Origin of the sequence: Arthrobacter sp. YAF17 (genome assembly GCF_052113365.1) — a bacterium.
Lineage (GTDB): Bacteria > Actinomycetota > Actinomycetes > Actinomycetales > Micrococcaceae > Arthrobacter.
Genome location: NZ_JBFRDB010000001.1, coordinates 285,526 through 516,211, shown reverse-complemented (window position 1 = coordinate 516,211; position 230,686 = coordinate 285,526). Strand labels below are relative to the sequence as shown.

Genomic DNA, 230,686 nt, shown 5'->3' with positions numbered 1-230,686 from the left:
GATGGACGAAGTCACCGCCACCGTCTCCACCACCAATGAGCAGCTGAAGAAGGTCGACGGGATCGCCAACAACGTCTCCGACGCGTCCGCCAACATCTCGGCGCTGTCCTCGCTCATGGCCGCCACCGTCGGCTCGCCGCTGATCAAGGTCGCGTCCTTCAGCTACGGTGTGCGCTCGGCCTTCACCGCCCGCAAAAAGCCCGCCACCGGCCGCCGCAGCCGCTAAGCCCAGCTGGAGAACCTGACATGAACAGAATCATCTGGATGGGAATCGGCGTCGCCATCGGCGTCATCGCGTTCCGCAAAATCACCGAAGCGCAGTCCAACCTGGGCCCCGAGGGCCTCAACCGGGCCGTAGGCAGGCTCGCCGACGGACTGTACGACTTCGCCGACGCCGTCCGCGAGGGCATGAACGAACGCGAGACAGAACTCCGCAGTGCCCTGGGGATTGACGCCGGCCTGGAGAAGGCCGTCAGCAAGAGCACCGCCGGCAAGGATGCAGTCCGGCGCTAGCCGGGAGAGAATGAGAAAAACGGCGGCACCCGCAACGGGGGCCGCCCGCACGGCCGCAGGCCGCGACCAGACCGTTCCGCGGACTACGCACGTGAACGCCGAACGCAGTGAACAAAAAACACAGTGAACATAAACACAGTGAACTTAAAACACAGTGAATATTGAAGGGTAAGTAATCAGCTCATGAAGTCGCAGGAGATCACTAAGCGCTGGATCGACTTTTTTGTCAGCAAGGGCCACACGGCGGTTCCTTCCGCCTCCCTGGTCTCCAGCGACCCTTCCCTGCTGTTCACAGTGGCCGGCATGGTCCCGTTCATCCCTTACCTGACCGCCCGGGAAGAAGCACCCTACAAGCGCGCCACCAGCGTGCAGAAGTGCATCCGGACCGGCGACATCGAGGAAGTCGGCAAGACGGCCCGCCACGGCACCTTCTTCCAGATGTGCGGCAACTTCTCCTTCGGAGACTACTTCAAAGAAGACGCCATCAAGTTCGCTTGGGAACTGCTCACCACAAGCGTTGACGACGGCGGCTACGGCCTGCCGCCCGAGCTCCTCTGGGTCACCGTCTACGAAGAGGACGACGAGGCCGAGCAGCTCTGGCTCAAGAACACCGGCATGCCGGCCGAGCGCATCCAGCGGATGGGCAAGGCGGACAACTACTGGTCCACCGGCCAGCCCGGCCCGGCCGGCCCGTGCTCCGAGATCTACTACGACCGCGGCCCGTCCTACGGCGTCGAGGGCGGACCGATCGCCGACGAGAACCGGTACGTCGAAATCTGGAACCTCGTGTTTATGCAGTACCAGATCGACAACGTGCGCTCCAAGGTGGACTTCGACATCACCGGCGAACTGCCCAAGAAGAACATCGACACCGGTCTCGGCATGGAGCGCCTCGCGATGATCCTCCAGGACGTCGAGAACATGTACGAAACGGACCAGGTCCGCCCCGTCATCGACCGGGCCGCAGCACTGTCCGGCCGGGAATACACCTCCGCCGAGTCCGCCGCGGACCCGCACCACACGGACGACGTCCGGATGCGCGTCGTCGCCGACCACATCCGCTCCTCCCTCATGCTGATCGCCGACGGCGTCACCCCCTCCAACGAAGGCCGCGGCTACGTGCTGCGCCGCCTGATCCGCCGCGCCGTGCGCTCCATGCGCCTGCTCGGCGTCGAAAATGCCTGCCTGCCGGAGCTGCTGCCCGCCTCCCGCGACGCCATGAAGGGCGTCTACCCGATCGTGGAGACGGACTTCGACCGGATCAGCCGGATCGCCTACGCCGAGGAGAAGGCGTTCCTGCGCACCATCGCCTCCGGCACCGCCCGGCTCGAAGACGCCGTCAAGGAATCCCAGGCCGCCGGCCAGCCGCTCTCCGGCGCCGACGCCTTCGCCCTGCACGACACCTACGGCTTCCCGATCGACCTCACCCTCGAAATGGCAGAAGAAGCCGGGCTCAAGGTCGACGAGCCGGAGTTCCGCAAGCTCATGCTGGAACAGCGCCAGCGCGCCCAGGCCGACGCCAAGGGCAAGAAGGGCTCCCACGCGGACCTCAGCGCCTTCCAGGAACTGCTCTCCGCCGGCGAAACGGTCTTCACCGGCTACACCGAACTCAACGGCGAATCCAAGGTCCGCGGCATCCTCGCCGGCGGACGCAAGGTCTCGCAGGCCTCCACGGGCGAAGAAATCGAGCTCGTCCTGGCCGAGACGCCGTTCTACGCCGAAGCCGGCGGCCAGGCCGCCGACACCGGGCTGATCACCGGCGACGGCTTCGTCGTCGAGGTCCTCGACGTGCAGCGCCCCATAAAGGGCCTGAGCGTGCACAAGGCAATCGTCCGCGAGGGCGAAATCGGTGCCGACTCCCTCGTCCAGGCGGCCGTGGACCGCGAACGCCGGCATGCCGCCGAACAGGCCCACACCGGTACGCACATCGTGCATGCGGCCCTGCACCAGATCCTCGGCCCGGAAGCGTTGCAGCGTGGTTCCTTCAACAAGGCCGGCTACCTGCGTTTCGACTTCGCCTGGGGTGAAGGCCTGAGCCCGGCCACGCGCTCGGAGATCGAGGAAGTATCCAACATCGCCATCCGCAACAACTACCGGGTGGAGACGAAGGTCATGGGCCTCGCCGAGGCCAAGGCCCTCGGCGCCATGGCGCTCTTCGGCGAAAACTACGGCAACGAGGTGCGCGTCGTCGAGATCGACGGCGCCTGGTCCCGTGAGCTCTGCGGCGGCACCCACGTCGAAAACACCTCGCTGATCGGCAGCCTGTCCCTGCTCGGTGAACAGTCAGTCGGTTCGGGAAACCGCCGCGTCGAGGCCTTCGTCGGCATGGACGCCTTCCGGCACCTCGCGGCCGAACGCGCCCTCGTCACCGAACTCACCGAAATGCTGAAGGTTCCCTCCGGTCTCCTCACGGACCGCATTGCCACCACCCTGGCCAAGCTCAAGACCGCCGAAAAGGAACTGGAGCGCCTGCGCAAGGAGCAGCTCACGGCGGCAGCCGCGCAGCTCGTGGGCACCGCGAAGGATGCCGCCGGAGTCAAGGTCATCGCGCACGACGCCGGCCAGGTCAGTGGAGCTGACGACCTGCGCGGCCTGGCCCTGGACCTCCGGACCCGCCTCGGCTCCGAGCCGGCCGCCGTTGCGGTCGCCGGTGTCAGCAACGACCGCCCGGTCATCCTGATCGCCACCAACGAGGCCGCGCGCGCCGCAGGCGTCAAGGCCGGCGCCCTGGTGCGTCTCGCCGCCGGGATCCTCGGCGGCGGCGGTGGCGGCAAGGACGACGTCGCCCAGGGTGGCGGCACCGATGCGGCCAAGGTCGGCGCGGCACTCGACGCCGTCGTGGACGCCATTAACAGGCGTTAGCGGACGAGCCATGAACGAAGCTGCTGTGCCCGGCGACTACCCCCAGGGCGTGAAACTCGGGGTAGACGTCGGCACCGTTCGGGTCGGCGTGGCGGTCTGCGACCGTGATGGCATCCTTGCCACGCCCCTGCGCACGCTGGACAGGAACACGAAGAAGAACACCGATGTGCGGATTCTAGCGGCCCTTGCCGTGGAACTCGGCGTCGTGGAAATTTTCGTTGGCCTCCCGCGGACGATGAAGGGCGAGGAACATGCCTCGGCCCGGATGGCTTCGGACTACGCCAAGCTACTGGCGGGTAAACTGGGGGAGAGCGGTTCTGACGTGCCGGTACGGCTGGTGGATGAGCGGCTGAGCACCGTGACTGCCCACCGGAACCTGCACGAAGCTGGCATGAGCAGCCGAAATCACCGTAAGGTTGTTGATCAGGTTGCGGCCGCAGGTATTCTGCAACAAGCGATCGATATGCAAAAGGCCAGGGGGACGGAGGTCGGAAGCCGCGTATACGCGGAGTCCGCGCCGGGGCCGACCGGGGATGGCGCTCAGGCCACTCCGGGACCAGACACGCAATCTGCACAACGCATTCTGCCCAAAATGGAAGGCTACAGTGAGCCCGGTCAATAATGACGACCCCTCCGGTGATGCTTTCGGCGGCGCCGGCCGACCGCTGACGCGCAAGGAGATCAGGGCCCAGGAGAAGTCCCAGGCGACCCAAAGCCAGGACGTTATCCCGCCGCAGGCCTTCGAGACGGGCGAGGACATTCCGGCAACTGCGCCGCGTGCCGCGACCGGGCGGGACACCGCCCCCGAAGCCGCTTCCCGGGCCGAGCCGATCCAGCCCGTGCCGATGCAAGCTGCCGATGCACCGGACGTGCCTGCAGTAGCGCCGACCGTGCACGAAGAGCAAGTGCATGAAGAGCCGTTGCATGAAGAGCCTGTGCATGAAGAGCCGTTGCACGAAGAGTCTGCGCACGAGCCCGTGCATCACGAGCCGGTGCACGAAGAGCCCGTGCACGAAGAGCCCGTGCACGAAGAGCCCTCCTACTACGCGCCGGCCCACGAAGAGCCCGTGCACGTGCACGCCGGCGGGGTTGCCCATGGGGACACCGCCCACTATGAAGCTGACGTCCCGGCCGCCTACGATCACGGCCATGACGCTGAGTTCCACCCCGACCACGCAGAGCACGCCTCCGGCGATGCGCACTATGCCTACGATGCCGCGGACGGCCAGCCTGCCGAAGACCACCACGAAGAAGACGGCCATGTTGTGATGGCCGGAGGTGCCGCCATCCGCACGTCCAAGGGCCCGTCCAAAAAGGTCCGACGCCGGCGCCGGTTCCTGGCGCTGTTGCTGACGTTGTCGGTCTTTGTCATCGCGATCGCCGTCGGTGCGCAGTTCCTGAAACCCCTCCTCGGCGGCGATACGGTCGCCGACTACCCTGGCCCCGGAACGGGCGAGGTCATCATCACCGTGCCTGAGGGCGCGGGGCCGAAGTCCGTGGCCACCCAGCTCCAGGAGAAGAAGGTCGTCGCGAACGCCGACGCCTTCCTCCGGGACTTCCTCGCCGCCGGCGGGGCGCTGGCCCCCGGTGAATTCACCATGCGCAATGAGATGAAGAACTCCGACGCCGTGGCAGTGCTGATGAACAAGGACAAGGGCAAGGTCATGTACTTCGCCCTCAGCGCCGGGCTCAGGATCGGAGAATCGCTCCAGGCCATCTCCGAGGGCTCCGGAGTGCCGGTCGCGGACCTCAAGGCGCTCAACGAGTCGCCCGCCCAGTTTGGCCTGCCGGCCAAGGCCAAGAACCTCGAGGGCTTCCTCGCCCCCGGCGAGTACCGGTTCCCGCTCGGCACCCCGGCCAAGGACGTGGTGCAGAAGCTCGTCACCACCACCCTCGACGAGCTCAAGTCGCAAGGTGTCACGGATCCTGCGAAGCAGTACGACGTCGTCACGGTCGCCAGTATTGTGCAGGCCGAGGGCGGCCAGGCCGAATACGGCGATGTGGCGGGCGCGATCTACAACCGGCTCAAGCCGAACAACACCGAGACGAACGGGCTGATCCAGTCGGACGCCACGGTGACCTACGGGCTGGGCATCAAGAGCTTCCACATTGACGAGGCCCAGAAGGCCGACAAGTCCAACCTGTACAACACCTACGCCAACCAGGGCCTTCCGGTGGGGCCGATCGGCTCGCCGGGCAAAACGGCCATCGACGCGGCCGCAAAGCCCAAGACGAACGAATACCTCTACTGGGTGACCATCAACCTGGACACCAAGGAGACCCTGTTCGCCAAGACGCTGGCGGAGCACAACACGTACGTCGCCAGGTACAACGCCTGGTGCAACGACAACCCCGGACGCTGCGTATGACGCTGCGGGCCGCCGTGCTCGGGCACCCGATCAGCCATTCGAAGTCCCCGGCACTGCACCGGGCCGCCTATGCCCGTCTCGGCCTGCAGCTGGACTACTCGGCGATTGACGTGACAGAGGACGCGCTCCCGGCCTTCATGGCCAGGGTCCGGGAGGACGTCCGGCAGGGGGAGAGCTGGCGCGGGCTGTCGGTCACCATGCCGCTGAAAACCGGCATGGTCCGGGAGCTGGATGAGGTCCGCGGCGTTGCCCGCGCCCTCGGGGTCGTCAACACCGTGGCCTTTGAGCGCCCTGCCCCCGGTGCGGCCGCCGGCGCCACCCGGCTGGTGGGCTACAACACCGACGTCGCCGGAATCGTCAACGCGCTACGCCACGCGGGCGCCGTGTCGGCGCCCACCGCCGTCGTCCTGGGCGGCGGCGGCACCTCAGCCGCTGCCATCGCGGCACTGAAGGAGCTGGGCGCACCCGACGCGGACATCTTCGTCCGCGATGTCAGCCGCGCCGCGGAGGCCCGGGCGGCCGCCGCCGCCGTGGACCTGGCCATCCGGATCCTGCCCCTCGACGGAGCGGCCGCCGCCGTCGCCGCGGCCGACGTCGTCATCTCCACGCTGCCGCCCCGTGCCGCCGATCCGCTGGCCGACGAACTGGTGCGGGCCTTCGCGCTGGGCCCGGGGAAGCAGGCCCGGCCCGGGGTGTTGCTCGATGTCGCCTACGATCCCTGGCCCAGCCGGATCGCCTCGGTCTGGCAGGAAGCCGGCGGCACCGTGGTCCCCGGACTCGAGATGCTCATCTACCAGGCCGTGGAACAGGTCCGCCATTTCACCGGCCTCGGCGAGGCCATGCCGGCCGAAGTCATAGATGTGATGTGTGACGCAGTCGGGGCGCCCCGACGGGTGTTCTAACCGCCTTACATGGCAGGATGGAAATATGTTGCGTTGGTTGACTGCCGGAGAATCCCATGGCCCGGCACTGGTCGGAATTATTGAAGGCGTGCCCGCCGGTGTTGAACTCACCAGCGCCCAGATCGCCGATTCGCTGGCCCGCCGGCGGCTCGGCTACGGCCGCGGCGCCCGGATGAAATTCGAGCAGGACGTCGTCACCATCCTCGGCGGCGTCCGCCACGGCCTGACCCAGGGCGGCCCGGTCGCCATCCAGGTCGGCAACACCGAATGGCCCAAGTGGGAACAGATCATGTCCTCCGATCCCGTGGCCCCGGAAATCCTCGCCGACCAGGCCCGCAATGCCCCGCTGACGCGCCCGCGGCCCGGCCATGCGGACTTCACCGGCATGCAGAAGTACGGCTTTGACGAGGCCCGTCCCGTGCTGGAGCGCGCCAGCGCCCGCGAGACCGCCACCCGGGTGGCGCTCGGCACCGTCGCCTCCGCGTTCCTCAAGCAGCTCGGCATCGAGCTGGTCTCCCACACCGTGTCGATCGCCAGCACCGCCGTCCCGGAAGGCCGGCCGCTGCCGGTCCCGGGCAACGTCCTGGCCCTCGACGCCGACCCCCTGCGCTGCTTCGACCGCGAAACGTCCGACGCCATGGTGGCAGAGGTCGACGCCGCGCATAAGGAGGGCGAAACCCTCGGCGGTGTCGTTGAGGTCCTCGCCTACGGGCTGCCGCCCGGACTGGGCAGCTACGTCCACTGGGACCGCCGCCTCGACTCACGGCTGGCGGCCGCCCTGATGGGCATTCAGGCCATCAAGGGCGTCGAGGTCGGAGACGGCTTCCTCACCGCGTCGCGCCGCGGCTCCGCCGCCCACGACGAAATCGTCAAGGACGCCGACGGCAGGATCATCCGAACCTCCAACCGCGCCGGCGGCATCGAAGGCGGCATGAGCATTGGCGACGTGCTCCGCGTCCGCGCGGCCATGAAGCCCATCGCCACCGTGCCCCGCGCTCTCAAGACCGTCGACGTCAGCACCGGCGAGGCCGCCAAGGCCCACCACCAGCGCTCCGACGTCTGTGCCGTCCCGGCCGCCGGCGTCGTGGCCGAGGCCATGGTGGCCCTCGTCCTGGCCGAGGCAGTCACTGAAAAGTTTGGCGGCGATTCCGTGCAGGAAACCGCCCGCAACATCAAGGGTTACCTGGACAACATTCCGGCCACCCTGGACTCGATCGGCCACTAGTGCCGGCCGACATTCCGGCGGCGGCAGGGACCGCCGCCCGGCCCGTCGCGCTGATCGGGCCCATGGCAGTGGGCAAATCGGCGATCGGACACCAACTGGCCCACCAGCTGGGAGCCTCGTTCGTGGACACCGACGTTGTGGTGGTGGCGAACCACGGATCCATCGCGGAGATCTTCGCGAGCCGCGGCGAGCACGCCTTCCGCGAGCTCGAAGCAAGGGCCGTCGCGCGGTCCATTGAAGATGCGCAGGGCAGCAATACGGTAATCTCGCTGGGCGGCGGCGCTGTGCTGGACTCCGGCACCCAGCAACTGCTGGAACACTGCACGGTGGCTTACCTCGAGTGCGATGCGGACACCGTGGCGGAACGCATCGCCCGGAATTCCGGCCGGCCGCTGCTGGCCGGAGACGCCATGGAACGATGGAAGACGCTGTTCGCCACCCGGCGGCCGGTCTACGAACGGCTGGCCGACGTCGTCCTGGATGTGCGGACCGGAACGGTCCAGGACCTCGCCCGACGGCTAGAAGAAGCGCTGCAAAGGTACGCCGCTGGAACATCAGCGGCAGAAGCCACCCCAGCGCGGACAAAGGAAGTTGAAAAGTGATCACCGAATCAACCGTCATCAAGGTCACCGGGCAGACGCCCGGTGAGAACTACGACGTCGTTGTGGGCCGCGGCCTGCTGGCGAGCCTGCCCGGGCTGCTGGGCGAGCGGGTCAAGCGTGTCCTCGTCATCCATCCCCGCGCGCTGCGCCTCACCGGCGACACCGTCCGGGAAGAACTCGCCGCCGCCGGCTTCACGGCCCTCACGGCCGAGATCCCCGACGCCGAGGAAGGCAAGCACATCGAGGTGGCTTCCTTCTGCTGGCAGGTGCTCGGCCAGAACGACTTCACCCGCTCAGATGCCGTCGTCGCCGTCGGCGGCGGGGCGGTCACCGACCTGGCCGGCTTTGTGGCCGCGACGTGGCTGCGCGGCGTGAAGGTCATCCACATGCCCACCAGCCTGCTCGGCATGGTGGACGCCTCCGTCGGCGGAAAAACCGGCATCAACACCGCCGAAGGCAAGAACCTCGTGGGGGCGTTCCACCCTCCGGCCGGTGTCCTCGTGGACCTCGACACCCTGGACACCCTGCCGAAGAACGAGATGATCTCCGGCATGGCCGAGGTCATCAAGTGCGGCTTCATCGCCGATCCGGCCATCCTCGAGCTAATCGAAAAGGATCCGGCCGCCGTCACCGATCCCCGGTCGGACGCTGTCCGGGAACTCATCGAACGCGCCATCACGGTTAAGGCCAGGGTCGTCTCCGAGGACCTGAAGGAAACCGGGCAGCGGGAGATCCTCAACTACGGCCACACCCTTGGCCACGCGATCGAACTCGCCGAACGCTACTCCTGGCGCCACGGCGCCGCCGTCGCCGTCGGCATGATGTTCGCCGCCGAGCTGGCACGCAGCGTCGGCCGCCTCAGCGACGCCGACGCCGACAGGCACCGTAGCATCCTGGAGAGCCTCGGGCTTCCCATCACCTACCGGCGCGACCGCTGGCAGGCCCTTCTCGACGGCATGCGGCGGGACAAGAAGTCGCGCGGGGACCTGCTGCGCTTCGTTGTGCTCGACGGCGTGGGCCGCCCCGGCATCCTCGACGTCCCGGACACCTCGCTGCTGTTCGCCGCCTACCAGGAGATCGCCTCCTGATGCCCTTCATCTCAGGGACCAGCGATTGGCCGGATGCAGGCTTTCCGGGGATCAAGATCAACCCGGACAGCCTTGTGCCGCAAATCGTCAACGAGGAGACCTGCGCCGCGGCGCTGGCAGCCTCGACCGACCCCGGTGACCTGATCTTCGTACGCCTCGTCGAGGGGCACGCCGCCGAGGCCGCCGAGCTGCTCGCTGAGGCCCGGTACAGCGACCCCTCCTCGCTGCGCCTGCGCATCTTCGAAGCGGACATCCTGCGGGTCTCCCACCGGCTGGACCGGGCGGTGGAACTGTTCCGCCAGCTGCTGGCGGAAACGCACGGCACGCTGGACGAGGCCGCCGTCCGCCAGCACCTCGGCCGGTCCTACTTCGCCAGCGGCAACATTGCCGCCGCCGTCGAATCCTTCGCGAAGGCGCTGGACCTGAGGGTTGCCGGCTCCGCCGACGCTGCCCTCATCTACGCCTCCACCGTGGCGCTGCAGCGCGCCCGGGACGTTCTGGATCTAGCGTCCTGAAACCGGGCCGGCGACGCCTCCGCGGAGGCCCCGCGCCGGGGCGTCCGGCAGTGTTGGCGCAAAACCGGTAGAATGGTTCTTGGATTTTTGATAAATACGCGCTGGCAGCCATTCGGCATGCTCGCCTGGCATAACCGGCTGGCAGCTAGAACCAGCAAGAAACGAAACCAGAGGATACTGTGGCAACCACTAACGACATCAAGAACGGGACCGTCCTTAAGCTTGAGGGCCAGCTCTGGAACATCATCGAGTTCCAGCACGTCAAGCCCGGCAAGGGTGGCGCGTTTGTCCGCACGAAGATGCGCAACGTGATGTCCGGCAAGGTCGTCGACAAGACCTTCAACGCCGGACTCAAGATCGAGACCGCCACGGTGGACCGCCGCGATTACCAGTACCTGTACCAGGACGGCGCCGACTTCGTGTTCATGGACACGTCCGACTTCGACCAGCTCACCGTTCCGGGTGCCACCGTCGGCGACGCCACCAACTTCATGCTCGAAAACCAGATGGTCAACATCGCCATCCACGAAGGCAACCCTCTCTACATCGAACTGCCCCCGAGCGTTGTGCTCGAGATCACCTACACTGAGCCGGGCCTGCAGGGCGACCGCTCCTCGGCCGGCACCAAGCCCGCCACGCTCGAAACCGGCTACGAGATCCAGGTGCCCCTGTTCGTCGAGAACAACACCAAGGTCAAGGTCGACACCCGCGATGGCAGCTACCTCGGCCGGGTCAACGACTAGTGAGTGCACGCGGTAAGGCCCGTAACCGGGCCCTGGATGTTCTCTTCGAGGCGGAACAGCGTTCCGTCTCGGCGTTCGATGTGTTGAAGTCCCGCCGGGAGCGGACGGACCAGATCGTCAACCCGTACACCCTCGAAATCGTTGAGGGCGTTGTCTCCCACCAGGCGGCGATCGACGAGTTCCTGGAAACCTATTCGCAGGGCTGGACGCTTGAGCGGATGCCCTCCGTGGACCGCACCATCCTGCGGATCGGCACCTGGGAGCTGCTCTACAACGACGACGTCCCCGACGGCGTTGCCGTCAGCGAGGCCGTCGCGCTGGCCAAGACCCTCTCAACGGACGAGTCGCCGTCGTTCATCAACGGCCTGCTGGGCCGCCTGCAGCAGCTGAAGCCTTCGCTGCTCGCTTAGGGGCACCACGCCATGAAAGAACCCCGCCCGGGGCATCCCGGGCGGGTTCTTTCATTCTCCGGCCGGTTCTTTCACGGCGCTGGCGTACCGGATATCGTGTGCGGGTGGACACCGATTCCGTGCTCAAGGCAACGCTCCGCACCCGGCTGGGGTCCGGGCACCCACGGTTTGCCGCGGCCGCCATCGCCGGCGGAGAGACAACCATCGTGGTCAGCGGAGTCGCTCCTGACGCCGATTTCGAGATCGGCTCGATCTCCAAGGGGATCACCGGCCTGCTCTATGCGGACGCGTGCGGGCGGGGCGAGATTTCCCCGGACACCGCGCTCGGGGAACTGCTGCCGCTGGGGAACTGCGCCGCGGCGGGCGTCAGCCTTGGCGCCTTGAGCCGGCATGCCTCGGGGCTGCCCCGGCTGGCGCCCGCCCTACCCGGTTCCGCGTCCGTGATGCGGCGCACGGTGTCACTCCTCCTGCAGGGCGAAAACCCGTACGGAGAGAGCCTCGCGGAACTGCTGGAGCAGGCCCGCGCCGTACGGTTGCAACGGCCCCGGTTGCAGGGGCAGCGGCCACGGTATTCCAACCTGGGGTTCGAACTCCTCGGCCACGCGACCGCGGCCGGCGCCGGGATGAGCTACCGGGACCTCGTGGCGGCACGCCTCAGCGGGCCGCTGGCTCTCGACTCGGTCTATCTGCCCGCCACCCCCGGCGAACTCGTCCCCCACGCCCTCACCGGCACCAGCCGCCGTGGCCGGCCCCGGGAGCCCTGGACCGGTGAGGCGCTGGCTCCCGCCGGCGGCATCCGCGCCTCCATCCAGGACCTCGCCCGGCTCACCGGGGCGCTGCTCGACGGCACCGCCCCGGGCATGTCCGCCCTCGATCCGGTGGCAAAATTTGCCGGCCCCGCGGTCCGCATCGGCGCCGCCTGGCTGACCCTCGACTCCAAGGGGCGGAGGATCACCTGGCACAACGGCGGCACGGGCGGGTTCAGCGGCTGGATCGGCCTGGACCGGGAAGCCAAGGCCGGGGTGGTCCTGCTCACGGCGACGGCGGCTTTGGTTGACCGCCCGGGTTTCGAGCTGCTGCGGGAACTGGTTTCGCGCTGACGCGCAGTCAGCGAACGCCCCTACCGAACGACGGCGGCCCGGAGGGCGGCGATTTCGGCGAGCTGGTGCCGCTCATCGAGTTGGTGCGCCGGGACGTCCCGGCCGCTGAGGATCCGCTGTCGGGTGAAGGCCAGCTGGGTGGCGGCATCGAGAAGGGCCTTCATCTGCGGGCCGCGCCCGGTGGACTTTGCCCAGCGCAGGGCGGAGCGGCGGCCGCCGCTGGTGGCCAGCATGTCCACCTCGGCCGCGCTGAACCAGCCGGCCGCCGAGTATTCCCTGAGCCGCTGGCGCGTAAGCCTGCGCTCGGCGACGCGCAGCAGCACGATAACCACAACCGCCAGCAGGAAGATTGGCACCTGCACCATCACGTACGTGGCCAGGAAGTCCGCGCCCATGCTGTTCCAGGCGCTGTGCAGCAGCATCGCAGGCACCAGACCGACGGCGAACGCCAGCACGGACAGGCCGTTGTGCCAGCGGCGCGCGGCGAAGCCCATGATCAGGCCGGTGGTGCCCGTGAAGATGGCGTGGGCGAACGGCGACATGACCCCGCGGAGGAAAAATACCACCGCCAGCTCGGTGCCGGGGTCGCTGGATTCGGCGATTGCACGGCCGAAATAGAGGATGTTTTCAGTGAACGCGAAGCCGGCCGCGATGGTGAAGGCGAACACCACCCCGTCGACCGGGCCGTCGAAGTGCTTCCGGGCGAAGAGCAGGAGCAGCAGCAGCCCCAGGGACTTGGCGAATTCCTCCACCACCGGCGCCTGGACGGTCACGGCGAACGTTGTGTAGTCCAGTCCCGAGGCGGGCCCCGCCACGGCCGAGAAGTATGGCTGCAGGAGCATGGTCACGGCAATCGAGACCACCGCTCCCCAGAGGAAGGCGAACAGCAGCAGTGGACGCGGCTCCGGCTCCCAGCGGTCGATGAAGCGCACGGTCAGCAGCACGGTCCCCAAGGGAATGAGGGAGGCGATGAAGCCGATGACGAAGCCGGAGATCCCGGTGCTGCCCAGAAGGAACGGCAGGACCAGGAAGTATTGCGGCCGCGCCGGGCCGCTGGGAGTGCCGGCGGGAGGACCGGCTGGAACCCGCCACGGTCGTTGGCCGGTGCCTGCCGGTAGTACTCCGGCTGGACATGCCCCAGCCACGTCGGGTTGGCCTGCTGCTGCAGCGGTTGGCCGCCGGGGGAGTACCCGGGGCGGTCTTGCCCGGGCCGCGGCTCGTTCGTCGTCATGAACCCGAGCCTATGTCCGTGTGAGGTTAAACGCATGCCGGCAGCGCCGGGGCGCCAGTAGCGCTGTGGTAATTTGAGAAGGCAAATAATCCTTTTTTAATTCCGTCCCGTGAGGCGGGGAAAGGGGAGACGAGCGTTGACTTCTGTTCCAGAAGCACCGGTTCCGGCCAAGGTTGTACTCACCCGAGTGGTACTCAACCAGGCGGATATCGACCGTGCACTCACTCGTATCGCCCATGAGATCCTCGAGTCCAACAAGGGCTCCCAGGACCTGGTCCTGCTGGGCATCCCGCGGAGGGGCTACCCCCTCGCCGTCCGGCTCGCCGCCAAGATTGCCGCCGCCGATCCCACCGTGGACCCCGCCGCGATCGTCGGCCAGCTGGATGTGACCATGTTCCGGGATGATCTTTCCCACCAGGCCATGCGCCCGCCGTACCCCACGCAGCTTCCCCGCACCGGCATCGACAACAAAGTCGTGGTGCTGATCGACGACGTCCTGTACTCCGGCCGGACCATCCGTGCCGCCCTGGACGCGATCATCGACCTCGGCCGCCCGCGCGTCGTCCGCCTCGCGGTCCTGATCGACCGCGGCCACCGGGAGCTGCCCATCCGTGCGGACCACGTCGGCAAGAACCTCCCCACCTCCTCGTCCGAGAAGGTCAGGGTCCGGCTGGCCGAAACGGACTCGGTCGACGGCGCCCCCGTCAACGAAGTGGTCATCGAGGCCACCGCATGAGGCACCTGCTCTCCACCGAAGACCTGAGCCTTTCCAACGCCGTCCGTATCCTCGACACCGCCGAGGAAATGGCAGCCGTGGGGGAGCGCGAGGTCAAGAAGCTTCCCACGCTGCGCGGCCGGACCGTGGTCAACCTGTTCTTCGAGGACTCCACCCGTACCCGCATCTCATTCGAGGCCGCCGCCAAGCGGCTCTCCGCCGACGTCATCAACTTCGCCGCGAAGGGCTCCTCCGTCTCCAAGGGCGAATCCCTCAAGGACACGGCCCAGACGCTCTCCGCGATGGGCGCGGACGCCGTCGTCATCCGGCACTGGGCCTCCGGGGCCCCGCACCGGCTCGCCGCCACGGACTGGATCGACGCCGCTGTCATCAACGCCGGCGACGGCACCCACGAACACCCCACCCAGGCGCTGCTGGACGCGTTCACCATGCGACGGCACTGGTCCAAACTGGCGGGCACCCCGTCCGCGGGGGCGGACCTCAAGGGAATGCGGGTCGCGATCGCCGGGGACGTGCTGCACTCCCGGGTGGCCCGCTCCAACGTCTGGCTGCTGCGCACCCTCGGCGCCGAGGTCACCCTGGTGGCGCCGCCGACGCTGCTGCCGATCGGCGTCGAACAGTGGCCCTGCACGGTCAGCTACGACCTGGACGAGACCCTCGCCCGCGGCGTGGACGCCATGATGATGCTCCGCGTGCAAGGGGAACGGATGAACGCCTCGTTCTTCCCGACCACCCGCGAATACTCGCGCCGCTGGGGCTTCGACGACAACCGGCTCCGCGCCCTCGACAGCCTGGGCCTGAAGGACACCATCATCATGCACCCCGGGCCCATGAACCGCGGCCTGGAGATCTCCTCCGCCGCGGCCGACTCGCCCCGCTCCACGGTGCTGGCGCAGGTCCGCAACGGCGTCTCCATCCGGATGGCGGCCCTCTACCTGCTGCTCTCCGGGGACACCCGCGAACCGGCCGTCCACGCCACCCCCACCCACCCCGCTTCCGCAGAGATCCACTCCGCCCACGTCACCAAGGAGAGCCACTGATGGCATCACAGCAACAAGACGCAGTCACCGGCGCCTACCTGATCCGCGGAGCCGCCATTCTCGGCGGAGCCCCCGAAGACCTCCTGATCCGCGACGGAATCATCGCCGAACGCGGCCAGGACCTCTCCGCCGATGGAGCCACTGTCATTGAGGCCGCCGGCCTGGTGGCCCTGCCCGGCATGGTGGACATCCACACCCACCTGCGCGAACCCGGCCGCGAAGACGCCGAAACGGTCGAGACCGGCACCCGCGCCGCGGCCCTGGGCGGCTACACCGCCGTGCACGCGATGGCCAACAGCACCCCGGTGGCGGACACCGCCGGCGTCGTCGAACAGGTCCTCACCCTCGGCCGCACCGCCGGCTGGGTGGACGTCCGCCCGGTCGGCGCCGTCACGGTCGGCCTCGCGGGGGAGCAGCTCGCCGAACTCGGCGCGATGGCCGACTCCCGCGCGCACGTCCGCGTCTTCTCCGACGACGGGATCTGCGTCCACGACCCCGTGCTGATGCGCCGGGCCCTGGAATACGTCAAAGCGTTCGACGGCGTCGTCGCCCAGCACGCGCAGGAACCCCGGCTCACCGCCGGCGCGCAGATGAACGAAGGCGAGGTCTCCGCCGTCCTGGGCCTCACCGGCTGGCCCGCCGTCGCCGAGGAAAGCATCATCGCCCGCGACGTCCTGCTCGCCCAGCACGTCGGGTCCCGGCTGCACGTCTGCCACGTCTCCACCGCCGGCTCCGTGGAGATCATCCGCTGGGCCAAGTCCCGCGGCGTCAACGTCACGGCCGAGGTCACCCCGCACCACCTCTGGCTCACGGACGAACTCGCCCGCAGCTACGACCCCGTCTACAAGGTCAACCCGCCGCTGCGCACCGACGCCGATGTCCAGGCCCTGCGCGCCGCGCTGGCTGACGGCACGATCGACGTCGTCGGCACGGACCACGCGCCGCATCCCAGCGAACACAAGGAGTGCGAGTGGGCCCAGGCCGCCATGGGCATGACCGGGCTGGAAACCGCGCTGTCCGTGGTGCAGCACACCATGATCGAAACCGGGCTGATGGGCTGGGCCGACTTCGCCCGCGTCACGTCCACCGCCCCGGCAGCGATCGGCCGGGTCGAGGACCAGGGCCGCCCGCTCGACGCCGGCGAACCCGCGAACGTCACACTCGTGGACCCGGCTGCGCGCTGGACCGTGGACCCTTCTAAGATGGCAACCATGGGCCGTAACTCTCCGTTTGCCGGCCGGGAACTTCCCGGCAAGGTGGTGGCGACGTTCTTCAAGGGCCACCCCACCGTCCTCGACGGCAAACTCAACACCCCGTACCGGTGGCTCGCCGAAACGCCGGCCGCGCCGGGCACCACAGCGGCGGGCCTCTCCTGATGGACAAGCTGCCCTTCTTCCTGATCATGCTGGCCCTCGCCGTGGGCATCTTCGCCATGCTTGCGGTGGGCTGGCGTAACCGCCTGCGCCGCCAGGCCGACGTCGACCCGCTGCCGGAGATCCCCGGAGCGTTGGGCGCCGCGCTGGCGGTAGCGGACGGCCAGTACGTCGCGTCCACCACCGCCGGTGACTGGCTGGACCGGATCGCCGTGCACAATCTGGGCATCAGGACCAACGCCGAACTCAGTGTCCACCGCGAAGGCGTGCTCTTCGACCGCTCCGGCGCGGCCCCGGTCTTCATCCCGGCCGCCAGCCTCACCGGGGTGCGGCAGGAAAGCGGCATGGCCGGGAAGTTCGTCGAAAAGGACGGACTGCTGGTGCTCAGCTGGATGCTCGGCACACGCGAACTCGATTCCGGGTTCCGCACCCGGCACGCCGACGACAAAACCAAGCTCCTCAATGCCCTGCAAGAATTGATCCCCGCGGCCCCCCAGGCCAATGCCGATAGTGGAAAGTAACAACGTGACGGACCCCAACCACATGACATCAAACGCAGCAGCCTCCACCCCGGCAGCGCTCGTCCTCGAGGACGGCCGGATCTTTCGCGGGACCAGCTACGGCGCCACCGGAACCGCGCTCGGCGAGGCCGTGTTCGCGACCGGCATGACCGGCTACCAGGAGACCATCACGGATCCCTCCTACGCCCGCCAGCTCGTGGTGCAGACCGCCCCGCACATCGGCAACACCGGCGTGAACAAGGACGACGCCGAGTCCCGCCGCATCTGGGTGGCCGGCTACATCGTCCGCGACGCCGCCCGCCGCCCGTCCAACTGGCGCTCCGAACGCTCCCTGGACGACGAACTGGTCGAACAGGGCATCGTCGGCATCCAGGGCGTGGACACCCGGGCCATCACCCGGCACCTGCGCGAACACAAGACCATGCGCGCCGGGATCTTCTCCGGCGACGCCGTCCGCGCCACGGACAAGGAACTCGTGGACACCGTCCTGGCCAGCGCCCCGATGGAAGGCTCACGCCTGGCCGAGGAAGTCAGCGTGGACGAGGCCTACACCGTGGAACCCAAGGACTGGGGCTGGGACGGCGAACCGCGCTTCAGCATCGCTGCGATCGACCTCGGCATCAAGCGGATGACCCCCATCCGCTTCGCCGAACGCGGCGTCCGCGTGCACGTGCTGCCGGCCACCGCCACCCTGGCCGATGTCCAGGCGGTCAACCCCGACGGCTTCTTTATGTCCAACGGCCCCGGCGACCCCGCCACCGCCGACAACCAGGTCAAGCTGCTCCGCTCCGTCCTGGACGAGAAGATCCCGTACTTTGGCATCTGCTTCGGCAACCAGATCCTGGGCCGCGCGCTGGGCTTCGGCACCTACAAGCTGCGCTACGGCCACCGCGGCATCAACCAGCCCGTGATGGACCGCCGCACCGGCAAGGTAGAGATCACCTCGCAGAACCACGGCTTCGCCGTCGACGCCCCGCTCGACGGCGCCACGCAGGCCCCCGAGGAGCGCTTCGGCCGCGTCGAGGTCAGCCACGTGAGCCTCAACGACGACGTCGTCGAGGGCCTGTCCTGCCTCGACATCCCGGCCTTCTCGGTGCAGTACCACCCCGAAGCCGCGTCCGGCCCGCACGACGCGGCCTACCTCTTCGACCGCTTCATCGAGCTGATGGCGGACGCTTCTACAAAGACTGAGACCGTCACAAAGACTTCCACCGAATCCAAGACTGAGGACAAGAAGTAATGCCCAAGAGAACTGACCTTAAGAGCGTCCTGGTCATCGGTTCCGGCCCGATCGTGATCGGCCAGGCGGCCGAATTCGACTACTCCGGCACCCAGGCACTGCGCGTCCTCAAGGAGGAGGGCCTCCGCGTCATCCTCGTCAACTCCAACCCGGCCACCATCATGACCGACCCGGAGTTCGCCGACGCCACCTACATCGAGCCGATCACCCCCGAGGTGGTCGAGAAGATCATCGCCAAGGAACGCCCGGACGCGATCCTGCCCACCCTCGGCGGCCAGACCGCGCTCAACACCGCGATCGCACTGGACAAGAACGGTGTGCTGGAGAAGTACAACGTCGAACTGATCGGCGCCAACATCGCCGCGATCGAGCTCGGCGAGGACCGCGAAAAGTTCAAGGGTGTCGTGGAGCGCTGCGGTGCGGAATCGGCCCGCAGCCACATCATCCACACCATTGACGAGGCCCTCACCGCCGCCGAGGACCTCGGCTACCCGATGGTGGTCCGGCCCTCCTTCACCATGGGCGGCCTCGGCTCCGGCCTCGCCTACGACGAGAACGACCTCCGCCGGATCGTCGGCCAGGGGCTGCAGTACAGCCCCACGTCCGAGGTGCTGCTCGAAGAGAGCATCCTGGGCTGGAAGGAATACGAGCTCGAGATGATGCGTGACAAGAACGACAACGTCGTGGTGGTCTGCTCCATCGAGAACTTCGACCCGGTCGGCGTGCACACCGGCGACTCGATCACCGTCGCCCCCGCCCTGACCCTGACGGACCGCGAATACCAGCGCCTGCGCGACATCTCCATCGCTGTCATCCGCGAAGTCGGCGTCGACACCGGCGGCTGCAACATCCAGTTCGCCGTCGAGCCCGACACGGGACGCGTCGTCGTGATTGAAATGAACCCGCGCGTCTCCCGTTCCTCCGCCCTGGCCTCCAAGGCCACCGGCTTCGCGATCGCAAAGATCGCCACCAAGCTCTCCCTCGGCTACACCCTGGACGAGATCCCGAACGACATCACCCAGAAGACCCCGGCCTCCTTCGAGCCGACCCTGGACTACGTCGTCGTGAAGGTCCCGCGCTTCGCCTTCGAGAAGTTCCCGGCGGCGGACCCCACCCTGACCACCACCATGAAGTCGGTGGGCGAGGCCATGGCCATGGGCCGGAACTTCACCGAGGCACTGCAGAAGGCCCTGCGCTCCCTGGAGCAGAAGGGGTCCCAGCTGGACTTCAGCCACGTCCCGGAATGGGAAGTCGCGGAGCTGATCGAGAAGTCCAAGCGTCCCACCACGGACCGCCTGCACCAGGTCCAGCGTGCCCTGCTCGGCGGCGCCACCGTGGAGCAGCTCTTCGAGGCCACCAAGATCGACCCCTGGTACCTTGACCAGCTCCAGTTGCTGAACGAGATCTCGGTGGAGATCCGCCAGGCCGCTGCGCTTACCCCGGAGATGCTGACCCGCGCCAAGCGCCACGGCTTCTCCGACGAGCAGATCGGCGCCCTGACGCACAACTCCGAGGACGTCGTCCGCGGCGTCCGGCAGGCCCTCGGCATCCGCCCCGTCTACAAGACCGTGGACACCTGCGCGGCCGAGTTCGCCGCCTACACCCCGTACCACTACTCCTCCTATGACGAGGAGGACGAGGTTGCGCTGCACGCCAAGCCGTCCATCATCATCCTCGGTTCCGGCCCCAACCGGATCGGCCAGGGCATCGAATTCGACTACTCCTGCGTGCATGCCTCGATGGCACTGCGCAAGGCCGGCTACGAGACCGTGATGGTCAACTGCAACCCGGAAACCGTCTCCACCGACTACGACGTCTCCACCCGGCTGTACTTCGAGCCGCTGACCCTGGAGGACGTGCTCGAGGTCATCGCGGCCGAGGAACGCACCGGCGGCGTGATGGGCGTCTTCGTCCAGCTCGGCGGCCAGACCCCGCTCAAGCTCGCCCAGCAGCTCGCCGACGCCGGCGTGCCGATCCTCGGCACCTCCCCGGAGGCGATCGACCTCGCCGAGCACCGCGGCGCTTTCTCCCGGGTCCTCGACAAGGCCGGGCTCATCTCGCCGAAGAACGGCACCGCCGTGTCCTTCGAGGACGCCAAGAAGATCGCGGACGAGATCGGCTACCCGGTCCTGGTCCGCCCGTCCTACGTCCTGGGCGGCCGCGGCATGGAGATCGTCTACGACGAGCCCAACCTCTCCCGCTACATCGCCAACGCCACGGAGATCACCCCTGACCACCCGGTGCTGATCGACCGCTTCCTCGAGGACGCCGTCGAAATCGACGTCGACGCCCTCTACGACGGCACCGAGATGTACCTCGGCGGCATCATGGAGCACATCGAGGAGGCCGGCATCCACTCCGGCGACTCGGCCTGCGTCCTGCCGCCCATCACCCTGGGCAACAATGTGCTGGAACGGGTCCGGACCGCCACCCTGGCGATCGCCGAGGGCGTGGGCGTCCGCGGCCTGATCAACATCCAGTTCGCCCTCGCCTCCGACGTGCTCTACGTCCTGGAAGCCAACCCGAGGGCCTCCCGCACGGTACCGTTCGTCTCCAAGGCGACCGGTGTGCAGATGGCGAAGGCGGCGGCCCTGATCGGTACCGGCGTCACCATCAACCAGCTCCGCACCGCCTATAAGATGCTCCCGGAAACCGGCGACGGCTCCTCGCTGCCGCTGGACGCCCCGGTCTCTGTCAAGGAAGCCGTGCTGCCGTTCAGCCGCTTCCGCACCCCCGAGGGCAAGGTGGTTGACTCCCTGCTCGGGCCGGAAATGCGCTCCACCGGCGAGGTCATGGGCATCGACAAACACTTCGACACCGCCTTCGCCAAGAGCCAGGCCGCCGCCAACAACGCGCTGCCCACCGAAGGCAAGATCTTCGTCTCGGTGGCCAACCGGGACAAGCGCTCGGTCATCATGGGCGTCAAGCGGCTCTCCGACCTCGGCTTCGAGATCGTCTCCACCGGCGGCACCGCCGACGTGCTGCGCCGCAACGGCATCCAGGCCACCCCGGTCCGGAAGGTCGCCGAGGGCTCCAGCGCCGAAGGGGAAGGCACCATTGCGGACCTCATCATCGCGGGGGAGATCGACATGGTCTTCAACACCCCCTCCGGTGGCGAGGCCCGCAGCGACGGCTACGAACTGCGTGCCGCCGCGACGTCCATCGGCATCCCGTGCATCACGACCGTGGCCGAGTTCAACGCCGCCGTCCAGGCGATCGAGGCGCTTCGCACCTACGAATGGTCGGTCACCAGCCTCCAGGAGCACGCGGCTGCGCTTTTTGCCTCGCAGAATGCGGTATCGCAGAATGCCTGAGGCTGCTGCCACTGAGACGGCCGGCCGGGAGTCCTTCGGCTCCCGGCTGGGCCGGGCCATGGCGGACCGTGGCCCGTTGTGCGTCGGGATCGACCCGCACCCGGCGCTGCTGCAGCACTGGGGACTGCGCGACGACGTCGCCGGGCTGGAGCGGTTCTCGCTCACCGTCGTGGACGCGGTGGCTTCGCTCGCTGCCGCGGTCAAACCCCAAGTGGCCCTGTATGAGCGGCACGGTTCCGCAGGCATGGCCGTGCTGGAACGCGTCCTCGCCGCGGCGGCGGACGCCTCGGTGTTGACCATTGCCGACGCCAAGCGCGGCGACATTGGCTCCACCATGGCCGCCTACGCCGACGCGTGGCTGCGGGACGGTTCCGCCCTGGCCGCCGACTCGGTCACCCTGAGCCCGTACCTGGGCTTCGAGTCGCTCCGCCCCGCACTGGACCTCGCCGCGCAGACCGGGCGCGGCGTGTTCGTCCTGGCGCTGACATCCAACCCGGAGGGCGCGTCCGTCCAGCATGTCGGCGGCGCGGACTCAGTGGCCCGCCGGATTGTCCGGGCGGCGGCGGCCGAAAACCAGCGGTACGGCCTTGATCAAGGCGGCGCGGAGCTGGGTTCAACCGGCCTCGTCGTCGGTGCAACCGTCGGCTCCGCCCTCACCGACCTGGACCTGGACCTCGCTGCGGTGCGCGGCCCGATCCTGGCCCCGGGCCTTGGCGCGCAGGGCGCCACCGCGGCGGACCTGCGCCGCACCTTTGGCAGCGCTTACGGCCAGGTGCTCGGGACGTCCAGCCGTGACATCCTCGGCGCCGGTCCGCGGATCCAGGACCTCAGCGACGCCGCCCTGCGGACCCTCGAGGAGCTCCGCTCGGCCTAGCCGGGCACCGGGTTCTTCGATCCGGGTCCCGAGGCCCTGGGCACGCCGACGTCCCGCGTCGCGGCCACCCGTTTGACGCAAGTGGCCGCCATCGGGGCCGTGATAGCGGCCATTCGTGGTGAACGGGCGCAGCCGGGCCACTGCCGTTCAAGGTCGGGCCGCCATCTGACGCAACCGGCCGCTATGGGCACGGTCGTGGCGGCCATTCGTGGCGAATGGGCACAGCGCGACCGGCGTCACTCCGGGTCGCATCACCCATTTGACGCAAGTGGCCGCTATGCGGAGCGTCGTCTCGCGTCGAGGCCACGCATATGACGCAAGGGGCCGCTAATGGGAGGGTCATTGCGGCCATTCGTGGTGAATTGGCGCAGCCGGGCCATTGCCGTTCAAGGTCGGGCCGCCATCTGACGCAAACGGCCGCTATGGGGACGGTCGTGGCGGCCATTCGTGGCGACGGACGCAGTCGGGCCGCCGTCATCACGCGGGGCCACCCATTTGACGCGAGTGGCCGCTAAGGGGAGGGTCATTGCGGCCATTTGTGGCGAACGGACGCAGCCGCAGCGGTCTTCCCGGCCATTCGTGGCGAATGGGCGCAGCCGCATTGGCGCCGGGCCGACGTCGACAGTCCTGCGCCCTGGCCCGACCTTTGGACAAGCTGGGGCCGGGGCAATCATCCATTGATTTCTTCGGCATCCAGACGGTAGGTTCAGGACAAGTCCGCGGTACCGGCCGGGGCCGTTCGGCCCCGTCCCGGCGGGCCGTTCCTGCGGCCCGTCTGACAATGCAGGGAGGCATTCAGTGAGTTTGCGACCCCTCACTCCGCAGGAGCGTGCCGATGCCTTGAGCAAGGCCGCCGCCGCCAGGACCACCCGGGCCACCGCCAAGGACCGGCTGAAATCGGGGAAGCTGACCATTGCGGAATTGCTCAGCGCAGGGGAGAGCGATGATGCGATCGCCCGGATGAGGATCGTCGAACTGCTGGAGGCGCTGCCCGGAATCGGGCGGGTGCGTGCCGCCGCAATCATGGACCAGCTCGGCATCGCTGCGTCGCGCCGGGTCCGCGGCCTGGGAATTCACCAGCGCCGGGCGCTGGTAGATTTTATAGACGACAAACAGCCCGGTCCGCCGCGCTGACTTCAAACCGCCCAAAGGAATATGTGAGCAACAAACCGGGACTGACAGTCCTCGCCGGCCCGACGGCTGTTGGCAAAGGCACCGTGTCCACCTACATCCGGGACAACTATCCCGAGGTCTGGTTGTCCGTTTCGGCTACCACGAGGGCTCCGCGGCCCGGGGAAATCGACGGCGTGCACTACTACTTCAAGTCGAAGGAGGAGTTCGAGACCCTGGTGGCCGCCGGCGAACTTCTTGAATGGGCCGTGGTGCACGGGCAGAACACCTACGGCACGCTGAAGAGCACGGTCGACCAGGCCATAGCCGAGGGCCGCCCGGTGCTCCTGGAAATCGATCTGCAGGGAGCGCGACAGGTCAGGCAGGCCGTTCCGGATGCCCAGTTCGTGTTCCTGGCGCCGCCCAGCTGGGACGAATTGGTGCGCCGGCTGGTGGGCCGCGGCACGGAAAGCGCCGAGGAACAGCAGCGGCGGCTGGAAACCGGTAAAGTAGAGCTAGCTGCTGAACCGGAGTTCGACCACACCGTTGTTAATGACGACGTTCGCCGGGCAGCGGACGAGCTCGTTTCACTCATGGGGCTGACCCCCCACCCGCGCTAGGCGCGGGAAGCCATCAGCCCGTTAGAATTTGGAGAATTCGTGTCCACGAACCTTGAAGGCATCATCAACCCGCCGATCGACGAGCTGCTGAAGGCTGCCGACTCGAAGTACGGACTGGTGATTTTCGGCGCCAAGCGCGCCCGTCAGATCAACGCCTACTACGCCCAGCTGCACGAGGGCCTGTTCGAGTATGTCGGCCCGCTGGTCGACACCAAGCTGAACGAGAAATCGCTCTCCATCGCCCTGCGCGAGATCAACGAAGGCAAGCTCGTTTCCACCCCGATCGAACCTGCAGAGTAGTTCCGCAGACGCAGACGGAGGTCACGTGCGCATAGTCCTCGGAGTCGGGGGAGGGATAGCCGCCTACAAGGTGGCGTCGCTCCTCCGGCTTTTTACTGAAGCCGGCCATGACGTCACCGTCATCCCCACGGAGGCCGCGACCCGCTTCGTCGGCGTCGCCACATGGGAAGCGTTGTCCGGGCATCCGGTCAGCAACAGCGTCTTCGACGAGGTGCACACTGTCAACCACGTCCGCCTCGGCCACGAAGCTGAGCTGATCGTGGTGGCCCCCGCCACGGCCGACCTGCTGGCACGGGCCGCCACCGGCCAGGCCAACGACCTCCTGAGCAACACCCTCCTGATGGCCGGCGGCTGCCCCGTGCTGATGGCCCCGGCCATGCACACCGAAATGTGGCAGCACCCGGCGACGCAGGCCAATGTCGAGACGCTCCGCAGCCGGGGCGTCACGGTGCTGGAGCCCGCCTCCGGCCGGCTCACCGGATCGGACTCCGGACCGGGCCGGCTGCCCGAACCCGATGCTATTTTCGAAGCAGCCCTGGCCCTCGCCGGTGCACCAGCGGTACCGGCGACGGCGCCCCTGCCACCGTCGGATGCCGCATTGTCTTCCCCGCCAAGCCCGCTGGCCGGGCTCACCGTCACGATCAGCGCCGGCGGCACCCGCGAACCCCTGGACCCCGTCCGGTTCCTCGGAAACCGCTCATCCGGCAAGCAAGGAGTGGCGCTGGCCGCCGCCGCCCGCGACGCCGGAGCGACGGTCAGGCTGCTGGCCGCCCACATGGACGTCCCGCCGCCGTCCGGCGTCGACGTCGTCAAAGTGGAGACCGCACTGGAACTCCGCGAGGCCGCACTGCACGCCGCCGCCGATTCCGACGTCATCATCATGGCCGCCGCCGTCGCCGACTTCCGGCCGGCGGACGTCTCCGGCACCAAGATCAAGAAGCGCGACGACGTCGACGATCCAGTCATCTCGCTGGTCCGGAACCCGGACATCCTCCGCGAGCTCGTCGAGGTCCGCCACGCGGCCTCCCGCAACCAGCTGATCGTCGGCTTCGCGGCCGAGACCGGCGACGCCGACGGCGACGTCCTGGAATATGCCGCGGCCAAGCTGCGCCGTAAGGCGTGTGACCTGCTGGTGGTCAACCACGTGGGCCAGGACAAGGTCTTTGGCGAGGACACCAACTCCGTAGTCATCCTTTCCCGCTCCGGCTCCGAACCCCAAGAGGCGTCGGGTTCCAAATCCGACGTCGCGGCTGCCGTGATTGACCGCATCAGCGCCGAGCTGAGCCGGGTTGTTCCGCCGGCCTGAGCCGGGCGTAAGCAACGTCTCCTTAGCACAGGGACACACGCCGCCGGACGTCCGTTTTCCAACCAGTAAGGTAGTTGAGTGACTTTACCGCTGCACATCCCTGACTTCCACGGGTCCACGCCCGCCTCGCTCCGGCTCTTCACTTCCGAGTCGGTGACTGAAGGACACCCCGACAAGATCTGCGACCAGATCAGCGATGCGATCCTCGACGCCCTGCTGGCCAAGGACCCGGAGTCCCGGGTGGCCGTGGAGACGCTGGCCACCACCGGGCTGGTCCACGTCGCCGGCGAGGTCACCACCGACGCGTACGTCGAAATCCCGCAGATCGTCCGGGAGACCATCCTGGGCATCGGCTACGACTCCTCGGCCAACGGTTTCGACGGCGCCCGCTGCGGCGTGTCCGTCTCTATCGGCCAGCAGTCCAACGACATCGCCGGCGGCGTCTTCAATTCGCTGGAGGCCCGCGAAGGCCGCCAGGAAGACGACTACGACCTCCAGGGTGCCGGCGACCAGGGCCTGATGTTCGGCTAYGCCAGCGACGAGACCCCTTCCTACATGCCGGTTCCGATCTGGCTCGCGCACCGGCTCTCCGAGCGCCTCACCGAGGTCCGCAAGAACGGCGAGCTTGCCTACCTGCGCCCCGACGGCAAGACCCAGGTCACCGTCGGTTACGACGGCGACCGGCCCGTCTCGGTCGAGACCGTCGTCATCTCCAGCCAGCACGCCGAGGGCACCAGCCTGGACCAGCTCCGTGCAGATCTGGCCGCCCACGTGGTGGACCCGGTCATGGCGCTGTCCAACCTGGACATCTCGCGGACCAGGAACATCCTGAACCCCGCCGGCGCCTTCGTCATCGGCGGCCCGGTCGGCGACGCCGGCCTGACTGGCCGCAAGATCATCGTGGACACCTACGGCGGCATGGCCCGCCACGGCGGCGGCGCCTTCTCCGGCAAGGATCCGTCCAAGGTAGACCGCTCGGCCGCTTACGCGATGCGCTGGGTGGCCAAGAACGTGGTGGCGGCCGGCCTCGCGAAGCGCGCCGAAATCCAGATCGCCTACGCGATCGGCCAGGCACGCCCGGTGGGAACCTACGTCGAGACCTTCGGCACCGAGACCGTGGATCCCGCCCGGATCAGCGCCGCCATCGCGGAGATCTTCGACCTGCGGCCCCGGGCCATCATCGATGCCCTCGACCTGAAACGCCCGATCTACGCCAAGACCGCAGCCCACGGCCACTTCGGCCGCGAGGACCCCCACTTCACGTGGGAGCGGCTGGACCGAGTGGACCAGCTGAAGGCCTTCTTCAACGCCTGAGGCCGGAGTTCCCGTCCGCTGTGACACCGCCGTCAATGTCACAGCCCTGTGATGTGCTGTAGCCAGGCCGCCGATACCGGCGGCCTGGCTATTCTTTATGGGGCCGGCCCTGACATGAACCGGCACAGACTGCTGTTGAAGGGAGGACCTGCGCGATGAGCCCGATCCACGGTGCCGCTGCGTCGGACGAGCCCCTCCAGCTCTCGCTGCTGCAAGGTTTTCCAGCTTCCGCGGCGGCATCCTCCGGCCCCGCCCTGGCCGCGCGGCTTCCGGTCGCGCGGGTGCGGCTGGAGTCCTCCCTCCCACACCTCGACCGGCCCTTCGACTACAGCGTGCCGGCCGGGCTCGACGCTGCGGCGCAGCCCGGTGTCCGCGTGAAGGTGAAGTTCAACGGCCAGGAACTGGCCGGGTACCTGATTGACCGCGTGCAGGAATCCGACGCCGGACACCCCCTCGTCCCGCTGCACAAAGTGGTCTCTCCCGTTCCGGTGCTGACGGCCCCCATCGCCGAACTCGCCGGGCGAGTAGCTGCGCGCTACGCCGGCAGCGTCAGCGATGTGCTGCGCGTGGCCGTGCCGCCGCGGATGGCGAAACTGGAGAAAGACCTCGCCCCTGACGGCGTCCTGGATCCCTCCGTTTTCGCAGCCGAGGGGACCGAAGCCGGGGCCGGAACGGCGATTCCTGCCGGTCTGGAGACGTCCAGCTGGGCCGCGTACCGAAACGGCCGGGCGTTCCTGCAGCACCTCAACGCAGGGGAGTCGCCGCGGGCCGTGCTCAGCGCGCTCCAGGGCTACGGTCCCGGCGGCTGGCCGCGAATGATTGCCGAAGCCGTGGCGGCCGTGCGCCTGTCCGGCCGCGGCGCCGTCGTCGTTGTCCCCGACTACCGGGACCTGGACCGGGTGGAAGCCGCCCTCCTGCAGCTGCTGCCGGCCGGGGACGTTGCCCGGCTCACCGCGGACGACGGCCAGACCCCGCGCTACCGCAGCTTCCTGCGGATCCTCAGCGGTGCCGCCGGCGTGGCTGTCGGCACCCGCTCCGCGGCGTACGCGCCGGTCCACAACCTTGGTCTGGTGGTCTGCTGGGACGACGGCGACGATCTGCACATCGAGCAGCGTTCACCCTACGCCCACTCCCGCGAAGTCCTGCTGCTGCGGGCCGAGCAGGAGGGCGCTGCCTGCCTTCTCGCCGGGCACACCCGGAGCACCGAAACGCAGCGCCTCGTCGAGGCCGGCTGGGCTTGGCCGGTGGAGGCGGACCGCGCCGTCGTCCGCCGGACCGTTCCGCGGGTGCTGAACACCGCCGACAGCTACGAACTCGAACATGATCCGCTGGCCAGGATCGCCCGGCTGCCGGGCGCCGCCTGGCGCGCGGCCAAGGAAGGGCTGGAACGCGGGCCGGTTCTGGTCCAGGTGGCGCGGGCGGGCTATGCGCCGTCGCTTGCCTGCGAAAACTGCCGCGAACCGGCGCGTTGCACCGCCTGCAGCGGGCCGCTGGCCATCGCCGGGGCCAGCGGAAGCTCGGCGGTGCCGCAGTGCCGCTGGTGCTCGACTCCGGCCGCGGCCTGGCGCTGCGGTACGTGCAACGGGGTCCGACTCCGGCGGGGCACCACGGGTGCCCTGCGCACGGCTGAGGAGCTGGGCCGCGCCTTCCCGGGGAAGCCGGTCATCACCTCGTCCGGGGACCGGGTCCTGGCCACGGTTCCGGATTCGAAGGCCCTGGTGGTGGCCACGGTCGGTGCGGAGCCGGTCGCAGCCGGCGGTTATGCGGCGGCCCTGCTGCTCGACGGCGATTCGCTGCTGCGCCGCGAAAACCTGCGGGCGGGGGAGGACGCCGTCCGTCGCTGGTTCAACGCCGCCGCCCTGGTCCGCCCGGCGGTTGATGGCGGCCTGGTGGTCATCACCGCCGACGACGCCTCCGGAGTCGGCGCCCTGCTGCGCTGGGACCCCGCCGGCTACGCCCAGCGGGAACTGTCCCTGCGCCGGGAACTCCAGCTGCCCCCGGCTGTCCGGGTTGCGTCCATCACCGGAGGGCGGACCGCCGTCGGACATTTCGGCCAGGCTGTCGAGCAGCTGTTGGGCGCGCAGGACATCGTGCTGCGGACCGCCGGCCCGGCGCCCCTCGTGCTGGCCGGTGCTCCGGGCCACGGAGGAGTGCCGGCTGCCGGCGAGGACGTCCGGACGCTGCTCTTCATCCCGTATGGCCAGGCCCCTCTAGTCACCAAGGCGCTGCGGGCGGTCAAGGTTGCCGCGGCCGCCAAACGCACCGACGATCCGGTGCAGCTCCGGCTCGACGGCGTGGACGTGCTCTAAGGGGTTCCCGGCCGCGGACAGCTCCGGGGCCGCCGGTACAGGGCGGGTTCGCCGGTTCGCAACGGCGACCCCGCAGCGTACCGGCGAGTCGGGCGCGGATGAAGCCTGCGGGCCGGCTACTTCCGGGAGGGGCCGTTGGAGCCGCCGGACCGGCGGGCGCGCAAGGCCATGGCCTCTTCGGCGGTATCCAGCAGCCTGCGGGCCGACTCGTCCCAGCTGAAGTCAGCGGCGCGCTCCACCGAGCGGCGGGAACGGGTCTTCCACAAGTCCGGATCCTCCAGGTTCCGGACCGCCGCGGCGAACTCCGCCGGTGAATCCGGGTGGACGTAACTGACCGCGTCGCCGCCCACCTCGCGGAAGATCGGGATGTCGCTGGCGATCACGGGCGTGCCGTGGGACATGGCTTCCACGAGGGGCAGGCCATAGCCCTCCGCCTTCGACAGGCTGATCAGGGCCGTGGTGCGTTCCAGCAGAGCCTCGTACTCAGCGTCGGTGACGCCGTTGTGGAAGACGATGTCCGAGCCCGCCGGAGCGAGGGCCTCGAGTTCCGCCCGGCGCTCCGGGGTGATCCGGCTGAGCAGGTGCAGGCTCATGTCCGGGAGTTCCGCCATGCCCCGGATCATGGTTTCCACGTTCTTATACGGCATGAACGATCCCATGTAGAGCAGCGTCTTGTCCGCTCCCGCGCCGGGGTCCCGCGGCGTGTGGCCGTGCTGCGGGGCGTTGCCCACGATCCTGACGGGACGCCGGGTAAGCCGGTACTTCGAGATGAGCGCGGCGGTGGTGGAGCTGATGGTGGCGACGACGTCGGCCCGGTTCAGCAGGAGCCGCTGCGGCCAGAACGCCTTGTGGTACAGCCGCCAGAGGACCCGGACCGGGGCCGGAAGGAAGCCGGGAGGTGCCGGGTGTTCGTAGTAGATCAGGTCGTGCAGGGTGAGCACCAGGGCGTACTTCCGGCCCCAGCTGCCCATCGTCTGCATGGGACACACCACAACGTCGGCGCCGAGCTTGTTGACCTTGCCGGCGACCAACAACTCGGCCGGGGACAGCGGGCTGTTGATCAGCGTGTACGGCACATCCGGCAGCATGGCCAGCTGGCGGACATCGCTGATCAGCATGGAGACGTCGGCGATCCTGGCCGTGGCCGCGATCAGGCTCGCGCCGTAGCGGCTGATGCCGTCGTGGTGGTCTAGCCGGGTGAAACGGGCATCGATGAGGATTTTCACGCGGAGTGGTCCTTCAGGAAGCGTCGGATGAAGCCCGCGGCGGGTTCCGGGGTTTCGTAGTGGATCAGGTGGCCGACGTCCGGGATGACGTCCAGGTGCGCATCTGGCAGCAGGGCCAGCAGCGTGTGCTGGTCAGGCAGCGTCGCGATCTCGTCCTTTTCCCCGGCGATCAGCAGCACGGGAAGGGTGAGGCTCCCGGCCACTTCGGCGACGTTGCCGCCGACGGAGGCCTTGAACGCCTGCAGCAGGCTCTCACGGTCAGCGAACGCGGAGAAATACGCGCTGTGCTGGGCATGCACAAAACGGCGCAGCTGCTTGTCCTTGGTTTTCGCCATCGTCTCGCTCATCACCCGCACGATCAGCTGGCTGCGCAGCAGGCCCTGCCCCAGCCGGCGGGGGAGGCGGGCGGCGGCCTCGTAGTACAGGACGGCGAGTTTGGTCATGAGCCCCTTGGGCCCCTCCAGCGCGGGAGCGGCGATCGGGTTGACCAGGATCAGCTCCGAAACCGTGCCGGGGTGGGCTGCCACATAGTGGCTGGCGACGATCGAGCCGAAGGAGTGTCCCAGCAGGACCGTGCCGGTGCCCAGGCCCAGGGCCGCCATGAAGTCGGAGATGAACCGGCCATAGCTCTCGACGCTGTGTTCGGAACCCGCGAAGGCGGCGGAGCTGCCGAAGCCGGGGAGGTCCGGCATGATGAGCCGCATCTCGGGGAGCTGGTCGGCTACCCGGAGCAGGCCGTGGTGGTCGCCCCGAAAACCATGGATGACCAGGATGGTCCGCGTCTCCGGGGTCACGCGGACCGGTTCGTAGGTCCAGTACGCGACTCTGGTGCCGTCCAGGAGCGTGCTGGCGGCATGGGTGCGGGCCTCGAGCCCGGCGCTGAACAGGGGCGTGCTGGGGGAGGACTCGGTGTCCACGTATTCCATTCGATATGTCCTAATTGACGGAGTCCGGGTGGGAGCCGGTACGGAAGCCACGTTCCAGACCGGCCAGGGCAGCCATGGCGGCGGCGTCGAGGCTGAAGTCGAAGACGTCCAGGTTCTCACCGATCCGGGCGTGGGAGCTGGCCTTCGGGATGGCGACATGGCCGAGCTGGACATGCCAGCGGAGGATGACCTGCGCCGCGGTCTTGCCGTGCGCGGCCGCGAGCTCCAGCACCACCGGATCCTGCAGGACCTGGCCGCGGCCCAGTGGACTCCACGCCTCCGTGGTGATTCCGAGCTCGCGGTGCAGCGTGCGCAGTTCCTCCTGCTGCAGCCAGGGGTGCAGTTCGATCTGATTGACCGCCGGCACGACCTCGGCGGTCTGCAGCAGGTGTTGCAGGTGGGCCGGCTGGAAATTCGAGACGCCGATAGCCCGCGCCTTGCCTTCCCTGTAGAGGGTCTCCATCGCGCGGTAGCTCTCGGGATACAGCCCGCGCTGCGCGCAGGGCCAGTGGATGAGGTACAGATCCACGTATTCCAGGCCGAGGTTGGCCATGGACTCGTCGAAGGCGCGCAGTGTGGCGTCGTACCCCTGGTCGTCGTTCCAGAGTTTGGTGGTGACGAAGAGGTCTTCGCGCGAGAGCGCGGGGGAGGACTCGCCGGAACCGCCGCGGGCATCGTCGCGGGTTGAGAAGCCGGAGAGCGAACCAATGCCCCGGCCAACGCCCGTCTCGTTGCCGTACATGGCGGCGGTATCAAAATGGCGGTAGCCGGCCTCGAGCGCCATGGTCACGAGTCCGGCGGCGTCCGCGGAGGGCACCTTGTAGAGTCCGAACCCCAACTGGTCGATGAGGACGCCGTTGTTGAGGCTGAGCCGGGGCGAGGGTTTCATACCCTCGACTTTACCGACTCCGCCGCCGCTACTCCCACGGCGGGCCGGGCGCCGCGGGACGGACCAGGCACCCGGGTCACACCAGGCCGTCGAAGCTGACCAGCCGGCGGGCGCTGGCCTCGTCGAGGATCAGGTCGGTGGCCAGGCCCGCGGCGAGGGCGCCGCGGAGGCCGTTTATTTTGGAGGCGCCCGACACGACACAGATCCTCCGGCGAACCTGGCGCAGCTGCGCGAGGTCCGGGCCGGTGGAGCGTTCGTTGAGGGTGATGCCGTCCGAGGAGCCATCGGCGCGGAAGAACACCGTGGCCACGTCGCCGACGACGTCGGAACCGGCCAGGACGGTCAGGTCCTCCTCATCGAGGTAGCCGCCGGCGTAAACGTGGCTGGGGTAGTCGGCGTCGACCGATCCCACACCGAAAATCGCGATGCTCATGCGGGCCTGCAGCTCAAGGATCCGCTGAACACTGCGCTCATTCCACATGGCCTTCTTCGTTGCCGCGTGGTCGAAAAACGCCGGCACCGGGAACTGTTCCACGCGCGCCCCGTAAGCGCTGCCAAAGCGCCGCATGATGTCAGAGGCGTAGGTGATGCCAGTGGTTTGCATGTTGCCCGCGCCGTTGAGCTGGACGATGACGCTGTCGTGGGTGATCTTCCGGGTCAGGTGACGGCTGACGGCGCTGAGGGTGGAACCCCAGGCAACCCCGATGATGGCGTTGGAATCGACCAGCGGGCCGATGGTGCGTGCTGCCTGCATGGCCACCCGGTCCAGTGTTTCCGCCTCATTCAGCGTGTCAACGACCGGAACAACGTGCACATCGACTTTGTATTCGGCGCGGATCATGCTGGCCAGCTCCGGACCGGTGTCCAGCGGACTCCGGATCTGGATCTGCACCAGGCCGGATTCCCGGGCCGAGGAAAGCAGCCGCGAAACGGTGGACCGGGACGTCCGGAGCTCGCGCGCAATGGCGTCCATGGTCAGGTCCTGCAGGTAATACAACTGGGCCGCGCGGAGGGCGTCGGAGTGGCGTGAGGGTGTCATCCCATTTCCGTTCTGCACGTTTGTGCATAGTGCTTGACTCCATTTTCCATTATTCCAAAGAATAGTGTTGAACGGCGCCGCGCCCTGGGGCGCGCCGCACAGAACAAGACCCAAAGGAGCAGTTCTTGGGACAGAAGGATTCAGCCCGCAACCAGGCATCCGCCGGCGAGCGAGCATCGGTGCAGAAGCTGCGGACGCGGCCCCACGCCCAGGTGCTCATCATCGGCGGCGGCATCAACGGAGTGGGCACGTTCCGGGACCTGGCCCTGCAGGGTGTAGACGTCGCCCTCGTGGAGCGCGGCGACTACTGCCAGGGAGCCAGCGGGGCGTCCTCGCACATGATCCACGGCGGCATCCGGTACCTCGAAAACGGCGAATTCCGCCTGGTCCAGGAGTCGGTGGTCGAACGTAACCGCCTGCTGCGCATCGCGCCCCACTACGTGAAGCCGCTGCAGACCACCATCCCCATCTTCAGCACGTTCTCCGGGGTCCTGGCCGCTCCGCTGCGCTTCCTGACCCACAAGCAGGGCAAGCACACCGAACGCGGGGCCTTCCTGATCAAACTCGGGCTGAGCATGTACGACTTCTTCTCCCGCGACGGCGGCACCGTGCCCCGCCACCAGTTCCGCGGCCGCAAACGCGCCCTGGCGGAACTGCCGCGCCTGCACCCCGGCATTAAGTACACCGCCACCTATTTCGACGCCTCCGTGCACAACCCCGAGCGGCTGACCCTTGACGTACTCCAGGACGGCGAGAAGGCCGGCGCTTCCGGCGCCAGTGCCGCCCGCGCCAGCAACTACCTCTCGCTCGTCGCGGTCAAGGACGGCATCAAAGACGGGGCAGGGAACGCAGGGAGCACGGTGGAATTGCGGGATGAGCTCACCGGCGAACGGTTCCACTTCACCGCCGACGTCATCGTCAACACCACCGGCGCCTGGGTCGATCTGACCAACCAGGCCATGGGCGCGGCGTCGGCCTTTATGGGCGGCACCAAGGGATCGCACATCGTGCTGGACCACCCGGAACTTCTCGCCGCCTGCAACGGCCGCGAGATCTTCTTCGAACACACTGACGGCCGGATCGTGCTGATCTACCCGATGGGGGACCGGGTCCTGGTGGGCACCACCGACGTCGACGCCGACATGGCTGAAGACGCCGTGTGCACCGAGTCGGAGATCGACTACTTCTTCGACCTGATCGGCCACGTCTTCCCGGACATCACCGTGGACCGGGAGCAGATCGTCTACACCTTCTCCGGAGTCCGCCCGCTGCCGAGGCACGACTCCACCCAGCCGGGCTTCGTCAGCCGCGACTACAGGATCGAGCGCCGCGCCGGCGCGGCGGCAGCCGCAGGAGCGGGGCAGGGCGGCGGCGCCGTCGTGCTGAGCCTCGTCGGCGGCAAGTGGACCACCTTCCGGGCCCTCGCCGAACACTTGAGCAACAACGTCCTCGCCGAACTCGGCATTGAACGGAAGGTTTCGACGGCGAAACTCGCCATCGGCGGCGGCGCCGGCTTCCCGGACAGCGAGGACGGCGTGCAGCGCTGGATCAAGGCGCACATGGCCGCCGGACGCGACGCGGACCGCACGGCCGGGCTGCTGACCCGCTATGGCACCCGTGCGGAGGAAGTCATCAGCTTCCTCGACGGGGCCCCGGAATCCGCCCCTGACCGGCTCCTGCACTCGACTCGCGAACTCAGCGTGCGCGAACTGGAGTTCATGGCCCAAAACGAGCAGATCGGGCACCTGGTCGACGTGCTGATCCGCCGCACGTCCCTCGCCTTCCGCGGACTTGTGACCGGGGAGCTGCTGAACGAGGTTGCCGGCATCCTTGCCGGCCCGCTGGGCTGGGACGCGGCGACGCGGACCTCCGAAATCAGCCACGCTCAGGAGGTGCTCAAGCGATTCCACGGCGTCCAGGTCCACAGCCTGGTCTCCTGATAGACCTCGGTGCCCGGACGGGGGACGTCCGGGCACAAGGACTGCGTGGTTCCTCCGGGGGACCGGCGCAGTGGCAGGCCGGCGGCGCCAACACGCCAACGGCCCAACAGCCTTTCAAACTCGCGAGGGGCTGACAACAGAAAATAGAGGAGTCAAAGATGTCTCTTGGAATAGTTTTCCTGTCCGAAGTATTCGGTACCGCAATGCTGACCCTGCTGGGTTGCGGCGTTGTGGCAAACGTTGCACTCAAAGGCACCAAGGGCAACAACGGCGGGTTCCTGATGGTCACCTGGGGATGGGGCATTGCCGTCTTCTCCGGCGTCTACGTCGCCGCACAGTCCGGGGCCCACCTGAACCCGGCGGTAACCTTTGGGCTGCTGCTCAACGGCAAAAAGGAGTACGCTCCCGGTGTCCCCGTCGACTTCGCCTCGACGCTGACCTACCTGGGCGGTGAATTGCTGGGTGCCTTCCTGGGCGCCGTCGTGATGTGGCTGGCTTACAGGCAGCACTTCGATGCGGCGGAGGCCGAGCCTGCCAGCCAGCTGGCTGTCTTCTCCACGGGCCCCGCCATCCGCTCCAACGTCTGGAACGTGGTCACGGAAGTCATCGGCACCTTTGTCCTCGTTTTCGTCATCCTGGCCTTCGGCGGGACGCCGTCCGGGCTCGGCCCGCTGCAGGTCGCCCTGCTGGTTGTCGGCATCGGTGTTTCACTCGGTGGTCCCACCGGTTACGCCATCAACCCCGCACGTGACCTCGGCCCCCGCATTGCGCACGCCCTGCTCCCCATGAAGGGCAAGGGATCCAGCGACTGGAGCTACTCCTGGATTCCAATCGTCGGACCCCTCATCGGCGGCGGACTGGCCGGACTCGTGGCGGCCTCCGTGCCGATCATGGCCACCGTCGCCAAGTAATCTCCCTCTGAGCACAACATCACCGCCCGTCAGACAACCAGGCCAAAAAGACAAGGACGTCAACATGAACCAGTACGTAATCGCCATTGACCAGGGAACCACGAGCACCCGCGCCATCGTGTTCGATCACAGCGGCAACATCGTTTCCTCCGGCCAGATGGAACACGAGCAGATCTTCCCGCAGGCAGGATGGGTGGAGCACGACCCCGCCGAGATCTGGAACAACACCCGCGAGGTCATCGCCTCCGCACTGTCCAAGGCCAACCTGACCCGCCACGACATTGCCGCCGTCGGCATCACCAACCAGCGTGAAACCGCGGTCGTCTGGGACAAGACCACCGGCAAGGCCGTGTACAACGCGATCGTCTGGCAGGACACCCGCACCCAGTCGATCGTCGACGAGCTCGCCAAGGACGGCGGCCCGGAACGGTTCAAGCAGAAGGTGGGCCTGCCGCTGGCGACCTACTTCTCCGGCACCAAGATCAAGTGGATCCTGGACAACGTCGAGGGCGCTCGGGCCAAGGCCGAGGCCGGCGACCTCGTCTTCGGCAACACCGACTGCTGGGTGCTCTGGAACCTGACCGGCGGCACCGACGGCGGCGTCCACGTCACCGACGTCACCAACGCCTCGAGGACCATGTTCATGGACCTGGAGACGCTGTCCTGGGACCAGGAAATCCTGGATGCCTTCGGTGTTCCCGCTTCGATGATGCCGGCGATCAAGTCCTCCTCCGAGGTCTACGGCACGGTCCACACGTCCCAGCTGCTGCGGGAGGTTCCGGTTGCCGGCATCCTCGGCGACCAGCAGGCKGCGACGTTCGGCCAGGCCGCGTTCGACGCGGGCGAGGCCAAGAACACCTACGGCACGGGCTGCTTCCTCATCTTCAACACCGGCGAGGAAATCGTCCACTCCAAGAACGGGCTGCTGACCACGGTCGGCTACAAGCTCGGCGACGCCAAGCCGCACTACGCCCTGGAAGGCTCCATCGCTGTCACCGGTTCGCTGGTGCAGTGGCTGCGTGACAACCTCGGCATGATCAGCAGCGCCCCCGAGGTGGAGACGCTGGCGGCCTCGGTCGAGGACAACGGCGGCGTGTACATCGTTCCGGCGTTCTCCGGCCTGTTCGCTCCCTACTGGCGTTCCGACGCCCGCGGCGCGATCGTCGGCCTGACCCGGTTCGTGAACAAGAACCACATCGCCCGCGCGGCGCTGGAGGCTACCGCCTTCCAGACCCGCGAGGTACTCGACGCCGTCAACGCGGACTCCGGTGTGCCGCTGACGGAGCTGAAGGTCGACGGCGGCATGGTCGCCAACGACGCGCTGATGCAGTTCCAGGCGGACATCCTCGGCGTTCCGGTGATCCGGCCCAAGGTCGTGGAGACAACCTCATTGGGTGCCGCCTACGCCGCCGGGCTGGCCGTCGGATTCTGGAAGGACCTGGGCGAATGCTCAGCCAACTGGTCCGAGGACAAGCGCTGGGAGCCGACGATGGACCAGTCCGAGCGTGAGCGCCAGATGCGCCTTTGGAAGAAGGCCGTCACCAAGTCCATGGACTGGGTGGACGACGACGTCAAGTAGCCGCACGACGTCCCCGCAGGAGGCAAGGAAAAGCTCCGGTCAGCCAGGCTGACCGGAGCTTTTCCTGTCGATCGTGCAGGACGGGGGGCGTCAGTGCCCGTGACGGGGAGTCACCTCAACGGCGCGGGGCGTCTTGGCGTACACATCCTTGCTGACCTTGTAGCCGCGGCTGTCCAGTTCCAGGGCCTGTTCATTGACCATCCGCAGCTGCGCGTCGCTGAGCTTCCGGATCTTGACCAGGTCCATGGTCTCCTGCTGGTCACCGCCGACGGCGGTCACCCGCACGAGGCCTGAGCCCGCGGAATAGTACTTCCGCTGATGGCCGGCGGCGGCTGGCGGATCCAGGGGGTTGTACTCGTCGATCACCAGCACATCGTTGTAGCACCCGGTCGGGACGCAGACGCGCTGGTTCGTTTTGAGCACGTCGCCGCAATCAAGGAAGTCGACTTTGGGCGCATAGGCCTGGACGTACGCGGGGGTGCCGGTCCGCGGACGGCCCTGCATGGCGATTCCGGCCTGCGCCGTTGCGATCCCGCTGATGAAGGTGCTGGGAGCACCCACGAACTTGCCGTTTTCGTACTCCTCCGGATACTCGCCGAACAGCCAGACGTCGCCGTCCTTCGACTGGGCGAAGAACGCCAGCTCGGATTCGGCCAGTACGCCGTCGGAGTAGTCCCGGTCCCACATCACGACTGTGTTCACACCGTCGATGACCTTGGTCAGCCCGGTGATGGTATGAACCACTTTGTGTGCGCTGGTCCCTTCCGGCGATGTCACTGTGCCATCCGTGGTGAACTGCATTCCCGGCTTCAGCGGGAACCACTTGTTATCGACCCGCGGTGACGCAGGGAACTCCCAGGGATCGAAATCGATCTTCGAGCCGGGGCCGCAGAGTTCCTTTGGACCCGGGGCGGCGGCGGCTGTGGCCGCCGTCGTCACGGTCATTGTGGCCAGCACCAGCAGGATTGCGGAGCCGTAGGCCGTGAAACGTTTGCCTGGTAAGGCCATGTCACTGGCTTCTTTCTTGGGATGGTGGTGGCTCCGGCTATACGGCCGGGGCCGGCTGGGGCTGGTTGGGCCGCCGCTCACGCTTCGGCCCCTTCTTGGCGAACCGAAGGTACAGCGACGGGACGATGAACAGGTTGACCAGTGTCGACGTGACAAGGCCGCCCAGAATCACCACCGCCATGGGATGTTCAATCTCATGGCCGGGGATGTTCCCCATCACCACCAGGGGCACGAGGGCCAGTGCGGTGGCGAGGGTGGTCATCAAAATCGGCGACAAACGTTCGGCGGCCCCGCGCAGTACAAGGGCAGGTCCGAAGGTCATGCCCTCGAACTGCTCCAGATGCTGGCAGTGGTTGATCAGCAGGATGCCGTTGCGGGCGGCGATACCCATCAGCGTCAGGAAGCCGACGAGGGATCCCAGCGACAGGATGCCGCCGCTGAGGTGGGCGGCAATCACACCGCCCACCAATGCAGCCGGCAGCGTCAGGATGGCCAGGATGGCCAGACGCCAGCTCCGGAATGCCGCCTGGAGCAGGAGGAAGACCACGATGACAGCGCCCGCCGAGTACAGCAGCAGGCGCTGCGAGGCGGCCTGGCGTTCTGCGTATTCGCCGAGGACAACCGCCTCGTAGCCGACCGGGAACTGGATCGACTCCATTTCGGACTTCAGCTTCTCCACAACCTTGGCCAGGTCGCCTTCCTTGACGTTGGCACTGACATCGATGCGCCTGGATCCCTCCGACCGCTCGATGACATTGGGCGTGGGTTTGACCGAAATTGAGGCGACGTCAGCCATCCGGATCCTTTCCCCGGAAGGAGTGTCGAGCGGGAGATTCTCGATACTGGTGACGCTGGTCCGGGTTTCCGGCGCGCTCCACACCTGGACGTCGTAGGCCTTGCCATCCCGGTAGACGTCGCCGACTTCCTCTCCCGCGACCAGGGTGGCGGCCGCACGTCGCACGTCGCCGGGCTTCAGCCCGTAACGCTCTGCGGCATCCAGATTCACTTCCACATTGATCTGCGGAATGTTGGCCTGGAGCGCGACTTTCGCGCCGATGGCTCCCTCAATGCCGCCCAGAATGCCCTTGATCTTGTCGGCCTCCGCTTTCAGGGTGCCCAAGTCGTCGCCATAGACGCGCACGACGACGGCGTAGCCGGTGCCTGTCAGGACCTCGCGGATGCGCTCCTTGAGGTACGTCTGGACGTCCCGCACGATTCCGGGGTAGCCACTCACAACCTCCTGCACCGCAGCCAAGGTCTCGTCATAGTCCACCGCGGGGTCAACGCTGATCCAGTTCTCCCCGAAGTAGACACCCACGACTTCATCGGCGTTGAACGCTTGGCCAATGTGGGACCCGCAGTTGTTGACTCCCTTGATCGTCATAAGTTCCTTGCAGGCCAGCTGGCTGACCCGGACCTCCTCGGAGTTTGACGTGCCTGGCTGCGTGAGCCAGTGCATCAGGAAGTCACGCTCCTTGAAGGACGGGAGCAAGGATTGGCCCAGCAGAGGCGCCAGTACAAGGCCGATGACGCCCAGGGCGCCCAGGGCAAGGTACCCAGGGGCGGGACGCCGGATCATGGGCCGGAGCAATTTGCCGTACCAGCGCTTCAGCACCCTGACCACGGGTGGATCCTTATCTTCCAGTTTGGCGTTCCTGAGGAAGATGTAGGCCATCGCCGGCGTGACCGTGAGCGCAACCACCATGGACGCCATCACCGCGAGCGTGTAGGAGGTGGCCAGCGGGCGGAAGAACGCCCCGGTCAAGCCGTCCAGGAAGAAGATCGGCACCGTCGCGGCGACGATGATCAACGTGGCATAGACAATCGGGCCACGGACCTCGAGCGAGGCGTTCACCACGACCCTGGCGGTGCTTTCGGTGCCGCCGCTGGCACGGTGGTGCCGGAGCCGCCGGACGATGTTTTCGACGTCGATGATGGCATCGTCCACCACCACCCCGACGGCAATCACCAGCCCCGCAAGCACCATCGTATTAATCGTGCCCCCGGTCCAATAGAGGACCAGGGCCGCGGCCGTCAGCGACAACGGTATGGCCATGACGCTGACCAGCGCCGTCCGCCACTGGAAGAGGAAGACACTCAGCACCAGGATGACCAGCAGGCAGCCCAGCAGAAGGGCCACGCCCAAGTTGCCGAGTGATTCCTCAATGAAGGTCGCGGGCCGGAATATCGTCGTGTCCACGGCAATCCCGGAAAGACCGGGTTCGAGCTGCTTCAGCGCCTCTTCCACCCCGCGCGTCACTTCGAGGGTGTTGCCCCAGGGGAGCTTCTCCACGATCAGCATGAGCCCGGGACCGCCATTGATCACCGCGTCGCCGATCAGCTGCTGGTGGTCCTCCACCACGTTGGCGACGTCTGACAGCCGCAGCGGGGCCTGGCCCTCACGGTCCGTCACCGCCACTTTCGCCAGTTCTTCCGGCGACGTGATGGCCTGGACGTGCCGGATGCCAATGGTCTGGCTGGGTGTGTCGATCGAACCGCCTGTTCCGATGAGGGCGCCGGGGGAGTAGTGCAGCAGACCCGCGTCCAGGGCATCGGACGTGGAGCTCATCACGGTTTCCAGGGTGACGTTGTTGGCTGCCAGCCTGGCCGGATCCACCTGCACCTGGAGCATCTGGAGGCGTTCGCCCCAGATGGCGACATTGGCCACCCCCGGAACGCGCAGCAGATGTGCCCTGATGTTCCAGTAGGAGATCATGGACATCTCGATGAGCGACCGGGTGTCCGAGGACAGGCCGATCTTCATGACCCGGCTGGTGGAGGACAGGGGCTGCAGCATCAGCGGCGGTGCGGCCCAGGTGGGCAGGGTCGGGATGACCGTCGCCATGCGCTCGGACACCAGTTGCCGGGCAGTGAGCAGATCAGTGCCGTTCTCGAATTCCATCACAATCGACGAGAGCTGGGGCACCGATTTGGACCTCATGTGGTTGAGGCCGGCGATCCCGTTGAACGCCTCCTCCATGGGAACCGACACCAGTTCCTCGACCTCGGCGGCGGTAAGTCCCAGGCAGGCTGTCTGGACCTCGACCTTCGGTGGCGCGAACTCGGGGAACACGTCCACCGAGGCGCTGCTGAGTTGCGCGCCGCCCACGATCATCAGCGCAGCCGCCATCGCGATGATGATCGATCTGAACTTCAGGCTGGCTGCGACTATCCGGCGCATGTCATTTGCCCGTGTTGAACTCGGTGCCGAAGAGTTCTACCGCGCCCACCGTGACGACAGGAGTCCCCACGGCGGGGCCGGCGCTGGCCGTGACCACACCTGCCTCGACTTTGGCAACGGTGACTGCCTGGCGCTCAAACACCCGCGGTGCGGGGTTGGTGTAGACCCACGTCTTGCCGTTGGCGTCGTACAACAGGGCGGCATAAGGCAGCAGCACGTCCGTGCCCGCGCCCGCCGCGACCGGTTCCGTCTTCAGATCGATGCGGGAAAGGCCGTGTTCGGTCACGGTCAGCTTGGCGATGCCCGTCGTGGCGTTCTTCTCGACTTTGGCGGGGGCTTCACCGGCCGCCGCGGGCGTCACCGCGGCGGACTGCGCGCAGGCCGGAAGGGCGAAGAGAACGGCTGCACAGACGGCTGCCGCCAGGGGCAGGCGCCGTTGGGGCTTTTGGCTGGTCATTTTGCTTCCACCTTTTCCTGCTTAACGGGGGTTTCCGGTTCGTATACTTCCGACCACTCTTCGGGTGCGGCGTGAGGGCCGAACCAGAGGGCCAGCAGGGGGAGCACCAGGAGCGCCACAAGCGTTGTGGTCACGAGGCCTCCGCCGATGATCAGCAATATCGGAACAATCACGGCCTGGCCGACGCCGCCAATCAGTGCGGGCGGAATCAGCACCAAAACGGTTACCAGGGCAGTCTTCAGGACCGGCGATACCCGGTCCCGGGCTGCCGTCATGACGGCTTTAGCGCGGGACGATTGCGGCTGGGAACGCCACAACTCATCGGCACGGGCCGAGAGCATCGTTACGTTGCGGGCGGCGATGGCGAGGCTGGCGGCGAAGGCGGTCATGGCGAGCCAGGACATCGCCGCAGTACCGGTCCAGGCGGCCACGGCCGCCCCGGAGAGCGCCGCCGGAAGGGACAGGAAGTTGGCTAGGGCCAGCTTCCAGCTCCGCACCGCAGTCTGGAGCAGCAGGAACACCCCGAGGAGGGCGGCCACGGCAAGCCACAGGACAAGGGAGTCGGCGGCCTGCACCTGGGCATACTTGGCCGGGATCTCTGCGTGGTATTCCACTGGGAACTGGATCTGCTTGACGGCAGCTTCAACATCCCGCTGAATGTCGGCCAGCGGGCGCCCGCTGACATCGGCCTGGACGTCGATCCGCCGGGACGTGTCATCGTGCAGCACCACGACCTCGTTGGGGACCATCCGGACTGTGGCGATCTCTCCGAGCTGGACATGCCCGCCGGTGGGAGTATCAAGGAGCAGTTCACGGATGCTGGTCAAGTCATCCCTGACGTCCACTGCGCCGCGCACGACCACTTCGAAGACCTTTTGCTGTTCGAAGAGGTTGCCCACGACAATCCCCTGCATCAGTGTTGCTGCTGCGCGCCTGGCGTCACCGGGCTTGATGCCGAACTTCTGGGCAGCCTCGAGATTGACCTCGACCTCCACGATCGGAGTCATCGGTATGGCGTTGATCGTCGGGTTCTTGACGCCGTTGATGTTCTCGAGGGCTTTGCGGACTTCCTCGGCCTTCTCCCGCAGGACCGGCAGTTCCGTGCCATAGACGCGGACCGCGAAGCCGGGCTCCAGGGTGCTGTTCATAGCGCCGATTTTCTGCTCGGAATAGTTCACTACGTTGTGCGCGATGCCGGGGTAGCCCTGAACCACGTCGCGGACGGCCTGCTCAGTCGCTCCGAAGTCGGCGTCCGGGGCAATGGATACCCATAGTTCGGCGGCGCTGTTTCCGACAACCTGGTCGGATGTGATGGCGCGGCCGATGTGGCCGCCGACTCCCGAAACGCCTGGCAGCGCCTTCAGTTCGTCAGAGGCCTTGGACGCGACCCGGCGGACCTCGTCATTGGACGTGCCGGCCATGGAGTCCCATTGGACCAGCAGGGTCCTGTCCGGCAATGTCGGAACGACCGGCCGGTTCCCGATCAACTGGGATCCGGCGGCGATTCCAAGCACGCCGACGACGGCCACTGCGACCAGGGTAAGGGCTTGGCGGGAACGGGCGCCCTTGAGGGCACGGTCGTAGTAGGCGCGGGCCCTGCCAGTGGAGGGAGCGTCCCGCGGGGTCGCAGTCTCCTTCGGCAGCAGGAGCTGCGACAACACCGGAGTGACAGAGAGTCCGACGAGCAGGCCGGCCGAGAGAGCCAACACCACCGACCAGAACAGCGGAGTAAAGAAGGATCCGCCGATTCCGGACACGAACAGCGTTGGAATGAGGGCCACCACCATGATCAGCGAGGCCTGGAACAACGGGGTTCGGACTCCCCGGACGACAGCCACGATCCTGGACCTTAGCGTGGCCTCGGTTTCCGTGGCTTCGGTCACCAGCGGCCTGCGCCGCTGGGCCTGTACGTCCTCGACTATGTCGCCCACGATCACTGACATGGCAAGGACAAGGCCGACCAGGATCGTGATGTTGAGGGTGGCGTTTTGCGCGTAAAGGACCACGGCCGCCGTGACGACGGTTGTCGTGATGGCCGCGAGGGCAATTACCGCCACGCGCCAGGAACGGAAGAGCAGCCAGAAAAGTCCAACCGCGATCAGCAGGCTGATCAACAGCGCAAGGCCAAGGCCGCTCACGGAGTCCTGAACACCGGTCGCCGGGCGGAACACTGTGGTATCAAGCTGGACTCCGGCCAGGCCGGGCTCCATATCTTTTAGAGCCGCTTCAATATCCTGGGTGACCTGCACCGCACTGGTTCCGGGGAACTTCTCAATGACCAGCATCAGCCCGGGGTCCTGTCCGACGACGGCATCGCCGATGAGGGGCTGGTGGTCTTCCCTGACCTGGGCTATATCGCCCAACGACATCGCCGGCGTCGAATCCTCCACGCTGACCTTGGAGAGGTCTGCCGGAGTCCGGATTGGGAGGACGTGCTGGATGCCGAGCCGCTGGCTGGGGGACTCAACGAAACCGCCGGTGCCCGGTGTGGAGGCTTCGAGGAAACTCAGCGGCGAAACCCACACCGCGTTGCCGGTGGTCTTGATGACCTGTTCGAGGGTGATTCCCTTGTCCCGCAGCTGCGTGGGGGTGACCTCGACCTGGAGCTGCTGCTCGCGCTGGCCCCAGATAGAAACGTTCGCCACGCCCGGAATGCCGATCAGCCGCGGTTTGATCTTCCAACGGGCCAGGACCGACATCTCGATGCCGGAGAGCTGCTTGGAGTTCATTTTGACCATCAGCACCCGGCTCGTGGAGGAGACGGGCTGCATGATCAGCGGCGGCGCGGATACGTTCGGCAGCGCCACGGCCTGGGTCATCCGTTCCGCGACGAGCTGGCGTGCCCGCAGCAGATCCGTGCCCGGCTCGAAGACGAGTTGGATGGATGACAGCCCCGGGACGGATTTCGAGCGGATCTCGTCCAGCCAGGCCACCCCGTTGAGGAGGTCCGCTTCCATCGGGGAGGTAATGAGCTGCTCAACTTCGACAGCCGAGAGGCCCAGGGCCTCTGTCTGGATTTCGACTTGCGCCGGCGCGAATTCGGGCATTGTGTCCACGGCGATGCGGGGAACATTGATGATGCCAAAAGCGATAATTCYGGCGGCGAGGGCGAGCACCAGGATGCGGAACTGCAGACTGAAGCGGGTGATCCAGCCGAACATGGCTAGTCGGCTTCCAGGCCGCTTCCGGTGGGCGCGCAGCGCCCGGCCGGATTGATGAATTGTTGCAGGCAAGAACTCCGCAAGTGACACATGTCAGGCTCCTCAACCCGAGACCTGTTGCGAATCCCCCAGAGATCTTGTGAGCATAGTGTCCCTGTTGAAAGCGTTTGGCAAGGGCGCGAATGCCCGCAATGGAGGCCCAAATTCGTGCAGCGCCTGCACCCGATCTGCAGGGTGACTCTCACATAGCTTGCGTTTTGTCAATATGCGTATCTTGACTACTGGGAAACGCGGCAGAACTACTGGGCGCCGGACCGAGAACTACTTGCCTCTTTGTCGCCGGCACTCTCTCCGGTGATTGCTGCCGGGCCGGCGGGGCCGTGACGTGCCCAGTAGTGGAAGCTGCAGTCCGAGTGGTGGTTCCCAAAAAAATCCGGGCTTTCAGGGCCGGGAAGTCCGCCCGGCGCGGCGGCGGCCGCGGAGAGATCCGCGGGGCCGGAAGCAGTCCGGATCCGCAACACCTCTCCCGTTTCCCCGCGAACCGGCCGGAGGCGCTAAAGTAGAGCTATGCGTGCGATCCTCCTGCTTAGCTAGCCGCCCGGCATCCCGACGAGAACTCGGATTGCCGAGCGGCAGCCCCTCCGTGTCGAGGGGCTTTTGTGTGTCTGGACCCTTTCGGGCGGACGGCAGGAGAACAGGCAGGGGCGGGACAGTGGCCTTGGCCTGGGAGATTGACGGCACAAGACTTGACGGTACATAAGGCTTGACAGAACAGAAGAGGCCAGCAGTGAGCGTTCAGCCGGAGACAGAGACCGGAACAGCAGCAGTCGCAGCGGAGACGCCGGAAGAGGGTGCCTACAGCTTCGCGGCCATGGAAGCCAAGTGGCCGCAGGTCTGGGAGGACCTGAAGGTCTTCACGCCCGTCGATGACGGATCGAGGGAGCGGCGGTACGTGCTGGACATGTTCCCGTACCCGTCCGGCGACCTCCACATGGGCCACGCCGAGGCGTTCGCCATGGGCGACGTCGTCGCGCGTTACCTCCGCCAGCAGGGCTACGATGTGCTGCACCCGATCGGCTGGGACTCCTTCGGGCTGCCCGCCGAAAACGCCGCGATCAAGCGCAACGCCCACCCCAGCGAGTGGACGTACGAAAACATCGACACGCAGGCGGCGTCCTTCAAGCGCTACGCCATCTCTGCCGACTGGTCCCGCCGGATCCACACCTCCGACCCGGAGTACTACCGCTGGACACAGTGGCTCTTCAAACGCTTCTACGAGCGCGGACTGGCCTACCGCAAGAATTCCCCGGTCAACTGGTGCCCCAAGGACCAGACCGTGCTGGCGAACGAACAGGTGGTCAATGGCGCCTGTGAGCGCTGCGGCACTCCCGTCACCAAGAAGTCGCTGAACCAGTGGTACTTCAAGATCACCGATTACGCCGACCGGCTGCTCGATGACATGGACGAACTGCGCGGCCACTGGCCCGAACGCGTCCTGGCGATGCAGAAAAACTGGATCGGACGCTCCGAAGGCGCCCACGTCAACTTCGTGATCGAAGCCGACGGCGGCAAGCCCACCAAGGACGTCACGGTGTTCACCACCCGCCCGGACACCCTGTACGGCGCGACGTTCTTCGTCGTCGCCGCCGACGCGCCGCTCGCCGTCGAACTGGTCACCGGGGAGCATGCCGCGGCCCTGGACGCATACCGCGAACAGGTCAAGGCGCTCTCTGAAATCGAGCGCCAGTCCACCGAGCGGGAGAAGACAGGCGTCTTCACCGGCCGCTACGCCATCAACCCGCTCAACGGCGAGAAGCTGCCCGTCTGGGCAGCCGACTACGTGCTGGCCGACTACGGCACAGGCGCCATCATGGCCGTCCCGGCGCACGACCAGCGCGACCTCGACTTCGCCCGCACCTTCGACCTGCCGGTCCGTGCCGTGCTGGACACCGGCGAGGAAGATCCCGCAGTCAGCGGCACCGCGACCTCCGGCGAGGGGACGCTGATCAACTCCGGCGACCTGAACGGCCTGCCGAAGGCGGAAGCCATCCCGGCGGCCATCGAGATCCTGCAGGAGCTGGGCACGGGCGAGAAATTCGTGAACTTCCGCCTGCGCGACTGGCTGCTCAGCCGGCAGCGCTTCTGGGGCACCCCGATCCCGATCATCCACTGCCCAGCCTGCGGCGAGGTTCCGGTCCCGGACGAGCAACTGCCCGTCACGCTGCCGGCCGACCTGCGCGGCGAGGACCTGTCCCCGAAGGGCACGTCGCCGCTGGCCGCCGTCGAAAGCTGGGTCAACGTCGAGTGCCCCGACTGCCACGGCCCGGCCAAGCGGGACACGGACACGATGGACACCTTCGTGGATTCCTCCTGGTACTTCCTGCGCTTCGTCTCCCCGCAGTACACCGACGGCCCGTTCGATCCGGAGAAGATCAACGACTGGATGCCGGTGGGCCAGTACGTCGGCGGCGTGGAGCATGCCATCCTGCACCTGCTCTACGCCCGGTTCTTCACCAAGGTCATCCACGACCTGGGCATGATCGACGCCGACGAGCCGTTCAGCGCACTGCTGAACCAGGGGCAGGTGCTCAACGGCGGCAAGGCCATGAGCAAGTCCCTGGGCAACGGCGTCGACTTGGGCGAGCAGCTGGACAAGTTCGGCGTCGACGCCGTCCGCCTAACCATGATCTTCGCCTCCCCTCCGGAGGACGACGTCGACTGGGCGGACGTTTCGCCGTCGGGTTCCGCGAAGTTCCTGGCCCGCGCCTGGCGCCTCGGCCAGGACGTCACGAGCGCCCCCGGCGTTGACTTCACCAACGGCGACCGGGCCCTGCGCACCGTCACCCACCGCACCATCGCCGACGCGGAAGCGCTGCTGGATTCCAACAAGTTCAATGTCGTGGTGGCCAAGCTGATGGAATTGGTCAACGCGACCCGCAAGACGATCGATGGCGGCGCCGGCGGCGCCGACCCGGCCGTCCGTGAGGCCGTCGAAACCGTCGCGGTCATCCTGAGCCTCTTTGCGCCCTACACGGCCGAGGATCTCTGGAATGTGCTGGGACACCCCGCTTCGGTGGCCAACGCCGGCTGGCCGACGCACGACGAGGCTCTGCTGGTCGAGGACACGGTGACAGCCGTCGTCCAGGTCCAGGGCAAGGTCCGGGACCGCTTGGAAGTCTCGCCGGAGATCGGCGAGGACGAACTGCGGGAACTGGCGTTGGCATCGGAAAACGTCCAGCGCGCCCTCGACGGGCGGGGGATCCGCACGGTGATCGTGCGGGCGCCTAAACTGGTCAACATCGTCCCGGCCTAGCCGGGCGGGCCAAACGACAGTCCGGCCGCCGGTGCAATCCGGCGGCCGGCACCACAGCAGGTCCGAACAGCCAGCGCAGACAGCAGGAGGTGCTTCGTGCCCCACCGCGACCCCGCGGGGTGGCCGTGGCTGAAGGAGCGCCTTAGCGGGCTTCGTCAGGCCGCGCGGCCGGTAATGGTCCCTGAAACGGTACCCGCCGCCGTCGTGAGGACGGCTGTGGTCACTGACTCCGCCGCGGCGCTGCCGGCTGACTGGGTTCGGGGCCTGGCCGCCGACGGGCGGCTGACGGTTGTCCCGATGCCCGTCATGGTGGGTGCTGAAATCTATGGCGAGGGCGAAGACGACATCGCCGACACGATCGCTGTGGCGCTGGCCAGCGGCAAACCCGTCAAAACCTCGCGGCCGTCCCCCGGTCAGTTCGAACAGGCCTACCTCGCGGCCCGGCGGCTCGGCTATGAGTCGGTGGTGTCGGTCCACATTTCCGGGGAACTGTCCGGAACGGCGGATTCTGCCCGCCTCGCAGCCGCCCGGGTGGGCTTCCCGGTCGAGATCCTGGACTCGCGTACCGTCGGCATGGCGCAGGGGATGGGTGTCCAGGCCGCCGCTGCCGCCGCGGCGGACGGCCGGACCGCGGCGCAGGTGCGCGAATATGCCGAGCAACGGCTGGCCCTCGCCAGGGTGTATTTCTATGTGCCCAGCCTTGAGCAGCTAAGGCGTGGCGGCCGAATCGGCGCGGCGGCCTCGCTCTGGGGGACCATGCTTTCGATCAAGCCCATCCTCGCGGTGGAAGACGGCAGGGTGGTTCCGCTGGAGAAAGTGCGGTCGGCGGCGAAAGCCGTCGCGCGGCTCAAGGAGATAGTTGTGGCCGACGCCGCCGCCCGGCCCCCTGGGCAGGCCCGGCTCGCCGTCCACCACTTCGGCAACCCGGATGAGGCAGAACAGCTCGCGGCGGACCTGGCCGAAGCAATTCCCGGCTGTCCACCCGTCCAGATCAGTGCGCTACCGGCCGTGCTGGCGGCACACGCCGGCCTCGGTGTGCTGGCAGTGATCGTGGGGGAGGGCAGCACGCCTCTGGCCGGGGCCGAGGACACGCCCGCCGCGCCGTAGCCCGGCGCGGGACCCAAAATGGTTCCCGCCTGCCCTGGAGTGGCTAAACTGCAGCTGACAGCCATTGAAAGGTCTCAGCCATGACAAAGGAAGCAGTCGCCGAACAGGCGCGGGAAATCGTCCGCGGCATCAGGGACGGAACGATCACCTTTGACACCGAGGAAGAAGCGGTCGCAGCGATCGGGATGCTCGTCAAGAAGCGCGAGTACGAGTCGGCGGCGGAACTCCTCGAAGGGCTCAGCCATTGGATCCTGACCTACCCGCGCGCGGGCGATGGATGGAGCGAGCACCTGATTGGCGACCTCTGCCTGACACTCCTGAAGCTGCTCGAAAATTTCGGCCAGCTGGGCTAGCAGCCACCCCAAAGGGGCCACAGCGCGTCCTGCCGTATCCACATAGGCGCGGCCGGCCCTGACCACTCCGCCTGGGGCTTCCTAGGATGGGCAGATGCCGCGCCGCCATCCGGGAATTCCGCCCAGTGCTGATCAGAGCCGGGTCGATCCGGGCCGCACCGGCCGGAGGCTGTCTGCTGCCGTCGGGTCCGGGACCGGCCTGCTCGCCGAGGCGTCGGTGGCTTCTCTTAGTGCGGGAAGCGTCGAGCCCGGCCCGGATGATTCGCCGGCGCAGAGCCATATCCGGTGGCGTACGGGCCGGCGCGCCGCCGCGCTGCTGTGCGTGGTGGCCGCGCTGTTCCTCGGCTGGTTCTGGTGGCAGGCGGTGAACGCTACAAGCGAGGTCAGTCCGTTGGGTTCTGTCACGGCGGCGGAACCCGGCGACGTGCCCGCCCCGGAACCGGAAACCGGAGCGGGCCCCGCTCCGGACGAATCTCCCGGCGGGCCGGCGGGGGACAGCGGCGGAAACTTTATAATCGTGCACGTAGCCGGTGCGGTGGTTCGTTCCGGAATCGTGGAGTTGCCACAGGGGAGCCGGCTGCACGAGGCCATCGCGGCGGCGGGAGGAGGCGTCCCGGACGCGGACCCGAACCAGCTCAATCTCGCGGCCGTACTCGAGGACGGACAGAAGGTCCTGGTGCCCCGGCAAGGGGAAACCGTGCCTGCCGGGTCAGCCCCGACCGTTGATTCCGGCGCCCCGGGCGGCCCGGCTGGCGGCGGAGACGGAACCGCTCCGGCGGAAGGAAAGATCAACCTGAATACGGCCGGTGCCGACGAGCTGGCAACCCTTCCGCGCGTGGGTCCAGTACTGGCGCAGCGGATTGTGGAGTGGCGCGCCGAGCACGGCCGCTTCCAACGGGTAGAGGAGCTGGACGCCGTGGACGGGATCGGACACAAAATGCTCGCAGCGCTGCTGCCCCTGGTGCGGGTCTGAGGGCGGAGGCCGACATGGAACGGCACAGCCGGTGGCAGTCGTACGTTGACGCCGCCGTCACCCGGACGCCCGCCGTCAGCGGGGAGGGTGGGTCCGCCCGTTCGTCCTTCGTCGCCCGGACGCCCGGGACCAGGCAGCCACAGCCCAAGCTGCCGCGTGCCGTCCGTCAGCGCGGCAGGCTGCGGCTCCGTGACCGGTTCCCGCCATTGGCCCTCCCGCACCGCGCCATCCCGGCGCGGGAGGAGAGGCTCCGCCGGACTGATGTGCGGCTGGTCCCCTCTGCAGCGCTGGTATGGGCCACGGCTTCTGCCGGACATTACCTTCACCCCGCAGCGCTGGCGGCCGTCTGTCTGACCTTTCTGGGCGGGGCGGGGCTCCTCCTGCTGTGGGCATCATCCGGCAGCAGGGCCGGTGGCAGGGCCGGTGGCGGGGCCGGCAACGTGGCGTGGCGGCACCGTGGTCCGCCACGTCGAAGTTTCCTCGCGACAATGGCCGTGGCCCTGCTCCTCTCCGCGGCAGCGGGCGGCCACGCCGCCGTCGACTCCTCCCGGCGGCACGACGGCGCCGTGGCCGCAGCCGCCGCTGCGCATGCGGCGGTCGTCGCCGAGGTGGAGGTAACGGGTGCGCCGCGGGGACTCAGGACGCCGGGAAGATCCGGGCTCGCGGACCGGTGGGCGGTGCCGGCGGCCCTGATCGAAATGAACGTTGCCTCAAACCGCGTGAGAGCACCGGTCAAGCTGCTGGTCATGGGCGGTGCCGGCTGGGAACATGCCGTGCCCGGGCAGCGGCTGCGCACCACCGGGAAACTCAAGCCTGCCGCACAGGGCCAGGCTGAAGCGGCCGTCCTCTCGGCAAGTTCTGCCCCGCTCACGATCGGCACGCCTGGGCCCTGGCAGAGTGGCCCCGGTGAACTCCGCGGCCACTTCACTACTGCCGCGGGGCAATTCGGAGGTGACGCCCGCGGACTCCTCCCGGGAATGGTCACCGGCGATACCGGCTCCCTGGACGCCGAGCTGGAGGTGGCCATGAAATCCGTCGGGATGACCCACCTGACGGCGGTCAGCGGCGCCAACTGCAGCCTCATTCTCGGCGCCCTGCTGCTGGCCGCGCGCAGCCTGCGGTTCAGCCGGGCGTTCGCGGCGGTCCTCGGCCTCGCGGGACTGGGACTGTTCGTTTTGATGGTCGGTCCGGACGCCAGCGTCCTGCGGGCCGCCGTGATGGGCGCCATTGGGCTGGTGGCCCTGGCGGGCGGGCGGCCGGGCCGGGGCTTGAGCTTCCTGTGCCTCGCTGTGATCGTGCTGGTGCTGGCCCAACCGGAGCTGTCCACCAGCTTCGGGTTCCTGCTGTCCGTGCTTGCGACCCTCGGCATCGTTGTTACGGGGCGGCCGATCATGAGGTGGTTCCCTCCCGTGGTGCCGCGCTGGCTCGCCGTCGGAGTCGCCGTTCCGTTGTCGGCGCAGACCTTCTGCGGGCCGGTGATCGTGTTGCTCCAGCCACAGTTTTCGAGCTACGCCCTGCCCGCCAACATGGCCGCCGCCGTGCTCGTCGCCCCGGTCACGCTGCTGGGGACCGCCGCCGTGCCGCTGGTGCCGCTGGCCCCGGTGCTCGCCGCCGCGCCGCTGGGTATCGCCGCGGCCTTCGCCACCGGGGTCGGAGCAATCGCCCGCTTCTTCGCCGGGCTGCCCGGCGCCGTGTTGCCGTGGCCGGAAGGTGCCTTCGGTGCCGCCACCATGGCGCTCCTCTCCGCCTGCACCATCGCAGCCTGGTGGTTGCTCTTGCACCCCGCCCGCACGGTAGGCCTGGCGCTGGCGGCCCACAGCCGGACGGTGGCATTGCTCGAGGCAGTGACCTTGCTCAGGAGGGCGAGATCGCTCAACCGGACGCCGCGGTACACCAACGGCCGTCGGGTGCCGCGGGGAAGGCGCCGGGCCGGCTTGGTGCACCGTCCAGGCCGTGGCACGCTTAGAGTCTGCAAACAATCTTCCGGGAGGAAACCTCAGTGGCTGCTGCCCAGACCCAACGCACCCGGCCAGCGGCGTCGAACACCGCCACCTGGCGCGATGTGATCCCGGCCGCCGTCGTGCTGGTTGGCGGGCCGGAGGACTATCTGGGGTCCCGCGCCATGGACCGCATCCGCTCCCAGGTCCGCGCGGCCGCCCCCGACGTCGAAGTCACCAGGCTCAACGCGGGCAGCTACGAGCCCGGCGCCCTCGCCATGAACGTCAGTCCTTCCCTCTTCGGCGAGCAAAAGCTCCTCGAGGTGGAAGGCCTCGAGGCTATGAACGACGCGTTCCTGGCCGACGGGCTCAAGTACCTCAAGCAGCCCGAATCGGACGCCGTGCTGGTCCTCCGCCACAGCGGCGGTGTGCGCGGAAAGAAACTCCTCGACGCCGTCAAGGCCGGCGGCTGGCCGGTGGTGGACTGCCAGCCCCTGAAGAAGGACGCAGACAAGATCGCCTTCGTGACCTCCGAGTTCAAGGCCGCGTCCCGGCGCATCGATCCGGAGGCAGTGCACGCGCTTGTTAACGCTGTCGGCGCCCACCTGGCCGAGTTGGCCGCCGCCTGCAGCCAGCTGATCGCCGACGCCTCCACCGGAGTGGATTCGGCCATGGTGGACCGGTACTACGGGGGCCGGGTGGAGGCCACGGCCTTCAAGGTCGCTGATGCCGCTATGGCCGGGAATGCTCCGCTGGCGCTCTCCACCCTCCGCCACGCCCTCGATACCGGAGCGGACCCGGTACCGCTGGTCGCCGCCCTGGCATCGAAGCTGCGCACCCTTGCCAAGGTCGCCGGAGCTCAGGGTTCCTCGGGCCAGATCGCCAAGCAGCTGGGCATGCAGCCCTGGCTTGTCGAACAGGCGCAGCGGGAAGTGCGGCGCTGGACACCGGAGGGGCTTGTCCTTTCCATCCAGGTGACCGCCGAGGCTGATGCCCAGGTCAAGGGGCTGTCCCGGGATCCTGTCTACGCCGTGGAACACGCCGTGACGGTGATTGCGACGTCCGTCCGGCGCTGAGCCGGATATGTGACGCCCGTTCCGCGCGTGGCGGCTGTGTTGGAGTTACGGGGCAGGCTGCTGCCACCGGTCCCAACGCCACCGGTCCCACGCCTGCGTACCCGCCCGATCGGTCAACGGCGCACCCGATAGCGCAGGTGAAGCACCCGGTTGCCCTGGATCACCACGTCAGGATCCTCCAGCAGGTGCTGCGCGGGGACCGGCCCGAAGTAGCGCTTGCCGGACCCGAACACGACGGGTGCAACGTCCATGCGCACCTCGTCGACCAGGCCCGCGGCATGCACCTGGCCGCCGACGTCGCCGGCGGCGACCTCGACCATGCGGTCACCCGCAAGCTCCTGCGCCTTGGCCACGGCTGCCTCGACGCCGTCGACGAAGTGAAACGGCGCGTCGGGGTCCCAGCCCTCAGGCTCCGGCCGGTGCGTCACGACGACCACGTGGTCGACCCCGCTCGGAGGCGTCCCGTCCCAGCCGTCCGTCATGTCGAAGATGTGGCGTCCGACGACGGTCGCCCCGATCTGGTCCCAGTAGGGCCGGGTGTAGTCGTAGGACGCCCGCGACACCTTCAAAACGCCGCTCTCGTCCAGCGGCACGTCACCGCTGGACAACCACTCGAACAAGGGTCCGGGCTGGTCGTTCTCGTCCGCAATGAAGCCGTCCACGGACACCGAGCTGTACATGACCACCTTGCCCATGGGGCTCTCCTTTCCTGTGAGGTGCCCCCAGATTAGCGGCTCTTCGCGGTTCGTGGCGGGCTGACCTGCTCACTCACGTTTGTTCTGCAACCCGCAGTTGGCGAGCAACAACGCAGCTTAACTGGAAGTGGCCGGCACCCGAGGGTGCCGGCCACAATCATCAGTTCAAGTGAACTGGAAACCTTTAGAGCGCGTTGACCTTCTTGGAGATGGCCGACTTGCGGTTTGCAGCGTTGTTCTTGTGGAGAACGCCCTTGCTGACAGCCTTGTCCAGCTTGCGGCTGGCAGAAAGCAGTGCGGCAGCCGCAGCATCCTTGTCGGTGGACTCAACGGCGGTGTTGACGGCGCGGATGGCCGTCTTCAGCTCGGACTTGACTGCGTTGTTGCGCAGACGGGCCTTCTCGTTGGTGAGGATGCGCTTCTTCTGGGACTTGATATTAGCCACGTGTGAACTCTCTTTTTCAATGCGGAAAATGGTCTAGAGGGCTTTCAGATTGGCCATTGACTGAGCGGCGTGGGGATACCTATGGCGACCAACCATCTGTGGCCGTCGACCTGCACGGACACACAGCTGTCAATAGTAGCAGAAACGCCGCCGCAGGCACGAACAGAGTGGCGATCCAGCGGCGGGTCAGCGCCAGCCGTGGCGGGACTGCAGGGCGGCGGCGATCACACTGAAGCGACCGGCGTCGAGAATGGCCCCCTCGCGCCGGACGTCCCGGGGGTTGATCTGCAGGATGCGGTCCAGCTTGGCTTCGCTGGGGCGCCATTGCCGGTCCCACGGTCCGGTGCCGATATCGACGTAATCGTCCGCGCGCCGCGCATCGCCGTCGTGGTCCTTGCTGGTCAGCATGAGCCCGAGCAGGTAGCTGCCGCTCGCGCCGACCAGCAGTACCGGACGGTCCTTGCCCTGCGAGTAGTCCTCTTCATAGGGAACCCAGGTCCAGACGACCTCGCCCGGTTCGGGGCGGCCGTTGGGGGAGGGCGCATAGCTGACCTTGGCTTTCCCGTGAAAATCGCCGGGGTACTTGCTGGACAGTCCGACGGCGGCCCCGCCCCCGGTACCCGGGCGGCCGCCGGACTTCGGGCCCTTGGCCTTCGTGCCGGACCCGCGCGGCGCGGAGACGGGCCGCCCTTCCAGGAAGCGCAAGGTGCTGCGGATTGCATTGCCGATAGAGCGGAGGTTCCAAGCCATGGGGAAACCATACCGGCACCTTCCGGCAGAAAGGTGGGCGGCTGCGGTGGGGATGGCGGGCCGCGGGACAGCCGCGCCGGGCTGGGGCCGAGGTGCAGCCCGGGAGGCCACGCGCAGGACAGACCGAAAAAATGCGGTCCGCAACGGAAATCCGGGATGCTAACCCAAGGGGCCGGACGTGGGAGACTATACGGAGAGAAAGGCGGCACGGCGCAGGATGGGAAACCAGCCCGGCGCCCGGTCCGTGGAAAAGCCAACAGTAAGGACCCTGCGTGTCTCCCATGGCCCGCACCGCCCCGGTGCCCGCCGCAACAGATCCGGCCATCATCCGGAACTTCTGCATCATTGCGCACATTGACCACGGCAAATCCACACTGGCCGACCGGATGCTCCAGTACACCGGCGTTGTCCAGTCCCGTGACATGAAGGCCCAGTACCTGGACCGCATGGACATTGAGCGCGAACGCGGCATCACCATTAAGTCCCAGGCCGTCCGTATGCCCTGGGAGCTCGACGGCACCAGCTACGCGCTGAACATGATCGACACTCCCGGGCACGTCGACTTCACCTATGAGGTCTCCCGCTCGCTTGCGGCCTGCGAAGGCGCCGTACTGCTGGTGGATGCGGCCCAGGGCATCGAGGCCCAGACCCTCGCCAACCTCTACCTGGCGATGGAAAACAACCTCACGATCATCCCGGTCCTGAATAAGATCGACCTCCCCGCAGCCCAGCCCGAGAAGTACGCCGCGGAACTCGCCAACCTGATCGGCGGAGACCCCGACGACGTGCTCCGCGTCTCCGGCAAAACCGGCATGGGCGTCGAGGCACTGCTGGACAAAATCGTCCGCGACCTGCCGGCCCCCGAGGGCGACCCGAACGCCCCGGCCCGGGCCATGATCTTCGACTCCGTCTACGACACGTACCGAGGCGTGGTCACGTACGTCCGCGTGGTGGACGGCAAGCTGCACCCGCGCGAACGCATTCAGATGATGTCCACCCGCGCCACGCACGAACTTCTCGAAATTGGCGTCAGCTCCCCGGAACCCACCCCCTCCAAGGGCCTCGGCGTCGGCGAAGTGGGCTACCTCATCACCGGCGTGAAGGATGTCCGCCTGTCCAAGGTGGGCGACACCGTCACCAACCTGGCCAAGCCGGCCTCCGAGTCGCTTCCCGGCTATGCGGACGCCAAGCCGATGGTCTTCTCCGGCCTGTATCCCCTGGACGGCACTGACTATCCGGTGCTCCGCGATGCGTTGGAGAAGCTGATGCTCAACGACGCCGCGCTGGTTTACGAGCCGGAGACATCGGCCGCCCTGGGCTTCGGCTTCCGTGTGGGCTTCCTGGGGCTGCTGCACCTCGAAATCACGCGTGAGCGGCTCGAACGCGAATACAACCTGGACCTGATTTCCACCGCCCCCAACGTGGAATACGAGGTGACGCTGGAGGACAAGAAGCTCGTCCACGTCACCAACCCCAGCGAGTACCCCACGGGCAAGGTCGCGGAGGTCCGCGAGCCGATGGTGGCCGCGACCATCCTGGCGCCGAACGAGTTTGTCGGCGCCATCATGGAACTGTGCCAGAGCCGGCGCGGCGTCATGGGCGGCATGGATTACCTCTCCGAAGACCGGGTGGAAATCCGCTACCGGCTGCCGCTGGCCGAAATCGTCTTCGACTTCTTCGACATCCTCAAGTCCAAGACCCGCGGTTACGGCTCGCTGGACTGGAAAGCCGACGGCGACCAGGTGGCGGACCTCGTCAAGGTGGACATCATGCTCCAGGGCGAACAGGTTGACGCCTTCTCCGCCATCACACACCGTGACAAGGCCTACGCCTACGGTGTGATGATGACCACCAAGCTCCGCGAGCTCATTCCCCGCCAGCAGTTCGAGGTGCCCATCCAGGCTGCCATTGGCTCCCGGATCATCGCCCGCGAAAGCATCAGGGCCATCCGCAAGGACGTGTTGGCGAAGTGCTACGGCGGCGACATCTCCCGCAAGCGAAAACTGCTGGAGAAGCAGAAGGAAGGCAAGAAGCGCATGAAGATGGTGGGCCGCGTCGAGGTTCCCCAGGAAGCGTTTATTGCCGCCCTCACCACGGACGAGTCCAAGGACAAGGCCAAGAAGTAGCGGTGCCCGTGATAACTGTCCAAAAGCAAGCGGGACCCGACCGTGCCTAGCGCCCTTCCGCTGGGGGACCCGGCGCCGCCGGACGGGCTGCTGCCCGGACAAGCGCTGGAAGGCGCCGCATCCAGGGCTTTCGGGCTGTACGTCCATATCCCGTTCTGCGCGGTGCGCTGCGGCTACTGCGACTTCAACACCTACACGGCCACGGAGCTCGGCGGCGGGGCGTCCCAGGACGCCTATGCCGGCACGGCCGTCGCGGAGGTCGACTTCGCGGCAGCAGTCCTGAAGACCAGCGGCCTGCCGGCACGTCCGCTCAGCACGGTCTTCTTCGGCGGCGGCACGCCCACGTTGCTCCCGGCCGAGGACCTTGCCCGGATCCTCACCGCCGCCATCGGCGCCTGGGGTCTGGAGCCGGGCGCCGAGGTGACCACCGAGGCCAACCCGGATTCCGTTACCCCCGAATCCCTGCAACTGCTGGCCGACACAGGCTTCACAAGGGTGTCCTTCGGGATGCAGTCGGCCGTCCCGCACGTGCTGAAGGTCCTGGACCGCACCCACACGCCCAGCCGCGTGCCCGAAGTGGTGCAGTGGGCGCGTGATGCGGGCCTCGCGGTCAGCCTCGACCTGATCTACGGCACGCCGGGGGAGTCGCTGGAGGACTGGCGCTACTCGCTGGAGACGGCGCTGTCCTACGGCCCCGACCACATCAGCGCCTACGCGCTGATCGTCGAGGAGGGCACCAAGCTTGCCGCGCAGATCCGCCGCGGAGAAGTCCCCGGCATCGACGACGACGACCACGCCGACAAATACGAACTCGCCGACGAACTCATCTCGGCGGCAGGGCTGTCCTGGTATGAGGTCAGCAACTGGTCCCGCACCCCGGAGCAGGCCTGCCGGCACAACCTCGCCTACTGGCGCGGCGACGACTGGTGGGGCATCGGACCCGGGGCGCACTCCCACGTGGGCGGCGTGCGCTGGTGGAACGTCAAGCACCCCACCGCCTACGCCAACCGCCTCGGATCGGGGCTCTCGCCGGCTGCCGGCCGGGAGACCCTCGATTCACAGACCCGCAACATGGAGCGCGTCATGCTGGAGGCCCGCCTGAATTCCGGGCTGGACATCGCCAGCCTCGGCGGACTGGGTGACACCGGTCGCCACGCCGTCGCCGGACTCATCGCCGACGGCCTGATTGACCCGGCGTCGGCGTTCCACGGCAGCCTCGTGCTGACACTCAAGGGCCGGCTGCTCGCCGACGCCGTGGTTCGCAGGATCCTGCCGGATTAGGAGTCCGGAGGACTATACCGAAAAAGCCGGCCGCTGCCCTGAGGGCAACGGCCGGCTTTCCTGTTTGGATCGGGCGGCTTGGGCCCGTGACCGGTTCCGGCGGGACGGCTACTTRATCCAGCGSAGGTTGAACTSRTAGCGGTGCGGYTGGCCGCGGTTGACGTGGATACCGGCCGCGACGGAGAAGCACGTGACGGCAATCCAGATAACCGTGGCGAGGACGGCGAAGATGTTGCCCACCACCGGTACGAAGACCAGCAGGTTGCAGAGCACCGCTGCGATCGTGGGCGGCAGCGTGAAGTTCAGGGCTTCCTTGGACTCCTGGGCCGTGAACGGGCCGCGGTCCCTGAAGATCAGGTAGATCAGCAGCGAGGGGACGCAGCCGAGGATGCCGCCGAAGTGGGCCAGGGTGGCCCACTGACGGTCCTCGTTCGCCGTCAGGGGCAGAGCATTTGCCGGAACGCCATGGTACGGGGGCTGGCCATGGCCGGCCTGGTTGCCGTTTTGTTCGCGTGCGTCATCTGCCACGGTGTCGTCCTTCGGATTGCTGTGGTGCGTTGCTGCCTGGGGGTGCCAGGGCTGCGCCGGGAGCGCAGCCGCCGTTCCAAGAATACTTGCTTCGGCGCGGAATCGCGGATCGGCCCGCTGGCGGGGGCGCCCGGACAGGCTCCTCAGGGAACGGTGAGGAAGTCGATGACCTCCTCCACCCGGCCCAGCAGGGAGGGTTCCAGGTCGGCGTAGCTGCGGACCGCGCCGAGGAGTTTTTGCCAGCCCAGCCCGATGTCCTCCTTGGTGCTGTGCGGCCAGCCGAAAGCCATCAGGATGCCCGTCTTCCAATCCACGCCGCGGGGGATCACCGGCCACTTCTCGATCCCCAGCACACCGGGCCGGATCGCCTGCCAGACGTCCACATAGGGGTGGCCGACGATCAGCACGTTGCCGGCCGCCCCGGGCGATGCCATGACGGCGTCGGCGATCCGGGACTCCTTGGAATCGGGGACCAGGTGGTCCACCAGGACACCCAGCCGGCGCCCGGGGCCGGGCCGGAAGGCGGCCACGGCCCCGGCGAGGTCGTCGATGCCGTGCAGCGGTTCGACGACGATGCCCTCCACCCGGAGATCGTCACCCCAGACCTTCTCGACGAGTTCGGCGTCGTGCTTGCCTTCCACCCAGATCCGGCTCGCCTTGGCGACCTGCGCGCGCTGGCCCGCCACCCGGACGGAGCCGGAAGCTGTTCTGCTGCCGGCGGCGGCCGCAGCGGCCCGGGGTGCGGGCGGCATCAGCCGGATCGGCTGTCCGTCCAGCAGGAAGCCGAAGCCGAGCCGGAAGGAGCGGGACTTGCCGCGGCGGTCCTCCAGGGCGACGACGTGCATCCCGCCGGACTTCTCCACCCGGGTCACGGCGCCCACCCAGCCGGACTGCACATCTTCGAGGACCATGCCGCGTTCCACCGGCACCTCCGGAAGCTGGGCCTTGGCGGGGGCGGACAGGTCCTGGGGGCCCCAGTTCTGGTACGACATCGGTTCCACACTGCTTTGTGATCGGTTTGCTATGGCGGGCTGTGCCCGAAAACACTTGCCCCGGGAAGAACGCCCGGAGCGAATCCAATGCTAACAACGCGGCGACTCATATTAGACTGGTTAGCACTTAGGCATGTCGAGTGCTAACCAACATGCCGTGTGCCAGCAGAGCGTGCGGTGCGGCCGGCGAACGGCGGCACCGGATGCGGGACAGTCGAAGGGAGGTGGAGCGTGAGCGAACCACGCAAACTCGAAGTGCTGCGCGCCATCGTGGAGGACTACGTCCATTCACGGGAACCCGTCGGCTCGAAAGCCCTTGTGGAACGGCATCACCTGGGCGTATCCAGTGCCACGATCCGCAATGACATGGCAGCCCTGGAGGATGAGGGCCTCATCACAGCGCCGCACACGAGTGCCGGCCGCATCCCCACCGACAAGGGCTACCGGCTCTTCGTGGACCAGATTTCGGCGGTGAAGCCGCTCTCACCGGCAGAACGCCGCGCCATCCAGGCCCTGCTGGAGGGTTCCGACGACCTCGACGATGTCCTGGACCGGACAGTCCGGCTGCTCGCGCACCTGACAAACCAGGTCGCCGTCGTGCAGTATCCGCATCTCAGCCGCGCCAAGGTCCGGCACATCGAATTCGTCCTGCTGGCGCCCCGCAAGGTGCTTATGGTGCTGATCGCGGACACCGGCAAGGTGGAACAGCGGGTCATTGACGTGGGGCAGGACTTCGGCGACGAGGCCCTGGCTGAACTCCGCACGCGGTTCCTCGGCGGCCTCGCCGGGACGCCGCTGAACCTGTTGCCGCAGTCACTGCAGTCCGTGGTTGGCAGTTGCCCGCCCGCGCGGCGCGCCGCAGCCCAGGCACTGGCCCGCGGCCTCGAGGCGCTGGCCACGAGCAGCCGCGAGGAGCGCATGGTCATGGCCGGAACCGCCAACCTCGCCCGCTCCAACGTGGACTTCCCGCTGAGCATCGGCCCGGTACTGGAAGCCCTCGAGGAACAGGTGGTCATGCTCCGCCTGCTGAGCGACATGGCCGCGGACCCGCGGGGCGTGACGGTCAGCATCGGCCGGGAGAACCCGTACGTGGGGCTCGCCGAGGCCTCCGTGGTGGCGACCGGTTACGGTCCGGACGCGACGGCGAAGGTCGGCGTGCTGGGTCCCACCCGGATGGACTATCCCACCACCATGGCCGCCGTCCGTGCGGTGGCCCGCTACCTTTCAAGGATTCTCGGCCCCTGACGGACGGCACACCGCGCCCGTCCAGACATTCTGACACCAGACTTCTTGCCCCTAACAGGCAGTGCCCCACCGGCAGTACAAAAAGGAAGAGATACAACTTTGAGCAGCCATTACGACGTTCTTGGAGTCTCCCGCGAAGCTACGGGCGAAGAGATCAAGAAGGCCTACCGCAAACTGGCGCGGACCCTCCACCCGGACGTGAACCCCGGGGATGACGCTTCGGACCGGTTCAAGGCGGTCACGCACGCCTACGAGGTCCTGTCCGATCCGCAGAAGCGCCGGATCTACGACACCACGGGCAACGAGAACGGCACCGACAACGGTTTCGGCGGCGGCAGCTACTCCGGCCAGGGCTTCGCGTTCCAGGACATTTTCGAGACCTTCTTCGGCGCCGGCGGCCAGGCCGGACCGGCCTCACGGGTCCGCCGCGGCCAGGACGCCCTGATCAGCGTCCGGATCGACCTCCGCGACGCCGTGTTCGGCGTCAACAAGAAACTCGAAGTCGACACGGCTGTCACCTGCCCCACGTGTGAGGGCTCATGCTGCCGTGAAGGCAGCCACCCGGAACGCTGCGACATCTGCGGCGGCAGCGGCCAGGTCCAGCGCGCCGTCCGTTCCATCCTCGGCCAGGTCATGACCGCAGCGCCCTGCGGTTCCTGCGAGGGCTTCGGCACTGTCATCAAGGACCCCTGCAACGAATGCGCCGGCCAAGGCCGGATCCGCAGCCGGCGCTCCCTGACGGTCAAGGTCCCTGCCGGCGTCGCCACCGGCACCCGCATCCAGCTCTCCGGCCAGGGCGAGGCCGGCCCTGCCGGCGGCCCCGCCGGCGACCTCTACGTGGAGATCCGGGTCAACAACGACGCCACGTACGTGCGCGACGGCGACGACCTTCACGCCAGCCTCAACATCCCCATGACGGCGGCGGCGCTGGGCACCGAGCTCACCCTCGACACCTTCGACGGCCAGCAGGAGATCGACGTCAAGGCGGGCACCCAGTCCGGTGAGGTCATTACGCTGCGCGGGCTCGGCGTCACCCACCTGCGCGGCTACGGCCGCGGCGACCTCAAGGTCCACCTTCAGGTGGACACCCCCGCCAAGCTCGACGCCGCCCAGGAGGACCTGCTCCGCCAGCTCGCGAAGCTGCGCGGTGAGCAGTTCACCGAAGGGAAGCTCGCAGCGAGCGGCGGGGTCTTCGCGAAGCTTCGGGACCGGCTCGGTAACCTGTAGCGGTGAGCAACCCGGTCTTTTTCACTGCCCCCGGCACTTTGGACGGGCTGGTTCCCGGTTCCGACTTCGTTCTCGACGGACCTGAAGCCCGCCATGCCGTCACGGTGAAGCGTCTTGCCGTGGGGGAGCCTGTGGACATCGCCGACGGCGCCGGCAAGCGCCTGACCGGCGCCGTCGCCGCCGTCGCCCCGAATGAGCTGACGGTGCATTGCTCCGGGCTCTTCGAGGAGCCCCGGCCAGCGGTGCGGCTGGTCCTCGTCCAGGCTCTCGCGAAAGGCGACCGGGACGAGCTCGCGGCCGAGACCGCCACCGAGCTGGGAATCGACGCGGTTGTGCCGTGGCAGGCCGAACGGTCGATCGTCCGCTGGAAGGCCGAGCGTGCGGCGAAGGCGCACGCCAAGTGGCAGTCGGTGGTCACGGCAGCGGCGAAGCAGGCCAGGCGGGCATGGATCCCGGAAGTTCGCTCCGCCGTCGACGGCGCCGGGCTGCAGGCGGCGGTGGCCGCCGCGGACCTCGCGATCATCCTGCACGAGGACGCCGTGCGTCCGCTGCGCGAGGTGCTGGGGGCCTGGCAGGCCGACTCCGCTGGTGAATTGCCTGTTGCTGACTTGCCTGCTGCCGACCTGACCGAGGGCGACGGGTCCCGCGGGGGCCGCGAGGTGCTGCTGATCGTGGGTCCCGAGGGCGGCATCAGCCCGCGCGAAGTGACCAGGCTCTGCGACGCCGGCGCCGTGACGGCCCTGCTGGGACACCATGTGCTGCGGTCGTCCACGGCGGGCCCCGCCGCGACGGTCCTCGCCAGCGATATTCTGGGCCGCTGGTAGCCCGGGACCGGCTTAAGAAGCAATCGACTGCTCCCCACCGGCACCCTCCCCACCGGCACCCTCGCCTCGCAAACTCGGCCAGGGAACCCTGGCGGAGTGGGCCCACACCGCCGTTCTGAGCGTTCAGGAGGGCCGTTACGGGGCCGCGGACGGGTTCGGGCAGGGGTCGGGCTACTTGACCGTGAACCCGCGGGTGTCGACGTTCAGTTCGCCGGCCGGGTTGCCGGCCTCAAGCTGGGACACCCTGACCTCGTAGTTGCCAGGCCCGAGGTTTACCGAGAGGCTGAAGGCACCCGATTGGCCGGCCTCGGCGGAGGCGGTGACCGTACCTTTCAGGTAGCTGGTCTTGATGCTGCCGTCGATCCGCAGGATCTCCCACCGGAGCTCGCCTCCCGGAGCTGTGCTGCGGCCGGAGACCTTGACGGCGCCGTCCGCGAGGGAGGTACCTTCCTGGGGATCAATGATCCAGACCGGGGCGACCATCCCGGTGCTGCGCGAGGTCGGGGCGCCGAGGCGGACGTGGTTGAAGGCGACGTAGTCGGTGTGACCGTCCACGAGCACCACCACCTGGATCTGCTGGCCGGAGTCGATCAGCCCGGCGCTGGCGGCGGCCGCCGTCGCGGTGTACACGAGCTGCTGGACCGCGCGCTCGGCCATGGCAGGATCCACATTGCTGTTGAATGCGTCCGCGGACATGTCGACGGTGATGACGTTCTTGCCCGAGATGGAGGACGCCAGCTTCTTGGGGTTCTGCCAGGGCGTGAAGAAGTCCGGATCGAGCGGCTTCTGCGACATCATCACGCGAAGCGCCCGGGTGACCGGGTTGTCCTGTTCCGGGACGTCACGGAACTCCCGGTAGAGGAACGTGTTGTCATTGCTCCGGCCGATCCAGTAGACCGGCGCCTTGTTGGAAGCCTGCGTGGTCTCCAGCGGCGCACTCGTGGTCGCCGCCGATGCCTGGGCGGACATCACCTGCGAGGGAGTGTTGGAGTTCGTGATGCCGGGCTGGGGAGTGGCCACACAGCCGGACAGGACAAGCGCAGCGGGCAGCATCAGCAGCAGCATGCGCGGTCGTATCCGCGCGCCTGCTGCTGTTGTCTGTCCGATCCCGCGTCGTCTGATCGCCGCTGCCCTTATCTGCTTGGTGTTCGTGTGCCGGCGTTTGTCTGCCGGTGTTGCCGGTCCATGCGCCAGCAGCCGGGCTGCAAGCGCCGTGCCGGTGGCCAATTTCCAGCATGGCACACGGGTCCGGCACGAATCCGGGGATTCGGCCGGCGGGCCGGAACTGCAACGGGAACGATATGAGGCCGATGCGAAGTTGATACCTAAATCCGGAAACGAAGTCAGAATCACAGTCAGAATCACAGCCAGAAGCACAGCCCGAAAACGCAGCCAGACACGCAGTCATGAACGCAGTCATAAACACAGCAGACACCGGGGCCGAGGCTGGCTCGACAAGCCGTCAGGCCGGCGGCATACGCAGCCAGTCACTGGCGTAAGATAAAAGGACCCGCTGACACCCGGAACCGGAAGGTGCGAACCGCCTTCACAGACAAGCACCGTCGGGCCGGATCAGCGGGCAGACCATTTCCGAACTGGAGGGGACCAGAGGCCCGCGGGCCAACACCATGACTGAAGCAGCGAACGGCAAGGCCCGGACCAGCGCTGGAGAGCGCTCCGCAGGTGAATTCCCCCACTCCCTACCAGGGCTGCGGACGGAGGTAGTCCTGTTCGACAGCTCCGATCAGATGGTCCAGTCCCTTGGCAGTCATGACGAAGCCCTGCGCTTCATTGAGGCACAGTTCCCGGCCGTCGACTTCCACGTGCGCGGCAACGAGCTCGCCATCAGCGGGCCGGCCGCCGACGTGCCCAGGATCATGCGCCTGCTCAACGAGGTCCGTGGCCTCGTGGCCAGGGGCACCATCATCACGCCCGCTGTCCTGCAGCAGCTGGTGTCAATGCTCCGGACCCAGTCCCTGCAGAACCCGGTTGAGGTGCTCACGCACAACATCCTTTCGAGCCGCGGCAAGACCATCCGGCCGAAGACGCTGAACCAGAAGAACTATGTTGACGCGATTGACGACAACACAGTGATCTTCGGCATCGGGCCGGCGGGTACCGGCAAAACGTACCTGGCGATGGCGAAGGCCGTCCAGGCGCTGCAGCAAAAAGAAGTCTCGCGGATCATCCTGACCCGTCCGGCCGTCGAGGCGGGGGAGCGGCTCGGATTCCTGCCTGGCACGCTCAGCGACAAAATCGACCCGTACCTGCGCCCGCTCTACGACGCCCTGCACGAGATGATGGACCCCGAATCCATTCCGCGGCTGATAGCGGCCGGGACCATCGAGGTCGCCCCGCTGGCCTACATGCGCGGACGCACGCTCAACGACGCCTTCATCATCCTGGACGAGGCACAGAACACCACTCCGGAACAGATGAAGATGTTCCTAACCCGCCTGGGCTTCGGCTCCAAGATGGTGGTCACCGGTGACGTCACGCAGGTGGACCTGCCCTTCGGCACCCGGTCCGGGCTCCGGATCGTGGAGGAAATCCTCCAGGGCATCGATGACGTCAACTTCACTGTCCTGGACGCCTCCGACGTCGTCCGGCACCGCCTGGTCGGCGACATCGTCACCGCCTACAGCGTGTGGGACGAGATCCAGAGGAACCGGGTCAAACATTCCGTTGCCCGTGACAAGCGGGGAGAAGGCGCATGAGCATCGAGGTCAACAACGAATCCGGCGTGACGGTCGACGAGGCCCAGCTGGTGCAGCTGTCCCGGTTCATTTTCGAACGCCTCTTCATCCACCCCCAGGCCGAGCTGTCCATCCTGCTTGTGGACGAGCCGGCCATGGAGAAGCTGCACATCGAACTGATGGACGAGCCGGGCTCCACCGATGTGCTGTCGGTGCCGATGGATGAGCTGACGCCCGGCACGCCGGACAAGCCCACGCCCCAGGGCATGCTCGGCGACATCGCTATCTGCCCGCAGGTCGCGGAGGTCCAGGCGATGAACGCCGGCCATACCACCCAGGACGAGATGCTGCTGCTCACGACGCACGGCATCCTGCACCTGCTCGGCTTCGATCATGCCGAACCGGAGGAGAAGGAAGAGATGTTCGGCCTGCAGCGCGAACTGCTCTCTGCCTTCACCGGCAAAGACGCGCCGTCAGAGACGATTCAGTGACGCCACTGATCCTCGCCGGAATGGCGCTGGTTTTCCTGAGCTTTGCCGCATTCCTGACCGCGGCCGAATCTGCTTTCAACTACCTGTCCCGGCACGATGCCGAGGCTGCGATCCTGCAGAGCCGCGGCGCCGCGCTGAAGCGCATCATGGCACAGCCCGTGGCGCACATGCGTGCCCTGCGATTCTGGCGCATCTGGTTCGACATGGCCTCCGCCGTCGCCGTGACGGTGTTGCTGACCAGCCTGCTCGACAACATCTGGCTCGCGGGGCTGATCGCCACCGGAATCATGGCGCTGCTGGGATTCGTGATTGTGGGCGTCTCCCCCCGGCAGCTCGGCCGGGTGCACTCGGCCGGCCTGGTCCGCTTCAGCGCCCCCCTGATCCGCTGGCTGTGCTGGGTGCTGGGGCCGATTCCCGGTTGGCTGGTCGCACTGGGCAGCGCCGTGGCCCCCGGGGCTCCGGCGGACAACGAGGCGTTCTTCAGCGAAGAGGAATTCCGGGAGCTGGTGGACCGCGCCACCGAGTCCGACGTGATCGAGGACAACGAAGCCGAGCTGATCCAGTCCGTCTTCGACTTCGGCGACACCCTGGTCCGCTCGGTCATGGTGCCACGCACCGACATCCTGAGCATCGACTCCGGTTCCAGCCTGCACCGGGCGATGTCGCTGTTCCTGTTGTCCGGCTATTCCCGGATCCCGGTGATCGGCGAGAACACGGACCAGGTCCTGGGCATCGTGTACCTCAAGGATGTGGCCGCCGTCCTCCATAACCTTGGCCCGGGCGAGGAGCCCCCGGTTGTTGACGAACTGGCCCGCGACGTCCGCTACGTGCCGGACTCGAAGCCGGTGAGCGAGCTGCTGCGGGAGCTGCAAAAGGAATCGACGCACGTCGCGATCGTCATCGACGAGTACGGCGGCACCGCCGGACTGGTCACCCTCGAGGACCTCATCGAGGAGATCGTCGGCGAGATTGTCGACGAGTACGACACCGAGAGCGCGGAAGCGGTGGAACTCGGCGACGGAAGCTACCGGGTCAGCGCGCGGATGAGCATCGATGACCTCGGCGAGCTCTTCGACCTGGAGCTCGACGACGACGAAGTGGACACCGTGGGCGGCCTGCTCGCCAAAGCCCTCGGCCGGGTCCCGATCGTCGGCAGCACGGTCGTCGTCCACGGGCTGTCCCTCCGTGCCGACCGGCTCGAGGGCCGGCGGAACCGCGTCAGCCACATCATTGCGGCCGCGGTACTAAAAGAAGAAACTGACCTTGAAGACCTTCTCGACGAGGCCGCACCAATCCAACAGGGAGTCTCACGTGAGCAAGCAGAATAAGTCCGACGCCGAAGCGGCCCATGGCGGCTACCGCGCCGGTTTCGCGGTGCTGGTCGGGCGGCCCAACGCGGGCAAGTCCACCCTCACCAACGCCCTGGTCGGCCAGAAGGTCGCGATTACGTCGGCCAAGCCGCAGACCACGCGCCACACGATCCGCGGCATTGTGCACCGCGAGGACGCACAGCTGATCCTGGTGGATACGCCGGGCCTGCACCGCCCGCGCACCCTGCTGGGGAAGCGGCTGAACGAACTGGTCGCCGACACCCTCGCGGAAGTCGACGCCATCGGCTTCTGCCTGCCAGCCAACGAGAAGATCGGCCCCGGCGACAAGTTCATCGCCGCTCAGCTCGCCGCCATCGGGAACAAACCGGTGATCGCGATCGTGACGAAGGCGGACACGGTGGACCGCCAGGCCCTCACGGAGCAGCTGCTCGCCGTCGCCGCCTTGGGCCGGGAAGTCCTGGGCGAAGAAGGCTGGAAGGACATCGTGCCGGTGTCAGCCACCGACGGCTTCCAGGTCGGCACTGTCGCGGACGTGCTGATCGGCCACATGCCGCTGTCGCCGCCGTTGTACCCGGACGGTCACCTGACGGACGAACCGGAGGCCGTGATGATCGCCGAACTCATCCGGGAGGCCGCGCTGGAAGGCGTCCGCGACGAACTGCCGCACTCCCTGGCCGTCGTCGTCGATGAGATCGTTCCGCGGGAGGGCAGGCCGGAGGACCGGCCGTTCCTCGACGTCCGCGTGAACCTCTACGTGGAGCGCCCTTCCCAGAAGGCCATCATCATCGGCAAGGGCGGTGCCCGGCTCCGCGAGGTCGGCACCACCGCGCGCAAGGGGATCGAGGCGCTGCTCGGCGCCCGCATCTACCTCGATCTGCACGTGAAGGTCGCCAAGGACTGGCAGCGTGATCCGAAGCAGCTTGTAAAGCTCGGTTTCTAGGGGCACCCCGAACCCTGGCGGCGCCCGCGCCGCTCCCACGGAGCCGGCCATCGGGGATTTCCCAGATTCGGACTCTAAAATGGATGAACCCGTTCGTGAAAGTAGGCTCAACTGTGTCCCGACCCCGTGAAGACCGCGCAGGCGGAACCGGATCCCCGGTTCGGTCAGGTTCTGCTGCCCGGCACACGGATGATCCCGCCGTCGGCCCGGCACGGCATCTGGGTGTGGCCCGCGGCATGCCCGGCTGGCTGAAAATCGGGACGGCTGTGGTGTCCATCCTTCTGGTTGGTGTCATCGCCTTTGGCGCCTACTGGGCGGTCCGGCTGCAGGGAAACATCAGCAAGGCCGCCCTCGGCGCCGGCGGCGAAAAGACCGAAGGCGCGGTGGACAATTCGCGGGACAGGTTGCAGATCCTGATTCTCGGCTCCGACACCCGCGACGGGAAGAACTCGCAGTACGGCGGGGCCAGCGACTCCACCGGCTACGGGCATTCGGACGTCATGATGCTCTTGGACATCTCGGCAGACAACAAGCGCGTCAACGTGGTGAGCTTCCCCCGCGACCTGCTGGTGGACATGCCGAAATGCACCGACCAGGAATCCAAGAAGGAATTCCCGGCGCAGAAAAACGTGATGATCAACGCTGCCATGTCCGAGGCCGGGATTGGCTGCGCCGTGGACACCGTCAACAAGCTCACGGGCCTGGAAATCGACCATTTCATGATGGCCGACTTCAATTCGGTCAAGGAACTCTCCAACACCGTCGGGGGTGTTGACGTCTGCATCAGCGACGCCGTCTACGACCCGGATTCGGGGCTGCGGCTCCCGAAGGGAACGTCCAAGGTCCAGGGCGAGCAGGCGCTGGCGTTCCTGCGCGCACGGCACGCCTTCGCCGACGGCGGCGACCTCGGCAGGATCAAGGGGCAGCAGGGGTTCCTGTCCTCGTTGGTCCGCAAGATCAAGGACGACGGCACGTTGAGCAACCCCGCCAAGACGCTCCAGATCGCGGACGTCGTCACCAGGAACCTGACCATTGACGAGGGCATGGCCTCCATTCCGACCCTGCTGACCGTCGGGAACCGGCTGAAGGACATCGACGTCAGCAAGGTCGCGTTCGTGGCGGTGCCGACGGTGCCTGCGGCCAGCGACCCGAACCGGCTGCAGATGGCCGAGCCTGCCGCTTCGCAGCTCTTCGCCGCGATGCGCAAAGACGTTGACCTGACGGACCCGACGGCGACGCCGAGCCCGTCCGCGTCCGCGTCCGTGAGTGCCAGCGCCGAGCCGGCCCCGAGCGAGACGGCCGCCGCCTACGACAAGACGCTGCAGCCGATCACGGTGGCGAACGGATCCGGGACTCCGGCACGGACCCAGGAAATCATCAAGGCCCTCACCGCCGGCGGCTTCACCCAGCTCGGCCAGCTCGCGGCCAGGCCGGTAGCGGCCACCGCGGTGTACTACGGCACAGGCTTCGCCGACGTTGCCGCCGACGTTGCCGCGCTGCTGGGGATTCCGGCGACGCAGGTGTTGCCGGCCGCCGGCGTCTCCGGCGTCCAGGTCTACCTGGGCAGCGACCTCGTGGGAGGCAACCCGGGCGGGGACGCCCCGGTGGCATTGCCCAAAGATATCGTGAACCAGACCGCCGGCGACGTGGTCTGCCAGCAGGCCAACCCGTTCCTGATCACCCGCTGACACGGCCCGTCAACAAAGGACCTGGCAGCGTAAGACCCGGCAGCGTAAGGCCCGGCAGCGTAGAGCCGCCCAACGAAGAAGGGCCGGCCGCGGGAAATGCTCCCGCGGCCGGCCCTTCTTGGTTACCCGAGACGGTCTCCTACCAAATGCTGACCCGCTCGGCGGCGGGCATCCACATGCCGTCCTGCTCCGCGGTACCGAAGGCCTCGTGGAAGGCATCGAGGTTCCTGGCGATCTGGTTGGTGCGGAACTCGTTGGGCGAGTGCGGATCGGTGGCGAGCCTGCGGATGGCTTCCTCGCTCCGCATGACCTGCCGCCAGCCGGCAGCCCAGGACGCAAAGAAGCGCTGGACCCCGGTCAGGCCGTCCAGGACCGGCGGCTCCTGGCCGTCGAGGCTGATGAGGTAGGCCTTGTACGCGATCGCCAGGCCGCCGAGGTCGCCGATGTTTTCGCCCAGGGTCAGTTTGCCGTTGACGTTGTGTCCCGGCGCCGCGGTGGGGGAGAGCGCATCGAACTGGGCCACCAGCTTCGAGGTCAGCGCCTCGAAGGCGGTGCGGTCGTCCTCCGTCCACCAGTTACGGAGCAGGCCGCTGCCGTCGTACTGGGAGCCCTGGTCGTCGAAGCCGTGGCCGATTTCGTGGCCGATGACGGCGCCGATGCCGCCGTAATTGACGGCATCGTCGGCGTCGGCGGTGAAGAAGGGCGGCTGCAGGATGGCGGCAGGGAACACGATTTCGTTGAGCAGCGGGTGGTAGTACGCATTCACCGTCTGCGGCGTCATCAGCCACTTCTCCCGGTCCACCGGCTTGCCCACCTCATCGAGGTGCCGGTCGACGTCGGCGCTGTGCGCGCGCTCCACGTTGCCCAGCAGGTCCGACGGATCGATCTCCACGGCGGAGTAGTCAATCCACTTGTCCGGGAAGCCGATCTTGGCCCGGAAGGAATCCAGCTTCTTCAGCGCCTCATGCTTGGTGTCCTCACCCATCCAGGCCAGGCCCGTGATGGATTCGCGGTAGGCCTCGATCAGGTTCGCGACCAGCGACTCCATACGCGCCTTGTGGGTATCCGGGAAGTGCCGGGCAACATAGATCTGGCCGACCGCCTCGCCGAGCGCGGCCTCGACGACGGCGACCCCGCGCTTCCACCGGTCCTTATTGCGCGGCGTGCCGCTGAGGGTGGTGCCGTAGAAGGCGAAGTTCGCATCGACAAACGCCGCGGACAGGTACGGGGCGGCCGCGCTGATGACCCGCAGGGCCAGCCATTCCTGCCAGGCGGACAGCGGCTCGGAGTCCAGCAGCGACGCCGCCCCGGCAAAGAAGTCCGGGGTGCTCACCACAAGGTCCGCACGCTTCTCCGGTGCGATTCCGGCGGCGTCGAACCACGTGGTGAGCAGCGGGAAGAGCTGCGCCGCCTCGTCGGCGGTCTTCAGGTTGTACGTCTTCTGCGGGTCACGCAGCGTGACTTTGTCCCAGTGGTGCGAGGCCAGCGCGGTCTCCAGCGCCACTACCCGGCCCGCCGCTTCCTCCGGGCCGGCGACACCGGCCAGTCCGAAGACCGCCTGCACGTGTTCCTTGTAGGCCTGGACCATCGGAGCGAACTTTTCTTCGCGGTAGTACGACTCATCCGGCAGGCCGAGGCCGCCCTGGCCGGTGTAGAGCAGGATCCGGTCCGGGTTTCCGGCGTCGGGGGCGGGATAGATGTAGAACAGGCCGCCCACGTCCGCGCGGAACAGGCGGCCGGACAGTGCCACGATGTCGGCGGCCGACTCCGTGGCGAAAACTTCGGCGAGCCGCTGCCTGATCGGGTCCAGGCCCTTGGCCTCCACGGTTGCCTCGTCCAGGAAGCTGTTGTAGAGGTCCCCGACCTTCTGCTCGATCCCGGTGGACTCGGCGCCGCGGGCCGCCGCGTCCTCGATGATCTCCTTCACCGCGAGTTCCGAGCCGTCCCGCAGCGCCGTGAACGTCCCCTCCAGGGGACGGTCATCCGGAATCTCAGTGCTCTTGAGCCAGGCGCCGTTGACATGCTGGTACAGGTCATCCTGCGGCCGGATGCTGGAGTCGATATTGGACAGGGCGATCCCCGAAAGTGGCACAGATGCTCCTTTGAGAGGCAGCCCGGCGCCGTCTTGTTACGGGTCGCCGGTCTGCATGGTGGACGTTGCGGAGGTATGGCTCCTTCATCTTACGCACCCGTGTTACTGTGAAATGGTGCGCGCAGAACTGCTCCTTCTTAGCTGCCGCGGCGAGGCCTCAGACGCGATCTAGCGCAAGGCCCACCCTCGCTGCGGAGTTTGTGTTGCCCGGCCACCCTTTCACCAGGAATCACAGAAAAGGCCCCGATTGTAATGCGAAACGCACAGAAGCCCTCAGGAATGCCCGTCCACCGCTACGTCCCGTTCCAGGACATCATCACTGTCGAACTGCCGGACCGCACCTGGCCGGACAAGGTCATCACCAAGGCCCCGCGCTGGTGCGCCGTGGACCTGCGTGACGGCAACCAGGCCCTGATCGATCCGATGAGCCCCGCCCGCAAGCTGAAGATGTTCCAGCTGCTGGTCCGGATGGGCTACAAGGAAATCGAGGTCGGTTTCCCCTCCGCGTCGCAGACCGACTTCGACTTCGTCCGGCAGCTGATCGAGGGAAACCATATCCCGGACGACGTCACCATACAGGTCCTGACCCAGGCCCGCGAGCACCTGATCGAGCGGACCTACGAGTCCCTCGTCGGCGCCAAGCAGGCCATCGTGCACCTGTACAACTCGACGTCGGTCCTGCAGCGCAGGGTCGTCTTCAACCAGGACGAAGACGGCATCCTCGACATCGCCCTGCAGGGCGCGCGGCTGTGCAAGAAGTACGAGGAGACCCTGCAGGACACCCACATCACCTACGAGTACTCGCCGGAATCGTTCACCGGGACCGAACTGGAGTATGCCGTCCGGGTCTGCAACGCCATCGCCGATGTGTTCGAGGCCTCCGCCGACAGCCAGGTCATCATCAACCTGCCCGCTACGGTGGAAATGGCCACCCCCAACGTCTACGCCGACTCGATCGAGTGGATGAGCCGCAACCTGCACCCGCGGGAGGGCATCATCCTCTCCCTGCACCCGCACAATGACCGCGGCACCGGCGTGGCGGCCGCGGAACTGGGCTACCTGGCGGGCGCGGACCGGATCGAAGGCTGCCTGTTCGGCAACGGCGAGCGGACCGGCAACGTCGACCTGGTGACCCTGGGCCTGAACATGTTCGTCCAGGGCGTCGACCCGATGATCGACTTCTCCGACATCGATGAGGTCCGCCGCACCGTGGAGTACTGCAACCAGCTGCCGGTGGCCGAGCGCGCACCCTACGGCGGAGACCTCGTCTTCACCGCGTTCTCCGGCTCGCACCAGGACGCCATCAAGAAGGGGCTGGAAGCCCTGGAGAAGGACGCGTCCGCCGCAGGCAAGGACGTGGCCGACTACCCCTGGCAGGTCCCGTACCTGCCGGTCGACCCGAAGGACCTGGGCCGCAGCTACGAGGCCGTCATCCGGGTCAACTCCCAGTCGGGCAAGGGCGGCGTCGCCTACCTGCTGAAGAACGAGCACAACCTGGACCTGCCGCGCCGCGCGCAGATCGAGTTCTCCGGCGTCATCCAGAAGCAGACCGACACCATGGGCGGCGAAGTCAGCGGCGCCCAGCTGTGGCAGGTCTTCCAGGACGAATACCTGCCCTCCGGTGCGGCCGACGAGCAGTGGGGACGCTACGCCCTGGGCCCGTTCGGCACCGAAACGGATGAAGACGGCTCCATGACGCTGCACGCCGCGCTCAAGATCGACGGCAGCCAGGTCCACCGCACCGGCACCGGCAATGGTCCGATCGCCGCCCTGCTGAGCATCCTGCGCGAAGACGGCGTCGATGTACGGGTCCTGGACTACAGCGAACATGCCCTGTCCGAAGGCGGCAGCGCTCTCGCCGCGGCCTACGTCGAATGCGCCGTGGGGGAGCGCGTGCTGTGGGGCGTCGGAATCGACGCCAACACGTCCACGTCCTCGCTCAAGGCCGTCATCTCTGCCGTGAACCGGGCCATCCGGGACGCCCGCGCCTAACCTGTCAGCCGCTGCGCCGCCGGAGCATCCGGCGGCGCAGCGCTGTTCCTCCTGAAAGGCAACGTTTCTTCAGATGCAGTGCGAAGATTAACCGTGGCCCAACCATCCTCCTTTTCCTCCCGCGCCTACCGTGACGACGGCGTTGTGCTGCGTACCCACAAGCTGGGCGAGGCGGACCGCATCATCACCATCCTGACCAAGCACCACGGCCAGGTCCGCGCTGTGGCCAAGGGAGTCCGGCGGACGTCCAGCCGCTTCGGCGCCCGCCTCGAGCCCTTTATGGTCGCGGACCTCCAGCTGATTTCCGGCCGCACTCTGGACATCGTCACGCAGGCCGTCGCCAAAGGCGCCTACGGCGGCAGCATCGCCGCGGACTACGGCCGCTACACCGTCGCTGCCGCGATGACGGAGACGGCGGAAAAGCTTACCGACGTCGACGGCGAAGCGGGCACCGCGCAATACAACCTCCTCGTCGGTGCCCTGGCATCGCTGAGCCGCGGCGACCACACGCCCGAACTCATCCTCGATTCCTACCTGCTGCGTGCCCTCGCCACCGGCGGCTGGGCGCCGAGCTTCACCGGCTGCGCCCGCTGCGGGGCAGCCGGGCCGCACACCGCGTTCTCTGCGCCGCTGGGCGGCATGGTGTGCGCGGACTGCCGCCCGCCGGGTTCGCCGGCCCCCGCCGCGGAAACAGTCCTGTTGCTCGGTGCGCTGCTGACCGGGGACTGGACGACGGCGGACGCTTCCGTTCCCGTGCACCGGCGCGAGGCAGCAGGCCTGGTGGCCAGCTACCTGCAGTGGCATCTGGAACGTGTCCTTAAGTCCCTCAAACATGTGGAGCGAACGTAACTGTGGTGTTGGGTAAGAATGTGGCGCTGGGTAAGAAGAAGAGTCCGGTCAGGCAAAGGAGCGCCCCGGTGGTGGGTCCGTACCCACACCCCTCCGGTGCCGTGCCTCCGGCCATCCCGGCGGAGTTCATTCCGCGGCACGTCGCGATCGTGATGGACGGCAACGGCCGCTGGGCCAACCAGCGCGGCCTGCCCCGGATCGAGGGCCATAAAGCGGGGGAGCCCGCCCTGCTGGACGTGATGGCCGGCGCGATCGAGCTCGGCATCGAGCACGTGAGTGTCTACGCCTTCTCCACGGAGAACTGGCGCCGTTCGCCCGAGGAAGTCCGCTTCCTGATGGGATTTAACAAGGACGTGCTACGTCGGCAGCGCAACCAGCTCGATGAGTGGGGTGTCCGGATCCGCTGGTCCGGCCGGCGGCCGAGGCTGTGGGGCTCGGTGATCCGGGAGCTGGAGGAGGCCGAGGACTATACCCGCGGCAATAGCACCTGCACTTTGAACATGTGTGTTAACTACGGGGGCCGCGCCGAAATCGCCGACGCGGTCTCCGCGATCGCGGAGGAGGTGGCCGCCGGCCGGCTCAAGCCGGGCGCCATCACCGAGAAGACGATCCAGAAATACCTGGACGAACCGGACCTGCCCGACGTCGACTTGTTCCTGCGCAGCTCCGGCGAGCAGCGGCTGTCCAACTTCATGCTCTGGCAGTCGGCCTACGCCGAGTTCGTCTTCCTGGACACGCTGTGGCCAGACGTGGACCGGCGCACCCTGTGGGATGCCGTCGAGATCTATGCGCAGCGGGACCGCCGCTACGGCGGTGCGGTGGACGCCGCGCCCGCCGGCCCGGCCTGACCGGGAGCCGCCCCCGAAGGACCGCCAAACGAGCCCCCACTCAGGCGGTGCCGCCGTCGTCCAGGACATACGCGCGGAGCCAGCGTGCCAGCCGGGCATAGGCGTCGGCACGGACCCGCGGGGCGGACAGGAACACATCGTGCAGGGCGCCGTCGATCCGTTCCAGCGTGACGGTGCGGCCGAGGCTGAGGGCGCGAAGGGCGATGGTGTTCACGTCGAGGACCGCGTCCGTGCGGCGCATGGATTCCTTCCAGAACATTCCGGTGGCGCTGGCCCCGGAGATCAGGACGAGGATGGGCACGTCGATGTTCAGTCCCCGTGCCACCCGCGACTGCCCGCTGAGGACCGCGCTGAGCCAGCCGGCCCGGACGGGGAACGCCCGCGGCGGGCGGTAGTTGTCATCCAGTGTCCATTCGCCCTCCGCGGCGCTGCTGACGCTGCGCCAGTAAAAGCCACGTTCAGGCAGCCGGATGACGGCCTCGGGCCAGAACCGCGCGAGCGGTTCCACCATGGTCCGCGCCGCGCGGCGCACGGCCGGGCTGCCGTGCATTTCCAGCCAGGGGCTATCGAGGATCAGCTGCGAGATGATCCCGGGATGCCGGCTGGCCCACAATGCGGCTATGAGCCCACCGGTGGAATGCCCCATCAGCGCTACTGTCGGAGGGTCTTCGGTCCCGGGGTGCAGGGAGTCGATGATGCCAATCGCCCCGGTGATCTCGGCGTCGTAATCGTCCAGGTCGGCAACATAGCCGCCGTGCCCGCCGGCCTGGAGGCTCCGCCCGTGGTTGTGCATGTCCAGCGCGAAGAACGCAAAGCCCTGGCCGGCCCAGAACTCTGCGAGTTCCTCGTTGAAGAAGTAGTCGCTCCAGCCGTGCAGGAACAGCACGGCCCGGCTCCGCCGGCCCCCGGCAAGGTCAGCTCCGCCGGCCGCAGCCACTCGCGCGCCGGGAACGTGCCGGACCAGTGTGGCCGTCCGCTCGACGCCGTCGGGGCCGGCCGAAGGGAACGTGCAGGCTTCGAAATCGTCGCCGAGGATGTCGGGTGCCCACTCCATCGGAGGCGCCTACACTGCCGCCGCCGCGGCGCGGCCGGCCGAGCGTCCGGAGAACAGGCAGCCGCCGAGGAATGTTCCCTCGAGCGCGCGGTAGCCGTGGATGCCGCCGCCGCCGAAGCCGGCGGCTTCTCCTGCGGCGAAGAGGCCCGGCACGGGCTGCCCCGAGCCGTCCAGAACGCGGGACTGCAGGTCGGTGTGGAGCCCGCCCAGGCTCTTGCGCGTGAGCACGGACAGGCGCACGGCCAGCAGCGGGCCGTGACGTGGGTCCAGCATCCGTTGCGGCGGCGCCACCCGCATGATCCTGTCGGTGGTGAAACGCCGGGCGGCGCGGATGGCGGCGAGCTGTGGGTCTTTGCCCAGGCCGCTGCCGAACTGCCGGTCCCGGGACCGGATCAGACGGTCCAGGCCGGCGGCGTCAATCAACGGCCGGCCGGTGAGGGCGTTCATTTTGGCAGCGAGTCCGGCGGGGGTGCCAGCCTGCAGGAAGTCGACCCCGCGGTCCAGGAAGAGTTGCAGGGGGCTGTCGGTGCCGGGTTTCAGCCGGGATGCCAGGAGCCGGACGTCTTTGCCGGTGAGGTCGGGATTTTGTTCCGAGCCGGAGAGGGCGAACTCCTTGAGCGCGATGGTCCTGTTGAGTACGAACCAGGAGTGCTCGTGACCGGTACCGAGGATATGGCGCAGCGCCCCGAGCGAGTCGAACCCCGGGAACAGGGGAGGGGGGAGCGTGCTTCCGGTGGCGTCCAGCCACAGCGACGATGGGCCCGGCAGGATCCGGATTCCGTGCTGCGGCCACACCGGCGAATGGTTGTGGATGCCCTCGGGGTAATGCCACATCCGGTCTCCGTTGATGAGACGGCCGCCGGCGGCTGCGGCGGCCGCGAGGAACCTGCCATCGACGGAGGCGGGCACGCCGCTGAGCATCGTCCGGGGCGCCGGGCCGCCGGGCCACTGCTGACGGACGGTGTCGTGGTTGCCGCCGATTCCTCCGGTGGTCACCACGACGGCGCCACCCGACGCCTGAAAACCGCCGACGGCGACTCGTGAGCTGGCCACGCCGCGGGCCGCGCCGCTGGGCTCGAGGATCTCGCCCTGCACCCCCGTGACACGTCCCGCTTCAGTCACAAGGCCCGAAGCGCGGTGGCGGAAGTGGAATGAGACCCGGCCCGCGGCCTCGCCCTCGCGGAGCTTCGCCAGGAACGGGGCCACAAGCGCGGGGCCGGTGCCCCAGACGACGTGGAAGCGCGGGACTGTGTTGCCATGCCCGTCGGGCCCGTAGCCGCCGCGTTCGGCCCACTGCACGAGGGGGAACAGGCGCACCCCAAGGGAGGCGAGCCAGGCACGCTTTTCCCCCGCCGCGAAGTTCACGTAGGCGGCGGCCCAGTCCCGGGCGAGGGCGTCCTCCGGCCGGTCGAAGGCGGCGGAGGACATCCAGTCGGCCAAGGCAAGGCCTGCGCTGTCCTTAACCCCGAGCCGGCGCTGTTCGGGGGAGTTGACGAGGAAGAGCCCGCCAAACGACCAATGCGCCTGGCCGCCCGCCGAGGCCTCGGGCTCCTGCTCCAGCACAGCGACCCGGCGGTCGGCCGCGTAGGCCTGGACGGCGGCGACGAGCCCGGCCAGCCCGGCGCCCACAACGACTACATCCGAGTCGATAACTGTTACGGCAGCCCCTACGGACGCCGCGGTCGGGGTTTCACCGTCGCTGGTCATGGCTTCATGCTAGCGCCCGAGGGCGTGCGGGTTTGGTCTGGACCGCCGGAACCGCAAAACTAGAGCCATGCGCGTATATCCGACATTCTTCCGGCTGGCCTTCTCATGGATGGACGCCGAACGCGCCCATAAGATCGGCTTCAAAGCCATCCGGCTCATCCACTCCTGCGGCGCCGGGAGGGTGCTGCAGAAGTTCACTGCCCCGGCGGCGTCATTGCAGACCCAGGCATTCGGCCTGACGTTTCCGTCACCGTTCGGCCTGGCGGCCGGCTTCGATAAGGAGGGCCACGGTATCGAGGCCCTGACCGAACTTGGCTTCGGCCATGTGGAGGTCGGGACCATTACCGGCCAGGCCCAGCCCGGAAACCCCGCGCCGAGGCTCTTCCGCCTGGTCGAGGACCGGGCCGTGATCAACCGGATGGGCTTCAACAACGACGGTGCCGCCGCCGTGGCGCCCCGGCTGAAGTCCGCCCGGGCGGCCCTGCAGCGCCGCCACCCGGGCGTCCGCCCGGTGATCGGGGTCAACATCGGCAAGAGCAAGGTGGTGGAACTTGAAGACGCGGTGGCCGACTACCTCATCAGCGCCCGCAGCCTGGCACCCGCGGCAGACTACCTGGTGGTCAATGTCAGCTCCCCGAACACCCCCGGCCTGCGGCTGCTGCAGGATGTTGAGACGCTCCGCCCGCTGCTGACGGCAGTGGGGGAGGCGGCGGACACCGCTTCCGGACGCCACGTCCCGCTGCTGGTCAAGATCGCGCCGGACCTCAGCGATGAGGACATCGACGACGTCGCACGCCTCGCGCTGGACCTGAAACTGGACGGAATCATCGCCACCAACACCACCATCGCCCGCAGCGGCCTCAGCGCCGCCCCGGACAAGGTGGCGGATTGCGGTGCCGGCGGGCTTTCGGGCGCCCCGCTGAAACAGCGGTCGCTGGAGGTGCTGGCCCGGCTGAAGGCGGCAACCGGCGGCAAGCTGACGCTGGTCTCGGTGGGCGGCGTGGAAACCGCGCAGGACGTCCAGCAACGGCTCGACGCCGGCGCCACGCTCGTGCAGGGCTACACCGCGTTCCTCTACGAAGGTCCGTTCTGGGCTGCCCACATCAACCGGCTGCTCGCGAAGCACCCGTCCCGGCGCTAATCCGCCAGCCCCGCCCGGGCCCCGTCCCCGGGACGTGCCCCGACCGCCCGGGACAACAAAGCCCCCGGCAGTCCAGCTGCCGGGGGCTCGTTGTTGATCGGAGGAATCAGGCGGGGTATTCGCCGCGCTTGACGAGGGGCTTGGGGAGACGCAGGCGGCGGAACTGCAGCGAACGCATGGAGCCGTACCAGACGGTGCCGCGCTCCACCTCGCCGAACTTCTCCGTCAGGCGCTTCCGGAGCTTCCGGGAGAGGATGAAGACGTCGACGAAGACGGCCAGGAACATCACCCAGAAGCCGCCCAGGACGTAGATCATCTGCTCGCTGGAGGCCGGGACGAGGAGTGAGACGATTACGAAGATGAGGGCACCGAACATCAGGTACTCACCGAGGCTGAAGCGGGCGTCCACATAGTCGCGGGCGAAGCGCTTCTGCGGTCCCTTGTCCCGCAGTGGCAGGAACTTCTCGTCGCCGGTGTCCATGGCCTGCCGCATCTTCAGCCTCTGCTCCTGGACCGCTGCGCGCTCTGCTGCCTTGGAGGCCTTGCGGTCCTCCGGTACGAGCGGCCGCTTGCGGGCAGCCACCTGGGCGCTGCGCTTGGGCGTGGGCGCGCCCTTGCCGAGGGCGGTGTCGCGGGTTGCCCCGGCCGCCTGCTGGTCAACTATGTCCTGCGCCGATGGCGCTTCCTTTTTACGTCCAAACACCCCTACAGAATACCCCGGGGCGGCGCACGCGAGACCCAGCCCACACGGCGCATGACCCGCCGTGTCAGACTTCAAGGATTAGGGTGATCCGCGACACGGGTAGTGTTCTGGCCATGACTTCATCACACGCGGGGAACCCGCAGACCGCTGCCGGACAGATCGGAATCGTCGACACCGAGGCGCTCCGCCAAGCCGTCACCGAATCGTTCGACACCACGATCGCCCAGTTGAAAGAGCTCGTCGCCATCCCGGGCATCGCGTGGCCGAGCTTCGACCCCGCCCCGCTGAACGCCAGCGCCGACGCCGTCGCCCGGCTCGTGCGTGCCAGCGGCTTCGAAGAAGTCCAGATCCTGCGCTGCGACAAGGAAGACGGGACGCCCGGTGGCCCCGCCGTCGTCGCACGCCGTCCCGCCGCCGAGGGCAAGCCGACGATCCTGCTGTACGCGCACCACGATGTGCAGCCCACCGGAGACCTGGCGCTGTGGGAGACCGAACCGTTCACCGCCGTCGAACGCGGCGGCCGTCTCTACGGGCGCGGCGCCGCCGACGACAAGGCCGGCATCCTGGCCCACATCGCCGCCTACGCGGCCGTGACCCGGGTGCTGGGCGATGACCTCGGCCTCGGCGTGACCTTCTTCTTCGAGGGCGAGGAGGAAGCAGGCTCCCCGACGTTCCGCACTTTCCTGGAAACACACAAGGAGCAGCTGCGCGCCGATGTGATCGTCGTGGCCGACTCCAGCAACTGGAAGGTCGGCATCCCCGCGCTCACCACCAGCCTCCGCGGCCTGGTCGACGGCACCATCGAGGTCAAGGTCCTGGACCACGCCGTCCACTCCGGCATGTTCGGCGGCCCCGTGCTCGACGCGCCGACCCTGCTGTCCCGGCTCATCGCCACCCTCCACGACGACGAGGGCAACGTCGCGATCGCCGGCCTGGTCAGCCGGGACGACGCCACCGTGGACCTCACTGAAGAGGAATACCGCGCCGACGCATCCGTGCTCGACGGCGTCCGGCTCGCCGGCACGGGCACGATCGCCTCGCGGATGTGGACCAAACCGGCACTGTCGATCATCGGCTTCGATGCACCCGCCGTGGACGTCGCCTCGAACACCCTCCTGCCCCGGGCGCGGGCGAAGTTCAGCATGCGGCTCGCTCCCGGCCAGGACCCGGCCGAAGCGATGGATGCCGTCCGCAAGCATGTGGAAGCCAACGCCCCGTTCGGCGCCCACGTGGTCTTCACGCCGGGGGAGAGCGGCAACGCCTACCTCACGGACACCTCCTCCCGGGCCGCCAGCGTCGCGATGTGGGCGCTCGGCGAGGCCTGGGGCGTCCCTGCCGTTGAGACCGGCATCGGCGGCTCCATTCCGTTCATCGCCGACCTGACCGAGCTGTACCCCGATGTGCAGATCCTTGTCACCGGCGTCGAGGATCCCGATTCCCGGGCGCACAGCGCCAACGAATCCCTGCACCTGGGGGACTTCCGGAATGCCATCGTCGCCGAAGCCCTGATGCTGGCCCGGTTGAACGTCGAGGGGCTGGGCTAGGCTGGCCGGTCCGGGAGCCCTTCCCGGGGAACACCCAGCCTGCAGCGACGGTTACGTCAGGAGTTAGAGCTACACGGCTGATCGACGTAGCATGTAGCTATAGCCCCGTACCGTATAAGTAGGGGCGGGCGTCGCGGCAGCGGCGCCGCCACCACCGTCGTTAGAAGGTAGGCCATGAGCACTACAACCAATGAAAACAGCACCGAAGCCACCGCCACGGCGGGCGAGGAACTGGCCACGCACGAGGTCGGCCTGACCGACGTCGCGGCCGGCAAGGTCCGCAGCCTGCTCGAGCAGGAAGGCCGCACCGATCTGCGCCTCCGCGTGGCCGTGCAGCCCGGCGGTTGCTCCGGCCTGATCTACCAGCTTTACTTCGACGAGAGGCTCCTCGACGGAGACGCCGTCCGCGACTATGACGGTGTTGAAGTTGTTGTCGACAAGATGAGCGTCCCTTACCTCAGCGGCGCCAGCATCGACTTTGAGGACACCATCTCCAAGCAGGGCTTCACGATCGACAATCCGAATGCCGGCGGCTCCTGCGCGTGCGGTGATTCCTTCCACTAAGGCCGGGCAATCTGCCCGGCCTTAGTGCCGCAGGATCCATAACGAGCGGACCCGGCAAAAAGGTCCCGACGCACGGCGYGGACATGTGGGCGAAAACTCGCGGGGAGCGGTAAGCTCTACACCGAGTAGTAAAACTTTTCGTGTGCCCGGACCGCTACATTGCGGCCCGGGCGACAGCAACAAGTAGGAAGGGCCGTCTGTGAGTTCGCAGAACCGAACCGGCAGCCGACGCAAACAGATCACTACGATCACTGGCTTGGCACTCGCCGGCGCGTTGGCTTTGACTGGATGTTCACCAGAGGTACAGAAAGGGTGGCTGCCTACTGAACGCGGCACCACCAACCACACTGACCGCATCATGGACCTCTGGGTCAACTCATGGATTGCCGCGCTGGTTGTCGGTGTCATTACCTGGGGCCTGATGATCTGGTGCATGGTCGCCTACCGGCGCCGCAAGGGCACCGTCGGCTTCCCCCGGCAGAACAGCTTCAACCTGCCCCTTGAGGTCTTCTACCTGACGATCCCGCTGTTCATGGTCCTGGTGTTCTTCTACTTCACCGACCGCGACCAGCATGCGATCGATGACCGCTCCCAGCCGGCCGACGTCGTCGTCGACGTCCGCGGCAAGCAGTGGGCCTGGGACTTCAACTACAAAAAGGGCAACGTCATCCGCGAGGATGTCCACGAAGCTGGCGTCCAGGCGCACCTGACCGGCGAGGCAATTGACAAGGAAAAGCTGCCTACCCTGTACCTCCCGGTCAACAAGTCGGTTGACGTCGAGCTGAACGCCCGCGACGTCATCCACTCCTTCTGGGTCCCCGCCTTCCTGCAGAAGCGCGACATGATCCCCGGCAAGACCAACTACATCAGGTTCACCCCCACCAAGGAGGGGACCTACGACGGCAAGTGCGCCGAGCTCTGCGGCGAATACCACTCCGAAATGCTGTTCCGCGTGAAGGTCGTTTCCGACGCCGAATTCCAGGCGCACCTGGAAAAGCTCCGCCAGGACGGCAACACCGGCCTGCTCGGCGAAGAGTACGACCGCAACCCGGCCCCGACCGAGAACAAGTAAGGGGAGCGCGACGTGGCTACGACCTATTCCCAGCCCTCCGGGACCCTTGAGGCTCCCGTAGTACCCAAATCCAAGGGGCGCATCGTCGTCAACTGGATCACCTCCACCGACCACAAGACCATCGGGTACATGTACCTGATCGCGTCTTTCGTGTTCTTCTGCTTCGGCGGCGTCATGGCGCTGCTGATCCGCGCCGAACTGTTCGAACCCGGCATGCAGATCCTGCAGACCAAAGAGCAGTACAACCAGCTCTTCACCATGCACGGCACCGTGATGCTGCTGATGTTCGCAACGCCGCTGTTCGCCGGCTTCGCCAACGTGATCATGCCCCTGCAGATCGGTGCTCCCGACGTCGCCTTCCCGCGACTGAACGCGCTGGCCTTCTGGTTCTTCCTCTTTGGTTCCACCATCGCGGTCTCCGGCTTCATCACCCCGCAGGGTGCGGCCTCGTTCGGCTGGTTCGCTTACGCGCCGTTGTCCAACACGACGTTCAGCCCCGGCGTCGGCGGTGACCTCTGGGTCTTCGGCCTGGCGCTCTCCGGCTTCGGCACCATCCTTGGCGCGGTCAACTTCATCACCACCATCATCTGCATGCGTGCCCCGGGCATGACCATGTGGCGGATGCCGATCTTCACCTGGAACATCCTGGTGACGGCAATCCTGGTCCTGATGGCGTTCCCGCCGCTGGCCGCAGCCCTCTTCGCCCTCGGCGCGGACCGGCGCTTCGGTGCCCACATCTTCGATCCTGAGAACGGCGGCGCCGTCCTCTGGCAGCACCTGTTCTGGTTCTTCGGCCACCCCGAGGTCTACATCATCGCGCTGCCGTTCTTCGGCATCGTCTCGGAGATCTTCCCGGTCTTCAGCCGCAAGCCGATCTTCGGTTACAAGGGCCTGGTCTACGCGACCATCTCCATTGCTGCCCTGTCCGTGACCGTGTGGGCCCACCACATGTACGTCACCGGCTCGGTCCTGCTGCCGTTCTTCTCCTTCATGACGATGCTGATCGCGGTTCCCACCGGTGTGAAGTTCTTCAACTGGATCGGCACCATGTGGCGGGGTTCCATCACCTTTGAAACCCCCATGCTGTGGAGCATCGGCTTCCTGGCGACGTTCCTCTTCGGCGGCCTGACCGGCATCATCCTGGCTTCCCCTCCGCTGGACTTCCACGTCTCCGACTCCTACTTCGTGGTGGCACACTTCCACTACGTGGTCTTCGGAACCGTCGTGTTCGCGATGTTCGCAGGCTTCTACTTCTGGTGGCCGAAGTGGACCGGCAAGATGCTCAACGAACGCCTCGGCAAGATCCACTTCTGGATGCTGTTCCTCGGCTTCCACGGCACGTTCCTCATCCAGCACTGGCTGGGCGTCGAGGGCATGCCCCGCCGCTACGCGGACTACATGCCGCAGGACAACTTCACCTGGATGAACCAGTTCTCCACCTACGCGTCGTTCCTGCTGGGCGCCTCGCTGATCCCGTTCTTCTGGAACGTCTACATCACGTGGCGCAGCAACGAACGGGTTGAAGTGGATGACCCCTGGGGCTTCGGTGCTTCCCTCGAGTGGGCAACCTCGTGCCCGCCGCCGCGTCACAACTTCACTTCGCTGCCGCGGATCCGTTCGGAGCGTCCTGCCCTGGACCTGCACCACCCCGAACTTTCCCAGACATACACCGTCGATTCTCCTGCCCCGGCCGCAGAAGCCCTCGGTAACGCCGACCAGAAGGACAACCCGTAGTGAAGATCGAATCAAGGATTTTTGGGCTCGGAGTCTTCTTCTTCGTGCCGGTGGCTGTCATCTACGGCTTCCTGACCCACTGGTCCGAGTGGGTCGGCATCCTCGGGGTGCTCCTGGTCGGCGGCCTCGCCGGCATGATCGGCGCCTACCTCGCCTTCACCGGCAAGCGCGTCGGGATGCGTCCCGAGGACCGCAGCGATGCGGAGATCCACGAGGGCGCCGGCGAGCAGGGCCACTTCAGCCCCTGGAGCTGGTGGCCACTGGTCCTCGGCCTGGCCAGCGCCGCCGGATTCCTGGGCATGGCCATTGGCTTCTGGATTGTCTACATCGCCGCCGGCCTCGCGCTCGTCGCCCTGGTCGGCTGGGTGTACGAATACAGCCGCGGAGACCACGCGCACTAACGTCCGTCAGGACACGCACAAAGTCATTTACGACGGCGGGCCCCACCTTCTGGTGGGGCCCTCCGTCGTTGTTTTGTTGCCTTGTCGTCCACCGTTGTGGAGCCGTCCGTGGGGGAGTGGCCCTCTTACGGGAGCGCCCCGGCATGGACAAGGGCGGGCGCCGTTCCAGTGCCCGTAGTGCGCCCTGGGAGGGCCTCACGGCCCTCAGCGGGACCGGGCTGACTCCAGCAGGTTGCTGAGCCCCTCGAGGGCCTTCTCGACGTCGTCAGGGCTGTACCGCTCCGGGACGGCGTCCGGGGCCACGGCCAGTTCCACCAGACAGCCGAAATGGAAGTCCTCGGTCATGACTTCCAGCAGGGAGCGGGCGTCCACGGCGGGCCTGCCGTCCTTGCTGATGGTCACGGGCAGCCCGGTCTCATGCACAGCCCGGACGAACAGCGCCGCAGGCCGTGCGTGCAGTCCGATGGCGGCCTGGACGATTGCGTTCCGAACTGGCAACGGGGCTCCCTTGTCTCTTTACGGGTTTCTTGTGCCGGGGTGAGACCGGCGCATTCAAGCCTAGCGGCGGGCGCGGTCCCGGGCGAACCGCGACGCCAAGGTGGTCTAGACCTGTGCCCCGGGTGGCTTAACCTTGACGTATGACTCATTCCGGAAGGCGGCACAGTGGCCGCCTCTGACGCAGCACGCATGGCCGGCGAAATTGACCGGCAAAACGGTACGCCCATCTACATCCAGCTGAGGGAAATCATCAGGGCCCACATTGTGAGCGCCTGCCCGCCGGGATCGGCGCTGCCCTCGGAGCGGGATCTCGCCGAACGGTTCGGCCTGGCCCGGATGACAGTGCGCCAGGCCATCGATGCCCTCGTCGGGGAGGAAGTCATCGAGCGGGTGGTGGGCCTTGGCACGTTTGTGCGCAAACCCAAACTGGACCTTCAGGTGAAGCTGACCTCCTACAGCGAGGAAATGCAGCGCCGCGGCATGGTTCCTGCCGCGAAGGTCCTCAGCTTCGAGCAGATCGGTGCCAGCGCCTTCCTGGCCCGGGAACTCCAGCTGGAGGAGGGGACGCCCCTCGTGCGGTTCCGCCGCCTCCTGCTGGCAGACAACGAACCCATGAGCGTGGACGAGAACTTTATCCCGGCGCACCGTGTACCCGGCCTGCTCGACGGCGAACCGCCAACATCGCTCTACAACGTCCTGAGCGAACGCTTCGGCCTGGTGATGGAGTGGGGCGAGGACATGATCGAGGCGACGGCTGCCTCGCCGTCGACGGCCCGCCTGCTCAACGTTGAAGTGGGGTCGCCGCTCCTGAAGATCCAGCGCCACGCCTTCGTGGCGCGGGCCATGGTGGACTACTCGGTGTCCTATTACCGGGCTGACCGGTACAAGCTGTGGGTGCCCCTGCAGCGTCCCGGCGTCCGCCCCACCCGGAACTACGCCTCGGGGTACCGCCCGTAAGGGCAAGGCGGGGTCACTCCGGGCCCATCCCGACGGGGACTATGGACGAGGAGTGACCCCGCGTTGTTTGTGGCGGGATGCAGAAAAGGCCCAGTCCTGATGGACCGGGCCTTTTCTGGTGTTCACTGCAGCCGGTTAGTGGCTGAGCGTCTTCTGCGATTCGCCAGACTCGATGGCCTCGTGGTCGCCGTGATGGCCGTGGGCCGCCGCGAGCTCCGCGGGCGTTGCCGGGGCAACCCGGTCCTCAAAGAACCACTTCGAGAGGAACGCGCGGCGCTTCTCCTTGTTGTCGACGACGCCGTTGGCGTTCGGCTCCGCCGGAAGCGGCGACGGCGACTCGAAGCCGACCAGCTTGTACCGCTTGTACTCGTCCAGCGGTGCGTGGACCTCGATGAACTCGCCGTGCGGAAGCCGCACGATGCGGCCGGTTTCGCGGCCGTGCAGGGCAATCTCGCGGTCCTTGCGCTGGAGGGCCAGGGCCACACGCTTCGTGACAATGAAGGCGATGACCGGTCCGACGAAGAACAGTGCACGCAGCCAGTAGGTGACGTCGTTCAGTGACACGTGGAAGTGCGTGGCAATGAGGTCCGAACCTGCCGCAGCCCACATCACGCAGTACCAGACAAAGCCGGCCATGCCGATGGCGGTACGAGTGGGAGCGTTCCGCGGACGGTCGAGGACGTGGTGCTCGCGGTTGTCCTTGGTGATCCAGCGTTCAATCCACGGGTAGGTGAACAGCACGGTGAAGATGATGCCTGCAGGCACCAGGGCCGGCAGCAGGACGTTGAACGTGAACACGTGGCCGAACCAGATCTGTTCAACCCGCCAGTCGCCGATGATGCCCGGCATGAGGCGCAGGGCGCCGTCAACGAAGCCGATGTACCAGTCAGGCTGGGTTCCTGCCGAGACGGGGGAGGGGTCGTACGGGCCGTAGTTCCAGATCGGGTTGATGGTGAAGAAGCCCGCCATGAGGGCAATGACACCGAACACGATGAAGAAGAAGCCGCCTGCCTTCGCAGCGTAGACCGGGCCAAGGGGGTAGCCGACGACGTTGCCGTCGTTGCGTCCCGGGCCGGGGTACTGGGTGTGCTTGTGCACGACCACCATAAAGAGGTGCATGACGATCATCAGGAGGATGAGGGCCGGAACCAGCAGGATGTGGAGCATGTACAGGCGGCCGATGATGACCGTGCCGGGGAATTCTCCGCCGAAGAGGAAGAACGAGATGTACGTTCCGACCACGGGAATGGACTTGATGACGCCGTCGATGATGCGCAGGCCGTTGCCGGAGAGCAGGTCATCGGGGAGGGAGTAGCCGGTGAAGCCGGCAGCCATCGAGAGGATGAGCAGCACGCCGCCCACCACCCAGTTCATTTCGCGCGGCTTGCGGAAGGCGCCGGTGAAGAACACGCGCAACATGTGCACGGACACCGAGGCCACGAAGAGCAGCGCGGACCAGTGGTGGACCTGGCGCATAAACAGGCCGCCGCGGACATCGAAGGAGATGTTCAGCGAAGAGCTGTACGCCACCGACATTTCGACGTTCTTCAGCGGAGTGTAAGAACCCTGGTAGTGCGTCTCCGCCATCGAGGGATCGAAGAAGAACGTCAGGAAGGTGCCGGAGAGCAGCAGGATTACGAAGGAGTACAGGGCAACTTCGCCGAACATGAACGACCAGTGGTCCGGGAAGACCTTGCGGCCAAATTCACGCAGCATCCCTGACCCGCCGACGCGCTCGTCAACGAAGTTGGTGATGCGGCCGCCTGTGGTCTTGGCGACGAAGGTGGGGGCATCACTTGTTTGGGATGAGGACATGCTGCTCACGCTCCCAATAGCTAGGTCCGACGGGTTCATGGAAGTCGCTGGTGGCGACCAGGTAGCCCTCGGAGTCAACCGCGATAGGCAGCTGGGGGAGGGGCCGGCTGGCCGGGCCAAAGATAACCTTGCATTCCTGCGTGAGGTCGAAGGTCGACTGGTGGCACGGGCACAGCAGGTGGTGGGTCTGCTGCTCGTACAGGGCAACAGGGCAACCAACGTGGGTGCAGATCTTGGAGTAGGCAACAATGCCGTTGTAGGCCCAGTCCGCGCGGCCCGGAGAGGGATGGAGCTCGTCCGGGTTCAGGCGCATGAGCAGGACAACGGCTTTGGCCTTCTCATTCAGCTTGCCTTCGTGGAGCTCGTTCAGGCCTTCCGGGATGACGTGGAAAGCGGAGCCGATGGTCACGTCGGCGGCCTTGATGGGGGTGCCGTCAGGGTCACGGGTGAGCCGCTTGAGCTTGCCGTCCTGGGGTGCCCACATGGTGTGCGCCAGAGCGTTGTCAGGACGCGGACCCAGGTCACCGAACACCGCGAGGGCCGGCAGCGGAGCCAGCGCCACGGCGCCCAGGAGGGTGTTGCGGATCAGCGGGCGGCGCTTGATGCCGGTTTCCTCGACGATGTCGTCGACAATCCGGACAGCAGCCAGGCGGTCGTCCTCGGTGCGGATGGCATGACGCTCTTCCGAGACCTCATGGTCCGGCATGAGGGCCTTGGCCCAGTGCACGATTCCGGTGCCGATGCCCAGCATGGCAAAGGCGGTGCCGATGCCCAGCAGCGCGTTCTGCAGCCGGATGGTTGCGATGGCGGTGTCATCTCCCAGATCGATGGCGAAGTACGCCACCAGGAAGATCAGGGTGCCAACGACCGAGCTCCCGAAAAGAAGGGCTACCTGCCGTTCTGCTCGCTTTGCGGCCTTCGGGTCCGTGTCAGCCAGGCGCAAACGATGCGGGGGAATTCCAGGATCCTGGAACTTCTCCACCTCATTCTGACCAGCCGTAGCTACGGTGCCCGAGTGGTTCGGACTGCCGTCACTATGGTTGCCCATAATTCGCCTCATCCCTCTCTCGTCCCGGCAAGTGCCGGGTTAGCTTTCAATTCAAACTGCTGACAGGCCAGCAGAAAATTCTTACAGGTGCAAACAGTGGGCTAGGACGTCCGGGACGTTAGCCAGATGGTGAAGGCGATGATGACGCCCAGACCGGCAATCCAGACGAACAGGCCTTCAGAGACCGGGCCCAGGGAACCCAGGTCCGCGCCGCCGGGTGAACCGTTGGCCTCGATCTGCTTCAGGAACGTGATGATGTCGCGCTTGCCCTCGGGGCCGACGTTGGCGTCGCTGAAGACCGGCATGTTCTGCGGGCCGGTGACCATCGCTTCGTAGATGTGCTTGCTGGACACGTCGCCCAGAGCCGGAGCGAACTTGCCCCGGGTCAGCGCACCGCCGGCAGCGGCCGCGTTGTGGCACATGGCGCAGTTCACGCGGAACAGTTCGCCACCGTTGGCGGCGTCGCCCTGGCCGTCGAGGACGTGTGCCTCGGGGATGGCCGGGCCGGGGCCAAGCGTGGCGACATAGGCGGAGAGCTGGTGGGTCTGCTCATCGTTGAACTGGGCGGGCTTCTTGGGGGCCTGCGGGGCGTTCATCTGCATGGGCATGCGGCCGGTGCCGACCTGGAAGTCAACGGCGGCAGCGCCGACGCCGACGAGGGAGGGGCCGTCTTTGGTCCCGCTGGCGCCCATGCCGTGGCAGGTGGCGCAGTTGGCCGCGAAGAGCTTGCCGCCCTCCTCTGCGTCACTGGCGCTGAAGGTGGTGGTGGCTTTGGCCTGGTTGACAGTGGTGGCAACGGCGTACAGCCCACCAGTGACCAGGAGGCCCATCAGCAGCAGTGCAATTGCTGCCAGTGGGTGACGTCGCTTCTGCGAGAGTGCCTTCACGTGGTGGTTCCTTTATTCGATCGTGCGTGGGCTCCGTGAGCCGCTTCTTGAAATTCTGCCTCTTGTAGAAAAAGAGTCAAGTCTTGCTACTTGAGGACGTAGATGACCAGGAAGAGGCCGATCCAGACGACGTCGACGAAGTGCCAGTAGTACGAGGTGACAATCGCTGAGGTTGCTTCGAAGTGGCCGAATTTCTTCGCCGCGAAGGACCGCCCCATGATGAGGAGGAAGGCAACCAGGCCACCGATAACGTGCAGGCCGTGGAAGCCCGTGGTGATGTAGAAGGCCGAACCGTAAGCGTTGGAGGAGAGCGAGACGTGCTCGGAAACGAGCATGGCGTACTCGGTCGTCTGGCCGGCCACGAAGACGGCACCCATGATGAAGGTCAGGGTGAACCATTCGTTCATTCCCCAGCGGGTGAAGCTGAGGCGGCCGCCGCTGCGGCGCGGCTGAAGCCGCTCAGCGGCGAAGACGCCCATCTGGCAAGTAAAGGAACTTGCCACGAGGACGATCGTGTTGATGAGCGCAAACGGGAAGTTGAGCTTGGCTGTCTCCTCGGCCCACATCAGTCCGGAAGTCGAACGGAGTGTGAAGTACATGGCGAAGAGACCGGCGAAGAACATCAACYCACTGGACAGCCAGACTACGGTTCCAACAGAAACCATGTTCGGGCGATTCAGCGTCGGGTGCGCCGGGGTACTGGGGGCATGGGTCGCAGATGTCACATAGACATTATGTCTATAAAACTCCCTCCTGCCCAACGCAAACCGCCTTTTCGGAGGACTTTTTCTACAAAGACGCGAATTCGCGCGGAAAAGTTCCCGACCCCGTTCACATTGGTCATTGCGGTGCGTACCTCGATAGCATCGGAACGTGACTTCTCAGGCATCTGCACAGGCGGCAGGCAACACCTGGCCGCGGCTCATCGGCGCACTCATTAACGGCAGGGATCTCACCGCCGGCAACACCGAGTGGGCGATGAACTCGATCATGTCCGGAGAGGCCACACCGGCCCAGGTTGCCGGTTTCCTGGTGGCGCTGCGGTCCAAGGGCGAGACCGTGGACGAGCTCGTGGGCCTGGTCGAGGCGATGATCGCGAATGCCAGCCCTATTGATATAGCAGGGCAGAAGCTGGACATCGTCGGAACCGGCGGCGACCAGCAGAACACGGTCAATATTTCCACCATGGCTGCGCTGATCGCGGCAGGGGCCGGCGCCAAGGTGGTTAAGCACGGCAACCGGGCAGCATCTTCCACCTCCGGTTCCGCCGACGTCCTGGAGGCCCTGGGTGTCCGGCTGGATCTTCCCATTCCGCGGGTGGCCCTCAACGCGGAAGAGGCAGGCATCACCTTCTGCTTCGCCCAGGTGTTCCATCCTTCAATGCGGCATGCCGCCGTCGCCCGCCGTGAACTCGGCGTGCCGACGGCCTTCAACTTCCTGGGGCCCATGATCAACCCCGCCCACGTCCAGGCCTCGGCGGTGGGCGTCGCCAATGAGCGGATGGCGCCGCTGGTGGCCGGGGTGCTGGCCAAGCGCGGCAGCCGCGGGCTGGTGTTCCGGGGGAATGACGGGCTCGATGAACTGACCACCACCGGCCCGTCCCGGGTCTGGGAAATCCGGAACGGTGCGGTGAGCGAAGCGATGTTCGACCCGGCCGATCTGGGCATCCGCCGGGCAACCCTTGAGGAACTGCGCGGCGGCGACGCCGCGGCCAATGCGGCCGTCGTGCGTTCTGTTCTCGCCGGCGGCCGCGGTGCCGCGCGCGATGCCGCCCTCCTGAACGCCGCTGCCGGCCTCGTGGCGTTCGACCTGGATTCCGTCGGTCCGTTCAGCGAGCGGATGACCGCCGCGTTCCGGCGGGCGGAAGAGTCAATCGAATCGGGTGCCGCCGCCGCCGTTCTGGACCGCTGGGTCGCGCTCTCGCGCAGCTGAAGCCTGCCCTGCGCCGCTGGCATCTGCCGGCCGGGAGCGGCCGTGCCGGGTTAGGTGCCGCGCCCTACTGTTCGAAGCCGAGGGCGAACGCCGCGTCGAGGTCGTGCTGTGAATAGGCGCGGAACGCGATTTGAGTGGTGGTGTGCACAACGCCGGGGACCTTCGAGAGCTTGTCCGCGATGGCGTCCGCCAGATCCTCATGCTTCTGGACCCGGGCAATCGCAATGAGATCCCATTCGCCGGTGACGGAGTAGACCTCGCTGATCCCCTGGATGGCGGAGATCTCTTCGGCGGTCTCCGGGATGCGGGAAGCGTCTGTCTTAATCAGGACGAAAGCGGTGACCACGTGTGAACCTTTCCGGATCTGTTGCGCCGTTGCCGGCCGGTGAAAGCGCCCTGCCGGGACTCCCGGGGGCCTTGGCCATGTCCCTGCAAGCCTAGTCCATTAGGCCGCGCCGCGGCGTGTGTTGCGCCGCCGGATGACCGCGGCCACAAGGCGATATCCCAGCAGGAAGAGCCCCAGGCTGAGGAGGGCCACGATCACGAATGGCAGGACCACCGTCTGCCCGGTGACGGCACGCAGCAGCATGCCCACTGTGACTGTTCCGAGCCAGACGCCGACGCCGGACGGCCAGAGCGCCAAGGGTGCACGCCAGATCCGCAGGGCCAGCCAGGAGACCGCCGCGCCAGCGAGGAACGGCCAGGCCGTGGAAAATACGCCGGTGATGATGTCCCCGCGCTGGTGGGCGTCGCGGCCGATCGCAGCGAAGATCAGAATCAGGGCGGCATCGGCGCAGGCGGCCCACACGGCAGTTCGTCGAGACACCGACACAGGCGCCGACGCCGGAGCCGATCCGGTCGCGGCGGGGCGGGGGAGCGGCGGCGTGGAAGAAGGCATGCTCCAAGCCTAGCCGGGCCGGGCCGGCGACCGCAGGTCAGGCTTTCGTCGTCGCGATCCTCGCCGCGAAGCCGATCAGGACGACGCCGGCGATACGGTCCGTCACCTTGCCGGCCGTGGGCGACTGCAGCCAGCGCCGGGCGTGGTGGGTGGCGAGAATGATGACCGCGAACCAGACCATCGCCTCGGCATTGTGGACCAGGGGCAGGAGCGTTCCCATGAGCAGGGCAGGTGCGTCCGCCGGCATGAACTGCGGAATCATCGCCATGTAGAAGACACCGACCTTGGGGTTCAGCAGGCTGGTGGTCAGGCCGGTGAGCCAGTCTGTCCGGACAGCGCCCGAAGCCGTGCCCGGCTCCACGGCCGCGGGCGCTGTCCCCGGGCGGAGGCTCTTGACCAGCATGGAAATTCCCAACCAGGCCATGTAGCCGGCGCCGGCGAGTTTGAGTACCGTAAACGCCGTTTCCGAGGCGGCCAGCAGGGCCGATGCGCCGATGGCGGCCGCCATCCCCCAGGCCACGGTCCCTGCGCAGATGCCCGCCGCGGTGGCGAAAGCCGGGGCGTGTCCGCGGCTGATGGCCGTGCGCAGCACCAGCACGGTATCCATACCCGGGACAAGAGTTAGCAAGGCAGCCACGAGGGCGAACTGCAGGAGGGCGTCGGCGATGGTCATACGCCATGATAACGGCGCCCGAGGCCGCGGCGGGGGAGCCGTTGTGCCCGATAGCCCGCCGGACTAGGCTCGGGCCAGCACCCCCGCAATGCCGCCGGACAGTCCCCCTGAGACCCGCGTAGCGGCACGGGCCAATAGAAAGAGGACGCGACGTGGCCGAGAAGATCACCACCTGCCTGTGGTTCGACAACCAGGCGGAGGAAGCCGCCGACTTCTACGTCTCCGTCTTCGACGGCGGAAAGGTGCTCGATGTTTCCCGCTACGGTGAGGGCGGTCCGGGCCCGGCAGGCCAGGCAATCACCGTCCGCTTCGAAATCGACGGCCGGACGTTTACCGCGTTGAACGGGGGACCCGCCTTCACGTTCAACGAGTCGGTCTCCTTCGTCGTCGACTGCTCTTCCCAGGAGGAAGTGGACCGCTACTGGGCCGCACTGGGCGCGGGCGGCACCGAAAGCCAGTGCGGGTGGCTCAAGGACAGGTACGGGGTCTCATGGCAGGTGGTCCCGTCCGCGCTGGGCGGGCTGATCGGCGGCCCGGACCCGGAGGGTTCGCAGCGCGCCATGCAGGCCATGCTGGGTATGCAGAAGCTCGACATCGCGGCACTTCAGCGGGCCTACGACGGAAGCTGAGCCGGGACCGGGCGCGGATTCTTCCGCCGATTCGGCGGGGGCCGGCTTTGCATCTTGCCGTCAGATCGCCGCAGGGTGTCCAATCCATATAGACAGCCCTATGTTGAACGGATGCCGGCGGCCCGGCCGGCCGGCGGTGTAGACCAGGAGGGTCCCATGCCTGCGAAGGACGCGAAGGTACCGGCGAAGGACGCGAAGGTACCGGCGAAGGCCGCCGCCCGCGGCACGTCCGAGCTCCGGCGGTCCGACTCCTCCGATGCGCTGCCGCCCGAACAGCCGGCGCAGGTCCGGAACGTGGCGCTGGTTGGCCGCTCAGGAGCCGGAAAGACGCTGCTGGCAGAGGCGCTGCTCGCCGCCACCGGTGCGATTTCACGGAAGGGCTCGATCACCGAAGGCACCACCGTCGGTGACTCGGAGCCTGCGGCAATCCACCAGCAACGCTCCGTCGCCCTCTCCGTGGTGCCCGTCATGGCCGGCGGCATCAAGGTCAACCTCCTCGACACGCCGGGGTACCCGGATTTCGTTGGCGAACTGCGGGCCGGGCTACGCGCGGCGGACGCGGCGTTGTTTGTTGTCTCGGCGGTGGACGCCATTGACTCTGCCACGACAGCCCTGTGGGGGGAGTGCCAGCGCGCCGGGGTGCCGCGGGCGGTGGTGATCAGCCGGCTGGACCATCCCCGCGCGGACTTTGATGCCGCCCTGGAGCGGTGCCAGAAGGCCTTCGGCGACGCGGTGCTCCCGCTCTACCTGCCGGTCACCAAGGAGGCGGAGGTCACTGGACTGTTGGGCCTGCTCTCGGGCACCGTGTCGGAACAGCCGGCCGGCAATGCTCTGCCCGCGTACCGGAACACGGACGACGTCGAACGTGTCGCCGCGGAGGCGGCGCGGGGCGCGCTGATCGAAGGGATTATCGCCGAAAGCGAGGACGAGTCGCTGATGGACCGGTACCTTGGCGGCGAGGAAATACCGCAGGAGGTCCTGGTCACTGATCTGGAGACGGCCGTCGCGCGGGGGTCGTTCCATCCGGTGATCGCCACGTCTGCCGAGACCGGCCTCGGCCTGGCCGAACTGCTGGAGGTAGTGACGGGGGCTTTCCCCCCGCCCACCGAACATGCACGGCCGGCGGTGACCCTGCTTGACGGCAGCCCCGCGGCCACACCGGACTGCGACCCCTCGGGGCCGCTGCTTGGCGAGGTGGTGCGCACCACCACCGACCCGTTCCTGGGCCGTGTCTGCCTGGTCCGCCTCTTTTCCGGCACGCTGCGCGAGGACACGGCCGTCCACGTGGCCGGGCACGGCCTGGCGGACCGGGGCCATGCCGATCACGACAGCGATGAGCGCATCTCCCATCTGTATTCGCCGCTGGGGTCGAGCCTGCGGCCGGTGCCGTACAGCGTGGCGGGGGACATCTGCGCCCTGACGAAACTCGGGCCTGCCGAGACCGGGGATACCGTTTCGGCCAGGGATTTTCCGCTGCTGATCCAGCCGTGGGAGATGCCGGAGCCGCTGCTGCCGGTTGCCATCGAGGCGGCTTCCCACGGTGATGAGGATGTCCTGGCCCGGAGCCTGGGTAAGGTGGCGGCCGGAGATCCGGCGCTCCGGGTGCAACGTAACGCCGAGACGCACCAGCTGATCCTCTGGTGCATGGGCGAGGCGCACGCGGACGTGGTTCTGGGCAGGCTGCGCGAGCAGGGCGTCAACCTGCAGACCGTGGATGTTGTCACCCCGCTGCGCGAGACGTTTGCTGCTTCCGCTACAGGCCACGGCCGGCACGTCAAGCAGTCCGGCGGCCACGGACAATACGCCGTCTGCGACATCGAGGTTGAACCGCTGGATCGTGGGGCCGGCTTCGAATTCGTGGACAAGACCGTCGGCGGGGTGATTCCGGGGCCCTTCGTCACCTCGGTGGAGAAGGGCGTGCGGGCGCAGATGCAGAAAGGGGTATCCGCGGGCTTCCCGGTGGTGGACATCCGGGTGACCCTGATCGGCGGCAAGACGCACAGTGTGGATTCCTCGGATGCGGCCTTCCAGGCCGCCGGGGCGCTGGCCTTGCGGGAAGCCGCCGCGGCCGGCCGGATCCAGCTGCTGGAACCCGTCTCGGCCGCGACCATCAGCGTTTCGGATGAGCACGTGGGCGCGGTGATGAGCGATCTGTCGTCGCGCCGGGCGCGCCTGACCGGAACCACGTCCGCCGGGGGAGACCTGACAGAAATCAGCGCCGAAGTTCCGGACCAGGAGCTTCTGCGGTACGCCATCGAGCTGCGCGCCCTGACCGCGGGAAGCGGCCGGTTCAGCCGGAACTATTTGCGCCACGAACCCGTGCCGCCGGCAGCCGCCCGTGCGGCGGCGAGAGACTGACTAAAGATTCCTGCGGTTCCGTATCCACCGCCGCGATTCCTGCCGCCGCGAACCTGCGTCAGCGCCTTGGCGCCCGTTGTCCCGGCGGCTGTTGTCCCGGCGGGTGATGGGACGCGGCCGGCGGACCGAAGCACGACGCTATTCGCAGTTCTTCCCCTAGGATCGGCGAATGCGCATACAACCGAACCGGCGGCGGGCCGCGGGCACCGCCGCGACCCTGATCGGAGGGTCGGCGGAAATCCTGGATTTCCTGATCCCGTTGTGGGGCGGCATCGAGCTCGGCCTGGCGCCCAGCGCGATCGGCGCGCTCGTCGCCGTCGAACTCGTCATTTCGGTGATTGCACGTCCGGTTTCGGGGTGGCTGGTCGACACTCGGGTGCGAACGACTGTGGCGGCGGCCGGTGCGCTGCTGTACGCGGTGAGCTGCCTTGGTTACGCCCTCGCGACATCTCTTCCGCTCGCCTTCGCCGCCGCCGTCGTGGGAGGCGCGGGCGGGGCGTTCTTTTGGATCGCCGTCCGGGCGATCGCGGCCGAGGACCTCGAGCGTGACTCGGGCTCCCTGGCCGGACTGCTGTCCTCCGAAGCGCTCGGATCGTGGTTCTTCTGGATTCCAGCCATGGTCCTGCTGCCGCTGGTCGGCTTCGGCGGAGTCTTCGGGCTCCTCGCCGTTGCCTGTACGGCCGCGGCGGTCCTGCTGGTCCGCGTGCCAAAGTTCCTGCCGCCGCCGCAGGAACAGCCGCCGGGCGGGATCCGGGGCGATGGACGGCGCCTCGCCCCGTTGCTGTTCGTAGCGCTGGTGACCGCCGTGGCCGAGGCCGGCGTGTCGCTGCTACTGCTGCTCCACCTGCAAAGGGAGCTTGGGCTCGAGGTCTACCAGATTGCCCTTATCTACCTGCCCGGCGGTGTGGTGCTCACGGCCATGCCGCGCGTGCTGCACCGGTTCGTCGAACGCCGCGGCAGGCGGACCGGCTATGTCATCGCGTCCGTCGCGTCGGCCCTGACTGCGGCCGGACTCGCGTTCACTCCCAGTCCCCTCGTGATCGCCGCGCTGTGGGTTCTGACGAGCGCCGCCTGGGCGATGTTGCTGCCGATCCAGCGGGCCGTCGTCGCCGAGGCGAACGGGCACCGGGTCGGACGCGGAATGAGCCTCCTGACCACCTCCGAGATGTTGGGTGCTGCTGCCGGTGCGCTGCTGGCGGGCCTGCTGTACGAGGGGGGATCGTGGCAGCTGTCGTGCCTGATCTTCGCCGGCATCATCGCCAGCGGTTCCGTCCTGGGACCATGCGCCCTTACGAAACTAGGTGTGCGTGACCGCCCGGTTGTGCAAAGCGGCTAGCGCGGCCGGCACCGGCGGCGGAGGCGCATTACCGCATGAAACCGTCCCGGGCAGAAACGACGCCGACGGGTGGAACCGCCGCGGATCCGGCCAGCGCGGGCACCGGCTCGGCATTCTCCATTTGAGTTAGGTTAGGTTTACCTTCTAAAGTGCACCGGTGACTATTGAGCCAATACTGGCGGGTGTCTCGTTTGCCGCTGGCTTGGCTGCATTCGGCGGCCGGACCGCTGTACACGTTGACGGCGAATCCGTGACTTACGGCGAACTCGCCGACCGGGTGGACGCTGCCGCCCGGTCCTTGGGGACGGTACGCCGTCTGGTTGCCCTCGAGGCAGACAACTCCCTGACCTCCCTTGTGGTGTATCTGGCGGCCCTGTCATCCGGGCATCCGCTGCTCATTCTGCCTGGCGGTGGCGGGCGGGCCTCTGAATCACTCGTTTCTGCCTACGACCCGGACGTGCTGGCCCGCGTCCAGGAGGGCGAAGCCGTGTTAGACGTGCGCCGGGAAGGGACCCGCCACGCCCTGCACCCGGAACTGGCGCTGCTCGTGAGCACGTCCGGTTCCACTGGTTCGCCGAAGCTTGTCAGGCTCTCCGCCGAGGCCGTCCAGGCCAATGCGGCCGCGATTGCCGAGTACCTGCAGCTGCGCCCCGATGACCGGGCCGCCACCACCCTTCCCTTGTCCTACTGCTATGGCATGTCGGTCGTGAACAGTCACTTGTGCGCAGGGGCCTCGGTGGTGCTCACCGACCTTTCCGTGGTCGACCCGTGTTTCTGGGAGCTGGTCCGCAACGAGAGGGTGACCTCCTTCGCCGCGGTGCCCTACACGTTCGATCTGTTGGAGCGGGTGGGCTTCGCGGACAAGGACCTGCCAAGCCTCCGCTACATCACCCAGGCCGGTGGACGCCTGGACCCGGACCGGGTTCGTGACTACGCGCAGTTGGGCCGGCGCCGGGGGTGGGACCTGTTCGTTATGTACGGGCAGACGGAAGCCACAGCCAGAATGGCCTACCTGCCTCCCGACGTCGCGGCAGAACACCCGCAAGCCGTCGGCATCCCGATTCCGGGCGGCGGGTTCCGCCTGGCCCCGGTCCCCGGCCTGGAGGACCGCGAACTTGTCTACACCGGACCCAACGTTATGCTCGGCTACGCCGAGAAGCCCGAGGATTTGGCGCTGGGCCGCACGGTCACGGAACTTCACACCGGCGATCTGGCCCGCCGGACCGCGGAGGGCCTCTATGAGATTGTTGGCCGCCGCAGCCGGTTCGTGAAGATCGTCGGTCTCCGGGTTGACCTTGGCCAGGTTGAGCGGATCCTCGCAGACCTGGGCCTTTCCGCCGCGGCCGCGGGCACAGACGGCCAGGTGGTGGCCGCCGTCGAATCCGGACAGGATCTGTCCCTGATCGCCAAAACGGTCGCCCAGGACGTGGGTGTGCCGCGCGCAGCCATCCATCTGCACTCCGTGGCGGCTGTCCCGCGACTCAGCAGCGGGAAGCCGGACTATCCCGCGATCCTGGCCCTGCACGCGGCGGAACAGGCAAAAGCAAAGGACCACCAAGGCGACCCGGCGGGGACGTCGAACGATGTTCGGAGCATTTTCGCGGACGTCCTCGAACGCGACGACATCCGTGAGACGGACACGTTCGTTTCATTGGGCGGCGATTCACTGTCCTATGTTGCCGCATCAGTCCGGCTTGAGCGTGCGCTCGGAGATGTTCCCCTCGACTGGCATCTGATGCCGCTGGGTGAGCTTGCACGCGCCCGCGGAGTGGACGCGGAGGGGTCCGCAGGTTCCGTGGGGGCGATGTTCCACAAATGGCGGAGGCGGCTGCTCGCACCCATGGAGACCGGCATCGTGCTCCGCGCCCTGGGCATCATCCTCATCATCTCCACGCATATCCGGTGGTTCTCCTGGGAAGGCATGGCGCACGTGCTGGTGGCCGTCGCCGGATTCAACTTTGCCCGGTTCCAGCTAAGTGGCCCGCCCCAGGTCCGGTTGCGGCGGCAGCTGCTTTCCGTGGCCAGGATCGTGGTGCCAAGCGTCGCGGTGATTGGCTTCGCGTTTGCCGTGACTGACACGTACAGCTGGGCAAATGTGTTCTTGCTGAACTCCCTGCTCGGTCCGGAAGGATGGACGGACTACTCCCGCTTCTGGTTCGTGGAGGCGCTGGTGCACATTCTGCTCGGGTTGGCTGTCCTGTTGGCGATACCCGCGGTCGGGCGGGCGGAACGCCGGTGGCCATGGGCCGTTCCGGTAGTTCTCCTTGGCGCGGACCTTTTGCTGCGTTTCCGGGTTGTTGACCTCCCGTACCCGGGCCAGGGGCCGGTGCTGTGGCTGTTTGCGCTCGGTTGGGCGGCGTCCGCGTCCCGAACGCTGCGGAAGAGGACGGTCGTGACCGTCCTTGCCGTGCTGACCATCCCCGGGTCGTTCGACGACGAATTCCGAAACGCCACGGTCCTCGCCGGTGTCCTCATCCTTCTCTGGCTTCCGACGCTGCCCGTGCCCCGCGCTCTCCACGGGATCACGGGACTCCTGGCCAGCGCCTCGCTCTACGCCTACCTAACGCATTGGCTCGTGTATCCACTGTTCGATCAGGCCAGCAAGGGACTGGCGGTCGCAGCTTCCCTGGTGGTTGGCATCGCTTACTGGGCGGTGGCTACCCGAGTCATGGGTGTCTCAGAGCGCTGGCTCCGGGCCCGGCTGGCCGCCCGCCGTCGTCGCAGGCAAGCAGCCTCCGTGGCTGTGGATTTCGGGTGATCTCGAAAGCCGCGTGGTTCCTGACCGGCTCACCGTGTCGCGATCGACGTCACCGCGCCGACAAACATCGGCAGCACGGCCAGCGACGCCAGGAGAAGAATGCCGCGCCCCGCTTGGAGGACAGCCCGCGGTCGCCGCGAACTGCCTTCCAGGCGGGGTGGTTTGATCTTCGCCCAGCCAATCACGAGCAACGCGCCGATTCCGAGCACGAGCCCGGCAGGCGGGAACAGCACCGCCGCCAGCAGCGGCAGATAGGACTTCCAGGTTTTTCTGGCCAGGGGCTGAAGACGGTCACTGACCGCGCCGGCAACTGCAGCGACGAGCGCACCGTGGAACACGGCGAGGCCTGCGAACAGGACGACCGCCAGCCACCCAGGCTCGACAATGTCGAAGTCAATATTGTCCGGCCGCAACGGGTCCACGGAAGCTCCGAAGGTCAGGAGAAGAAGTACACCCAACGTCGGGCCTGCCCACCGGCCGGCAGGGAGCCACGGGCGTAGCAGCATGTAGATGAATGCTGCTGCAAAGCCCGCCGGGAGGCCGGCGAAAATCAACAAAGCCATCGTGCCCTCGAACGAGGGAATTCCAACGATTGCTTGGGCCTCGGTAAGTCTTCCCTGTGCCGACGCCGGTGATGTTAGGGCCAGGAGGCGCATCACGAGCCGTCCGCCGGGCCACGCAACGAGGAACGCGGACGCGACAGCGGCGACGGTCGCCACGTTTGCTCCCCACAAGTAGCGAAGGAGCGCGGAAGCCAGAGTCTCCGATCCGGAGGTGGGCCGGGCAAGGGCCTCCGGGGTTCGCGCAGGGCGGCCTCCAAAGACAATGACCAACCCTGCGCCGATAATCAGCAGGAGAGTGCACGAAATCATGATCATCAGCGTCACGCCACATCACCCCCGAACCGGTGCACTCATTGTGGCCCGCGGGGCAGACGTCCGCCAGACCAGCGGCGGCCCTGCACCATCAGCTCCGGAGGTAGTGGCGCAGGCCGGGAATGGCGAAGTCAACCTTCCCGTATCCCGCTGATTCGATCAGTCCGGCGGCGATGAGCCTGTTGCGGTATTTCGACACCACATTGGGTTTGGAACCGATGGCTTGCCCGATCTGGCCGGCGGTCGAAGGGCCGTCCTGCCCGGCCATGGCGTCAAGGAAGGCACGGTCCTTCTCAGAGATGTCCGACAGCGCGGACTCAACGACAACCAGCGAGTTGCGTCGTTGAGAGGCGGTGATGGCCGTCTGGACATTGTCCTCGTTGAGGCTCCAACCCGCCTTGTCGGCTTCCATCCAGAGGTAGTAGCCGACGAGCTGAATGAGGAAGGGGTAGCCTTCCGTGGCTTCCGCGGCTTCTGCGATGTGGGCGGGGGAGACTTCGATGCCGCTCCGGCTGAAAAGCTCCCGGTATGACGCAGTGACTTCGGTGATGGCCGCCTCGTGAAGGTTTATCCTGTCGGCCCGGCGGAGGAAGGTCGCGACTCCTTCGTTGAGCAGATCAGACACGGCGGAGGGGAGGCCGGCGAAGATCAGGCCGATGGGCAGCCCTTGGCGGATGAAGTGCTGCACGTCCGAGGCCAGCTGGGAGATTTCCGCCCGATCGACGGCGTGGATCTCGTCAATGGTGATGACCAGGCCTGTTCCTTTTCCCTGGAGCAGCTCCAGCAGCTCCTCTCCGGTCCGACGCCAGTCAGGAACGCGTTCCTGGGGGAGCTGGGTTGTCAGCCCGAACCCCGCGGCGGAGAAGGCAGTGATCTTCCGGGTGGGCGGGCCGTCACCGAGCTCGTCGAGCAGACGGAGCATGTCATCGCCGATCCTGGCGAGGAACCCGGGGTTGGCCGTCCGGGAGATGACTGCCCAGCCATGATTGCTTGCGATTTCTTCCGCGGCGCTCAACATGACGGTCTTGCCGATGCCTCTGGCTCCGGTGATGATGGTGAGGAGTCCCGGAGCGCCCGAGCCCTGGCGGAGGCCGTACTCGAATTCGTCCAACAGCCCGGCGCGCCCGATCAGGTCCGGCGGCGTGGCACCGGCCGTCGGCTTGAAAGGGTTTAGCACGGGGCCTCCTGGGTGAAACTGGGTGAAACTGGTGAAACTGGTGAAACTCAAACCAGCCTATATCAACTGCGCCCAGGACCCGGCCCGGGGGAGCGCATACTGCCGTGTCCCGATCGGCGGATTCTGCAGTTGGATCAGCCTCTGCGCTGGAACGGGCATTCTTCGCCCGATCACGTGGCTGGCCGCCATGCGCCGGCAGCGTTTATACCGAAGGCCCGGGCCGTTCATATCGAAGACGCGGTCAGGGGCTGACATGACTTGGAAGGTCACCGACAGTCCCAACGCCGATTCGTTCACGCCATCCGACGGCAGCACGAACGGGAGCCGCGCAGGGGATACCCAACGGATTGCCTAAAGGGAGAAAATCAGTTCTACTTTACATAATGTTGATTATCGGCGTTCTGGAACGAGCTCCGAGAGGACCTTCGGCCGCGCCGCTCAACTGATGCCGGCGGCGGGACAATCCGCCCGTTCCGCGACCGAATCCATTGTCATCTGCGCCGGCCTCACTGAGAATGAACCATGACGGTCTACCTGAGGTCCCTGGAAACTGCTGTCCCGCCGACCGTTCTGGTCCAAGCCGAAGCCCGGGACGTTTTCGCGGCCCAGCCTGGCCTCACCAGGCTTGGCACCCGGCTGGTCGGCACCTGCTTTGACTCTGCGGCCATCGACACCCGCTATACGGCCGTTGCGGAACTGACAAAAGATCATCGGGCAGAGAATCCGCGGTTTTTCGATTCCGGCACGGGTTTGCTGCTCAGCCCCAGCACCAAGGTGCGCAACGACATCTTCGCCACCGAGGCCACCAAGCTCTTCATTGAGGCGGCCCAGAAGGCCCTGGATGCCTGTCCCGGAATCACTTTACTTGACATAACTCACCTCGTCACGGTCTCCTGTACCGGGTTTTTCAACCCCGGACCCGACTATAAAATTGTCCGCGCCCTGGGCCTGAATCCCGCTGTGCAGCGCTACCACCTCGGTTTTATGGGCTGCTACGCGGCCTTTCCCGCACTGCGCGCGGCCAAGTCGTTCTGCGAGGCGGATCCGGACGCCGTCGTGCTGGTCGTCTGCGCGGAGCTGTGCTCGCTGCACGTGCGGACCTCGAACGATCCGGACACGATCATGGGATCGGCACTGTTTGCCGACGGCGCGGCAGCGGCCATCGTGACCGCCCGTGAGGACCCCGACGAACCGGCGCTGCTGCAGCTGGACCACTTCGAGACGGTCCTGACGCCGGTCGGTGAGGAATCCATGGCGTGGAACATCGGTGACGAAGGCTTCGAGATGGTCCTGGGCAACTATGTCCCCCACATCATCGACGACCACATCATCGGAGCCCTCGAACCGCTCCTCTCCCGGGAAAGCAGCCTGGTGGGACTCCCCTACCGCGACATCCGGCACTGGGCCATCCACCCCGGCGGCCGCAGCATCCTGGACAAGGTCCAGTCCAGGCTTGACCTGAGCGACGAGCAACTGGTCCCGGCCCGGGAAACCCTGCGCAACTACGGGAACATGAGCAGCGCCACCGTGCTGTTTGTGCTCCGGCACATCCTCGACCTGCCGCCGGCCGGTGCTGCCGACGGCGCCGGCGACGGCGAACGGATCTGTTCCATGGCCTTCGGGCCCGGACTGACCGTGGAAACTGCCTTGTTCACCAAACTCACCAGCCGGGGCCGTGACGAGGCAACACGAGCGGCCCAGGACACGGCGGCCGTGTCCGCTCAGCCGGAATCGGCCCTGGCCTGAGAGCCGGTGGACCTGCTGCGGGAACGTGCCGCCCACGCCGTCGAGGAAATGGACCTGCCCGGCTGCGACCCGGACAAGCTGGACCGCACGTACGCCCAGTTTGCCGTGGTCAACCGCGCCGTTTCCGGCTGGCGCGGCATCTACGTCAGCCAGCTAAGGCCCCGGCTCCGTCCGGGCACTCCGGCCACCCTGCTGGATATAGGCTGCGGGGGCGGCGACGTGCCCATAATGCTTTCGCGCTGGGCTGCGCGGGACGGGCTCCGCCTGGAGATCACTGCCATCGATCCCGATCCGCGGGCCAGCCGCTTCGCCGCGGAACGTCACCCGGCCGCGGGCGTCAGGTTCCGGCAGGCCACGGCCGCCGACCTCATCGCTGAGGGGTTGAGTTTCGACCTGGTGGTGTCCAACCATGTGCTGCACCACCTGGCCGAGGACGAACTGCCGGTGTTCCTGGCCGAGTCGGCGGAGCTCTGCCGCGGCAGGGTCATCCACAACGACCTCCGGCGCAGCCCGGCCGCCTACGCCCTCTTCTACGCCGGCGCCCTGCCGTTCACCCGGTCCTACATCCGGCAGGACGGCCTCACGTCCATCCGCCGCAGCTACACGGCCGCCGAACTCCGGGCCGCCGCTCCCCCGGGCTGGATCGTCCGCCGCCGCGCACCGTTCCGGAACCTGCTGGTCCTCGACAGGACCGCCCATGGTTGATGTCCTGGTGATCGGCGGCGGACCGGTGGGACTGTTCATGGCCGCCCTGCTGCTCCAGGCAGGTGTGAGCGTCCGCGTTCTGGAACAGCGCACCGGCGCCGAGCCGCACTCCCGAGCCATTGGCCTCCATCCCCCGTCGCTGGATGCGATGGAGGGAATCGGCGTGGCACGGGACCTCGTGGCGGAGGGCGTCCAGATCCGGCGCGGCCTCGCCGTCGGCGGCGGCCGGACACTCGCTGAGATGTCCTTTGCCGGTGTTTCGGACAGCTATCCCTATGTTCTGTCCCTGCCGCAGACCCGGACAGCGGCCATCCTGGAACAATGCGTCCGGCAACTGGACCCGGCCGCGCTCCACCGCGGAGTCCGGGTGAAGCACCTGAACGACGACGGCGGCCGGGTCACCGCGGAAGCCGTGGCTGGCGGCGCGGCGGTCCGGTACACGGCGGCCATCGCCATCGCTGCGGACGGTGTCCGGTCAACCGTCCGCTCCCAGCTGGGCACCCCCGTCCGGGCGAAGGACTACCCTGACAGCTACCTCATGGGCGACTTCGCCGACACCACCGGATTCGGTCCGGACGCGGCCCTGTTCCTGGCGGCGGCGGGAATCGTGGAATCCTTTCCGCTGCCCGGGAATCATCGCCGCTGGGTGGTCCGCCTCGCTGAGTCCGGGACCGGCGGAGACGTCCGCTGGCTGGTGGACAGCATCCGCCAACGAACGGGCATCGACGTCGATCCGGCGAGCAACAGCATGCTCAGCCGCTTCGGAGTACGCTCACGCCTGGTGCACCGCATGGTGACCGGCCGCACCGTGCTGATCGGCGACGCCGCCCACGAGATCAGCCCCATCGGAGGCCAGGGCATGAACCTGGGCTGGCTCGACGCCGTCGCCCTGGCCCCGGTGGTGCTCGCGTCGCTGCACGGCAAGCACGTGGGGGTGCAGCTCCGGGACTTCGAGGCAGGCCGCAAGGCTGCCGCCGCCCGGGCGGCCCGCCAGTCCGAAATCAACATGGCACTGGGGCGGCCCCTGCCGGCAGGTCCGTGGTCGCTGCGGAACCGCGCCATCGAGGCGGCCGGCGCCGTATCCGTGGTCAACGGATTCGTGGCCCGCCGCTTCACGATGCAGTGATTCAACCTGGGGTAAATCAACCTGCAGGTTGGCTCAGGCGGGCATGAAATAGCAGTCGTAGCTGTCCTGGCTGGCCACCCGGCCGTCCCTGACCTCGAAGACGGACGCGATCCTCGCGCGGATCATCTCGCCGGCGTCCCAGTGCGGCAGGTTCATCAGCAGGGTGGCCGTCCACTCGGCTTCCACCACCACCCGGTTGCCCTCGCACGTCGTACGCCGTACCTCGAAACGCTGCCCGGAGACGACGTCGTGGGCCGTGGCTGCCCCCGCCAGGGCTTCATCGCGGTTCCGCACTGCCCMGGCGGGCGCCAGCAGATGGGGTGCCTCGGTCAAGATGTAGTCCTCGGCGAGGAACGGTGCGATTTCCGCGGCCCCGCCGCCGGATTCCAGAGTGCGGAGCAGGCCAAGGACGCAGTCCAAAGGGGTCGGTGACGTCATCGAACGAGACTAACCGAAAACTCCCGACCGGGGCGCTGCTAGAGGCCTGCGCCAGGAATACACTGGCCCCATGGGCTGCTTCCTCCCGCTGCGCCAGTTCCCGCCGACGCACCGACGTCCCGCCGGTCGAACCCGAGGCGCCACGCAATTCAGAGGCGCCGCCGCCGCGGCAGCCCTCGCCCTGACGGTCTCCTGCAGCGCGGGCGCGTCCCCTGCCGACGATCCGTCCCAACCGCCGGCAACGGCGGCGCCGGCCACAGCGGCCGCCCCCGTCACTGCCGAGATCAACCAGCTCCGCGACAACTACAGCCGCCAGATCATTGCCATCCAGCTGACGAACACCACCGCCGGCCCGGTGACCGTACTCGGGGCAGGACTCACGAGCCCGCTCTATTCCGGCACCATCGAGTGGCCGGCGACTCCCGGCGGGATCGAACTGCCGCCGGGCCAGACGAAGATCCTGCCGGCACAACTGCGCGCTCCGGCGTGCGGAATCCAGACGGCCGGATCAGGCGGCGGGCCCGCAGTAAGACTTCAGCTTGCCGGCGCCACGGGAACCGTGCCCGCCGCGACGGTGCCCGCCGCCGATCCCTTTGGGGTGCTCAGCCGCAACAACGCGGAAATGTGCCTCGCCCAGGCGGCAGCCGCAGTCGCCGTAATCCGGCTGGAACCGGAACTCGAAGTGTCCGCCGACGGGCGAAGCGCAGTGCTGGGACTTGCCATCACGCCGCGGAGCACCCCGGGTGCCGTGAACCCCGGTTCCACGGGAACCCTGACGATCAACTGGATCGAAGGGACCACCCTGCTCGACGAAGACCAGGCCGCGCCCTGGCCACGCTCCGTCTCGGTCAACGCCGGCGGCGCCATCCAGCACTTCCGGCTGGGGATCCGGCCCGCGCGCTGCGATCCGCACGCCATCGCGGATGACAAAGTGGGCACACTGCTGCCGCTCAGGGTGTCGGCGGGCGGACGGGACGGCGTCTTGAAGATCGACGCCGGCGCGGTGCTGCGCGGGCGCATCTACGATTTCGTTTCGGCAGCTTGCGGACGCCAGTAGTCTGTTGGCATGTCTTCTGACGCCAAGCCGACTGACTTCAGCGCCGCCCGCATCCAAGAAACCGTCGAGCAGGTACTCACCGCCGGGGTGCTCCCCGCCATTGTCCAGGCGGGACATCCCGTGCTCCGGCAGTTTGCGGCGCCTTTTTCCGGCCAGCTGAACGATGCCCAACTAGGCCAGCTGATCGACCTCATGCGCAGCGTTATGCACAAGGCGCCCGGCGTCGGCCTGGCGGCACCCCAGCTTGGAATTCCGCTGCAGGTCGCGGTGCTCGAGGACCAGTTCGTCGTCGACGCCGAGGTCGCCGCCGCCCGCGGACGGGAGCCGCTGCCCTTCTTCGCCATGCTCAACCCGTCCTACGAGCCGCTGGGCGGCTCCACGGTGGCGTTCTACGAAGGATGCCTCTCGCTGAACGGACTGCAGGCGGCGGTGTCCCGGCCCGAAGCGGTGCGGCTCGACTTCGCTTCCCCGGACGGGAGCACACAGCAACGGGAATTCACCGGCTGGCAGGCGCGGATCGTCCAGCACGAGACCGACCATGTGCACGGAATCCTGTACCTGGACCGGGCCGAGCTGCGCTCCATCAGCAACAACGCGGAGTATTCCGCACGCTGGGCACAACCGGACATCAGCCTCGCCCGCAAGGAACTGGGGTTCCTGCCCGGCGATTGATCCGCCCGATGGGCAGGCCTGTCCCGGCGGCTGCGTCCCCGCGTTGTTTGAGGCCCTACTGGCGGGGGGCCGGGGCCGGGTTTTCCGCCGTCGGAAGGTAGCGGGACCACCACTGCAGGATCTCATCGAAGCGCTGCTTGCGGTGGTGCGGCGTTCCAGAGCGTGAGAGTTCGTGGTTCTCCCCCGGGAATACCAGGAACGCGGCCTCCACGCCCAGCTGCTTGAGCGCGGTGAAATACCGCTGGCCCTGCTCCACCGGGCACCGGAGGTCCTCCTCGCTGTGAATGACCAGGGACGGTGTGCGCACATGGTCCACCCGGGCCATCGGGCTTTGCGCTGCCATCTGTTCGGCGGAGCGGCCGGTGTATTGCCCGCCGAAGAACCACCCGATGTCGGAGGAGCCGGTGAAACTCACGGGATCCAGGAAGCCACGTTCCACGATGGCGGCCTTGAAGCGGTGGTCGTGGCTGATGGTCCAGGCGGTGAGGTAGCCGCCGTATGAGCCTCCCATGATGCCGAGCGCCCCGCCGTCGAGCTCCTCGAACTTACTGAGCGCCCCGTCGAGGAAGGCCAGGACGTCCTGCATGTCCAGGGTGCCCATCTTCTCCTTGATGGCCCGTCCATGCGCCTGGCCGTAACCGGCGGACCCGCGGGGGTTGCACATCAGGACGGCGTAGCCAGCCGCGGCGTAGACCTGGGCCTCGTCGAAAAGGGCGCCGGTGAACTGGGCAAAGGGGCCGCCGTGGATGTTCAGTAGGACCGGGTGGGGTCCCTGGCCGGCCGGCCTCACGAGCCAGCCGTGGACGGGGTAGCCGTCGCCGGAAGGGAACGTGAGCTCGAGGGGTTCGATGATTCCGGCATCGGAGCGCAGCAGTGCGGAGAAATCCGTCAGGACGCGCAGCTGCCCGCCGTCCAACAGCGCCACGTCCCCGGCGGTCACCGCATCGGCGAAACAGACGACGAGCGAGGCCCCCGCCGCGGCGGCGCCGGAGACGGCACGCTCGCCGTGGACCAGAACCTCGTGTGTTCCGGCGGCCCGGAATTCGTGCAGCTCGACCGTTCCGCGGGCGTTGTTCAGCAGCAGCGCGGCGTCGGGCCCGCGCAGTTCGATCCTGCCGTTGCAGCCGAGGTCCATGGTCTCCGGGTCGCTGAGCCGGGTGGCGTCGCCGCCGGATGCCGGCACCACGTAGAGCGCGGTGTTGCGGGCCACGAAGTCCTGGCCCGAATCGCCAAGATCCTGGGCGAGGAAGAATAACCACTGTCCGTCGTGTGACTGGCGTACGGCGTGGACGGTCTGCCGGCCGGCGTTGGGCGGGGCGACGGGCTGCGGCTCCCCTCCCCCGGCGTCGCCGCCCAGCGCTATGCGGTAGATGCCGCTGGCGAGGTCGGCGTCGCTGCCCTCATGCAGGGCGGCGGTGAAGTAGATGGCGCGCCCGTCGGTGCTGAAGACCGCGCCGTCGTGGTCCGTGGCCGCCGCGGTGAGCTGCTGCGCGGCGGGCAGCAGGCCGGCCGTGACGTCGGCATTGCCGGCGGTATCCCCGGCGGCAGCCGTGGCGCGCGCTTTCAGGGCCCGGCCCCTGGGCGCCACCTTGGGTTCTTCCCCGAGCTCCGGAACGTCCACGAGGAAGAGCTGCACCGGCTTGTCCGCGGTGTAGCCGACGCCGTTCATGCGGTACTGGTAGTCCGTGATCAGCCGGGCGTCCTCGGCGCCGGCGGACACCCCATCTGTGCTGCCGTACCGGCCGTCCTCCGGGGTCCGGGCACCGTAGACAATGCGCCGGGAATCGGGTGACCACGCGAACGCCGACACTCCCAGCGGCGCATCGGTGACGGGCTGCGGCTCCCCGCCCGCTGCCTCCACGATATGAAGCTGGGGTTTCCCGCCTGCAGCGGCGCGCAGGAACGCCAGCACACGGCCGTCCGGCGAAAAGTCCGGCGCCGTGTCACGGAACCCGCGGGTCAGGCGGCGCGGGGGCTGGCCGGAGCCGAGCGGCACCGCCCACAGCTGGCCGACGTACGCGTCGGCGTCGAAATCGGGCCGCAGCACGGACACCACGGCGCTTGCGCCGTCCGGATGCACGGCAGGGGCGGAGACAGAATTCAGCAGCGGCAGATGTTCGGATTTCACGAGTGCGAGCCTAGCCCCAGTTTCCCCGGCTGTGAAATGGCTCACGCAAACGCGCCGGAAACCGCGGCGGCGCGTTTGCGGGTGACCCGGGGGCGGGCCGCCCGGACGGCACCGCCCCTAGGATGGACGGTATGCCCGCCGCCTCCGCCACTTCCCTGCTGTGCCCGGTCTGCCGGAACGGCCTGGGCTTCACTGGACCCGCCGGCCGGTCGCTGGTGTGCCCTGCCGGGCACAGCTTCGACGCGGCGAAACAGGGATACTTCAACTTCCTCGTCGGCAAAGGCACCGTTTTCGAAGCGGACACGGCCGACATGGTGGCGGCACGCTTCGACTTCCTTTCCGCCGGCCACTACCGGCCCCTCGCCGACGCGGTGGCGGACCTGGCAGCTGCGGCACTCGCCGGCGCTGCCGGGGTCCGGCCGGGGACGGTGCTGGACGCCGGAACCGGGACCGGGCACTACCTCCGGGCACTGCTGGACCGGCTTGCGCCGGAGCCGACGCCCATCGAAGCGATCGGCCTGGACATTTCGAAGTTCGCCCTCCGCCGTGCCGCCAGGTTGAATCCGGAGGCCATGAACGTCGTCAGCGATGTGTGGCAGCCCCTGCCGGTCGCCGACGACGCGGTCGACGTCGTCACCGTCGTGTTCGCGCCGCGCAACGCGGCGGAGTTCGCCCGGGTGCTCCGCCCCGGCGGCAGGCTCCTCGTGGTGACTCCCCGGCTCGGCCACCTGGAGGAAGTGGCCGGCCCGGCCGGCCTGCTCGGCATCGACCCGGCGAAGGACGAACGTCTCGCGGCTTCGCTCGAGGGACACTTCGCGGCGCTCTCCGCCGAGCAGCTGGACATCCCCCTCTCGCTGACCCCGGACGACGTCGCCCGGCTGGCCCTCATGGGCCCGGCGGGACACCACCTGGACCGCCAGGAACTGGCGTCCCGCACGGCCGTGCTTACGCCGCTGACCGCCGTGTCGGCCCGGTTCCGGATCAGCGTTTTCGAGCTGAGCCGGTAGCCCTGCGGGTTACCCAAAGGTAACGACTTGGCCACTTTCGGCCCGGGACTTCCGCTGCCCTCCGCAGCCCAAGCTGTTCGGATTAGGATGGAAGGACAGTTACTGAGGGTCTGCGCCTGCAGCCCCCGGGGCGAAGGGGGAAAAGATGTTGGAATGGCTACCCGAAAACTTGTGGGCCCTGTGGCTCACGGTTTTCCTCGTGTTTGCCGTGGTGGAAATGATCACCCTGGACCTGTTCTTCATCATGCTCGGAGGCGGAGCCCTCGCCGGTCTGGTGGCCTCCCTGGCCGGCGCCGACCTTGGCCTGCAGATCGTGGCCTTCTGCGTAGTGTCCCTCCTGATGATCGGCTTCGTTCGGCCCGTCGCGCTCAAACACCTCCACAAAGGCCCGGCTGACCGCCGCAGCAACGTGGAACGCCTGATCGGCGAATCCGCCCTGGTGATGGAGCCCGTCAGCGCCAGCGGCGGACTGGTCAAGATCGGCGGAGACGTCTGGAGCGCCCGCTCGGAAACCGGAGTCCTGTCACCAGGCCAGCACGCGATCGTCAGCGCGATCGACGGCGCCACCGCCGTCGTCACCCCGCAGCCGGAAACCGCGATCCAATAGCAACCGCAAGAATTCCGGCTGCCGGCACCGGCACCGGGCACGCGGCGGGACACCGCCGCACACCATAGCAAGACCAAATTTGGGGAATGGGTGATGTATGGATATCGCAGTCGCAATCGTGCTGCTGGTTCTCGTTGCGTTCGTAATTATTGTGCTGGTCCGGTCTGTGCGGATTGTCCCGCAGGCCCGCGCTGGCGTCGTCGAACGGCTGGGCAAGTACCAGCGGACGCTGAATCCCGGCCTCACGATCCTGATCCCGTTCGTGGACCGGCTGCTGCCGCTGCTTGACCTGCGCGAACAGGTGGTCTCCTTTCCGCCGCAGCCGGTGATCACCGAGGACAACCTCGTCGTTTCGATCGACACGGTGGTCTACTTCCAGGTCACTGATGCCCGCGCGGCCACCTACGAGATTGCCAACTACATCCAGGCGGTCGAACAGCTCACGACGACGACGCTCCGTAACGTCGTCGGCGGCCTGAACCTCGAAGAGGCCCTGACCTCGCGTGACCAGATCAACGGCCAGCTCCGCGGCGTGCTGGACGAGGCGACCGGCCGCTGGGGCATCCGTGTCTCCCGGGTGGAGCTCAAGGCCATTGATCCGCCCCACTCCATCCAGGACTCCATGGAGAAGCAGATGCGCGCCGAGCGTGACCGTCGCGCCGCCATCCTGACCGCGGAAGGCACCAAGCAGTCCGCCATCCTGACGGCGGAGGGCCAGCGGCAGTCCTCGATCCTGAAGGCGGAGGGCGACGCGAAGGCGGCGATCCTCCGGGCTGACGGCGAGGCCCAGGCCATCCAGAAGGTGTTCGACGCGATCCACAAGGGCAACCCGGACCAGAAGCTCCTGGCATACCAGTACCTGCAGACCCTCCCGAAGATCGCTGAAGGATCCGCGAACAAGCTGTGGATAATCCCCAGCGAGGTCGGCGAAGCCCTGAAGGGCATCGGCAGTGCACTGGGCGGCAGCAAGGACGGCCAGTTCAACGACAGCCTGTTCGGACCGGATTCCGACGCCGCAGCGGAACCCGCCGCGGCCCGCCCGGCTGCACCCGCGGCCCCGGTGGCCGGGCCAGCCGGCGCGACAGCAGGTTTCCCGGTCCCGCCGGAAGCCTAGCCACACGAGGGAACAACGGGGAGGCCTCCGCGCGGCGGATGCCTCCCCGTTCTGCTGCCTGTTTTGCCGCCCGTTTTGCTGCGGGGGCAGCCGGCGCCGCGCGGGCTTTGCCCGGTGTGCCCAATCCCCGTATACTTGAATATTTGTCCGGCTGGTTCAGTCCGGTGGAACAATTTAGCTTCGCTAAGCGTTGAATCCTGTGACGACTTTTCCGGTATGGATCCAGTAATTCAGCTGGTGATCAGCGCAAGGCAAACAGCAGTCCGGCGCGGCCTCACGGCCCCCGGCCAGCGCAGGGYAGTGCCCTGCGAACCGAAATAGAGGGAGAGAAGATGAGCGATCGCAGCCTGCGGGGTATGCGCCTTGGCGCGCAGAGCATGGAGACCGAATCCGGTGTCGAACCGGCTCCGCGCCAGCGGGTTGAGTACCGCTGCGAGGACGGCGAGCAGGTATTCGTGACTTTCTCCTCCGAAGCCGAAATCCCCCCGGTCTGGGTATCGAAGACAGGCAAGGAAGCCCTCCTCGTCGATGGCGAACGCCCCGTGAACCTCAACGAGAAGGCAGTCCGCACCCACTGGGACATGCTCCTGGAGCGCCGCTCGCTGCCCGAACTCGAGCAGATCCTCGAAGACCGCCTCACGATCCTGCGCGAACGCCGCGGCCGTCATTCCTGACAGTGCGGACCCGGCCCTTTGCTTCTGACGGCAAAGTGCGTATTCCGGCGGCGATTAGGCCTTGTTGCTGGGGGATTTGCCGCCGGTCTTGCGCGGAAGTTTGCCGCTGAGCGTATTCCAGCGGGCGGTCAGGCCCCACCTGGTGACATTGACCATGGCTTCAACCACAATGTTTCCGCTCATCTTTGAGGCGCCCAGCTCACGCTCGACAAAGGTGATGGGACGTTCGACGATCGTCAGTCCAAGCTTGGCCACGCGCCAGGCCAGGTCCACCTGGAAGCCGTAGCCGACCGAGTCGACGGTGTCCAGGTTCAGCTTCTCCAGGGTGCTCCGCCGGAACGCGCGGAACCCGCCCGTGACGTCCTTGATCTTCACGCCCAGCATGATCCGCGCGTAGGTGCTGCCGACCCGGGAGATCGCCTGCCGGTACAGCGGCCAGTTGACGACGCTGCCGCCCGGCACCCAGCGGGAGCCCATGGCGAGGTCCGCGCCCTGTTCCACGGCCTCGAGCAGCTGCGGAAGCTGCTCCGGCTGGTGCGAGCCGTCCGCATCCATCTCCACGAGGACGTCGTAGCCGGCGTCGAGGCCCCACTTGAAACCCGCGATGTAGGCCGCGCCCAGCCCGGCCTTGCCGGCACGGTGCAGGACATGGACCTGGCTGTCCTCTGCGGCGATACGGTCCGCCAGCTGCCCGGTGCCGTCAGGGCTGTTGTCGTCGACAACCAGGACGTCGGAGCCAGGCACGGCAGTGCGGAGGCGCCCGAGCGTCTTGGGCAACGATTCCAGCTCGTTGTAGGTCGGGATGATCGTGAGGACACGCACAGCGGGCCTTTCCTTGAAGGGAGCGGTCAAGCGCCGGCGGTCTGCGGAGAGCGGACACCAGGCGCAACTCTCCATTATAGGGAGTCGCCGGACCCTCGTAGGCCTAAGCTGGCCGCCGGGGCAGGTCCACCCGCTTCGGGCCAGTTGCGGCGGGCCGCGAAATACGACGCCGGAACCGTTTTCTGCTGCGAAGTGGACCCGCCCCCTGGGAGTACCCATGGCCACGACCAGAGAAGCTGCCGCGCTGGCGGCAACCTGGAACTGACCGGGGGACGTCCGGAGGTTGCGGTCCGCGCAACCCTCCGTTGCCCCTCAATGCTACGGGCAGGCCATGATCTGTCAACCGGTCCGTGACCTGCCGTTTCATCCATCGGCGCAGGCCAGGGCCGCCTCGCGGCGGGTGAAGTTTCGGTGCTGGACCCGTAGTTTTACGCGGTGGCCGTCAGCCCCGGAGCGCGCCGCTGGAGAACAGTTCCCGGCCGTCCCGGACGGTCTGAAGGCAGACCGGATCGGAGCCGGTGTCCAGGGCGGGCAGCAGCGGCGTCCGTGCGCGGGGATCCGTGCTCCAGGACTGGACCCGGCCGTCGGCCACCTGGACCATGAGTTCCTCGACCTCCCACACGGCAAAGCTTGCCGGGGCTCCGGGCACCAGCTGGCCGGCCATGGGGTTCCGGTACCGGGCAGCCCGCCAGCCTGCCCTCGTGTGGCCTAGGAAGGCGGCGCGGGCGGAGATCTGCTGGGCGGGGTCGTTGTGCTGCAGGCAGGCCCGGACGCTGGCCCACGGCCGCAACGGCGTCACCGGGCTGTCACTGCCGAAACAGATCGGGACGCCGGCGGCGTAGAACGCAGCAAAGGGGTTCATGCCGTTCCGGCGGGCTCCCAGGCGCTGCCGGTAGAGTCCGGCGTCTCCACCCCAGGCAGCGTCGAAGCCGGGCTGTGCGCTGACCGTCACGGAGTACCGGGCCAGCCGGCTGATGGATTCCGCGTCGGCGAGCTCGACGTGTTCAAGGCGGTGGCCCGCGGCGCGGACCTTCTGTTCTCCGACTTCCGCCGCCGCCAGGTCCAGTGCGTCCAGTGCGGCATCCAGACCTGCGTCCCCGATGACGTGGAACCCTGCCTGGATCCCGAGCAGCGAGCACGCCGCGAGGTGGGCTGCCGCCTCCGCGACCGAGAGGTAGAGGTTGCCCCGCTCCCCCGGCGCGTCGGTGTAGTCCGACCGCAGCGCCGCGGTCCGCGACCCGATCGAGCCGTCCATGTTCAGGTCTCCCGCCAGCCCCAGCACGGGGACACCCAGTCCGTCCAGGATGGACCGCGCGTGGTCCGCGGAGGTGGCCAGCTCGCCCCAGTAGGGCAGGATCTCCGGAACGGCCTCCGGCCCCGTGTTCCAGCCGGCGGCAAGCTGCAGGTCATCGGTGCTGCCGATGTGCGGCGCCGCCATTTCAGCCAGCGCCACGTAGCCGTTGGCTGCCGCCTGGGCGAGGGCCCGCTGCTGGTACCCGCGGAGGGCAGCGGCGGGCAGCCGGCGTGCCGCCAGCCGGGCGGCAGTGTGTGCGGCGAGTTTGACCTGGCCGCCCGCGCCGGAGCCGTCCGTTCCGTCGAGCCCGGCGGCCGCCGCCAGCGAAGAGGAGACCAGCGCCGAGTGCACATCGACGCGGGAGAGGTAGACCTTCCGTCCGCCGGCGGCGCGTTCCAGTTCCTCCTGCGAGGGCAGGGTGTGGTCCGCCCACTGGGTCTCGTCCCAGCCGTGGCCGAGCACGGTTCCGCCGGCGCTGGAAGCGGAGCCGGAGAAGCCGGCGACGGCGTCGAGCAGTTCCCTGGCGGAGCGGACGCCGCTGAGCTGCAGCGAGTCCAGGGCGATGCCCGTCTCGGTGAGATGGATGTGGGAATCGACGAAACCGGGCGCCAGGAGCGCGCCGCGCAGGTCAATGACCTCCATCGAGGAATCGGCGATGGAGGTGGCTGCCTGCTCGGAGCCCACCCAGGCGACCGTGTCGCCGTCGACCAGCATCGCCGTCGCGAAAGGATCGGCGGCGGTATACACGGACCCGTTCCGGTACAGCGTTACCCGATGGGGTGTGGGGTGCGGTGCGGGGGTGGCCGGTGAATCGGTCATGGGTCGGGGACTCCTTGGTCACTGGTGGCCGGCGCGGGCCGGGCATGTTCGACGACGGTTGGGGGCGGTGTGGCCGGGCGGCCGGCTGCGGCGGTCAGGCCACGGAGGAATACGCGACGACGCCGCGCTTGATGAGCTTGATCGCTTCCCCGCAGAGTCGCGCGACCCGCGGGTCGAGCGACGGGATTTTCGCCAGCTGGTCCAGGAGGTCGATGACCTGCTTCACCCACCGGACGAAGTCGCCGGCGGCGAGGTCCGTGCCGCTGAGGACGTCCTGCAGGTGCCTGCCCTTGGCCCACTTGAAGATAGGCCAGACCAGTCCCAGCTCGGGTTCGCCGGTCAGGGGAAGCTTGTTGGCTTCCTCCGTGTCCTCCAGGGCGGACCACTCATGAACCACAATGTCGACGGCGGACTCCAGGGAGATGCTCGGCATCTTGGGCCGGAGCCCGCGGTCCTCGCGCTTGGCCTGGTAGACCAGGACGCTGGCCAGGGCGGCAACCTCGGCGGCGTCGAGGTCGTTGAGGGCGCCGAGGCGCAGGGACTGGGAAATCAGCAGGTCCTTTTCGCCGTAGATCCGGCGCAGCCGCTGCCCGTCGGGGCTGATGGTGAGCACCCCGGCGTCGGAAGTTTCCAGGTAGCCGTAGCTGGACAGGACGCCGCACACCCGGTCGAAGGTCTTGGCGATGGTGTTGGTGCGGCCCTGGATCTGGCGGACCAGCCCGTCGGTCTCCTGCCGGAGCTTCCAGTAGCGCTCCGACCAGCGCGCGTGGTCCTCGCGTTCACTGCAGCCATGGCACGGGTGGGCGCGGAGCTCCCGGCGCAGCTCCGCGATCTTCTTCTCCTGGTCCGGGAGCGCCGCGGCCCGGCCGAAGTCGTCGTTGCGGTTCGGCGGGGCCGGGGGCCGGTTCTCCCGGAGGGCGTTGCGGACCGAGGACGCCAGGTCCCGCCGCGATTTGGGGACCTTGGCGTTGAAGGACTTCGGGATCCGGACCCTGGTGATCGGAGCCAGCGGACCCTCCACGTCCTGGGTGCTGATCCGGCGCAGCTGGTTGTCCAGGGTCATCACGGCGGGCCGCGGTTCACGGGAGTCGTGGTCGGAACTGAGGACGACGGCGAGCCCGGGCGCCCGGCCCGTCGGAACGTCCACCACATCGCCCGGGAGCAGCCGGCTCAGCGAATCCTCCGTCACGGATTTTCTGGCCCGGGACGTGGTCTTCGAGGCGTTCTTTTCGACGTCGGTGAGCGCCCGCCGGATCCGGGAGTACTCGGTGAAGTCGCCGAGGTGGCACGTCATCGCCTTGCCGAACCCCGCCAGGGACTCCTCCCGGCTCCGCACCTGCTTCGCCAGCCCGACGACGGACCGGTCGGCCTGGAACTGGGCGAACGAGGACTCGAGGATCTCCCGCGCCCGGGGCCGGCCGAACTGTGCCAGCAGGTTGATGGACATGTTGTACGTGGGCCGGAAGCTGGAGTTCAGCGGGTAGGTGCGCCGCGAGGCGAGGCCGGCCACCGACGCCGGATCCGTGCCGGGCTGCCACAGGACGACGGCGTGCCCTTCGACGTCGATCCCGCGCCGGCCGGCGCGGCCGGTGAGCTGGGTATATTCCCCGGCGGTGATGTTGACGTGCGCCTCGCCGTTGAATTTGTCGAGCTTCTCCAGCACCACGGAGCGTGCCGGCATATTGACGCCGAGCGCCAGGGTTTCGGTCGCGAAGACGGCCTTGACCAGCCCATCGACGAAGAGCTTCTCCACGACTTCCTTGAACGTGGGCAGCATACCGGCGTGGTGGGCGGCCAGCCCGCGGAGCAGGCCATCGCGCCAGCTCCAGAAGCCCAGGACGTCCAGGTCGTCGGAGGGGATGTCCTGCGCCGCCTCATCGACGCGCCGGGCAATGACGGCTTGCTCCTGCTCGGTGGTCAGCCACAGCCCGGCGGCGACGCACTGCGCGACGGCGGCGTCGCAACCGGCGCGGGAAAAGATGAAGGTGATCGCGGGGAGCAGGTCCTGGCGGTCCAGGCTGGCGATGACCTGCGGGCGGCTCGCTTTCCGGACCGGGCTGCGCGCACCGGCCGGCTGGGCGTCGTCGCGCTGGGAGTGCTGGTTTCGCTGGCGCCGCTGGTTGCGGCCGCCGTGGCCGAACCTGCCACGGAAATTCATCTGGCTCTCGGCGCGGGCCATGGAGAGCAGTTCGGGGTTGACCTCGAAGCCCGGGCCCTCGGTGATGACCGCGGCCGTGGCCGCCTTGCCCGTGGCGACGGCCACGGTGGACGCGGTGGTCACTTCAGTTCCGACGGCAGGAGCGATCTCATCGAAGGTGGTGTCGCCGGCGAAGAGGTCCACGATTTTCCGGCCCACCATCACGTGCTGCCAGAGCGGCACGGGGCGGTGCTCGGAAACGATGACGTCGGTCTGGCCGCGCACCGTGTCCAGCCAGGCGCCGAACTCCTCGGCGTTGGAGACTGTGGCACTGAGCGAGGCGACCTGGACCTCGCTGGGCAGGTGAATGATGACTTCTTCCCACACTGCGCCGCGGAAGCGGTCCGCCAGGTAGTGGACCTCGTCCATCACCACGAAGCCGAGGTCGGCCAGGGTGCTGGAGTCGGCGTAGAGCATGTTGCGGAGCACCTCGGTAGTCATCACCACCACCGGGGCGTCGCCGTTGATGCTCGTGTCGCCGGTCAGGAGCCCCACCCGGTCGGCACCGTACTTGTCTGCGAGCTCCGAGTACTTCTGGTTGCTCAGGGCCTTGATCGGTGTGGTGTAGAACGCCTTGAGCCCGCGCTGGAGCGCGAGATAGATGGCGAACTCCCCCACGATCGTCTTGCCGGCACCGGTGGGGGCGGCCACCAGGACACCCCGGCCGGCCTGCAGGGACAGGCAGGCCTCGCGCTGGAAGTCGTCGAGTTCGAATGCGAGCGACCGGATGAAACCGCCCAGGTAGGTTTTGGCTTCGGCGGCCCGCTCGGCGCTGGCTCGGTAGCGTTCAGACGGCGATTCCGGCCCGGGTAATGAGGACATGCTTCCAGCCTAGTGCGCGTTGGGCTAGAGATTCCCCAGCTCGGAGCTGGGAGTCGCCTGGTCCGCCGTGGCTTCGGTCTCGGCGGCCCGCTTGACGGCGCGCCGTTCGCGCCGGCGGTCGTTGAGCAAACACAGACCGATGGCGGCGAAGAAGAGCAGCAGCATGGGGCCGGCAAGGTAGAACATGCTCATCGCGTCCGCCCCCGGCGCAGCCATGGCGGCGAAGAGGCAGACGAGGAATACGGTGATCCGCCAGCTCTTGACGAGCTGCTTGCCTTTGACGATCCCCGCCAGGTTCAGGCCGACCAGAATCACCGGCAACAGGAAGGCTATGCCGAACGCCAGCAGGAGCCGCAGCACGAAGGACAGGTACACCTGGGCGCTGATGAAGTTGGAGCCCCCGGTGGGGGTGAAATCGGTCAGCACCCGGACGGCGTTTGGAAGCACCAGCCAGGCCAGCAGGACGCCGCCCACAAACAGCGGGACTGCGGCCGCCACGAAGGACAGGGCGAGCCGCCGTTCCTTCTTGTGCAGGCCGGGGACGATGAAGGCCCACAGCTGGTACAGCCAGACCGGGCTGGCGACGATCAGGCCCAGGAAGACGGACACCTGGATCATCAGGTCGAAGGAACTCGCGACGCCGTCGAAGTTCAGCGTGGCCTGCCGGCCCTCATGCGTGTTGAGATCGCTGATCGGTTTGATCAGCGCCGCGAGCATCGGCTGGTAGACGAGGAACCCGACGACGGTTCCGAGGATGACGGCGATCGCCGACTTGAAGAGGCGGTTCCGCAGTTCTTTCAGGTGGTCGAGGAGCGCCATCCTCCCCTCGGGGTTCGACCGGCGGCTCATGGTTACTGCCACGCGGTGTTAGGCGCGGTTCGGCGGCGGAACGTCGGTTCCGTCTCCGGTGCGGGTCTCCGTACCGGCTGACTTCGGGTGGTTCACGACACGGCCCTCAACGGGGTCGGAGCCGTCCGCGGCGTCCGTGGTGCCGTCCTTCTTCATCTCCCGGACTTCCGACTTGAAGATGCGCATCGACTGGCCGAGGCTCCGGGCCATGCCGGGCAGCTTCGGTGCAGCGAACAGCACCAATGCCAGAATGATGATGATGATGAGATGCCAGCCTTCAAGCCTCATGGCGGGAGGTCCTTTCGTTGAAATACATCCTACGTCTATGTCTCTTTGAATTCGATGTCGCGCAGCCTTTGGGGCTGGCCGCGGTCCGTCTTGCGCTGGACGCGCCGCCTGCGGCGGGCTTCCCGACGGGCGAATTTGGATGCGCGGTAATCATGTCCCATCTGCACGGGTGAGGCAAAAACGGCGGATCCGGGTTCCGGCAGAGGGCCGGATCCGTCCCCCGCGTCATCGCCGTCCGAGCCTACGCGGCCGACATGAACAGCGGTTGAACCGAAGGTGCCCGGGCCGGACGGGATGGCGGAGAACCGCTCCCCCGCCTCCCCGAGCTCCTTGGCTGCGGCCATGAACTGCCGGTACAGCCGGACGCCGAGCACAACGAAGAACAACAGCGACAGCGCGACAAGCGCTATCCAAATCACGATCCAGGACCACCAAGGCATGCTGAGTAGTCTAGCCGCCGCGCTGGCTAGTCTTCATATTGGGCGAGGGCGGCGGACAGCCATTGGCGGGAGGTCGCCGCCAGCTCTTCCGGCTCGACAATGCGTGCGGTCCCGCCGTGCTGGGCCACGAACATCGGGAGCCAGTCGGTGCTGCCGAAGCGGATCTCGGCCAGGAGCCCGCCGTCGGGCAGCTCCGCCGTCCGCTCCGCGTAGTACTCATCGGCGAGGCCCGTGCCGCGGCGGGTGAGTTCAACCACTACCACTGCGTCGTCGTCGTTGGGGGTGAAGAGCTTGACGGGGAAACTGTCGCCGGGCGTGGCCGACTCCGAGACGGGCAGGCCGTTGGGTTCCAGCGCCTCGATCCGGTCCAGCCGGAAGTTGCGCAGGCCCTGTGCGGAATGGCAGTAAGCCTCGAGATACCAGGTGTTGTCCAGCGAATAGAGCCGCAGCGGGTCGATGTCACGTTCGGAGACAGTATCCCGGAGCGGCGAGAAATAGCGCAGCCGCAGCTGGGCGCCCGTCCGGATCGCTTCCCGCGCCGTTTCCAGGGCGGCGGAGTTGCCGGGTCCCACCTCGGGGGCGGACAGCGCTGCAGCTTTGAGCCCCTCCTCCCCCGCCGCCGCCATGAGCTTAAGCGTGACGGATTCCAGTGCGCCGCCTTCGGCAAGTTCGGGCAGGCCGTTGAGCGTTTCCAGCCCGGTCAGCAGGGCGCAGGCCTCCTCGACGGTGAAGCGGACCGGCCGTTTCAGGTCGAGGTCCTGCGTGATGGTGACGTGGTCGTCGTCCCACTGGATGTCCAGCAGGTCGTCCGGGTAGCCCTCGGGCAGGCCGGAGCAGATCAGGATCCGCAGGTCCGCCTCGAGCTCCTTGCGGGTGATCCCGAAGTTTGCGGCCACTTCGCTGATGTGGAGGCCCTGGTTGTGCACCAGGAACGGCACGAGCTGCAGCATCCGGGCCAGCTGGTCCTCGGAGGTGCGTTTACGGCCGCGGCGGGGTGCCCCCCCACCGGGGAAAACAGCGGGGAAGACGGCAGTGGCGGAGACCGCGGGGAAAGCGACCGGCGGGACAGGGGCCGAGGCGAAACGTTCGGCGGCCGCCAGGCGGCGCCGCACGGACGTAACGAGCTCGGGCGGGGACACCACACGGACCCGCGGCCCGTAGGAAGCGAGCTCCTCGGCCAGGGTCTCCGCGTCCCGGTATGGCACGCTGAGGCGGTCCCGGCCCGCTTTGGGCAGTCCGGCCCCGGGCTCCGCAACGGGAGCGCTGAGGGCCCGGGTACGGAGGCCGTGCAGCCTGCCCGCCTGGACGTCCAGGACGGCGGTCCTCACCGGCAGCTCCGCCAGTGAGGCCAGCTCGGTACGCACATTGAAATCCGCCGGCGGCGTGAAGCTTTCCTTCTCCAGCACGGTTACTGCGGAGGTGAGGCGGGAGAGGCGGAAGAAACGCTTGTCCCCGCGGGTCCTGTCCTGGGCAACGAGGTACCACTGGCCGAAGCGGCTGCCGAGGCCCCACGGCTCCACCAGGCGCTCTTCCTCCTTGCCCGTGCTCCCGGCAAGGTAGCGGAAGCTCACGGGGTGCTGGGCGTGCATGGCAGTGACCAGGTCTTCGAAGGCCTGGCCGGCGGGACGGATCCGTGGTTGAACGCCGGCAGGGAGCTCGGCGTCGACGAGTCCGCCGGAGGCCTGGAGCTTGCGCACCGCGTTGACGGCGGCCGAGCCGAGGGCCGCGTGCTCCCAGAGCTGGGCCGCGAGGATGAGGACGGTGCACTCGGCCGGCGTGAGGCTGACGTCGGGAAGCCGGTTGGATTCCTTGCCGATCCGGTAGCGGGTGGTCGCCGGATCGTCGGACCCCCAGCCCTTGTCCGTGACGGTCTCGACCTCGAAGCCGAAGTGCCGCAGCTCGCCCTTATCGCGTTCGAACATCCGACCGAAGGCCACGTCGGTGCTGGTGCTGTCGCGGTAGACCTTGTCCCGCAGCTCGCTGCGGCGCAGGCCGTAGGTGGTGTTGAGCAGGGCGATGAGCAGGTTCAGGAGGCGTTCTGTACGTGAGGCGGACACCCCGCAAGGGTACTAAAGTCCCTGCCCGAAACTGACAAAAGCGCGGTAACAACCGGGAGAACTTTTCCGATTGTTACCGCGCTCTGTGCATCAGGCCGCGGCCGGTGAGGACGGCAGCCGTTGAAGTGTCCTAGGTGCTCAGCGGACGCCGACGAGGTCGACGACGAAGATCAGGGCTTCGTTGGGGCCGATCGCTCCGCCGGCTCCGCGAGAGCCGTAGGCCAGCTCGGAGGGAATTTCCAGCCGGCGGCGGCCGCCGACCTTCATGCCCAGCAGGCCCTGGTCCCAGCCCTGGATGACCTGGCCGACGCCGACGCGGAAGTCCAGCGGTGCCCCGCGGCCCCAGGAGGCGTCAAACTCTTCGCCGGTGGACCAGGCCACGCCGACGTAGTGGGTGGAGACGGTGTCCCCGGCTTTGGCTTCGGCGCCGTCGCCTTCGATCAGGTCGGTGATGACCAGCTCGGTGGGCACGTCGCCTTCGGGGAACTCAATTTCCGGCTTCTGGCGGTCGATGTTGCGCTGTCCAAATGACATGGTTGCTCCTTCGTTGGCTTGGGTGGTGGTGCTGCATGGGGTGGTTATTTGACGCCGAGGATGTCGACGACGAAGACGAGGTCGCCCTTAGCGTCGCCCTGGCCTTCCGCGCCGTAGGCAAGGTCCTGGGGGATGACGAGAAGGACGCGGGAGCCAACAGTCTTGCCGGCCAGGCCCTGGGTCCAGCCCTTGATGACTCCGGTGAGCGGGAAGGTGGCCTTCTGTCCGCGGTCGAAGCTGGAGTCGAAGACCTTGCCGCCGGCCAGTGCAACGCCGACGTAGTTCACGGTGAGGGTGTCGGTTTCCTTGACCTGCGGGCCCTTGCCCTTGATGAGGTCCTGGGACACGAGTGCGGTCGGGGCGGCGACGCCCTCGACGGAGATTTCCGGGATGCCCTTGTCGTTGTCCTTGACGGTCGGCAGGCCTGCCGGCGGGGTGACAGTTTCACCCTCGGGCTTGTCCAGGACCGGCGGGGCGTCCTTGGCGGAGAGCACCTTGACGACGAGGAGCTGGGTGGGCTGCGCCTCGGCGCCGGCGGTAGCTGCGGCGCCGGGTACGGCGAGGGCCAGGTGGGAGCCCACCTTCGCGCCCACGAAGGCGTTATAGATGACGGCGCTGCTGGTCTTGAGCTCGTCGTTCAGTTCGAGCTCTTCCGGATCCTTCGGGAAGGTGTCCTCCAGCGTGGAGCCGTCCTTGCCGCTGAGGGCGACGATGGAGATGGAAGCGATCTGGTTCGGCTTGACCCGGTCGCCGCCGCCCTCCGTGACCACCTTGACAGTGGGTTCCTTGACCTCGAGGGGCTTGGCGAATTCAACACCGGGCGCTTTCTTGTCGCCGTTCTCCGTCAGCTTGACGGAGTCGAGCTTGGCGGTCTCACCGGCGGACTGGCTGGTGGGTTCCGGGGCGGCAGGTTCACCGCCGCCGCAAGCAGTCAGCAGCAGCAGTCCGGGAAGAAGAATTGCTAGTAGTCGGCGCACTTAAGAACTTTCGTCGGGGCAGGGTGGACGCCTCGCCGGGCAGTTGCCAGCGGCAAAGCAAGCGTTGGCCGCGAACGGCACCATTCCAGAATAACGCGGAAAGCTGGGTATCAGCCCATAGAGTTCAGCAGGGCATCCACGCGCTCATCGACGCTGCGGAACGGGTCCTTGCACAAAAGGGTCTGGTGGGCGCGGTCGTTGAGCTTCAAATGCACCCAGTCCACGGTGTAGTCGCGTCCCAGTTCCTGCGCCCGGCGGACGAAGTCGCCGCGCAGCTTGGCGCGGGTGGTCTGCGGCGGTGCGTCCACGGCGTCCTTGACGGCGGTATCGTCCACCACGCGGCGCACGGCCCCGCGGGACTGCAGCAGGTAGTAGAGGCCACGGGTCCGGGAGATGTCGTGGTAGGTCAGGTCCAGCTGGGCGATCCGGGGCGCGTCGAGGCCCAGGTTGTGCCGTTCGCGGTAGTTGTCCATGAGCTTCTTCTTGATGGCCCAGTCCACCTCGGTGTCGATTTTGCTGGTGTCGCCGCTCTCGATCGCGTCCAGTGTGCGTTCCCAGAGGTCCAGGATCAGCGGTACGTGCGCATTGTGGGCGCCGTTTTCCGCGACGAACGCCGTGACCTTGCCCAGGTATTCGCGCTGGATTTCCAGGGCGGTGAGCTGCCGGCCGTTGGCGAGCCGGACCAGGGCGCGCCCGCTGAGGTCATGGGAGATTTCGCGGATGCTGCGGATGGGGTTCTCCATCCGCATGTCGCGCATGATGACCCCGGCCTCGATCATCCGCAGGATCAGGTCGACGGTCCCGACCTTGAGCAGGGCGGTGGTCTCGGACATGTTGGAATCGCCCACGATCACGTGCAGCCGGCGGTAGAACTCGGCGTCGGCGTGCGGCTCGTCGCGGGTGTTGATGATCGGGCGGGACCTCGTCGTGGCGGAGGAGACGCCCTCCCAGATGTGGTCGGCGCGCTGGGAGAACGCGAACGTGGCTCCATGCGGGGTCTTCAGGATCTTGCCGGCGCCCGCGATCAGCTGCCGGGTCACCAGGAACGGGATCAGGATCTCGGCCAGCCGGGAGAATTCGCCGCGCCGCGGGATGAGGTAGTTCTCATGGCTGCCGTAAGAGTTCCCGGCGGAGTCGGTGTTGTTCTTGAAAAGGTAGACGGTGCCGTTGAAACCCTCCGCCGCGAGCCGTTCCTGCGCCTCGTCGACGAGGTCGTCCAGGATCAGTTCCCCAGCCCGGTCGTGCGCGATCAGCTGGGCGAGGTCGTCGCACTCCGCGGTGGCGTACTCCGGGTGGGATCCGACGTCGAGGTACAGCCTGGACCCGTTGGTCAGGAACACGTTGGAGGACCTCCCCCAGCTGACCACCTTGCGGAACAGGTAGCGGGCCACCTCTTCGGGGGCCAGCGGACGGGACTCCGGGCTGGAATAGGAAATCCCGAACTCGGTTTCGATGCCGAAAATACGCTTGTCCATCTCAGTTCTCCTCAGCCAGCAATGCCGTGATGTCTGCGTCCTCAAGCCGGCKGAAAGCGCGGCGGGCGCCGCGGCTGCTTTCCGAGCCGCGGTCCAGCACGGCCACCTCCACCGCCGACGCCGGCAGCGTGGTGGTTTCCTTGTCCGCGACGAGGCCGGCCAGGGCCAGCCTGATGGCGCCGGCAAAGTCGAGTTCGCCCCGCCAGCCCGCTGCGACTGCTTCCGAGACCTTGTCCGCCTGGCCGCCCATCACAATGAAGCCGTTCTCGTCGGCGATCGACCCGTCGAAGGTCAGCCGGTACAGGTGGTCCGCTTCCGGGGAGTTCCCCACCTCGGCCACGGCCAGTTCAACCTCGAAGGGCTTCTGTTCGGCCGTGAACACCGCCCCCAGGCTTTGCGCGTAGACGCTGGCGAGGCCCCGGGCCGTAACGTCCTCCCGGTCGTAGGAGTAGCCGCGCACGTCGGCGTACCGCACCCCGGCCTGGCGGAGGCTTTCGAATTCGTTGTACTTCCCCACGGCCGCGAACGCGATCTTGTCGTAGATTTCCCCGATTTTGTGCAGCGAGGGGGACGGGTTCTCGGCCACGAGGGCGATCCCGTCGCGGCAGCTGATGACCACCACGGAGCGCCCGCGCGCGATGCCCTTCCGCGCGAAGTCCGCGCGGTCCTTCATCAGTTGTTCGGGCGATACGTAGAACTGCTGGGTCATCTCAGGCCTCCCGCTGGGCCGCGGCCCTGGACTCTATGATGGTCGCCGCCCTCGCCGCGAGCTCACGCTCCGGAACCCGGAAGGCACCTGTTCGGTTGACGATGTAGACCACCGGCCAGAGCTGCCGGACGGGGTCYGGGCCGCCGGTGGCGGAGTCGTCGTCGGCGGCGTCGTAGAGCGCCTCGACCGCGACGGCGACGGCCTCCTCCTCGGTGAGGTTGGGCCGCCAGAGTTTCTTGAGCGCGCCGCGGGCGAACATCGAGCCCGAACCGACGGAGTGGTGCTCCTGCTCCTCATACCGGCCGCCGGTGACGTCATAGGAGAAGAGCCGTCCGACGCCGGCCGGCCGGTCGAAGCCCGCGAACAGGGGCACCACCGCGAGTCCCTGCATGGCCATCGGCAGGTTGCTGCGGATCATGGCCCCGAGGCGGTTGGCCTTGCCGTCCAGGCTCAGGAGTGTCCCCTCGATCTTCTCGTAGTGTTCGAGTTCGACCTGGAAGAGCCGGGTGATGTCGAGGGCGATGCCCGCGGTCCCGGCGATGCCGAGCACCGAAAACTGGTCCGCCGGGAAGACTTTCTCGATGTGCCGGCTGGCGATGACGTTGCCCATGGTGGCGCGCCGGTCCCCTGCCATCAACACACCGCCGGCATAACCCAGCGCGACGATCGTGGTCCCGTGCGGCGCCTGCAGGGGTTGTGCTGTGCCCATTGCGGCCGCTCCCGCCCCAAGGTGCTGGCCGAACGGCAGCAGATCGGGACGTTGGCGCTGCAGATGTTCGGTGAAGGAGGACGTGGCGTTGGCTGCTACCTGGTTGGCTGTGGTTTCCTGCACTGGTGCACTCCCTCAACGTAGTGAATCAACGACTTCCGGCACTCAGCCCCGTGTCGGCGCAACCCCTGGGCCGCCGTGGTCCGGCCGGCCTACTGGCCGCCCTTTTGGACGAACGCCCGGACGAACTCTTCGGCGTTGGACTCCAGCACACCGTCGATCTCATCGAGCAGATCGTCGACGCCCTGGGTGGCGGCCGATGCCTGTCCCTCCGCCGGGGCCGGCGGGGCGGCGGGGATGTCCTCGTCGACCTCGGTGTCCCGCGGCTGCGGCTGCTGTTGCTCCTGGCCTGCCATTGTTTTCTCCTTCTGTCCGTCCCGTCTGCGCGAGGGACATCCTGTAAGCCATATTGCCACGCCCGGGGCCGCTGCGGGGCTCTTTGTCCCTAGGAACCCGGTGGGAGTCCCAGCAGTTCGGAGAGGAACGGTCCGGCTTCGCGGTGACGGGCGAAGAGACCCCCGGTGAGAGCCTCGGTTCCGCGCAGCGGTTCCCGGGTGGGGACCCGCTGAAGCCTGCCGCGGCCGGGCACATCGAAGATCACGGAGTCCCAGCTGGCGCCGACAACGTCGGCCCCGAAGCGGCTGACGCAGCGGCCCCGGAAGAACGCCCGGGTGTCCGACGGCGGTTCGGTGACCGCCCGCTGGATCGCGCCGTCGTCGACGAGCCGTTGCATGCGGTCACGTGCCAGCAGTCGGTAATAGAGTCCCTTTTCGGGCCGGATGTCCGCCCACTGCAGATCAACGAGGCCCAGCCGTGCGTGGCCCCAGTCGAGTCCGTCGCGTTCCCGGTAGCCGTCCAGCAGCGAGAGCTTGGCGAGCCACTCCACGGAGGACGCCGCTGCCGCCCGGTCGCTGCCCAGCTCCGTCAGCGTCGCCTGCCAGCGTTCCAACACCTGGTGGGTGTGGCCGTCCCCGTCCACGGCGTCGGCGACGCCGGTGTCCTGGGCGTGCTTCGCGGCCGCTTCGTAGTAGATCCACTGCAGGTCCAGGGCGGTGATCCGCCGCCCGTCGAGCAGCCGGAAGGTGGCCGTGAGTGAGGTGTCATGGCTGACGGCCTGCAGCGCGGCCACCGGCTCATGGACTTCGAGCCGGGGCGCAAGGCCGGCCTCGATCAGGCTCAACACCATCGCGGTGGTGCCGAATTTGAGGTAGTTGGAGGCCTGGCTGAGGTTGGCGTCGCCGATGATGACGTGCAGCCGCCGGTACTTGTCCGCCGTCGCGTGGGGTTCGTCGCGGGTGTTGATGATGGGGCGGCGGATGGTCGTCTCGAGGCCCACCTCGGTCTCGAAAAAGTCCGCCCGCTGGCTGATCTGGTAGCCGGGCCGGGAGCCGTCCTGTTTCATGCCGACCCGGCCGGCCCCGCAGATGATCTGGCGGGTGACAAAGAAGGGTGTGAGGCCGCGCACGATGTCCCCGAACGGCACATTGCGGGGCATGAGGTAGTTCTCGTGGGAGCCGTAGGACACCGACTTGTTGTCGGTGTTGTTCTTGTACAGATTGACCGGGGGCAGTTCAKGGTCCCCTGCCAGCCGGCGCACCGCCGCCAGGGCCACGAGGTCTCCGGCCGCGTCCCAGGCGACGGCGTCGCGCGGGTTGGTCACTTCCGGGCTGGAGTATTCGGGGTGGGCATGGTCGACGTATAACCGGGCGCCGTTGCCGAGGACCATGTTCATCAGCAGCGCGCCGGATTCGTCCTCGCCGTCGGCCTCCAGTTCCTGCCGCCCGTAGGCGAGGGCGACAGCCTCGGCGTCGAGGACGGGAGGCTGGTCGGTCAGCTGGTCGGGGTCGGCCTTGCTGCGCTCCAGCGTCCAGCCCCGCGCGTCATGCAGCGGTTCCTCGTCGGTGTAGTCCCAGCGGGTTTCGGCGCCGCCGGCGGCGCGCTGCCGTGTCACCTGGGCGTAGGCCTGGATCACCCGCGCGGACATCATAGTGGCGTTGGCCCCGGGGGCGGAGGGTGCGTGGATGCCGTACTCGGTCTCCGACCCCATGACCCGCATGGCTCCGCCGGCCGGCAGCCCGGAATCGGCGGCCGGCCGGCCGGGAACTGCCGTCACAGGTACTGGCCCGTGGTCGGCATCGTCTCGATGGACTTGCCGGGCTCCTGCCCCGCCTTGCCCTGGACGATGGTCCGGATGTAGGTGATGCGTTCGCCCTTCTTGCCCGAGATCCGTGCCCAGTCGTCCGGGTTGGTGGTGTTGGGCATGTCCTCATGCTCGCGGAACTCGTCGACAACGGCGCGCAGCAGGTGGTCGATCCGGATGCCCTTCTGGCCCACGGTGAGCAGGTCCTTGATGGCGTACTTCTTGGCCCGGTCCACGACATTCTGCACCACGGCACCGGAGTTGAAGTCCTTGAAGTAGAGCATTTCGGTGTCGCCGTTGGCGTACGTGACCTCGAGGTATTCGTTGGACTTTTCGGTGGAGTACATGGCCTCGACGGTGCGCTGCACCATCGCATCCACGGTGGCCTGGACATCGCCGTGGTGCTCGGCGAGATCGGATTCGTGGAACGGCAGGTCGGCGGTGATGTACTTGTTGAAAATGTCGGCCGCGGCCTCCGCATCGGGGCGGTGGATCTTGACCTTGACGTCCAGCCGCCCCGGCCGCAGGATGGCGGGGTCGATCATGTCCTCGCGGTTCGACGCGCCGATCACGATCACGTTGTCGAGGCGCTCGACGCCGTCGATCTCGCTGAGCAGCTGCGGGACGATGGTCGTTTCGACGTCGGAGGAGATGCCGGTGCCGCGGGTGCGGAACAGCGAGTCCATTTCGTCGAAGAACACCACCACGGGGCTGCCCTCGGAGGCCTTTTCACGGGCGCGGGCGAAGATCAGCCGGATGTGCCGTTCGGTCTCTCCGACGTACTTGTCCAGCAGCTCCGGGCCCTTGATGTTCAGGAAGTAGCTCTTCATGTCCGTCTTGCCGGTGYGCTCGGCGGCCCGGGCCGCTAGCGAATTGGCGACGGCCTTGGCAATCAGCGTCTTTCCGCAGCCCGGGGGGCCGTAGAGCAGGATTCCCTTGGGTGCCTTGAGGCCGTGTTCACGGTAGAGGTCCGGGTGCAGGAACGGCAGTTCCACGGCGTCGCGGATCTGTTCGATCTGCGGTCCCAGCCCGCCGATGTCCTGGTAGGTGATGTCCGGAACTTCTTCGAGGACCAGGTTCTCGACCTCGGAACGCGGGATCTTCTCGAGGGCGTAACCGGTGCGGGAATCGATCGAGAGAGCGTCGCCGACGCGGAGCTTCTGCGCGAGCAGGGGCCCGGAGAGACGGATAACCCGTTCCTCGTCCGCGCGGCCGACCACCAGGGCACGGTCCGCGCCGAGCAGTTCCTTGAGCGTCACCAGGTCCCCGGCCCGCTCGTAGCCCAGCCCGGCGACAACCAGGAGGGCCTCGTTGAGGAGGACCTCCTGGCCGACAGCCAGCTGGTTCATGTTGACCAGCGGGCTGATGCCCACGCGCATCTTGCGGCCGGCGTTGAAGATGTCCACGGACTCTTCGGTGACGGCCTGGCCGCCGTTGCCGGCGGCGGGGTGGCGTTTCGGGTTCAGCTGCAGCACCGTGCCGAAGCTGTACGGCGGCTGGCCCTCCTGGTCGAGGGCGTTCTTCAGCCGGAGGATTTCCTGCTTGGCAGCCTCCAGCATGGTCACGAGCTTGGAGTTGTTCTGCGTGGCGGCGGCGAGCTGGCGGTCAATATGCCGGAGTTTGTCCCGGAGGATATTGACCTGCCGCTCGGCCACGGACAGTTCGCCGGCGCCGTAGCGGTCAGCGTCGGCGTGCGTTTGTCCCGCGGCTGCTGCCGCGTCCTCTGCCGGTGTCAGGCCCGGATCGGTGTTCGGAGTCTCCATCGTGCATCAGCCCCTTCCTACGCTTCTATTAAGACATTAGCCCCAAGAAGCCGGGTGCCGCTGGAGTCTTCCGAAATACGGACTACTTCGTAATATCCGGATCGTCCTTGACGTTGGTTCCGGCGATGGCGTCCCGGGCGGCCCGGCGCAGCTTCTTGTCCGAGACGGCGCGCTCCCCCACGGCCCCGGGCGTCCAGGCGTTGACGTCCTCTTCGTTGAAGTCGGTCTTGGAGGGCCGGCGCTTCACGGAGATGCCCGTGACGCCGTCGGCCAGCCGCCGGGTGACCAGCAGGAAGCCGGTGTGGGCGACCATCCGGTGGTCCGGGCGGACTGCCAGGCCCTCGAGGTGCCAGCCGCGGACCATGGATTCCCAGGCGTCGGGTTCGGTGAAGCGGCCGTCGGCGCGGATGGCCTCCGCGGTCCGGGACAGCTGCGTCACGGTGGCGACATAGTTGATCCACACGCCGCCCGGTGCCAGCACGGTGGCGACGGCGTCGAGGCATTCCCACGGGGCCAGCATGTCCAGCACCACGCGGTCCACGGAGCCGGGCTCTTCGGTGCGGACCACTTCCTCCTGGAAATCGCCGAGGGAGATTTGCCAGGCCGGGTGCGGGCCGCCGAAGATCGTCTCGACGTTGCCGCGGGCGATGTCAGCGAATTCCTCCCGACGTTCGAAGGAGTGCAGGTATCCGTTGTCCCCGACCGCGCGGAGCAGCGAGATGGACAGGGCGCCGGAGCCGACGCCCGCTTCCACGACGCGTGCGCCGGGGAAGATGTCCGCCATGGTGACGATCTGGCCAGCATCCTTGGGGTAGACGACGGCTGCGCCGCGGGGCATCGAGAGGACGAAGTCCGAGAGCAGCGGCCGCAGCGTTTGGTACTGCTGCCCGACGTTGTTGACCACCACGGAGCCGTCCGGCTTGCCGATGATTTCGTCGTGGTTCAGGAAGCCGCGGTGCGTGTGGAACGCGCCGCCGGCTTCGAGGCTGATCGTGTTCATGCGGCCGCGCTCGTCGGTGAGCTGCACGCGCTCGCCTTCCCGGAAGGGTCCGCGGCGGCGCGCGGCGCCGACCGGGGCGGCGGTAGCAATCGTTGCTGCGCGGCCGGCTGTTCCGGTGTCGTCCGGGCTGGTGCCTGCGGCGGTGTCGCTGCTCATGAAAATGTTCCTCGCTCCTGTAAAGCTGTGTGGCCGCGGATGGTGCCGGCGTGCCAGCGGCTCGTGCCCGGGGCTTGAACCCCTGATGGGAAATGCAAGGCCGGAAATACACGACCGGCAGGTAACTCTACCGGCTTTGGCCGTACATCCGCTTGCCGGCGCCGTCGCCCTTGCCCGTGAGGGCGCCCAGGACGGCGGATTGCCGGAGCAGGCCGGTGACGGTTCCGTCCCGGTCGACGACGGCGTACTCCATGCCCTCGAGCTGCGACAGGTACTGGATCAGTTCCTGTCCCTTGGACCACTCGGGCACGTAGGCTCCCGCACCGAGGGCGTAGGACACGGCCGTGAGGGGTGTGGCGGCGGTGGCGGCCGCGGGAACCGTAGCGAGGGCACCGGCGTCGACCACTGCAGACGGACGTCCGTCATGGCGGTACAGCACGACGGCGGGAGCCGTCCCGGTGGCAGGATCCGGTGCCAGCGCCAGCACATCGGCCACGGTGGCCGACTCCGGGAGGCCCACTGCGGGCTCGGCGAGGGCGCCGGCTTCCACGCCCGGCAGCCGGCCCCGCAGGCGGGCCTGCTGGATTGAGGCGCTGGCACCCATCCAGAGGAAGCTGCACACAAGGAGGGTGATGAGCGCCATGAACAGGTCCGGCTCGCCGCCACTGAGCAGCGGCAGGGCCACGAACCAGGCCACGAGGGCGATCACGATGATGCGGCCGCCCCAGCCGGCAGCCACGGTGCCCTTTTCCTGGCTTCCGGTCAACTTCCAGACGGCTGATTCGACGAGCCGGCCGCCGTCCAGCGGCAGCCCCGGGAGGACGTTGAAGATGCCGATCAGCAGGTTGGCCCAGACAAAGATATTGGTCAGGATTCCGGGTACCCCGGTGAGGTCGCCGGCGGTCAGCAGGAGCCAGCCTGCGCCGGCAAGGACAAAGTTCGCGGCCGGTCCCGCCATCGCAACCAGGACGGAGCGGCCAGGAGAGGCCGTGAAGCTCTGGAACTCGGTGTGGCCGCCCCAGAGGTTGAGGACAATTTTCTCCGTGGGCCAGTGGAACAGCTTGGCGGTCAGGGCGTGCGCGAGCTCATGCACGAGGACAGAGACCAGCAGCAGCAGCGCGTAGGCGAAGGCGACGAAGAAGGCGGTGACGCCGAGGCGGGGATAGTCGTTCTGCAGGACGGGCCCGAACGCGATCACCGTGAACGCCGCAATGATGAACCACGAGTAGGCGAGGATCACGGGGATGCCGGCGATGCGGCCCAGCGGGATTCCCTCCTTGCGGCCCTGTTTCCGGGGGTTCTGGCCGCTGCGGCCCTGGGTGTCGGTGTCAGTCATGGACCGCCTCCGGCGCGGAGCCGCGGGCCAGGCCGAAGGTGGCTTCCGGGAACTCGTGGCGCAGGGCGACGAGCTCTTCGAGGTCGGCCACAGTACGCCCTTCCAGGGTGTCCCACATGGCATGGCGGGGATCGTGCGGCAACGGTGCGATGTGGGGAATGGCGACGGTCGGCACCCCGGAGGCGACGGCGGCGGCCACGCCCGGCTTGGAGTCTTCCAGTGCGATGCAGTGGTGCAGGCCGAGGTCAGGGTCCTGCTCCTGCAGCAGTCCGACCGCCGTGAGGTAGGCCTCGGGATGCGGCTTGCCCTGCGTGACAGTGTCGCCGGTGACCAAGAACTCGAAGTAGGGCCTGGGCAGGCTGGCCACGATCTCCCGGGCCAGCGGGGCCTCGGACATGGTCACAAGGACGCAGCGGATGCCCGCGGTGTGGAGTTCTTCGAGCAGTTCGCGGGCGCCCGGCCGCCACGGCACGGAGGTGCGGACCTGGCGGATGACTTCGGCCGTCAGGATGTCGATGATTTCCCGGCGCTCCAGCGCGACGCCGGCTTCCTGCAGGATCCCCGCGGAGAAGACGAGGGACTGGCCCACCAGCTGCATGGCCTTCTCGTGGGACCACTGCCCGCCGTGCGCGGTGACCAGGGCGTGTTCCGCTTCGATCCAGTACGGCTCGGTGTCGACAATGGTGCCATCCATGTCCCAGAGCGCGGCTTTGAGGAGGGGCTGGGAAGCTGAGGATTGCATGTTTTCCAGTCTACGGCGCCGTGCTGTCAGGGGCCGGATACTACGCCTACGGCGAATATCGGCCACGAGACGGCGATTCCCGGCGCTTCATTCCATGCGTGCTCCGGGTCCTTGGACGTAGGGTGAAGAGATGAATAGCTTCGAGGTAGACCCCACGGAAACGGGCGACGTGCCCGAGCCGGAACGGCTGCTGCAGCCCGTACCCGAGGGACAGCGCATCACGGTGCTGCTGGCGGCCTTCGAAGGCTGGAACGACGCCGGGGAGGCTGCGAGCGATGCCTTGCGCTACCTCAACAAGCTCTGGGGCGGCAAGAAAGCCGGTTCGATCGACGCCGACGAATACTACGACTTCCAGTTCACCCGGCCCACGATCCGCCGCACGGCGTCGGGTGAGCGGAAAATCAAGTGGCCCTCGACCCGGATCTTCAAGGCGAGTGTTCCCGAGTCCAACGTGGACGTCATYTTYGTCCAGGGCACGGAGCCGTCCTACAAGTGGCGTGCGTACACCGCCGAACTTCTGGTCCATGCCGAGGCGCTCCACGTGGACTACGTGATCCTAGTCGGCGCCCTCCTGGCCGACGTGCCGCACAGCCGGCCGATTCCGGTGAGTGCCTCCACCGATGACCCTGCGCTGAGGGAGCGGATGGACCTCGAGGCCTCGCAGTACGAGGGGCCGGTGGGGATCGTCGGGGTCCTCGCGGAGGTCGCGCTGCTGGCCGGGCTGCCGACCGTCTCGCTGTGGGCCGCCGTGCCGCATTACGTGGCGCAGGCGCCCTCCCCCAAAGCGCAGCTCGCGCTGCTGCACCGGATCGAGGAACTGCTGCAGGTCCCGCTCGACACCCAGGAACTCGTCGAGGAGTCCGACGCGTGGGAGCGCGGCGTCGATGAACTCGCCACCGAAGACCCCGAGATCGCGGCGTACGTGCGCCAGCTGGAGGAAGCGAAGGACACCGCCGACCTCCCGGAGGCCAGCGGCGAGTCAATCGCCCGGGAGTTCGAGCGTTACCTCAAGCGCCGCGGCAAGGACAAGCCCTAGCATTCGGCGCCGGGGCTTCCGCTCCTAGAGTTCGACGCCGAGCAGCGCGTCGACGGCGTCGCTCACCAGTGACGCGTCCGACGGCGACGCCTCGTGGCCGGCTGAGACCGCGGCCTGTGCCCAGGCATCCACGGCGGCGACGGCCCCCGGGGCGTTCAGGTCATCCGACAGTTCGGCCCGCATCCGGGACACCAGCCCGGCGGCTGAGCCGGCGGGCGCAGCGGCGAGGGCCTCCCGCCAAATGCGGAGCCGCTCCTTGGCGGCGGCGAACCCGGCATCGGTCCAGGACCAGTCGCTGCGGTAGTGGTGGGCCAGGATGGCCAGCCGGATTGCGGCGGGTTCCTCGCCGGCGGCGCGGAGCTTGGAAACAAGGACCAGGTTTCCCTTGGACTTGCTCATCTTCTCTCCGTCGAGGCCCACCATGCCGGCGTGCGCGAAGTGTTGTGCCAGCGGCACACCGGACAGCGAGTAGGCATGCCCGGCGCCCATCTCGTGGTGCGGGAAGATCAGGTCCGAGCCGCCGCCCTGCACCGTGAACGGGGCGGGGAGGTACTTCTGGGCGATGACCGTGCACTCGATGTGCCAGCCGGGCCTGCCCTCCCCCAGTTCTCCGCCGGGCCAGCTGGGTTCGCCGTCGCGGGCCACCCGCCAGAGCAACGGGTCCAGCGCCTGGCGTTTGCCGGCACGGCCGGGATCGCCGCCGCGTTCGGCAAAGAGCTCCAGCATCTCGGCGTCGGACAATCCGGAGACGGCGCCGAGCGTCCAGGCATCCGTGGCCTCGGCAGAGTGCTTGCCGGCGGCTTCGACGTCGTAATAGACGTCCCCGTCAGGCTCGCCGGCGCCGCCGGCCACCCGGTAGGCCAGACCCCGCTGCAGCAGCTGTTCGATGGCCGGCACGATCAGCGGGATGGCCTCCACGGCGCCCACGTACCGGTCCGGGGCCAGCACATTGAGGGCTGCCATGTCCGTCTGGAAAAGTTCTATCTGGCTGGCGGCGAGGTCACGCCAGTCCACGCCGGTCGCCGTCGCGCGCTCCAGCAGGGGGTCGTCGACGTCGGTGACGTTCTGCACGTAGGAGACCGTCTGCCGGCCGTCCCGCCAGGCACGGTTGAGCAGGTCGAACGCGACATAGCTGGCCGCGTGGCCCATGTGGGTGGCGTCATACGGGGTGATTCCGCAGACATACATGGACTGTTCGCCGGCTGCGCCGAGGGTAACAACACTGCCTTTGGCGGTGTCGAAGAGGCGGAGGGCAGGCATGCTGCCCGGGAGCTGGGGAACGGGGCGGGAGATCCAAGACTTCACAGACCAAGCCTAGTGCTAGGCGCTGATGACGTTGAAACCGAGCAGCAGGTACAGGGCCAGGCCGAGCAGGATCCGGTACCAGACGAAAAGCCGGTAGCTGTGGGTCGAGACGTACTTCAGGAACCAGCCGATGATGATGTACCCCACAACGAAGGCGACGGCCGTGGCGAGGGCTGTTTCCGGGAGGCTGTAGGGCCCGGTGATGCCGTCCTTGGAGACCACTTTGTAGAGCTGGTACAGCCCACTGCCGAACACGGCCGGGATGGCCAGCAGGAAGGAGTAGCGGGCCGCCGCCTCACGGGTGTAGCCCATCAGCAGGCCCGCGGTGATGGTGCCGCCGGAGCGGGACACGCCCGGGATCAGGGCCAGGGCCTGCGCCAGGCCGTACAGGATGCCGTGCTTATAGGTCAGCTGGGTCAGGTCGCGGTCCTGGCGTCCGACGGCGTCGGCGACGGCGAGGATCATGCCGAAGACAATCAGCATGGTGGCGACGATCCAGAGGCTGCGGAGCACGGACTCGATCTGGTCCTGGAACAGCAGCCCGAGGACGATGATCGGCAGGCTGCCCAGGATCACCAGCCAGCCCATCCGGGCGTCGGGGTCCTGCCGGGAGACTTTGCCGGTCAGGGATCCGGCCCAGGCTTTGACGATCCGCACAATGTCGCGCCAGAAATAAACCACGACGGCGGTTTCCGTGCCCAGCTGGGTGATGGCGGTAAACGCCGCGCCGGGGTCCGCGGCGTTCGGGAGGAACGAGCCCACAATCCGCAGATGGGCGCTCGAGGAAATCGGGAGGAATTCGGTCAGCCCCTGCACAAGGCCCAAAAAGGCCGCTTCAAACCAGTTCACGTATATAGACCCTACGTCATGAAACATTCCGAATCCCCGTAAGCTTGCTGACATGCAGCAGCGTTATGTCGGCAACAGTGGGTTGCGTGTGTCCTCCCTTTCCCTCGGCACCATGTCCTGGGCCCGGGAAACCGATGAGCAGGATGCCTCGGCCCTGCTCCGCACCTTTGTCGACGGCGGCGGGACCCTGATCGACACCGCTGCTTCCTACAGCGACGGCCAGGCCGAAGCGATGCTGGGCGGGATGCTGGGCGACGTCGTGGCCCGCTCCGAAGTGGTCATCTCCACCAAAGCCGGACTTTCGTTTTCGGATGGCCGGCGCGGGGTCGACACCTCACGGAACGGGATGCTCTCCGGCCTGGACGCGAGCCTGGCCCGGCTGGGTACCGACTATGTGGACCTCTGGTTCGCCCACGCCTGGGACCCCAACGTTCCGCTGGAAGAGACCTTGTCCGCGCTTGAATATGCAGTGCGTTCGGGCCGCGCCCGCTACGCCGGCGTGTCCAACTTCAACGGCTGGCAGACGGCGAAGGCCGCCGCAGTGGCCGGCTTCCCGCTGATCGCGAACCAGTCGGAGTACTCCCTCCTCCACCGCTCCCCCGAAGCTGAACTCATTCCAGCCGTCGAAGACGCCGGACTGGGCCTGATGGCGTGGGGCCCGGTGGGGCGCGGCGTGCTGAGCGGCAAGTACCGCGGCAACATTCCCGCGGATTCGCGGGCGGCCAGTACGCGGCTGGCCGGCTACGTGGAGCCGTACCTGGAGGGTGCCGCGTCCAGTGTGGTGGAGGCCGTGGCCATGGCGGCGAAGGGTCTGGGCCGGACGTCCCTGGACGTCTCGCTGAGCTGGCTGCTGTCCCAGCCCGGCGTCGCGACTGCGATCGTGGGCGCCCGCACGCCCGTGCAGCTCAAGGAGATCCTGGATTCGACCCTGGCACCGCTGCCGCCGCAGATCGCCCAGGCGCTGGAGGACGTGTCGAACCCCGCCTGAGCGGAATGGTCAGTGCCCTGGCTATCGGCCGGATCTAGTCCTGGAGAATTTCGAGGTCTTCCTCGTCGTCGACGTCTTCTTCCTCGTCCTCATCGCTGTCGTCATCGATCACCTCGAGGGGCGTCACTTCGCCATACGCTTCGTAGAGCGAATCGTCGTAGACTTCAAAGGCATCAGCAACGGCAAAAAACGCTGCCTCGACCGCGGGATCCCCATCTCCCCGGCGTGCCGACGCAGCAGCGAGGTGTTCTTCCAGGGCAGCCGTCAGGGATTGAAGCGCGACACGCGGATCGATGCTCATGACTTCACGTTAGCCGGAAAAGGAAGAAAATGGAGAGCAATGAAGGAACATTTTCTCAGCAGCTCGGTCCGGCGGGAACGGGACTATGTGAGGCAGTACGAGTACCTCGTACTGACGGTCAGCCCTGAGGATTCCCTGCCGGAAGCGCGCCGCCGCCTGGTCGAGCACTCCGAGTACGGCAAGTGGGAACTTGAGCGCAGCGTGCTGTATTTGGGCGGGGGCCGCCGTTTCTGGCTGCGCCGCCGGGTGACGCAGGTCCAAAGGACCGTCTAGGGTTCGAGCGGTCCCAGCCAGGCGTTGGCCACCGTGTTGTGCGCCGATTCGTCGTCTGAGGGGTGGAACATTCCCGCCAGCACGTCGCGGTACAGCCGTTCCAGCTCGGAACCGCGGAAGTAGCTCGATCCCCCGGAGACCCTGACCGCCAGGTCAACCACCGTTCGGGCCGTCTCCGTCGCACTGACTTTCACTCCGACCAGCTTCGGGAACCACTGGCTGCCATGCTCGGCCAGCGCGTCCACGTCCGCGGCGACGCCGGACAGCTGGGGGTACAGCGCGTCCATCGCCATCGCGGCGTCCGCGACCTTCCAGCGGATGTCCGGATCCTGGGCGTAGCTGCGCCCGCCGTTCTTAAACGACGTCCGCCGCTTCACCGCGTCGACCGCCAGGTCAAGGGCCCGTTCGCCGAGGCCCGTGTACACGGCGGCCAGCAGCGTCTCGAAGCACGCGAAGATGGCGAAGATCAGCGGGTCCACATTCGGGCCCACCGGGAGTTTCCGGAAGATCCTTTCCGCCGGCACTACCGCACCGTCCAGGACCGTCGTGTTGGACTGGCTGGCCCGCATGCCGAGCGTGTCCCAGTCGGCCAGGATTTCGTAGCCGGGGGTGTCCCTGGTGATGAAGCCGTGGACCAGCTGTCCCTCGCCGTCCGCCGCCGAGGTGTCCTTGCCGAAAATCCCCAGCCGGGTCCATGCCGGCGAGAGGCTCGTGAAGATCTTGCGGCCGGTGAAGGAGTAACCGCCGCCGGACTGCGGGACCGCGGAGGTGCGGGAGTCGAAGAGCACTGAGTCGTTCCCCGTCTCCGAGTTGCCGAAAGCGAAGATCTCGCCCTGCGCGGCCTCCTTGAGGATGAAATCCAGCGAGGAGTCACCGCGGGCGGCCAGGACGTGCGCGACGCCGGTCCACACGAGGTGCATGTTGACGGCCAGTGCGGTGGCCGGGGCCGCCGTCGCCAGCCTCCGCTGCAGCTGCGCCGCCGCTGACAGCCCGAGCCCGAGTCCGCCGTCGGACGCCGGGACAAAAATCTTGAGGTAGCCGGCCGCAGCCAGCTCCTCCAGATCTTCGTGGAAGAAGGCGTTGTCCCGGTCGTAGCCGGCGGCGCGGCCGCGGATCCGTTCGAGGAGGGATTCGGGCAGGACGTCTTCAGGGCGCATCGGCGGTGTCTCTCAGGGCTCAGTAGTTGGTGAGCAGGGTATCCAGCACGCGGGCGCCGAATTTCAGGGATTCGGTGGGGACGCGTTCGTCCACCCCGTGGAACATCCCGGTGAAGTCCAGCTCGTCCGGGAGCTGGAGCGGGGCGAAGCCGTAGCCAGTGATGCCCAGCCGGCTCAGGGACTTGTTGTCCGTGCCGCCGGAGAGCGTGTAGGGCAGGACTTTGGCTCCCGGGTCCTCGGCGTGGAGCGCGTCGATCATGGAGTCCACCAGGTTCCCCGCGAACGGGACCTCCAGCGAGACGTCGTTGTGCACGTAACTCACGTCCACACCCTTGCCGGCGAGTTCGCGGACCTTTTCGAGGACGTGCTCCTCCTGGCCGGGCAGGGTGCGGCAGTCGATGAGGGCCTCGGCCGACTCCGGGATCACATTGTGCTTGTAGCCGCCCTTGAGGAGGGTCGGGTTGGTGGTGTTCTGCAGGGTGGCGCCGACGAAGCGGGCCACGGTGCCGAGTTCCTTGAGGATCTTGTCCGGATCGTCCGGATCGAAATCGACGCCCGTGAGTTCCGTCACGCCGTCGAGGAACTGCCGGGTGGTAGGGGTCAGTTCCACCGGCCACCGGTATTCCCCGATGCGGGACACGGCGCTGGCCAGCCGGGTAACGGCGTTGTCCGTGTTGATCTGGGAGCCGTGGCCCGCGCGGCCGTGGGCGACCAGGCGGAGCCAGGACAGGCCCTTCTCGGCGGTCTGGAGCAGATACGTGCGCTGGCCGCCGATGGTGGCGGAGAAGCCGCCGACTTCGGAGATGGCCTCGGTGGCGCCGTCAAAAAGTTCGGGCCGCTTCTCGATGGCATAGCGGGCGCCGTAGGTGCCGCCGGCCTCCTCGTCGGCGAAGAACGCGAAGATCAGGTCTCGTTTGGGTTTGCGGCCGGTCCGGGCAAAATTCCGCAGGACGGCGAGGATCATGGCGTCCATGTCCTTCATGTCCACGGCGCCGCGGCCCCAGATCATGCCGTCCTTGAGTTCGGCGCCAAAGGGATCCACCGACCATTGATCGCGGAGCGCGGGGACAACATCCAGGTGCCCGTGGACCACCAGGGCGCTGGCGGACGGGTCCTCGCCGGCGAGCCTGGTCACCACGCTGGCGCGGCCCGGGGCGGACTCGAAGATTTCGGCGTCCAGCCCCACTTCCGTCATCAGCCCCGCGGTGTATTCGGCAGCCGCCCGCTCCCCCGGGCCGGATCCGTCGCCATAGTTGGACGTGTCGATCCGGATCAGTTCCTGGCAGATTCGAACGACTTCGTCCTCGGGCCTGATATCAGTCATGTTTCACTCCTCGTGGCGTCGGCTCTGTTGCTGGCTTCAGCCTACCCACATGCCCGATCAGGCCCCGATTATTTGTTTCGGGAAACTTCATGCTAGAGTCTTTCTCGCTGCTTCGGAGAAATCCAAAACGCTGAAAGGCGAAAAGGTTCACCGAATACCACCTGCGCGGGTGGCGGAATGGCAGACGCGCTAGCTTGAGGTGCTAGTCCTCGAAAGGGGGTGGGGGTTCAAGTCCCCCTCCGCGCACAACAGGAAAAGGCCCTGGAATCCCATGGATTCCGGGGTCTTTTTTGTGTGTCCGGAGTTTGGCCCCTGCGGCCTCATCCCTGTTGTCGGGCAAATCCTGGGTAAATGCCGGGCATCTCTGGCGGCTGCGGTCCGGGGGCACCTTGACACGAAAACGCCGCGGCCACCGGGCCCAAGCGCCGGAGGCGTGTCCAAAGGCGCCCCGGACGGCACACGGCCGACCCGGGGCATCCGTCGACGCGGGAATCACGCCACCGTCGGCCACGGCCACGGCTACGGCTACGGCCACCGCCACGGCCAGTGCCAGCAGGCCGGGCTATAGGCTGGTGCCGTGACCCCGTCCGCAGATCCCGTCGACGTCTTCGTCCATACCGGCCCCGCCGAATGGTGGCAGGTTTTGGCCGCCCTGGGGCCGCTCGCCGTGCTGCTCGCGGCCGTCATCGGTGCCGTTGTCAGCCTGCGCACCTTGAGGCACCGGGCCATTGCCGATTCGGCAACCCTGTCCCAGCAACGGGAGGCGGACAACCGGAGCGAGTGGTGGAGCCGCACCCAGTGGGCCCTGGACAGTTCCCTCTCCGCAGATCCGCGCCGGGCCGAACTGGGCCTGGGCGTTCTGGCGGTCCTGGCCGACAGCCGACTGGCCAGTCCTGAGGAGCTGGAGATCATCACGGTGGCGTGGGYAGACCCGCTGACGCTCGCGCCGGCGGCGGCAACTGCCCGGGCGCGGGAAGCGGTCCGCCCCGTCCGCGAGGCGGCGTCGCGCGACCACGGCGTACAAACCGCAGCCGCGAAGCTCCGCCTCGTCACCGACCGCCGCCTGGGCCGGGCCACCCCGGACTGGGTCAGGGAACTCGCCGCGGGGTAGCAGCACCGGCTCCCCCGGAACGGTATGACATCCGGCCGGCATTCAAGCGGGGACACCGGCTGCGGGCGAACCTATGCTTGTCGCCTGAGGGGGAAAGTCACTACGCCGCATTGGAACCGGCAGCACCTGTGGTCTCACTAGTCACCTAGGAGTACCCCATGCACCGCCGTCCAGCCGCAGCGTCCGCCCTGCTCGCCTCGCTCTAGCTTTGTACCTCGTGCAGTTCCACGCCCGGCGGCCAGCCGGGTGGATCGATGCCGGCCACAGGCGGCAGCGCCTCCCCCGGCGGCCAGGCCGCAGCAACACCCACCCCCGTGACGACCGACGCCACCCTCGCTCCCTGCCCGGCTCTACTGCCCGAAGGGGACGCAGGAAGGCTGCCACGGCCCTGCCGACATGCCGAGCTACGTTGGCCACGTGATAGCGGTGACAGCCCCGCTGTTCGACGCGACCTACGGGGTGGAGAACCGGCCGGCGTCGTTCTATTTTGTGCCGGCCGGCGTTACCGGCGCGACCGCCTGCGTCAAAGATGACGGAACCCCGGAGGAGTACACCAGCCAGGACTATTCATACTGCTCGGAGGACAAGGCCATCTACGTTGGCCAGGACGCGCTGTGGGAGCTCTACAACGGCGTGGGGGCGCGGCGCCCGCCGTCGGCTACGCGCACGAATGGGGGCACCACATCCAGAACATCAGGGACGTCCCGGCGCCGGAGACCGAAGAGCAGAACATGCTGCTCGAAAACCAGGCGGACTGCATTTCCGGCGCCTGGGTGGCCAACGCGGCACAGGCCGGCAACCTCGCGTATCCCGGGGACCTGGGCGACATCAATGCCATGCTGGCGGGCATTGCGCCCCCGGGTGAGGGTGAAACAGGAAGCCCGATCCAGGACCGGGTGAACGCCTTCATGCAGGGCTACACGAACAACCTCCCGGGCTGCAATTCGTTCTTCCCGGAGACACCCATTTACGCCGGATGACTTGGTTGAGCAACGGCGGCCTTGTTCTCCGTGACGATGATGACCGCAGGCTCGATCGTGCCTCTCCTACGCCTCCGGCGGCAGCGCGGACCGGATGGTGCGGACCAGTGAGCGGAACCCCTGGTCTGCCTGCAGCGCGTCGAGCAGCACCGGTCCCCGCGGGCCGGCGAGCGGTATGCGCCAGTTGGGGTACTCCGTGCTGGTTCCTGGCTGGTTTTGGGTCCGGGTTTCGCCCACCGCATCAACCAGCGCGACGCCCAGCAGGGACGACGGTGTCAGAGTGGTGAAGGCGTACAGCGCCTCGACGGTGCCCTGCACGTCTTCGTGCCCGGGCTCCGGCAGGAGGCCGCGTTCCCGCAGCATGCCGAGCACCGCCTGCTGCTCCGCCACGGCCTCGGCGCGTTCCTCCTCCACCGGACGCCGCAGCAGGCCAAGGGATTCACGGAGGGTGACGTGCTCGCCGGCCAGATAGCCCGCCGTCGGGGGCAGGTCGTGGGTGTTGACGCTGGTCAGGCACTGCTGCCGGTACCGCTCCGGCGGAATAGGGCCGTCGGCGTCGTGCTCGAACCAGAGGATCGAGGTGCCGAAGATCCCCCGCTCGGCGAGGTAGTCCCGGACCCACGGCTCAAACACCCCCAGATCCTCGCCGATCACGACCGCACCGGCGCGCTGCGCCTCCAGCGCCAGGATGCCGATGAGCGCCTCATGGTCGTAATAGACGTAGGTGCCCTCCCCCGGCCCGGCCCCCTCCGGGATCCACCACAGCCGGAACAGGCCCAGGATGTGGTCCACGCGGATCCCGCCGGCATGGCGCAGCACGGTCCGGAGCATGTCCCGGTAGGCGGCGTACCCTGACTCGGCGAGCCGAACCGGGTGCCAGGGCGGTTGGGTCCAGTTCTGGCCCTGCTGGTTGAACATGTCCGGTGGCGCGCCGACCGTGACGTTGCGGGCCAGCACCCCGGCAAGGGTCCAGGCGTCCGCGCCGCCCGGCTTAACGCCGACCGCAAGATCGTGGATGACTCCGATTTCCATGTCCGACCGCCGGGCCGAGCGCTGGGCGGCCTCAAGCTGCTGGTCGCAGAGCCACTGCAGCCAGCGGTGGAATTCGATCCGCCCGGCGAGCAGGGCCCGTTGTTCCCTGCAGTATGCGGTGTCCGGGGTCGCCGCCTCCGCGGCCCATTGCGGGGCGTCCGGGGCCAGCTTCTCGGCCAGGGCGCACCACAGCGCGAAGTCGTCGAGTCCCTGCCCTTGTTCGCGGCAGAAGTCCGCAAAAGCGAGGGAGCGGGCGGGGTCGCGCGGGACTCCGAACACCAGCTCAAGGGCGRCAAGTTTCGCCCCGTAGCTGGAGTTCCGGTCCAGCAGCTCCGTGGAGTGGTTGGCGGAGTGTTGTTGGTCGGCGAGCCGCTCCACCCGGGCCCGGCCGGCCGGTCCGAGGTAGCCGTATTCGGGGATCTCTTCCACCCGGAGGTAGAGGGGGTTGAAGAACCGCCTGGTCGTGGGCAGGTAGGGCGAGTCTTCGACCGGCGGCCGCGGCTCGGCGGCGTGCATCGGGTTGACCAGCAGGAATCCGGCGCCCTCCTGCCCGCTCATGGTGGCGAGGTCCGCGAGGTCGGCGAAGTCTCCGATGCCCCAGGACCGGGCGGACCGTACGGAATAGAGCTGCGCGGTCAGGCCCCAGTTCCGCCGGCCTGCGAGCGCCTCGGTTGTGTGGAGCCGTTGCGGTGTAACGACGAGCGGGCACCGGGCCACGGTCCCCGCGTTGTCTGCCAGCAGGGTGTGCCAGCCGAGCGGCACCGTACCCGGCAGCGCGAAGGTCGCCCGGCCGGTGAGGACGCCGTCGACCTCGACCGGCGCGTCCCAGTTCTCCCGCTGCGCTGCCCTGTGTGTGCTGCCGTCTTCGGCTGCGATCCATACGCTGACGGCGCTTCCGTGCGGCACATGGACGTTGATGAGGAGTTCCTGCCCCTCACGGGCGACGGCGACCGGCGGCAGCAGGCGCCGCCACGGCGCCAGCCGCGCCTCGTCCAGTGACCGCTCTATCGTGTCCGTGTCCGCGGCCGGGACGCCCAGCGCGCCGAGGACGCCGCGCAAGGTGCTTTCCGGGACGGACCGTTCGACGCCGTCCCAGCCCCAGTAGGAGGTTCCCACGCCGTGGGCTGCCGCGAGTTCCCTCAGCAATGCGGCTGCGTCGGGAGCGCTGTCAGGGTGCATGCCATCCGCCATGGGGCAACTCTAGACGCTGCCCCCATGCGCCGTCCCGTGCTGCTGAACGTGGGTTTCCCCGACCAGTTCCTGCAGGCCCTCCACTGTGCGCGCCAGCGACAGCCCGGGGGACGCAGCGATCAACGGCAGCAGGAACCTGTTCTCCTTCTCCAGGTGCAGGGCAAAGATGTTCCGCAGGGAGCCTGCCGCCACGGCGGCGTCCACGCCGGCCGATCCCCGGAGTTCCTCAACGAGGCCCGCGATCGCCTGGTGCTCGGCCAGCATCCCGTCCACCAGCAGCGTGCCTTCCGGCAGGTTCCGGGCACCGCCGTAGAGGGACCCTTCCTCGGCGAGCGCGTGCGGGACGAGCTCGGTCTCGCACCATTCCACCAGCACCTCGTGGGCGTCGTGCTCCGCCACGGTGTCGCCGGCCCTCACGGCGTGGGTGAGTGCGGTTGCCAGGGCGTCAAGCCGCTTGAGCATGTCCGCGTGGTGCCGCTCCACCGCGGCCAGGGCCCGCGCTTCCTCGTCTGTGTTCTCGTTCAGGGCGTTGGCCGCCTGCTGATCCATGACGCCTCCTGGCTTTCCCGGCCGAAGAGTTCTGGCCACTGTCTCCTCTTCCCACTGTACGGCGGAGACTCCCCCGGGCGCCGGGGACTTTCGGCCCGGCCCGCGTGCGCTTTGCGGCGCAGGCTTTCGACGCCGGCGGGTCAGCCGCGCTAGCCTTGCAGCCTATGGTCGACGTCGAACGGTTCCGGATACGCCTCCAGGAGGAGCGCCACAAAAAACTTGCACTCCTGCCCGCGCTCCGCCGGGACATCACCGCCGTGAACGCAGCCCGGCAGGACTCGAACGTCGACGACGAACACGACCCCGAGGGCGCGACCATCGCGTTTGAGCTCTCCCAGGCCTCGGCCCTGCTGGACCAGAGCCGCCACGGCCTGGCCCAAATCGAGGCAGCCCTCGAGCGGATCGAGACCGGCACCTACGGCATCTGCGCCGTGTGCGGGGAAGAGATCTCGGAGGGCAGGCTGGAGGCCAGGCCGTGGACTCCGTACTGCATCCGGCACAGTGCGGGCCCCTCGGGCCCCGCAGGACCACCTGCGCGGGTCACGGGATGACCAACGCCGCCGAGACCTGGTGGAACCGGATAGCCGCCGGATTCAGCCAGGCCCCCGTCCCGCACGTCACCGGCACCGAACTCGCCCTGGTGATCCTCCTCGCCGTCGCGCTCTCCCTGCCGCGGGTGACCTGGCGCTACTTCGGACTGCTGGCCACGGTGACCCACGAACTCGGCCACGCCTTCGCGGCGCTCATGACCGGGCAGCGCGTGGGCGGCATCCGCCTGAGCCTTGACCACTCGGGCACCACCACCACCTACAGCAGGCGCCCCCTGGCCGCCGTCTGGTCCACGTTTTGGGGCTACCCGGTGCCCGCCGTCGTCGGAGCGGCCATGGTCTGGAGCGGCTTCAACGGCTGGGGTCCGGCCGYGATGTCGGTTGGCACCCTCATCTTGCTGGCCTCGTTCCTGTTCATCCGCAACGGCATCGGGCTGCTCATCACCGCGGCTGCGGTCCTTGCCGCCGTCCTGCTCGTTCTGTTCGTCCCGCCGGAATTCAACGGCCATGTGATGATCGCGCTCGGTCTGGCGCTCCTGGTCGCCGCCGTACGGGACCTCGGCAAGGTGGCCACCGTGCACCTGCGGCGCCGGGACCGGCTGGCCACGTCGGACGCCTACCTGCTGTCCCGGGCCACCCGTATCCCCGCGGCCGTGTGGATCGTCCTGTTCGCCGCCGTCGTCGGTGCCGCCTGGTGGTTCGCCTGGCAGCCGTTGTCGCAGGTCTTCGCGACACTGCCGCATCCACCGTGGCAGGGACCCGGCGGCGCTCCGGCATAGGCTGGGACCATGAGCCAACCACACACGGACGACCCCGGATTCAGCACCAAGGGTGCCTACGTCACCGGCGGCGAGGAGTTCACCCGGGACACCAACTACATCGAGGACCGGATCACCCGCGGCGGCACTCCAGGCCGCAACGGCGAGCCTGGCTGGCCGGTGGAGCCGGGACGCTACCGGCTGATCGCGGCCCGCGCCTGCCCGTGGGCCAACCGGACCGTGATCGTGCGGCGGTTGCTGGGCCTCGAGGACGTCATTTCCCTCGGCCAGCCCGGTCCCACGCACGATGCGCGTTCCTGGACGTTTGACCTGGATCCCGGCGGGAAGGATCCGGTGCTCGGCATCGAGCGGATCCAAGAGGCGTACTTCCGCCGGTTCCCGGACTATCCTCGCGGCATCACCGTTCCGGCCATGGTGGACGTCGCCAGCGGCCAGGTGGTGACCAACAACTTCCCGCAAATCACCCTGGACTTCTCCACCGAGTGGGCCGAATACCACCGGCCGGGCGCGCCGGACCTGTACCCCGAGGCGCTGCGCGCGGAGATCGACACGGTCAACAAACGGGTCTTCACCGAGGTGAACAACGGTGTGTACCGCTGCGGCTTCGCCGGATCCCAGGAGGCCTATGACGCCGCCTACACCCGGCTCTGGACCGCCCTGGACTGGCTGGAGGAGCGCCTCGCCAGCCAGCGGTACCTCGTGGGAGACACCATCACGGAGGCCGACGTCCGCCTCTTCACCACGCTGGCACGGTTCGACGCGGTCTACCACGGGCACTTCAAATGCAACCGGCAGAAACTCAGCGAAATGCCGGCGCTGTGGGCCTACGCCCGCGACCTGTTCCAGACCCCCGGATTCGGTGACACCACCGACTTCGTGCAGATCAAGCAGCACTACTACATCGTCCATGAGGACATCAACCCCACCGGGATCGTTCCGGCGGGGCCGGAGCTCGGCAACTGGCTGAGCGCCCACGGCAGGGAAGCCCTGGGCGGCCGCCCCTTCGGCGACGGCACGCCGCCGGGCCCGGTGCGGCCCGGGGAGGAAGTCGCTCCCGGGCACGGCGCCGGCTAGGCGGCCCCGGGCCGGGGGTTCGTCCACTTGTCGCAGCCACGTCCCCGCCCTAGGGTGAGCCGGGTGACAACTACAGACGAGGCACCCCACACCGACGGCCCCTCCCTGCCCCGGAGGGCCTGGCGACTGGTGGCCGGCAACGTCCGCTCAGCGGTGCTGTGGCCGCGGCTGCAGCTGGCCATGAAAGCAGGGCTGGCCGCGGGCATTGCCTTCGCGATCGCCCCGTTCATGCCGGGCTCTGCAGCCGACTACCCCTACTACGCCCCGCTGGGCGCCCTGGTCGCGATGTACGAGAACGTCGCCGGCTCCATGCGCCAGGGCGTCCAGACGCTCGTCGGGCTCGCGATCGGGGTCGGGCTGGCCTTTGTCCTGTTCATTCTCGGCAGCCCGACGCCGTTGACGGTCGGCGTCGTGATGGCGTTCGGCGTCGTCCTGGCCGGACTCCCCAAACTGGGTTCCGGCCGGGACTGGATCCCGACGGCTGCGCTGCTCGTCCTGCTGGTCGGCGGCCACAACCCGGACCAGTTCTCCTTCGGATACCTTCTCCAGATGGGCGTCGGGGTGACGGTGGGAATTGTCGTCAACCTGCTGGTCTTCCCGCCGCTGCACTTCCGCGCCGCCGAGCTCAGCATCGCCGAACTGCGCCTCGCGCTCGCCCAGCAGCTCTGGGACATGGGCAAGGCGCTGAAGGAGAGTTGGCCGCCGGAGCACGAAGCCTGGTCCGAGCGGTCCGGTGCCCTCGAGGCGTCAGCGCGTTCCGTCCGGCTGGCTGTGGAGAAGGCGGACGCCAGCCGGCAGGCCAACCCCAGACGCCGGCTCCATCCCCGCGACATCGGCCAGGACTACCGCAACCTGCGGGACCTTGAACGGATAACCTTTCACGTCCAGGACGTCACGCAGGTGCTGTCGGATGTCATCTGGGCCAAGGACAACCCCTTTGTGGTGCCGGATGAATACGCAGCGCCGCTCGCCGACGCCATGTCAGCCGTGGGCGACGTCCTGTCCTCGGTCGAGGACGAGACCCCGGAGCGGCAGGCGGAGCTGAGCGAAGCGGCCGACGCCACTGTCAAGGAGCTGACGGCACGGGTTGGTGCCGAGGAAGCGGCAGGCGGCGCCCCCAGCGCCGTCGAATCGATCCTGCTCAGCCTGCACCGGATGCTGCGGGTGGTGAAGACCTCGGCGGACAGCACGTAGCCATCCCGCTGCGGCGCCGGCACTCCGGCACAAGGGCACAAACAACGACGGCGGCGTCCGCCCACTCTGGGGCGGCCACCGCCGTCGTCCGTTGCGGCCGGCATCGCTATAGCGCGACAACCGATCCGCTGAAGTGCTTGCGCCCCAAACGCGGGTTCCAGGCGACGTACTCGGAGCGCCGCCAGGCGCCGTCGGGGTCCTGCGTCGTGCTGATGTCCAGCGCGACGCGGGCCGGCAGGAACACCGGCGCCTCGAAGGACACGTCCCAGCTGAAAGCCTCGCCCTTGGCGGCGCCCACGTCCGCCAGCGCCCTGGACGCCAGATACATGCCGTGCGCGATCGACCGGCGCAGCCCCAGGGCCTTGGCCGAAAGGACGCTCAGGTGAATGGGGTTGAAGTCGCCGGACACGGCGGCGTAGGCACGCCCCGTGTCGACGCCCAGCTGCCACAATGCCGTGGGATCCGGCGCCTTGAAGTCAGCCGGCACCGAGGCGGCCGTGGGCTTGTCGATGCCGGGCAGGAACACGCCCTTGGCCAGGTAGCTTGAGACACCGCGCCAGCTGACGGCGTCCTCCCCCGTGCGGCGCACTTCAGTCACGAGGTCCAGTTGGGTGCCTGACCGGTGCCCGCGCAGGTTCTCCGCCCAGGCGCGGATGTCCAGGGTCTCCGTGAACCGCAGCGGCGCGGACTGCACCACGTGGTTTTCCAGATGGATCATCCCCAGCAAGGGCAGCGGGAAGTCGTCCCGGTTCATCACGCTCATGGCCAGCGGGAAGGCCAGGGCATGGATGAACCCGGCGGGCAGCACATCGCTGGCCGTCTCGCCGATCAGGTGCTGGTACGCCGTGAGGTTCTCCACTGCAGCCTTCACACCGCGGACCTCGTGCTGTGACGCAGGGAGCCCGTTGCCCGCATGGGTGCCCAGAACCCGGCGGCGGGCGGCCGTGGCCGCCGCGTTGACATACAGCTTTGACAGCGACGGCATCTCGCCCAGGATGACGGGCCCGGATGGGGTCATGCCCCCACCAGGTTCTGCCCGCAGACGCGCAGTACCCCGCCGGAGATGCCGCCGGCAGCATCACTGGCCAGGAACGCGATGGCTTCGGCGACGTCCCCCGGCCGGCCGCCCTGCTGCAGGGAGTTGAGCCTGCGGGCGATCTCGCGGGTGGCGAACGGGATCTTCGCCGTCATCTCGGTTTCGATGAAGCCCGGGGCGACGGCGTTAATGGAACCGCCGTGCGTGCCGATCAGCGGCGCCGTGGCCCGGACCATGCCCATCACGCCGCCCTTCGAAGCGGCATAGTTGGTCTGGCCGCGGTTGCCGGCGACCCCGCTGGTGGAGGCCACGGAAACGATCCGCGGTGAGTTCCGGAAGTGCTCCGATGCCAGCAGCGCCTCGTTGATCCGCAACTGCGCGGCGATGTTGACCGCAATGACCGAGTCCCAGCGGCCCTGGTCCATGTTGGCGAGCAGCTTGTCCCGGGTGATGCCGGCGTTGTGGATCACAATGTCCAGGCGCCCGTGGCGTTCCACGGCGTGGTCGATGATCCGCTTCCCGGCGTCCTCCCTGCTGATGTCCAACTGCAGGGCGGTGCCGTGCACCTCGTTGGCAACCGCCGCCAGGCGGTCCCCGGCCGCCGGGATGTCGACGGCGACGACCGTGGCGCCGTCGCGGTAGAGGGTGCGTGCAATAGCGGCCCCGATGCCGCGCGCCGCACCGGTCACGACGGCGACCTGGCCGGCCAGCGGCTTCTCGGCGTCGGCCGGCAGCTTGCCCCCGGTGGAGCTGACGGTCAGGAACTGGCCGTCGACGAACGCGGAACGGCCGGAGAGGAAGAACCGGAGCGCGCCGAGGGTGCTGGGGCTGGTGGTGCCGGCGCCGCCAGCGAGCAGGATGCCGTTGGCGGTGGCACCGGCGCGGAGCTCCTTGGCGAGGGAGCGCAGGAGTCCGTCCACGCCCTGGCGGGCAGCCGCGGCGGCAGGGTCCGCGGCGGCGGGGTCTGCAGCCTCGGCCGCAGCGCGGGAGATGGTGACGACGCGGGCGTTGGGTGCCAGGTCGCGGAGCGAAGTGGCCGCGGTGAGCACCGGCTTCGCCAGATCCTCGGGGCGGGCCAGTTCATCCAGCACCAGAATGATGGCGCCCAGCTTCTCCTTAGGCACCGCATGCCGGCGCACATCGAGGTCCAAGGACAGGAGGGCCGAGGCCAGCTCATCGGCACCGCTGCCGGTGCCCTGGACGAGGACGGGGCCGGTCACCAGCGGCTGGCCCGGCTTGTGGCGCCGAAGGACGACGGGCTGGGGCAGTCCCAGTTTCCTGGCGATGTCCCGGCCCACGCCCTTGGTCACGAGTTGGGTGTATTTGTCGGTCATTGGAGTCCCCTAGTGTGCTTCAAGAATTGCGACGACGCCCTGGCCGCCGGCGGCGCAGACGGAGATCAGCCCGCGGGCCGGGCGGCCGTCGACGCGGCCCTTGGCGTGCAGCATTTTTGCGAGGGAGGCGACGATCCGTCCACCGGTGGCCGCGAAGGGGTGGCCGGCGGCCAGGGAGGACCCGTTTACGTTGAGCCGGGACCGGTTGATGCTGCCGAACGCCCCATCCAGACCCAGCCGGGTGCGGCCGAATTCCTCGTCCTCCCAGGCAGCGAGGGTACTCAGCACGGTACCGGCAAAGGCCTCGTGGATTTCGAAGAAGTCGATGTCGTCGAGGCTGAGGCCGTTGCGGGCCAGCAGGCGCGGCACGGCGAACGCCGGAGCCATCAGGAGGCCGTCCTTGCCGTGGACAAAGTCGACTGCCGCCGCCTCGCCGTCCACGACCGTGGCCAGCTTGGGCAGGTCGTGGGCGTCGGCCCACTCCTCGGATCCAAGCAGCACGGTCGAGGCGCCGTCGGTCAGCGGGGTGGAGTTGCCGGCCGTCATGGTCGCCGCGGAACCCAGGCTCTTGCCGAAAACCGGCTTGAGCGTGGCCAGCTTGTCGAGGCTGGTGTCGGCGCGCAGGTTGGAGTCGCGGGTGAGGCCGCGGTATGGGGTCAGCAGGTCATCGAAGAACCCGGCGTCGTAGGCGGCGGCGAGGTTGCGGTGGCTGTTGAAGGCCAGTTCATCCTGCGCCTCCCGGGTGATCTTCCACTGCGCGGTGGTGAGAGCCTGGTGCTCCCCCATGGACAGTCCGGTGCGCGGTTCGCCCGTGTTGGGGGCGTCGGGTGCGAGGTCCTTGGGCCGGAGCCGGCTGAGGACCTGCAGGCGCTGCGGCAGCGTCTTGGCGCGGTTCAGGTCAAGGAGCACTTCGCGCAGGCCTTCGCTGACGGCGATCGGGGCGTCCGAGGCGGAGTCGACGCCGCCGGCGATGGCCGAATCGATCTGGCCGAGCTTGATCTTGTTGGCAAGGCCAAGGACCGTCTCCAGCCCGGTGGCGCAGGCCTGCTGCAGGTCGTAGGCCGGGGTCTCTGCGGAGAGTGCGGAGCCGAGCACGGCTTCGCGCGTCAGGTTGAAGTCGCGTGAGTGCTTGAGCACGGCCCCGGCCGCTACCTCGCCGATGCGTTCGTCCTGCAGCCCAAAGCGGGCGATGAGCCCGTCCAGGGCCGCGGTCAGCATGTCCTGGTTGGAGGACTTGGTGTAGGCGCCCCCGGTCCGGGCAAACGGAATGCGGTTGCCGCCCACGATGACCGCCTTGCGGAGCTGCGCCGCCGCGTTGGGTGCTGTGGGTGTCGCGGGGGTGGATTCCTTTGGTCCGGGTGCGGACTGTCCGTTGACGGACATGGGCTGTCTCCTTCGATCAAAGCGGGTTACCGATACCCAGCGTACCTGATACGCTGGGTATCGTGAACATCCCCCAGCCTGATCTTCCCGGCGGAACCTTGGCTGGCTCCGCCGCTGCCGGCGCCGGCAGTGTTGACGGCCGCGCCTCCCGGTGGCAGTCGCACCGTGAAGAGCGTCGCCGCGAGCTGATCAAGTCGGCACGCGTGGCCGTGCACGCCCTCGGCAGTGACGCGTCGATGGAGGACATTGCCGCGGCGGCAGGCACCTCGAAATCCGTGTTCTACCGGTACTTCGGAGACAAGGCCGGGCTGCAGCAGGCAGTGGGCGAAGTGGTCCTGAGTCAGATGCAGCGCCGCATCCAGGAGGCTGCCCAGAGCGCACAGACTCCCCGCGAGGGCCTCTTCGCCATGGTTTCCGCGTACCTCCAGATGGCCGAAACCAGCCCGAATGTGTACACGTTCGTCACGCGCTACGCCCCCGGGGACGCGGACGCCGCCAACGGCACCATGGCCACCGCCGGTGCACTGGGCCACTTCTTCGCGGCGATCAGCGACATGATCGCCCGGCCCATGCGCAGCCACCTCGGCGACGGGCGCGAGGCCGTGATCGGCTACTGGCCGAACGCGGCGATCGGTCTGGTCCGGAACGCCGGCGAACAATGGCTCGCCAGCCCRGCATCCCCCTCGAAGCCCGGCCAGGAGGCGATGGCACGCCAGATTACCGACTGGCTGTGCCTCGGCATCGCCCCCGAGCTGCGCACGGCAGCCCCGAACCAAACACCACCGACTTCAGCACCGACCTTGTCAGAACCAAAGAAGGAATCGACATGACCGAACTCGCCGACCGCCCCGCGGACGCCTCCCGCAACACTGCAGTCCGCAACAACGCCACCCGCACCCCTGCTGCTCCGACGCCGTCGGCTTCGGCGACGCCGGGCACGCAAGCTCCCGCCGTCGACGTCGCCGCGCTGGGCGAGCTGCTCCTGGGCAAGTGGGCCGACACCCGCCGCGTCTCCCGGGCGCTCGCAGGCCGCCCGGAGCTGCACAAGACGGAAGGACTGACCCACACCGAGCACCGCAAGCGCGCCTTCGGCCAGCTGAAGATCCTGGTGGATCACGGCGCCGTGCACCGTGCCTTCCCCGTCTCCGTCGGAGGCGCCGACGAACACGGCGGCAACGTGGCTGGCTTCCAGGAACTCGTCATCGCCGACCCCTCCCTGCAGATCAAGGCCGGCGTCCAATGGGGATTGTTCGGCTCCGCAGTGAACCACCTCGGCACCCGGGAGCACCACGAGAAGTGGCTGCCGGGCATCATGAGCCTGGACATTCCCGGCTGCTTTGCCATGACGGAGACCGGCCACGGCTCGGATGTCGCCAGCATCGCCACGACCGCCACGTACGATCCGGCCACCGAGGAATTCGTGGTGCACACGCCGTTCCGGGCAGCCTGGAAGGACTACATCGGGAACGCCGCCGTAGACGGACTTGCCGCCGTCGTCTTCGCCCAGCTCGTCACGCAGGGCGTCAACCACGGCGTCCATGCCTTCTACATGGATCTCCGCGACCCTGAGACCAAGGACTTCCTGCCGGGAATCGGCGGCGAGGACGACGGCGTCAAGGGCGGCCTGAACGGCATCGACAACGGCCGGCTGCACTTCACCCACGTCCGGATCCCGCGCACCAACCTGCTGAACCGCTACGGCAACGTCGACGCCGACGGCAGCTACAGCTCCCCCATCGCCAGCCCCGGCCGCCGGTTCTTCACCATGCTCGGCACCCTGGTCCAGGGCCGCGTCTCGCTCGACGGCGCCGCCGTCACTGCCTCGAAGCTGGCCCTGAAGACAGCGATCCAGTACGCCACGGAACGCCGCCAGTTCAACGCCTCCTCACAGACCGACGAGGAAGTTCTGCTGGACTACCAGCGGCACCAGCGCCGGCTGTTCACCCGCCTCGCCACGACGTACGCCGCGGGCTTCGCCAGCGAACAGCTCCTGCAGAAGTTCGACGACGTCTTCTCCGGCCGCACCGACACGGACGAGGACCGCCAGGACCTGGAAACTCTCGCGGCGGCCCTGAAACCGCTCAGCACGTGGCACGCCCTCGACACCCTGCAGGAATGCCGCGAGGCCTGCGGCGGCGCCGGCTTCCTGATCGAGAACCGCTTCGCCTCACTGCGTGCCGACCTGGACGTCTACGCCACCTTCGAAGGTGACAACACCGTCTTGCTGCAACTGGTCGCCAAACGGCTGCTGGCCGACTACGCCAAGGAATTCCGCACCGTGAACTTCGGCGTGCTGGCCCGCTACGTGGTGGGCCAGGCCACCGGCGCCGCCATCCACCGCACCGGCCTGCGCGGCGTCGCGCAGTTCATGGCGGACTCCGGCTCGGTGCAAAAGGCCGCGATCGCCATCAAGGACGAGGCGAGCCAGCGCGCGCTGCTGACCGACCGGGTGCAGACTATGGTCGCCGAAGTGGGCTCGGCTCTCAAGGGCGCCAACAGGCTGCCGCAGGAGCAGGGCGCGGCGCTGTTCAACAGCCACCAGAACGAACTTATCGAAGCTGCCCAGGCACACGCCGAGCTGCTGCAATGGGAGGCCTTCACCGAAGCGCTGGGCAAGGTCGCGGACCCGGGCACCAGGAAGGTTCTGACCTGGCTGCGCGACCTCTTCGGCCTCTCGCTGATCGAGGAAAACCTGTCCTGGTACCTGATGAACGGCCGCCTCTCCATGCAGCGTGCCCGGACCGTGGGCGAGTACATCAACCGGCTGTTGGTCAAGATCCGCCCGCATGCCCTGGACCTGGTGGACGCCTTCGGGTTCGGCCCGGAACACCTCCGCGCCGAGATCGCCACGGGCGCCGAGAGGGTACGCCAGGACGAGGCCCGCGAATACTTCAGGCAGCAGCGCGCCAGCGGGGACRCCCCGGTGGACGAGAAGATCCTGCTGGCCCGCAAGAGCCACGGGGCCAAGACCCGCGAAAGCAAATAGTCCGGCCCCCGACGCGTCCCGATAACGACGACGGCGCCRCCCCTCAGCCGGGGCGGCGCCGTCGTCGTCTCTGTTCTGGAGGCGGCGGGTCAGGAACCGCCGGGGAGCACCGAGCGGTAGACCTCAAGCGTGGTTTCGGTGATGGATTCCCAGGAGAAGTGCTCCTCGGCACGGCGCCGCCCGGCCTGGCCCATGGCGCGGGCCCGTTCGGGATCGGACACGACCTCGGTCAGGGCCGCGGCGAATTCGGTGACGAATTTCTCCGGGTCCAGCGGGGTGCCGGTCCCGTCCGTGACCTGCTCGATGTCCACCAGCAGGCCGGTCTCGCCGTGCTGGACGACTTCGGGGATCCCGCCGGTGGCGCTGGCCACGACGGCGGCGCCGCAGGCCATGGCCTCCAGGTTGACGATGCCGAGCGGTTCGTAGATGGACGGGCAGGCGAACGCCGTCGCGTGGCTGAGGACCTGGATGAGCTCGTTCCGCGGCAGCATCCGCTCCACCAGGATCACACCGCCGCGCTGGGTCTGCAGCTCCTCGATCAGGCGGGCGGTTTCGGCCGCGAGCTCCGGGGTGTCGGCGGCACCGAGGCACAGCACCAGCTGGACATCGGCGGGCAGCTGGGAGGCCGCGCGGAGCAGGTAGGGCACACCCTTCTGGCGCGTGTTGCGGCCTACGAAGACCACACTCGGCCGCTCCGGGTCAATCCCCAGGCCGCGGACGATGTCGTCACCTTCGTCCCGGTTCCAGAGGCTCACGTCGATGCCGTTGTGCACCACCTTGACCTTGGTCGGGTCCACCTCGGGGTAACTGCGCAGGATGTCCTGGCGCATGCCCTCGGACACGGCAATGATGGCGGCCGCGGCCTCGTACGCGGTCTTTTCCACCCAGGAGGACACGGCGTAGCCGCCGCCGAGCTGTTCGGCCTTCCACGGGCGCAGCGGTTCCAGGCTGTGGGCGCTGAGCACATGCGGAATGCCGTGTAGCAGCGAGGCGATGTGCCCCGCCATGTTGGCGTACCAGGTGTGCGAATGCACCAGGTCCGCGCCGGCGATGTCGGGAACGATCTGCAGATCCACCCCGAGGGTCTGCACGGCGGCGTTCGCGCCGGCGAGGTCCTCGGGCACGGCGTAGGACGTGACCGTGGCACCGTGGTAGCCCGGTTCACGGGGCGCGCCGAAGGCGCGCACCTGCAGATCCACGTGCTGGGCCAGCACCCGGCTGAGTTCGGCCACGTGGACCCCGGCGCCGCCATAGATCTCGGGCGGGAATTCTTTGGTCACAATGTCTATACGCACAAACCCCAAGGTAGTCGTTACGGTGGAACTGATCTAGTGTGAAGACGTTCGGGCGTGCCGGACTGATTTGGGGAAGTACAAAGGCGTTCAGGAGCGATCACCATGCCGAATAAAAAAGTTCTGGCCATCGTCCTCGCAGGTGGCGAGGGAAACCGGCTCATGCCACTGACGGCGGACCGGGCCAAGCCCGGCGTTCCGTTCGCCGGAAGTTACCGGCTTATTGACTTTGCATTGTCCAACCTGGTCAATTCCCGCTATTTGCAGATCGTCGTCCTGACGCAATACAAGTCGCACAGCCTGGACCGCCACATTTCCGAAACCTGGCGGATGTCGACCCAGCTGGGCAACTACATCGCCTCGGTCCCGGCCCAGCAGCGCGTGGGCAAGAGCTGGTTCCTCGGCAGCGCCAACGCCATCTACCAGTCCCTGAACCTCATCCACGACGCGAATCCGGACATCGTCGTCGTCGTGGGCGCAGACCACGTCTACCGGATGGACTTCGCCCAGATGGTTGACCAGCACGTCGCCAGCGGTGCCAAGGCCACGGTCGCCGCCGTCCGCCAGCCCCTGCACATGGCCGACCAGTTCGGTGTCATCGAAGTGGACCAGGACAACCCCGAGAAGATCGCGGCCTTCGTGGAGAAGCCGTCCTCCACCCCGGGCCTCGCCGCCGACCCCACCCAGTTCCTCGCTTCCATGGGCAACTACGTCTTCAACGCCGACGCCCTCGTCGAAGCCCTGCACGTCGACTCCGAGCGTCTGGACACCAAACACGACATGGGCGGTGACATCATTCCGTACTTCGTCGACAAGGGCGAGGCCGGAGTCTACGACTTCACCCTCAACCAGATCCCCGGGTCCACCGAACGCGACCGCACGTACTGGCGAGACGTCGGCACCATCGACTCGTTCTACGACGCGCACATGGACCTCATCTCGCCGGTGCCGGTGTTCAACCTCTACAACTCCGAGTGGCCCATCTACACGCGGCAGAGCATTTCCCCGCCCGCCAAGTTCGTCCGCGGCCAGAAGAACACGGTGGGCACCGCCCTGGATTCGATCGTCGCCAGCGGCACCGTGATCTCCGGCGGCATCGTCGAAGGCTCCGTGCTGTCCAACGACGTCTACGTCGGCACCTCCAGCCGGGTGCTGGACTCCGTGCTGATGGACAAGGTCAACATCGGTGAAGGTGCCGTCGTCAAGCGCGCCATCATCGACAAGAACGTCCGGGTCCCGGCGGGCGCCGCGATCGGCCTCGATCCCGAGCTGGACCGGGCCCGCGGCTTCAAGGTCACCGATTCAGGCATCACCGTCCTGTCGAAGGGGCAGCTTGTCCCCGAACCGGGCGAGGACGAGCGCGCCTTGTCGGCCGCCAACCTGATTCTGGTGCCGGATGCGGTCAGGGCCGCCACGGAGAACTGGCCTGCCCTGCGGGAGTCGGTGGACAAGGTGGCGGAAGTCCAGGCCGCCGCCGTCGGCGTCGCGGTCCCCGGCACTGGGTCCCCCAAGGGGAGCTGAGCCTTTCTTCCGGCGAGGCGCCGGAACGGACGGGAGCCCGGCACCGGCGTCGGGCCGGGCTCCCTGCAGGCTGTAAAATTAGGGAAATGAGCTCCCCCGATCTGCCGTCCGATCTGACCCCCGAGGAAATCCAGGCCTGCCTGAAGGTCCTCAACAGCATCCACGTCTACGACGAGGAGCACCCGGACTACGTATCGGTGCGCCGCGCCACCGGAAAAATGTTCAAGGCCGTCAAGCGCCACCGCCGGGTCAGCAAGCGCGACCTGATCGCCGAAGCGGACCGCGCAGTGATCGCGCAGACGGCGACGGCGGCCCCGGACCGGATCGACGACGAAACCCGCGGCAACAAGCTCGCGCCCTCCGCGACCGGGCAGATCGCCGGCCACCTCATCAAGTCGCGCCCCTGCTACATCTGCAAGCAGCACTTCACCCAGGTGGATGCCTTCTACCACCAGCTCTGTCCCGAGTGCGCCGAATTCAGCCACAGCAAGCGGGACGCCCGCACCGACCTCACCGGACGCCGTGCGCTCCTCACCGGCGGCCGCGCGAAGATCGGCATGTACATCGCCTTGCGGCTGCTCCGCGACGGCGCCCACACCACCATCACCACCCGCTTCCCCAAGGACGCCGCCCGGCGCTTCGCCGCCATGGAGGACAGCGGCGAGTGGCTGCACCGGCTCCGGATCGTCGGCATCGACCTGCGCGACCCCTCCCAGGTCATGGCGCTGACCGACTCCCTGGACGCCGCTGGCCCGATGGACATCATCATCAACAACGCGGCCCAGACCGTCCGCCGCTCCGGCAACGCGTACAAGCCGCTGGTCGACGCCGAGGACGAGCCGCTTCCGGCGGCCCTGCAGGCCGCCAACGGCGGCCCCGAACTGGTGACTTTCGGGCACGCCCACGACAAGCACCCGCTCGCCCTGGCGAGCACCGTCCTGGAGCATCCGGTGCTGGCCGGCGACGCCATCACGTCACTGGCGCTGTCCACCGGATCCGCGTCACTGGAGCGGATCGCGTCCGGCACCGCCATCGACGCCGGCGGCCTGGTTCCGGACCTGGCCACGATCAACAGCTGGACGCAGGTGGTGGACGAGGTGGATCCCCTGGAAATGCTCGAAGTCCAGTTGTGCAACGTCACCGCGCCTTTCCTCCTGGTCAGCCGGCTGCGTGGGGCGATGAAGCGCTCCACCGCGAGGCGGAAGTACATCGTGAATGTCAGCGCCATGGAAGGCCAGTTCTCCCGCGCCTACAAGGGCCCCGGCCACCCGCATACCAACATGGCCAAGGCGGCCCTGAACATGATGACCCGGACCAGCGCCCAGGAGATGCTCGACGCCGACGGCATCCTGATGACCGCCGTCGACACCGGCTGGATCACCGATGAGCGGCCGCACTACACCAAGGTGCGTCTGATGGAGGAGGGCTTCCACGCCCCGCTGGACCTCGTCGACGGGGCAGCCCGGGTATACGATCCGATCGTTATGGGCGAGTCCGGCGAGGACCAGTTCGGGGTCTTCCTGAAGGACTACAAGCCGAGCCCGTGGTAACCCCGCGGCACGCTGGGCCGTCCGCGCGGGCAACGGGCCTTATGGCCCTGATGGGGGTAGCAGGCAGTACGTAACGTGGGTCCACATGAACACAGAGACGACGCCTGCGCCCGATTTTGGACTGTCACTTGACCAGTGTTGGGTGCTGCTGGATACGGAAGTTGTGGGCCGGATCGCCCTGATTGTGGACGGCCATCCCGAGATCTTTCCGGTGAACTTCGCGCTGGAGCGCCGCTCCATTGTGTTCCGCACCGCAGGCGGGTCCAAACTGTGGGCAGCGATGACGGCCAAGCCGGTCGCCTTTGAAATCGACGGCTACGACGCCCACGAGCAGCAGGCCTGGAGTGTGGTGGCCCGCGGCGAGGTCCAGTTGATTGAAAGCCAGCAGGAGAAGGACGCCGTCGACGAACAACTGCTCGAGCCGTGGCAGCCGGGCGACAAGAACTACTACGTGCGCCTGTCCCCCAAGGCCATGACCGGGCGCCGGTTCAAGGTCAACAAGCCGGATCTGTGGAGCACGCGGCTCTCCGATCCCCGCCGGGCGTCTTTCGAATAGCCGGCTGCGGACCGGACGGCCGCCGCGCGTTTAATCCCGCCTACTTGGCCTCTTTCTTGTCCTTTGTTTCCGGGGAATGGACCACCAGCACCGGGCAGTGGGCATGGGCCACCAGGGCAGAGCTCACCGAGCCGATCAGCATTCCACCGAAGCCCCCGTGGCCGCGGCGTCCGACCACCACGAGGTCGGCATCGCGGCTGGCCTCAATCAGGGTGTGCCGCGGGTGCCCCTGCACGAGCCGCATTTCGACGTTGGCCGGGATTTTCACCCCGAACGCCTTCTCCACCGTCTCCTGCAGGATTTCGCCTGCACGGACGTCGAAGTCGTTGATGCCCATGGCCACGTAGCCGTCATAGACCGGGGGGACGTCCCAGCTGGCCATCGCAACCAGCGTCGCCGAGAGCGGTCCGGCGAGGCTCTGGGCCTGGCGCAGCGCTTCCACCGACGCGCCGGAACCATCAACCCCCACCACGATGGTCCGAATGTCCCTGGCTTCGGTCATTGCAGTTCCCTTCGTCGAGCAGCCGGCGCGTCCAGCCTAGAATGTCGCGGCAACCATAGGAACAGCAAGGGCCAAAAGTCATAAGGCCAGCCGATGGTGACGCCGCAGCAGGACCAAGGACCCTTGTCCGGGTTCGGGCCGGAGAGCAGAATTGCAGCAGTCGCCACGGCGACAGCGACGCTTGAGTCGGCGACAATAGACTGAGCGCGCACGATCCGCAGGCTCGGCCGGCAGGCAGGGTCTGGAGGCACGCTGGGGAGCACCGCACCATACTTGGCAGCACAAGCTGCCCGACAGGAGAACCATGATTGCCTGGTCAGACGCAGGTCTCACTGCACCCGACGGGGTTCCGGCTGTCATCCGTGTCTTCATTCTGGATGACCACGAACTCGTCAGACGTGGCCTCCAGGAGCTCCTTGAGGGTGAAGGGTTCCTGGTGGTGGGAAGTTCGGGTTCCGCCGTCGAGGCGACCCGCCGCATTCCCGCCCTTCATCCGGACGTCTGCGTCCTCGACGCCAGGCTGCCGGACGGAACCGGGATTGAGGTCTGCCGTGACGTACGCTCCGTGGACCCCTCGCTGAACTGCATTATCCTGACCAGTTTCGACGACGAACAAGCCCTGCGTGGAGCCGTCTTGGCGGGCGCCAGCGGGTATGTCCTGAAGGAAATCGGCGGCACCGACCTGATCGGGGCGCTGCGCCGGGCGGCCGCGGGAGAGTCGATCTTCGCGGAGGGAGTCGCTGCCGGCGTCGTCGACAGCCTCGTCGAGGCCGAAGATGTTGACCCCCGGACGTCCTCCCTCACGCCCCAGGAGCGCCGGGTGCTGGAGCTGGTGGGCGGGGGGCTCACAAACCGCCAGATTGCCGCGGAAATGTTCCTCGCTGAGAAAACCGTCAAGAACTACGTCTCCTCACTGCTGGCCAAGCTGGGCTTCGAACGGCGCACCCAGGCCGCCGTCTTCATCGCCGGTCCCGCGTTGCCGGCAGCGCCCGGAAGCCATGCCGAAGCCGGCCGCCCGCACAGCGTCCGCTAGCTGGCCGTCCGCGCCCGCTGTGACCGGCCGCAGCTAAACCGGCACTGCAGCTGAACCGGCAGTGAAGCTAAACCGGCACTGACCACTCAAGGCTGGTCCCGACGTCCGGGGCGCTGGTGACGGTGCATTCGCCATCGAGCATGCGGGCCCGATCCTCCAGGTTGGCGAGTCCCCTGCGTTTTTCCGGTTCGGCGAAGCCGGCGCCGTTGTCCGTGATGACAACCGTGACCCTGCCCTTGACGACGCCGACCGACACGGAGATGGCGTCCGCACCTGAATGCCTGATGGCGTTGCTGAGGCCCTCCGACACCACTGCCACGACATTGTCCGCCTTGTCCGGCGTGACGGCATCCACCGGACCCGTCATGGTCAGGCGCGGTGTGAACGGCATGGACTTCGCCGAACTGCGCGTCACGCGCCGGATCCGACCGCTGAGCAGCTCCGTTTCCCCGCTGCTGCTCTTGAGCGAGTAGATAGTGTCCCGCAGGCTTCGGATCGCCTCATCAAGCTCGCCGGTGATGGTGCGGATCCGTTCGGTGGCGAGCTCATCCTTGGTGAAGCGGGTCAGGCTCTGGACGCTCAGCCCGGCGGCGAACAGCCGCTGGATGACAAGGTCGTGGAGGTCGCGGGCGATCCGGTCCCGGTCGGTGAAGACCAGCAGTTCTTCGCGGAGCCGGTGGACGCGGGCAAGCTCGAGGGCGAGGGCGACATGGGACCCGAAGACGGCGCCCATCTCGATATCCGTGCGGGCGAAGTGGAGCGCGCCCGGATCCCGGACCAGCATCAGCAGCCCGTGATGCGCGCCCTGGGTGCTGAGCGCCACGGCCAGCAGCGGTCCGGTGATGCCGCCGTCGATCTCGCCGAACAGGTCCGAGGCGTCATGAAGCACAACGGGCTCCCCGCCGTCGAGGACGCCTTCAAGCAAGGGTGAGTCCAGCGTCAGCCGGCGGCCGGAGAACTGCGGACTGCGTTGGCCGGCGACGCCCGCGACAATATGGCCGCGGCCGTCTGCGGCCGGGGCCACCAGCAGGGCCAGCCGGGAGCCCGACTCCTGCAGTGCCCGGCTGGCGATGGGATCCAGTCCCCCGGAGGTGTAGTCGCGGTCGTTGCTGAGCATGAGCCCGGAGACGTCCATGCAGGCCTCCAGCCAGCGGGCGCGGCGGCGGGCGTCGTCGTAGAGGCGGGCATTTTCAATGGCAACCCCAGCGGCGGCCGCCAACGCCACGGCAAGGCCCTCGTCCTCGGCAGTGAAGTCGCTGCCGTCTTCTTTTTCCGTGAGGTAGAGGTTGCCGAAGACCACGTCCCGGACCCGCACCGGGACGCCGAGGAAGGACTGCATCGGCGGATGGTTCGCCGGGAAGCCGTAAGACTCCGGATGTCGGTGCAGGTCGTGGAGCCGAAGGGGGCGGGGCTCTGAAATCAGCAGGCCCAGGACGCCGTGTCCGGTAGGCAGCGGTCCGATCCGGTGGGCCAGTTCCTGGTCAATKCCGACCGTGATGAAGTGGCTGAGCGCGTGGTCATCGCCGATGACGCCCAAGGCGCCGTAGCGGGCATGCAGAAGCCGGCAGGCGGACTCCACCACGCGCTCCAGCACGGCATCCAGGCTGAGATCCTCGGCGACGGCGACGACTGCCTCCAGCAGTCCGGCCATGCGCTCCTGGGACTGGAGCAACTCCTCGGCCCTGGACACGAATCCCTTGAGTACGCCGTCAATCATGGGCTCTGGCTCCGCGGCCGCCTGGTCCGGATTATCCCCGATTGAATGCATGCTCCTGGCCCCAATTCCCTACAACGAACGCAACGATCGTCGGCGCTGACGATGGTGATGCCAGAATACCCCGTAGCGGGTTCAAAGACCCTAGACGTCGGCTGTATTGCTGTGGATTGTGACCTTATCCCCTACACCGCCGCCGCCGGCCCCGCATAGGATCGGCACCATGAGTACTGATCCGAACCTGGGCAAAAACCAGCAGGCATATGAAGTCGAGATCCTTGACCACCACGAATGCTGGCGGCTCCTACGGGGCGTTTCCCTGGGCAGGTTCGCGGTATGGGTGGACGATCATCCGGACATCTTCCCCATCAATTACAAGGTGGACCACGGGACCCTGGTGTTCCGGACCGCGGAGGGCACCAAGTTGCAGGCAGCCACGGGCGACACGCCGGTGGCATTGGAAGCGGACGGTGTGGACTCGAACACCGGAATGGCCTGGAGCGTCGTAGTGAAGGGCCAGGCCGCACCGGTCAGGCATCCGGAGGAGCTCATGGACACGGTGGGCCTGTTGCTGTTCCCCTGGCAGGGCGGAAAGAAGGAGCGCTTCGTCCGGATCACGCCGGACACCATGACGGGGCGCCGCTTCAAGGTGGTGCCGCCGTTGACTTGGTGGACGCCGCTGGATGACGCCCCGCGATCCGGCCCCGAATAGCCCCGTAAGCCCCTGTTGCGCTATCAGATGCAGCTGTTCTGAGGCTTCAGAGCAGCTGTACCTGGCAGCGCAACGCCGGCTGGCGCCAAGGCTCAGGCCAGGCGGGTGATCTCCACGCTCACGCTGAGAGCCGAGCCGCCGCCGCCGGACAGGATCCCCTTGAGCGGGGGCACGTCGCGGTAGTCCCGGCCCCGTGCGACGGTCACGTGGAAGTCGCCGGCCGGTTTGTGGTTGGTGGGGTCCCAGCTGCGCCATTCGCCGTCCCACCATTCCAGCCAGGCGTGCGACTGCCCGGCGACTGTCTCGCCGAGGTCCGCCGTCGAGCGCGGGTGCAGGTAACCGGATACGTAGCGGGCCGGGATGCCGCGGCTGCGCAGCGCACCGATCGCAAGGTGTGCCAGGTCCTGGCAGACGCCCTGCCGCTGGTTCCAGGCTTGCTCGGCGTTGGTGGTGACGCCGGTGGAACCCTTCATGTAGGTCATTTCCCCGCGCATCCAATCGAAGACCGCCAGGGCGGCCTCGTGCGGGTTGCGGCCCTCGACGACGCCGGGGATGATGGCGAGAACTTCGGCGCCCGGACCCGTGAGCTGCGACTGCGGAATCCAGTCGCTGAACTTGTTGAGGGTTTCCGGGGCCTCCAGGACGTCCCAGCCCACGATGTCCGCCTCGGACGGGATCCGCTCCACCCGGTGCACCTCAACGGTGGTGGTGGACAGGACCTCGAGGTGCTCGTGTGGCATCTGCATGTCGAACGCGGAGACCCGGGTCCCCCAGTAGTCGCGGTAACTGCTCAGGGCGGCCTGGGACGGCGAGACCTTCAGCGAGGACTCCAGCACCACCTGCTGGGGATCCGTCAGCGGGGTCATGCGGGCCTCGTTGTAGGAGAGCGTGACCCGCTTGTTGTACTTGTACGCCGTCTTGTGGATGATACTCAGCCGGGTCATGAAACTTCTCCCACCCAGGCCAGTTCGTCTGCCTGATTGAAGTACTTACGGGAAATGGCGTCCGAGGCCTGTGAGACGGCCTTCTGCACGCGTTCCATGTGCTCCGGCAGCTCTGACATCAGATCGTCGGTGCGGTGGAACTCGAGGAAGGTACGGGCCTGGCCCACGATCCGGCGGGCGTCGTTGATGAAGCCGACGCGTTGGGCCGAGGGGTCCAGTTTCGCGAGGCACTCGTCGGCATCCCGCAGCGCGTAGACGATGGAGCGCGGAAACAACCGGTCCAGGAGCAGGAACTCGGCGGCGTGCTGGTCGCCGAACGCGGCCCGGCGGGTGCGCAGGAACGATTCGTAGGCACCGGCGCAGCGGAGCATGTTGACCCACGACATCCCGGCGGAGAGCACATCACGGGTGGAGAGCATCCGCGCGGTCATGTCGGCGCGTTCCAGTGAGCGGCCCAGGACCAGGAACTGCCAGCTCTCGTCGTGGCTCACCGTGGTATCCGCGAGGCCGCTGACCATGGCCGTGCGTTCCAGCACCCAGTTGCAGAAGCGGTAGGTGCCCACGACGTCCTTGCGGTGCTGGTTCAGCCCGTAGTACGTGGTGTTCAGGCTCTCCCAGAGCCCGGACGACACGGTTTCCCGGGCACGGCGGGCGTTCTCCCGCGCCGCGCCGAGGGAGCCGGCGATGGACGTGGCACTCTGCTTGTCGTACGCGAGGGCGTTGAGGAGTTCGGGGAGGCCGAAGTCCTCGCTCTGCGCCCGGGCGCCCATGACGGCGAGGAGTTCCTGCGCAACGCTGCGCTGTTCCTCCATGGGCAGGTGGTTAAGCCGCTCCAGGTGGACGTCGAGGATCCGGGCGGTGCCGTCGGCCCGTTCCACGTAGCGGCCGATCCAAAACAGGGACTCGGCGATACGGCTAAGCATTCGCGGTTACCTCCAGCGCATCGGAAATCTGAAAAGGGCAGGTATGCGGAAAATTGGTCGACGCGGTGCCGCGGGTCATTGCTGCTGCTCCTTCTGGCTGTCGCGCCAGTTGCTCTCGACCGGCCACACGGAAACCCGTTCGCGGACCGTGATGGCCGGGCGCGGCAGGGTCTCCACCGGTACCTCCGGCGAGTCGGCGAGCACCCAGGTGTCCTTGGAGCCGCCGCCCTGGCTGGAGTTCACGATCAGTGAGCCCTCCTTGAGCGCCACGCGGGTCAGGCCGCCGGGCAGGACCCAGACGTCGTCGCCGTCGTTGACGGCAAAGGGGCGCAGGTCCACGTGCCGCGGGCCGAACTTGTCGCCGCTGAGCGTGGGGACGGTGGAGAGCTGCAGGACCGGCTGCGCGATCCAGCCGCGGGGGTCCGCGATGACCCGCTTACGCAGGGCATCGAGTTCCTCCCTGGAGGCATCCGGGCCGATCACCAGGCCCTTGCCGCCGGAACCGTCGACGGGCTTGACCACGAGCTCGTCCAGTCGGTCCAGGACCTCTTCCCGGGCTTCCTTCTCTTCGAGCCGGAAGGTGTCCACGTTGGCGATCACGGGTTCTTCGTTGAGGTAGTAGCGGATGAGGTCAGGGACGTAGCTGTAGACCAGCTTGTCGTCGGCGACGCCGTTGCCCACGGCATTGGCGATCGTGACGCCGCCGGCGCGGGCGGCGTTGACCAGGCCCGGGCAGCCGAGCATGGAGTCGGCGCGGAACTGCAGCGGATCCAGGAACTCGTCATCGATGCGCTTGTAGATCACGTCCACGCGCTGTTCCCCGGCGGTGGTGCGCATGTAGACCCGGTTGCCGCGGCAGATGAGGTCGCGCCCTTCGACGAGTTCCACGCCCATCAGGCCGGCGAGCAGGGTGTGCTCGAAGTAAGCGCTGTTGAACACTCCCGGGGTCAGGACCACCACGGTGGGGTCGTCGACGCCGGACGGTGCCGTTTTCCGCAGGGCGGACAGCAGCCGGCGGGGGTACTCTTCGACCGGCCGGATGAGCTGCTGGCCGAAGGCCTCGGGCAGGCCCTTGGCCATGGCGCGGCGGTTTTCCAGGACGTAGCTGACTCCGGAGGGGACGCGGACGTTGTCCTCGAGCACACGGAAGGTGCCCGCGGCGTCGCGGACGACGTCGATGCCGGAGATATGGACGCGGACGCCTCCGGCCGGCTCGAAGCCGTGCACCTGGCGGTGGAAGTGGGCGCTCGTCGTGACGAGCTGGCGCGGGATGACGCCGTCGGCCACGACGGCCATCTTGTCGTAGACGTCGTTGAGGAACGCCTCGAGCGCCCGCACGCGCTGGGCGACGCCCTGCTCCAGCACGGTCCACTCGTCGGCCGGGATGACCCGGGGCACGATGTCGAGCGGGAAGGGCCGCTCCTCCCCCGCGAAGTCGAAGGTCACGCCGCGGTCCAGGAAGGTCCGCGCCATGGAGTCGGCGCGGGCGGTGACATCAGCGAGCGAGAGTTCACGCAGGGCCCCGGCAACCTGGCCGTAGGACTTCCGCGCCTGTTGCCCGGGGGTAAACATCTCGTCGTAGGCGCCGGTGCGTCCGGCGGCCACTGAGTAATCCTGGAATAGGTCAGACATGGTCACTAGACAATCACATTTTTTGTTGCGAGATCATTTCCTGGCCAGCGGCAGGGTGGCGCCGGCAGCGGGACGAAGGCCGGACGGAAAGGGTTCTGCGGGCCGGAAACCGGTGCACACCACCGGGCGGAGGCCGTGGCGTTTAAGGCTTTTCCGGACCGTTGGGGCAAAGTTGGTGGGTGCCACTGATAACTCTCCGACCGTCGCTCAGGGCCAGCCCGCTCCCGGGACTGCTCCCAGGCCTGCTGGCCGCGGCAGCCGCCGTCGTGCTGGCCCTGGCCGTCCACACCCTGGTTCCCGTCCTCCCGGCCATGACTTTGGCCGTGGCGTTCGGGCTCCTTGCCGCAAACGTCCCGGGGCTCTCCGGCTGGACTGCGGGAGCGGGCCGGCCGGGCCTGGATTTTGCCGGCAAGCACCTCATGCGCGCCGGGATCGTGGTCCTGGGCCTGAAGGTGAGCCTCGTGGATGTGCTTGGGCTCGGCTGGAGCGCGCTGCTGCTGATCACGGGCGTGGTCCTGGCGGCCTTCGCCGGAACGTACGGGATCAGCAGGCTGTTCCGCCTGCCGCCGCAGGTATCGCTGCTGATCGCCACCGGCTTTTCCATCTGCGGGGCCTCGGCCATCGGGGCGATGGCGGCGGTGCGCCGCATCCGGCAACACGACACTGTGCTCCCGGTCGCCCTGGTGACCCTGTGCGGGACGCTGGCCATCGGGGTGATGCCGCTGCTGATCCGGCCGCTGGAACTCAGCCCGGAAGTCTTTGGCGCCTGGGCCGGGGCCTCGGTGCACGACGTCGGACAGGTGGTGGCCACCGCGCAGACCGCGGGGGCATCGGCGCTGGCGGTCGCCGTCGTCGTGAAGCTCACCAGGGTGATCCTGCTGGCTCCCATCGTCGCCGCCGCGGGCCTGCACCACCGCAGCACCGCCGACGCCGGCGAGGGGCTGAAGCGGCCGCCCATCGTCCCGCTGTTCGTGCTCGGGTTCGTCGCCCTGGCGGCCCTGCGGACCACGGGCTGGCTCTCCCCTGCAGTCCTCGACGCCGCCGCGGTGCTTCAGGACGTTCTGCTGGGGATGGCCCTGTTCGGCCTCGGTTCGGCGGTGCGGGTGGGCCAGTTGCTGCACACCGGTTCGCGGGCCCTGCTGGCCGCGCTGGCGTCCTGGCTGCTGATTGCCGCGCTGGGGCTGGGCGCCGCGTTCCTCATGATTAGATAGCTGGGTGTCGAACCAGAACCTGCGCCGCGATGAAGCCGCAACCCGCTCAGCCCTGATCACTACGCACAGCTACGACGTCTCACTGGACGTCCGGCAGGCCGCGGACCAGGATGTCGCCGGGTACACAAGCCGCAGCGTCATCAACTTCTCCGCCGGCGAGACCGGGTCCTCCACGTTCCTGGACTTCATCAGCAGCGACGTGCACAGCGTTTTCCTTAACGGAAAGGGTCTGGACGTCAAGGACGTCGTGGACGGCTCCCGGATCCGGCTGGACAACCTTCTTGCGGAGAACCAGGTCACCGTCACGGGCACCGCGCTGTACAGCACGTCCGGGGAGGGCATGCACCGCTTCTTCGACCCGGCTGACGGCCAGTGCTACCTGTACACCCAGTACGAGCCCGCGGACGCCCGCCGGGTCTTCGCAAACTTCGAACAGCCCGACCTCAAGGCGGAATTCACCTTCCACGTCATGGCCCCCTCGGCCTGGCAGGTGGCCTCGAACGGCGTCGAGACCGGGCGCACGCACCTGACCAGCGACCCGGACACCAGCCGCTGGGACTTCGCCCCCACCAAGGCGATGTCCACCTACATCACCACCGTCCTGGCCGGCCCCTACTTCAAGGCCGAGGATTCCTGGCGCGGGACCCTCGGGGACGGCACCAGCCTGGAGGTGCCCCTGGCCCTCTACTGCCGCGCGTCGATGGCGCCGTCCTTCGACCCCGAGGCGCTCTTCGCCCTCACGAGGAACGGCCTGGACTTCTTCAACGAGCTCTTCGACTTCCCGTACCCGTGGGGCAAGTACGACCAGGCCTTCGTGCCTGAGTACAACCTCGGCGCCATGGAAAACCCCGGACTGGTGACCTTCACGGAGAACTACGTCTTCACCTCCCGGGCCGCCGATTCGCAGTACCAGGCCCGCGCCAACACCCTGCTGCACGAGATGGCCCATATGTGGTTCGGCGACCTCGTCACGATGCAGTGGTGGGACGACCTGTGGCTCAAGGAGTCCTTCGCGGACTACATGGGAACCCTTGGCGTGGACCGCACCACGGACTGGGCCACGGCCTGGGTGAACTTCGCGAACAACCGCAAAGCCTGGGCCTACGTGCAGGACCAGCTCCCCACGACGCACCCGATCGTCGCCGACATCCCCGACCTTGAAGCCGCCAAGCAGAACTTCGACGGCATCACGTACGCCAAGGGCGCCTCGGTGCTCAAGCAGCTCGTCGCCTATGTGGGTTTCGAAGCCTTCATCGCCGGTTCGCGCCAGTACTTCAAGGACCACGCCTACGGGAACACGACCCTGGCCGAACTGCTGGCCGCGCTCAGCGCCGCCTCCGGCCGCGACCTCGCGGACTGGGCCCGCCAGTGGCTGCAGACCTCCGGGATCTCGACCCTCACCACCGGGATCGAGGAGCGCGACGGCGTCCTCGGGACCGCGACCCTCCATCAGGACGCCGAGGACCCGACGACGGGCCGGCAGGAGCCGCGGCCGCACCGCCTGCGGATCGGCCTTTACGAGATGGACGACGCCGGTGCCCTGGTCCGCACGGACAGCGTCGAGACCGACGTCAGCGGCGCCCGGACCGAGGTGGCGGCCCTGTCCGGCAAGCCGCGGCCGGCCCTGCTGCTGGTCAACGACGATGACCTCAGCTACGCCAAGGTCCGGCTGGACCCGCGCTCCGAGGCCACCGTCCGGGCCTCGCTCGGCGCGCTCACGGATCCGATGGCCCGGGCCCTGTGCTGGACCGCGCTCTGGGATTCGGCGCGTGACGCGGCCACGCCGTCGTCCCTCTATGTGGACGCCGTGAAGCGCTTCGGCCCCGCGGAGACCGGCATCGGCGTGCTGCTCAACGTCCTGGGCAACGCGTCCACGGCGATCGAACGCTATGTGCCCGCGTCCCGGCGGGACACGGTCCGCCATGGCTTCCTGTCCCTGGCCGCCGACGAGCTGCAGAGGGCCGCGCCGGGCTCCGACGAGCAGCTGGCGTGGGCCCGGACGGTCGCCGCGACCAGTCGCTACGACGGCAGTCGGCTGGACCTGCTGCGCGGCATCCTGGACGGCAGCACCGTGATTGACGGCCTGTCCGTGGATGCGGAGCTCCGGTGGAACCTCTGGCACGCCCTGGCCGCCAACGGACAGGCCACTGCCGAGGAGCTCCACGGCGAACTGGCGCGGGACAACACCGCCGCCGGAAAATCCGGGCATGCCACCGCCCTCGCCGCCCGCCCCGAGTCCGCCGTCAAGGAGGCGGCCTGGCAGGAGGCGGTGCATGGCACCTCGCTCTCCAACCAGCTGCTGAGCGCCACGATCGCCGGTTTCAACACGGCCCCGGCGGCCCTGCTGGGTGGATTCGTGGACCGCTACTTTGAGTGCCTGGAGGACGTGTGGGCCGGGCGCAGCATCGAGATTGCCAGCCGGATTGTCCGCGGGCTGTACCCGGCGGGCCAGGACCTCGACGGCGGCGCTCCGGACACGCACGCCGTCGTCGTCCGGACGGATGAGTGGCTTGCCGGGCACGTGGACGCCCCGCGGGCGCTGCGCCGCATCATCATCGAACAGCGCAGCCACCTGCACCGCTCCCTCACGGCACAGGCCGTGGTCTAACCCCCGGTCGACTGCTCCGTAACTGCCCTTTTGGCGGCCCATAAGGGCGGCTGGGCCCACGCCGGCAGGGTTCCCTGGCCGAGCTTGCGAGGCGAGTGTGCCGGTACGGAGCAGCCGATGCGATCGCAGGGCCCTACGGGACGCGGTGCAGCCACTCCTCGGTGCCGAACTTGGACTCCACCCGTTGATGGGCCGCGGCCAGTTCTGCGTCGGTGAGCTCCGACGGCGTTGCAGCGTAGCGCTCGGTGAAGACGTCCATCATGGCCGCGACGATGTCGGTCCGGGACAGTCCGGTCTRCCGGCGGAGCGGATCCACCCGCTTCTTCGCACTGCGGGTGCCCTTGTCGGAGAGCTTCTCCTTGCCGATCCGCAGGACCTCCACCATCTTGTCCGCGTCGATGTCGTAGCTCATGGTGACGTGGTGCAGCATGCCGCCGTTCGCGAGCCTTTTCTGCGCGGCTCCGCCGATCTTTCCCTGCTCGGTGGCGATGTCGTTCAGCGGCACATAGAAGGCGCTGATGCCCATCTTCTCGAGGGCTGCCATCACCCAGGCGTCAAGGAAGCTGTAGGAGTCGGCGAAGCTGATGCCGTCCACCAGGGTCTGCGGCAGGTACAGCGAGTACGTGATGCAGTTGCCGGCCTCCATGAACATCGCTCCCCCGCCGCTGATCCGGCGGACCACGCTGATGCCGTGGCGTTCGACGCCGGCCGGATCGAGCTCGTTCCGGACCGACTGGAAGCTGCCGATCACCACAGAGGGTTCCTCCCAGTCCCAGAAGCGCAGGGTGGGGTTGCGGCGGCCCGCGCCGACTTCTTCGGTCAGGACCTCGTCGAGAGCGACGTTGATGTSGGTGGGCAGCACCGAAGGCCCAATGATGTTCCAGTGGTGGTCCGCCCAGCCGGTGGCCTTCGCGAGGGCGCGGCGGACGGTCACCGCCACGGCGTCGGCGGAAAAACCGAACAGGACTGCGTCGGCGGGCAAGGCAGCCGCCACGGCGGCGGAAATATCCGCCGCGCCGGACTCCGCCGGGAGGCCGGTGAGAGCCCGGTTGATCGCCAGCAGCGCCTCGTCCGGCTCCAGGAAGAAGTCGCCGCTGAGCGAGACGTTCGCGAGGGCACCGTCGACGACGTCGAGATCGGCCACCACGAGCTTGCCGCCGGGAACCTTGTACTCCCCGTGGCGGCGCGTGCCGCCGTCGTCAGCGCTGTTGGAACCGGGATCCGGGCGGAGGGTTGTCATGCCCTCAATCCTGCCACGTGGCGGCCGGCCTGCAGGAACAGGGTCGTTCGGGGGTCATCTGACGCAAAAAGCCCGCACCGTTTCCGGTGCGGGCTTTTCCAAAAGACCTTGGGGAGAAGTAGTTACTTCTTGCCGCCGAAGCCCTTGAAGCGAGCGTTGAAGCGCTCGACGCGGCCTGCAGAGTCCATGATGCGCTGCTTGCCCGTGTAGAACGGGTGGGACTCGGAGGAGATTTCGACGTCGATGACCGGGTAGGTGTTTCCGTCTTCCCACTCGATGGTCTTCTTGGAAGACACGGTGGACTTGGTCAGGAACTTGACGCCGGAAGCCAGGTCGTTGAAAACAACAGCTTCGTACTTCGGGTGGATATCAGACTGCATAATTGGACCTTTGTTCGCGCAACTGGATTTTGCCAGCTGCCAGGTATGAGTGGGATGGCCGGCGGAATGGACCGGACGGCCAGCTATCAATCATAGCGGAAGATCGGCGCGTTCGCCGCCTGACCAGCTGTTCCGTTTTTTAGCCGCGCGGTTCAGGCATACGGTTCAGTCGCGCGGCCGGAGTTCCCAGAATGCGACGGCGGACGCGGCCGCCACGTTGAGCGAGTCAACGCCCGGCCGCATGGGGATCTTGACGGCAAGGTCGACGGCGGCGAGGGTGCCCGCGCTCATCCCGGCACCCTCTGTGCCGAGGACAAGGGCGAGTTTCCCCGGCTGGCGGGCAGCCAGCTCATCGAGGTCGACGGCGTCGCCGGTGAGCTCCATGGCGGCCACGGTGAAGCCATGGTCCCGGAGCGCCTGGAGGTCCCCCGGCCAGTTCTCCAGCCGGGCCCACGGCACCTGGAACACCGTACCCATGCTAACCCGGACACTGCGCCGGTACAGCGGGTCCCCGCAGCGCGGGGAGACGAGGACGGCGTCGACGCCGAGGGCTGCGGCGGAACGGAAGATCGCGCCGACGTTGGTGTGGTCCACGATGTCCTCCAGCACGGCGACCCTGCGTGCCCCGGCGAGGAGCTCGGGCAGCGGCACCGGTTCGGGGCGCTGCATGGCGGCCATCGCGCCGCGGTGGAGGTGGAAACCGGCGATGTCCTCGAGCAGGGCGGCGGAACCGATATAGGCCGGGACGTCCGGGTACTCCGCGAACACATCGGCGAGGTCCTCGAGCCACTTCTCGGCGAGGAAGAAGGACCGCGGCCGGTGTCCTGCCGCGAGGGCGCGGCGGAGCACCCGGGAGGACTCGGCGATGTACATGCCCTCGGCGGGTTCCCGGAGCTTGCGCAGGTGCACGTCGGTGAGCTGGGTGTAGTCGGAGACCCGCGGGTCGTCGGCGGACTCAAGGTGGTGGAAAGTCACGGGCGGGCCATTTCAGCGGAGTAATTCGGGAAAGGTTCAGGGGTCACGGGACGGGATCACTTGAACAGGTTGGCGATCATGAACCCCAGGGCCACGAGGCCCAGGACAAAGATGACCCCGCGCAGGACCACCGGGGACAGCCGGCGGCCGACCTTGGAGCCGATCACACCGCCGATCAGCGAGCTCACGGCGATCAGCCCGACGACATTCCAGTCGATCCGGCCGAACGCGAAGAGCAGATAGGAGGCCGCCGCCACAACGTTGACGGCGAGGACCAGGATGTTCTTCATGGCGTTGGCGTTCTGCATGGTCCCGGTCATAAAGATGCCCAGAATCCCGACCAGCAGGATGCCCTGCGCGGCGACGAAGTACCCGCCGTACACACCGGCGAGGTACACGAGGACCACGAGGATGACGCCGTGGCGGCGGTCCCGGATGGCGTGCTCGGGGTTCTGTTCCCGGTTCCGGACCCACTGCTGCAGCTTGGGCTGGAAGGCCACCATCAGCAGCGCCAGTACGATCAGGACGGGGGCGGCGTAATAGAAGACCTTCTCGGGCAGGTGCAGGAGCAGGTAGGCGCCGGTGATGCCGCCCAGAACCGAGGCGGGCAGCAGCTTGAGCAGCTGCCTGCCGCGCCCCGTGAGCTCCTTGCGGTAGCCCCAGGCGCCGGAGGCGTTCCCGGCCACCAGGCCCATCGCGTTGCTGATCGAGGCCGTAACCGGCGCGTAGCCGAGGGCGATCAGCACCGGAAAGGTCACCAGGGTGCCGGAGCCCACCACGCTGTTGATGGTCCCGGCCCAGAGCCCGGCAAAGAAAATGAAGACGCTATTGAGGAACTCCACGCGCGGTCAGCGGCCCGCTCAGCGGCGTGCGGTGGCCGTGTACCGGCCGGCGGCAACGCTGACGTCCAGCGGCAGGCCGAAGGTCGCGCTCAGGTTCTCCGCGGTCAGGACGCCTTCGATCGGGCCCTGGGCAACGACGCCGCCGTCGCGCATCAGCATGGCGTGCGTGAAGCCCGGCGGGACCTCCTCGAGGTGGTGCGTGACCAGCACAATAGCCGGGGCGGCCTCGTCGCGGGCAAATTCACTGAGCCGGTACACGAGGTCCTCGCGGCCGGCCAGATCGAGCCCGGCGGCGGGTTCGTCGAGGAGCAGCAGCTCCGGGTCCGTCATCAGGGCACGGGCGATCTGGACGCGCTTGCGCTCCCCCTCGGAGAGCGAGGCGAACGGCCGGTTGAGCAGCGGGCCCATGCCCCACTCGTTCAGCAGGGAGAAGGCGCGGCGTTCGTCGTCCTTCTCGTACCCCTCGCGCCACCGTCCTGTGACACCGTACGCGGCCGTCACGACGACGTTGAGGACCTTCTCGTGTTCCGGGATCTGGTTGGCCAGCGCGGCCGAGGACAGGCCGATTCGGGGCCGGAGTTCGAAGACGTCGACGGCGCCGAGGATCTCTTCGAGGATGCCCGCCATCCCGCTCGTGGGGTGGATCCGTGCCGCGGCGATCTGCAGCAGAGTGGTCTTGCCGGCGCCGTTGGGGCCAAGAATCACCCAACGCTCGCCTTCCCGGACCTGCCAGTCGACCTTGTCCAGGAGGGTTTTTGCCCCACGCACAACGCTGACGGCGGCCATTTCAAGAACATCACTCATAGGAGTAGACACTAGGACATAAAAGCGGACGACTGATAACCGGAACACCGGGCCCGCGCCGGGTGCGTGCCGGGCAGCCGCCGCCAGGGTGCCGCGGCGTCACCGGGGCGCAACGAATTCGGGCCCCCATCCGTCTGATCGCTAGGATTGAAGCCATGAACCTGTTCGTGACCGCAGTGAGCTATGCCCCGAAACTGACCCTCCCCGAAGTGCAGCGGCTCCGTGCGCTGCTGGCAGACGCGGGAGTGGCGCTCGACGCCGAAACCCGCACCGGCGACTCCCGCTTCGAGGTGTACACGGCGGACGGCAGCGTTGATTTTGGTTCCGGCCCGGACAGCGGGGAGTCGGCACTGGCTGGAGTGCGCCGGGCGGCAGCCGATACCGGCCCAGCGGGAGTGGACACGGCGATTGTCCCCGCCTCGCTGCGGAACGCGCAGCGGAAGTTCCTCATCATGGATGTGGATTCCACCCTGATCCAGCAGGAAGTCATCGAACTCCTGGCCGCCTACGCCGGCAAGCGTGAAGAAGTGACCGAAGTGACGGAGGCCGCGATGCGCGGTGAGCTGGATTTCGCCGAGAGCCTGCACGCCCGGGTGGCGGTCCTCGCCGGGCTGCCCGCCGACGTCGTCGATTCCGTCCGTGCCGAAGTGGAGCTGAGCCTCGGCGCGGCGGAACTCGTGGCCGCGTTCCAGGCCGCGGGCCACGTGGTGGCAGTGATCTCCGGCGGTTTCAACCAGATCCTGCAGCCCATCGCGGAGGGGCTGGGGCTGGACTACTGGATCGCCAACGAGCTCGAAATCGTCGACGGCGCCCTGACCGGGAAGGTGATCGGCGAGGTGATCGACCGGGCGGCGAAGGAGAAATACCTGCGCGCATGGGCCGCCAGGGAAGGCATCCCGATGGAGCACACGATTGCTGTGGGCGACGGCGCCAACGACCTGGACATGCTCGGCGCCGCAGGGATCGGCGTGGCGTTCAACGCCCAGCCGGCGGTCCGTGCTGTGGCGGACGCCGCGGTGAACCTGCCGTACCTTGACGCGGTGCGGCACATCGCCGGCGTCTGAGAGGCCGCACGGTCACCTGATGGCCCTGAACAAAGGAAGGCCGGGGCGGTTGCCCCGGCCTTCCTTGTTGTCCTGCCTGTGAGGCGGGTGCTTAGTTGTTCTTGTTGAAGTAGTCGGAGCCGCCGACGTACTCGGTGTGGCCGGACTCGACGTCGGCCGTGACCATCTTGGCAACCTCGCCGGCGAACTCGACCACGGAGTACAGCTTCCCGGCCTCGGCACGCCGGGCCTCGATGGCGCCCGGGTTTGAGCGGTCCAGCAGGGTGGCCGTCACGGTGCCCTCGATCATGTCGCCGGAGACGACGACGAGGGAGATGCCCTTCTCGGCCAGGTTCGGGACGAGTTCGCGGAGGGCGTCCTCGCCGGCGCGCTTGCTGCGTGCCACGGGCTCGTAGTTTTCCATGGTGGGCACGGTGTTGATGAAGTGTGCCTGGTGGCTGGTCACGAAGACCACCCGGGAACCCTCGGGCATCAGCGGCACGGCGGCGTTGAGCATGTTCACCTGGGCGTCACGGTTGAGCTTGAGGGCGTAGCCCTCTTCCACGCCGGATTCCATCCCGCCGGAGGCGTTGAGGACCAGGACGTCGAGCGAGCCGAAGTTTTCCATCGCGGCGCTTGCCAGGGCCTGGACGCCTTCCTGGGTGGTGAGGTCGGCCCCGACGGCGGCGGCACGGCCGCCGGCGGTCTCGATTTCCGTAACGACCTTGTTGGCGCGCGGCGCCTTCTGGCGGTAGTTCACGACGACGGCGGCGCCCTCGGCGGCGAGGATCTTGGCGACTTCAGCGCCGATGCCCCTCGATGAACCGGTCACGATTGCGGTCTTGTTGTCCAGCAGTCCCATACGAGCTCCTTTGTTCCAAACGTCCAAAAACGGTGGGTCTGCAGTCCATCATGCCAGCGCCACGGGCGTTTTCAGTTGTTCGGGTTCCACAAAGAAGCAGCAGCGGGCTAGTGGCGGCCGGGTCCACGGGCGCCGGCCCCGCCGCATCCGGCCCCGCTACGGGTGGTCGATCCTGATCTTCCGGGACGTCGTGTCGGGGGTGGTCACGGGGGCGGGTGCCCGCACCTCGAGGACGCCGTCCTTGTACGTGGCGGTGATGTCCTCCGCCCGGGTGCCCGGCGGCAGCGCAACACTGCGCGAGAAGGAGCCGTAGCGGAACTCCGAGCGGTAGCCGTCCTTGCTCTTGTGCTCGGTTTTTTCCTCACGTTCCGCCCTGATGTGCAGCATGCCCCCGCTCACGGAGACGTCGACGTCCTTGTCGGGATCGATGCCGGGGACTTCGGCGCGCACCACCTGCGTGGTTCCGTCCAGAAACTGTTCGACTTTGATGGACGGCGTCATGGTGAGGTCGCCGTCGAGGAAGCGTTTGATCGGCTCCAGCATGTCCGAGGCGACCCACTTGTTCAGTTCAGCCACAGTTGTCCTCCTGAATCCATGCCCCCGCCAAGGTGGGGTCAGGGGCTGTAGCCCTATTACACACCTGCGGACGCACGGCGCAAAGGGCTGAAGGTCCCAGCGCGGCAGGCCCTGAGCGGTGGTGGGCGGGCAGGCTGCGGCCGGCCCGGTGAGGGCCGGCCGCAGCGACTCCCGTCGTCGTCGCCGTCGTCGTCGACTGTTGGAGCCTAGTGGCCCATGCCGAGGCCGCCATCGACCGGGATGACCGCGCCGGAGATGTAGGCGGCCTCCTCGCTGGCGATCCAGCGGACCACGTTGGCAACCTCGGAGGCTTCGGCGAAGCGGCCGGCGGGGACCTTGGACAGGTAGTCCTTCTGGGTTGCCTCGGGCAGTTCCGCCGTCATGTCGGTGTTGATGAAGCCGGGCGCCACCACATTGGCGGTGATGCCGCGGCCGCCCAGTTCGCGGGTCAGGGAGCGGGCGATGCCGACCAGGCCGGCCTTGGACGCGGAGTAGTTGATCTGGCCGGGCGCGCCGTAGAGGCCCGAGACGGAGGAAATCAGGACGACGCGGCCCTTGCGTGCCCGGATCATTCCCTTGGAGGCGCGCTTGATCACGCGGAAGGCGCCGGTGAGGTTGGTGTCGATGACCGAGGTGAAATCGTCCTCGCTCATCCGCATCAGGAGCGTGTCCTTGGTGATGCCGGCGTTCGCCACCAGCACCTCGACGGGGCCGTGCGCGGCTTCGACCTCTGCGAACGCGGCGTCCACCGAGGCTTCGTCGGTGACGTCTGCCTTGACGCCGAGAATGCCCTCGGGGAGCGCTGATTCGCTGCGGTACGTGACAGCCACCTTGTCACCGTTGGCTAGGAAAGCTTCGGCGATGGCGAGGCCGATTCCGCGGTTTCCGCCGGTGATCAGGACGCTGCGGCCGGTGGTTGCTGTTTCAGACATGGTGGGGCTCCGGAATTCTGCGGCGGACGGCGCCGCGCTGGGGGCGGGATTTTCCTGCCTCCGATCTTAGCGCCCGGCCGGCCCGCGTTTGGGCGGCCCTGCCGTTGGTGAGAGAATTGGAGTAAGCCTTGGGAGCGTGATCTGACAGCCGTGACACTCAAAAACCGACCCGGTGTACCTGTGCCCGGGACCCCGGACGTCCCGTCCGGTGATTCCGAGGTTCACAGCATCACGGACGCCGCTACGGCGCATTCTGAAGAGATTCGCCAGCGGATGATCAAGTACGCCGTGGCGATGGGTATCCGCATGGTGTGCCTGATCCTGATCTTCGTGGTGGACGGCTGGTTCAAGGTCCTGCCGGTCATCGGGGCCGTCTTTCTGCCCTGGGTCGCCGTTATCATCGCCAACGGAGGTGACCAGGCGGAGGTCCACGCCGACTCGCTGCTGGACTACGCCCCGCTGGCCCAGCTCGATGCCCCGGCCGCGGTTCCGGGGGGCCCGGAACAGGAGGATCCGTCGATGACGCTGTTGCAGGGCGAACTCGTCGATGACGAGGACGCGTCGAAGGATGGGCGGGATTTCCCCGCGGAAGACGCCGGGGATGACGCCGGCCAGGGACGGGCGGCGTCGTGAACCTTTTTGATCTCACCGGGAACGGCGGAGCAGCCGGACCTGCGGAGGCCGTGTGCTCCCGCAAGGCATGCCGGAGCGGCGCCGAATGGCAGCTACTCTGGAACAACCCCAAGATCCACACCCCGGAACGGCGCAAGATCTGGCTGGCCTGCGGAGAGCATCGGGCCTGGCTCGAGGATTATCTGCAGACCCGCGGGCTCTGGAAAGACACTGTGGCACTGGACCCGGCAGGCAAGGCAATCTGAATGTACCGTTTTCTCTTTTCCAGCAAATGGCTGGGCTATTTGTTGCTGGCCGCTATTTTTGCGGCCGCCTGCGTCGGGCTGGGCCGCTGGCAGATGGACCGCCGCGCGGAAACCCTCGCGGAAATCAACCGCGTTACCTCCAACTATTCCGCCACGCCGGTCCCCTTCGCCGAGGTCAAGGAGCAGTTCAGCTCCCTCGCGGCGGACCGCGAGTGGACGCAGGTGGAGCTGCAGGGCACTTACGACGTCGACGGGCAGCGCATCGTCCGCAACCGGCCCCTCAATGGCCAACCCGGCTACGAAGTCGTGGTCCCGTTCCGGGTGGAAACCGGTGAGACCGTCGTGATTAACCGCGGGTGGCTGCCGATCGGCAACAACAACCCGGGCCGTCCGGACTCGGTCCCGGCTCCGCCCCAAGGCACGGTAACCGTCGTCGCGCGCCTCAAACCTTCCGAGCCCGAGCTCCAGCGCGGCGCCCCGGACGGGCAGCTGGCCTCGATCGACCTCAAAACCTACTCGAGCCAGCTCGGCTACCCCTTGCTGACGGGCGCGTATGGGCAGCTAGCGTCCGAGAGCCCGTCTGTGGCGGCGATGCCCTTCCCGTTCCCGAAGCCGACCACCGAGGAGGGTACCCACCTGTCGTACTCGCTGCAGTGGTTCGCCTTCGGCGTCCTGATGTTCATCGGCTTCGGGTACGCGGCACGTCAGCAGGCCCGGAACGCGGCCATCGACGCCGAGGACGCCGCAGCGCAGGCGGCAGAGGGAGGCTCCGCCGGCGGGTTCATGCACTCCAGCGGTCCGGTGACCCGCCGTCGTCCTGTCCCCCGCAAGCGGAAGAACGCGACGGCGGAAGAAGAGGAAGACGCCATCCTGGACGCACAGGGGTTCTGAGCCGTGGACATCGTGGTTCCGGATCCCGTGGCCCGGGTCAAGCGCGCGTTGACCGTGCTGGGCGCAGAAGACACCGTTACAGTGTTCGATTCGAAAGTCCCGACGGCGGCTGCGGCCGCCGCCACGCTGGGCTGCGATGTCGCGGCGATCACCAACAGCCTCGTATTCGACCTCGACGGCACCCCGCTGCTGATCCTGGCCAGCGGTGCCGCAAGGGTCGATGTCCTGAAGGTCGCCGCCCAGTTGGGTACGGGCAAAATCCGCCGCGCCTCCCCCGGATTCGTACTCGAACACACCGGCCAGGAAGTTGGCGGCGTAGCCCCGGTGGGCCACCCGGCGAAAATTCGGACGCTGCTGGACGAGTCCCTGGCGGCCCATCCCGTGCTCTGGGCCGGCGCGGGCGACCACAACTCGATGTTCTCCATCACCTACGACGAGCTGCATCGGATCACCGACGCCAAAGAAATGCCCGTCCGCTAGTCCTCCCCGCATGGATCCTTTGCCTCACATGGACGTTCGGTTTGGAGGTTCCGTGGCTGCCGGGACGCTTGGGCGCGGCTGCCTCCCACCCGTTTGCCACGAATGGCCACTAAACCTGCTCGGTTAGCGGCCATTCGTGTCATATGGACGGGTACGGGGCACCGGAACCGGGTCATACCTACGTCGGCACTCCGACGTCTCGGAGCAAACCGCCCGGGCCAGGCCGGAGGCGCCCGCAAGCGAGCACCGCAGCCGCTTACGCGAGCGTGATCAGGTCCAGGTAGTCCGCGTTCCAGAGGTCTTCGACGCCGTCGGGCAGCAGCACCACGCGCTCAGGATTCAGCGCTTCAACGGCACCTTCATCGTGGCTCACCAGGACCACTGCGCCGGTGTAGTTGCTGAGGGCTCCAAGGATTTCGGCGCGGCTGGCCGGGTCCAGGTTGTTGGTGGGCTCATCGAGGAGCAGCACGTTAGCGCTTGAGGCCACGATGGTGGCCAGTGCCAGACGGGTCTTCTCACCGCCGGAAAGCACACCGGCGGGCTTGTCGACGTCGTCACCGGAGAACAGGAACGAACCGAGGATGTTGCGCACTTCCGCGTCGTTCATGTCCGGGGCGGAGGAACGCATGTTCTGCAGCACGGTCCGGTCGACGTCGAGCGTCTCGTGCTCCTGCGCGTAGTAGCCCACTTTCAGGCCGTGGCCCGCGACGACTTCGCCGGTGTCCGGCTTGTCGACGCCGGCGAGCATCCGGAGCAGAGTGGTCTTGCCGGCGCCGTTGAGGCCCAGGATGACCACCTTGGAGCCGCGGTCGATGGCGAGGTCCACGTCCGTGAAGATCTCCAGCGAGCCGAAGGACTTGCTGAGGCCGTCCGCGGTGAGCGGGGTCTTGCCGCAGGGCGACGGATCCGGGAAGCGCAGGGCTGCCACGCGGTCGGTCGCGCGCACGGCCTCGAGGCCGCCCAGCAGACGCTCGGCACGCTTGGCCATGTTCTGCGCGGCGACGGCCTTGGTGGCCTTGGCACGCATCTTGTTGGCTTGGTCCATGAGGACCTGGGCCTTCTTTTCCGCGTTGGCGCGCTCCCGCTTGCGGGCACGCTCGTCCGTCTCGCGCTGCTGGAGGTAGCGCTTCCAGTCCATGTTGTAGAAGTCGATCTGCGCGCGGTTGGGGTCCAGCAGGAACACCTTGTTCACGGTGGCTTCAAGCAGTTCCGTGTCGTGGCTGATCACGATCAGGCCGCCCTGGTGGTTCTTCAGGAACTCACGGAGCCAGGAGATCGAGTCGGCGTCGAGGTGGTTGGTGGGCTCATCGAGGAGCATCGTTTCGGCGTCCGAGTACAGGATGCGGGCCAGCTCCACACGGCGGCGCTGGCCGCCGGAAAGTGTCTTGAGCGGCTGGTTCAGCAGCCGGTCCGGGAGCGCCAGGTTGGAGCAGATTGCGGCGGCCTCGGCCTCAGCCGCGTAGCCGCCGGCTGCCAGAAACTCGGACTCAAGCCGGTCGTAGCGGTTCATCGCCTTGCGCTGGATGTCGGCGTCGTCGCTGGCCATCTCTTCGTGGGCCACGCGGAGCTTCCCGACGGCGATGTCCAGGCCGCGGGCCGACAGGATCCGGTCACGGGCCATCTGTTCCATGTCCGGCGTGCGCGGGTCCTGCGGCAGGTAGCCGATCTCGCCGCTGCGGGTCACCTTGCCGCCGGCCGGCAGGCCCTCGCCCGCGAGCACCCGCGTCAGTGTGGTCTTGCCTGCACCGTTACGGCCCACAAGGCCGATCTTGTCTCCCTTGTCGATCCGGAAGCTCACCTGGTCCATAAGGAGGCGGGCGCCGGCGCGCAGTTCGAGATCCTGGACGGTAATCAATGCAGCTAAGGCCTTTCACAACAGGGAACGCCGCGGCACAAAAGTGAGTCTGGAAAGGCCGGGGCAGTGTGGCCGAGAGGACGGCCTCTCCCAGTCTACCGGCCAGGCCTCCGCCCTATGACAAGGACACCGGCCGGGAGCCTTTGGCGCTGCCCTCCAGCAACCGGGCCGCTGGTTAGTGGAGCACCTACAAAAAACGCGCGCCGCCATGCTCGTACAGTCAGAAACAGAGAAGCATGTCCCCGATTCACCCGCGTTAGGAACTCCCATGACACAGACCGACGGCGCCGCTGCCGCCGCCCACGCCGCCGCTCCCGCCCGGCGCCGCAACCGCTGGGACGCCACCGACCTGGGCCTGATCGCCGTCTTCGCCGCGCTCGTCGCAGGATCAGCCCTGATCGCCGCCATCCCGGTGGGCGGCCTCGGTGTCCCCATCACCCTTCAGACGCTCGCCGTGATGCTCACCGGCCTTGCGCTGGGCCCCGGCAGGGCTTTCGCCGCCGTCGGGCTCTACGTCCTCCTCGGGCTCGCCGGGCTGCCGATCTTCAGCGGCGGCCGCAGCGGACTCGGCGTCCTCGCCGGCCCCTCCGCGGGCTACATCATCGGGTTCGTGTTCGCGGCTACGGCTGTGGGCTGGCTGACCGTCGTCGTGCTCCGCCGCACTGCGGGCCGTCCCGGCAAGCTCCGTGCGCTCCTCCTTTTCGCTTCCGCAATGGTGAGCAGCATCATCTTCATCCACGGCCTCGGCATCCTGGGAATGATGGTCAACGCGAAGCTGGACTTCTCCAAGGCGTTCCTCGCCGACCTGGTTTTCTACCCCGGCGATGTGATCAAGAACGCAGTGGCCGTGACCGTTGCCCTGGCGCTGCACAAGGCGTTCCCGGATCTGCTCATCCGCAGGGTCCGGGCCGCCGGGACGCCCCGTCCCGTACCCGCCGCGGCCGCTCCCGGCGCCGAGGCGGACAGCCGGCCGTGAGCACCATCGTCCTGGACCGGGTTGCGGTGCGGGTCGCCGTCGACGGCCGCCCTGCGCCCAAGATCCTGCTGGAGGAGCTGAGCCTGCGGCTCACAGAGCAGCGGATCGGCGTGATCGGCGCCAACGGTTCCGGCAAGTCCACCCTGCTGCGGCTCCTCAACGGGCTCGTGGCGCCGAGCAGCGGAACCGTCACGGTGGACGGCTCGGATACGGTCCGCGCGGTGCGGGAAGTACGGCGGCGTGTCGGCTTCGTGTTCACCGATCCCCTGTCCCAGCTGGTGATGCCGACGGGGCGGGAGGATGTCGAGCTGTCACTCCGGCGTTCGGTCCGTAATTCCCGCGAACGCAGCCGCCAGGCGGAGGCAACCCTGGACCGCTTCGGCCTGCTGCCGCTGGCCGACCAGAGCATCTATGAGCTTTCCGGCGGTGAACGGCAGCTGCTGGCCCTCGCGGCGGTTCTCGCCGTTGACCCGGAAGTGCTGGTCCTCGACGAGCCGTCCACCCTGCTCGACCTGCGCAACAGGGAGCTGCTCCGGCGCACGCTGGCCGGGCTCAGCCAGCAGATCTTCCTTTCCACGCACGACCTGGAACTCGCGCTGGACCTGGACCGGGTCCTCGTTGTCGACGCCGGGGCGGTGGTGTTCGACGGCGGTCCGGCCGCCGCCGTCGCGCATTACCGCGAGCTCTGCGCGGCGGTTCCCGCGGCCCCCGGCGGAGAGCTGGAAAAGCCGCGCCAGGAGCAGCTGTGAGCGGCCACGGATTCCTGCTCGCCAACTACGTGCCCGGGAACTCCCTGCTGCACCGCGCACCGCTGTGGCTGAAGTTCCTGCTGGTCCTCGGCTGCGGCATGGCGTCGTTCCTGATTGTGGACTGGGCCGTAGCGGCTGGGGTCCTGGTGCTGATGTGCGCCCTGTTCCTGCTCAGCGGGGCAGGCTTCCCGCGGCTGTTCCGGGCGGTCCGGCCCGTGCTGCCCGTCCTCGCTGCCATCGGCCTGTTCCAGTGGTGGCAGTTCGGCGGGCCCACGGCGGCGCGGATTGTGCTCAACGTGCTGGTCTGCATCGTGGCGGCATCGATCCTCACCGCCACCACTCCGGTGCAGCGGCTGCTGGACGGGGTAGCTTCCCTGGCTACGCCGTTCCGCCGCTTCGGTGCGGACCCGGAGCGGTTCGCCCTGACGATCGCGATCATGCTGCGCAGCATCCCGTTCATCGCGGGCGCGTTCAGCGATGTCCGCGACTCCGCCCGTGCCCGCGGCCTGGAGCGCAACCCCCGGGCGCTGATTCTTCCGGTCTTTATCACCACGGTGGCCTTCGCCCGGCAGACCGGAGACGCCCTCGCGGCCCGCGGCCTGGGCGAAGCCGAGACCGAGGAGCATGCACCTCCTGCCACCCCCGCCACGGGACACGCCGTCCCCTAGCAAGGCATCACCACTGGACATGCCCTCCCCAGCGCGCGGCCGCTGGACATAAGCCCGGTATGTCCGCTGGCCGGGCCCAGGAATGGGCATGTCCCCCGGTGGCGTGGTGCGGGTCTGAGCCCAGCAGCCTCTGAAGCACTGGACATGCGCTCCCCAGCGCGCGGCCACTGCACATAAGCCCGGTATGTCCACTGGCCGGGCCTAGGAATGGGCATGTCCCGCGGTGCCCGGGTGAAGTGACCGGGAGAAGCAGCTAGGAAATGCTCCGGTACTCCAGCAGCGCGGCGGTTCCCATGCCCCCGGCGATGCTGATCATCGCCAGCGCCAGTTGCCCCTCGACCGGGTTGCGGCGGGCCTGCGCCAGCAGCCGGGTCACCAGCACCGCGCCGGATGCTCCGTAGGCGTGGCCCAGGGCCAGGGCGCCGCCGTCGAGGTTGGCGCGTTCCGGCGCGATGCCGAGGCAATCCAAGCATGCCAGGGTCTGCGACGCGAAGGCCTCGTTGAACTCGACGAGCCCCACCCCGGCGGACGTGACGCCACACCGCTCCAACAGACGTTCGGCAGCCGCGGCGGCCCCGATGCCCAGCAGCTGCGGGTCCACGCCCGCCGTGTCCGTGCCGCGCACCAGGAATCCGTCGGCGGCCCCCAGTTCGCGGGCCCGCTGCACCGAGGTGATCACGGCGGCGGCGGCCCCGTCCGCGTCAAAGCAGGAGTTCCCTGCGGTGACGGTGCCGCCCTCGGCGAACACCGGTGGGAATCGGGCCAGCACAGCTGCGGTCAACCCCGGGCGCGGCCCATCGTCGGCTGACACCGTGCCGCCTCCGGTGCCAACAGCGCCGTCCGGTACGGGAGCTCCGGGGAGCTGAACGATCTCGGCGTCGAACATCCCGGCGGCGGCGGACGCCAGGGCACGCCGGTGGCTGCGCAAGGCCAGCTCATCCTGCCGCTCCCGGCTGATGCCGAAATGGGCGGCCACATTCTCTGCGGCCACTCCCATGTCCGGATCGCCGAGGCCCTTGGGGGCGAACTGCGCCCGCGAAAAGAACTCGGGGTCGCCCAGGGCACTCCGGCGGGCGCGCAGCGGTGCCGTGCTGATGCTTTCCACCCCGCCGGCCAGGTACAGGCCGCTGCCCCCGGCTGCCACGAGCTGGGCGGCCAGCACGATCGCGTCGAGTCCGGAGCCGCACTGCCGGTCCACCGTGACACCGGGGACGCTGACCGGCAGCCCGGCTTCGAGGGCCGCGAGCCGGGCCACGTTTCCGCCGCCGCCCACGGCGTTGCCGATCACTACGTCCGCGACCGATTCCGGGGCGGCTCCGGCGTCGGCCAGCAGGCTGCAGAGCACGGGGGCGAGTAGTTCGTGGGCGTGCCAGGTCTTCAGGGCGCCGTTGGCGCGGCAGACGGGGGTGCGCCGTGCCGCGATGATGACGGGCTGCCGGTCGTCGGGCAGAATCCGCTGCTGCTCAGCCAAGGCGCCGGATCCGCGGGTCGTTGCGTGCGATCCAGGCGAGCAGCAGTTCGCGGCTGAGCTTGCCGCGGTCTGTCAGGGGCAGCTCGGCCAGGGCGAAGTACTCCAGGGGCCGCTTGTTCCGCGCCAGCACGTCCTCCACGCCGGCCTTCACCTGGGTGGCAGTCACGCCGCCGTGGGAGGGAACGATGCCGGCGACGACCTTCTGGCCGCGGAGATCGTCTGCCTGGCCGGCGGCCACGGCGGCGGCCACGCCCGGCACGGACGCCAGCGCCAGCTCCACCTCGTGCGGGTAGACGTTGGTGCCGGCGGTGATGATCATGTCGGAGCGGCGGCCCAGCATGTGCAGGGTCCCGCCGTCGAGGTAGCCCTGGTCCCCCACCGTGTGCCAGCCGTCGAAGCTCTGCAGGGCCTGGCCGTCGTCGCCCCAGAGATACCCGTTGCTCACCATGCCGCTGCGGACACTGATGTTGCCGTCGGCGCCGTCCGGCAGCTCGGCTCCGTCGTCGTCGAGGATGCGGATCTCGACGCCGGGAAACGGCCGCCCGATCCCGGTTCCGCGCTGCTCCGGCTGCTGCCCGGGCGGGAGTCCGGCCCCGGAGACGAAGCTGAGTTCCGAGGCGCCGTAGTACTCGAAGATGGTCGCGTTGGGTGCCCAGCGGCGGGCCGCCTCGAGGGTCCGGGCGTCCAGTTTTGACCCGGCGCAGATGATGCTCCTGATGCCGGAGGCGTCCACCCCTCCGCTCAGTCCCCGCTCGCTGAGGAGCCGCAGCATCGTGGGGACGAGCACCAGCCGGGTGATGCCGTCATGGCTGACCGCGGCGTGGGCGTCGCCGACGTCGAACCCGGACAGGGTGTGGAACTCCGAGCCGGCGTACAGGCATTCGGCCAGGGCATACAGGTTCAGGCTGGCAGCGAGGGGACCGGGCGCCAGGGTCTTGTCGTCCGAGGTCAGGCCAAAAAACTCGACCGACGCGTCAAAGGACAACTGCCAGGACCTTCGAGAGCGGCTGAAGGCCTTGGGGACGGACGTGGTCCCGGAAGTCAGGCCGATCAGGAACGGAGTGTCCGGGGGCCCGTCGGCGAGCTCCGTCGCGGACGCCGCGGCCGCCCCGCCCGATCGAATAGACAGGCCGCGGATCCGGTCCCGGATCCCGTCCTGCAGCTGCGCCGGCCACGACGGGTCCAGCACGGCACACTGCCGCTCCCCTGCAACGCCGGATGCGAACGCGGCGGCGAAGTGCAGGGAGTTCTCCTCCGACAGCACGGTCACAGTGGGCGCGTCCGGCACCAGCCCGGCGGCCGTGTCGCGCAACTCTTCCCAGCTCAGGCGTTGCCCGGCCACGACGACGGCGGTCCCGTCGGGGCGGTCATCGGCCCAGCGCTGAAGTCTGTCGAGGAAAGGCATCAGACCAACTTTACCGGCCGCAGGCCGCCCGGAAGCCGGCACGCGATATTGTGACAGCATGAGTTTCAACGACAATGTTCAACTGGATCCCTCGCAGGTCCAGGACCGTCGCGGCATGGGCCGCGGCGTCAAAGTCGGGGGCGGGATCGGCGGCGGCATCGTCCTGCTGATCGCGGTGCTGCTCGGCATCAATCCGAGTCTGCTGGAGGGCCTGGGCGCCGGCACGCAGGATCCCGGATCGCAGAGCCAGGGCACCGCCCCGGCCTGCACGACGGGCGCCGACGCCGATGCCCGGCTCGACTGCCGCATCACCGGAACGGTCAACAGCCTGAACGCCTTCTGGCCCGCCTACCTGGCCCAATTCAACAGGCAGTACCCGCAGCCGGAAACCGTGATCTTCGACAGGGCCACCAACACCGGCTGCGGCTCGGCGACGTCGGAAGTGGGCCCGTTCTACTGCCCCGCCGACTCCACCGCGTACTTCGACCCGGGCTTCTTCCAGGAACTCGTGGACCGCTTCGGCTCCTCCGGCGGACCCCTCGCGCAGGAATACGTCGTGGCGCACGAATTCGGCCACCACATCCAGAACGTGCTGGGGAACCTGGACCGGGCCCAGCAGGACCCGCAGGGACCGGAATCCGGGGCTGTCCGGGTGGAGCTGCAGGCTGACTGCTATGCCGGCCTCTGGGTCCGCTACGCCACGACCCAGCAGGATCCCAAGACCGGGCTGCCGTTTCTGGAGCCGCTGACGGAGCGGGACCTGCAGGATGCCCTTTCCGCCGCCTCCGCCGTCGGTGACGACCGGATCCAGCAGGCCGCTACCGGCCGGGTCTCCCCCGAGGCCTGGACTCACGGCTCCAGCGCCCAGCGGCAGAAATGGTTCTACCAGGGCTACTCGACCGGCGACATCAACCAGTGCGACACGTTCGCCGTCGCCACCCCCTGACACCGTAGCGCCGTCGGATGCTCCGTAACTGCCGTCATGGGCTGCCAAAAGGGCGGTTGCGGAGCAATCGATAGAACGACGACGGCCGGKCACCTTCCGTGGAAGGTGACCGGCCGCCGCCATAAGGGGAGTTCTAGATGTTGAAGCCGAGGGCGCGCATCTGGTCGCGGCCGTCCTCGGTGATCCGTTCCGGACCCCACGGCGGCATCCACACCCAGTTGAGGCGCCAGTCGTCGACGACCCCGTCCAGGGCCTTGCCGACCTGCTCCTCGATCACGTCGGTGAGCGGGCACGCGGCCGTGGTGAGCGTCATGTCGATCAGCAGGGCGCCGTCGTCGTCTGAGTACTTGAGGCCGTACAGCAGGCCGAGGTCAACGATGTTCACCCCCAGTTCAGGGTCGATCACATCCTTGAGTGCCTCTTCGACATCCTCGAGGCCCGTGCGGGCCACATTGAGTTCGGTCATTGTGAAGTCCTAACTAGGCCTGGGCTGCAGCGTCAGCGGCAGCGATGGTGGCTGCCCCGGCGCCGGTGGCGTAGCGGTCGTAGCCTTCTTCTTCGAGGCGGTCGGCAAGTTCCGGGCCGCCCTCTTCGACAACCTGGCCGTCAACGAACACGTGTACGAAGTCCGGCTTGATGTAGCGCAGGATGCGGGTGTAGTGCGTGATGAGCAGGGTGCCCATGTTGCCTTCGGCGTGGGCGCGGTTGACGCCCTCGGAGACAACCTTGAGTGCGTCAACGTCCAGGCCGGAGTCGGTCTCGTCGAGGATGGCGAACTTCGGCTTGAACAGCTCCAGCTGGAGGATTTCGACGCGCTTCTTCTCGCCGCCGGAGAAGCCCTCGTTGACGTTGCGCTGGGTGAAGTCGGCGTCGATGCGGAGCTGGGCCATGGCGGCCTTGACGTCCTTCGTCCACGTGCGCAGCTTGGGTGCTTCGCCGTCGATGGCCGTCTTGGCGGTGCGCAGGAAGTTGGTCATGCTGACGCCGGGAACCTCGACCGGGTACTGCATGGCCAGGAACATGCCGGCGCGGGCGCGCTCGTCGACGCTCATCGCAAGGACGTCTTCGCCGTCCAGCGTGATGGTGCCGGAGGTGACGTTGTAGCGCGGGTGCCCGGCGATGGTGGACGCCAGGGTGGACTTGCCGGAACCGTTCGGGCCCATGATGGCGTGCGTCTCGCCGGTCCGGATGGTCAGGCTGACGCCCTTCAGGATTTCCTTCGTGCCCTGCTCGGTGTCAATGCTGACGTGCAGGTCCTTGATCTCAAGAGTAGACATGTGCCTTGTTCTCCTCTGCACCGTGCCCTTCGGCACCGTGCGGTTTCTTGTCGATAAGTTCTGTTGTGCGGGTTGCCGGCTGCAGGCAGCTAGCTGAAGTTCGGAGCCGCGGCGCCGTTCACGACATTGGTGAAGTCCACATAGACCTCGTCGTCAAGTACGGTCACTGCGAAGACGGGAACAGGATCATAGGCCGGCAGCTGGAGCGGCTCGCCGCTGCGCAGATCGAACTGGGAGCCGTGGCCCCAGCACTCGATCATGCAGCCTTCCACTTCGCCCTCGGAAAGGGAGATGTCGGCGTGCGAGCAGGTGTCACCGATGGCATGGATTTCGCCCATCGAGTCCTTGACGATCGCGACAGGGTAGTCGTCGACCAGGATCCGCAGCGCCTGCTTGAGTTGGATCTCACTGGCGTTGCAGACGAGCTCGCCTCTTGGCTGTTCAGTCATTGATGCTTTCCCGTGCTTCTGTCTTCTCTAGTGGTTCGTTGCCGCGAGTTCACGCTCGACGGCGTCCGTGAGGCGCTCTTCGATCGCCGGAACGTTGATCTTCTGAATGATCTCGTTCAGGAAGCCGCGGACCACCAGACGGCGGGCCACCTCTTCCGGAATGCCGCGGGCCATCAGGTAGAACAGGTGCTGGTCATCGAACCGTCCGGTGGCGCTGGCGTGGCCGGCGCCGGCGATCAGGCCGGTCTCGATTTCCAGGTTCGGCACAGAATCGGCGCGGGCGCCGTCGGTGAGGACCAGGTTGCGGTTGGCCTCGTACGTGTCGGTGCCTTCTGCTTCCTTGCGGATCAAGACGTCGCCCACCCAGACGGTGTGCGCGTTGCGGCCCTGCAGGGCGCCCTTGTAAAGGACGTTGGACTTGCAGTTGGCGACGGCGTGGTCGACGAAGAGGCGCTGCTCCAGGTGCTGGCCGGCGTCGGCGAAGTACAGGCCGAACAGTTCAACTTCGGCGCCGGGGGCGGTGAAGCGGGCCGACGGCGTGACGCGGACGAGGTCGCCGCCGAGGCTGACGACGATGTGCTTGAACTTGGCGTCGCGGCCAAGCTTCGCCTGCTGGGAGGAGGCGTGCACGGCGTCGTCGTTCCACTCCTGGAGCGAGATGACGGTGAGCTGCGCGCCGTCCTCCACGAGGATCTCGATGTTCTCCGAGACGACGGCGGTGCCCTGGTGGTCCAGGACGACGACGGCCTTGGAGAACTTCTCCGCGACAATCACGATGTGCTGGGCGGAAGCCCCGGTGCCCTGGCCGGTCAGCAGGACGCTGACTTCCCCTTCGGCCTGGACCTCGGCGGGAACCGTGATGACGGTGGCCTCGGTGAAGTTCTCCCAGGCGTTCGCGGACACACGGTCCTCGGGGATCGCGGCGGAGCCGATGCGGGCATCGTCCCGGCCCACGGTTTCGACCCGGACGCTGTCCGGAGCGGTGACGGCCACGGAGGGCGCGGCGCCGCTGAGGACCTCGGTGTGCAGGCCGCGGAGGCGCTTGAGCGGGGTGAACCGCCAGTCCTCCTCCATGCCGGTCAGCGGCTTGAAGTCCGCCAGCTGGTAAGAGGTCAGGCGGCCGGCGCGTGAGCTGTCCGGAACGCCGACGCCGCCGCCGTGCGAGTGCCGCTTGACGGCCTCGCCGGCCAGCGGGGACTTGGACTCCGCGGCGTTCAGCGGTGAAAGGCTCTCGCCTTCCTCGGTGAAACCGTTGATGAACGGCTGGGCTGACGGCGCGCCGATGCGGGCCTTTTCAGTAGTGATGTCAGTCATTAACCGACCGATCCTTCCATCTGCAGTTCAATCAGGCGGTTCAGCTCGAGGGCGTATTCCATCGGCAGCTCACGGGCAATCGGCTCGATGAAGCCGCGGACGATCATCGCCATGGCCTCGTCCTCGCGCATGCCGCGGGACATCAGGTAGAACAGCTGTTCTTCGCTGACCCGCGAGACCGTGGCCTCGTGCCCCATGGTGACGTCATCCTCGCGGATGTCGATGTACGGGTACGTGTCCGAGCGGCTGATGGTGTCCACCAGCAGGGCGTCACAGCGGACCGTGTTGGCCGAGTGCTTGGCGCCTTCGCGGACCTGGACCAGGCCGCGGTAGGCGGCACGGCCGCCGCCGCGGGCCACGGACTTGGAGATGATCGAGCTCTTGGTGTTGGGCGCGATGTGGACCATCTTGGAGCCGGTGTCCTGGTGCTGGCCTTCGCCGGCGAACGCGATGGACAGGGTCTCGCCCTTGGCGCCCTCGCCGACAAGGTAGACGGCCGGGTACTTCATGGTGACCTTGGAGCCGATGTTGCCATCGATCCACTCCATGGTGGCGCCCTCTTCGCAGATGGCGCGCTTGGTGACCAGGTTGTACACGTTCGTGGACCAGTTCTGGATGGTCGTGTAGCGGACGCGGGCGCCCTTCTTCACAACGATCTCCACGACGGCGGAGTGCAGCGAGTCCGAGGTGTAGATCGGCGCGGTGCAGCCTTCGATGTAGTGGACGTAGGAGTCCTCATCGGCGATGATCAGCGTGCGCTCGAACTGGCCCATGTTTTCCGTGTTGATGCGGAAGTAGGCCTGCAGCGGGATGTCCACGTGGACGCCCTTGGGGACGTACACGAAGGAACCGCCGGACCAGACGGAGGTGTTCAGCGAGGCGAACTTGTTGTCGCCCACCGGGATGATCGTGCCGAAGTACTCCTGGAAGATCTCCGGGTGCTCCCGCAGCGCGGTGTCGGTGTCCAGGAAGATGACGCCCTGGGCTTCCAGGTCCTCGCGGATCTGGTGGTACACAACCTCGGATTCGTACTGGGCCGCGACGCCGGAGACGAGGCGGCTGCGCTCGGCTTCCGGGATGCCCAGCTTCTCGTATGTGTTCCGGATGTCCTCGGGCAGGTCTTCCCAGGTGGCGGCCTGCTTCTCGGTGGAGCGCACGAAGTACTTGATGTTGTCGAAGTCGATGCCGGAGAGGTCTGCACCCCAGGTGGGCATGGGCTTGCGGTCGAAGTACTTCAGGCCCTTCAGGCGCAGGTCCAGCATCCATTCCGGCTCGTTCTTCTTGGCCGAGATGTCACGCACGACGTCCTCGTTGATACCACGGCGGGCGTTGGCGCCGACGTCGTTCTTGTCGGACCAGCCGTACTCATAGGTGCCGATTCCGTGGAGCTCGGGATTCTTTTCGAGAATCTCCGAAATCACAGTAGATTCAGCAACCTTCTTCTCTGATAGTTGGTCCGTCATCACGGCCTTTCTTGCAGATGGTTGGATACTTCGTCCAGGCTGCCCGGCGTGGCGGCGGGGCTGTGGAGCCCCGGTGCCGCCGGACGGCCTGTAGGTATGTGGGTGGTGCAGACGTGGCCGCCGCGCGCCAGCGTGGAAAGCCGGCGGACGTCGACGCCGACCAGCCGGGCGAACACGTCGGTTTCCACGTCGCAGAACACCGGGAACTGTGCGGCCAGCTGCTGGATGGGACAGTGGCCCTGGCACAGCTGGACGCTGGAGAGCGCCGCCGGCAGGGGTGCCTTGGCTTCGATCGACGCAGTGGAGGCGACGAATCCGTCCCGGCTGAGCGCCGCGGAGAGTGCCTGCGCGCGGGCGGTGATGTCCGGCCCGGCCGCGTCGATTTCGGGTGCGTAGCGGCGCTCCATGTCGCCGAAACGCTCGACGGCGAACTGCCGCACGGCTTCGGGGCCTGCCATTTCGCCGAGGCGCTGCAGCGCCAGGGTGGCAATGTCCAGGTAGTCGTTCCCGAGCGTGGACTGGCCCTGGGAGCTGAGCACGTAGCGGCGGGCGGGGCGCCCGGCGCCCGCGCCGGCACGGGTGGCGCGCTTGACTTCGATCACACCGTCGCGTGAAAGGTGGTCAAGGTGCCGGCGGACAGCGGCCGGGGTAAAGCCGAGCAGATCGCCAAGTTCGGCGGCGCTGATGGGGCCATGTTCCAGGACTGCGTTCAGTACACGGTCCCGGGTGCGTTCCTCGGCGTCGGCCGCCGGGAAGGCGGTAGCTGCCTGTGCCGCCAGGGACCCCGCCGTCCCGGAAGGGGACGCCGACGCCACGCGCGGGCGGCCGGGCACGGCGGGCGCGGCGGGCGCGGCAGAAGTCGAGGTGCTCATGGAATACACAACACAATCATGTCCTAATTTAGTCCCCTGATCCAGTAAGGCATGGCTACCCTCCGGGCAGCCGGCGGATGCGGCCACCCCCGGCCCGGGCGTACTACATCCCGTAGAATGCTGTGGTGCGATCCCCCGAATCCCCCGTCCTGTCCATCAGCGGGCTAGTCAAGGATGTAGGTCCACTGTCCACCCTCGACGGCAAAATGCTGCGTGTGGTCAGCGGCCTTTCCCTCGTCGCCGAACGCGGACAGGTGACAGCCCTGCTGGGAGCCAACGGTGCCGGCAAAACCACCACCATCGAATGCGCCCAGGGGCTCCAGAAACGCACCCACGGCAGCATCAGCCTCCTGGGCGAGGACCCGGACACGGCCGGGGCCGGGCTGCGGGCCCGCGTCGGGGTGATGCTGCAGGACGGCGGGCTGCCGCCGTCGGCCCGTCCCATCCCGCTGCTCAAGCATATTGCCGGCATGTACCAGGACCCCTGGCCGGTCGGGGAGCTTGTTGACCGCCTTGGCATCGATGCCTTCAACCGGACCTCCGTGCGGCGGCTTTCCGGCGGGCAGAAGCAGCGGCTGGCGCTTGCGGCCGCCCTGGTGGGCAACCCCGAGGTGCTTTTCCTCGACGAGCCGAGCGCCGGCCTGGACCCGCAGTCGCGCCAACTCGTGTTTGAACTCATCTCCGAACTGCGGAACAGCGGCATGGGCATCGTCCTGACCACACACCTCATGGATGACGCCCAGCGCCTCGCCGATTACGTCTACATCATTGACGCCGGCCGCAATGTGGCCGAGGGGACAGTGGCGCAGCTGCTGCAGCACCCCCTGCCGCCCGAGGCCGGGGAACAGCACGTCCGCACCCTGCTCTTCGAGGCCGATCCCGGCCTGGATTTCACCGGAGTGCTGCCCGACGGCGTCGACGTCACCGAAGCGCGGGCGGGAAGCTATGCCGCCACCGGCGCGCTGACCCCGGCCGACCTCGCCGCGATCACCGCGTGGTGGGCGGCCCGGGGAATCATGCCCCGTTCGCTGAGCCTTGAGGCCCGCAGCCTGGAAGACGTTTTCCTCGACATCTCCGGAAGGGAGATCCGATGACCCGCGACAGCGCCGCGCTGGGGAACGCGCCTTCGGGCAGCGCCCCGCCGTCCCGCCCCCTTGGCGGTGCGCCAGCCACGCTGCTGCGGCGCATCCTGCTGCAGGGCAGGTACGAGACCGTCACGATGCTCCGGAACGGCGAACAGCTGATCCTGGCAATCGTCCTTCCGCTGCTGGCCATGGTGGGCCTGACCGTCACCCCCGTGCTGGACGGGTTCGGCGCGAGCCGGATCAATGTTGCCGTGCCGGGGATCCTTGCGCTGTGTGCGATGTCCACGGCCTTCACCGGACAGGGCATCTCCACCGGTTTTGACCGCCGCTACGGGGTTCTGCGTTTCCTCTCCACCACTCCCCTGGGCCGCACCGGGCTGATCGCCGGGAAGATCCTCGCGGTCCTCGCGGTGCTGTTCCTGCAGGTGCTCGTGGTCACGGCCGTGGCCCTGGTGCTGGGCTGGCAGCCGGATCCGCAGGGCTGGGCCCCGGCACTCGCCCTGCTGGTGCTGGGCGCCGCCGCCTTCACGGCGCTTGGCCTGCTGGTGGCAGGCACCGTCCGGCCGGAAGCGACCCTGGCCATCACCAACCTGCTGTGGATCCTGCTGGGTGCCCTCGGCGGGATCGTGGTCCCGGCCGAGCGTCTGCCTGCCCTGCTGGAGGCGATCGTGCAGTTCCTGCCGTCCGGCGCCCTGGGGCAGGCAATGCGGGAAGCATTCCTGTCCGGCACCGTCAACCCTGTCTCCGTACTTGTCCTGCTGCTCTGGACGGCGATTGCCGGCGGCGCAGCAACCCGTTGGTTCAAATGGAATTGAGAAAACTGTGAGCACGGCCTCCCGCCCTCCCCGGACCGCTTCCCGGAACATCGCCTGGCTGCCCGTCACCGTCGACAAGACGGTGAAGCGGCTGGCGGTGCTGTCCCTGATCGGCCAGACCCTCCTGATAGTGACCGGCGGCGCCGTCCGCCTCACCGCCTCCGGCCTGGGCTGCCCCACCTGGCCGCGCTGCACGGATTCCTCGCTGGTGAACACCCCGGAAATGGGGATTCACGGCATCATCGAATTCGGCAACCGCCTCCTGACGTTCGCCCTGGCCGCCATCGCCGTGGCGATGCTGGTTTACCTCTGGAACCTCCGCAAGGAGCGCCGCGACCTCTTCCTGCTCGCTCTCGGGCTGCTTGCCAGCATCCCGGCCCAGGCCATCATCGGCGGCATCACCGTGCTGACCCAGCTGAACCCCTGGGTGGTGGGGCTGCACTTCCTGGTCTCCATGGCCCTTGTGGTCGTGGCGACCCTCCTGGTGAACCGCGCTTATGGGCGGACGGGGAAATTCCGGGTGGCTGAACTGCCCGCCCTGCCGGGCGTGGCGCGTCCGCTCATGTCCGCCGTCGCGCTGTTCTCCGCCCTGGCCGTGTGCCTGGGCGTCGTGGTCACCGGCGCCGGCCCGCACGCCGGCGACGCCGACGCCCCGCGCAACAACCTGGACTGGGACCTGTTCTCGCACATCCACGCCGTCCCGGCCTACCTCGTCACCGCCGGGACGCTGTTCGCGCTGTACCTCGTCCTCCGCGACCGGATCACCGGCCCGTTCCGCACCGCCGTCATGCTGCTCCTCGGCATCACCGTGCTGCAGGCCGTCATCGGGTTCACCCAGTACTACAACGGCATCCCGGCGCTCCTGGTCGGGGCGCACATGCTCGCGGCCGCCCTGCTGATGAGCGCGGCCACGAACGCCGCCGACCTGGCCCGCAGCAGCCCGGCCAAGTAGGCACACCCAAGTAGCGCCACACAAACAACGCGGGGTCAGATACGGTCCATTCCGGGCGTCCGGATGGGCGGTATCTGACCCCGCGTTGTTTGTGCCGGGTGTGACGGCTCAGGGCCCCGTGGCTGGCTGGTCAGCCGCCCATGATGGCGGAGCCGACGAACGGGTCCACGGCGAGGGCGATGAAGAGCAGGGTCAGGTAGCTGATGGAGCCGTGGAAGACCTTCATGGCGCCCTTGTTGGACACGTCGCCGGCCTGCGCCCGGTTGTACAGCGCGTGCGACTCGTAGAGGAACCAGGCGCCGGCGAGCACGGCGGTGACGGTGTAGACCCAGCCTGCGCCGCCGGCCGGAACCAGCAGCAGCGAGCACGCCACCATGGCCCAGGCGTACAGGACCACCTGCACCGAGACGACCTTGGCCCCGGCGATCGCGCCAAGCATCGGCACGTTGGCGTTGCGGTAGTCCTCGCCGTAGCGCATGGACAACGGCCAGTAGTGCGGCGGGGTCCACAGGAAGATCACCATAAAGAGGACGATGGCGGGCCATTCCACCGTGTTGGTCACGGCGGCCCAGGCGATGAGCACGGGGAAGCAGCCGGCCGCCCCGCCCCAGACGATGTTCTGCGCCGTGCGGCGCTTGAGGATCATGGTGTAGATGACGACGTAGAAGACGATCGCGCCGAGTCCAAGCCAGGCTGAGAGCGGGTTGGCGCCGAACCAGAGGATCGCGATCGCGGCCGCGCCCAGGAGCCACGAGAAGACCAGCGCTTCACGCGGGGTGACCTCACCCGTAACCAGGGGCCGGTTCTCCGTGCGGTGCATCAGCTTGTCGATGTCGCGGTCGAGGTAGCAGTTGAACGCGCCCGCGCTGCCGGCGGCAAACGCGCCGCCCACGAGGGTTGCCAGGATCAGGCCGATCGACGGGAAGCCGCGCTCCGCGTAGATCATGGTGGGCAAAGTGCTGACCAGCAGGAGTTCGATGACGCGGGGTTTCGTGAGCGCCAGATAGGCCTTGGCTTTGCGGGAGAAACCGGTTCTTCCGCGGGTGGTCGAAGCGGTCAGCGGCGTATCTGTTGTGCTCACGGTGGCAGTCACTCTGTTCTGTCTGGCTGTTCAGTCCGGCTGGTTCCGCAACGCGGGTTGCATATCGAGGGGGTCCACGCGCAGCGCACAGGCGTGTCCCTCGCCCCCGTTGGTAGCCACTGACCATCATACCGTGCAGGCACGGGACGGCCGCTCCCGGGCATGCCACCGCCGCACAGGCATGATTCGAACAGATTAACGCGGGCTCACTGCCGCCGCGGCTACCGGTGATTCATATAAGCGTAAAACCCGTCCAATTGGTGAGATATACAGCGCCTGGCAGGTGGAATGGGGCTAAGCTGTCAGCAGATCAGCGTGCACGGGCCGCAGCTATATCCGGCCGCCTTGGTGGCTGCAGCATCTGCAGTTGTGCAAGTGCACACGCGACTGAATGATAGATCAACGTTTCGATGGTGAACGGCTGGTACGTACCGCAGCGGGCACCGAACTGTGCCCCGGACGGGACGGACCATACCGCCCGCCGTCAGCACAGAGAGGGGCCCGGTTTTCGTGCCACATTTGGAAGAGCAAGAACTGACATGGACCAGCTTGGACCAGCGCGCCGTGGACACCATCCGCGTCCTGGCCGCCGATGCCGTTGAGAAGGTCGGCAACGGCCACCCCGGTACCGCGATGAGCCTGGCTCCGGCCGCCTACCTTCTCTTCCAGAAGCTGATGCGGCACGACCCGAAGAACCCCGACTGGCTGGGACGGGACCGTTTTGTCCTCTCCCCCGGCCACACCTCCCTGACGCTCTACATCCAGCTCTTCCTTTCCGGTTACGGCCTGGAACTGAAAGACCTTGAGGCGCTGCGCACCTGGGGCTCGCTGACTCCGGGCCACCCGGAGTACAAGCACACCAAGGGTGTCGAAATCACCACCGGCCCGCTGGGCCAGGGCCTCGCTTCCGCCGTCGGCTTCGCCTACTCGCAGCGCCGCCAGCGCGGACTGTTCGACGCCGACGCCGCCGAGGGCACCAGCCCGTTCGACCACACCGTCTGGGTCATCGCGTCCGACGGCGACCTCCAGGAAGGCGTCACGTCCGAGGCGTCCTCGCTCGCCGGGCACCAGGAGCTCGGCAACCTCGTGGTGATCTACGACGAGAACCACATCTCGATCGAGGACGACACCGACATCTCCTTCACCGAGGATGTCCTGAAGCGCTACGAGGCCTACGGCTGGCACGTCCAGCGCGTCGACTGGACCCGCACCGGGGAGTACAAGGAGGACGTGCAGGAACTGCACGCGGCCCTGCTGGCCGCCAAGGCCGAGACCGGCAAGCCCTCCATCGTCTCGCTGCGCACCATCATCGGCTACCCGGCCCCGAAGAAGCAGAACACGGGCAAGATCCACGGCTCCGCCCTCGGGTCCGAGGAAGTCGCCGCCCTGAAGAAGGTCCTCGGTTTCGACCCGGAGCGTTCCTTCCAGGTCGACGACGACGTCCTGGCCCACGCCCGTGCCGTCGTGGACCGCGGCGCGGCCGCCCGCAGCGAGTGGCAGGAGGCCTTCGAGGCCTGGCAGTCCGGCAACCCCGAGGCGGCGGCCCTGCTGGAGCGCGTCGAGGCCCGCAAGCTTCCGGCCGAACTCGACGCCGCCCTCCCGGTCTTCGAGGCCGGCAAGGACGTCTCCACCCGCGCCGCCTCCGGCAAGGTCCTGAACGCGATCGGCCCGGTCATGCCGGAGCTGTGGGGCGGCTCGGCCGACCTCGCCGAGTCCAACAACACCACGATCGAGGGTTCGCCGTCGTTCATCCCGGTCTCCCGCTCCACGGATGCCTGGAAGGGCAACCCCTACGGCCGGGTGCTGCACTTCGGCATCCGCGAACACGCCGCCGCGTCGATCGTCAACGGCATCAGCCTGCACGGCCGCACCCGCGCGTTCTCCGGCACCTTCCTGATCTTCAGCGACTACCAGCGCCCGGCGATCCGCCTCGGCGCCCTCATGGGAGTCCCGTCGCTGTACGTCTGGACGCACGACTCGATCGGCCTCGGCGAAGACGGGCCGACCCACCAGCCGGTGGAGCAGCTCGCCTCGCTCCGTGCCATCCCGGGCCTGGACGTCGTCCGGCCCGGCGACGCCAACGAGGTCGCGGCCGCCTGGAAGGTCATGCTCGAGAACCACGAGAACCCGGCCGGCATCGTGCTGACCCGCCAGAACATCCCCACGTATGCCCGCGGAACCGGCGACGCCGACGGCGACACGTTCGGCTCCACCGCCGGCGTCGCTAAGGGCGGCTACGTCCTGGCCGAGGCCTCGGCCGACGGCAAGACCGCCGACGCCCGGGTCATCCTGATCGGCACCGGTTCCGAGGTCCAGCTGGCCGTGAACGCCCGTGAGGCGCTCCAGGCCGAGGGCATCCCCACCCGCGTCGTCTCCATGCCGTGCGTCGAGTGGTTCAACAAGCAGGACGCCGCCTACCGTGAAGCGGTGCTCCCGGCTGCAGTCAAGGCACGGGTATCCGTCGAAGCCGGGCTCTCCCTGGGCTGGCGGGAATTCGTCGGCGACGCCGGCCGTTCCGTCTCCCTTGAGCACTACGGCGCCTCGGCGGACTACAAGCGCCTGTTCCAGGAATTCGGCATCACCGCGGAGGCTGTCGCCGCCGCAGCCAAGGATTCCCTCGCGGGCCTCCCGGCCTGACCCAGACTTCCCACTTTCCGGGCCGCCGCCCTACTGATGGCGGCGGCCCCAGACTTCAGGAGTTACCCATGACCACCACCCCCACCCAGCAGCTGTCCGACGCCGGCGTCTCCATCTGGCTCGATGACCTCTCCCGCGGCCGCCTCGCCACCGGAACGCTCCGCAAGCTGATCGAAGAGAAGAACGTTGTCGGTGTCACCACGAACCCCAGCATCTTCCACGCCGCCATCACCACCGGCCACGACTACGACGCCATCATCGCGGCCCAGGCCGCGGCCGGCGCCACCGTGGAGGAGACCGTCTTCGAAATCACCACCACCGACGTCGCCGACGCCTGCGAACTCTTCGCTCCAGTGGCAGCCGCCACCAAGGGCGTTGACGGCCGCGTGTCCATCGAGGTTGACCCGCGCCTGGCCTGGGACACCGCCGGCACCATCGCCGAAGCCAAGCACCTGTACAAAAAGGTCGGCAAGGACAACGTCCACATCAAGATCCCGGCAACCCTGGAAGGCCTCGAGGCCATCACTGCCACCCTGGCCGAGGGCATCAGCGTCAACGTCACGCTGATCTTCTCGCTGGAACGCTACCGCGCCGTCATCAACGCCTTCCAGTCCGGCATGGAGCAGGCCAAGGACAACGGCCACGACCTCTCCAAGATCCACTCCGTGGCGTCCTTCTTCGTCTCCCGCGTGGACTCCGAAATCGACAAGCGCCTCGACGCGATCGGCACCGACGAGGCCCGCGCCCTCAAGGGCAAGGCCGGCGTGGCCAACGCCCGCCTCGCCTACCAGGTCTACGAGGAGCTGTTCTCCACCGAACGCTGGGCCCTCCTCGCCGACGCCGGGGCGCTCCCCCAGCGCCCGCTGTGGGCCTCCACCGGCGTCAAGGACCCGGCCTACCCGGACACCCTTTACGTCACGGAACTCGTGGCGCCCGGCGTCGTGAACACCATGCCGGAGAAGACCCTCGACGCCACGTTCGACCACGGCACCGTCACGGGCAACACGATCACCCGCGGCTATGACGACGCCAACGCCACGCTGAACGCCCTCGATGCCCTCGGCATCTCCTACAACGAGGTCGTCGCGGTGCTCGAGTCCGAAGGCCTCGACAAGTTCGTGGCAAGCTGGAAGGAACTGCTGGCCGACGTCGAGGGAGCCCTCGCCGCTGCACGGAAGGGCGCATAGTCCCCATGACCACTCTCAGCTACGACGCCACGGGCGCCGCCCGCCTGGCCCACGAACAGCACCTGCCCGCCCTGCTGGAAGACAAAGTCGCCACCCGGATCTTCGCCAAGGACCCCACCCTGTGGGGCCCCGACGCCGAGTCCGAGTCTTCCGTCCGGCTGGGCTGGGTCGAGGCGGCCACCGTCTCCCAGCCGCTCGTGGCGGACATCCTGGCACTGCGTGACGCCCTGCGCGCCGAGGGCGTCAGCCGGATTGTCCTCTGCGGCATGGGCGGATCCTCGCTGGCCCCAGAGGTCATCGCCGGAACCGCCGGCGTCGAGCTGACAGTGCTGGACAGCACCGATCCGGACCAGGTGGCCGCCGCCCTCGCGGACCGGCTGGCCGAAACCGCGATCGTGGTGTCCTCCAAGTCCGGATCCACCGTGGAGACGGACTCCCAGCGCCGGATCTTCGAGCACGCCTTCACCGAGGCGGGTCTCGACGCGAAGAGCCGGATCATCATCGTCACCGATCCGGGCTCGCCGCTGGACAAGTCCGCCCGGGAGGCCGGCTACCGCGCCGTCTTCAACGCCGATCCCAACGTCGGCGGACGCTTTTCGGCGCTCACCGCGTTCGGGATCGTGCCGTGCGGCCTGGCCGGCGTGGACATCCAGGCCTTCCTGGACGAAGCGGAAGAGGCAGCCGAGGTCCTCAACGAGGACGGCGAGGAGAACATCGGCCTCGCCCTCGGCGCGGCGCTGGGCGGCACCAACCCGCTGCGCAACAAGATCGTCATCGCCGAGGACGGCTCCGGCATCAAGGGCTTCGCCGACTGGGCCGAACAGCTCATCGCCGAATCCACCGGCAAGCTCGGTACCGGCGTGCTGCCGGTCGTTGCCGGACCCGCGTCGCCGGAGGCCACCCTCGGTGCAGCCGACGTCCTGGTGGTCCGCCTCGTCGCCGCGGACGCCGACGTCGAACTCGGGGAAAATGAGGTCGCCATCGCCGGCGGCCTGCCCACGCAGATGATGACGTGGGAGTTCGCCACCGCCGTGGCCGGGCGCCTGCTCGGCATCAACCCGTACGACCAGCCCGACGTCGAGGCCGCCAAGGTGGCCGCCCGCGGACTGCTGGACGCCCAGCCGGAGCCGACGCCGGCAGCCTTCACCGACGGTGCCATCGAGGTCCGCGGCGGGGATTGGCTCGGCGCCGCGGACACCGCCGCCGGGGCAGTCACCGCCCTGCTGGGCGAGCTCGGCCCGGACAGCTACTTGAGCGTCCAGGCGTACTTCGACCGGCTCGCCTACGCCCCCCTGGAGGGTGTGCGGGACCAGCTGGCCGCCGTCACCGGTCGCCCGGTGACGTTCGGCTGGGGCCCGCGCTTCCTGCACTCCACCGGTCAGTTCCACAAGGGCGGACCCGCAATCGGCGTCTTCCTGCAGGTGACGGCCGCGGCCGCCACCGACCTCGCCATCCCGGACCGTCCTTTCACCTTCGGCGAGCTGATCTCGGCCCAGGCCGCCGGCGACGCGCAGGTGCTTTCCGACCACGGCCGTCCGGTCCTCCGCCTGCACCTCACGGACCGCGCAGCCGGCGTCCGCCAGCTGCAGGACCTCGTCTCCACGCTGGCCGGCCAGGCAGTCCCCTCCACCTAAAGGTAAGGCACCAACGTAACCATGCCAGAAAAACTCAACGGCGGCCGCACGTCCCCGACGCGTTCGGGAAGGTCTGGGCGCAATCCGCTCCGGGACCCGCGGGACCGGCGCCTGAACCGTATTGCGGGACCGTCATCCCTGGTCCTGTTCGGGGTCACGGGGGACCTCGCGCGCAAGAAACTCATGCCGGCCGTGTACGACTTGGCCAACCGCGGGCTGCTGCCGCCGAGCTTCGCCCTGGTGGGCTTCGCCCGGCGCAACTGGGACAACGAGGACTTCGCGGCCGAGGTCAAGGAAGCCGTCAAGGCTTACGCCCGCACCCCCTTTGATGAAACGGTGTGGAAGCAGCTCTCCGAGGGCATCCGCTTCGTGCAGGGTGAGTTCGACGACGACGACGCCTTCAAGCGGCTGAGTGAAACCATCGACGAACTCGACGAGCAGCGGGGAACGCGCGGCAACCATGCGTTCTACCTCTCCATCCCGCCAAACGCGTTCGAGCTGGTCTGCCGGCAGCTGTCCAAGCACGGCCTGGCCCAGGCTGAGGGCGACAAGTGGCGGCGTGTGGTGATTGAAAAGCCGTTCGGCCACAATCTGGAGTCGGCGCGCCAGCTCAACGACATCGTCGAGTCGGTTTTTCCGCCGGACGCCGTGTTCCGGATCGACCACTACCTGGGCAAGGAGACGGTGCAGAACATCTTGGCGCTGCGCTTCGCGAACCAGCTGTTCGAGCCCCTGTGGAACGCCAACTACGTGGATCACGTCCAGATCACCATGGCCGAGGACATCGGCACCGGCGGCCGGGCAGGGTATTACGACGGCGTCGGCGCGGCCCGCGACGTCATCCAGAACCACCTGCTGCAGCTCCTGGCGCTGACCGCGATGGAAGAACCGATTTCCTTCAACGCCGATGACCTGCGCGCCGAAAAGGAAAAGGTCCTTGCCGCCGTCCGGCTGCCCGAGGACCTCTCCACGCACTCGGCCCGCGGGCAGTTCACCGGTGGCTGGCAGGGCGGCGAGCAGGTCGTCGGCTACCTCGAAGAGGACGGCATCCCCGCCGACTCCACCACGGAGACGTTCGCCGCGATCCGGGTGGACATCAACACCCGGCGCTGGTCCGGAGTGCCGTTCTACCTGCGCGCCGGGAAGCGGCTGGGCCGCCGGGTGACCGAGATCGCGGTCGTGCTCAAACGCGCCCCCAACCTGCTCTTTACCGACCACGGCGAAGACGACTTCGGCCAGAACGCCGTGGTGATCAGGGTCCAGCCCGACGAGGGCGCCACCATCCGCTTCGGGTCCAAGGTTCCCGGCACGCAGATGGAAGTCCGCGACGTGACCATGGACTTCGGCTACGGACACTCGTTCACGGAGTCCAGCCCCGAGGCCTACGARCGGCTCATCCTCGATGTGCTCCTTGGCGAGCCGCCGCTGTTCCCGCGGCACGCGGAAGTGGAGCTGTCCTGGAAGATCCTGGATCCGTTCGAGGACTACTGGGCGTCCCTGGACGAGCAGCCCGAACCCTACGCGCCCGGAAGCTGGGGACCTGCCTCCGCCGACGAGTTGCTTGCCCGTGACGGACGAACCTGGAGAAGGCCATGATCGTAGATCTTCCCGATACCACCACCTCCAAGATTTCCAAGAAGATCATGGCGCTGCGCGAGCAGGGCGGCGTGATTGCCCTGGGCCGGGTGCTGACCCTCGTGGTCGTCACCAAGTCCGGGCTGGAAGAGGAGGCCATCGAGGCCGCCAACGAGGCCAGCCGTGAGCACCCCTGCCGGATCATCGTCCTCGCCGACGCCGGGGCCGCTGCCCCGACCCGGCTCGACGCGCAGATCCGGGTGGGCGGCGACGCCGGGGCCTCCGAGGTCATCCTGCTCCGCGGCTACGGCGAACTCGCGGAGGAAAGCGAGTCGCTCGTCGCGGCCCTGTTGCTGCCGGATGCGCCGATCGTGGCCTGGTGGCCCCACGGCGCGCCGAACAACGCCTGCGAGACGTCGATCGGGCGGATCGCGCACCGCCGCATCACGGACTCGGCCAACGAGACCGATCCGCAACGGGCACTGGAGAACATCCGCCTCACGTACAAGGCCGGCGACACGGACCTTGCCTGGACCCGCCTGACCAACTGGCGGATCCAGCTGGCCGCGGTCCTTGACCAGGTGGACGGTTCACCGGTCACGGCAGTCGCCGTCGAAGGCGCCTCGGACTCCCCCAGCACCATCCTCCTAGCCGCGTGGCTCACCCTTGCGCTGGACGCCCCGGTGACGATTGTCGCGGACCCGGCCGGCACCGGGATCCGGCGGGTGCGGCTCACCCGCACCGGCGGCGACATCCAGCTGTTCCGGCCCGGGCTGACCGTGGCCGAACTGACGCAGCCCGGCCAGCCCGCCCAGCGCATCTCCCTGCCGCGCCGCAGCCTGAAGGACTGTCTCGCCGAGGAACTGCGCCGCCTCGATCCGGACGAAGTGTTCGGCGAAGTGATTACTATTGGACTTCCACGTACCAACCTAAGGAGTGTCCGTCCCAGTGAGCGCTGACCCCAGAGTAAGCATCCATCCCGACTCGACCGTCCTCATGGCTGCCATCGCGGCCCGCCTGATCACCAAACTGGTGGACATCCAGGACAAACATGGCGAGGCGACAGTGGTGCTTACCGGCGGGTCGATGGGGATCGGCTCGCTCAGGGCCGTGGCGGAGTCGCCGGCGGCGCCCGCGGTCGACTGGTCCAAGGTCAACTTCTGGTGGGGTGACGAGCGCTTCGTACCCTCGGACGATCCGGAACGCAACGCCAGGCAGGCCCGCGAGGCGCTGCTCGATCTCATCGCCGCCGACCCTGCGCGGATCCATGTGCCCGGCTCCACCGAGGATTTCGACACTCCGGAGGAAGCGGCCGCGGACTACGCCCGCCGGCTCAGCGACGCGGCAGCCGCGGAGCACGCCGCGGACATGTCTGATGACCGGCCGGAGCACCCGGCCGCCCTCCCCCGCTTCGACATTGTCCTGCTCGGTGTGGGCCCGGACGCGCATGTCGCCTCCCTCTTCCCGGAGCAGGCTGGCATCCGGGAGAAGGAATTGTCGGTGGTGGGAGTCCGCAATTCACCCAAGCCGCCGCCGCTGCGGGTTTCCCTGACGCTGCCTGCCATCAACACGGCGGAGGAAATCTGGATGGTGGTGGCCGGCGAGGACAAGGCGGGCGCCGTCGGGCTGGCCCTCGCGGGGGCGAACCCGGTGCAGGTGCCGGCAGCGGGTCCGCGGGGACGGAACGAGACCCTCTGGCTGATCGACGAAAACGCCGCCTCCCGGGTGCCGGAACAGCTGGTCCGGAAGGGCTAGCTGCCCCGCTATCCCGCTGTGCTATCCCCCCTGTGCTATCCCCCTGTGCTATCCCTCCGGGAAGCCCCGCCGGGACCGCAGTCTCTCAAGCGCTCCGGCCAGCACGTCTTCGGCGTCCTGGCTGGAGCGCCGTTCTTTAACGTATTCCAGATGGCTCTTGAAGCCTTCCACCGGGATTTCCTCGAGCGCGAACTGCGCCTCGTCCCGGGTGGCCGTACCGCCGCAGCGGCGGCAGTCCCACACCCCGGGGATCTGCTCGTCTGGTAGCCGGGCGAAGACCAGCGGGGTCTCGTGGCCCTTGGCGCAGTGGTAGGTGATGCGGATACGGGGCGTGCGGACAGCGGCGCCGTCGATGGGTTCGTGGCGGGGCGCGGCCCCTTCGGTGGCTCCTACACGGATGCCCCGGAATCCGGAGGCGGAATGCAGCATCGGGAACTCCTGGCTACTAGGCGGACGGAATGCGCATGCAATCAGCCACAGTGTAGTTCGGAGTTCCCGATGCGGGCAGGGCCACAGGACCCCTATGAAGTTTTCCGGTATTGGTGCTAGGAGTCTCCGCCGCCGGTGAAACGCATGATCAGGCCGAGGCCGATGATCACGATGCCCCAGGTGACGCCGAGGATGATCGTAAAGCGGTTCAGGTTCCGCTCGGCCACGCCGGAGGAGCTGAGGCCGGAGCTCATGCCGCCGCCGAACATGTCGGACAGACCGCCGCCACGGCCCTTGTGGAGCAGGATGAGCAAGGTCAGCAGGAGGCTGGTGATACCCAGGAGGACCTGCAGAATGACATGAAGAACGTCCACGACGGCCTTTCAGAAGATTTGGATTACGGGGGCCACAACAGTGTCCGGACTAATCCGTCAGCAGGTGACTCTCGAACCTGACAATATTAGCAAACTCGGCGGCGTCAAGGCTGGCACCACCGACAAGCAATCCGTCCACGTCGCGTTCCTTGAGGATCGACGCGGCGTTGTTGGCCTTGACCGAACCGCCGTAGAGGAGGCGGGTCTTTCCGGCGACGTCTGAGCCGAAGAGGGTGGAGAGCTCGGCACGGATGGCGGCGCACATTTCCTGGGCGTCGTCCGGTCCGGCGACTTCGCCGGTCCCGATGGCCCATACCGGCTCGTAGGCGACGACGAGTTCCGCGGCCTGCTCGGGGGTGAGGCCCTCGACGCCGGCGCGCAGCTGCGTGAGCGTGTGGTCGACGTGCGTCCCGGCCTGGCGGATCTCCAGGCCTTCGCCGACGCAGAGCACGGGGGTGATTCCGTGCCGGAACGCTGCCTTGGTCTTGGCGTTGAGCACTTCGTCGGACTCGTGGTGGATGGTGCGGCGTTCGCTGTGCCCGACCAGTACGTAGCTGCAGCCGAGCTTGGCGAGGAACTGCCCGGAGATGTCGCCGGTGTAGGCGCCGGAGTCGAACTGGGAGAGATCCTGGCCGCCGTAGACGACCTTGAGTTCATCGCCCTGGACCAGGGTCTGGACGCCGCGGAGATCGGTGAACGGCGGGAAGACGGCGACTTCCGCCCGGCTGTAGTCGTGCTTGGCGTCGGACAGGGTCCAGGCCAGTTTCTGCAGGAGGGTGATGCCCTGGACGTGGTCCATGTTCATCTTCCAGTTGCCCGCGATGAAGGGCGTGCGGTCGAATTTGCCGTTCGTTGACGTAGTCACGTGGTCTCCAAAAAGTTCGTAGCAGTGGAACAGCCGGCAGGGCGCCCCGTCCTGGGACCGGGAGCCCTGCCGGCTGGAGGTTTCTAGCGGTCCAGGACGCTCAGGCCGGGGAGTTCCTTGCCTTCAAGGTACTCAAGGCTGGCGCCGCCGCCGGTGGAAATGTGCCCGAACTGGTCATCGGCGAAGCCGAGGGTCCGGACCGCAGCGGCAGAGTCGCCGCCGCCGACCACGGTGAAGGCATCGGTTTCGGTCAATGCCTGGGCGATGGCCCGGGTGCCGGCGGCGAATGCCGCGAACTCGAACACACCCATGGGACCGTTCCAGAACACCGTCTTGGCGCCCTTGATCCGCTCCGCGAAGGCGGCTGCGGACTCCGGGCCGATGTCCAGCCCGATGCCCTGGGCTCCGAAGCTGCTGCCTTCAATCGCGTCGGCGCGCACGGTTTCGTGGTCGGCGTCGGCGGCGAACTTGCTGGCCACCACGACGTCGGTGGGCACCACGAACTCGGTTCCGGCGTCCGCGGCGCGCTTGAGGTAGTCCTGCACGACCGGGATCTGGTCCTCTTCCAGGAGGCTGCCCGCCACCTTGTGGCCCGCAGCGGCGAGAAAAGTGAACAGCATGCCTCCGCCGACCAGGATGGTGTCTGCCTTGCCGATGAGGTTGTCGATCACGGCGAGCTTGTCAGAGACCTTGGAACCACCCAGCACCACAACATAGGGGCGTTGCGTGTCGGTGGTGAGCTTGCGCAGCACCTCGACTTCGGTGCGGACCAGGTCGCCCTGGTAGGACGGGAGGCGGGTCGCGACGTCATACACGCTGGCATGCTTGCGGTGCACGGCGCCGAAGGCGTCATCCACGAAGGCACCGTTGTCGCCGGTCAGGGACACGAGCTCGTCCGCGAACGCGCCCCGCTCGGCGTCGTCCTTGGACGTCTCCCGGGCGTCGAAGCGAACGTTCTCCAGGACGAGTACTTCACCGTCCTGCAGGGCGGAGGCCAGCTCCTTGGCCGACTCGCCGACCGTGTCGCCGGCTAGCGAAACCTTGAACCCGGCGAGCTCGGCCAGCCGGGAGGCGGCGGGCTTGAGCGAGTACTTGTCCTCGGGGGCGCCCTTGGGGCGGCCCAGGTGTGCTGTGACCAGCACGCGGGCACCGGCGTCCGTGAGCTTCGTCAGCACTGGCAGGGAGGCCTTGATGCGGCCGTCGTCAGTCACTGTAGAGCCGTCGAGCGGCACGTTCAGGTCACTTCTGACCAGAACGTACCGCCCGCGGACACCATCAGCGATCAGTTCGTTGAGGGCGTGGAATGTCATGAGTCTTACCCTAGCCCAGCTTGGCTGCGACGAGCTCCGTGAGGTCCACGAGGCGGTTGGAGTAGCCCCATTCGTTGTCATACCAGGAAACAACCTTGACCTGGTTGCCGATCACCTTGGTCAGGCCCGAGTCGAAGATGGACGACGCCGGGTCCCCGACGATGTCGGAGGAGACGATCGGCTCGTCGGTGTAGGTCAGCAGGCCCTTGAGCTCGGCGGTCTCGGAGGCGGCCTTGAGGGCTGCGTTGACTTCCTCGACGGTGGTCTCGCGGGAGACGGTGACGGTGAGGTCCGTGGCGGAGCCGGTGGGGACCGGCACGCGGATGGCGTAGCCGTCGAGCTTGCCCTTGAGTTCCGGCAGGACCAGGCCGATGGCCTTGGCCGCACCGGTGGAGGTGGGGACCATGTTGATGGCGGCGGCGCGGGCACGGCGGAGGTCCTTGTGCGGGCCGTCCTGCAGGTTCTGGTCTGCGGTGTAGGCGTGGATGGTGGTCATCAGGCCGCGCTCGATGCCGAAGACGTCGTTGACCACCTTCGCCAGCGGGCCGAGGCAGTTGGTGGTGCAGGAGGCGTTGGAAATGATGTGGTGCGCGGCGGGGTCGTAGAGGCCGTCGTTGACGCCCATCACGATCGTGATGTCCTCGTCGGAGGCGGGGGCGGAGATCAGGACTTTCTTGGCGCCGGCGTCGATGTGCTTCTGCGCGTCGGCGGCCTTGGTGAAGAAACCGGTGGATTCGATCACGATGTCAACGCCGAGCTCGCCCCAAGGCAGCTTGGCCGGATCGCGCTCGGCGAGGACCTTGACAAGGTTGCCGTCGACGACGATGTTGCCGTCCTTGACCTCGATCGTTTCCTGCAGGCGCCCGCCCACGGAGTCGTACTTGAAGAGGTGTGCCAGGGCTTCCGGGCTGGTGAGGTCGTTCACGGCGACGATTTCGAGGTCTGCCCCTTGGGCAAGTGCGGCGCGGAAGTAGTTGCGGCCGATGCGGCCGAAGCCGTTGATACCAATACGGGTGGTCACGTTTTCAGTCTCCTTGGTGCTTCTTCAAGCACGATTAGTTGAGAAGGCGCTCAAGCCAACTAACAGATCCCGCACGCCATTGGGCAGAGATGATTAACAGATCGGAGGGCGACCAGCCACATTGCTGAAGGCTAACCGCCTTCCGTGATCCATCTTACGTTTAACTGGACCCGCCCCCGCAAGTGCGGGGGCGGACCTTCCACGATCCGGGCCGAACGGCCCGAATTGTGAGCTTTGTTACGTTCCGGTTAACGGCTGCGCAAACGACGCGCCGCCGTCCAACACCGCTCTAGAGCGTGATGAGGCCCGTGGCGTTCTTGCGGGCGGCGTCAAAGCGCTTGGCGACGTCGGCCCAGTTCACGATGTTCCAGAAGGCCTTGACGTAGTCGGCCTTGACGTTGACGTAGTCCAGGTAGAAGGCGTGCTCCCACATGTCCAGCATCAGCAGCGGGGTGGTGCCGAGTGCGACGTTGCCCTGCTGATCGTAAAGCTGCTCGATGACGAGGTTGCCGCCGATCGGTTCGTAGGCGAGGAAACCCCAACCGGAGCCCTGCAGGCCCAGTGCCGCCGCGCTGAACTGCGCACGGAAGGCGTCGAAGGAGCCGAAGGCGTCGTCGATCGCGGCCGCGAGCTCGCCCTCGGGCTTGTCGCCGCCGTCCGGGGAGAGGTTCTTCCAGAACACCGAGTGGTTGATGTGGCCGCCGGTGTGGAACGCGAGGTCCTTGGAGAGGCGGTTGATGTTGGCGAAATCGCCCTTCTCGCGCGCCTCGGCCAGCTGCTTGAGGGCGTTGTTGGCTCCGGTGACGTAGGCGGCGTGGTGCTTGCTGTGGTGCAGCTCCATGATTTTCGCGGAGATGTGGGGCTCCAGCGCGGCGTAGTCGTAGTCAAGTTCGGGCAGTACGTACTCGGTCACAAAATCCTCCAATGTCGTGGACTGGTTGTCCGTTTTGGTAACTCTCGGATTGTGCATCCGGATGTTGTGGCACCCGGAAGTCTCTGGATCGTCAATCCTGTGGGCATAGCCTCCGGTCCCCCTGAGGTATTCCCGCCGGCCCGATCCGATTCTGCTGGTGTTTCCCGGCAGAGGCTATTCGTCCAGCATTTCCGGTGTCACATTCGCCTCCGTGCCGGGAATGCCGAGGTCCTGGGCGCGTTTGTCCGCCATGGCCAGCAGACGGCGGATCCGCCCCGCGATGGCGTCCTTGGTCATGACCGGGTCGGCGAGGCGGCCGAGTTCGTCCAGGCTTGCCTGCTTGTGCGCCACCCGCAGTTCCCCCGCGTACTTCAGGTGGTCGGGGACGTCGTCGCCGAGGATCTCCAGGGCGCGGTCGACGCGGGCGCCGGCAGCGACGGCGGCCTGCGCCGAACGCCGCAGGTTGGCGTCGTCGAAGTTGGCCAGCCGGTTCGCGGTGGCGCGGACCTCCTTGCGCATCCGCCGTTCCTCCCACACCATCAGCGCGTCGTGGGCACCCATCCGGGTCAACAGGGCTGCAATGGTGTCGCCGTCGCGGATGACCACACGGTCCACTCCCCTGACCTCGCGGGCCTTGGCCTGGATCCCGAGGCGGCGGGCCGCTCCGACGAGGGCCAATGCGGATTCTGGACCGGGGCACGTGACCTCCATCGCGGAGGACCGGCCGGGTTCGGTGAGTGAGCCGTGGGCCAGGAACGCGCCGCGCCAGACGGCCTCGGCGTCGGCGGCGGATCCGTTCACCACCACGGAGGGCAGGCCCCGGACGGGCCGGCCCCTGGCGTCCAGCAGGCCGGTCTGGCGGGCGAGGGCTTCGCCGTCGCGCACCACCCGGACCACGTAGCGGCTGCCGCGGCGCAGCCCGCCGCCGGACACAACGATAATTTCACTCTGGTGCCCGTAGACCTCGGCGATGGCGGCGCGCAGCCGCCGGGCGGTCGAGGCGAGGTCGACTTCGGCCTCGATCACGATCCTGCCGGAGATGATGTGCAGTCCCCCGGCGAAGCGAAGCATGGCGGACACTTCAGCCTTGCGGACCGAGGACTTCTTGATGTCCAGCCGGGAAAGTTCTTCCTTGACTGATGCTGTCAGTGCCATGGCACCTTTCCTACCTGTTCCCGAAAATGTCGTGGTACGCCGTTGCCAGACGCAGCGGGTCGTGGATCGGCCGGCGGCTCGACGCCCCCACTTTACCCAACACCACCTCGGCACCGAGCATCCCGGCCGCCTGCTCGAAGTCGGCGAGGTCCGTCACGGACGCCGGATCGGCCAGGACGACGTCGATCGTGAAGTCCGGCGCGTACTCCCGGAGCACCCGCAGGTGGTCCGCGGCGGACATTCCGAGGGTTTCCTTGGTGTCCGTCGCGAGGTTCATGGTGAGGCAGCGCCGGGCGGCCGTGTTGCACAGCGCCTCGCGCATTTCCGGCAGCAGCAGGTGCGGGAGCACGGAGGTGTACCAGGATCCCGGGCCGAGGATGACCCAGTCGGCCAGCTCGATGGCGGTGAGCGCCTCGATGCAGGCCGGCGCGTCATCCGGCAGCAGCCGGACGCGTTCCAGCGAGCCGGCCACGGCGCATTTCGCCTGCCCGGTGAGCGTCTGCAGCACCGAGGTGCCGTCCGGGGCGGTGACCCGGACCTGGCCCTCGATGGTCAGAGGGACGCTGGACATTGGCAGGACCTCGCCGCGGGCACCGAGCAGCGCCCCGGCCCACTTGAGGCCGGCGACGGTGTCGCCCAGGAGCTCCCAGAGCGTCACGATCAGCAGGTTGCCCATGGCGTGTTCGTCGAGGGAACCGCCGCGGCCCTTGCCGGGCGCGAAGCGGTGCTGCATAACATCGCGCCAGGTGCGGCCCCAGTCCGTGTCGTCACAGAGCGCGGAGAGCGCCATCCGCAGGTCGCCCGGCGGCAGGACACCGTACTCCTCCCGCAGCCTTCCCGAGGAGCCGCCGTCGTCCGCGACCGTGACGATGGCGGTCAGCTCGGACGTGAGGAGGCGCAGCGCGGACAGCGAGGCGGAGAGGCCGTGGCCGCCGCCGAGCGCGACGACGGAGGGACCCTTATCCTGCTGGCTGGCGAAGGCCGCGCTGGCCGGAGGGACGAGCGGCAGCGGCCCGGTAAGCAGCGCCATTACTCGCGGCCCAGGTCCCGGTGGGTGGTGGTCACGGTGACGCGCGGGTACTGCGCGAGCCGGCGGGACAGTTCGACGGCGACTGCCACCGAGCGGTGCTTGCCGCCGGTGCAGCCGACGGCGATGGTGGCGTAGTGCTTGTTCTCCCGGCGGTAGCCGTCCAGGACCGGTTCGAGGGCCAGAACGTAGCGCTCCACGAAGTTGCTGACGCCCTGCGCCTCCAGCACGTAGTCGCTGACGTCCTTGTCCAGACCGGTGTGCGGGCGGAGCGCAGGGACCCAGTGCGGGTTGGGGATGAACCGGGCGTCGGCGACGAAGTTCGCGTCGACCGGGAGCCCGTACTTGAAGCCGAAGCTCATCACGTTGAGGCGGAGGGCCACAGGCCCGGTCTCGCTGAACAGTTCGGTGATCGCTGTGGCGAGGCCGTGCACGTTCAGCGCCGAGGTGTCCAGGACGATGTCGGCGGAGGTGCGGAGTTCGTGCAGCAGTTCGCGTTCGGCGGCGATACCGTCAAGGATCCTGCCGCCGGCCTGCAGCGGGTGCGGGCGCCGGCCCTGCTCGAAGCGACGGACCAGGACGCCGTCGTCCGCGTCGAGGAACAGGACCCGGAAGCCGACGCCGCTCGCTTCGAGATTGCGGAGGGCGGCGCGGATGTCGGCGAACAGCTCCTTGCTGCGGACGTCCATGACGACGGCGAGCTTGGAAATCGACCCGGGCGCGTGCGACACGATTTCCGCGAGGGTGCCGAGCATCTGCGGGGGGAGGTTTTCCACGACGTACCAGCCGTGGTCCTCCAAGGCGTCCGCCGCGGTGCTCCGGCCGGCTCCCGACATGCCCGTCACTACGAGCAGTTCCGCCTCAACGGGTTTGACCGGCGTCATGCCGTCCGATTCCGTCCCGGATCCTGCCGTCGACTCTGCCATCAGTGAAGCCCCGTTCTGCTGTGCTGTTGTGCGCTATGACCGCCGGGCGGCGGCCGCGTCGCGTAAAGTCGCCGCGCGTGCCGTTTCCCAAGTCCTTACCCTAGCTAAGTTTGCCGGTGCTAGCTAAGTCTCAAGGATTTCGCCGGTGGTCATGTTGATCGCGGGCACGGTGGTGGCGCCGTCGTCGTCGGTGAAGTGCCGGACGATCGCCGCGGCCAGCGACGGACCGATCCCCTTGGCGCCGGTGAGTTCCTCGACGCTGGCCGTCCTGATGCTCTTGACCGAGCCGAACTGGGCGAGCAGGGCCTTGCGCTTGGATTCGCCGAGGCCGGGCACACCGTCCAGCGCGGAGACGGTCATCGCCTTGCCGCGCTTTTGCCGGTGGAACGAAATCGCGAAGCGGTGGGCCTCGTCGCGGATGCGCTGGAGCAGGTACAGCCCGGCCGAGGCCCGCGGCAGGATCACCGGGAAGTCGCTGTCCGGGAGCCAGACTTCCTCGAGGCGCTTGGCGAGCCCGACGACGTAGACGTCGTCGATGCCCAGTCCGGCGAGGGCGCGGGCGGCCGCGTTGACCTGCGGCTTGCCGCCGTCGACCACCACGAGGTTGGGCGGGTACGCGAACTTGGTCCGCGGCGCCGGGGTGGTGGTGTCCGCGACCGTGGACAGCGGGCCGGCCACCGCCGCGTCGGCTGTGGCGTTAAGCATGGCCTGATGGCCCGGCTGGCGGGCGGCGTCGGCCTGGACAGACTGCTCCTGCAGGTAGTTCCGGAACCGCCGCGTCAGCACGTCGTGCATGGCGGCGGTGTCGTCGTTGGCGGCCTCCCCCGTGACAGAGAACTTCCGGTAGTCGGACTTCTTGGGCAGGCCGTCCTCGACCACCACCATGGAGCCGACCACATTGGTGCCCTGGACATGCGAGATGTCGAAGCATTCGATCCGCAGCAGCGCGACCGGCAGCTCGAGGGCCTCCTGCAGTTCCTGGAGCGCCTGGGACCTCATGGTCAGATCGCCGGCACGCCGGGACTTGTGGAGTTTGAGGGCATGCTCCGCGTTCTCCCGGACCGTGGACAGCAGGGCGGCCTTGTCGCCGCGCTGCGGCACCCGGATGTCCACCCTGGCCCCGCGCAGCCCGCCGAGCCACAGCGCGAGCTCGGCGGCGTTGCTGGGTTCCACCGGGACGAGGACCTCGCGGGGCAGCCTGCCCTCAAGGCCGGCTTCCTCGCCATAGACCTGCTGGAGCAGGTGCTCGACGAGGTCCGGGGTGGTGGAGTCCTCGACCTTTTCGACGACCCAGCCGCGCTGGCCGCGGATCCGGCCGCCGCGGACGTGGAAGACCTGGACGGCGGCTTCGAGTTCATCCTCATGCAGGGCGAAGACGTCCGCGTCGGTGCCCTCGGCAAGGACCACGGCGTTGCGTTCGAAGACCTTCTTGAGCGCGACGATGTCATCCCGGATCCGGGCCGCCCGCTCGTAGTCCAGTTCCGCCACCGCGGCGGCCATGTCCTTTTCGAGCCTCGTGACGAACGGTTTGGCCTCACCGCCCATAAAGGTGCAGAAGTCCTCGGCCAGGGCGCGGTGGTCCGCGGCCGAGATGCGCCCGACGCACGGTGCCGCGCACTTGTCGATGTAGCCGAGCAGACAGGGCCTGCCGCTGGCTTCGGCCCGTTTCAGGACTCCAGGGCTGCAGCTGCGGACCGGGAAGACGCGCAGCAGGGTGTCCATGGTGTCCCGGATGGCCCCGGCGGTGTACGGGCCGAAGTATCGGGTGCCCTTGCGCCGCTCGCCGCGCAGGACCTGGACCCGGGGGTACTTCTCCCCCATCGAGACGGCGAGGTACGGGTAGCTTTTGTCATCCCGGAACATCACGTTGAACCGGGGCGTGAATTCCTTGATCCAGGTGTACTCGAGCTGCAGCGACTCGAGCTCGCTGCTGACGACCGTCCACTCGACGCTGCTGGCCGTGTGCACCATGGCATACGTTTTGGGGAGCAGCCCCGCCGGATTGGCGAAGTAGGAGTTCAGCCTCGCGCGGAGGTTCTTGGCCTTCCCGACGTAGACGACCCGGCCGTGCGGGTCGCGAAAGCGGTACACGCCCGGATTGGTCGGAATTTCACCCGTCTGGGGTCGGTAACTCGCTGGATCTGCCACAGTTCAAGTCTACTGAGGAGGCAGCCGTGCCCTTGACGGTTAAGCCGCGGGCAGGGTTTTGCGCTAGTCGGTGGCTTTGCTCTGGTTGTAGCTCGTGGAGCGCTCCTGGCCGCTGAGTCCGGCGATCGCGTCCATGATGCGGTCGGTGGCCTGGCGGCGGGCAGGCAGGGAATGGTCCGGCCCCGTCTTGTCGAAGTACAGCGGTTCGCCGACCTTCATGGTGAAGTGCTGCGGCTTGACCGACTTGCTGTCCGCAGGCTGCAGGTTCTCGGTGCCGATCAGGCCGACCGGGATCACGGGGGCGCCCGTGGTCAGGGCCAGCCAGCCAACGCCGGTGCGGCCGCGGTAGAGGATTCCGTCCCGGGAGCGGGTGCCTTCCGGGTAGATCCCGACGCCCTTGCCGGAGTCGAGGATCTCCAGCAGGGTCTTGAGCGCCTGGACGCTGGCGGCCTGCTCGCCGCGTTCCACCGGGATGGATCCGACGGCTTCGAAGAAGGACTTCATCACTTTGCCCTTGACACCGCCGGTGGTGAAATATTCCGCTTTGGCGAAGAAGGCCACGGGGCGGGGCATAAGCGCCTGGACGATCACGCTGTCCAGGAAGGACAGGTGGTTGGGTGCCACGATGAACGGGCCCTCCTTGGGCACGTTTTCCAGTCCGATGACCGTCGGCCGGCAGGTGGAGCTGACAAGGCCCCGCGTGGTCCAGCGGATTGCGTCAAACATTGCCATCGGTGTGCACCTCGTCTTGGGCTGGTGTCGTCAGGTCGGGGGTCACTGCCCGGTTCGCTGGGCTGCTGTCCGCCGCGCTGCTGCGCGAATGTGCCGCGTCGCGCCGGGCAATCGTCTCAAACAGGGCTGAGCTGCTGTGCACGATCTCCACGGCTCCCGCCTCGTCCAGTTCGCCGTCCGGAGCGAAGCCCCAGCCTACGCCGATGCAGTCGAGGCCGTTGGCAGCGGCGCCGGCCACGTCCTGCGCCCGGTCCCCCACCATCACTGCGTGTTGTGTGTCCAGGCCATGAAGCGCGGAGAGGTCCGCGAGGGCGGCGGCGACGATCCCGGCCTTCCCCGACGGCTCGCCCGCCGCTGCCGCCTCGTCGGCGRCCGCGCCGCGGATGGTGTGGAACAGGCCGGCGATGCCGTGGTGCTCCAGGACTGTCTTGGCGATGCCTTCGGGTTTCTGGGTGGCCACGGCGATGGGCCGTCCGTCCTGCGCAAAGGATTCCAGCAGGTCCCGGATTCCCGGGTAGAGCCGGCTCTGCGCGATGCCGGTGGTGCGGTAGTGCGCGCGGTAGATCCGGATGGCGTCGTCGAGCCGGTCGGCGGGGACCCCGGCGATATCCGTGAGGGAATGGCTGAGTTTCGGGCCGATCATGGCGTCCATCCGGTCCTTGCCGGGGATGCCGAGTCCGAGCTCCGTGAGGGCCGCTGCGATTCCGTCCGTTATGCCCCCGGCCGGATCGACAAGAGTGCCGTCCAGGTCGAAGATCACGGGCACTGTTGTTTGGGTCACCGGCCTAGTTTCTCACGAGTGGACTGATGCCAGAAACTCGCATGCCCCGACCGGAATATAAGGTCGCCCGCAACGCCGATGCATCCGCGGCGGATGCTGCGGATGCATCGGGGCGTGGCGTGGCTTACGCCAGGATGTCGGCCAGGAACGCTGCCGTGTGGCTTTCCGTGGACTTGGCCACCTGTTCCGGAGTTCCCGAGGCGACAATCCGGCCGCCGCCGGATCCGCCGTCGGGGCCCAGGTCGACGATCCAGTCCGCGCTCTTGATGACATCGAGGTTGTGCTCGATGGTGATGACCGTGTTGCCCTTGTCCACGAGGCCCTGGAGCACCAGCAGCAGCTTCCGGATGTCCTCGAAGTGGAGACCCGTGGTGGGCTCGTCCAGCACGTAGATGCTGCGCCCGTTGGACCGCTTCTGCAGCTCCGCCGCGAGCTTGACGCGCTGCGCCTCGCCGCCGGAGAGCGTGGTGGCGGGCTGGCCCAGCCGGACGTAGCCGAGTCCGACGTCGACGAGGGTGCTGAGGTGCCGGGCGATCGGCGAGAAGGCCGCGAAGAACTCGGCGCCTTCCTCGATCGGCATGTTCAGGACATCGGCGATCGTTTTGCCCTTGTAGTGGACTTCCAGCGTTTCACGGTTGTACCGGGCTCCGTGGCAGACCTCGCAGGGCACGTAGACGTCTGGCAGGAAGTTCATCTCGATCTTCAGCGTGCCGTCGCCGGAACACGCCTCGCAGCGGCCGCCCTTGACGTTGAAAGAGAACCGGCCCGGCAGGTAACCGCGGACCTTCGCCTCTGTGGTCTCGGCGAACAGTTTGCGGATGTTGTCGAACACACCCGTGTAGGTGGCCGGGTTGGARCGCGGTGTGCGGCCGATGGGGCTTTGGTCGACGTGCACCACCTTGTCGAGGTGCTCGAGGCCCTGAATCGACTTGTGCCGTCCTGCCACCTGTTTGGCGCCGTTGAGCTTGTTGGCCAGGACCTTGTAGAGGATCTCGTTGACCAAGGTGGACTTGCCGGACCCGCTGACGCCGGTCACCGCAGTGAAGAGTCCCAGCGGGAAGGCAGCATCCACGTTCAGGAGGTTGTTCTCCTTGGCGCCGACCACCTTGAGTTCGCGCTTTTTGTCGTATTTGCGCCGTTTCTTCGGGACGTCAATCCGCTTACGACCCGAGAGGTAGTCGCCGGTGAGCGATTCGGTGTTCTCGAGGAGTTCCTTGTAGGAACCGGAGTGCACCACCATGCCGCCGTGCTCCCCGGCGCCGGGCCCGATGTCCACCACCCAGTCGGCTTCCTGGATGGTGTCTTCGTCGTGTTCCACCACAATCAGGGTGTTGCCGAGGTCGCGGAGCCGGGTGAGGGTCTCGATGAGGCGGCGGTTGTCGCGCTGGTGCAGGCCGATGGACGGCTCGTCCAGGACGTACAGCACACCCACCAGGCCGGAGCCGATCTGCGTGGCAAGCCGGATGCGCTGGGCCTCGCCGCCCGACAGCGTGCCGGAGGGCCGTTCCAGGTTCAGGTACTCCAGGCCGACGTCGAGGAGGAAGGTCAGGCGGGCCTGGATCTCCTTGAGGACCTGGTTCGCGATCTGGGCTTCGCGGCCGGTGAGGACGAGGTGGTCCAGGAAGTGGGCGCATTCGCGCATCGGCAGGGCGGCGACCTCCGCGATCGACTTGCCGTTGATCAGCACCGAGAGCGACGCCGGGTTCAGGCGCGCGCCGTTGCAGGCCGGGCATGGGATCTGCCGCATGTATTCCTCGTAGCGGTCGCGGGCCGAGTCCGAGTCCGTTTCGAGGTGCTTGCGGTGAACGTACTGGATGACGCCCTCGAAGCCGGTGCTGTATTTGCGTTCGCGGCCGAAGCGGTTGCGGTATTGCACCACCACTTTGTGGTCCTTGCCGTGCAACACCGTCTGGCGGGCGTCCTCGGACAGCTTGTCCCACGGGGTGGTCATGGAGAAGCCGAGTTCGCTGGCGAGGCCGTCGAGCAGGCGGTTCCAGTACTCGGTGGTGGCGGTGCCGAGGGACCAGGGCGCGATGGCGCCCTCCCCCAGGGACAGTTCGCCGTTCGGGATGATGAGTTCCTCATCAACCTCCAGCTTGGTGCCGATGCCGCTGCAGGCCGAGCAGGCGCCGAACGGGTTGTTGAAGGAGAACGAGCGCGGTTCAATCTCGTCGATCGCGAGCGGGTGCTCGTTGGGGCAGGCGAGGTGCTCGGAGAACGCCCTGATCCGTTCGGGGTGGTCCTCTTCGAGGTCCACAAACTCGGCCAGGATCCGCCCCTCGGCCAGGCCGAGGGCGGTCTCCACCGAGTCGGTGAGGCGCTGGCTGATGCCGTCCTTGACCACGAGTCGGTCCACGACCACTTCGATGGTGTGCTTGAACTGCTTGCCGAGCTTGGGCGGATCGCTGAGCTGGATCAGCTTGTCGTCGACCCGCGCCCGGGAGTAGCCCTTGGCGGTGAGTTCCTTGAACAGTTCGACGAATTCGCCCTTGCGGCCGCGGACCACGGGGGCCAGAACCTGGAAGCGGGTTCCATCCGGCAGTTCCAGCAGTTGGTCGACGATCTGCTGCGGGGTCTGCTTCGTGACGGGCTCGCCGCAGACGGGGCAGTGCGGGCGGCCGACACGGGCCCACAGGAGGCGCATGTAGTCGTAGATCTCGGTGATGGTGCCCACGGTGGAACGGGGGTTCTTGCTGGTGGATTTCTGGTCGATGGACACCGCGGGCGAGAGCCCTTCGATGAAGTCGACGTCGGGCTTGTCCACTTGGCCCAGGAACTGCCGGGCGTAGGCGGAGAGCGATTCGACGTAGCGGCGCTGGCCCTCGGCGAAGATCGTGTCGAACGCCAGGGAAGACTTGCCGGAGCCCGAGAGACCGGTGAACACGATCATTGAATCGCGCGGCAGATCGAGGTCCACGTTGCGCAGGTTGTGCTCCCGCGCGCCCTTGACGACGAGCCGGGACATGTCCGGTCGTGTCACTGCGGGGCGGGTTTCGACGGCGCGTCCCGGCTTTGCGGAGTCCTTGGGAACTGCAGTCTCCGGGACTGCGGCGGGCTGGGTATCAACGGCTGGATCTTCAGCTACGGCTTTAGGCACGCTACCAATGCTAATCGAAAACTTCTTCGAATATCCATTCCCGGCCGTGTCCCGCGCCGGGGACTGCCGGCCGCTGTGTTAGCGGCCGGCTACTCGCGGTCATAGGCGGCGGCGAGCAGCTGCACGGCCTCGGCGAAGCTGGCACCCTGGGCCTTGGCCGAGGCTGCGAATTCGGCGGCGGCGTCGGAGAGCGAGCTCCAGGCCTCGTCCCGGGCGCACACCACCGTCCCGTTCCGGCCGCGGGTCACCACGACGCCGGCGGCCTCCAATTCCTTGTAGGCGCGCGCCACAGTGTGCGGAGCGACGGCCAGCTCGCCGGCGAGGCTCCGGACTGCGGGGAGCTTCGTTCCGGGCGCCAGGGTCCCGTTGTCGGCCCGTTCGATGATGTTGAGCCGGAGCTGTTCAAACAACGGGACGGTGCTGCCCGGATTGGGCCGCCAGGCGCCGGGGAAGGGTGTCACTGATGTTGCTGAAGTATCACTGGTCGTCACTGTCCGGGCTCCTGGGCACTCTTAGGCTGTTCGCGGCGGGCGAACTGCGCCTCGTACAATTCCACGTAGAGCCCGCACTTGGCCATCAGCTGCTGATGGGTCCCCTGTTCAACGATCCGTCCTTGGTCCATGACCAGAATTAGATCAGCGTCCCGCACGGTGGACAAGCGGTGGGCAACGACGAAGCTTGTGCGGCCGTGCCGGAGCCGTTGCATCGCCTGCCGGATCTGCAGTTCGGTGCGGCTGTCGACGGAGCTGGTGGCTTCGTCGAGGATCAGGATGCTGCGCCCGGCCAGGTGCGCCCTGGCGATGGAAATGAGCTGGCGCTGGCCGCGGCTCAGCGAGTCGCCGTCGTTGCCGAGCATGGTGGCGTAGCCGCCGGGGAGGGATCGGACGAACTGGTCCACGTGGCTGGCCTGCGCCGCGGCAACAATATCCGCTTCGCCGGCGCCGGGGCGCCCGTACTCGATGTTGTCCCGGATGCTGCCGGTGAACAGCCACGCGTCCTGCAGCACCGTTCCGAACCTGGACCGCAGTTCATCCCGGGACAGATCAGCGATGTCCGTGCCGTCGACAGTGATGCGGCCGGATTCCAGTTCGTAGAAGCGCATCAGGAGGTTCACCACGGTGGTCTTGCCGGCGCCGGTGTGGCCCACGATAGCCACGGTCTGCCCGGGTTCGACGGTGAAGGACAAATCCTGGACCACCGGCGAGCCGGTGCTGTAGCCGAAGGTGACCTGGTCAAAGGCGACCCGGCCGTAGACCCGGCCAGCGGTGTCGGCCGGGTCTGCCGCGGACGCCGCCTCCTCGGCCGGGTCCGCCACGGACCGCGCGGCGCTTGGGTCAGCGCCGGTGACGCCGGGCTCCGCCGGGATCTCCGGCGCGTCAAGGAGTTCGAAGACCCGGCCGGCCGAAACGAGGCAGGACTGCATCAGGGTGAGCATGCCGCCAATCTGCCCCATCGGCTGGCTGAAGAGCCGGGTGAACTGGATGAAGGCCTGGAGGCCGCCGATGGTCATGGCGCCGGCCAGCACCTGGAGCGCCCCGACGACGGCAACGGCGATGTAGTTGAGGTTGGACACAAAGACCATCAGGGGCTGAACAACGCCGGAAACGTACTGGGCGCGGGCGCTGGCCCGGTACAACTTGTCGTTGCCGTCCTTGAAACTGGCAGCGGCGGCATCCTGCCGGCCGAAGGCCATGAGTACCTCGTGGCCGGTGAAGAATTCTTCCAGCTGGGCGTGCAGTTCGCCGGTGCTTCCCCACTGCTCGGCGAAATGGGCCTGGGACTTCCTGGCCACGAGGACGGTGATGAGCGTTGATACCGGGACGGAGACCAGCGCAACCAGGGCCAGAACCGGGGAGAGCCACAGCATCATGGCCAGCGCCCCGGAGAGCATCAGCAGCGACATGATCAGCTGGTTGAGCAGCTGATTCAGGGCCTGGGCGATGTTGTCGACGTCGTTCGTGGCGCGGCTCAGCACGTCCCCGCGGTGCTGCTCATCAAAATGGCTGGACGGCAGCACCTGCAGTTTGGCCTCCACCGAGGCCCGGAGCCCGTAGCCGAGGCGCTGCACGGCGACGGCTGTCAGGGTGCCCTGGATCCAGCTGAAGACGGAAGCCCCCAGGTACATCACGGACACCCCCGCCAGCAGCGCGGCGAGCATTTCCTCGTTGAAGGATCCCCCGACCACACCCGCAACCACGACGTCGGTGGCGTCACCCAGGACCTTCGGCGCCGCCACGTTGAGTACCACGAACGCGCACGTGGCGGCGATGACTCCCACCATCCGCCACTTGGACGGCCGCAGCAGTCCGAGCAGGCGCCCGGCGGTCCGCCAGCGGAACCGGCTGCCCGTCGGTGCCTCCTCCTGGGCCATCACCGGGAGGGACTGGCTGCGGCCGCCGGACGGGGTGTCCACCAGGGGCTGGTCTTTGGCGTCCCGCGCGGCAGGTGCATCCGTGCCGGCGCCGACCGCCTGTTCCGGGGTCACAGGGTTTCCTCCAGCACCAGCTGGGAGGCGGCGATTTCCCGGTAGCTCGCCGAGGATTCCATCAGCTGCTGATGTGTTCCCTGCGCCACCAGCCGGCCGTCCTCAAGGACCAGGATCAGGCCCGCGTCCACGATCGTCGCCACCCGTTCGGCGACAACCAGGACGGTGGCCGTGCGCAGCAGCGGCGCCATGGCCTCGCGGAGCCGGTAGTCGGTGCCGTAGTCCAGTGCCGAGAAGCTGTCGTCGAACAAGTACACGGGAGCCTCCCGAAGCAGGGCGCGTGCGATGCACAGGCGCTGCCGCTGCCCGCCGGAGAAATTCGTGCCGCCCTGGCTCACCGGCGCCTCCAGTCCCAGCGGCAGCTTCCGCACAAACCCCTCCGCCTGCGCGCTGCCCAGCACACGCCACAGGTCCTCGTCCGTCGCCGACGGGGCGGCCATCCGCAGGTTCCCGGCAAGCGTCCCGGAGAACAGATAGGAATGCTGGGGTACGACGGCGATCAGGCTCCGCAAAGTGTCCAGCGGGAGGCCGCGCACATCGCAGCCGCCGATGCTGATTTTCCCGCCGGTAGCGGCGAGGAACCTGGGCAACAGGTTCAGAAGGGTGGTTTTGCCACTGCCCGTGGCGCCGATGACGGCTGTCACGGTCCCGGGAACGGCCGTGAAGCTGACCCCGTCGAGGACCGGAGCCTCGGCGCCGGGATACGCGAAGGAGACGTTCCGGAACTGCACTGCGTGGCCCTCGGGGGTGGCGCCGCCCGGGCCGTCCG

General features: G+C 67.6%; 204 protein-coding genes, 1 tRNA gene and 1 pseudogene (2 of these 206 running past the window's edge). 107 read left to right on the top strand and 99 right to left on the bottom strand.

Translation table 11 applies throughout. The features are described from left to right. From AB4Y67_RS02410 to AB4Y67_RS02350, 13 genes are all read left to right on the top strand, one after another. On the top strand, positions 1 to 226 hold the 3' portion of the coding sequence (locus AB4Y67_RS02410) for a DUF948 domain-containing protein (RefSeq protein WP_224046624.1). It extends 149 nt beyond the left edge of the window; 226 of the gene's 375 nt are visible here — the last part of the coding sequence; the start codon falls outside the window, past its left edge; it ends in the stop codon at positions 224 to 226. A 20-nt stretch (positions 227 to 246) separates the two neighbouring features. Continuing rightward, positions 247 to 513, top strand: a complete 267-nt coding sequence (locus AB4Y67_RS02405) for a DUF6167 family protein (protein WP_441404207.1) — start codon at positions 247 to 249, stop codon at positions 511 to 513. 183 nt (positions 514 to 696) lie between these two features. Continuing rightward, on the top strand, positions 697 to 3,375 hold the full coding sequence (alaS, locus tag AB4Y67_RS02400) for an alanine--tRNA ligase (protein WP_441404206.1): 2,679 nt from the start codon (positions 697 to 699) through the stop codon (positions 3,373 to 3,375). Between the two features lie 10 nt (positions 3,376 to 3,385). Beyond that, entirely contained in the window at positions 3,386 to 3,997 is a 612-nt protein-coding gene (gene ruvX, locus AB4Y67_RS02395; protein ID WP_441404205.1) for a Holliday junction resolvase RuvX, read from the top strand. Beyond that, positions 3,981 to 5,744, top strand: coding sequence for an endolytic transglycosylase MltG (gene mltG / locus AB4Y67_RS02390; RefSeq protein ID WP_441404204.1), 1,764 nt, complete (start codon positions 3,981 to 3,983; stop codon positions 5,742 to 5,744). The genes ruvX and mltG overlap by 17 nt, the downstream gene beginning before the upstream one ends. After that, the gene (locus AB4Y67_RS02385) at positions 5,741 to 6,646 is read left to right on the top strand and encodes a shikimate dehydrogenase (RefSeq protein ID WP_441404203.1); all 906 of its coding nucleotides are present in this window, start codon (positions 5,741 to 5,743) and stop codon (positions 6,644 to 6,646) included. Before mltG ends, AB4Y67_RS02385 begins: the two co-directional genes overlap by 4 nt. Positions 6,647 to 6,671: 25 nt before the next feature. Continuing rightward, positions 6,672 to 7,871, top strand: a complete 1,200-nt coding sequence (gene aroC, locus AB4Y67_RS02380) for a chorismate synthase (protein ID WP_441404202.1) — start codon at positions 6,672 to 6,674, stop codon at positions 7,869 to 7,871. 62 nt (positions 7,872 to 7,933) lie between these two features. Continuing rightward, complete coding sequence (locus tag AB4Y67_RS02375; RefSeq protein ID WP_441404327.1) at positions 7,934 to 8,473, top strand: shikimate kinase; 540 nt, start codon at positions 7,934 to 7,936, stop codon at positions 8,471 to 8,473. Continuing rightward, positions 8,470 to 9,561 carry a 3-dehydroquinate synthase gene (aroB, locus tag AB4Y67_RS02370; RefSeq protein ID WP_441404201.1) on the top strand — a complete coding sequence of 364 codons (1,092 nt, stop codon included), beginning with the start codon at positions 8,470 to 8,472 and terminating at the stop codon, positions 9,559 to 9,561. The genes AB4Y67_RS02375 and aroB overlap by 4 nt, the downstream gene beginning before the upstream one ends. Then, positions 9,561 to 10,076 carry a tetratricopeptide repeat protein gene (locus tag AB4Y67_RS02365; protein WP_441404200.1) on the top strand — a complete coding sequence of 172 codons (516 nt, stop codon included), beginning with the start codon at positions 9,561 to 9,563 and terminating at the stop codon, positions 10,074 to 10,076. The genes aroB and AB4Y67_RS02365 overlap by 1 nt, the downstream gene beginning before the upstream one ends. Positions 10,077 to 10,255: 179 nt before the next feature. Then, a complete protein-coding gene (gene efp / locus AB4Y67_RS02360) occupies positions 10,256 to 10,819 on the top strand; it encodes an elongation factor P (protein ID WP_024368580.1) in 564 nt (187 codons plus the stop codon). Continuing rightward, positions 10,819 to 11,229: a transcription antitermination factor NusB gene (gene nusB / locus AB4Y67_RS02355; RefSeq protein WP_441404199.1), complete on the top strand. Its 411-nt coding sequence runs from the start codon at positions 10,819 to 10,821 to the stop codon at positions 11,227 to 11,229. The genes efp and nusB overlap by 1 nt, the downstream gene beginning before the upstream one ends. Positions 11,230 to 11,333: 104 nt before the next feature. Beyond that, positions 11,334 to 12,329: a serine hydrolase domain-containing protein gene (locus AB4Y67_RS02350; RefSeq protein ID WP_441404198.1), complete on the top strand. Its 996-nt coding sequence runs from the start codon at positions 11,334 to 11,336 to the stop codon at positions 12,327 to 12,329. A gap of 20 nt (positions 12,330 to 12,349) precedes the next feature. On the opposite strand, the gene AB4Y67_RS02345 is transcribed toward AB4Y67_RS02350, so the two are convergent. Beyond that, complete coding sequence (locus tag AB4Y67_RS02345; RefSeq protein WP_441404197.1) at positions 12,350 to 13,474, bottom strand: PrsW family intramembrane metalloprotease; 1,125 nt, start codon at positions 13,472 to 13,474, stop codon at positions 12,350 to 12,352. Between the two features lie 222 nt (positions 13,475 to 13,696). Here AB4Y67_RS02345 and pyrR point away from each other — a divergent pair, with 222 nt between their 5' ends. From pyrR to AB4Y67_RS02280, 13 genes are all read left to right on the top strand, one after another. Continuing rightward, positions 13,697 to 14,296, top strand: coding sequence for a bifunctional pyr operon transcriptional regulator/uracil phosphoribosyltransferase PyrR (pyrR, locus tag AB4Y67_RS02340; protein WP_441404196.1), 600 nt, complete (start codon positions 13,697 to 13,699; stop codon positions 14,294 to 14,296). Continuing rightward, the gene (locus AB4Y67_RS02335; protein WP_441404195.1) at positions 14,293 to 15,336 is read left to right on the top strand and encodes an aspartate carbamoyltransferase catalytic subunit; all 1,044 of its coding nucleotides are present in this window, start codon (positions 14,293 to 14,295) and stop codon (positions 15,334 to 15,336) included. The genes pyrR and AB4Y67_RS02335 overlap by 4 nt, the downstream gene beginning before the upstream one ends. Further along, the gene (locus tag AB4Y67_RS02330; RefSeq protein ID WP_441404194.1) at positions 15,336 to 16,712 is read left to right on the top strand and encodes a dihydroorotase; all 1,377 of its coding nucleotides are present in this window, start codon (positions 15,336 to 15,338) and stop codon (positions 16,710 to 16,712) included. Before AB4Y67_RS02335 ends, AB4Y67_RS02330 begins: the two co-directional genes overlap by 1 nt. Next, positions 16,712 to 17,230, top strand: a complete 519-nt coding sequence (locus AB4Y67_RS02325; protein WP_441404193.1) for a PH-like domain-containing protein — start codon at positions 16,712 to 16,714, stop codon at positions 17,228 to 17,230. The genes AB4Y67_RS02330 and AB4Y67_RS02325 overlap by 1 nt, the downstream gene beginning before the upstream one ends. Next, positions 17,211 to 18,470 (top strand): glutamine-hydrolyzing carbamoyl-phosphate synthase small subunit, encoded by a 1,260-nt coding sequence (gene carA, locus AB4Y67_RS02320; RefSeq protein WP_441404192.1) that lies wholly within the window; start codon positions 17,211 to 17,213, stop codon positions 18,468 to 18,470. Before AB4Y67_RS02325 ends, carA begins: the two co-directional genes overlap by 20 nt. After that, entirely contained in the window at positions 18,470 to 21,784 is a 3,315-nt protein-coding gene (gene carB, locus AB4Y67_RS02315; protein WP_441404191.1) for a carbamoyl-phosphate synthase large subunit, read from the top strand. The genes carA and carB overlap by 1 nt, the downstream gene beginning before the upstream one ends. Beyond that, positions 21,777 to 22,658: an orotidine-5'-phosphate decarboxylase gene (pyrF, locus tag AB4Y67_RS02310; protein ID WP_441404190.1), complete on the top strand. Its 882-nt coding sequence runs from the start codon at positions 21,777 to 21,779 to the stop codon at positions 22,656 to 22,658. The genes carB and pyrF overlap by 8 nt, the downstream gene beginning before the upstream one ends. Before the next feature lie 798 nt (positions 22,659 to 23,456). Beyond that, positions 23,457 to 23,792 carry an integration host factor, actinobacterial type gene (gene mihF, locus AB4Y67_RS02305; RefSeq protein ID WP_441404189.1) on the top strand — a complete coding sequence of 112 codons (336 nt, stop codon included), beginning with the start codon at positions 23,457 to 23,459 and terminating at the stop codon, positions 23,790 to 23,792. Between the two features lie 23 nt (positions 23,793 to 23,815). After that, the gene (gene gmk / locus AB4Y67_RS02300) at positions 23,816 to 24,388 is read left to right on the top strand and encodes a guanylate kinase (protein ID WP_441404188.1); all 573 of its coding nucleotides are present in this window, start codon (positions 23,816 to 23,818) and stop codon (positions 24,386 to 24,388) included. A gap of 39 nt (positions 24,389 to 24,427) precedes the next feature. Next, complete coding sequence (gene rpoZ / locus AB4Y67_RS02295) at positions 24,428 to 24,688, top strand: DNA-directed RNA polymerase subunit omega (RefSeq protein ID WP_011692102.1); 261 nt, start codon at positions 24,428 to 24,430, stop codon at positions 24,686 to 24,688. Between the two features lie 25 nt (positions 24,689 to 24,713). Next, the gene (locus AB4Y67_RS02290; protein ID WP_441404187.1) at positions 24,714 to 25,994 is read left to right on the top strand and encodes a bifunctional phosphopantothenoylcysteine decarboxylase/phosphopantothenate synthase; all 1,281 of its coding nucleotides are present in this window, start codon (positions 24,714 to 24,716) and stop codon (positions 25,992 to 25,994) included. A 78-nt stretch (positions 25,995 to 26,072) separates the two neighbouring features. Then, positions 26,073 to 27,308 (top strand): methionine adenosyltransferase, encoded by a 1,236-nt coding sequence (gene metK, locus AB4Y67_RS02285; protein WP_441404186.1) that lies wholly within the window; start codon positions 26,073 to 26,075, stop codon positions 27,306 to 27,308. A 155-nt stretch (positions 27,309 to 27,463) separates the two neighbouring features. Then, on the top strand, positions 27,464 to 29,617 hold the full coding sequence (locus AB4Y67_RS02280) for a primosomal protein N' (protein ID WP_441404185.1): 2,154 nt from the start codon (positions 27,464 to 27,466) through the stop codon (positions 29,615 to 29,617). Positions 29,618 to 29,733: 116 nt separating this feature from the next. Here AB4Y67_RS02280 and AB4Y67_RS02275 read toward each other — a convergent pair whose 3' ends face one another. The 4 genes from AB4Y67_RS02275 to AB4Y67_RS02260 all read right to left on the bottom strand — a co-directional run bounded on the left by AB4Y67_RS02275 (position 29,734) and on the right by AB4Y67_RS02260 (position 33,697). Next, complete coding sequence (locus AB4Y67_RS02275; protein WP_441404184.1) at positions 29,734 to 30,843, bottom strand: glycosyltransferase family 4 protein; 1,110 nt, start codon at positions 30,841 to 30,843, stop codon at positions 29,734 to 29,736. Then, entirely contained in the window at positions 30,840 to 31,769 is a 930-nt protein-coding gene (locus tag AB4Y67_RS02270) for an alpha/beta fold hydrolase (protein ID WP_441404183.1), read from the bottom strand. The genes AB4Y67_RS02275 and AB4Y67_RS02270 overlap by 4 nt, the downstream gene beginning before the upstream one ends. 10 nt (positions 31,770 to 31,779) lie before the next feature. Further along, entirely contained in the window at positions 31,780 to 32,658 is an 879-nt protein-coding gene (locus AB4Y67_RS02265) for an aldo/keto reductase (protein WP_441404182.1), read from the bottom strand. Positions 32,659 to 32,734: 76 nt separating this feature from the next. After that, positions 32,735 to 33,697 carry a sugar-binding transcriptional regulator gene (locus tag AB4Y67_RS02260; RefSeq protein WP_441404181.1) on the bottom strand — a complete coding sequence of 321 codons (963 nt, stop codon included), beginning with the start codon at positions 33,695 to 33,697 and terminating at the stop codon, positions 32,735 to 32,737. A gap of 125 nt (positions 33,698 to 33,822) precedes the next feature. Between AB4Y67_RS02260 and AB4Y67_RS02255 the strand changes: the two genes are divergently transcribed. The 3 genes from AB4Y67_RS02255 (at position 33,823) to glpK (ending at position 38,127) form a co-directional block, all read left to right on the top strand. Continuing rightward, positions 33,823 to 35,637: a glycerol-3-phosphate dehydrogenase/oxidase gene (locus tag AB4Y67_RS02255; protein WP_441404180.1), complete on the top strand. Its 1,815-nt coding sequence runs from the start codon at positions 33,823 to 33,825 to the stop codon at positions 35,635 to 35,637. 158 nt (positions 35,638 to 35,795) lie between these two features. Next, complete coding sequence (locus AB4Y67_RS02250) at positions 35,796 to 36,548, top strand: MIP/aquaporin family protein (RefSeq protein WP_441404179.1); 753 nt, start codon at positions 35,796 to 35,798, stop codon at positions 36,546 to 36,548. 64 nt (positions 36,549 to 36,612) lie between these two features. Further along, the gene (gene glpK, locus AB4Y67_RS02245; protein ID WP_441404178.1) at positions 36,613 to 38,127 is read left to right on the top strand and encodes a glycerol kinase GlpK; all 1,515 of its coding nucleotides are present in this window, start codon (positions 36,613 to 36,615) and stop codon (positions 38,125 to 38,127) included. Between the two features lie 90 nt (positions 38,128 to 38,217). Here the strand turns inward: glpK and AB4Y67_RS02240 are convergent, their stop codons facing one another. Genes AB4Y67_RS02240 through AB4Y67_RS02225 form a run of 4 tightly spaced genes read right to left on the bottom strand, consistent with a single transcriptional unit; the run spans position 38,218 to position 45,934 of the window. Beyond that, the gene (locus tag AB4Y67_RS02240; RefSeq protein WP_441404177.1) at positions 38,218 to 39,135 is read right to left on the bottom strand and encodes a hypothetical protein; all 918 of its coding nucleotides are present in this window, start codon (positions 39,133 to 39,135) and stop codon (positions 38,218 to 38,220) included. A 37-nt stretch (positions 39,136 to 39,172) separates the two neighbouring features. Beyond that, a complete protein-coding gene (locus tag AB4Y67_RS02235) occupies positions 39,173 to 42,316 on the bottom strand; it encodes an efflux RND transporter permease subunit (RefSeq protein ID WP_441404176.1) in 3,144 nt (1,047 codons plus the stop codon). 1 nt (position 42,317) lies between these two features. After that, positions 42,318 to 42,773: a hypothetical protein gene (locus AB4Y67_RS02230; RefSeq protein WP_441404175.1), complete on the bottom strand. Its 456-nt coding sequence runs from the start codon at positions 42,771 to 42,773 to the stop codon at positions 42,318 to 42,320. Continuing rightward, positions 42,770 to 45,934: an efflux RND transporter permease subunit gene (locus tag AB4Y67_RS02225; protein WP_441404174.1), complete on the bottom strand. Its 3,165-nt coding sequence runs from the start codon at positions 45,932 to 45,934 to the stop codon at positions 42,770 to 42,772. The genes AB4Y67_RS02230 and AB4Y67_RS02225 overlap by 4 nt, the downstream gene beginning before the upstream one ends. A gap of 787 nt (positions 45,935 to 46,721) precedes the next feature. Here AB4Y67_RS02225 and leuS point away from each other — a divergent pair. The 6 genes from leuS to holA all read left to right on the top strand — a co-directional run bounded on the left by leuS (position 46,722) and on the right by holA (position 54,693). Beyond that, positions 46,722 to 49,247: a leucine--tRNA ligase gene (gene leuS / locus AB4Y67_RS02220; protein ID WP_441404173.1), complete on the top strand. Its 2,526-nt coding sequence runs from the start codon at positions 46,722 to 46,724 to the stop codon at positions 49,245 to 49,247. 96 nt (positions 49,248 to 49,343) lie between these two features. Then, positions 49,344 to 50,354: a DegV family protein gene (locus tag AB4Y67_RS02215; RefSeq protein WP_441404172.1), complete on the top strand. Its 1,011-nt coding sequence runs from the start codon at positions 49,344 to 49,346 to the stop codon at positions 50,352 to 50,354. An 80-nt stretch (positions 50,355 to 50,434) separates the two neighbouring features. Then, entirely contained in the window at positions 50,435 to 50,707 is a 273-nt protein-coding gene (locus AB4Y67_RS02210) for a hypothetical protein (protein ID WP_441404171.1), read from the top strand. A gap of 94 nt (positions 50,708 to 50,801) precedes the next feature. Beyond that, positions 50,802 to 51,680: a helix-hairpin-helix domain-containing protein gene (locus tag AB4Y67_RS02205; protein WP_441404170.1), complete on the top strand. Its 879-nt coding sequence runs from the start codon at positions 50,802 to 50,804 to the stop codon at positions 51,678 to 51,680. Positions 51,681 to 51,694: 14 nt separating this feature from the next. After that, on the top strand, positions 51,695 to 53,746 hold the full coding sequence (locus tag AB4Y67_RS02200) for a ComEC/Rec2 family competence protein (protein ID WP_441404169.1): 2,052 nt from the start codon (positions 51,695 to 51,697) through the stop codon (positions 53,744 to 53,746). Further along, positions 53,680 to 54,693, top strand: a complete 1,014-nt coding sequence (gene holA / locus AB4Y67_RS02195; protein WP_441404168.1) for a DNA polymerase III subunit delta — start codon at positions 53,680 to 53,682, stop codon at positions 54,691 to 54,693. Before AB4Y67_RS02200 ends, holA begins: the two co-directional genes overlap by 67 nt. A 113-nt stretch (positions 54,694 to 54,806) precedes the next feature. Here the strand turns inward: holA and AB4Y67_RS02190 are convergent, their stop codons facing one another. The 3 genes from AB4Y67_RS02190 to AB4Y67_RS02180 all read right to left on the bottom strand — a co-directional run bounded on the left by AB4Y67_RS02190 (position 54,807) and on the right by AB4Y67_RS02180 (position 56,583). Next, entirely contained in the window at positions 54,807 to 55,388 is a 582-nt protein-coding gene (locus AB4Y67_RS02190) for a dihydrofolate reductase family protein (RefSeq protein WP_441404167.1), read from the bottom strand. Positions 55,389 to 55,572: 184 nt separating this feature from the next. Beyond that, positions 55,573 to 55,833, bottom strand: a complete 261-nt coding sequence (gene rpsT / locus AB4Y67_RS02185) for a 30S ribosomal protein S20 (protein ID WP_024365662.1) — start codon at positions 55,831 to 55,833, stop codon at positions 55,573 to 55,575. Positions 55,834 to 56,019: 186 nt separating this feature from the next. Continuing rightward, entirely contained in the window at positions 56,020 to 56,583 is a 564-nt protein-coding gene (locus AB4Y67_RS02180) for a type II toxin-antitoxin system PemK/MazF family toxin (RefSeq protein ID WP_441404166.1), read from the bottom strand. Between the two features lie 272 nt (positions 56,584 to 56,855). Here AB4Y67_RS02180 and lepA point away from each other — a divergent pair, with 272 nt between their 5' ends. Continuing rightward, positions 56,856 to 58,709: a translation elongation factor 4 gene (gene lepA, locus AB4Y67_RS02175; RefSeq protein ID WP_441404165.1), complete on the top strand. Its 1,854-nt coding sequence runs from the start codon at positions 56,856 to 56,858 to the stop codon at positions 58,707 to 58,709. A gap of 42 nt (positions 58,710 to 58,751) precedes the next feature. Beyond that, the gene (gene hemW / locus AB4Y67_RS02170; RefSeq protein WP_441404164.1) at positions 58,752 to 59,990 is read left to right on the top strand and encodes a radical SAM family heme chaperone HemW; all 1,239 of its coding nucleotides are present in this window, start codon (positions 58,752 to 58,754) and stop codon (positions 59,988 to 59,990) included. 108 nt (positions 59,991 to 60,098) lie between these two features. Here hemW and AB4Y67_RS02165 read toward each other — a convergent pair whose 3' ends face one another. Continuing rightward, positions 60,099 to 60,518 (bottom strand): DUF4870 domain-containing protein, encoded by a 420-nt coding sequence (locus tag AB4Y67_RS02165; protein WP_441404163.1) that lies wholly within the window; start codon positions 60,516 to 60,518, stop codon positions 60,099 to 60,101. A 143-nt stretch (positions 60,519 to 60,661) separates the two neighbouring features. After that, entirely contained in the window at positions 60,662 to 61,510 is an 849-nt protein-coding gene (locus AB4Y67_RS02160; RefSeq protein WP_441404162.1) for a DUF3097 domain-containing protein, read from the bottom strand. A 231-nt stretch (positions 61,511 to 61,741) separates the two neighbouring features. Between AB4Y67_RS02160 and hrcA the strand changes: the two genes are divergently transcribed. The 3 genes from hrcA (at position 61,742) to AB4Y67_RS02145 (ending at position 64,806) form a co-directional block, all read left to right on the top strand. Continuing rightward, positions 61,742 to 62,755, top strand: coding sequence for a heat-inducible transcriptional repressor HrcA (gene hrcA, locus AB4Y67_RS02155; protein WP_441404161.1), 1,014 nt, complete (start codon positions 61,742 to 61,744; stop codon positions 62,753 to 62,755). Positions 62,756 to 62,854: 99 nt separating this feature from the next. Beyond that, positions 62,855 to 63,982 (top strand): molecular chaperone DnaJ, encoded by a 1,128-nt coding sequence (dnaJ, locus tag AB4Y67_RS02150; RefSeq protein WP_441404160.1) that lies wholly within the window; start codon positions 62,855 to 62,857, stop codon positions 63,980 to 63,982. Between the two features lie 2 nt (positions 63,983 to 63,984). Then, positions 63,985 to 64,806 (top strand): 16S rRNA (uracil(1498)-N(3))-methyltransferase, encoded by an 822-nt coding sequence (locus tag AB4Y67_RS02145; RefSeq protein ID WP_441404159.1) that lies wholly within the window; start codon positions 63,985 to 63,987, stop codon positions 64,804 to 64,806. Positions 64,807 to 64,977: 171 nt separating this feature from the next. Here the strand turns inward: AB4Y67_RS02145 and AB4Y67_RS02140 are convergent, their stop codons facing one another. Further along, entirely contained in the window at positions 64,978 to 65,871 is an 894-nt protein-coding gene (locus tag AB4Y67_RS02140; protein WP_441404158.1) for a GerMN domain-containing protein, read from the bottom strand. A 563-nt stretch (positions 65,872 to 66,434) separates the two neighbouring features. On the opposite strand from AB4Y67_RS02140, the gene AB4Y67_RS02135 reads away from it, so the two are divergent. The 5 genes from AB4Y67_RS02135 (at position 66,435) to AB4Y67_RS02115 (ending at position 71,952) form a co-directional block, all read left to right on the top strand. After that, on the top strand, positions 66,435 to 67,523 hold the full coding sequence (locus AB4Y67_RS02135; RefSeq protein WP_441404157.1) for a PhoH family protein: 1,089 nt from the start codon (positions 66,435 to 66,437) through the stop codon (positions 67,521 to 67,523). After that, the gene (gene ybeY / locus AB4Y67_RS02130) at positions 67,520 to 67,993 is read left to right on the top strand and encodes an rRNA maturation RNase YbeY (protein WP_441404156.1); all 474 of its coding nucleotides are present in this window, start codon (positions 67,520 to 67,522) and stop codon (positions 67,991 to 67,993) included. Before AB4Y67_RS02135 ends, ybeY begins: the two co-directional genes overlap by 4 nt. Further along, a complete protein-coding gene (locus AB4Y67_RS02125) occupies positions 67,990 to 69,321 on the top strand; it encodes a hemolysin family protein (RefSeq protein WP_441404155.1) in 1,332 nt (443 codons plus the stop codon). The genes ybeY and AB4Y67_RS02125 overlap by 4 nt, the downstream gene beginning before the upstream one ends. Continuing rightward, complete coding sequence (era, locus tag AB4Y67_RS02120) at positions 69,305 to 70,264, top strand: GTPase Era (protein ID WP_441404154.1); 960 nt, start codon at positions 69,305 to 69,307, stop codon at positions 70,262 to 70,264. The genes AB4Y67_RS02125 and era overlap by 17 nt, the downstream gene beginning before the upstream one ends. Before the next feature lie 83 nt (positions 70,265 to 70,347). After that, positions 70,348 to 71,952 (top strand): LCP family protein, encoded by a 1,605-nt coding sequence (locus AB4Y67_RS02115; RefSeq protein ID WP_441404153.1) that lies wholly within the window; start codon positions 70,348 to 70,350, stop codon positions 71,950 to 71,952. A 139-nt stretch (positions 71,953 to 72,091) separates the two neighbouring features. On the opposite strand, the gene AB4Y67_RS02110 is transcribed toward AB4Y67_RS02115, so the two are convergent. Then, positions 72,092 to 74,044 (bottom strand): M13 family metallopeptidase, encoded by a 1,953-nt coding sequence (locus AB4Y67_RS02110; protein ID WP_441404152.1) that lies wholly within the window; start codon positions 74,042 to 74,044, stop codon positions 72,092 to 72,094. 252 nt (positions 74,045 to 74,296) lie between these two features. Between AB4Y67_RS02110 and leuA the strand changes: the two genes are divergently transcribed. The 3 genes from leuA to AB4Y67_RS02095 all read left to right on the top strand — a co-directional run bounded on the left by leuA (position 74,297) and on the right by AB4Y67_RS02095 (position 77,733). Next, complete coding sequence (gene leuA / locus AB4Y67_RS02105; protein WP_441404151.1) at positions 74,297 to 76,036, top strand: 2-isopropylmalate synthase; 1,740 nt, start codon at positions 74,297 to 74,299, stop codon at positions 76,034 to 76,036. Positions 76,037 to 76,129: 93 nt separating this feature from the next. After that, the gene (recO, locus tag AB4Y67_RS02100; protein WP_441404150.1) at positions 76,130 to 76,885 is read left to right on the top strand and encodes a DNA repair protein RecO; all 756 of its coding nucleotides are present in this window, start codon (positions 76,130 to 76,132) and stop codon (positions 76,883 to 76,885) included. Positions 76,886 to 76,905: 20 nt separating this feature from the next. Further along, the gene (locus AB4Y67_RS02095) at positions 76,906 to 77,733 is read left to right on the top strand and encodes an isoprenyl transferase (protein WP_441404326.1); all 828 of its coding nucleotides are present in this window, start codon (positions 76,906 to 76,908) and stop codon (positions 77,731 to 77,733) included. 40 nt (positions 77,734 to 77,773) lie between these two features. Here the strand turns inward: AB4Y67_RS02095 and AB4Y67_RS02090 are convergent, their stop codons facing one another. Both AB4Y67_RS02090 and AB4Y67_RS02085 read right to left on the bottom strand, forming a co-directional pair. Continuing rightward, the gene (locus tag AB4Y67_RS02090; RefSeq protein ID WP_441404149.1) at positions 77,774 to 78,787 is read right to left on the bottom strand and encodes an alpha/beta fold hydrolase; all 1,014 of its coding nucleotides are present in this window, start codon (positions 78,785 to 78,787) and stop codon (positions 77,774 to 77,776) included. A 9-nt stretch (positions 78,788 to 78,796) separates the two neighbouring features. Beyond that, positions 78,797 to 80,494: an FAD-binding dehydrogenase gene (locus tag AB4Y67_RS02085; RefSeq protein WP_441404148.1), complete on the bottom strand. Its 1,698-nt coding sequence runs from the start codon at positions 80,492 to 80,494 to the stop codon at positions 78,797 to 78,799. Between the two features lie 67 nt (positions 80,495 to 80,561). On the opposite strand from AB4Y67_RS02085, the gene AB4Y67_RS02080 reads away from it, so the two are divergent. Then, a complete protein-coding gene (locus AB4Y67_RS02080) occupies positions 80,562 to 81,635 on the top strand; it encodes a quinone-dependent dihydroorotate dehydrogenase (protein ID WP_441404147.1) in 1,074 nt (357 codons plus the stop codon). A gap of 106 nt (positions 81,636 to 81,741) precedes the next feature. Here the strand turns inward: AB4Y67_RS02080 and AB4Y67_RS02075 are convergent, their stop codons facing one another. Then, positions 81,742 to 82,338 carry a DUF3043 domain-containing protein gene (locus AB4Y67_RS02075; RefSeq protein ID WP_441404146.1) on the bottom strand — a complete coding sequence of 199 codons (597 nt, stop codon included), beginning with the start codon at positions 82,336 to 82,338 and terminating at the stop codon, positions 81,742 to 81,744. A 113-nt stretch (positions 82,339 to 82,451) separates the two neighbouring features. On the opposite strand from AB4Y67_RS02075, the gene AB4Y67_RS02070 reads away from it, so the two are divergent. From AB4Y67_RS02070 to AB4Y67_RS02050, 5 genes are all read left to right on the top strand, one after another. Then, entirely contained in the window at positions 82,452 to 83,882 is a 1,431-nt protein-coding gene (locus tag AB4Y67_RS02070) for a dipeptidase (RefSeq protein WP_441404145.1), read from the top strand. A 174-nt stretch (positions 83,883 to 84,056) separates the two neighbouring features. Beyond that, complete coding sequence (locus AB4Y67_RS02065) at positions 84,057 to 84,446, top strand: HesB/IscA family protein (protein WP_441404144.1); 390 nt, start codon at positions 84,057 to 84,059, stop codon at positions 84,444 to 84,446. Positions 84,447 to 84,645: 199 nt separating this feature from the next. After that, a complete protein-coding gene (gene ctaC / locus AB4Y67_RS02060) occupies positions 84,646 to 85,518 on the top strand; it encodes an aa3-type cytochrome oxidase subunit II (protein ID WP_441404143.1) in 873 nt (290 codons plus the stop codon). Positions 85,519 to 85,530: 12 nt separating this feature from the next. After that, on the top strand, positions 85,531 to 87,252 hold the full coding sequence (gene ctaD, locus AB4Y67_RS02055) for an aa3-type cytochrome oxidase subunit I (RefSeq protein WP_441404142.1): 1,722 nt from the start codon (positions 85,531 to 85,533) through the stop codon (positions 87,250 to 87,252). Beyond that, complete coding sequence (locus AB4Y67_RS02050; protein WP_441404141.1) at positions 87,252 to 87,653, top strand: cytochrome c oxidase subunit 4; 402 nt, start codon at positions 87,252 to 87,254, stop codon at positions 87,651 to 87,653. Before ctaD ends, AB4Y67_RS02050 begins: the two co-directional genes overlap by 1 nt. 204 nt (positions 87,654 to 87,857) lie before the next feature. Here AB4Y67_RS02050 and AB4Y67_RS02045 read toward each other — a convergent pair whose 3' ends face one another. After that, the gene (locus AB4Y67_RS02045; RefSeq protein ID WP_441404140.1) at positions 87,858 to 88,151 is read right to left on the bottom strand and encodes an HPr family phosphocarrier protein; all 294 of its coding nucleotides are present in this window, start codon (positions 88,149 to 88,151) and stop codon (positions 87,858 to 87,860) included. A 189-nt stretch (positions 88,152 to 88,340) separates the two neighbouring features. Here AB4Y67_RS02045 and AB4Y67_RS02040 point away from each other — a divergent pair, with 189 nt between their 5' ends. Next, positions 88,341 to 89,108, top strand: a complete 768-nt coding sequence (locus AB4Y67_RS02040) for a GntR family transcriptional regulator (RefSeq protein ID WP_441404325.1) — start codon at positions 88,341 to 88,343, stop codon at positions 89,106 to 89,108. A gap of 135 nt (positions 89,109 to 89,243) precedes the next feature. Here AB4Y67_RS02040 and qcrB read toward each other — a convergent pair whose 3' ends face one another. The 4 genes from qcrB to ctaE form a co-directional block, all read right to left on the bottom strand. Further along, a complete protein-coding gene (gene qcrB / locus AB4Y67_RS02035; protein ID WP_441404139.1) occupies positions 89,244 to 90,923 on the bottom strand; it encodes a cytochrome bc1 complex cytochrome b subunit in 1,680 nt (559 codons plus the stop codon). Continuing rightward, on the bottom strand, positions 90,901 to 91,971 hold the full coding sequence (gene qcrA / locus AB4Y67_RS02030) for a cytochrome bc1 complex Rieske iron-sulfur subunit (RefSeq protein ID WP_441404138.1): 1,071 nt from the start codon (positions 91,969 to 91,971) through the stop codon (positions 90,901 to 90,903). Before qcrA ends, qcrB begins: the two co-directional genes overlap by 23 nt. Before the next feature lie 101 nt (positions 91,972 to 92,072). Further along, a complete protein-coding gene (gene qcrC / locus AB4Y67_RS02025) occupies positions 92,073 to 92,858 on the bottom strand; it encodes a cytochrome bc1 complex diheme cytochrome c subunit (protein ID WP_441404137.1) in 786 nt (261 codons plus the stop codon). 86 nt (positions 92,859 to 92,944) lie between these two features. Next, complete coding sequence (gene ctaE, locus AB4Y67_RS02020; protein WP_441404136.1) at positions 92,945 to 93,619, bottom strand: aa3-type cytochrome oxidase subunit III; 675 nt, start codon at positions 93,617 to 93,619, stop codon at positions 92,945 to 92,947. Positions 93,620 to 93,731: 112 nt separating this feature from the next. On the opposite strand from ctaE, the gene trpD reads away from it, so the two are divergent. Further along, the gene (trpD, locus tag AB4Y67_RS02015) at positions 93,732 to 94,790 is read left to right on the top strand and encodes an anthranilate phosphoribosyltransferase (protein ID WP_441404135.1); all 1,059 of its coding nucleotides are present in this window, start codon (positions 93,732 to 93,734) and stop codon (positions 94,788 to 94,790) included. A 64-nt stretch (positions 94,791 to 94,854) separates the two neighbouring features. Here the strand turns inward: trpD and AB4Y67_RS02010 are convergent, their stop codons facing one another. The 3 genes from AB4Y67_RS02010 to AB4Y67_RS02000 form a co-directional block, all read right to left on the bottom strand. Next, the gene (locus tag AB4Y67_RS02010; protein ID WP_224046551.1) at positions 94,855 to 95,136 is read right to left on the bottom strand and encodes an Lrp/AsnC family transcriptional regulator; all 282 of its coding nucleotides are present in this window, start codon (positions 95,134 to 95,136) and stop codon (positions 94,855 to 94,857) included. Between the two features lie 99 nt (positions 95,137 to 95,235). Next, a complete protein-coding gene (locus AB4Y67_RS02005) occupies positions 95,236 to 95,688 on the bottom strand; it encodes a DUF3054 domain-containing protein (protein WP_441404134.1) in 453 nt (150 codons plus the stop codon). 37 nt (positions 95,689 to 95,725) lie between these two features. Beyond that, on the bottom strand, positions 95,726 to 96,361 hold the full coding sequence (locus AB4Y67_RS02000) for a LysE family translocator (protein WP_441404133.1): 636 nt from the start codon (positions 96,359 to 96,361) through the stop codon (positions 95,726 to 95,728). A gap of 152 nt (positions 96,362 to 96,513) precedes the next feature. Between AB4Y67_RS02000 and AB4Y67_RS01995 the strand changes: the two genes are divergently transcribed. From AB4Y67_RS01995 to AB4Y67_RS01980, 4 genes are all read left to right on the top strand, one after another. After that, a complete protein-coding gene (locus AB4Y67_RS01995) occupies positions 96,514 to 96,990 on the top strand; it encodes a VOC family protein (RefSeq protein ID WP_441404132.1) in 477 nt (158 codons plus the stop codon). Between the two features lie 156 nt (positions 96,991 to 97,146). Further along, positions 97,147 to 99,348: an elongation factor G-like protein EF-G2 gene (locus AB4Y67_RS01990; RefSeq protein WP_441404131.1), complete on the top strand. Its 2,202-nt coding sequence runs from the start codon at positions 97,147 to 97,149 to the stop codon at positions 99,346 to 99,348. Positions 99,349 to 99,517: 169 nt separating this feature from the next. Further along, a complete protein-coding gene (locus AB4Y67_RS01985) occupies positions 99,518 to 100,684 on the top strand; it encodes an MFS transporter (RefSeq protein ID WP_441404130.1) in 1,167 nt (388 codons plus the stop codon). A 157-nt stretch (positions 100,685 to 100,841) separates the two neighbouring features. Further along, positions 100,842 to 103,442, top strand: a complete 2,601-nt coding sequence (locus AB4Y67_RS01980; protein ID WP_441404129.1) for an AMP-binding protein — start codon at positions 100,842 to 100,844, stop codon at positions 103,440 to 103,442. Positions 103,443 to 103,471: 29 nt separating this feature from the next. Here AB4Y67_RS01980 and AB4Y67_RS01975 read toward each other — a convergent pair whose 3' ends face one another. Both AB4Y67_RS01975 and AB4Y67_RS01970 read right to left on the bottom strand, forming a co-directional pair. Then, positions 103,472 to 104,161 (bottom strand): hypothetical protein, encoded by a 690-nt coding sequence (locus tag AB4Y67_RS01975; protein WP_441404128.1) that lies wholly within the window; start codon positions 104,159 to 104,161, stop codon positions 103,472 to 103,474. 247 nt (positions 104,162 to 104,408) lie between these two features. Then, positions 104,409 to 105,494: an AAA family ATPase gene (locus tag AB4Y67_RS01970; protein ID WP_441404127.1), complete on the bottom strand. Its 1,086-nt coding sequence runs from the start codon at positions 105,492 to 105,494 to the stop codon at positions 104,409 to 104,411. A 522-nt stretch (positions 105,495 to 106,016) separates the two neighbouring features. Here AB4Y67_RS01970 and AB4Y67_RS01965 point away from each other — a divergent pair. From AB4Y67_RS01965 to AB4Y67_RS01955, 3 genes are read left to right on the top strand one after another with little or no spacing between them, the layout of a single operon-like run. Then, a complete protein-coding gene (locus tag AB4Y67_RS01965) occupies positions 106,017 to 107,240 on the top strand; it encodes a type III polyketide synthase (RefSeq protein ID WP_441404126.1) in 1,224 nt (407 codons plus the stop codon). A gap of 48 nt (positions 107,241 to 107,288) precedes the next feature. Further along, a complete protein-coding gene (locus AB4Y67_RS01960) occupies positions 107,289 to 107,945 on the top strand; it encodes a class I SAM-dependent methyltransferase (RefSeq protein WP_441404324.1) in 657 nt (218 codons plus the stop codon). Further along, positions 107,938 to 109,071 (top strand): FAD-dependent oxidoreductase, encoded by a 1,134-nt coding sequence (locus AB4Y67_RS01955; RefSeq protein WP_441404125.1) that lies wholly within the window; start codon positions 107,938 to 107,940, stop codon positions 109,069 to 109,071. The genes AB4Y67_RS01960 and AB4Y67_RS01955 overlap by 8 nt, the downstream gene beginning before the upstream one ends. Positions 109,072 to 109,104: 33 nt before the next feature. Here the strand turns inward: AB4Y67_RS01955 and AB4Y67_RS01950 are convergent, their stop codons facing one another. After that, positions 109,105 to 109,509, bottom strand: a complete 405-nt coding sequence (locus AB4Y67_RS01950) for a nuclear transport factor 2 family protein (RefSeq protein WP_441404124.1) — start codon at positions 109,507 to 109,509, stop codon at positions 109,105 to 109,107. A 70-nt stretch (positions 109,510 to 109,579) separates the two neighbouring features. Here AB4Y67_RS01950 and AB4Y67_RS01945 point away from each other — a divergent pair, with 70 nt between their 5' ends. After that, a complete protein-coding gene (locus AB4Y67_RS01945; protein WP_441404123.1) occupies positions 109,580 to 110,566 on the top strand; it encodes a hypothetical protein in 987 nt (328 codons plus the stop codon). Positions 110,567 to 110,575: 9 nt separating this feature from the next. Beyond that, entirely contained in the window at positions 110,576 to 111,238 is a 663-nt protein-coding gene (locus AB4Y67_RS01940) for a peptide deformylase (protein ID WP_441404122.1), read from the top strand. Between the two features lie 55 nt (positions 111,239 to 111,293). Here AB4Y67_RS01940 and AB4Y67_RS01935 read toward each other — a convergent pair whose 3' ends face one another. Beyond that, entirely contained in the window at positions 111,294 to 113,366 is a 2,073-nt protein-coding gene (locus AB4Y67_RS01935; RefSeq protein ID WP_441404121.1) for a S9 family peptidase, read from the bottom strand. A gap of 131 nt (positions 113,367 to 113,497) precedes the next feature. On the opposite strand from AB4Y67_RS01935, the gene AB4Y67_RS01930 reads away from it, so the two are divergent. From AB4Y67_RS01930 to AB4Y67_RS01915, 4 genes are all read left to right on the top strand, one after another. Then, the gene (locus AB4Y67_RS01930) at positions 113,498 to 114,373 is read left to right on the top strand and encodes a methyltransferase domain-containing protein (RefSeq protein WP_441404120.1); all 876 of its coding nucleotides are present in this window, start codon (positions 113,498 to 113,500) and stop codon (positions 114,371 to 114,373) included. Between the two features lie 145 nt (positions 114,374 to 114,518). Continuing rightward, positions 114,519 to 114,980 carry an NfeD family protein gene (locus tag AB4Y67_RS01925; protein ID WP_441404119.1) on the top strand — a complete coding sequence of 154 codons (462 nt, stop codon included), beginning with the start codon at positions 114,519 to 114,521 and terminating at the stop codon, positions 114,978 to 114,980. Between the two features lie 97 nt (positions 114,981 to 115,077). Beyond that, positions 115,078 to 116,094, top strand: a complete 1,017-nt coding sequence (locus AB4Y67_RS01920) for an SPFH domain-containing protein (RefSeq protein WP_441404118.1) — start codon at positions 115,078 to 115,080, stop codon at positions 116,092 to 116,094. Between the two features lie 332 nt (positions 116,095 to 116,426). Then, positions 116,427 to 116,768, top strand: coding sequence for an RNA polymerase-binding protein RbpA (locus AB4Y67_RS01915; protein ID WP_441404117.1), 342 nt, complete (start codon positions 116,427 to 116,429; stop codon positions 116,766 to 116,768). Positions 116,769 to 116,822: 54 nt separating this feature from the next. On the opposite strand, the gene AB4Y67_RS01910 is transcribed toward AB4Y67_RS01915, so the two are convergent. From AB4Y67_RS01910 to AB4Y67_RS01825, 18 genes are all read right to left on the bottom strand, one after another. Beyond that, a complete protein-coding gene (locus tag AB4Y67_RS01910) occupies positions 116,823 to 117,590 on the bottom strand; it encodes a polyprenol monophosphomannose synthase (RefSeq protein WP_441404116.1) in 768 nt (255 codons plus the stop codon). A 442-nt stretch (positions 117,591 to 118,032) separates the two neighbouring features. Beyond that, entirely contained in the window at positions 118,033 to 119,703 is a 1,671-nt protein-coding gene (locus tag AB4Y67_RS01905) for an amidohydrolase (RefSeq protein ID WP_441404115.1), read from the bottom strand. Between the two features lie 94 nt (positions 119,704 to 119,797). Beyond that, positions 119,798 to 122,722 (bottom strand): DEAD/DEAH box helicase, encoded by a 2,925-nt coding sequence (locus AB4Y67_RS01900; protein ID WP_441404114.1) that lies wholly within the window; start codon positions 122,720 to 122,722, stop codon positions 119,798 to 119,800. 24 nt (positions 122,723 to 122,746) lie between these two features. Beyond that, on the bottom strand, positions 122,747 to 123,541 hold the full coding sequence (gene tatC / locus AB4Y67_RS01895) for a twin-arginine translocase subunit TatC (RefSeq protein ID WP_441404323.1): 795 nt from the start codon (positions 123,539 to 123,541) through the stop codon (positions 122,747 to 122,749). Positions 123,542 to 123,589: 48 nt separating this feature from the next. Then, the gene (gene tatA / locus AB4Y67_RS01890) at positions 123,590 to 123,859 is read right to left on the bottom strand and encodes a Sec-independent protein translocase subunit TatA (RefSeq protein WP_441404113.1); all 270 of its coding nucleotides are present in this window, start codon (positions 123,857 to 123,859) and stop codon (positions 123,590 to 123,592) included. A 35-nt stretch (positions 123,860 to 123,894) separates the two neighbouring features. Beyond that, positions 123,895 to 124,299 carry a hypothetical protein gene (locus tag AB4Y67_RS01885; protein ID WP_441404112.1) on the bottom strand — a complete coding sequence of 135 codons (405 nt, stop codon included), beginning with the start codon at positions 124,297 to 124,299 and terminating at the stop codon, positions 123,895 to 123,897. 26 nt (positions 124,300 to 124,325) lie between these two features. Continuing rightward, a complete protein-coding gene (locus AB4Y67_RS01880) occupies positions 124,326 to 126,356 on the bottom strand; it encodes a helix-turn-helix transcriptional regulator (protein ID WP_441404111.1) in 2,031 nt (676 codons plus the stop codon). A gap of 138 nt (positions 126,357 to 126,494) precedes the next feature. Continuing rightward, positions 126,495 to 126,890, bottom strand: coding sequence for an FKBP-type peptidyl-prolyl cis-trans isomerase (locus tag AB4Y67_RS01875; RefSeq protein ID WP_224046527.1), 396 nt, complete (start codon positions 126,888 to 126,890; stop codon positions 126,495 to 126,497). A 44-nt stretch (positions 126,891 to 126,934) separates the two neighbouring features. Next, positions 126,935 to 127,867: an FKBP-type peptidyl-prolyl cis-trans isomerase gene (locus tag AB4Y67_RS01870; protein WP_441404110.1), complete on the bottom strand. Its 933-nt coding sequence runs from the start codon at positions 127,865 to 127,867 to the stop codon at positions 126,935 to 126,937. 110 nt (positions 127,868 to 127,977) lie between these two features. Further along, a complete protein-coding gene (pafA, locus tag AB4Y67_RS01865; RefSeq protein ID WP_441404109.1) occupies positions 127,978 to 129,342 on the bottom strand; it encodes a Pup--protein ligase in 1,365 nt (454 codons plus the stop codon). Between the two features lies 1 nt (position 129,343). After that, complete coding sequence (prcA, locus tag AB4Y67_RS01860) at positions 129,344 to 130,051, bottom strand: proteasome subunit alpha (RefSeq protein WP_441404108.1); 708 nt, start codon at positions 130,049 to 130,051, stop codon at positions 129,344 to 129,346. Position 130,052: 1 nt separating this feature from the next. Then, on the bottom strand, positions 130,053 to 130,883 hold the full coding sequence (gene prcB / locus AB4Y67_RS01855) for a proteasome subunit beta (RefSeq protein WP_441404107.1): 831 nt from the start codon (positions 130,881 to 130,883) through the stop codon (positions 130,053 to 130,055). 89 nt (positions 130,884 to 130,972) lie between these two features. Further along, positions 130,973 to 131,176, bottom strand: coding sequence for a ubiquitin-like protein Pup (locus AB4Y67_RS01850; protein ID WP_441404106.1), 204 nt, complete (start codon positions 131,174 to 131,176; stop codon positions 130,973 to 130,975). Positions 131,177 to 131,265: 89 nt separating this feature from the next. Next, complete coding sequence (dop, locus tag AB4Y67_RS01845; protein WP_441404322.1) at positions 131,266 to 132,876, bottom strand: depupylase/deamidase Dop; 1,611 nt, start codon at positions 132,874 to 132,876, stop codon at positions 131,266 to 131,268. 53 nt (positions 132,877 to 132,929) lie between these two features. Then, a complete protein-coding gene (arc, locus tag AB4Y67_RS01840) occupies positions 132,930 to 134,723 on the bottom strand; it encodes a proteasome ATPase (protein WP_441404105.1) in 1,794 nt (597 codons plus the stop codon). A gap of 82 nt (positions 134,724 to 134,805) precedes the next feature. Then, entirely contained in the window at positions 134,806 to 135,879 is a 1,074-nt protein-coding gene (locus tag AB4Y67_RS01835) for a tRNA (adenine-N1)-methyltransferase (protein WP_441404104.1), read from the bottom strand. Between the two features lie 127 nt (positions 135,880 to 136,006). Further along, positions 136,007 to 137,215, bottom strand: coding sequence for a site-2 protease family protein (locus AB4Y67_RS01830; RefSeq protein WP_441404103.1), 1,209 nt, complete (start codon positions 137,213 to 137,215; stop codon positions 136,007 to 136,009). Continuing rightward, entirely contained in the window at positions 137,208 to 137,957 is a 750-nt protein-coding gene (locus AB4Y67_RS01825; protein WP_441404102.1) for an HAD family hydrolase, read from the bottom strand. The genes AB4Y67_RS01830 and AB4Y67_RS01825 overlap by 8 nt, the downstream gene beginning before the upstream one ends. Before the next feature lie 130 nt (positions 137,958 to 138,087). Between AB4Y67_RS01825 and AB4Y67_RS01820 the strand changes: the two genes are divergently transcribed. Beyond that, positions 138,088 to 138,993, top strand: a complete 906-nt coding sequence (locus tag AB4Y67_RS01820; protein ID WP_441404101.1) for a PAC2 family protein — start codon at positions 138,088 to 138,090, stop codon at positions 138,991 to 138,993. Positions 138,994 to 139,017: 24 nt separating this feature from the next. Here AB4Y67_RS01820 and mshC read toward each other — a convergent pair whose 3' ends face one another. Together mshC and AB4Y67_RS01810 are read right to left on the bottom strand one after the other, a co-directional pair. Further along, positions 139,018 to 140,298, bottom strand: coding sequence for a cysteine--1-D-myo-inosityl 2-amino-2-deoxy-alpha-D-glucopyranoside ligase (gene mshC / locus AB4Y67_RS01815; protein ID WP_441404100.1), 1,281 nt, complete (start codon positions 140,296 to 140,298; stop codon positions 139,018 to 139,020). 15 nt (positions 140,299 to 140,313) lie between these two features. Beyond that, positions 140,314 to 141,147, bottom strand: coding sequence for an undecaprenyl-diphosphate phosphatase (locus AB4Y67_RS01810; protein ID WP_441404099.1), 834 nt, complete (start codon positions 141,145 to 141,147; stop codon positions 140,314 to 140,316). A gap of 52 nt (positions 141,148 to 141,199) precedes the next feature. On the opposite strand from AB4Y67_RS01810, the gene AB4Y67_RS01805 reads away from it, so the two are divergent. Next, entirely contained in the window at positions 141,200 to 142,135 is a 936-nt protein-coding gene (locus AB4Y67_RS01805; RefSeq protein ID WP_441404098.1) for an aldo/keto reductase, read from the top strand. A 34-nt stretch (positions 142,136 to 142,169) separates the two neighbouring features. Here the strand turns inward: AB4Y67_RS01805 and AB4Y67_RS01800 are convergent, their stop codons facing one another. Further along, the gene (locus tag AB4Y67_RS01800; RefSeq protein ID WP_224046513.1) at positions 142,170 to 142,436 is read right to left on the bottom strand and encodes a hypothetical protein; all 267 of its coding nucleotides are present in this window, start codon (positions 142,434 to 142,436) and stop codon (positions 142,170 to 142,172) included. Positions 142,437 to 142,475: 39 nt separating this feature from the next. On the opposite strand from AB4Y67_RS01800, the gene AB4Y67_RS01795 reads away from it, so the two are divergent. Further along, positions 142,476 to 142,709 (top strand): DUF5703 family protein, encoded by a 234-nt coding sequence (locus AB4Y67_RS01795; RefSeq protein ID WP_024366712.1) that lies wholly within the window; start codon positions 142,476 to 142,478, stop codon positions 142,707 to 142,709. Here the strand turns inward: AB4Y67_RS01795 and AB4Y67_RS01790 are convergent. Together AB4Y67_RS01790 and AB4Y67_RS01785 are read right to left on the bottom strand one after the other, a co-directional pair. Then, complete coding sequence (locus AB4Y67_RS01790; RefSeq protein ID WP_441404097.1) at positions 142,706 to 143,866, bottom strand: acyl-CoA dehydrogenase family protein; 1,161 nt, start codon at positions 143,864 to 143,866, stop codon at positions 142,706 to 142,708. The genes AB4Y67_RS01795 and AB4Y67_RS01790 overlap by 4 nt on opposite strands. A 19-nt stretch (positions 143,867 to 143,885) precedes the next feature. Continuing rightward, the gene (locus AB4Y67_RS01785; protein WP_441404096.1) at positions 143,886 to 145,190 is read right to left on the bottom strand and encodes a M20/M25/M40 family metallo-hydrolase; all 1,305 of its coding nucleotides are present in this window, start codon (positions 145,188 to 145,190) and stop codon (positions 143,886 to 143,888) included. Between the two features lie 163 nt (positions 145,191 to 145,353). Between AB4Y67_RS01785 and AB4Y67_RS01780 the strand changes: the two genes are divergently transcribed. From AB4Y67_RS01780 to AB4Y67_RS01770, 3 genes are all read left to right on the top strand, one after another. Continuing rightward, positions 145,354 to 145,436 (top strand) — tRNA-Leu (locus tag AB4Y67_RS01780). A 331-nt stretch (positions 145,437 to 145,767) separates the two neighbouring features. After that, positions 145,768 to 146,301, top strand: a complete 534-nt coding sequence (locus tag AB4Y67_RS01775; RefSeq protein WP_441404095.1) for a hypothetical protein — start codon at positions 145,768 to 145,770, stop codon at positions 146,299 to 146,301. Between the two features lie 614 nt (positions 146,302 to 146,915). Beyond that, positions 146,916 to 147,281 (top strand): hypothetical protein, encoded by a 366-nt coding sequence (locus tag AB4Y67_RS01770; RefSeq protein ID WP_441404094.1) that lies wholly within the window; start codon positions 146,916 to 146,918, stop codon positions 147,279 to 147,281. 66 nt (positions 147,282 to 147,347) lie between these two features. Here AB4Y67_RS01770 and malQ read toward each other — a convergent pair whose 3' ends face one another. Next, positions 147,348 to 149,504, bottom strand: coding sequence for a 4-alpha-glucanotransferase (gene malQ, locus AB4Y67_RS01765; protein ID WP_441404093.1), 2,157 nt, complete (start codon positions 149,502 to 149,504; stop codon positions 147,348 to 147,350). Between the two features lie 9 nt (positions 149,505 to 149,513). Beyond that, positions 149,514 to 150,053, bottom strand: coding sequence for a hemerythrin domain-containing protein (locus tag AB4Y67_RS01760; RefSeq protein WP_441404092.1), 540 nt, complete (start codon positions 150,051 to 150,053; stop codon positions 149,514 to 149,516). 164 nt (positions 150,054 to 150,217) lie between these two features. Here AB4Y67_RS01760 and AB4Y67_RS01755 point away from each other — a divergent pair, with 164 nt between their 5' ends. From AB4Y67_RS01755 to AB4Y67_RS01740, 4 genes are all read left to right on the top strand, one after another. After that, positions 150,218 to 150,604, top strand: a complete 387-nt coding sequence (locus AB4Y67_RS01755; RefSeq protein WP_441404091.1) for a TraR/DksA family transcriptional regulator — start codon at positions 150,218 to 150,220, stop codon at positions 150,602 to 150,604. Then, entirely contained in the window at positions 150,601 to 151,380 is a 780-nt protein-coding gene (locus AB4Y67_RS01750) for a M50 family metallopeptidase (protein WP_441404090.1), read from the top strand. The genes AB4Y67_RS01755 and AB4Y67_RS01750 overlap by 4 nt, the downstream gene beginning before the upstream one ends. A 9-nt stretch (positions 151,381 to 151,389) precedes the next feature. Further along, positions 151,390 to 152,454, top strand: a complete 1,065-nt coding sequence (locus tag AB4Y67_RS01745; protein ID WP_441404089.1) for a glutathione S-transferase family protein — start codon at positions 151,390 to 151,392, stop codon at positions 152,452 to 152,454. 63 nt (positions 152,455 to 152,517) lie between these two features. Beyond that, positions 152,518 to 153,648 (top strand): FUSC family protein, encoded by a 1,131-nt coding sequence (locus AB4Y67_RS01740; protein ID WP_441404088.1) that lies wholly within the window; start codon positions 152,518 to 152,520, stop codon positions 153,646 to 153,648. Between the two features lie 106 nt (positions 153,649 to 153,754). Here the strand turns inward: AB4Y67_RS01740 and AB4Y67_RS01735 are convergent, their stop codons facing one another. The 3 genes from AB4Y67_RS01735 to AB4Y67_RS01725 are packed head-to-tail and all read right to left on the bottom strand — an operon-like array spanning position 153,755 to position 157,401. Further along, positions 153,755 to 154,666 carry a MaoC family dehydratase gene (locus tag AB4Y67_RS01735; protein ID WP_441404087.1) on the bottom strand — a complete coding sequence of 304 codons (912 nt, stop codon included), beginning with the start codon at positions 154,664 to 154,666 and terminating at the stop codon, positions 153,755 to 153,757. Continuing rightward, complete coding sequence (locus AB4Y67_RS01730) at positions 154,663 to 156,018, bottom strand: 3-oxoacyl-ACP reductase (RefSeq protein WP_441404086.1); 1,356 nt, start codon at positions 156,016 to 156,018, stop codon at positions 154,663 to 154,665. Before AB4Y67_RS01730 ends, AB4Y67_RS01735 begins: the two co-directional genes overlap by 4 nt. A 9-nt stretch (positions 156,019 to 156,027) precedes the next feature. Then, positions 156,028 to 157,401: an acetyl-CoA C-acetyltransferase gene (locus tag AB4Y67_RS01725; protein ID WP_441404085.1), complete on the bottom strand. Its 1,374-nt coding sequence runs from the start codon at positions 157,399 to 157,401 to the stop codon at positions 156,028 to 156,030. A 68-nt stretch (positions 157,402 to 157,469) separates the two neighbouring features. On the opposite strand from AB4Y67_RS01725, the gene AB4Y67_RS01720 reads away from it, so the two are divergent. Together AB4Y67_RS01720 and AB4Y67_RS01715 are read left to right on the top strand one after the other, a co-directional pair. After that, positions 157,470 to 158,231: a TetR/AcrR family transcriptional regulator gene (locus AB4Y67_RS01720; protein ID WP_441404321.1), complete on the top strand. Its 762-nt coding sequence runs from the start codon at positions 157,470 to 157,472 to the stop codon at positions 158,229 to 158,231. Then, positions 158,228 to 160,387: an acyl-CoA dehydrogenase family protein gene (locus AB4Y67_RS01715; RefSeq protein ID WP_441404084.1), complete on the top strand. Its 2,160-nt coding sequence runs from the start codon at positions 158,228 to 158,230 to the stop codon at positions 160,385 to 160,387. Before AB4Y67_RS01720 ends, AB4Y67_RS01715 begins: the two co-directional genes overlap by 4 nt. An 89-nt stretch (positions 160,388 to 160,476) precedes the next feature. Here AB4Y67_RS01715 and glgA read toward each other — a convergent pair whose 3' ends face one another. Continuing rightward, positions 160,477 to 161,682 carry a glycogen synthase gene (glgA, locus tag AB4Y67_RS01710; RefSeq protein ID WP_441404083.1) on the bottom strand — a complete coding sequence of 402 codons (1,206 nt, stop codon included), beginning with the start codon at positions 161,680 to 161,682 and terminating at the stop codon, positions 160,477 to 160,479. Positions 161,683 to 161,778: 96 nt separating this feature from the next. Between glgA and glgC the strand changes: the two genes are divergently transcribed. The 3 genes from glgC (at position 161,779) to AB4Y67_RS01695 (ending at position 165,306) form a co-directional block, all read left to right on the top strand. Continuing rightward, positions 161,779 to 163,200, top strand: a complete 1,422-nt coding sequence (gene glgC, locus AB4Y67_RS01705) for a glucose-1-phosphate adenylyltransferase (RefSeq protein ID WP_441404320.1) — start codon at positions 161,779 to 161,781, stop codon at positions 163,198 to 163,200. Positions 163,201 to 163,286: 86 nt separating this feature from the next. Then, a complete protein-coding gene (locus tag AB4Y67_RS01700) occupies positions 163,287 to 164,750 on the top strand; it encodes an SDR family NAD(P)-dependent oxidoreductase (RefSeq protein WP_441404082.1) in 1,464 nt (487 codons plus the stop codon). Positions 164,751 to 164,835: 85 nt separating this feature from the next. Then, positions 164,836 to 165,306, top strand: coding sequence for a pyridoxamine 5'-phosphate oxidase family protein (locus AB4Y67_RS01695; protein WP_441404081.1), 471 nt, complete (start codon positions 164,836 to 164,838; stop codon positions 165,304 to 165,306). A 40-nt stretch (positions 165,307 to 165,346) separates the two neighbouring features. On the opposite strand, the gene AB4Y67_RS01690 is transcribed toward AB4Y67_RS01695, so the two are convergent. After that, entirely contained in the window at positions 165,347 to 165,808 is a 462-nt protein-coding gene (locus AB4Y67_RS01690) for a universal stress protein (protein WP_441404080.1), read from the bottom strand. 304 nt (positions 165,809 to 166,112) lie between these two features. Here AB4Y67_RS01690 and AB4Y67_RS01685 point away from each other — a divergent pair, with 304 nt between their 5' ends. Continuing rightward, complete coding sequence (locus tag AB4Y67_RS01685) at positions 166,113 to 166,841, top strand: response regulator (protein WP_441404079.1); 729 nt, start codon at positions 166,113 to 166,115, stop codon at positions 166,839 to 166,841. A gap of 67 nt (positions 166,842 to 166,908) precedes the next feature. On the opposite strand, the gene AB4Y67_RS01680 is transcribed toward AB4Y67_RS01685, so the two are convergent. After that, complete coding sequence (locus tag AB4Y67_RS01680; RefSeq protein ID WP_441404078.1) at positions 166,909 to 168,558, bottom strand: GAF domain-containing protein; 1,650 nt, start codon at positions 168,556 to 168,558, stop codon at positions 166,909 to 166,911. Between the two features lie 220 nt (positions 168,559 to 168,778). Between AB4Y67_RS01680 and AB4Y67_RS01675 the strand changes: the two genes are divergently transcribed. Beyond that, positions 168,779 to 169,267, top strand: coding sequence for a pyridoxamine 5'-phosphate oxidase family protein (locus AB4Y67_RS01675; protein ID WP_441404077.1), 489 nt, complete (start codon positions 168,779 to 168,781; stop codon positions 169,265 to 169,267). 92 nt (positions 169,268 to 169,359) lie between these two features. Here AB4Y67_RS01675 and AB4Y67_RS01670 read toward each other — a convergent pair whose 3' ends face one another. The 3 genes from AB4Y67_RS01670 to AB4Y67_RS01660 form a co-directional block, all read right to left on the bottom strand. Further along, positions 169,360 to 170,211 carry a transglutaminase family protein gene (locus AB4Y67_RS01670; protein ID WP_441404076.1) on the bottom strand — a complete coding sequence of 284 codons (852 nt, stop codon included), beginning with the start codon at positions 170,209 to 170,211 and terminating at the stop codon, positions 169,360 to 169,362. Then, on the bottom strand, positions 170,208 to 171,134 hold the full coding sequence (locus tag AB4Y67_RS01665) for an alpha-E domain-containing protein (RefSeq protein ID WP_024366688.1): 927 nt from the start codon (positions 171,132 to 171,134) through the stop codon (positions 170,208 to 170,210). Before AB4Y67_RS01665 ends, AB4Y67_RS01670 begins: the two co-directional genes overlap by 4 nt. 75 nt (positions 171,135 to 171,209) lie before the next feature. Further along, entirely contained in the window at positions 171,210 to 172,766 is a 1,557-nt protein-coding gene (locus tag AB4Y67_RS01660) for a circularly permuted type 2 ATP-grasp protein (protein WP_441404075.1), read from the bottom strand. A gap of 179 nt (positions 172,767 to 172,945) precedes the next feature. Between AB4Y67_RS01660 and AB4Y67_RS01655 the strand changes: the two genes are divergently transcribed. Beyond that, entirely contained in the window at positions 172,946 to 173,977 is a 1,032-nt protein-coding gene (locus AB4Y67_RS01655) for a YeiH family protein (RefSeq protein WP_441404074.1), read from the top strand. 4 nt (positions 173,978 to 173,981) lie between these two features. Then, the gene (gene pepN, locus AB4Y67_RS01650) at positions 173,982 to 176,585 is read left to right on the top strand and encodes an aminopeptidase N (protein WP_441404073.1); all 2,604 of its coding nucleotides are present in this window, start codon (positions 173,982 to 173,984) and stop codon (positions 176,583 to 176,585) included. Positions 176,586 to 176,718: 133 nt separating this feature from the next. Here the strand turns inward: pepN and AB4Y67_RS01645 are convergent, their stop codons facing one another. The 5 genes from AB4Y67_RS01645 to AB4Y67_RS01625 all read right to left on the bottom strand — a co-directional run bounded on the left by AB4Y67_RS01645 (position 176,719) and on the right by AB4Y67_RS01625 (position 180,826). Continuing rightward, on the bottom strand, positions 176,719 to 177,825 hold the full coding sequence (locus tag AB4Y67_RS01645; protein WP_441404072.1) for a lipoate--protein ligase family protein: 1,107 nt from the start codon (positions 177,823 to 177,825) through the stop codon (positions 176,719 to 176,721). A gap of 122 nt (positions 177,826 to 177,947) precedes the next feature. Further along, the gene (locus AB4Y67_RS01640) at positions 177,948 to 178,205 is read right to left on the bottom strand and encodes a type B 50S ribosomal protein L31 (protein WP_441404071.1); all 258 of its coding nucleotides are present in this window, start codon (positions 178,203 to 178,205) and stop codon (positions 177,948 to 177,950) included. A 165-nt stretch (positions 178,206 to 178,370) separates the two neighbouring features. Beyond that, entirely contained in the window at positions 178,371 to 179,180 is an 810-nt protein-coding gene (locus AB4Y67_RS01635; RefSeq protein ID WP_441404070.1) for a TrmH family RNA methyltransferase, read from the bottom strand. 56 nt (positions 179,181 to 179,236) lie between these two features. Then, on the bottom strand, positions 179,237 to 180,022 hold the full coding sequence (locus tag AB4Y67_RS01630; RefSeq protein ID WP_441404069.1) for a sulfite exporter TauE/SafE family protein: 786 nt from the start codon (positions 180,020 to 180,022) through the stop codon (positions 179,237 to 179,239). Positions 180,023 to 180,040: 18 nt separating this feature from the next. Continuing rightward, a complete protein-coding gene (locus AB4Y67_RS01625) occupies positions 180,041 to 180,826 on the bottom strand; it encodes an ABC transporter ATP-binding protein (protein ID WP_441404068.1) in 786 nt (261 codons plus the stop codon). Between the two features lie 155 nt (positions 180,827 to 180,981). Between AB4Y67_RS01625 and serB the strand changes: the two genes are divergently transcribed. Beyond that, on the top strand, positions 180,982 to 181,890 hold the full coding sequence (gene serB / locus AB4Y67_RS01620; protein ID WP_441404067.1) for a phosphoserine phosphatase SerB: 909 nt from the start codon (positions 180,982 to 180,984) through the stop codon (positions 181,888 to 181,890). Between the two features lie 91 nt (positions 181,891 to 181,981). Here serB and AB4Y67_RS01615 read toward each other — a convergent pair whose 3' ends face one another. The 3 genes from AB4Y67_RS01615 to AB4Y67_RS01605 form a co-directional block, all read right to left on the bottom strand. After that, positions 181,982 to 182,731, bottom strand: coding sequence for an SDR family oxidoreductase (locus AB4Y67_RS01615; RefSeq protein ID WP_441404066.1), 750 nt, complete (start codon positions 182,729 to 182,731; stop codon positions 181,982 to 181,984). 156 nt (positions 182,732 to 182,887) lie between these two features. Beyond that, positions 182,888 to 183,307 carry an Hsp20/alpha crystallin family protein gene (locus AB4Y67_RS01610; RefSeq protein WP_441404065.1) on the bottom strand — a complete coding sequence of 140 codons (420 nt, stop codon included), beginning with the start codon at positions 183,305 to 183,307 and terminating at the stop codon, positions 182,888 to 182,890. Positions 183,308 to 183,513: 206 nt separating this feature from the next. Further along, complete coding sequence (locus tag AB4Y67_RS01605) at positions 183,514 to 184,239, bottom strand: beta-ketoacyl-ACP reductase (protein ID WP_441404064.1); 726 nt, start codon at positions 184,237 to 184,239, stop codon at positions 183,514 to 183,516. 150 nt (positions 184,240 to 184,389) lie between these two features. Here AB4Y67_RS01605 and AB4Y67_RS01600 point away from each other — a divergent pair, with 150 nt between their 5' ends. Genes AB4Y67_RS01600 through AB4Y67_RS01585 form a run of 4 tightly spaced genes read left to right on the top strand, consistent with a single transcriptional unit; the run spans position 184,390 to position 186,488 of the window. Then, a complete protein-coding gene (locus AB4Y67_RS01600) occupies positions 184,390 to 184,872 on the top strand; it encodes a DUF3099 domain-containing protein (RefSeq protein ID WP_441404063.1) in 483 nt (160 codons plus the stop codon). Beyond that, entirely contained in the window at positions 184,869 to 185,117 is a 249-nt protein-coding gene (locus tag AB4Y67_RS01595; RefSeq protein ID WP_441404062.1) for a hypothetical protein, read from the top strand. Before AB4Y67_RS01600 ends, AB4Y67_RS01595 begins: the two co-directional genes overlap by 4 nt. Further along, positions 185,118 to 186,008 (top strand): SURF1 family cytochrome oxidase biogenesis protein, encoded by an 891-nt coding sequence (locus AB4Y67_RS01590; protein WP_441404061.1) that lies wholly within the window; start codon positions 185,118 to 185,120, stop codon positions 186,006 to 186,008. A gap of 3 nt (positions 186,009 to 186,011) precedes the next feature. After that, positions 186,012 to 186,488, top strand: a complete 477-nt coding sequence (locus tag AB4Y67_RS01585) for a YbaK/EbsC family protein (protein ID WP_441404060.1) — start codon at positions 186,012 to 186,014, stop codon at positions 186,486 to 186,488. A 256-nt stretch (positions 186,489 to 186,744) separates the two neighbouring features. On the opposite strand, the gene AB4Y67_RS01580 is transcribed toward AB4Y67_RS01585, so the two are convergent. Next, positions 186,745 to 188,343 carry an ABC-F family ATP-binding cassette domain-containing protein gene (locus AB4Y67_RS01580; protein WP_441404059.1) on the bottom strand — a complete coding sequence of 533 codons (1,599 nt, stop codon included), beginning with the start codon at positions 188,341 to 188,343 and terminating at the stop codon, positions 186,745 to 186,747. 268 nt (positions 188,344 to 188,611) lie between these two features. On the opposite strand from AB4Y67_RS01580, the gene AB4Y67_RS01575 reads away from it, so the two are divergent. The 4 genes and pseudogenes from AB4Y67_RS01575 to AB4Y67_RS01560 all read left to right on the top strand — a co-directional run bounded on the left by AB4Y67_RS01575 (position 188,612) and on the right by AB4Y67_RS01560 (position 190,736). Beyond that, the gene (locus AB4Y67_RS01575) at positions 188,612 to 189,319 is read left to right on the top strand and encodes a biotin transporter BioY (protein ID WP_441404058.1); all 708 of its coding nucleotides are present in this window, start codon (positions 188,612 to 188,614) and stop codon (positions 189,317 to 189,319) included. A gap of 98 nt (positions 189,320 to 189,417) precedes the next feature. Then, positions 189,418 to 189,759, top strand: a pseudogene (locus AB4Y67_RS01570) (ATP-binding cassette domain-containing protein); the annotation flags it as partial. Continuing rightward, positions 189,757 to 190,068: a hypothetical protein gene (locus AB4Y67_RS01565; RefSeq protein ID WP_441404319.1), complete on the top strand. Its 312-nt coding sequence runs from the start codon at positions 189,757 to 189,759 to the stop codon at positions 190,066 to 190,068. The pseudogene AB4Y67_RS01570 and the gene AB4Y67_RS01565, both read left to right, overlap by 3 nt. Next, positions 190,065 to 190,736 (top strand): energy-coupling factor transporter transmembrane component T family protein, encoded by a 672-nt coding sequence (locus AB4Y67_RS01560; protein ID WP_441404057.1) that lies wholly within the window; start codon positions 190,065 to 190,067, stop codon positions 190,734 to 190,736. The genes AB4Y67_RS01565 and AB4Y67_RS01560 overlap by 4 nt, the downstream gene beginning before the upstream one ends. Positions 190,737 to 190,989: 253 nt before the next feature. Here the strand turns inward: AB4Y67_RS01560 and AB4Y67_RS01555 are convergent, their stop codons facing one another. Beyond that, on the bottom strand, positions 190,990 to 192,207 hold the full coding sequence (locus AB4Y67_RS01555) for a thiolase family protein (protein ID WP_441404056.1): 1,218 nt from the start codon (positions 192,205 to 192,207) through the stop codon (positions 190,990 to 190,992). Then, the gene (locus tag AB4Y67_RS01550; protein ID WP_441404055.1) at positions 192,200 to 193,612 is read right to left on the bottom strand and encodes a class I adenylate-forming enzyme family protein; all 1,413 of its coding nucleotides are present in this window, start codon (positions 193,610 to 193,612) and stop codon (positions 192,200 to 192,202) included. Before AB4Y67_RS01550 ends, AB4Y67_RS01555 begins: the two co-directional genes overlap by 8 nt. 58 nt (positions 193,613 to 193,670) lie before the next feature. Here AB4Y67_RS01550 and ypfJ point away from each other — a divergent pair, with 58 nt between their 5' ends. After that, positions 193,671 to 194,558 carry a KPN_02809 family neutral zinc metallopeptidase gene (gene ypfJ, locus AB4Y67_RS01545; RefSeq protein ID WP_441404054.1) on the top strand — a complete coding sequence of 296 codons (888 nt, stop codon included), beginning with the start codon at positions 193,671 to 193,673 and terminating at the stop codon, positions 194,556 to 194,558. Between the two features lie 133 nt (positions 194,559 to 194,691). Here the strand turns inward: ypfJ and AB4Y67_RS01540 are convergent, their stop codons facing one another. From AB4Y67_RS01540 to AB4Y67_RS01515, 6 genes are all read right to left on the bottom strand, one after another. Next, positions 194,692 to 195,024 carry a metal-sulfur cluster assembly factor gene (locus AB4Y67_RS01540; protein ID WP_441404053.1) on the bottom strand — a complete coding sequence of 111 codons (333 nt, stop codon included), beginning with the start codon at positions 195,022 to 195,024 and terminating at the stop codon, positions 194,692 to 194,694. Positions 195,025 to 195,037: 13 nt separating this feature from the next. After that, positions 195,038 to 195,835 (bottom strand): Fe-S cluster assembly ATPase SufC, encoded by a 798-nt coding sequence (sufC, locus tag AB4Y67_RS01535; RefSeq protein WP_056434015.1) that lies wholly within the window; start codon positions 195,833 to 195,835, stop codon positions 195,038 to 195,040. 89 nt (positions 195,836 to 195,924) lie between these two features. After that, a complete protein-coding gene (locus AB4Y67_RS01530) occupies positions 195,925 to 196,284 on the bottom strand; it encodes a non-heme iron oxygenase ferredoxin subunit (RefSeq protein ID WP_346925524.1) in 360 nt (119 codons plus the stop codon). A gap of 27 nt (positions 196,285 to 196,311) precedes the next feature. Continuing rightward, positions 196,312 to 197,598: a Fe-S cluster assembly protein SufD gene (sufD, locus tag AB4Y67_RS01525; protein ID WP_441404052.1), complete on the bottom strand. Its 1,287-nt coding sequence runs from the start codon at positions 197,596 to 197,598 to the stop codon at positions 196,312 to 196,314. Then, entirely contained in the window at positions 197,598 to 199,061 is a 1,464-nt protein-coding gene (gene sufB, locus AB4Y67_RS01520) for a Fe-S cluster assembly protein SufB (protein ID WP_441404051.1), read from the bottom strand. The genes sufD and sufB overlap by 1 nt, the downstream gene beginning before the upstream one ends. Next, complete coding sequence (locus AB4Y67_RS01515; RefSeq protein ID WP_441404050.1) at positions 199,061 to 199,933, bottom strand: helix-turn-helix transcriptional regulator; 873 nt, start codon at positions 199,931 to 199,933, stop codon at positions 199,061 to 199,063. Before AB4Y67_RS01515 ends, sufB begins: the two co-directional genes overlap by 1 nt. Positions 199,934 to 200,058: 125 nt before the next feature. On the opposite strand from AB4Y67_RS01515, the gene AB4Y67_RS01510 reads away from it, so the two are divergent. The 3 genes from AB4Y67_RS01510 to AB4Y67_RS01500 are packed head-to-tail and all read left to right on the top strand — an operon-like array spanning position 200,059 to position 202,785. Further along, positions 200,059 to 201,027 (top strand): ABC transporter ATP-binding protein, encoded by a 969-nt coding sequence (locus tag AB4Y67_RS01510; RefSeq protein WP_441404049.1) that lies wholly within the window; start codon positions 200,059 to 200,061, stop codon positions 201,025 to 201,027. Further along, positions 201,024 to 201,833 carry an ABC transporter permease gene (locus AB4Y67_RS01505; protein WP_441404048.1) on the top strand — a complete coding sequence of 270 codons (810 nt, stop codon included), beginning with the start codon at positions 201,024 to 201,026 and terminating at the stop codon, positions 201,831 to 201,833. The genes AB4Y67_RS01510 and AB4Y67_RS01505 overlap by 4 nt, the downstream gene beginning before the upstream one ends. Positions 201,834 to 201,840: 7 nt before the next feature. Then, positions 201,841 to 202,785 carry a COX15/CtaA family protein gene (locus AB4Y67_RS01500; protein ID WP_441404047.1) on the top strand — a complete coding sequence of 315 codons (945 nt, stop codon included), beginning with the start codon at positions 201,841 to 201,843 and terminating at the stop codon, positions 202,783 to 202,785. Between the two features lie 130 nt (positions 202,786 to 202,915). On the opposite strand, the gene AB4Y67_RS01495 is transcribed toward AB4Y67_RS01500, so the two are convergent. After that, on the bottom strand, positions 202,916 to 203,878 hold the full coding sequence (locus AB4Y67_RS01495) for a heme o synthase (RefSeq protein ID WP_441404046.1): 963 nt from the start codon (positions 203,876 to 203,878) through the stop codon (positions 202,916 to 202,918). Positions 203,879 to 204,385: 507 nt separating this feature from the next. Here AB4Y67_RS01495 and tkt point away from each other — a divergent pair. From tkt to pgl, 6 genes are all read left to right on the top strand, one after another. Beyond that, positions 204,386 to 206,503, top strand: a complete 2,118-nt coding sequence (tkt, locus tag AB4Y67_RS01490; protein WP_441404045.1) for a transketolase — start codon at positions 204,386 to 204,388, stop codon at positions 206,501 to 206,503. A gap of 68 nt (positions 206,504 to 206,571) precedes the next feature. Continuing rightward, a complete protein-coding gene (gene tal / locus AB4Y67_RS01485) occupies positions 206,572 to 207,690 on the top strand; it encodes a transaldolase (protein WP_441404044.1) in 1,119 nt (372 codons plus the stop codon). Positions 207,691 to 207,695: 5 nt separating this feature from the next. Next, complete coding sequence (locus tag AB4Y67_RS01480; RefSeq protein ID WP_441404043.1) at positions 207,696 to 209,324, top strand: glucose-6-phosphate isomerase; 1,629 nt, start codon at positions 207,696 to 207,698, stop codon at positions 209,322 to 209,324. 21 nt (positions 209,325 to 209,345) lie between these two features. After that, positions 209,346 to 210,920 carry a glucose-6-phosphate dehydrogenase gene (zwf, locus tag AB4Y67_RS01475; RefSeq protein ID WP_441404042.1) on the top strand — a complete coding sequence of 525 codons (1,575 nt, stop codon included), beginning with the start codon at positions 209,346 to 209,348 and terminating at the stop codon, positions 210,918 to 210,920. Then, on the top strand, positions 210,917 to 211,858 hold the full coding sequence (locus AB4Y67_RS01470) for a glucose-6-phosphate dehydrogenase assembly protein OpcA (protein WP_441404041.1): 942 nt from the start codon (positions 210,917 to 210,919) through the stop codon (positions 211,856 to 211,858). The genes zwf and AB4Y67_RS01470 overlap by 4 nt, the downstream gene beginning before the upstream one ends. After that, positions 211,848 to 212,654, top strand: a complete 807-nt coding sequence (gene pgl / locus AB4Y67_RS01465; protein WP_441404040.1) for a 6-phosphogluconolactonase — start codon at positions 211,848 to 211,850, stop codon at positions 212,652 to 212,654. Before AB4Y67_RS01470 ends, pgl begins: the two co-directional genes overlap by 11 nt. Positions 212,655 to 212,702: 48 nt before the next feature. Here the strand turns inward: pgl and AB4Y67_RS01460 are convergent, their stop codons facing one another. The 16 genes from AB4Y67_RS01460 to AB4Y67_RS01385 form a co-directional block, all read right to left on the bottom strand. After that, positions 212,703 to 213,083: an RNA polymerase-binding protein RbpA gene (locus AB4Y67_RS01460; protein ID WP_441404039.1), complete on the bottom strand. Its 381-nt coding sequence runs from the start codon at positions 213,081 to 213,083 to the stop codon at positions 212,703 to 212,705. A gap of 116 nt (positions 213,084 to 213,199) precedes the next feature. Continuing rightward, positions 213,200 to 213,457, bottom strand: a complete 258-nt coding sequence (secG, locus tag AB4Y67_RS01455) for a preprotein translocase subunit SecG (protein WP_441404038.1) — start codon at positions 213,455 to 213,457, stop codon at positions 213,200 to 213,202. Positions 213,458 to 213,506: 49 nt separating this feature from the next. Further along, a complete protein-coding gene (gene tpiA / locus AB4Y67_RS01450; protein WP_441404037.1) occupies positions 213,507 to 214,322 on the bottom strand; it encodes a triose-phosphate isomerase in 816 nt (271 codons plus the stop codon). A gap of 83 nt (positions 214,323 to 214,405) precedes the next feature. Then, positions 214,406 to 215,632 carry a phosphoglycerate kinase gene (locus AB4Y67_RS01445; RefSeq protein ID WP_441404036.1) on the bottom strand — a complete coding sequence of 409 codons (1,227 nt, stop codon included), beginning with the start codon at positions 215,630 to 215,632 and terminating at the stop codon, positions 214,406 to 214,408. 10 nt (positions 215,633 to 215,642) lie between these two features. After that, positions 215,643 to 216,653, bottom strand: a complete 1,011-nt coding sequence (gene gap, locus AB4Y67_RS01440; protein WP_441404035.1) for a type I glyceraldehyde-3-phosphate dehydrogenase — start codon at positions 216,651 to 216,653, stop codon at positions 215,643 to 215,645. A gap of 289 nt (positions 216,654 to 216,942) precedes the next feature. Continuing rightward, complete coding sequence (locus AB4Y67_RS01435; RefSeq protein ID WP_441404034.1) at positions 216,943 to 217,566, bottom strand: superoxide dismutase; 624 nt, start codon at positions 217,564 to 217,566, stop codon at positions 216,943 to 216,945. A gap of 174 nt (positions 217,567 to 217,740) precedes the next feature. Further along, the gene (whiA, locus tag AB4Y67_RS01430; protein ID WP_066438143.1) at positions 217,741 to 218,721 is read right to left on the bottom strand and encodes a DNA-binding protein WhiA; all 981 of its coding nucleotides are present in this window, start codon (positions 218,719 to 218,721) and stop codon (positions 217,741 to 217,743) included. Positions 218,722 to 218,731: 10 nt separating this feature from the next. After that, positions 218,732 to 219,751, bottom strand: a complete 1,020-nt coding sequence (locus tag AB4Y67_RS01425) for a gluconeogenesis factor YvcK family protein (RefSeq protein WP_441404033.1) — start codon at positions 219,749 to 219,751, stop codon at positions 218,732 to 218,734. Further along, positions 219,751 to 220,674, bottom strand: coding sequence for an RNase adapter RapZ (gene rapZ / locus AB4Y67_RS01420; RefSeq protein WP_441404032.1), 924 nt, complete (start codon positions 220,672 to 220,674; stop codon positions 219,751 to 219,753). Before rapZ ends, AB4Y67_RS01425 begins: the two co-directional genes overlap by 1 nt. Before the next feature lie 123 nt (positions 220,675 to 220,797). Next, positions 220,798 to 222,822: an excinuclease ABC subunit UvrC gene (gene uvrC, locus AB4Y67_RS01415; RefSeq protein ID WP_441404031.1), complete on the bottom strand. Its 2,025-nt coding sequence runs from the start codon at positions 222,820 to 222,822 to the stop codon at positions 220,798 to 220,800. Between the two features lie 63 nt (positions 222,823 to 222,885). Then, on the bottom strand, positions 222,886 to 223,554 hold the full coding sequence (locus AB4Y67_RS01410) for a lysophospholipid acyltransferase family protein (protein ID WP_056433952.1): 669 nt from the start codon (positions 223,552 to 223,554) through the stop codon (positions 222,886 to 222,888). Beyond that, positions 223,541 to 224,335 carry an HAD hydrolase-like protein gene (locus tag AB4Y67_RS01405; protein WP_441404030.1) on the bottom strand — a complete coding sequence of 265 codons (795 nt, stop codon included), beginning with the start codon at positions 224,333 to 224,335 and terminating at the stop codon, positions 223,541 to 223,543. Before AB4Y67_RS01405 ends, AB4Y67_RS01410 begins: the two co-directional genes overlap by 14 nt. Positions 224,336 to 224,459: 124 nt before the next feature. Further along, the gene (gene uvrA / locus AB4Y67_RS01400) at positions 224,460 to 227,300 is read right to left on the bottom strand and encodes an excinuclease ABC subunit UvrA (RefSeq protein WP_441404318.1); all 2,841 of its coding nucleotides are present in this window, start codon (positions 227,298 to 227,300) and stop codon (positions 224,460 to 224,462) included. 221 nt (positions 227,301 to 227,521) lie between these two features. Beyond that, a complete protein-coding gene (locus AB4Y67_RS01395) occupies positions 227,522 to 227,923 on the bottom strand; it encodes a GntR family transcriptional regulator (protein ID WP_441404029.1) in 402 nt (133 codons plus the stop codon). Next, positions 227,920 to 229,803, bottom strand: a complete 1,884-nt coding sequence (locus AB4Y67_RS01390; protein WP_441404317.1) for an ABC transporter ATP-binding protein — start codon at positions 229,801 to 229,803, stop codon at positions 227,920 to 227,922. Before AB4Y67_RS01390 ends, AB4Y67_RS01395 begins: the two co-directional genes overlap by 4 nt. Before the next feature lie 110 nt (positions 229,804 to 229,913). Next, on the bottom strand, positions 229,914 to 230,686 hold the end of the coding sequence (locus AB4Y67_RS01385; protein WP_441404316.1) for an ABC transporter ATP-binding protein. 940 nt of this gene lie beyond the right edge of the window; only the last 773 of its 1,713 coding nucleotides appear in the window; the start codon falls outside the window, past its right edge; the stop codon is at positions 229,914 to 229,916.

Excerpts from the sequence above, each read along its gene's own strand:
- AB4Y67_RS02405 (WP_441404207.1), top strand. The coding sequence starts at position 247 with ATGAACAGAATCATCTGGATGGGAATCGGCGTCGCCATCGGCGTCATC.
- alaS (WP_441404206.1), top strand. The coding sequence starts at position 697 with ATGAAGTCGCAGGAGATCACTAAGCGCTGGATCGACTTTTTTGTCAGC.
- ruvX (WP_441404205.1), top strand. The coding sequence starts at position 3,386 with ATGAACGAAGCTGCTGTGCCCGGCGACTACCCCCAGGGCGTGAAACTC.
- AB4Y67_RS02385 (WP_441404203.1), top strand. The coding sequence starts at position 5,741 with ATGACGCTGCGGGCCGCCGTGCTCGGGCACCCGATCAGCCATTCGAAG.
- aroC (WP_441404202.1), top strand. The coding sequence starts at position 6,672 with ATGTTGCGTTGGTTGACTGCCGGAGAATCCCATGGCCCGGCACTGGTC.
- AB4Y67_RS02375 (WP_441404327.1), top strand. The coding sequence starts at position 7,934 with ATGGCAGTGGGCAAATCGGCGATCGGACACCAACTGGCCCACCAGCTG.
- AB4Y67_RS02365 (WP_441404200.1), top strand. The coding sequence starts at position 9,561 with ATGCCCTTCATCTCAGGGACCAGCGATTGGCCGGATGCAGGCTTTCCG.
- AB4Y67_RS02335 (WP_441404195.1), top strand. The coding sequence starts at position 14,293 with ATGAGGCACCTGCTCTCCACCGAAGACCTGAGCCTTTCCAACGCCGTC.
- AB4Y67_RS02330 (WP_441404194.1), top strand. The coding sequence starts at position 15,336 with ATGGCATCACAGCAACAAGACGCAGTCACCGGCGCCTACCTGATCCGC.
- AB4Y67_RS02325 (WP_441404193.1), top strand. The coding sequence starts at position 16,712 with ATGGACAAGCTGCCCTTCTTCCTGATCATGCTGGCCCTCGCCGTGGGC.
- carA (WP_441404192.1), top strand. The coding sequence starts at position 17,211 with ATGCCGATAGTGGAAAGTAACAACGTGACGGACCCCAACCACATGACA.
- carB (WP_441404191.1), top strand. The coding sequence starts at position 18,470 with ATGCCCAAGAGAACTGACCTTAAGAGCGTCCTGGTCATCGGTTCCGGC.
- pyrF (WP_441404190.1), top strand. The coding sequence starts at position 21,777 with ATGCCTGAGGCTGCTGCCACTGAGACGGCCGGCCGGGAGTCCTTCGGC.
- AB4Y67_RS02280 (WP_441404185.1), top strand. The coding sequence starts at position 27,464 with ATGAGCCCGATCCACGGTGCCGCTGCGTCGGACGAGCCCCTCCAGCTC.
- AB4Y67_RS02270 (WP_441404183.1), bottom strand. The coding sequence starts at position 31,769 with ATGGAATACGTGGACACCGAGTCCTCCCCCAGCACGCCCCTGTTCAGC.
- AB4Y67_RS02265 (WP_441404182.1), bottom strand. The coding sequence starts at position 32,658 with ATGAAACCCTCGCCCCGGCTCAGCCTCAACAACGGCGTCCTCATCGAC.
- AB4Y67_RS02260 (WP_441404181.1), bottom strand. The coding sequence starts at position 33,697 with ATGACACCCTCACGCCACTCCGACGCCCTCCGCGCGGCCCAGTTGTAT.
- AB4Y67_RS02250 (WP_441404179.1), top strand. The coding sequence starts at position 35,796 with ATGTCTCTTGGAATAGTTTTCCTGTCCGAAGTATTCGGTACCGCAATG.
- AB4Y67_RS02240 (WP_441404177.1), bottom strand. The coding sequence starts at position 39,135 with ATGGCCTTACCAGGCAAACGTTTCACGGCCTACGGCTCCGCAATCCTG.
- AB4Y67_RS02235 (WP_441404176.1), bottom strand. The coding sequence starts at position 42,316 with ATGCGCCGGATAGTCGCAGCCAGCCTGAAGTTCAGATCGATCATCATC.
- AB4Y67_RS02230 (WP_441404175.1), bottom strand. The coding sequence starts at position 42,773 with ATGACCAGCCAAAAGCCCCAACGGCGCCTGCCCCTGGCGGCAGCCGTC.
- AB4Y67_RS02210 (WP_441404171.1), top strand. The coding sequence starts at position 50,435 with ATGACAAAGGAAGCAGTCGCCGAACAGGCGCGGGAAATCGTCCGCGGC.
- AB4Y67_RS02205 (WP_441404170.1), top strand. The coding sequence starts at position 50,802 with ATGCCGCGCCGCCATCCGGGAATTCCGCCCAGTGCTGATCAGAGCCGG.
- AB4Y67_RS02200 (WP_441404169.1), top strand. The coding sequence starts at position 51,695 with ATGGAACGGCACAGCCGGTGGCAGTCGTACGTTGACGCCGCCGTCACC.
- AB4Y67_RS02190 (WP_441404167.1), bottom strand. The coding sequence starts at position 55,388 with ATGGGCAAGGTGGTCATGTACAGCTCGGTGTCCGTGGACGGCTTCATT.
- AB4Y67_RS02180 (WP_441404166.1), bottom strand. The coding sequence starts at position 56,583 with ATGGCTTGGAACCTCCGCTCTATCGGCAATGCAATCCGCAGCACCTTG.
- AB4Y67_RS02160 (WP_441404162.1), bottom strand. The coding sequence starts at position 61,510 with ATGTCGTACCAGAACTGGGGCCCCCAGGACCTGTCCGCCCCCGCCAAG.
- AB4Y67_RS02140 (WP_441404158.1), bottom strand. The coding sequence starts at position 65,871 with ATGCTGCTGCTGATGCTGCCCGCTGCGCTTGTCCTGTCCGGCTGTGTG.
- AB4Y67_RS02135 (WP_441404157.1), top strand. The coding sequence starts at position 66,435 with ATGACTGAAGCAGCGAACGGCAAGGCCCGGACCAGCGCTGGAGAGCGC.
- ybeY (WP_441404156.1), top strand. The coding sequence starts at position 67,520 with ATGAGCATCGAGGTCAACAACGAATCCGGCGTGACGGTCGACGAGGCC.
- AB4Y67_RS02115 (WP_441404153.1), top strand. The coding sequence starts at position 70,348 with ATGAACCCGTTCGTGAAAGTAGGCTCAACTGTGTCCCGACCCCGTGAA.
- leuA (WP_441404151.1), top strand. The coding sequence starts at position 74,297 with ATGCGAAACGCACAGAAGCCCTCAGGAATGCCCGTCCACCGCTACGTC.
- AB4Y67_RS02090 (WP_441404149.1), bottom strand. The coding sequence starts at position 78,787 with ATGGAGTGGGCACCCGACATCCTCGGCGACGATTTCGAAGCCTGCACG.
- AB4Y67_RS02085 (WP_441404148.1), bottom strand. The coding sequence starts at position 80,494 with ATGACCAGCGACGGTGAAACCCCGACCGCGGCGTCCGTAGGGGCTGCC.
- AB4Y67_RS02080 (WP_441404147.1), top strand. The coding sequence starts at position 80,562 with ATGCGCGTATATCCGACATTCTTCCGGCTGGCCTTCTCATGGATGGAC.
- AB4Y67_RS02070 (WP_441404145.1), top strand. The coding sequence starts at position 82,452 with ATGACTTCATCACACGCGGGGAACCCGCAGACCGCTGCCGGACAGATC.
- AB4Y67_RS02065 (WP_441404144.1), top strand. The coding sequence starts at position 84,057 with ATGAGCACTACAACCAATGAAAACAGCACCGAAGCCACCGCCACGGCG.
- AB4Y67_RS02040 (WP_441404325.1), top strand. The coding sequence starts at position 88,341 with ATGGCCGGCGAAATTGACCGGCAAAACGGTACGCCCATCTACATCCAG.
- qcrB (WP_441404139.1), bottom strand. The coding sequence starts at position 90,923 with ATGTCCTCATCCCAAACAAGTGATGCCCCCACCTTCGTCGCCAAGACC.
- qcrA (WP_441404138.1), bottom strand. The coding sequence starts at position 91,971 with ATGGGCAACCATAGTGACGGCAGTCCGAACCACTCGGGCACCGTAGCT.
- AB4Y67_RS02005 (WP_441404134.1), bottom strand. The coding sequence starts at position 95,688 with ATGCCTTCTTCCACGCCGCCGCTCCCCCGCCCCGCCGCGACCGGATCG.
- AB4Y67_RS02000 (WP_441404133.1), bottom strand. The coding sequence starts at position 96,361 with ATGACCATCGCCGACGCCCTCCTGCAGTTCGCCCTCGTGGCTGCCTTG.
- AB4Y67_RS01990 (WP_441404131.1), top strand. The coding sequence starts at position 97,147 with ATGCCTGCGAAGGACGCGAAGGTACCGGCGAAGGACGCGAAGGTACCG.
- AB4Y67_RS01985 (WP_441404130.1), top strand. The coding sequence starts at position 99,518 with ATGCGCATACAACCGAACCGGCGGCGGGCCGCGGGCACCGCCGCGACC.
- AB4Y67_RS01965 (WP_441404126.1), top strand. The coding sequence starts at position 106,017 with ATGACGGTCTACCTGAGGTCCCTGGAAACTGCTGTCCCGCCGACCGTT.
- AB4Y67_RS01960 (WP_441404324.1), top strand. The coding sequence starts at position 107,289 with ATGGACCTGCCCGGCTGCGACCCGGACAAGCTGGACCGCACGTACGCC.
- AB4Y67_RS01955 (WP_441404125.1), top strand. The coding sequence starts at position 107,938 with ATGGTTGATGTCCTGGTGATCGGCGGCGGACCGGTGGGACTGTTCATG.
- AB4Y67_RS01945 (WP_441404123.1), top strand. The coding sequence starts at position 109,580 with ATGGGCTGCTTCCTCCCGCTGCGCCAGTTCCCGCCGACGCACCGACGT.
- AB4Y67_RS01940 (WP_441404122.1), top strand. The coding sequence starts at position 110,576 with ATGTCTTCTGACGCCAAGCCGACTGACTTCAGCGCCGCCCGCATCCAA.
- AB4Y67_RS01930 (WP_441404120.1), top strand. The coding sequence starts at position 113,498 with ATGCCCGCCGCCTCCGCCACTTCCCTGCTGTGCCCGGTCTGCCGGAAC.
- AB4Y67_RS01925 (WP_441404119.1), top strand. The coding sequence starts at position 114,519 with ATGTTGGAATGGCTACCCGAAAACTTGTGGGCCCTGTGGCTCACGGTT.
- AB4Y67_RS01920 (WP_441404118.1), top strand. The coding sequence starts at position 115,078 with ATGGATATCGCAGTCGCAATCGTGCTGCTGGTTCTCGTTGCGTTCGTA.
- AB4Y67_RS01915 (WP_441404117.1), top strand. The coding sequence starts at position 116,427 with ATGAGCGATCGCAGCCTGCGGGGTATGCGCCTTGGCGCGCAGAGCATG.
- AB4Y67_RS01905 (WP_441404115.1), bottom strand. The coding sequence starts at position 119,703 with ATGACCGATTCACCGGCCACCCCCGCACCGCACCCCACACCCCATCGG.
- AB4Y67_RS01900 (WP_441404114.1), bottom strand. The coding sequence starts at position 122,722 with ATGTCCTCATTACCCGGGCCGGAATCGCCGTCTGAACGCTACCGAGCC.
- tatC (WP_441404323.1), bottom strand. The coding sequence starts at position 123,541 with ATGGCGCTCCTCGACCACCTGAAAGAACTGCGGAACCGCCTCTTCAAG.
- tatA (WP_441404113.1), bottom strand. The coding sequence starts at position 123,859 with ATGAGGCTTGAAGGCTGGCATCTCATCATCATCATCATTCTGGCATTG.
- AB4Y67_RS01885 (WP_441404112.1), bottom strand. The coding sequence starts at position 124,299 with ATGCCTTGGTGGTCCTGGATCGTGATTTGGATAGCGCTTGTCGCGCTG.
- AB4Y67_RS01875 (WP_224046527.1), bottom strand. The coding sequence starts at position 126,890 with ATGTCATTTGGACAGCGCAACATCGACCGCCAGAAGCCGGAAATTGAG.
- pafA (WP_441404109.1), bottom strand. The coding sequence starts at position 129,342 with ATGGACAAGCGTATTTTCGGCATCGAAACCGAGTTCGGGATTTCCTAT.
- AB4Y67_RS01850 (WP_441404106.1), bottom strand. The coding sequence starts at position 131,176 with ATGGCAGGCCAGGAGCAACAGCAGCCGCAGCCGCGGGACACCGAGGTC.
- AB4Y67_RS01835 (WP_441404104.1), bottom strand. The coding sequence starts at position 135,879 with ATGAGCAGCGACACCGCCGCAGGCACCAGCCCGGACGACACCGGAACA.
- AB4Y67_RS01830 (WP_441404103.1), bottom strand. The coding sequence starts at position 137,215 with ATGACTGACACCGACACCCAGGGCCGCAGCGGCCAGAACCCCCGGAAA.
- AB4Y67_RS01825 (WP_441404102.1), bottom strand. The coding sequence starts at position 137,957 with ATGCAATCCTCAGCTTCCCAGCCCCTCCTCAAAGCCGCGCTCTGGGAC.
- AB4Y67_RS01805 (WP_441404098.1), top strand. The coding sequence starts at position 141,200 with ATGCAGCAGCGTTATGTCGGCAACAGTGGGTTGCGTGTGTCCTCCCTT.
- AB4Y67_RS01800 (WP_224046513.1), bottom strand. The coding sequence starts at position 142,436 with ATGAGCATCGATCCGCGTGTCGCGCTTCAATCCCTGACGGCTGCCCTG.
- AB4Y67_RS01795 (WP_024366712.1), top strand. The coding sequence starts at position 142,476 with ATGAAGGAACATTTTCTCAGCAGCTCGGTCCGGCGGGAACGGGACTAT.
- AB4Y67_RS01790 (WP_441404097.1), bottom strand. The coding sequence starts at position 143,866 with ATGCGCCCTGAAGACGTCCTGCCCGAATCCCTCCTCGAACGGATCCGC.
- AB4Y67_RS01785 (WP_441404096.1), bottom strand. The coding sequence starts at position 145,190 with ATGACTGATATCAGGCCCGAGGACGAAGTCGTTCGAATCTGCCAGGAA.
- AB4Y67_RS01760 (WP_441404092.1), bottom strand. The coding sequence starts at position 150,053 with ATGGATCAGCAGGCGGCCAACGCCCTGAACGAGAACACAGACGAGGAA.
- AB4Y67_RS01755 (WP_441404091.1), top strand. The coding sequence starts at position 150,218 with ATGGTCGACGTCGAACGGTTCCGGATACGCCTCCAGGAGGAGCGCCAC.
- AB4Y67_RS01745 (WP_441404089.1), top strand. The coding sequence starts at position 151,390 with ATGAGCCAACCACACACGGACGACCCCGGATTCAGCACCAAGGGTGCC.
- AB4Y67_RS01735 (WP_441404087.1), bottom strand. The coding sequence starts at position 154,666 with ATGACCCCATCCGGGCCCGTCATCCTGGGCGAGATGCCGTCGCTGTCA.
- AB4Y67_RS01730 (WP_441404086.1), bottom strand. The coding sequence starts at position 156,018 with ATGACCGACAAATACACCCAACTCGTGACCAAGGGCGTGGGCCGGGAC.
- AB4Y67_RS01725 (WP_441404085.1), bottom strand. The coding sequence starts at position 157,401 with ATGTCCGTCAACGGACAGTCCGCACCCGGACCAAAGGAATCCACCCCC.
- AB4Y67_RS01700 (WP_441404082.1), top strand. The coding sequence starts at position 163,287 with ATGAGCTCCCCCGATCTGCCGTCCGATCTGACCCCCGAGGAAATCCAG.
- AB4Y67_RS01695 (WP_441404081.1), top strand. The coding sequence starts at position 164,836 with ATGAACACAGAGACGACGCCTGCGCCCGATTTTGGACTGTCACTTGAC.
- AB4Y67_RS01690 (WP_441404080.1), bottom strand. The coding sequence starts at position 165,808 with ATGACCGAAGCCAGGGACATTCGGACCATCGTGGTGGGGGTTGATGGT.
- AB4Y67_RS01685 (WP_441404079.1), top strand. The coding sequence starts at position 166,113 with ATGATTGCCTGGTCAGACGCAGGTCTCACTGCACCCGACGGGGTTCCG.
- AB4Y67_RS01675 (WP_441404077.1), top strand. The coding sequence starts at position 168,779 with ATGAGTACTGATCCGAACCTGGGCAAAAACCAGCAGGCATATGAAGTC.
- AB4Y67_RS01670 (WP_441404076.1), bottom strand. The coding sequence starts at position 170,211 with ATGACCCGGCTGAGTATCATCCACAAGACGGCGTACAAGTACAACAAG.
- AB4Y67_RS01665 (WP_024366688.1), bottom strand. The coding sequence starts at position 171,134 with ATGCTTAGCCGTATCGCCGAGTCCCTGTTTTGGATCGGCCGCTACGTG.
- AB4Y67_RS01660 (WP_441404075.1), bottom strand. The coding sequence starts at position 172,766 with ATGTCTGACCTATTCCAGGATTACTCAGTGGCCGCCGGACGCACCGGC.
- AB4Y67_RS01640 (WP_441404071.1), bottom strand. The coding sequence starts at position 178,205 with ATGCAGTCTGATATCCACCCGAAGTACGAAGCTGTTGTTTTCAACGAC.
- AB4Y67_RS01625 (WP_441404068.1), bottom strand. The coding sequence starts at position 180,826 with ATGAGTGATGTTCTTGAAATGGCCGCCGTCAGCGTTGTGCGTGGGGCA.
- serB (WP_441404067.1), top strand. The coding sequence starts at position 180,982 with ATGAACCTGTTCGTGACCGCAGTGAGCTATGCCCCGAAACTGACCCTC.
- AB4Y67_RS01615 (WP_441404066.1), bottom strand. The coding sequence starts at position 182,731 with ATGGGACTGCTGGACAACAAGACCGCAATCGTGACCGGTTCATCGAGG.
- AB4Y67_RS01605 (WP_441404064.1), bottom strand. The coding sequence starts at position 184,239 with ATGTCTGAAACAGCAACCACCGGCCGCAGCGTCCTGATCACCGGCGGA.
- AB4Y67_RS01590 (WP_441404061.1), top strand. The coding sequence starts at position 185,118 with ATGTACCGTTTTCTCTTTTCCAGCAAATGGCTGGGCTATTTGTTGCTG.
- AB4Y67_RS01575 (WP_441404058.1), top strand. The coding sequence starts at position 188,612 with ATGACACAGACCGACGGCGCCGCTGCCGCCGCCCACGCCGCCGCTCCC.
- AB4Y67_RS01550 (WP_441404055.1), bottom strand. The coding sequence starts at position 193,612 with ATGCCTTTCCTCGACAGACTTCAGCGCTGGGCCGATGACCGCCCCGAC.
- ypfJ (WP_441404054.1), top strand. The coding sequence starts at position 193,671 with ATGAGTTTCAACGACAATGTTCAACTGGATCCCTCGCAGGTCCAGGAC.
- AB4Y67_RS01540 (WP_441404053.1), bottom strand. The coding sequence starts at position 195,024 with ATGACCGAACTCAATGTGGCCCGCACGGGCCTCGAGGATGTCGAAGAG.
- sufC (WP_056434015.1), bottom strand. The coding sequence starts at position 195,835 with ATGTCTACTCTTGAGATCAAGGACCTGCACGTCAGCATTGACACCGAG.
- AB4Y67_RS01530 (WP_346925524.1), bottom strand. The coding sequence starts at position 196,284 with ATGACTGAACAGCCAAGAGGCGAGCTCGTCTGCAACGCCAGTGAGATC.
- sufD (WP_441404052.1), bottom strand. The coding sequence starts at position 197,598 with ATGACTGACATCACTACTGAAAAGGCCCGCATCGGCGCGCCGTCAGCC.
- sufB (WP_441404051.1), bottom strand. The coding sequence starts at position 199,061 with ATGACGGACCAACTATCAGAGAAGAAGGTTGCTGAATCTACTGTGATT.
- AB4Y67_RS01515 (WP_441404050.1), bottom strand. The coding sequence starts at position 199,933 with ATGAGCACCTCGACTTCTGCCGCGCCCGCCGCGCCCGCCGTGCCCGGC.
- AB4Y67_RS01505 (WP_441404048.1), top strand. The coding sequence starts at position 201,024 with ATGACCCGCGACAGCGCCGCGCTGGGGAACGCGCCTTCGGGCAGCGCC.
- tal (WP_441404044.1), top strand. The coding sequence starts at position 206,572 with ATGACCACCACCCCCACCCAGCAGCTGTCCGACGCCGGCGTCTCCATC.
- AB4Y67_RS01480 (WP_441404043.1), top strand. The coding sequence starts at position 207,696 with ATGACCACTCTCAGCTACGACGCCACGGGCGCCGCCCGCCTGGCCCAC.
- AB4Y67_RS01470 (WP_441404041.1), top strand. The coding sequence starts at position 210,917 with ATGATCGTAGATCTTCCCGATACCACCACCTCCAAGATTTCCAAGAAG.
- AB4Y67_RS01460 (WP_441404039.1), bottom strand. The coding sequence starts at position 213,083 with ATGCTGCATTCCGCCTCCGGATTCCGGGGCATCCGTGTAGGAGCCACC.
- AB4Y67_RS01445 (WP_441404036.1), bottom strand. The coding sequence starts at position 215,632 with ATGACATTCCACGCCCTCAACGAACTGATCGCTGATGGTGTCCGCGGG.
- whiA (WP_066438143.1), bottom strand. The coding sequence starts at position 218,721 with ATGGCACTGACAGCATCAGTCAAGGAAGAACTTTCCCGGCTGGACATC.
- AB4Y67_RS01425 (WP_441404033.1), bottom strand. The coding sequence starts at position 219,751 with ATGGCGCTGCTTACCGGGCCGCTGCCGCTCGTCCCTCCGGCCAGCGCG.
- rapZ (WP_441404032.1), bottom strand. The coding sequence starts at position 220,674 with ATGGCAGAGTCGACGGCAGGATCCGGGACGGAATCGGACGGCATGACG.
- AB4Y67_RS01410 (WP_056433952.1), bottom strand. The coding sequence starts at position 223,554 with ATGGCAATGTTTGACGCAATCCGCTGGACCACGCGGGGCCTTGTCAGC.
- AB4Y67_RS01390 (WP_441404317.1), bottom strand. The coding sequence starts at position 229,803 with ATGGCCCAGGAGGAGGCACCGACGGGCAGCCGGTTCCGCTGGCGGACC.